The organism is Streptomyces sp. HD (assembly GCF_028369295.1).
Taxonomy (GTDB): Bacteria; Actinomycetota; Actinomycetes; order Streptomycetales; family Streptomycetaceae; genus Streptomyces.
Genome location: NZ_JAQMYP010000007.1, coordinates 1 through 230,686, shown reverse-complemented (window position 1 = coordinate 230,686; position 230,686 = coordinate 1). Strand labels below are relative to the sequence as shown.

187 protein-coding genes, 2 tRNA genes, 8 pseudogenes and 1 riboswitch (1 of these 198 cut by a window edge) are annotated in these 230,686 nt (G+C 70.7%); of the genes and pseudogenes, 83 read left to right on the top strand and 114 right to left on the bottom strand.

The genetic code is table 11. The features are described 5' to 3' along the window. Together pelF and POF73_RS09910 are read right to left on the bottom strand one after the other, a co-directional pair. On the bottom strand, positions 1 to 1,251 hold the 5' portion of the coding sequence (pelF, locus tag POF73_RS09915) for a GT4 family glycosyltransferase PelF (protein ID WP_272114176.1). Its footprint begins 363 nt before the window's first position; the window shows 1,251 of its 1,614 coding nt (coding positions 1-1,251); it begins with the start codon at positions 1,249 to 1,251; the stop codon falls past the left edge of the window. Continuing rightward, positions 1,248 to 3,350, bottom strand: a complete 2,103-nt coding sequence (locus POF73_RS09910) for an Agd3-related carbohydrate-binding protein (protein WP_272114175.1) — start codon at positions 3,348 to 3,350, stop codon at positions 1,248 to 1,250. Before POF73_RS09910 ends, pelF begins: the two co-directional genes overlap by 4 nt. Positions 3,351 to 3,609: 259 nt before the next feature. On the opposite strand from POF73_RS09910, the gene POF73_RS09905 reads away from it, so the two are divergent. Next, positions 3,610 to 4,332: a TetR/AcrR family transcriptional regulator gene (locus tag POF73_RS09905; protein WP_272114174.1), complete on the top strand. Its 723-nt coding sequence runs from the start codon at positions 3,610 to 3,612 to the stop codon at positions 4,330 to 4,332. A 16-nt stretch (positions 4,333 to 4,348) separates the two neighbouring features. On the opposite strand, the gene POF73_RS09900 is transcribed toward POF73_RS09905, so the two are convergent. The 3 genes from POF73_RS09900 to POF73_RS09890 all read right to left on the bottom strand — a co-directional run bounded on the left by POF73_RS09900 (position 4,349) and on the right by POF73_RS09890 (position 6,966). After that, positions 4,349 to 5,158 (bottom strand): DUF427 domain-containing protein, encoded by an 810-nt coding sequence (locus tag POF73_RS09900; RefSeq protein ID WP_272114173.1) that lies wholly within the window; start codon positions 5,156 to 5,158, stop codon positions 4,349 to 4,351. Between the two features lie 58 nt (positions 5,159 to 5,216). Then, the gene (locus tag POF73_RS09895; RefSeq protein WP_272114172.1) at positions 5,217 to 6,200 is read right to left on the bottom strand and encodes an aldo/keto reductase; all 984 of its coding nucleotides are present in this window, start codon (positions 6,198 to 6,200) and stop codon (positions 5,217 to 5,219) included. A gap of 103 nt (positions 6,201 to 6,303) precedes the next feature. Continuing rightward, positions 6,304 to 6,966, bottom strand: coding sequence for an NUDIX domain-containing protein (locus POF73_RS09890; protein ID WP_272114171.1), 663 nt, complete (start codon positions 6,964 to 6,966; stop codon positions 6,304 to 6,306). Between the two features lie 152 nt (positions 6,967 to 7,118). Here POF73_RS09890 and POF73_RS09885 point away from each other — a divergent pair, with 152 nt between their 5' ends. Beyond that, on the top strand, positions 7,119 to 8,120 hold the full coding sequence (locus POF73_RS09885) for a glycoside hydrolase family 43 protein (protein WP_272114220.1): 1,002 nt from the start codon (positions 7,119 to 7,121) through the stop codon (positions 8,118 to 8,120). Between the two features lie 28 nt (positions 8,121 to 8,148). On the opposite strand, the gene POF73_RS09880 is transcribed toward POF73_RS09885, so the two are convergent. After that, complete coding sequence (locus POF73_RS09880; protein ID WP_272114170.1) at positions 8,149 to 9,399, bottom strand: NAD(P)-binding domain-containing protein; 1,251 nt, start codon at positions 9,397 to 9,399, stop codon at positions 8,149 to 8,151. A gap of 125 nt (positions 9,400 to 9,524) precedes the next feature. Between POF73_RS09880 and POF73_RS09875 the strand changes: the two genes are divergently transcribed. The 3 genes from POF73_RS09875 to POF73_RS09865 are packed head-to-tail and all read left to right on the top strand — an operon-like array spanning position 9,525 to position 13,760. Beyond that, complete coding sequence (locus tag POF73_RS09875) at positions 9,525 to 10,940, top strand: exopolysaccharide biosynthesis polyprenyl glycosylphosphotransferase (protein WP_272114169.1); 1,416 nt, start codon at positions 9,525 to 9,527, stop codon at positions 10,938 to 10,940. 13 nt (positions 10,941 to 10,953) lie between these two features. Continuing rightward, positions 10,954 to 12,387, top strand: a complete 1,434-nt coding sequence (locus POF73_RS09870) for a carboxylate--amine ligase (RefSeq protein ID WP_272114168.1) — start codon at positions 10,954 to 10,956, stop codon at positions 12,385 to 12,387. After that, the gene (locus POF73_RS09865; RefSeq protein WP_272114167.1) at positions 12,384 to 13,760 is read left to right on the top strand and encodes a glycosyltransferase; all 1,377 of its coding nucleotides are present in this window, start codon (positions 12,384 to 12,386) and stop codon (positions 13,758 to 13,760) included. Before POF73_RS09870 ends, POF73_RS09865 begins: the two co-directional genes overlap by 4 nt. Before the next feature lie 64 nt (positions 13,761 to 13,824). Here POF73_RS09865 and POF73_RS09860 read toward each other — a convergent pair. Both POF73_RS09860 and POF73_RS09855 read right to left on the bottom strand, forming a co-directional pair. Further along, positions 13,825 to 14,358 (bottom strand): annotated as a pseudogene (locus POF73_RS09860) (polysaccharide deacetylase family protein); the annotation flags it as partial. A gap of 35 nt (positions 14,359 to 14,393) precedes the next feature. Continuing rightward, entirely contained in the window at positions 14,394 to 16,547 is a 2,154-nt protein-coding gene (locus POF73_RS09855) for a glycosyltransferase (RefSeq protein WP_272114166.1), read from the bottom strand. 490 nt (positions 16,548 to 17,037) lie between these two features. On the opposite strand from POF73_RS09855, the gene POF73_RS09850 reads away from it, so the two are divergent. Then, positions 17,038 to 17,787 (top strand): transposase, encoded by a 750-nt coding sequence (locus tag POF73_RS09850; protein WP_272114165.1) that lies wholly within the window; start codon positions 17,038 to 17,040, stop codon positions 17,785 to 17,787. 25 nt (positions 17,788 to 17,812) lie between these two features. On the opposite strand, the gene POF73_RS09845 is transcribed toward POF73_RS09850, so the two are convergent. Beyond that, positions 17,813 to 25,375 carry a type I polyketide synthase gene (locus POF73_RS09845; protein WP_272114164.1) on the bottom strand — a complete coding sequence of 2,521 codons (7,563 nt, stop codon included), beginning with the start codon at positions 25,373 to 25,375 and terminating at the stop codon, positions 17,813 to 17,815. A gap of 256 nt (positions 25,376 to 25,631) precedes the next feature. Between POF73_RS09845 and POF73_RS09840 the strand changes: the two genes are divergently transcribed. The 5 genes and pseudogenes from POF73_RS09840 to POF73_RS46015 all read left to right on the top strand — a co-directional run. Continuing rightward, positions 25,632 to 26,774: an SDR family oxidoreductase gene (locus POF73_RS09840; RefSeq protein WP_272114163.1), complete on the top strand. Its 1,143-nt coding sequence runs from the start codon at positions 25,632 to 25,634 to the stop codon at positions 26,772 to 26,774. Positions 26,775 to 26,974: 200 nt separating this feature from the next. Then, positions 26,975 to 27,871 carry a class I SAM-dependent methyltransferase gene (locus POF73_RS09835; RefSeq protein ID WP_272114162.1) on the top strand — a complete coding sequence of 299 codons (897 nt, stop codon included), beginning with the start codon at positions 26,975 to 26,977 and terminating at the stop codon, positions 27,869 to 27,871. Positions 27,872 to 28,044: 173 nt separating this feature from the next. Beyond that, entirely contained in the window at positions 28,045 to 28,677 is a 633-nt protein-coding gene (locus POF73_RS09830; RefSeq protein ID WP_272114161.1) for a DUF6230 family protein, read from the top strand. After that, positions 28,674 to 29,027 carry a DUF6114 domain-containing protein gene (locus POF73_RS09825; protein WP_272114160.1) on the top strand — a complete coding sequence of 118 codons (354 nt, stop codon included), beginning with the start codon at positions 28,674 to 28,676 and terminating at the stop codon, positions 29,025 to 29,027. The genes POF73_RS09830 and POF73_RS09825 overlap by 4 nt, the downstream gene beginning before the upstream one ends. A 1,110-nt stretch (positions 29,028 to 30,137) precedes the next feature. After that, a pseudogene (locus POF73_RS46015) lies at positions 30,138 to 30,331 on the top strand (site-specific integrase); the annotation flags it as partial. A gap of 195 nt (positions 30,332 to 30,526) precedes the next feature. On the opposite strand, the gene POF73_RS46195 reads toward POF73_RS46015, so the two are convergent. Together POF73_RS46195 and POF73_RS46190 are read right to left on the bottom strand one after the other, a co-directional pair. Continuing rightward, on the bottom strand, positions 30,527 to 31,054 hold the full coding sequence (locus POF73_RS46195) for an IS630 family transposase (protein ID WP_443049471.1): 528 nt from the start codon (positions 31,052 to 31,054) through the stop codon (positions 30,527 to 30,529). 155 nt (positions 31,055 to 31,209) lie between these two features. Continuing rightward, positions 31,210 to 31,272 (bottom strand): annotated as a pseudogene (locus POF73_RS46190) (hypothetical protein); the annotation flags it as partial. Between the two features lie 78 nt (positions 31,273 to 31,350). On the opposite strand from POF73_RS46190, the gene POF73_RS46185 reads away from it, so the two are divergent. Beyond that, a complete protein-coding gene (locus POF73_RS46185; protein ID WP_443049470.1) occupies positions 31,351 to 31,566 on the top strand; it encodes a hypothetical protein in 216 nt (71 codons plus the stop codon). A 97-nt stretch (positions 31,567 to 31,663) separates the two neighbouring features. Here POF73_RS46185 and POF73_RS09815 read toward each other — a convergent pair whose 3' ends face one another. After that, the gene (locus tag POF73_RS09815; protein ID WP_272114159.1) at positions 31,664 to 35,224 is read right to left on the bottom strand and encodes a SpoIIE family protein phosphatase; all 3,561 of its coding nucleotides are present in this window, start codon (positions 35,222 to 35,224) and stop codon (positions 31,664 to 31,666) included. Positions 35,225 to 35,880: 656 nt separating this feature from the next. Continuing rightward, a complete protein-coding gene (locus tag POF73_RS09810) occupies positions 35,881 to 36,369 on the bottom strand; it encodes a GNAT family N-acetyltransferase (protein ID WP_272114158.1) in 489 nt (162 codons plus the stop codon). Positions 36,370 to 36,871: 502 nt separating this feature from the next. On the opposite strand from POF73_RS09810, the gene POF73_RS09805 reads away from it, so the two are divergent. Further along, positions 36,872 to 38,557 (top strand): ribonuclease J, encoded by a 1,686-nt coding sequence (locus tag POF73_RS09805; RefSeq protein ID WP_272114157.1) that lies wholly within the window; start codon positions 36,872 to 36,874, stop codon positions 38,555 to 38,557. A gap of 704 nt (positions 38,558 to 39,261) precedes the next feature. On the opposite strand, the pseudogene POF73_RS09800 reads toward POF73_RS09805, so the two are convergent. The 3 genes and pseudogenes from POF73_RS09800 to POF73_RS09790 all read right to left on the bottom strand — a co-directional run. Beyond that, a pseudogene (locus tag POF73_RS09800) lies at positions 39,262 to 39,393 on the bottom strand (IS256 family transposase); the annotation flags it as partial. 303 nt (positions 39,394 to 39,696) lie between these two features. Continuing rightward, positions 39,697 to 40,257 carry a hypothetical protein gene (locus POF73_RS09795; protein WP_272114156.1) on the bottom strand — a complete coding sequence of 187 codons (561 nt, stop codon included), beginning with the start codon at positions 40,255 to 40,257 and terminating at the stop codon, positions 39,697 to 39,699. A 156-nt stretch (positions 40,258 to 40,413) separates the two neighbouring features. After that, complete coding sequence (locus POF73_RS09790) at positions 40,414 to 40,725, bottom strand: hypothetical protein (protein ID WP_272114155.1); 312 nt, start codon at positions 40,723 to 40,725, stop codon at positions 40,414 to 40,416. A 584-nt stretch (positions 40,726 to 41,309) separates the two neighbouring features. Here POF73_RS09790 and POF73_RS09785 point away from each other — a divergent pair. Beyond that, positions 41,310 to 41,663, top strand: coding sequence for a cupin domain-containing protein (locus POF73_RS09785; RefSeq protein WP_097276207.1), 354 nt, complete (start codon positions 41,310 to 41,312; stop codon positions 41,661 to 41,663). Between the two features lie 103 nt (positions 41,664 to 41,766). Here POF73_RS09785 and POF73_RS09780 read toward each other — a convergent pair whose 3' ends face one another. The 8 genes from POF73_RS09780 to solA all read right to left on the bottom strand — a co-directional run bounded on the left by POF73_RS09780 (position 41,767) and on the right by solA (position 50,580). Beyond that, positions 41,767 to 42,750 (bottom strand): D-2-hydroxyacid dehydrogenase, encoded by a 984-nt coding sequence (locus tag POF73_RS09780; RefSeq protein ID WP_272114154.1) that lies wholly within the window; start codon positions 42,748 to 42,750, stop codon positions 41,767 to 41,769. Between the two features lies 1 nt (position 42,751). Continuing rightward, a complete protein-coding gene (locus POF73_RS09775) occupies positions 42,752 to 44,203 on the bottom strand; it encodes an NAD-dependent succinate-semialdehyde dehydrogenase (protein WP_272114153.1) in 1,452 nt (483 codons plus the stop codon). A gap of 41 nt (positions 44,204 to 44,244) precedes the next feature. Then, complete coding sequence (locus tag POF73_RS09770) at positions 44,245 to 45,525, bottom strand: NAD(P)/FAD-dependent oxidoreductase (protein WP_272114152.1); 1,281 nt, start codon at positions 45,523 to 45,525, stop codon at positions 44,245 to 44,247. Positions 45,526 to 45,785: 260 nt separating this feature from the next. Further along, positions 45,786 to 46,553 carry an amino acid ABC transporter ATP-binding protein gene (locus POF73_RS09765; RefSeq protein WP_272114151.1) on the bottom strand — a complete coding sequence of 256 codons (768 nt, stop codon included), beginning with the start codon at positions 46,551 to 46,553 and terminating at the stop codon, positions 45,786 to 45,788. Then, entirely contained in the window at positions 46,550 to 47,506 is a 957-nt protein-coding gene (locus POF73_RS09760; RefSeq protein ID WP_272114150.1) for an amino acid ABC transporter permease, read from the bottom strand. The genes POF73_RS09765 and POF73_RS09760 overlap by 4 nt, the downstream gene beginning before the upstream one ends. 7 nt (positions 47,507 to 47,513) lie before the next feature. After that, on the bottom strand, positions 47,514 to 48,533 hold the full coding sequence (locus POF73_RS09755; RefSeq protein WP_272114149.1) for an ABC transporter substrate-binding protein: 1,020 nt from the start codon (positions 48,531 to 48,533) through the stop codon (positions 47,514 to 47,516). A gap of 113 nt (positions 48,534 to 48,646) precedes the next feature. Beyond that, positions 48,647 to 49,327, bottom strand: a complete 681-nt coding sequence (locus POF73_RS09750; protein WP_272114148.1) for a haloacid dehalogenase type II — start codon at positions 49,325 to 49,327, stop codon at positions 48,647 to 48,649. 116 nt (positions 49,328 to 49,443) lie between these two features. Then, positions 49,444 to 50,580 (bottom strand): N-methyl-L-tryptophan oxidase, encoded by a 1,137-nt coding sequence (gene solA, locus POF73_RS09745; protein WP_272114147.1) that lies wholly within the window; start codon positions 50,578 to 50,580, stop codon positions 49,444 to 49,446. A 276-nt stretch (positions 50,581 to 50,856) separates the two neighbouring features. On the opposite strand from solA, the gene POF73_RS09740 reads away from it, so the two are divergent. Further along, positions 50,857 to 52,485: a PucR family transcriptional regulator gene (locus POF73_RS09740; RefSeq protein ID WP_272114146.1), complete on the top strand. Its 1,629-nt coding sequence runs from the start codon at positions 50,857 to 50,859 to the stop codon at positions 52,483 to 52,485. Between the two features lie 49 nt (positions 52,486 to 52,534). On the opposite strand, the gene POF73_RS09735 is transcribed toward POF73_RS09740, so the two are convergent. The 5 genes from POF73_RS09735 to POF73_RS09715 all read right to left on the bottom strand — a co-directional run bounded on the left by POF73_RS09735 (position 52,535) and on the right by POF73_RS09715 (position 61,091). Further along, positions 52,535 to 53,593 (bottom strand): tartrate dehydrogenase, encoded by a 1,059-nt coding sequence (locus POF73_RS09735; RefSeq protein WP_272114145.1) that lies wholly within the window; start codon positions 53,591 to 53,593, stop codon positions 52,535 to 52,537. Between the two features lie 73 nt (positions 53,594 to 53,666). Then, positions 53,667 to 54,551, bottom strand: coding sequence for a LysR family transcriptional regulator (locus POF73_RS09730; protein WP_272114144.1), 885 nt, complete (start codon positions 54,549 to 54,551; stop codon positions 53,667 to 53,669). 220 nt (positions 54,552 to 54,771) lie between these two features. Further along, positions 54,772 to 56,619 (bottom strand): ABC transporter permease subunit, encoded by a 1,848-nt coding sequence (locus tag POF73_RS09725; RefSeq protein ID WP_272114143.1) that lies wholly within the window; start codon positions 56,617 to 56,619, stop codon positions 54,772 to 54,774. A 12-nt stretch (positions 56,620 to 56,631) separates the two neighbouring features. Then, entirely contained in the window at positions 56,632 to 58,155 is a 1,524-nt protein-coding gene (locus POF73_RS09720) for an ABC transporter substrate-binding protein (protein WP_272114142.1), read from the bottom strand. 1,667 nt (positions 58,156 to 59,822) lie between these two features. Beyond that, complete coding sequence (locus tag POF73_RS09715; RefSeq protein ID WP_272114141.1) at positions 59,823 to 61,091, bottom strand: aspartate aminotransferase family protein; 1,269 nt, start codon at positions 61,089 to 61,091, stop codon at positions 59,823 to 59,825. A 226-nt stretch (positions 61,092 to 61,317) separates the two neighbouring features. Between POF73_RS09715 and POF73_RS09710 the strand changes: the two genes are divergently transcribed. Next, complete coding sequence (locus tag POF73_RS09710; protein WP_272114140.1) at positions 61,318 to 63,003, top strand: PucR family transcriptional regulator; 1,686 nt, start codon at positions 61,318 to 61,320, stop codon at positions 63,001 to 63,003. Between the two features lie 1,616 nt (positions 63,004 to 64,619). Here POF73_RS09710 and POF73_RS09705 read toward each other — a convergent pair. Next, positions 64,620 to 64,693 (bottom strand) — tRNA-Pro (locus POF73_RS09705). A gap of 117 nt (positions 64,694 to 64,810) precedes the next feature. Between POF73_RS09705 and POF73_RS09700 the strand changes: the two genes are divergently transcribed. The 3 genes from POF73_RS09700 (at position 64,811) to POF73_RS09690 (ending at position 68,475) form a co-directional block, all read left to right on the top strand. Continuing rightward, positions 64,811 to 65,332, top strand: a complete 522-nt coding sequence (locus POF73_RS09700) for a DUF309 domain-containing protein (RefSeq protein WP_272114139.1) — start codon at positions 64,811 to 64,813, stop codon at positions 65,330 to 65,332. A 155-nt stretch (positions 65,333 to 65,487) separates the two neighbouring features. Continuing rightward, positions 65,488 to 66,261, top strand: a complete 774-nt coding sequence (gene cobF, locus POF73_RS09695; protein WP_272114138.1) for a precorrin-6A synthase (deacetylating) — start codon at positions 65,488 to 65,490, stop codon at positions 66,259 to 66,261. Positions 66,262 to 66,393: 132 nt separating this feature from the next. Then, positions 66,394 to 68,475, top strand: coding sequence for an MDR family MFS transporter (locus POF73_RS09690; protein ID WP_272114137.1), 2,082 nt, complete (start codon positions 66,394 to 66,396; stop codon positions 68,473 to 68,475). 89 nt (positions 68,476 to 68,564) lie between these two features. Here POF73_RS09690 and POF73_RS09685 read toward each other — a convergent pair whose 3' ends face one another. Then, on the bottom strand, positions 68,565 to 69,311 hold the full coding sequence (locus POF73_RS09685) for a cobalt-precorrin-6A reductase (protein ID WP_272114136.1): 747 nt from the start codon (positions 69,309 to 69,311) through the stop codon (positions 68,565 to 68,567). Between the two features lie 277 nt (positions 69,312 to 69,588). On the opposite strand from POF73_RS09685, the gene POF73_RS09680 reads away from it, so the two are divergent. Both POF73_RS09680 and POF73_RS09675 read left to right on the top strand, forming a co-directional pair. Further along, the gene (locus POF73_RS09680; protein WP_272114135.1) at positions 69,589 to 71,055 is read left to right on the top strand and encodes a hypothetical protein; all 1,467 of its coding nucleotides are present in this window, start codon (positions 69,589 to 69,591) and stop codon (positions 71,053 to 71,055) included. Positions 71,056 to 71,090: 35 nt separating this feature from the next. Next, a complete protein-coding gene (locus tag POF73_RS09675) occupies positions 71,091 to 71,963 on the top strand; it encodes an HAD-IIA family hydrolase (RefSeq protein ID WP_272114134.1) in 873 nt (290 codons plus the stop codon). On the opposite strand, the gene POF73_RS09670 is transcribed toward POF73_RS09675, so the two are convergent. Further along, complete coding sequence (locus POF73_RS09670; RefSeq protein WP_272114133.1) at positions 71,949 to 72,722, bottom strand: sulfite exporter TauE/SafE family protein; 774 nt, start codon at positions 72,720 to 72,722, stop codon at positions 71,949 to 71,951. The genes POF73_RS09675 and POF73_RS09670 overlap by 15 nt on opposite strands. Positions 72,723 to 72,811: 89 nt before the next feature. Continuing rightward, the gene (locus POF73_RS09665) at positions 72,812 to 73,999 is read right to left on the bottom strand and encodes a thiolase family protein (protein ID WP_272114132.1); all 1,188 of its coding nucleotides are present in this window, start codon (positions 73,997 to 73,999) and stop codon (positions 72,812 to 72,814) included. A 206-nt stretch (positions 74,000 to 74,205) separates the two neighbouring features. Here POF73_RS09665 and POF73_RS09660 point away from each other — a divergent pair, with 206 nt between their 5' ends. The 3 genes from POF73_RS09660 to POF73_RS09650 all read left to right on the top strand — a co-directional run bounded on the left by POF73_RS09660 (position 74,206) and on the right by POF73_RS09650 (position 75,956). Next, positions 74,206 to 75,015, top strand: a complete 810-nt coding sequence (locus tag POF73_RS09660; protein ID WP_272114131.1) for an alpha/beta hydrolase — start codon at positions 74,206 to 74,208, stop codon at positions 75,013 to 75,015. A gap of 88 nt (positions 75,016 to 75,103) precedes the next feature. Continuing rightward, entirely contained in the window at positions 75,104 to 75,586 is a 483-nt protein-coding gene (locus tag POF73_RS09655) for a Dps family protein (protein WP_272114130.1), read from the top strand. A gap of 37 nt (positions 75,587 to 75,623) precedes the next feature. Beyond that, positions 75,624 to 75,956: a DUF3140 domain-containing protein gene (locus POF73_RS09650; RefSeq protein ID WP_272114129.1), complete on the top strand. Its 333-nt coding sequence runs from the start codon at positions 75,624 to 75,626 to the stop codon at positions 75,954 to 75,956. 42 nt (positions 75,957 to 75,998) lie between these two features. On the opposite strand, the gene POF73_RS09645 is transcribed toward POF73_RS09650, so the two are convergent. The 8 genes and pseudogenes from POF73_RS09645 to POF73_RS09610 form a co-directional block, all read right to left on the bottom strand. After that, positions 75,999 to 76,691: an SDR family oxidoreductase gene (locus tag POF73_RS09645; RefSeq protein WP_272114128.1), complete on the bottom strand. Its 693-nt coding sequence runs from the start codon at positions 76,689 to 76,691 to the stop codon at positions 75,999 to 76,001. Next, complete coding sequence (locus POF73_RS09640) at positions 76,688 to 77,563, bottom strand: cupin domain-containing protein (protein WP_272114127.1); 876 nt, start codon at positions 77,561 to 77,563, stop codon at positions 76,688 to 76,690. Before POF73_RS09640 ends, POF73_RS09645 begins: the two co-directional genes overlap by 4 nt. After that, on the bottom strand, positions 77,560 to 78,912 hold the full coding sequence (locus POF73_RS09635; RefSeq protein WP_272114126.1) for an amidohydrolase family protein: 1,353 nt from the start codon (positions 78,910 to 78,912) through the stop codon (positions 77,560 to 77,562). Before POF73_RS09635 ends, POF73_RS09640 begins: the two co-directional genes overlap by 4 nt. 22 nt (positions 78,913 to 78,934) lie before the next feature. Then, positions 78,935 to 79,915 (bottom strand): alpha-ketoacid dehydrogenase subunit beta, encoded by a 981-nt coding sequence (locus POF73_RS09630; RefSeq protein ID WP_272114125.1) that lies wholly within the window; start codon positions 79,913 to 79,915, stop codon positions 78,935 to 78,937. Then, positions 79,903 to 80,880, bottom strand: a complete 978-nt coding sequence (locus POF73_RS09625; RefSeq protein ID WP_272114124.1) for a thiamine pyrophosphate-dependent dehydrogenase E1 component subunit alpha — start codon at positions 80,878 to 80,880, stop codon at positions 79,903 to 79,905. Before POF73_RS09625 ends, POF73_RS09630 begins: the two co-directional genes overlap by 13 nt. Further along, entirely contained in the window at positions 80,880 to 82,217 is a 1,338-nt protein-coding gene (locus tag POF73_RS09620) for a M24 family metallopeptidase (RefSeq protein ID WP_272114123.1), read from the bottom strand. The genes POF73_RS09625 and POF73_RS09620 overlap by 1 nt, the downstream gene beginning before the upstream one ends. A gap of 45 nt (positions 82,218 to 82,262) precedes the next feature. Then, positions 82,263 to 82,916, bottom strand: coding sequence for a helix-turn-helix domain-containing protein (locus tag POF73_RS09615; RefSeq protein ID WP_272114122.1), 654 nt, complete (start codon positions 82,914 to 82,916; stop codon positions 82,263 to 82,265). Positions 82,917 to 83,021: 105 nt separating this feature from the next. Then, positions 83,022 to 83,492: pseudogene (locus POF73_RS09610) on the bottom strand (sensor histidine kinase); the annotation flags it as partial. Positions 83,493 to 83,974: 482 nt separating this feature from the next. Here POF73_RS09610 and POF73_RS09605 point away from each other — a divergent pair. The 5 genes from POF73_RS09605 to POF73_RS09585 all read left to right on the top strand — a co-directional run bounded on the left by POF73_RS09605 (position 83,975) and on the right by POF73_RS09585 (position 89,047). Beyond that, positions 83,975 to 84,799 carry a hypothetical protein gene (locus POF73_RS09605; RefSeq protein WP_272114121.1) on the top strand — a complete coding sequence of 275 codons (825 nt, stop codon included), beginning with the start codon at positions 83,975 to 83,977 and terminating at the stop codon, positions 84,797 to 84,799. A 240-nt stretch (positions 84,800 to 85,039) separates the two neighbouring features. Continuing rightward, entirely contained in the window at positions 85,040 to 85,849 is an 810-nt protein-coding gene (locus tag POF73_RS09600; protein WP_272114120.1) for an SAM-dependent methyltransferase, read from the top strand. 65 nt (positions 85,850 to 85,914) lie between these two features. Next, the gene (locus POF73_RS09595) at positions 85,915 to 87,318 is read left to right on the top strand and encodes a glutamine synthetase family protein (RefSeq protein WP_272114119.1); all 1,404 of its coding nucleotides are present in this window, start codon (positions 85,915 to 85,917) and stop codon (positions 87,316 to 87,318) included. 1 nt (position 87,319) lies between these two features. After that, a complete protein-coding gene (locus POF73_RS09590; RefSeq protein ID WP_272114118.1) occupies positions 87,320 to 88,477 on the top strand; it encodes an amidohydrolase family protein in 1,158 nt (385 codons plus the stop codon). Positions 88,478 to 88,519: 42 nt separating this feature from the next. Next, a complete protein-coding gene (locus POF73_RS09585; protein ID WP_272114117.1) occupies positions 88,520 to 89,047 on the top strand; it encodes an NUDIX hydrolase family protein in 528 nt (175 codons plus the stop codon). Positions 89,048 to 89,110: 63 nt separating this feature from the next. On the opposite strand, the gene POF73_RS09580 is transcribed toward POF73_RS09585, so the two are convergent. Beyond that, positions 89,111 to 89,716 carry a TetR/AcrR family transcriptional regulator gene (locus tag POF73_RS09580; RefSeq protein WP_272114116.1) on the bottom strand — a complete coding sequence of 202 codons (606 nt, stop codon included), beginning with the start codon at positions 89,714 to 89,716 and terminating at the stop codon, positions 89,111 to 89,113. Between the two features lie 116 nt (positions 89,717 to 89,832). Here POF73_RS09580 and POF73_RS09575 point away from each other — a divergent pair, with 116 nt between their 5' ends. The 4 genes from POF73_RS09575 (at position 89,833) to POF73_RS09560 (ending at position 94,072) form a co-directional block, all read left to right on the top strand. Continuing rightward, entirely contained in the window at positions 89,833 to 90,264 is a 432-nt protein-coding gene (locus POF73_RS09575; RefSeq protein WP_272114115.1) for a tautomerase family protein, read from the top strand. Then, positions 90,257 to 91,294 carry a zinc-dependent alcohol dehydrogenase gene (locus POF73_RS09570; protein ID WP_272114114.1) on the top strand — a complete coding sequence of 346 codons (1,038 nt, stop codon included), beginning with the start codon at positions 90,257 to 90,259 and terminating at the stop codon, positions 91,292 to 91,294. Before POF73_RS09575 ends, POF73_RS09570 begins: the two co-directional genes overlap by 8 nt. Before the next feature lie 228 nt (positions 91,295 to 91,522). After that, a complete protein-coding gene (locus tag POF73_RS09565) occupies positions 91,523 to 92,203 on the top strand; it encodes a class I SAM-dependent DNA methyltransferase (RefSeq protein ID WP_272114113.1) in 681 nt (226 codons plus the stop codon). Positions 92,204 to 92,212: 9 nt separating this feature from the next. Further along, positions 92,213 to 94,072 (top strand): SpoIIE family protein phosphatase, encoded by a 1,860-nt coding sequence (locus POF73_RS09560; RefSeq protein WP_443049468.1) that lies wholly within the window; start codon positions 92,213 to 92,215, stop codon positions 94,070 to 94,072. A 92-nt stretch (positions 94,073 to 94,164) separates the two neighbouring features. On the opposite strand, the gene POF73_RS09555 is transcribed toward POF73_RS09560, so the two are convergent. Next, positions 94,165 to 94,512: a hypothetical protein gene (locus POF73_RS09555; protein WP_272114112.1), complete on the bottom strand. Its 348-nt coding sequence runs from the start codon at positions 94,510 to 94,512 to the stop codon at positions 94,165 to 94,167. Positions 94,513 to 94,886: 374 nt separating this feature from the next. On the opposite strand from POF73_RS09555, the gene POF73_RS09550 reads away from it, so the two are divergent. The 5 genes from POF73_RS09550 (at position 94,887) to POF73_RS09530 (ending at position 98,633) form a co-directional block, all read left to right on the top strand. Next, entirely contained in the window at positions 94,887 to 95,714 is an 828-nt protein-coding gene (locus POF73_RS09550) for a DsbA family protein (protein WP_272114111.1), read from the top strand. Between the two features lie 35 nt (positions 95,715 to 95,749). Beyond that, complete coding sequence (locus POF73_RS09545) at positions 95,750 to 96,595, top strand: hypothetical protein (protein ID WP_272114110.1); 846 nt, start codon at positions 95,750 to 95,752, stop codon at positions 96,593 to 96,595. After that, positions 96,532 to 97,263 (top strand): DUF1775 domain-containing protein, encoded by a 732-nt coding sequence (locus tag POF73_RS09540; protein ID WP_272114109.1) that lies wholly within the window; start codon positions 96,532 to 96,534, stop codon positions 97,261 to 97,263. Before POF73_RS09545 ends, POF73_RS09540 begins: the two co-directional genes overlap by 64 nt. 377 nt (positions 97,264 to 97,640) lie before the next feature. After that, a complete protein-coding gene (locus POF73_RS09535) occupies positions 97,641 to 97,862 on the top strand; it encodes a CbtB domain-containing protein (RefSeq protein WP_272114108.1) in 222 nt (73 codons plus the stop codon). Between the two features lie 15 nt (positions 97,863 to 97,877). Next, positions 97,878 to 98,633, top strand: a complete 756-nt coding sequence (locus tag POF73_RS09530) for a CbtA family protein (RefSeq protein ID WP_272114107.1) — start codon at positions 97,878 to 97,880, stop codon at positions 98,631 to 98,633. Between the two features lie 271 nt (positions 98,634 to 98,904). Here the strand turns inward: POF73_RS09530 and POF73_RS09525 are convergent, their stop codons facing one another. Both POF73_RS09525 and POF73_RS09520 read right to left on the bottom strand, forming a co-directional pair. After that, positions 98,905 to 100,206 (bottom strand): salicylate synthase, encoded by a 1,302-nt coding sequence (locus tag POF73_RS09525; RefSeq protein ID WP_272114106.1) that lies wholly within the window; start codon positions 100,204 to 100,206, stop codon positions 98,905 to 98,907. Continuing rightward, entirely contained in the window at positions 100,203 to 101,015 is an 813-nt protein-coding gene (locus tag POF73_RS09520; protein ID WP_272114105.1) for a methyltransferase, read from the bottom strand. The genes POF73_RS09525 and POF73_RS09520 overlap by 4 nt, the downstream gene beginning before the upstream one ends. Positions 101,016 to 101,259: 244 nt before the next feature. Between POF73_RS09520 and POF73_RS09515 the strand changes: the two are divergent. Together POF73_RS09515 and POF73_RS09510 are read left to right on the top strand one after the other, a co-directional pair. Further along, a pseudogene (locus POF73_RS09515) lies at positions 101,260 to 101,376 on the top strand (ABC transporter ATP-binding protein); the annotation flags it as partial. A 205-nt stretch (positions 101,377 to 101,581) separates the two neighbouring features. Further along, the gene (locus tag POF73_RS09510; protein WP_272114104.1) at positions 101,582 to 103,231 is read left to right on the top strand and encodes a purine-cytosine permease family protein; all 1,650 of its coding nucleotides are present in this window, start codon (positions 101,582 to 101,584) and stop codon (positions 103,229 to 103,231) included. A gap of 67 nt (positions 103,232 to 103,298) precedes the next feature. On the opposite strand, the gene POF73_RS09505 is transcribed toward POF73_RS09510, so the two are convergent. From POF73_RS09505 to POF73_RS09445, 13 genes and pseudogenes are all read right to left on the bottom strand, one after another. After that, positions 103,299 to 103,372: transfer RNA gene (locus tag POF73_RS09505), tRNA-Pro, on the bottom strand. A 99-nt stretch (positions 103,373 to 103,471) separates the two neighbouring features. Next, positions 103,472 to 103,831: an MmcQ/YjbR family DNA-binding protein gene (locus tag POF73_RS09500; protein WP_272114103.1), complete on the bottom strand. Its 360-nt coding sequence runs from the start codon at positions 103,829 to 103,831 to the stop codon at positions 103,472 to 103,474. Positions 103,832 to 103,878: 47 nt separating this feature from the next. Further along, a complete protein-coding gene (locus POF73_RS09495) occupies positions 103,879 to 104,418 on the bottom strand; it encodes a GNAT family N-acetyltransferase (protein ID WP_272114102.1) in 540 nt (179 codons plus the stop codon). After that, the gene (locus POF73_RS09490) at positions 104,415 to 105,005 is read right to left on the bottom strand and encodes a helix-turn-helix domain-containing protein (RefSeq protein WP_272114101.1); all 591 of its coding nucleotides are present in this window, start codon (positions 105,003 to 105,005) and stop codon (positions 104,415 to 104,417) included. The genes POF73_RS09495 and POF73_RS09490 overlap by 4 nt, the downstream gene beginning before the upstream one ends. Before the next feature lie 46 nt (positions 105,006 to 105,051). Continuing rightward, positions 105,052 to 105,954 carry a LysR family transcriptional regulator gene (locus tag POF73_RS09485; protein ID WP_272114100.1) on the bottom strand — a complete coding sequence of 301 codons (903 nt, stop codon included), beginning with the start codon at positions 105,952 to 105,954 and terminating at the stop codon, positions 105,052 to 105,054. Between the two features lie 37 nt (positions 105,955 to 105,991). Next, positions 105,992 to 107,185 carry a glycine C-acetyltransferase gene (locus POF73_RS09480; RefSeq protein WP_272114099.1) on the bottom strand — a complete coding sequence of 398 codons (1,194 nt, stop codon included), beginning with the start codon at positions 107,183 to 107,185 and terminating at the stop codon, positions 105,992 to 105,994. A 71-nt stretch (positions 107,186 to 107,256) separates the two neighbouring features. After that, the gene (gene tdh / locus POF73_RS09475; RefSeq protein WP_272114098.1) at positions 107,257 to 108,285 is read right to left on the bottom strand and encodes an L-threonine 3-dehydrogenase; all 1,029 of its coding nucleotides are present in this window, start codon (positions 108,283 to 108,285) and stop codon (positions 107,257 to 107,259) included. 498 nt (positions 108,286 to 108,783) lie between these two features. Continuing rightward, the gene (locus POF73_RS09470; RefSeq protein ID WP_272114097.1) at positions 108,784 to 109,359 is read right to left on the bottom strand and encodes a GAF domain-containing protein; all 576 of its coding nucleotides are present in this window, start codon (positions 109,357 to 109,359) and stop codon (positions 108,784 to 108,786) included. A gap of 61 nt (positions 109,360 to 109,420) precedes the next feature. Beyond that, positions 109,421 to 110,020 carry a GTP-binding protein gene (locus POF73_RS09465; RefSeq protein ID WP_272114096.1) on the bottom strand — a complete coding sequence of 200 codons (600 nt, stop codon included), beginning with the start codon at positions 110,018 to 110,020 and terminating at the stop codon, positions 109,421 to 109,423. Further along, the gene (locus POF73_RS09460; protein WP_093911774.1) at positions 109,998 to 110,369 is read right to left on the bottom strand and encodes a DUF742 domain-containing protein; all 372 of its coding nucleotides are present in this window, start codon (positions 110,367 to 110,369) and stop codon (positions 109,998 to 110,000) included. Before POF73_RS09460 ends, POF73_RS09465 begins: the two co-directional genes overlap by 23 nt. A 2-nt stretch (positions 110,370 to 110,371) precedes the next feature. After that, the gene (locus tag POF73_RS09455; RefSeq protein WP_003996239.1) at positions 110,372 to 110,806 is read right to left on the bottom strand and encodes a roadblock/LC7 domain-containing protein; all 435 of its coding nucleotides are present in this window, start codon (positions 110,804 to 110,806) and stop codon (positions 110,372 to 110,374) included. Positions 110,807 to 111,939: 1,133 nt separating this feature from the next. Continuing rightward, positions 111,940 to 113,601 (bottom strand): annotated as a pseudogene (locus POF73_RS09450) (ATP-binding protein); the annotation flags it as partial. A gap of 518 nt (positions 113,602 to 114,119) precedes the next feature. Beyond that, on the bottom strand, positions 114,120 to 115,295 hold the full coding sequence (locus POF73_RS09445) for an MBL fold metallo-hydrolase (RefSeq protein ID WP_272114095.1): 1,176 nt from the start codon (positions 115,293 to 115,295) through the stop codon (positions 114,120 to 114,122). Positions 115,296 to 115,492: 197 nt separating this feature from the next. On the opposite strand from POF73_RS09445, the gene POF73_RS09440 reads away from it, so the two are divergent. Next, positions 115,493 to 116,671 carry a Glu/Leu/Phe/Val dehydrogenase dimerization domain-containing protein gene (locus POF73_RS09440; protein ID WP_272114094.1) on the top strand — a complete coding sequence of 393 codons (1,179 nt, stop codon included), beginning with the start codon at positions 115,493 to 115,495 and terminating at the stop codon, positions 116,669 to 116,671. A 72-nt stretch (positions 116,672 to 116,743) separates the two neighbouring features. Next, positions 116,744 to 117,364: a TetR/AcrR family transcriptional regulator gene (locus POF73_RS09435; protein ID WP_272114093.1), complete on the top strand. Its 621-nt coding sequence runs from the start codon at positions 116,744 to 116,746 to the stop codon at positions 117,362 to 117,364. A 99-nt stretch (positions 117,365 to 117,463) separates the two neighbouring features. On the opposite strand, the gene POF73_RS09430 is transcribed toward POF73_RS09435, so the two are convergent. The 4 genes from POF73_RS09430 to POF73_RS09415 form a co-directional block, all read right to left on the bottom strand. Further along, positions 117,464 to 118,249 carry an SGNH/GDSL hydrolase family protein gene (locus POF73_RS09430; protein ID WP_272114218.1) on the bottom strand — a complete coding sequence of 262 codons (786 nt, stop codon included), beginning with the start codon at positions 118,247 to 118,249 and terminating at the stop codon, positions 117,464 to 117,466. A 143-nt stretch (positions 118,250 to 118,392) separates the two neighbouring features. Beyond that, on the bottom strand, positions 118,393 to 119,106 hold the full coding sequence (locus POF73_RS09425) for a DUF6250 domain-containing protein (protein ID WP_272114092.1): 714 nt from the start codon (positions 119,104 to 119,106) through the stop codon (positions 118,393 to 118,395). A gap of 225 nt (positions 119,107 to 119,331) precedes the next feature. Next, positions 119,332 to 120,258, bottom strand: coding sequence for a peptidoglycan DD-metalloendopeptidase family protein (locus tag POF73_RS09420; RefSeq protein ID WP_272114091.1), 927 nt, complete (start codon positions 120,256 to 120,258; stop codon positions 119,332 to 119,334). Between the two features lie 4 nt (positions 120,259 to 120,262). Beyond that, positions 120,263 to 120,421, bottom strand: a riboswitch (cyclic di-AMP (ydaO/yuaA leader). A 307-nt stretch (positions 120,422 to 120,728) separates the two neighbouring features. Next, positions 120,729 to 122,816: an alpha-galactosidase gene (locus POF73_RS09415; RefSeq protein ID WP_272114090.1), complete on the bottom strand. Its 2,088-nt coding sequence runs from the start codon at positions 122,814 to 122,816 to the stop codon at positions 120,729 to 120,731. 180 nt (positions 122,817 to 122,996) lie between these two features. Here POF73_RS09415 and POF73_RS09410 point away from each other — a divergent pair, with 180 nt between their 5' ends. Continuing rightward, on the top strand, positions 122,997 to 123,794 hold the full coding sequence (locus POF73_RS09410; protein WP_272114089.1) for a tyrosine-protein phosphatase: 798 nt from the start codon (positions 122,997 to 122,999) through the stop codon (positions 123,792 to 123,794). Between the two features lie 30 nt (positions 123,795 to 123,824). On the opposite strand, the gene POF73_RS09405 is transcribed toward POF73_RS09410, so the two are convergent. The 20 genes from POF73_RS09405 to POF73_RS09310 all read right to left on the bottom strand — a co-directional run bounded on the left by POF73_RS09405 (position 123,825) and on the right by POF73_RS09310 (position 145,077). Continuing rightward, positions 123,825 to 123,944 carry a DUF6126 family protein gene (locus POF73_RS09405; protein WP_272114088.1) on the bottom strand — a complete coding sequence of 40 codons (120 nt, stop codon included), beginning with the start codon at positions 123,942 to 123,944 and terminating at the stop codon, positions 123,825 to 123,827. Further along, positions 123,941 to 124,564 (bottom strand): helix-turn-helix domain-containing protein, encoded by a 624-nt coding sequence (locus POF73_RS09400; RefSeq protein WP_272114087.1) that lies wholly within the window; start codon positions 124,562 to 124,564, stop codon positions 123,941 to 123,943. Before POF73_RS09400 ends, POF73_RS09405 begins: the two co-directional genes overlap by 4 nt. 96 nt (positions 124,565 to 124,660) lie before the next feature. Further along, entirely contained in the window at positions 124,661 to 126,046 is a 1,386-nt protein-coding gene (locus POF73_RS09395; RefSeq protein ID WP_272114086.1) for an aspartate aminotransferase family protein, read from the bottom strand. After that, positions 126,043 to 128,034 (bottom strand): 1-deoxy-D-xylulose-5-phosphate synthase, encoded by a 1,992-nt coding sequence (dxs, locus tag POF73_RS09390; RefSeq protein ID WP_272114085.1) that lies wholly within the window; start codon positions 128,032 to 128,034, stop codon positions 126,043 to 126,045. Before dxs ends, POF73_RS09395 begins: the two co-directional genes overlap by 4 nt. A gap of 31 nt (positions 128,035 to 128,065) precedes the next feature. Then, entirely contained in the window at positions 128,066 to 129,241 is a 1,176-nt protein-coding gene (ispG, locus tag POF73_RS09385) for a flavodoxin-dependent (E)-4-hydroxy-3-methylbut-2-enyl-diphosphate synthase (protein ID WP_272114084.1), read from the bottom strand. Positions 129,242 to 129,245: 4 nt separating this feature from the next. Further along, positions 129,246 to 130,268 carry an adenosyl-hopene transferase HpnH gene (hpnH, locus tag POF73_RS09380; protein WP_272114083.1) on the bottom strand — a complete coding sequence of 341 codons (1,023 nt, stop codon included), beginning with the start codon at positions 130,266 to 130,268 and terminating at the stop codon, positions 129,246 to 129,248. Positions 130,269 to 130,273: 5 nt separating this feature from the next. Beyond that, positions 130,274 to 130,915 carry a 5'-methylthioadenosine/S-adenosylhomocysteine nucleosidase family protein gene (locus POF73_RS09375; RefSeq protein ID WP_272114082.1) on the bottom strand — a complete coding sequence of 214 codons (642 nt, stop codon included), beginning with the start codon at positions 130,913 to 130,915 and terminating at the stop codon, positions 130,274 to 130,276. Beyond that, the gene (gene shc, locus POF73_RS09370; protein WP_272114081.1) at positions 130,915 to 132,948 is read right to left on the bottom strand and encodes a squalene--hopene cyclase; all 2,034 of its coding nucleotides are present in this window, start codon (positions 132,946 to 132,948) and stop codon (positions 130,915 to 130,917) included. The genes POF73_RS09375 and shc overlap by 1 nt, the downstream gene beginning before the upstream one ends. A gap of 140 nt (positions 132,949 to 133,088) precedes the next feature. Then, positions 133,089 to 134,225, bottom strand: a complete 1,137-nt coding sequence (locus POF73_RS09365) for a polyprenyl synthetase family protein (RefSeq protein WP_272114080.1) — start codon at positions 134,223 to 134,225, stop codon at positions 133,089 to 133,091. Then, positions 134,225 to 135,652 carry a hydroxysqualene dehydroxylase HpnE gene (hpnE, locus tag POF73_RS09360; protein ID WP_272114079.1) on the bottom strand — a complete coding sequence of 476 codons (1,428 nt, stop codon included), beginning with the start codon at positions 135,650 to 135,652 and terminating at the stop codon, positions 134,225 to 134,227. Before hpnE ends, POF73_RS09365 begins: the two co-directional genes overlap by 1 nt. Beyond that, complete coding sequence (locus POF73_RS09355) at positions 135,649 to 135,792, bottom strand: DUF6380 family protein (RefSeq protein ID WP_272114078.1); 144 nt, start codon at positions 135,790 to 135,792, stop codon at positions 135,649 to 135,651. The genes hpnE and POF73_RS09355 overlap by 4 nt, the downstream gene beginning before the upstream one ends. After that, entirely contained in the window at positions 135,792 to 136,742 is a 951-nt protein-coding gene (gene hpnD / locus POF73_RS09350; RefSeq protein WP_272114077.1) for a presqualene diphosphate synthase HpnD, read from the bottom strand. Before hpnD ends, POF73_RS09355 begins: the two co-directional genes overlap by 1 nt. Next, the gene (hpnC, locus tag POF73_RS09345; RefSeq protein WP_272114076.1) at positions 136,739 to 137,638 is read right to left on the bottom strand and encodes a squalene synthase HpnC; all 900 of its coding nucleotides are present in this window, start codon (positions 137,636 to 137,638) and stop codon (positions 136,739 to 136,741) included. The genes hpnD and hpnC overlap by 4 nt, the downstream gene beginning before the upstream one ends. Before the next feature lie 390 nt (positions 137,639 to 138,028). After that, complete coding sequence (locus tag POF73_RS09340; protein ID WP_272114075.1) at positions 138,029 to 138,808, bottom strand: ABC transporter ATP-binding protein; 780 nt, start codon at positions 138,806 to 138,808, stop codon at positions 138,029 to 138,031. Continuing rightward, complete coding sequence (locus POF73_RS09335; protein ID WP_272114074.1) at positions 138,801 to 139,730, bottom strand: ABC transporter permease; 930 nt, start codon at positions 139,728 to 139,730, stop codon at positions 138,801 to 138,803. The genes POF73_RS09340 and POF73_RS09335 overlap by 8 nt, the downstream gene beginning before the upstream one ends. Before the next feature lie 96 nt (positions 139,731 to 139,826). Beyond that, positions 139,827 to 140,699: a glycosyltransferase family 2 protein gene (locus POF73_RS09330; protein ID WP_272114217.1), complete on the bottom strand. Its 873-nt coding sequence runs from the start codon at positions 140,697 to 140,699 to the stop codon at positions 139,827 to 139,829. A 5-nt stretch (positions 140,700 to 140,704) separates the two neighbouring features. Further along, the gene (locus tag POF73_RS09325; RefSeq protein WP_272114073.1) at positions 140,705 to 141,484 is read right to left on the bottom strand and encodes a CDP-alcohol phosphatidyltransferase family protein; all 780 of its coding nucleotides are present in this window, start codon (positions 141,482 to 141,484) and stop codon (positions 140,705 to 140,707) included. Beyond that, positions 141,462 to 142,523 carry an iron-containing alcohol dehydrogenase family protein gene (locus POF73_RS09320; RefSeq protein ID WP_272114072.1) on the bottom strand — a complete coding sequence of 354 codons (1,062 nt, stop codon included), beginning with the start codon at positions 142,521 to 142,523 and terminating at the stop codon, positions 141,462 to 141,464. The genes POF73_RS09325 and POF73_RS09320 overlap by 23 nt, the downstream gene beginning before the upstream one ends. Continuing rightward, positions 142,511 to 143,263, bottom strand: coding sequence for a phosphocholine cytidylyltransferase family protein (locus POF73_RS09315; protein WP_272114071.1), 753 nt, complete (start codon positions 143,261 to 143,263; stop codon positions 142,511 to 142,513). Before POF73_RS09315 ends, POF73_RS09320 begins: the two co-directional genes overlap by 13 nt. Continuing rightward, complete coding sequence (locus tag POF73_RS09310; RefSeq protein ID WP_272114070.1) at positions 143,260 to 145,077, bottom strand: DUF5941 domain-containing protein; 1,818 nt, start codon at positions 145,075 to 145,077, stop codon at positions 143,260 to 143,262. Before POF73_RS09310 ends, POF73_RS09315 begins: the two co-directional genes overlap by 4 nt. 280 nt (positions 145,078 to 145,357) lie before the next feature. On the opposite strand from POF73_RS09310, the gene galE reads away from it, so the two are divergent. The 3 genes from galE (at position 145,358) to idi (ending at position 148,247) form a co-directional block, all read left to right on the top strand. Next, positions 145,358 to 146,341, top strand: a complete 984-nt coding sequence (gene galE / locus POF73_RS09305; protein ID WP_272114069.1) for a UDP-glucose 4-epimerase GalE — start codon at positions 145,358 to 145,360, stop codon at positions 146,339 to 146,341. Positions 146,342 to 146,498: 157 nt separating this feature from the next. After that, positions 146,499 to 147,440: a cation diffusion facilitator family transporter gene (locus POF73_RS09300; RefSeq protein WP_272114068.1), complete on the top strand. Its 942-nt coding sequence runs from the start codon at positions 146,499 to 146,501 to the stop codon at positions 147,438 to 147,440. 213 nt (positions 147,441 to 147,653) lie between these two features. After that, positions 147,654 to 148,247 (top strand): isopentenyl-diphosphate Delta-isomerase, encoded by a 594-nt coding sequence (gene idi, locus POF73_RS09295; protein ID WP_272114067.1) that lies wholly within the window; start codon positions 147,654 to 147,656, stop codon positions 148,245 to 148,247. Between the two features lie 4 nt (positions 148,248 to 148,251). Here the strand turns inward: idi and POF73_RS09290 are convergent, their stop codons facing one another. Both POF73_RS09290 and POF73_RS09285 read right to left on the bottom strand, forming a co-directional pair. Next, positions 148,252 to 148,761: an ATP-binding protein gene (locus POF73_RS09290; protein ID WP_272114216.1), complete on the bottom strand. Its 510-nt coding sequence runs from the start codon at positions 148,759 to 148,761 to the stop codon at positions 148,252 to 148,254. A gap of 174 nt (positions 148,762 to 148,935) precedes the next feature. After that, on the bottom strand, positions 148,936 to 149,562 hold the full coding sequence (locus POF73_RS09285; protein WP_272114066.1) for an HdeD family acid-resistance protein: 627 nt from the start codon (positions 149,560 to 149,562) through the stop codon (positions 148,936 to 148,938). Positions 149,563 to 149,631: 69 nt separating this feature from the next. Between POF73_RS09285 and POF73_RS09280 the strand changes: the two genes are divergently transcribed. Beyond that, entirely contained in the window at positions 149,632 to 150,381 is a 750-nt protein-coding gene (locus POF73_RS09280) for an enoyl-CoA hydratase/isomerase family protein (protein ID WP_272114065.1), read from the top strand. Here the strand turns inward: POF73_RS09280 and POF73_RS09275 are convergent. Together POF73_RS09275 and POF73_RS09270 are read right to left on the bottom strand one after the other, a co-directional pair. Beyond that, positions 150,368 to 151,003, bottom strand: coding sequence for a DJ-1/PfpI family protein (locus tag POF73_RS09275; RefSeq protein ID WP_272114064.1), 636 nt, complete (start codon positions 151,001 to 151,003; stop codon positions 150,368 to 150,370). The two genes, POF73_RS09280 and POF73_RS09275, sit on opposite strands and share 14 nt — an antisense overlap. 53 nt (positions 151,004 to 151,056) lie before the next feature. After that, positions 151,057 to 152,016, bottom strand: a complete 960-nt coding sequence (locus tag POF73_RS09270; RefSeq protein ID WP_272114063.1) for a GlxA family transcriptional regulator — start codon at positions 152,014 to 152,016, stop codon at positions 151,057 to 151,059. A gap of 115 nt (positions 152,017 to 152,131) precedes the next feature. On the opposite strand from POF73_RS09270, the gene POF73_RS09265 reads away from it, so the two are divergent. The 5 genes from POF73_RS09265 (at position 152,132) to POF73_RS09245 (ending at position 157,909) form a co-directional block, all read left to right on the top strand. After that, entirely contained in the window at positions 152,132 to 153,001 is an 870-nt protein-coding gene (locus POF73_RS09265; RefSeq protein WP_272114062.1) for an SCO6745 family protein, read from the top strand. 255 nt (positions 153,002 to 153,256) lie between these two features. Beyond that, entirely contained in the window at positions 153,257 to 153,388 is a 132-nt protein-coding gene (locus tag POF73_RS09260; RefSeq protein ID WP_252100555.1) for an LPFR motif small protein, read from the top strand. A gap of 104 nt (positions 153,389 to 153,492) precedes the next feature. Further along, positions 153,493 to 155,886 (top strand): Tex family protein, encoded by a 2,394-nt coding sequence (locus POF73_RS09255; RefSeq protein ID WP_272114061.1) that lies wholly within the window; start codon positions 153,493 to 153,495, stop codon positions 155,884 to 155,886. Positions 155,887 to 156,009: 123 nt separating this feature from the next. Continuing rightward, positions 156,010 to 156,579 (top strand): putative glycolipid-binding domain-containing protein, encoded by a 570-nt coding sequence (locus tag POF73_RS09250; protein WP_272114060.1) that lies wholly within the window; start codon positions 156,010 to 156,012, stop codon positions 156,577 to 156,579. A gap of 124 nt (positions 156,580 to 156,703) precedes the next feature. Continuing rightward, positions 156,704 to 157,909, top strand: coding sequence for a serine hydrolase domain-containing protein (locus POF73_RS09245; protein ID WP_272114059.1), 1,206 nt, complete (start codon positions 156,704 to 156,706; stop codon positions 157,907 to 157,909). A 70-nt stretch (positions 157,910 to 157,979) separates the two neighbouring features. Here POF73_RS09245 and abc-f (POF73_RS09240) read toward each other — a convergent pair whose 3' ends face one another. The 5 genes from abc-f (POF73_RS09240) to POF73_RS09220 all read right to left on the bottom strand — a co-directional run bounded on the left by abc-f (POF73_RS09240) (position 157,980) and on the right by POF73_RS09220 (position 165,949). Continuing rightward, positions 157,980 to 159,620, bottom strand: a complete 1,641-nt coding sequence (abc-f, locus tag POF73_RS09240) for a ribosomal protection-like ABC-F family protein (protein WP_272114058.1) — start codon at positions 159,618 to 159,620, stop codon at positions 157,980 to 157,982. A gap of 189 nt (positions 159,621 to 159,809) precedes the next feature. Further along, positions 159,810 to 160,832, bottom strand: a complete 1,023-nt coding sequence (locus POF73_RS09235; protein WP_272114057.1) for an oxidoreductase — start codon at positions 160,830 to 160,832, stop codon at positions 159,810 to 159,812. Positions 160,833 to 160,942: 110 nt separating this feature from the next. Further along, positions 160,943 to 162,646: a BCCT family transporter gene (locus POF73_RS09230; protein ID WP_272114056.1), complete on the bottom strand. Its 1,704-nt coding sequence runs from the start codon at positions 162,644 to 162,646 to the stop codon at positions 160,943 to 160,945. Positions 162,647 to 162,734: 88 nt separating this feature from the next. Continuing rightward, positions 162,735 to 163,994 (bottom strand): M14 family metallopeptidase, encoded by a 1,260-nt coding sequence (locus POF73_RS09225; protein ID WP_272114055.1) that lies wholly within the window; start codon positions 163,992 to 163,994, stop codon positions 162,735 to 162,737. Next, on the bottom strand, positions 163,991 to 165,949 hold the full coding sequence (locus tag POF73_RS09220; RefSeq protein WP_272114054.1) for a Xaa-Pro dipeptidyl-peptidase: 1,959 nt from the start codon (positions 165,947 to 165,949) through the stop codon (positions 163,991 to 163,993). Before POF73_RS09220 ends, POF73_RS09225 begins: the two co-directional genes overlap by 4 nt. Positions 165,950 to 166,177: 228 nt before the next feature. Here POF73_RS09220 and POF73_RS09215 point away from each other — a divergent pair, with 228 nt between their 5' ends. Then, on the top strand, positions 166,178 to 167,680 hold the full coding sequence (locus tag POF73_RS09215; RefSeq protein ID WP_272114053.1) for a M1 family metallopeptidase: 1,503 nt from the start codon (positions 166,178 to 166,180) through the stop codon (positions 167,678 to 167,680). A gap of 4 nt (positions 167,681 to 167,684) precedes the next feature. Here POF73_RS09215 and POF73_RS09210 read toward each other — a convergent pair whose 3' ends face one another. Together POF73_RS09210 and POF73_RS09205 are read right to left on the bottom strand one after the other, a co-directional pair. Beyond that, complete coding sequence (locus POF73_RS09210; RefSeq protein WP_272114052.1) at positions 167,685 to 168,608, bottom strand: PfkB family carbohydrate kinase; 924 nt, start codon at positions 168,606 to 168,608, stop codon at positions 167,685 to 167,687. Between the two features lie 201 nt (positions 168,609 to 168,809). Continuing rightward, positions 168,810 to 170,276: an amino acid permease gene (locus POF73_RS09205; RefSeq protein WP_272114051.1), complete on the bottom strand. Its 1,467-nt coding sequence runs from the start codon at positions 170,274 to 170,276 to the stop codon at positions 168,810 to 168,812. Positions 170,277 to 170,495: 219 nt separating this feature from the next. Here POF73_RS09205 and POF73_RS09200 point away from each other — a divergent pair, with 219 nt between their 5' ends. Continuing rightward, positions 170,496 to 171,272 (top strand): MerR family transcriptional regulator, encoded by a 777-nt coding sequence (locus POF73_RS09200; RefSeq protein WP_272114050.1) that lies wholly within the window; start codon positions 170,496 to 170,498, stop codon positions 171,270 to 171,272. Here the strand turns inward: POF73_RS09200 and POF73_RS09195 are convergent. The 7 genes from POF73_RS09195 to POF73_RS09165 all read right to left on the bottom strand — a co-directional run bounded on the left by POF73_RS09195 (position 171,249) and on the right by POF73_RS09165 (position 180,179). Next, positions 171,249 to 171,974, bottom strand: a complete 726-nt coding sequence (locus POF73_RS09195; RefSeq protein WP_272114049.1) for an SDR family NAD(P)-dependent oxidoreductase — start codon at positions 171,972 to 171,974, stop codon at positions 171,249 to 171,251. The two genes, POF73_RS09200 and POF73_RS09195, sit on opposite strands and share 24 nt — an antisense overlap. A 302-nt stretch (positions 171,975 to 172,276) precedes the next feature. Further along, entirely contained in the window at positions 172,277 to 173,905 is a 1,629-nt protein-coding gene (locus tag POF73_RS09190; RefSeq protein WP_272114048.1) for a thiamine pyrophosphate-binding protein, read from the bottom strand. Between the two features lie 223 nt (positions 173,906 to 174,128). Beyond that, a complete protein-coding gene (locus POF73_RS09185; RefSeq protein WP_272114047.1) occupies positions 174,129 to 176,306 on the bottom strand; it encodes a 3-hydroxyacyl-CoA dehydrogenase NAD-binding domain-containing protein in 2,178 nt (725 codons plus the stop codon). A 50-nt stretch (positions 176,307 to 176,356) separates the two neighbouring features. Further along, on the bottom strand, positions 176,357 to 177,571 hold the full coding sequence (locus tag POF73_RS09180; RefSeq protein ID WP_272114046.1) for an acetyl-CoA C-acetyltransferase: 1,215 nt from the start codon (positions 177,569 to 177,571) through the stop codon (positions 176,357 to 176,359). Positions 177,572 to 177,615: 44 nt separating this feature from the next. Then, positions 177,616 to 178,758 carry an acyl-CoA dehydrogenase family protein gene (locus tag POF73_RS09175; RefSeq protein ID WP_272114045.1) on the bottom strand — a complete coding sequence of 381 codons (1,143 nt, stop codon included), beginning with the start codon at positions 178,756 to 178,758 and terminating at the stop codon, positions 177,616 to 177,618. Continuing rightward, positions 178,755 to 179,924 carry a CaiB/BaiF CoA transferase family protein gene (locus POF73_RS09170; RefSeq protein ID WP_272114044.1) on the bottom strand — a complete coding sequence of 390 codons (1,170 nt, stop codon included), beginning with the start codon at positions 179,922 to 179,924 and terminating at the stop codon, positions 178,755 to 178,757. The genes POF73_RS09175 and POF73_RS09170 overlap by 4 nt, the downstream gene beginning before the upstream one ends. A 129-nt stretch (positions 179,925 to 180,053) precedes the next feature. Then, positions 180,054 to 180,179: a hypothetical protein gene (locus POF73_RS09165; RefSeq protein ID WP_334313585.1), complete on the bottom strand. Its 126-nt coding sequence runs from the start codon at positions 180,177 to 180,179 to the stop codon at positions 180,054 to 180,056. Positions 180,180 to 180,346: 167 nt separating this feature from the next. On the opposite strand from POF73_RS09165, the gene POF73_RS09160 reads away from it, so the two are divergent. Next, positions 180,347 to 181,525 (top strand): saccharopine dehydrogenase family protein, encoded by a 1,179-nt coding sequence (locus POF73_RS09160; RefSeq protein ID WP_272114043.1) that lies wholly within the window; start codon positions 180,347 to 180,349, stop codon positions 181,523 to 181,525. A gap of 72 nt (positions 181,526 to 181,597) precedes the next feature. Here POF73_RS09160 and mmpA read toward each other — a convergent pair whose 3' ends face one another. Further along, positions 181,598 to 181,744, bottom strand: a complete 147-nt coding sequence (mmpA, locus tag POF73_RS09155) for a morphogenic membrane protein MmpA (protein ID WP_164905106.1) — start codon at positions 181,742 to 181,744, stop codon at positions 181,598 to 181,600. Between the two features lie 199 nt (positions 181,745 to 181,943). On the opposite strand from mmpA, the gene POF73_RS09150 reads away from it, so the two are divergent. Beyond that, complete coding sequence (locus POF73_RS09150) at positions 181,944 to 182,150, top strand: hypothetical protein (protein WP_272114042.1); 207 nt, start codon at positions 181,944 to 181,946, stop codon at positions 182,148 to 182,150. On the opposite strand, the gene POF73_RS09145 is transcribed toward POF73_RS09150, so the two are convergent. Continuing rightward, positions 182,147 to 182,833, bottom strand: coding sequence for an endonuclease V (locus tag POF73_RS09145; RefSeq protein ID WP_272114041.1), 687 nt, complete (start codon positions 182,831 to 182,833; stop codon positions 182,147 to 182,149). The genes POF73_RS09150 and POF73_RS09145 overlap by 4 nt on opposite strands. Before the next feature lie 62 nt (positions 182,834 to 182,895). Here POF73_RS09145 and POF73_RS09140 point away from each other — a divergent pair, with 62 nt between their 5' ends. Further along, positions 182,896 to 183,192 carry a YciI family protein gene (locus tag POF73_RS09140; protein WP_272114040.1) on the top strand — a complete coding sequence of 99 codons (297 nt, stop codon included), beginning with the start codon at positions 182,896 to 182,898 and terminating at the stop codon, positions 183,190 to 183,192. A 9-nt stretch (positions 183,193 to 183,201) separates the two neighbouring features. Here POF73_RS09140 and POF73_RS09135 read toward each other — a convergent pair whose 3' ends face one another. Further along, positions 183,202 to 183,528: a plasmid stabilization protein gene (locus POF73_RS09135; protein WP_272114039.1), complete on the bottom strand. Its 327-nt coding sequence runs from the start codon at positions 183,526 to 183,528 to the stop codon at positions 183,202 to 183,204. A gap of 119 nt (positions 183,529 to 183,647) precedes the next feature. Then, the gene (locus POF73_RS09130; protein WP_272114215.1) at positions 183,648 to 184,673 is read right to left on the bottom strand and encodes a WD40/YVTN/BNR-like repeat-containing protein; all 1,026 of its coding nucleotides are present in this window, start codon (positions 184,671 to 184,673) and stop codon (positions 183,648 to 183,650) included. 362 nt (positions 184,674 to 185,035) lie between these two features. Between POF73_RS09130 and POF73_RS09125 the strand changes: the two genes are divergently transcribed. Beyond that, the gene (locus POF73_RS09125; protein ID WP_272114038.1) at positions 185,036 to 185,452 is read left to right on the top strand and encodes an SsgA family sporulation/cell division regulator; all 417 of its coding nucleotides are present in this window, start codon (positions 185,036 to 185,038) and stop codon (positions 185,450 to 185,452) included. 28 nt (positions 185,453 to 185,480) lie between these two features. Here POF73_RS09125 and POF73_RS09120 read toward each other — a convergent pair whose 3' ends face one another. Next, the gene (locus POF73_RS09120; RefSeq protein ID WP_272114037.1) at positions 185,481 to 186,332 is read right to left on the bottom strand and encodes an isocitrate lyase/PEP mutase family protein; all 852 of its coding nucleotides are present in this window, start codon (positions 186,330 to 186,332) and stop codon (positions 185,481 to 185,483) included. A 400-nt stretch (positions 186,333 to 186,732) separates the two neighbouring features. On the opposite strand from POF73_RS09120, the gene POF73_RS09115 reads away from it, so the two are divergent. The 5 genes from POF73_RS09115 to POF73_RS09095 all read left to right on the top strand — a co-directional run bounded on the left by POF73_RS09115 (position 186,733) and on the right by POF73_RS09095 (position 195,264). Beyond that, entirely contained in the window at positions 186,733 to 188,355 is a 1,623-nt protein-coding gene (locus tag POF73_RS09115) for an ABC-F family ATP-binding cassette domain-containing protein (protein WP_272114036.1), read from the top strand. A 10-nt stretch (positions 188,356 to 188,365) separates the two neighbouring features. Next, positions 188,366 to 190,633 carry an excinuclease ABC subunit UvrA gene (locus POF73_RS09110; RefSeq protein ID WP_272114035.1) on the top strand — a complete coding sequence of 756 codons (2,268 nt, stop codon included), beginning with the start codon at positions 188,366 to 188,368 and terminating at the stop codon, positions 190,631 to 190,633. 102 nt (positions 190,634 to 190,735) lie between these two features. Next, entirely contained in the window at positions 190,736 to 191,512 is a 777-nt protein-coding gene (gene ddaH, locus POF73_RS09105) for a dimethylargininase (RefSeq protein WP_272114034.1), read from the top strand. Positions 191,513 to 191,729: 217 nt separating this feature from the next. After that, a complete protein-coding gene (locus POF73_RS09100) occupies positions 191,730 to 192,704 on the top strand; it encodes an acyl-ACP desaturase (protein ID WP_272114033.1) in 975 nt (324 codons plus the stop codon). 88 nt (positions 192,705 to 192,792) lie between these two features. Then, positions 192,793 to 195,264: a hypothetical protein gene (locus POF73_RS09095; protein WP_272114032.1), complete on the top strand. Its 2,472-nt coding sequence runs from the start codon at positions 192,793 to 192,795 to the stop codon at positions 195,262 to 195,264. Here the strand turns inward: POF73_RS09095 and POF73_RS09090 are convergent. Further along, positions 195,245 to 195,499, bottom strand: coding sequence for a WhiB family transcriptional regulator (locus POF73_RS09090; protein WP_272114031.1), 255 nt, complete (start codon positions 195,497 to 195,499; stop codon positions 195,245 to 195,247). The two genes, POF73_RS09095 and POF73_RS09090, sit on opposite strands and share 20 nt — an antisense overlap. Before the next feature lie 284 nt (positions 195,500 to 195,783). On the opposite strand from POF73_RS09090, the gene POF73_RS09085 reads away from it, so the two are divergent. Together POF73_RS09085 and abc-f (POF73_RS09080) are read left to right on the top strand one after the other, a co-directional pair. Continuing rightward, positions 195,784 to 196,572 carry a VOC family protein gene (locus POF73_RS09085; RefSeq protein ID WP_272114214.1) on the top strand — a complete coding sequence of 263 codons (789 nt, stop codon included), beginning with the start codon at positions 195,784 to 195,786 and terminating at the stop codon, positions 196,570 to 196,572. Positions 196,573 to 196,696: 124 nt separating this feature from the next. Next, a complete protein-coding gene (gene abc-f, locus POF73_RS09080; RefSeq protein WP_272114030.1) occupies positions 196,697 to 198,370 on the top strand; it encodes a ribosomal protection-like ABC-F family protein in 1,674 nt (557 codons plus the stop codon). Between the two features lie 18 nt (positions 198,371 to 198,388). On the opposite strand, the gene POF73_RS09075 is transcribed toward abc-f (POF73_RS09080), so the two are convergent. The 3 genes from POF73_RS09075 to POF73_RS09065 form a co-directional block, all read right to left on the bottom strand. Beyond that, a complete protein-coding gene (locus POF73_RS09075) occupies positions 198,389 to 199,426 on the bottom strand; it encodes a LacI family DNA-binding transcriptional regulator (protein WP_272114029.1) in 1,038 nt (345 codons plus the stop codon). Between the two features lie 105 nt (positions 199,427 to 199,531). Then, a complete protein-coding gene (locus tag POF73_RS09070; RefSeq protein WP_272114028.1) occupies positions 199,532 to 200,467 on the bottom strand; it encodes an ornithine cyclodeaminase family protein in 936 nt (311 codons plus the stop codon). A 14-nt stretch (positions 200,468 to 200,481) separates the two neighbouring features. Then, on the bottom strand, positions 200,482 to 201,516 hold the full coding sequence (locus tag POF73_RS09065; protein WP_272114027.1) for a multicopper oxidase domain-containing protein: 1,035 nt from the start codon (positions 201,514 to 201,516) through the stop codon (positions 200,482 to 200,484). A 178-nt stretch (positions 201,517 to 201,694) separates the two neighbouring features. On the opposite strand from POF73_RS09065, the gene POF73_RS09060 reads away from it, so the two are divergent. The 3 genes from POF73_RS09060 to POF73_RS09050 all read left to right on the top strand — a co-directional run bounded on the left by POF73_RS09060 (position 201,695) and on the right by POF73_RS09050 (position 208,628). Beyond that, entirely contained in the window at positions 201,695 to 204,178 is a 2,484-nt protein-coding gene (locus POF73_RS09060; RefSeq protein ID WP_272114026.1) for a ThuA domain-containing protein, read from the top strand. A 56-nt stretch (positions 204,179 to 204,234) separates the two neighbouring features. Then, positions 204,235 to 206,388: an OmpL47-type beta-barrel domain-containing protein gene (locus tag POF73_RS09055; protein ID WP_272114213.1), complete on the top strand. Its 2,154-nt coding sequence runs from the start codon at positions 204,235 to 204,237 to the stop codon at positions 206,386 to 206,388. 128 nt (positions 206,389 to 206,516) lie between these two features. Further along, positions 206,517 to 208,628 (top strand): HEAT repeat domain-containing protein, encoded by a 2,112-nt coding sequence (locus tag POF73_RS09050; protein ID WP_272114025.1) that lies wholly within the window; start codon positions 206,517 to 206,519, stop codon positions 208,626 to 208,628. Here the strand turns inward: POF73_RS09050 and ligD are convergent. Continuing rightward, the gene (ligD, locus tag POF73_RS09045) at positions 208,625 to 209,650 is read right to left on the bottom strand and encodes a non-homologous end-joining DNA ligase (RefSeq protein WP_272114024.1); all 1,026 of its coding nucleotides are present in this window, start codon (positions 209,648 to 209,650) and stop codon (positions 208,625 to 208,627) included. The genes POF73_RS09050 and ligD overlap by 4 nt on opposite strands. Before the next feature lie 74 nt (positions 209,651 to 209,724). Between ligD and POF73_RS09040 the strand changes: the two genes are divergently transcribed. Further along, positions 209,725 to 210,795 (top strand): ATP-dependent DNA ligase, encoded by a 1,071-nt coding sequence (locus tag POF73_RS09040; RefSeq protein ID WP_272114023.1) that lies wholly within the window; start codon positions 209,725 to 209,727, stop codon positions 210,793 to 210,795. Between the two features lie 171 nt (positions 210,796 to 210,966). Here POF73_RS09040 and POF73_RS09035 read toward each other — a convergent pair whose 3' ends face one another. Then, positions 210,967 to 212,157: a zinc-dependent alcohol dehydrogenase gene (locus tag POF73_RS09035; protein ID WP_272114022.1), complete on the bottom strand. Its 1,191-nt coding sequence runs from the start codon at positions 212,155 to 212,157 to the stop codon at positions 210,967 to 210,969. A gap of 225 nt (positions 212,158 to 212,382) precedes the next feature. On the opposite strand from POF73_RS09035, the gene POF73_RS09030 reads away from it, so the two are divergent. Further along, positions 212,383 to 213,360: a DUF3048 domain-containing protein gene (locus POF73_RS09030; protein WP_272114021.1), complete on the top strand. Its 978-nt coding sequence runs from the start codon at positions 212,383 to 212,385 to the stop codon at positions 213,358 to 213,360. Positions 213,361 to 213,372: 12 nt separating this feature from the next. Here the strand turns inward: POF73_RS09030 and POF73_RS09025 are convergent, their stop codons facing one another. Beyond that, complete coding sequence (locus POF73_RS09025; RefSeq protein WP_272114020.1) at positions 213,373 to 213,837, bottom strand: MarR family winged helix-turn-helix transcriptional regulator; 465 nt, start codon at positions 213,835 to 213,837, stop codon at positions 213,373 to 213,375. Positions 213,838 to 214,060: 223 nt separating this feature from the next. On the opposite strand from POF73_RS09025, the gene POF73_RS09020 reads away from it, so the two are divergent. The 8 genes from POF73_RS09020 to POF73_RS08985 all read left to right on the top strand — a co-directional run bounded on the left by POF73_RS09020 (position 214,061) and on the right by POF73_RS08985 (position 221,375). Then, on the top strand, positions 214,061 to 214,816 hold the full coding sequence (locus tag POF73_RS09020; RefSeq protein ID WP_272114019.1) for a CoA transferase subunit A: 756 nt from the start codon (positions 214,061 to 214,063) through the stop codon (positions 214,814 to 214,816). Beyond that, positions 214,816 to 215,460, top strand: coding sequence for a CoA transferase subunit B (locus tag POF73_RS09015; RefSeq protein ID WP_272114018.1), 645 nt, complete (start codon positions 214,816 to 214,818; stop codon positions 215,458 to 215,460). Before POF73_RS09020 ends, POF73_RS09015 begins: the two co-directional genes overlap by 1 nt. After that, on the top strand, positions 215,457 to 216,659 hold the full coding sequence (locus POF73_RS09010) for a thiolase family protein (protein ID WP_272114017.1): 1,203 nt from the start codon (positions 215,457 to 215,459) through the stop codon (positions 216,657 to 216,659). The genes POF73_RS09015 and POF73_RS09010 overlap by 4 nt, the downstream gene beginning before the upstream one ends. A 19-nt stretch (positions 216,660 to 216,678) precedes the next feature. Then, a complete protein-coding gene (pcaH, locus tag POF73_RS09005) occupies positions 216,679 to 217,452 on the top strand; it encodes a protocatechuate 3,4-dioxygenase subunit beta (RefSeq protein WP_272114016.1) in 774 nt (257 codons plus the stop codon). Positions 217,453 to 217,458: 6 nt separating this feature from the next. Beyond that, positions 217,459 to 218,064 (top strand): protocatechuate 3,4-dioxygenase subunit alpha, encoded by a 606-nt coding sequence (pcaG, locus tag POF73_RS09000; RefSeq protein WP_272114015.1) that lies wholly within the window; start codon positions 217,459 to 217,461, stop codon positions 218,062 to 218,064. Next, positions 218,061 to 219,386, top strand: a complete 1,326-nt coding sequence (gene pcaB / locus POF73_RS08995) for a 3-carboxy-cis,cis-muconate cycloisomerase (RefSeq protein ID WP_272114014.1) — start codon at positions 218,061 to 218,063, stop codon at positions 219,384 to 219,386. The genes pcaG and pcaB overlap by 4 nt, the downstream gene beginning before the upstream one ends. After that, on the top strand, positions 219,383 to 220,519 hold the full coding sequence (gene pcaDC, locus POF73_RS08990; protein ID WP_272114013.1) for a bifunctional 3-oxoadipate enol-lactonase/4-carboxymuconolactone decarboxylase PcaDC: 1,137 nt from the start codon (positions 219,383 to 219,385) through the stop codon (positions 220,517 to 220,519). The genes pcaB and pcaDC overlap by 4 nt, the downstream gene beginning before the upstream one ends. A gap of 64 nt (positions 220,520 to 220,583) precedes the next feature. Beyond that, a complete protein-coding gene (locus POF73_RS08985; RefSeq protein WP_272114012.1) occupies positions 220,584 to 221,375 on the top strand; it encodes an SDR family NAD(P)-dependent oxidoreductase in 792 nt (263 codons plus the stop codon). Between the two features lie 102 nt (positions 221,376 to 221,477). On the opposite strand, the gene POF73_RS08980 is transcribed toward POF73_RS08985, so the two are convergent. After that, positions 221,478 to 224,147 carry an ATP-binding protein gene (locus POF73_RS08980; RefSeq protein WP_272114011.1) on the bottom strand — a complete coding sequence of 890 codons (2,670 nt, stop codon included), beginning with the start codon at positions 224,145 to 224,147 and terminating at the stop codon, positions 221,478 to 221,480. Positions 224,148 to 224,353: 206 nt separating this feature from the next. On the opposite strand from POF73_RS08980, the gene POF73_RS08975 reads away from it, so the two are divergent. The 3 genes from POF73_RS08975 to POF73_RS08965 all read left to right on the top strand — a co-directional run bounded on the left by POF73_RS08975 (position 224,354) and on the right by POF73_RS08965 (position 228,347). Then, positions 224,354 to 225,625, top strand: a complete 1,272-nt coding sequence (locus POF73_RS08975; protein ID WP_272114010.1) for an MFS transporter — start codon at positions 224,354 to 224,356, stop codon at positions 225,623 to 225,625. A 4-nt stretch (positions 225,626 to 225,629) separates the two neighbouring features. Next, positions 225,630 to 226,823, top strand: coding sequence for an anhydro-N-acetylmuramic acid kinase (locus tag POF73_RS08970; protein WP_272114009.1), 1,194 nt, complete (start codon positions 225,630 to 225,632; stop codon positions 226,821 to 226,823). A gap of 312 nt (positions 226,824 to 227,135) precedes the next feature. Beyond that, positions 227,136 to 228,347 carry a DUF2510 domain-containing protein gene (locus POF73_RS08965; RefSeq protein ID WP_272114008.1) on the top strand — a complete coding sequence of 404 codons (1,212 nt, stop codon included), beginning with the start codon at positions 227,136 to 227,138 and terminating at the stop codon, positions 228,345 to 228,347. 148 nt (positions 228,348 to 228,495) lie between these two features. Here POF73_RS08965 and POF73_RS08960 read toward each other — a convergent pair whose 3' ends face one another. After that, positions 228,496 to 229,110, bottom strand: a complete 615-nt coding sequence (locus POF73_RS08960; RefSeq protein WP_272114007.1) for a TetR/AcrR family transcriptional regulator — start codon at positions 229,108 to 229,110, stop codon at positions 228,496 to 228,498. 219 nt (positions 229,111 to 229,329) lie between these two features. Here POF73_RS08960 and POF73_RS08955 point away from each other — a divergent pair, with 219 nt between their 5' ends. After that, complete coding sequence (locus POF73_RS08955) at positions 229,330 to 230,151, top strand: phosphatase PAP2 family protein (RefSeq protein ID WP_272114006.1); 822 nt, start codon at positions 229,330 to 229,332, stop codon at positions 230,149 to 230,151. Beyond that, positions 230,148 to 230,606, top strand: a pseudogene (locus POF73_RS08950) (hypothetical protein); the annotation flags it as partial. The gene POF73_RS08955 and the pseudogene POF73_RS08950, both read left to right, overlap by 4 nt. Between the last annotated feature and the right edge of the window lie 80 nt (positions 230,607 to 230,686).

Here is a 230,686-nt window from a genome sequence, read left to right as displayed (position 1 = left end):
CTGGTACGCGTCCACCTGACGGGGCACCCTGCCCTCGAACACCGCGGCGCCCGTCAGGCCCAGTTCCTCGACGAGCGCCACACAGCTCGCGTGGTAGGTCTTGTTCTCCCTGGGCACCGGACCGAACATGCGCAGTCTGGCTTCGGGGACTTCGCGCCGTACCAGGGCGAACGCCCTGATGAGTGTGTGCAGATCCTTCAAGGGGTCGATCCGGCCGATGAACACGATCGTCGGGACGTCCGGCTCCCCTTGGGCGAGCGGGTAGTCGGCCGGGTTGATGCCGTTGTACATGGTCCGGATCCGTGCCGGGTCGGCTCCGCCGTACAGCTGCCAGCGCCGGTTGTACTGGGAGTGCGGTGCCAGCACGTCGACGGCTTGGTAGGCCGCCACCGTCAGCGCCCGGCAGAAGCGGAGCATGAGCAACTGACCGGCGCTCGGGTGGGGTTCGCGGAGGCTCTCCATGTACCGCTCGCGCAGATAGACGCCGTGTTCGGACATCACCAGGGGTGTGCCGTAGGCCCATTTGCTGGTCAACCCGACGAGGACGCAGGGCCCGCACATGGCGAGGTGGCACACGTCGGCGTCGATCGGGGGGCGGGTCAGCGGACGCAGTGCGTGTTCCATGAGGTCGGCCGCGGTGAACGCGTCGTACAGGGTGAGCGTGCCGCCCTGACCGGCCGCGTCGGCCTGGTCGTCGCCGCCCGCCTCCCGCCACGCTCGCATCATCCGGTCCAGCCCCTGGTTGGAGATGAACGCCGCCCGGACATCGTCGGTCTCGGCGTGGTCGAAGATGGTCCGCGCCATGATCAGGAAGGTTTCCGCCAGCTGCCGGTCCTGGTCCGGGTCCGGCCGGGGCGGACGCATCAGCGCCCGCAGGAAGTTCTCGTGCGCCTCGACGAGCGACCTCGGTGGTCCCGGACTGCGCGCGGGCCACGGCAGTACGGCCCACATCGGCAGGTTGACGACCCTGGCGAGGTTGTCGGGCGCGGGCCACGCCGAAGGCTCGGTGCCGTCGACGGTGAGCGCCACGACGGTGAAGGAGTTCTGCGGCATGCCCCGGATGATCTGGTCGCACCACAGGCTGACCCCGCCCGTGTGGTAGGGGTACGTCCCCTCGGCGACCAGCAGGACCCGCAGGGACCTGCCCGCGTCGTCGGCAACCGGGTCGCCGGGAACCGAGGCGGCATAGCGGGGATCGATACCCGGATCGCCGCGGTCCTGGCCTCGATCGACCCGTACCGGGCTGGTCATCGCGGCCTCGCGGTGAGTGTGACGGTGTCGCCCTCGTGCAGACCGAGCCGGGAGACCGGGTCGGAGCCGTACCTCTCCGCCTCGTCCGGACCGTCCTGGTCGGAGTCGGTGGCGGGCCTGGTCGCGACGCCGGTGATGAACAGGGAACCGTCCGCGCCCGGCGTGTAGGTGATGGCGTCGGTGACCCGGTTCCACACGGCGTCCCGACGGCTGTCGAGCTCGGCGAAATGGCTGGTGCGGGCCTTCACGTACTTCGCGAGGGTGAGCCAGTCCGGGTTCTTCAGCGGCACCTGGAAGTACGCGGTGTACCTGGCGACGAGCGCCTGCAACCAGTCGAAGGTGAGGCACCTGCCGGGCGCGTACTGATGCGCGTTGCTCTGGTGGAGGGTGTGCGCGTAGACCGAGCCGGTCATCAGGTGCACCAGGGCCAGATCGGCCTGCTGGTCGATGGACCTCTTGTATTTGGCGGCTGTGTCCTTCTCGGCGTCCGAGCTGTTGTAGTAGTGCGCCACCTGTTCTTCCGGCGAGATCGCCTGGAAGGCGACGGCGACCGGCCAGTCCGGCACCACCATGAGGTCCGACTGCAGCGGGTGGCGGACACCGCAGTTGAAGCAGTCGGGCTGGTGGCCGGGGAAGGACATGTTGCCGTGCACGTACTTGACACCGACGTCGTGCGCCGCCCGGAGCAGCGCCTTGTTGGAGGCCTTGAGACCGTGATCGACGGGGTCGGCCAGTGAGTGCTCTTCGCGGGCGAATGCGCCGAGGCCCGAGTACTCCGGGGTCTTGAGCACCGCCGTGGGGACCGGAAGACCGATCGACGCCGCCCTTGCGAGATTCTCTCTGATCTCGTCGTGATTGCGGTCGTACGACGTCGTGTTCATCTGGGGATGGGTCGACGTGTGGTTGATCCAACGGAACTGGTCCATGAGGCAGCGGGTGTAGCTCGTCAGTTCGTCCGGCGTGTTCCCCGGACGGCACTGCGCCGGTGCGTCGGGGTTCATCAGACTCGCGTTGTAGGCCAGGGTGAGCTTGAACCCCTCGGCGAGTGGATACCGGCGCCGGAAGTCGGCCTGCTGCCGGCTGAGCGCGAGTGCTTCCGGGCCCGTGATCCGGAACGCTTGCGCGGCCGGCGCCGTGGGCCCACCGTGCTGCGTGGGGAGGAACCAGTCGTCGATGTCGACGTTGAGCCAGTGCCGCTGCTCGCCGAGGAAGACGCCCCTGGTGGCCCATCGCACCAACCCGAAGCCGAGCAGGTTACCCGGCAGGTCACCGCGCCCGATGGAGAATCCCACGCCGAGTTCCTCCCGGCCGTCCGTGCCGGCGTGGAGCGTGCCGACGACCGATGAGCCGAGGGTCAGGACCGGTCGCGCGCCACAGCCCGCCCGGAGCGTCGAGCGGTACACATATGCCCGGGTGAGCGGGATGCGTATGCCGGGTGCGAGATAGTCGAAGATCTTCCGGCCGCCGTCGGTCAGCGCGACATCGGCCGCCCCGGTGCCGACCGGCCCCTCGGATCCGGCGTTCAAACAGGGGAAGCCGGCCGCGGCGGTGTTCAGCGAGACCTGCCGCACCTTGTAGGTGCTCTCGTACTCCCGCAGGGCGTCCCACTCCGCTTGGCCGACGGTGTCGGAGCCCGTGGCATCGGTCAGAGTGTTGTTGGTCATCAGGATGGCGTTGTACCGGCCGGTGCCGTCCGGGCGTACCAGCCGGTCCGCGTCGAGTCGATCGCTCTTGGTGAGCAGGACGTCGTAGGGCGTGCCGATCCGGTCCAGGATCGTCCGCCAGGTCGACAGCCCGAAATCCTGGGCGTGGGCCGCGATGACCAGCTGCCGCAGGGCGACCTTGTCACCCGGCTCCGCCGGGCCCTCCGTGGCCGTGTCGCCGCGCACCGGCACGATTTCCTTGCGCGGGACCTGGGGTGCGGGCGGAGTCGCCTCCGTCTCCGGGGCGTCCGGGACGTTCGGAGCATCCGGGATCGCCTGCCAACTGGATCCGTCGGGCGCCAAGGCCAACGTGATGATCAAGGGGATGACACCGACCGTCAGGGCCAGGAGGATCAGCGGACCACGAGGCTTCCTGATAAGGGCGCTCAACTTCATCGAACTTCCTAGAGCGTCTTGTTCATCCGGTCACGATGGGGTGTATCCCTAACTAGTAAACTTACGTCGTATACGCCCACTTTGCACCCACCCACCCGAATGGTCAAGCAGGAACCGGCCCCGATCCGCCACCGCCGCCAGGCGGGGACACATCAGGGCCGGCCAGAGGATTCGAGACAGCCTTCTGCTATATTTACGATGTAAACGTACAATTTAAACGCGCAGGTGCACACCGTCAAGGCGAGGGCGGAGGCGTGGCATGGCGAATGGCTCAGAGGCCGGCCCGGCGCATCGCGCCGTCGACAGCGCGCGTCTCGGCGGGCTCAACCGGGTACGCGTCCGGGCCGCCGCGCTGGACCTGGTGGACCGCGAGGGCCTCCCGGCACTGAGCATGCGCCGCCTCGGCACCGAACTGGGCGTGGAGGCGATGGCGCTCTACCGGTACGCCGTGAGCAAGGAAGCCCTCCTGGACGGCGTCGTCGAGTCCCTCTACAGCGAACTCGAAGAACGCCTGATCACCGCGCCCGGCCCCGCCACACCGCCCGGCATGCCGGCCTGGCGCGCCGAACTCCACCGGATCGCCCGCGCGACGTACGACACCTGCCACGCCCACCCCCACGCCGTCCCGCTGCTCGCCACCCGCGTGCCGGCGATCCCGCCGGCCTGGCCGCCGGCCGCCGTCCTGCGGGACCACGAGCGGGTGCTCCGGCTGCTGCGCGAGGCCGGGCTCGACGACGTCCGCAGCGCCGCCGCCTTCCAGGCGTTCACCGCCTGGATCCTCGGCTATGTGTCCGTGCAGCTGCGCCCCACGGTGGACGACCCCGACGAGCCGGACCCGGCATTGCGCCTGGGCCTGCACCGTCTGTCGGCCCAGGAGATGCCGACGCTGCGGGAGACCGCCACCGCGCTGGCCAAGCGGGGCGGACCGGACGGACTGGCCGTCGGACTGGACGCCCTGTTCGACCGGTTCATCCGGGAGTAGGCACGGGGAGGAACGGTCAGGTCGGCGTGCGCAGCATCTCGCTGAACGGCGTGACCGGGCGCTCCAGGCGTTCACCGTCCACGACGATGTCGACGGCCTCGTTGTAGAAGGCGAGCAGCCCCTTCACAGGGCCGACCGCGGCCAGCGGCTCCGCATAGCTCCAGACGATGTTGCGCGGGACGTCGTCCGCGCCGCGCCAGGTCCAGTACTGGGCCCGGCCCTTGTACGGGCAGCCGCTGCTGTGGTCGGTGGCGTCGAACAGGTCGAGGCGGACGTCCTCGCGCGGGATGTAGTACCGGGTGGGCAGGCCGGTCTCGAACAGCAGCACCGGGTGGTGGGTGTCCGCCACGACCGTGCCCGCGATCTCGACCTGCACATGGCGGCTGCTCGGCAGCGCGTCCACCCGTTTGTGCGGGTCGCGCGGGTGGATGAAGATCTCTTCCTCCTCCTCGTACCAGCGGTCCAGGCCCCTGTCCCAGCGCCCGAACCACTCGAAGGCGATATGCCCGGCGAGTTCGTCCGAGGGGAAGGTCCACGCGGCGTTCGGCACCTCTTCGCCGGCGACTTCGAGGTCGTAGAAGATCTGGGATCCGGTGTGCCTGCCCGTCCGGGGTCGCTTCGCCGGGCGGAGGAGGTCGGTGCGGACCTCCTCGCGCGGGAAGGCGTACTGCGGGACGGGCAGGCTCGGCTCCCAGACGAGGACCGGATGGCGGCTGTCCACGACGGCGACATCGCCCTTGTATCCGCGCACCCAGCGCTCGCTGGGCTCCCACCTGAGGCCTTCGGGGGTGGTCCGGACGGATCGCTCGGTGGGCAAAGTGGTCATGATCCACTCTCCTTCGGCTCCGTCTGGAGCGTACTGCGGCGGTCCGTGCCCTGCGCGGTCAGTGGGCTCCGTCGAGCCGGGCCCGCTGCTCCTGGGTCAGTTCCAGGTCGACGGCGGCCAGGTTCTCCTCCAGCTGAGCCACCGACGACATGCCGACGAGCGGGACGACCGGCAGCTCACCGCCGATCTGCCAGGCCAGCACGACCTGGTTGACGGTCGCGCCGGTCTCCCGGGCCACGTCGCGCAGAGCCGTCAGGCGGGCCGGGGTGCCCGGGTGGTCGAAGTCCGAGGGCAGCCGGTCCGGGCGGACGTAGGCGCCCTTCAGCAGCGGCGAGTAGGCGACCAGGGTCAGGTCCGGCTCGGCGCGCAGGTAGCCGAGCAGATCCGGGCCCGCGTGGCCGAGGCTGCCGTCGGGGAAGAGGTCGCCGGGTACGTCGGTGCGGGGCCTGAGATGGCTGTGGGCGTACTGGAGCACCTCGTAGCCGGGCAGTCCGGCCGCCGCGGCGATCGCGCGGGCCCGCTCCACCCGCCACACGGCGTGGTTGCTGACGCCGAGCAGACCGACGGTGCCCTCGGCGACCAGTTCGGCGAATCCCTCGACGGTCTCCCGGAGAGGAACCCGGTGGTCCTCGATGTGGGCGTAGAGCAGGTCGAGCTTCGCCACGCCGAGCCGTTCCCGGCTGCGCTCCGCGGACTCGCGGATCACCTTCGCCGACAGGCCCTCCGGGTTGTCGACGTAGCTGGTGCCGGGAGCCAGGGGGCGGGCACCGAGCTTGGTCGCGATGACGATCTCGTCGCCGATGCCGCGGCTGCGCCGCCAGCGGCCGAGCAGTTGCTCGCTCTGGCCGCCCTGGCCGCCGTCCTCCCAGAAGGCGTAGTTGTCGGAGGTGTCGATGAAGTTCCCGCCGGCCTCGACATAGCGGTCGAGTACGGCGAACGACGTCTCCTCGTCGGTCCGCGAGCCGAACAGCATCGCGCCGAGCGCGAGCACGCTCACCTCACGGCGGTTGTCCGGGGCTGTGCCGATGGTGCGGTACCTCATGCTGGAAGCCTCCCGTTCGCGCGCCCGCCTTCGGGGCACGCGAACGGAGTCTTCATGCTGAAGCGCACTTCAAGTCAAGGGAGTGCGCACGGACCTGGGGTCCTCAGCGGGCGAACGGCCCGTCCAGTGCCGCCCACTGCAGCAGCATGATGGTCTTCGCGTCGGCGATCTCGCCGGTGCGGATCATCTCCAGGGCCCTGCGGAAGGGCAGTTCGACGATCTCGATGTCCTCGCCCTCCTCCTCCAGGCCGCCACCCTCGTGGGTGCGGGTCGAGGGGCCGTAGGCGGCGGCATAGAAGCTGACGCGTTCGGTGACCGAGCCCGGGCTCATATAGACGTCGAAGACGTGCCGGACCTCGCCGATGGTGTGCCCGGTCTCCTCCACGACCTCGCGTCGCACGGCGATCTCCGGGTGCTCGTCATCGTCGTCGAGCAGGCCGCCCGGTGTCTCGACGAGCATGCCGTCGGGGTGTCCGTTGACGTAGACGGGGAAGCGGAACTGGCGGGTGAGCAGCACGGTTTCGCGTTCGGCGTCGTACAGCAGCATGGTCGCCCCGTTGCCGCGGTCGTGCGTCTCGCGCTCCTGGGTGCTCCAACTGCCGTCGGCGTGCCGGAAGTCGAAGGTGGTGGTGCGCTCGACGTACCAGTGGCTGGACAGCAGCCGCACGTCCAGAACCCTCACCCGGGGGTTGCCGGTCAGGTCCCGGCCGGTCCGGTCGAGTCCGGTACGGCCGCGCCGGTCGGGGGTGTCGATACCGGCGGTCATCGGGAGACCGCCGTACGGAAGGGCGTGTGCGGGGCCCCGCGGAAGGACAGGGCCCTGCGGAAGAGCAAGTTGGTCATGCCCGCTTCTACCATCCCGGCACCTGTGGCGGCACGACGTCGCCCTATTCCTCGGCCGTGGCCGAGCCCGATCTGATGCGACTGCCCGGCGTGCCGCTGCACGATCCGTTCGTCGTCGCCGACGAGAGGACGCGCACCTACTACCTCTACACCTCCAACGACCCGTCCGTGTCGGGCGTGGAGGGCACCGGCACGATGGTCTACCGGAGCCACGACCTGCGGTACTGGATGCGCCCGGTCGTCGTCTTCCGGACCGGCGAGCAGGAGGGGCTCTGGGCGATCGGCGGCGGCTGGGCGCCCGAGGTGCACGCCTGGGGCGGCAAGTACTTCCTGTTCACCACGCTGCACGACCAGGACAAGCCGCTCCCGGTCCCGCCGCCGGGCCCCTGGGGAACGCCGTTCCAGCTCCCGCACCACATGCGCGGCACGATCATCGCGGTGTCCGACTCGCTGCTGGGCCCCTTCACGGTCGTCGACCCCGCACGCCCCACCCCGCCCGACCACCTCATGAACCTCGACGGCACCCTCTACGTCGCCCCGTCCGGGCAGCCCTGGATGGTGTACGCGCACGAATGGCTGCAGACCGTCGACGGCACGATGGAGGCGATCCGGCTGGCCCCCGACCTGTCCCGGGCCGTCGGAGACCCGGTCTACCTGTTCAAGGCCTCGGACGCGCCCTGGCTGGGCGAGCAGATCCCCGCCGGTGTACCGCATCAGCTCCCGCCCTGCGTCACCGACGGCCCGCAGCTCCACCGCACCCCCGAGGGCGCACCGCTCATGCTCTGGTCGACGTACGAGAAACACACGGCCGGACCGGACGGCACCATCAGCGGCGGCCATGTGCAGACCTACGCCGTCTCCAGGTCCGGTCACCTCGAAGGGCCGTGGGAACAGCGGCGGCCGCTCGTCCGCGACGACAGCGGTCACGGCATGCTGTTCCACGCCTTCGACGACCAGCTGATGATGATCCTCCATCGCCCCTTCGAGAACGCGCGGGGGAAGCTGTACGAGATGCGGCTCGACGGCGACGAGTTGCGGGTGCTGCGCCGGCGCACCGACCTCGACGGCGGCGGATGACCGGACTCGACGGAGGCGGACGACGGGCTCAGCCGCCCTGTGGCGACCCGTTCGCCGCCAGTGCGGTGCTGATCCGGCGGGCGGCGAATCCCGTGCCGCACACGAAGCGCAGGAGTGGTCCGAAGGTGGGGGCGGCTGCAAGGCCCGCGAAGTACAGGCCCGGCACGGACGACTGGAAGTCGGCGGACAGTTGGGGCGCACCGGCCAGTTGAGGTGGCTCCGGGGCGGACTTGCGCACTGCCCGGCGCACTTCTGCGCTCAGCAGTTCCACCCGGTCGACGTCGACCAGGTATCCGGTCCCCGCGATGACGTGGTCGGCGTACAGGGTCTCCACGTCGCCGCCGGGGTTGCGCACCCGCAGACGTACTCCGCCGTTCTCGCGCGCCGCCGAGTGGAGGCTGCGGCCGGACAGCACCGGGACCCGGCCCTGCACCCGCTCCCGCAGCCACCAGGCGCCGGAGGGTCCGAGGACCGTACGCAGCAGGTGGGCCCGGATCCGGGCCGGCAGATGCCGGATGGCAGAGGGCCCGCGGCTGCAGACCACCAGCGGCCATCCGGTGCCCATCGCGGCCTCCGGCCACAGCAGTCGGGCGTGCAGCGGACGGTCCTGCGCCCGGTCGGCCTCGGGGGGCGGGCCGAAGGACGGACGGGTGCGGGCGACCACCGCGGGCTGGGCTCCGGCCTCGTTCAGCAGAGCGGACGTCTCCAGGGCCGACTGACCGCCGCCGACGACGATGACGCGCCTGCCCTCGAACACGGACAGGTCCGTGTGGTCCGCCGTGTGCGAGACGAGGCCGTGCTCCCGTAGCTCGGTCAGCTCGCGCGGAATGTACGCGAAGGGGTTGACTCCCGTGGCGACGACGACGGAGCGCGCGGTGAACTCGTCCCCGGAGTCCAGCGTGACCCGGTACCGGCCGGCACGGGAGCGATCGACGTGGCGTACCGCGGTGCGGTCCAGCTCGGGGACGCAGTTCCGCTGGAACCAGAGCCCGTAGCGCACGAACTCGGACAGCGGCACCGGTTCCCGCTCGCGGCCCCGCGGACGCCCTTCCTCGGCCCGGAAGTCCCCGAGCCCATGTCCTGGGGCGGGGGCGGAGATCGACGAGGCGAAGGGCGACGACTTGAGATACATCTCGCGCGGCATGTGCGAGCACCAGCCCTCCATCGGCTCACCGAAGATCCGGTACGCCACTCGGCGGGCCCGCAGGTGGGCGGCGACGGCAAGCCCGTAAGGACCTGCGCCTATCACGGCGACTTCGGTGTCTCCTGGTGGCTTCATGGCGCTGGCCGACCTTCCCATCAGCGACTTCTTGACTACTGCCCCATTTCCGGCGTATGTATATATACATCGTAAACGTACATATCAGGGCAATCAAGACCGGCCAAGAGGTGAGGTAGCGAGCCGTGGCCGTCGTAGAGGAATCGACCCGCACCGGACCGGCGAGGACCGCGGAAGGGACGCACAGGCGTCCGGGCCGCAGCTCTCCGCTGCCGGTCCTGCTCGCGCTCGACGCGCTCGCCGCGGCCCTCGCCGCGGGCGGGGTGCTGATGTTCTCCCATCGCTGGTACGTCCCGGCCGTGCTCGTCCCGCTGTGGCTGCTCTTCCTGACGTCACAACGCATGTACGGGCCCGGTGCCCACGCGGACTACCTCCGCCCGGTACTGCGGGCAACCTGTGTCGCCGCCGCCGCGGCCGGTACCGCCTGGCTGTTCGCACCCCGCGACGACCTGCTGCGCGACGCCCTGATCGCACTGCCCCTCGCCGCCGCGCTCACCCTCGGGCTGCGCCGGTCCCGGCGGGCGAGGATGCGCTCCGGCTCGGGCCGGGGCGGGGACGCCGAACGGGTGCTCGTGCTCGGACCCGCCGAGTCCGCCGCCGAGCTGCTCGCGGCGCTGAGGAGGGGATACTCCCCCGGACCGCAGGTCGTGGCCGTCTGCCTCACCGGCCCGGCGGCCCCCGGGAGCGATACCGACGGGCCCAACGAAGCCGTGGACCTGCTCAAGGCGGTACGGCGGACCCGCTGCGATGCGGTCATCGCCCTGCCCGGCCCCGAACTGGGCTCCGAACGGCTGCGGCACCTGTCCTGGGAGCTGCGGGCCGCGGGCGTCGACCTGCTGCTCGCGCCGGTCCTCGCCGACGTCACACCCGGGAGGCTGGCGTTGCGTCCGGTCGCCGGGGTGCCCCTGCTACAGCTGCGCGCGCCCAGGCTCTCCACGCGGTCCCGCGTCCCCAAAGAACTGACCGACCGTCTGCTGGCCCTGCTGGGCATACTGCTGCTGGCGCCGCTGATGGCGGCCATCGCCGTATGGGTACGGCTCGACAGCCCGGGCCCCTCGCTCTTCCGGGAGCGCCGCATCGGCCGCGACGGCCGAGAGTTCACCCTTCTGAAGTTCCGGTCGATGCACCGTGGCGCGGAACGGCTCAAGCCCGGGCTCGCCCACCTCAACCGCTACGGCTGCGACCGGTTCTTCAAGATCCCCGACGACCCGCGCGTCACAAGAGCGGGGTCCTTCCTGCGCACGTCCTCACTGGACGAGCTGCCGCAGCTGTTCAACGTGGTCGCGGGCCACATGTCCCTGGTCGGTCCGAGACCTCTGGTGAAGGACGAGGTCGCCCGCCTGAGCGAGGACGGCAGTCACCGGCTCCTCGTGAAGCCGGGGATGAGCGGATTGTGGCAGGTCAGCGGTCGTTCCTGCCTGCCCACCGACGAGCGGGACCGGCTCGATGTGAGCTATGTCGAGAACTGGTCGCCCGCCCTGGACCTGTCCATCCTGCTGCGGACGCCGTCCGCGGTCGTGCGCCGGACCGGCGCCTGCTGACCGGGAGCCCGTCATGAGCGACTCCGTACCGGCACTGCTCGTCAAGGTGGGGCGCTTCCCCCAACTCCACGGCGGGCTCGGCGTGGTGCGCACCCTGGGACGCATGGGCGTTCCGGCGTACGCCATGGTCGAGGACCGGTTCACTCCGGTCGCCCTCTCGCGCCACCTCACCGGCCGCTTCGTCCGCCCGACGACCGGCGCCGAGGAAACGTCCGAACTCGTCTCGCTCCTCCTGCGGATGGGCCGGGAGATCGGCCGCCCCACCGTGGCCGTGGCGGAGGGCGACGAGGCCGCCGTGCTGCTGGCGGAGAACGCCGACCGGCTGGCCGAGTGGTTCGTGCTGCCTCCCGTGCCGCCGGCGCTGCCTCGCAGGGTGGCCAGCAAGGAGGGGCTGCACCGGATCTGCGAGGAGCACGGGGTGCCCACTCCGCGGACCCGATCGCCGGTCGACCGGGCCGAGTTGGTCGCGGTGAGCCGTGAGTGGGGCTTCCCGGTGGTCCTCAAGGACAGGGAGCCGTTCACCAAGCTGAACGACTCCGCAATGGGGCACACCACGGTCGTGCACGACGAGGAGGAGCTGCTCGCCCGGTGCGGGGCGGCCGAGTCCCCCTCCGTCATCGTGCAGGAGCACATCGCTCTCGACATCGCTGAGGAGTGGTTCACCCACCTCTACTGCGGCGCGGGAGGTGTACCCCGGCTCGTCTTCACCGGGCACAAGTTCCGCTCCTGGCCGCCCAAGTCGGGCCTCACCACCCGGGCGTGGGCGCGGCGCAACACCGTCCTCGCGACGCTGGCCGCCGAGTTGTGCCGGGCGATCGGCTACTGCGGGATCGCCGACCTCGACTGGCGGTTCGACCGGCGTGACGGCCGCTACAAGCTGATCGACTTCAATCCCCGGTTCGGACAGCAGTTCCGCCTCTTCAACACGGCGCAGGGACTGGACGTGGTCCGCGCGATGTACCTGGACCTGACGGGCCGGCGCATTTCGGACGGATCGCAGATCCACGGCCGGGGCTTCATCGTCGGCAACCTGGACGCCGTGTCGACCGCGGTGACCGCCTGGCGCGACCGCCGGCTCCCGGAGCCGCTGCCCCGGCGGAACCTCGAACGGGCCTGGGTGAGCCGGGACGATCCGGTGCCGGCCGTCGCGGAGGCGGTGCGGTTCAGCGGAACGGTCGCCCGCAGGCTGACGAAGCCGTTGCGGCTGAGGGTGACCGGGGGCAACAGCGGTCCGGGCGAGGGGGGCGTGGGCGAGGGTGCGCCGGGTGGGGCGGCACGGGGTGAGGCGGCACGGGGTGAGGCGGCGCTGCCGAAGGACACCGGCTCGCACGGGACCGACTCGCAGGGCACCGGCTCAAGCAACTCCGGCCCGAGCACCGTCGAGTCGCACGACGCCAGCGCGGCTCCAGGAGGTCGGCTTCTGCCGCAGAAGGGTGCGGCGCCGTGAGGCGGACCATCCTGCACATCGCGCAGTCGAGCGAGGCGGGTGTCGCCCGGGTGGTCACGGACCTGGCTGCCGGGCAGTGCGCGAGAGGCGACCAGGTGATCGTGGCCTGCCCGATCGCCGGCACGCTGTGGCTGGCGGCCGCGCGGCGCGGGGCCCGGGTGGTGCGGTGGGATGCCGTGCGCTCCCCCGGTCCGGCGCTGCCGCGCGAGGTCGCCTCAGTGCGGCGCATCGTGGGCTCGGTGCGTCCGGACGTGGTGCACCTGCACAGCGCGAAGGCGGGACTCGCGGGCCGCCTGGCGATCCGCGGGCGGTTGCCGACCGTCTATCAGCCGCACGCCTGGTCGTTCGACGCCGTGTCCGCCGCCGCCCTGCGGAGGGCCACGGTGCGGTGGGAGAGGACGGGAGCGCGCTGGGCGCACCAGGTGGTGTGCGTGAGCGAGGGCGAGCGGGCCCACGGGGCGGCCGCCGGCATCCGGTCCCGGTACACCGTCGTACGCAATGGGGTGGACCTCGACTGGCTGACCCCGCCGCAGGCGTCATCGCGTGACGTCGCGCGGCGGCGGCTCGGAGTGTGCGGCACCGGTCCCCTGGTCGTGTGCGTGGCGCGGCTGTGCCGTCAGAAGGGGCAGGACGTGCTGCTCGACGCCTGGACGGAGGTCGAGGAGCGGATACCGGGGGCGGGACTGGTCCTTGTCGGGGGCGGGCCGGACCGTTCGGTTCTGGCGGCACGGGCGTCGTCGTCCGTCGCTTTCGCCGGAGCCGTCGCAGACCCTCGTGACTGGTATCTCGCGGCCGATCTCGCGGTCCTTGCCTCGCGCTGGGAAGCGGGGATGGCGCTCGCCCCGCTGGAAGCCATGGCCTGCTCCCGCCCTGTCGTCGTCACCGATGTGCCGGGGGCGCGGGAGTTCCTCCCGCCCGGCCATGTGCCGTTCGCCGTCGTCCCGTTGGAGGACCCGAGCGCGCTCGCGGCCGCGATGGCCCGCCTGCTTGCCGATCCGGCGACGGGCCGGGGGCTCGGTGCGGAGGCGGAGGCACACATCCGCCGCCATCACGACGTACGGCAGGTCGTGGAGCGGATGTACACCGTGTACGACGATGCCCGCGGCGTCTGGGCGGCGAGCGTGCACGGCCGTTGTCTGGGCGGCGAGCCTGCACGGCCGTCAGGACCCGCGAGGCCGTCAGGGCCGGCGAGGCCGCCAGGGTCATCAGGGCCGTTGGGCGAAGCCGCCAGGGTCGTCAGGGCCGTTGGGCGAAGCCGATCAGTGAGTGCAGGGCGGGGCGCAGCAGTGGCACTGCCCCGGACGCCCGGCGGATGGCGGGGTAGCCGCGCCAGGTCTTCAGCCGGAAGGTCGCGTCGATCTCGGTGGCGTTGATGTCGACGCGCGGGATGGCGTAGCGCCCGGCGCCGTCGTGCACGCTGAACGCGACCTCGAACCCGGCTTCGGCCGCTGCCCTGCGGGCGGCGGGGTCGTGCGTCCCGTAGGGGTAGGCGAACGCACGGGCACGCCTGCCGGTGATCTCGGCCAGGGCCGCCGCGGCATCCCTGAGATTGCGTACGAGGGTCCCGGGCTCGGCGTTCGCGAGGTCGCTGTGGTCCCATCCGTGGCATTCGACATCCAGTCCCGCGTCGGCCAGGGCGCGCACACCGTCGGCGTCCAGCAGCGGCTCGTCGGGCATTTCGGCCATCCATGCGGAGGTACCGCCGAGTACGCCGCTGAGCACGAACGCGGTGGCGGGGAACCCCAGTTTCCGCAGGACCGGCACGCCCTCGTCCAGCAGGCCCCGGTAGCCGTCGTCGAAGGTCACCAGCACACTGCGTCCGGGGAAGTCGCCGCGCAGATAGCGGTGGAGTGTCAGCGGTGTCCAGCCCCGGTCGAGCAGCCCTCGCAGTTGCCGGTGGAGGGTGTCGGGCGGGACGAACAGGCAGAACGGGTCCTGGCTCGCGGAGCGCAGGCCGACACCGTGGTACATCAGCACCAGCGGTTGCCTGGAGGCGATGGGGTGGCTCATGAGGCATCGTCCTTGTCCGGAGCGTCCGTGGTGGCCCCGCCCGACCTCAGCCGACCGACCAGTCCGCGCCCGGCCCCGGCCGCCTTGGCGAGGTCGCGCACCGCCGTGGCGAAGGGGACGAGCGGCACGGCCGTCCAGTGGCGTCGGCGGACGGCCCTGGCGAGCGGAAGTGACACATACGCGGTGAACGCGGTGGCCGCGGTGAGGCGGGCGCGTGGGCCCGTCATCAGCGCGGCGAGACCGAGGGCGTAGGCGCCCGCTCGGGCCATGTCCCGGCCCACCAGGCGCGGGTCGGCCGACCGTCCGCCGCCCTCGCCGTAACGGAAGTACATCGCCGCCGTCCGACGCAGCGTCGGCCGCTGTTCCCAGCCCACCTCGGCGGCGGAGGCCAGAACCGCCCGATGGCCGGCCCCGACGACGGCACGGCCGAAGAGCACGTCCTCGGCGGTGTGCAGATGCTCGGGGAATCCCCCGGCGTCCTGCCAGGCGGAGCGGGAGAAGGCCACCGATCGCCCGGTGGGCATGGCCGCGTCCAGTCCACGGCCGAAGAGCCGGCAGTACACGCGTGTCCAGGGTCCCGGATGACGGGCCTCATCGGGCACCGGATACCCCACCGCCGACATGGCCCGGCTCAACGCCCCCTGCCCGTCCGCCCGGTAGACGCCGGTGATCAGATCGGGCGGGACGGACTCCGCCGCCGCCGCACGCAGCCGGGCCAGCCAGTCCGGTTCGGGGTAGCAGCCGGCGTCGGTGCAGGCGATCAGCGGGTTGCCCGCCGCGCGCACACCGGCGTTGCGGCCGGCCGAGATGGTGGAGCCGGGGAGGCGGAGCAGCCGGATGCGGGCGTCCTTCGCGGCCCATGCCTCGACCCGGTCGGCCGTGTCGTCGGTCGAGCCGCCGTCGACCACGACGATCTCGTCGCCGTCCTCGACGAGTTGGGGCGCCAGCCCTCCGAGCAGCCGGTCGATCACATCGGCCTCGTCGAGCACGGTGGTCACCACCGAGACCGGTTCGGTCCCGGTCAGTCCCGCGCCGGGCAGGCGCGCGGTCTCGGAGAGGATCTGCACCAGCCGTCCGGCGCAGTCGGCGGGGCCCGGATGGGAAGCCGTCAGCCGGTGTCCCACGGTGCCCATGGCGGCGCGCGTGTCGTGGTCCGTCAAGCGGCGGAGCGCCAGGCCCACCTCGGTGGGGTCACCGGGCGGCACGGCGATCCCGGCGTGCGCCGCGCCCGGTTCCGCCACCCGGTCGGCGACCGGGCCCGGCGTGGTGATCACGGGGACCGCGGAGCGCATCGCCTCCAGGGCGACCGCCCCAAAGCCCTCCGGATGGGGCATCGCCGGGGTGGGTTTGGTCAGCACCGCGGCGGCGTCGGCTCCGGGGATGATCCGCCAGGCGTCCTTGATGAAACCCGTGAAGTCGACGCGGTCGGCCACTCCGAGGCCGGCGGCCAGCTGCGAGAGCCGGTCCTGCTCCCCAGGTTCGGTCGGATCCTCGCCCCCGACGACGGCCAGCCGCCAGCGCTCGCCGCCGGGCTTCGCCAGTGCCTCGATCGCGTTGTCCACGCCCTTGTTGAAGACCAGCCGGCTGACGGTGAGCAGCAACCGCTCGTCGTGGCCGTTGAGCCGCACACCGTGTCGTACCAGCTCCTCCCGGGCGGCCTCACGGGGCAGTGCGGTTCCCTCCGGCACGGGGAACGGTACGAGTTCGGCGCGGGGATGTCGTGAGGCGGCGACCAGTCCGTCCGCCGTCCCCACACAGTCGTCGATGAGCGTGGCCAGGAGCTTCATCAGCCGGGGGTGGGTGTAGTCGTGTTTGACCCACACGCAGCGCACTCCGGTGAGCCACGCGGCCGGCCCGCACACACATGCCGCCTTGATCCCGTTGGCGAGGACCACGTCCGGCCGGTCAGCCCGCAACCGGCGCGCGAGCGATGTCGCGGAGGCCACGATCGCCGCTCCGGTCCGCCCCGTCGGAAGCGTGACACAGGGCACTCCCCTGCGCCGGAACTCCTCACCCAGGGGCCCGTTGCCCAGCATCACCGCGTCCACGTCCAGCCGGTCGGTCGCGTCGAGCAGCGCCAGCAGCCAGACTTCCGCTCCGCCGAGGATCCCTGCCGTCGTGACCACGGTGACACGCAGTGGACGGTTCATGTGTCCTCCTCGCGGGTCCTGGTCCGCCGACGACCCAAGACAGCGGACCAGGACCGATCAGAGGACTCACGACAGCACTCAGAGATGTTTACGATGTATACGTACACATTACACCGAAACGGACATCGGTCAAGGTGAGGCTGCGCGTCAAGCTGCGGCTGCGCGAGCAGGCGGCGTCGGCGCCGGCAGGCATGAAAAAGGGCCCCCGCGAGCTCTCGCCCGCGAAGACCCTTCGCACCGTCGGGACGACAGGATTTGAACCTGCGACCCCTTGACCCCCAGGAGTAGGGGCCGAGGGTATTTTCTGGATATAGCAGATTTAATCAGGGCGCATGATGTGCGCAGCGGGATACCTCGTGCACCATCGCGCACACTGAGGGTTTTCAGGGTGGCGTCCGGACGGGTGACGGCGGGACCGTAGGCAACGGACAGGGCTCCCGTGCCGTTGAGAGAGGTGTCTAGGTCTCAACTCGCTGGCTCAGGAGCCCTGTTGGTCCCGTGTCCTGCCGCACTCGACCTGCCGCACGCACTCGTGGAGTGGGTGACGATGCTGATCGTCACCCGTGAGGGTGACCGATGCTGCAAACTCCGGCCGTCCGAGCGTGCGGTGATCGCTCTGGCATACCTGCGCCGCCACGACCCCCTGGCTCAACTCGCCGCGGGTTTCCGTATTTCCGTCGGCACCGCCCACGCCTACGTCACCACCGTCGTCGAGCACCTGGCCGACAAGGCGCCGGGCCTGCTGAAGGTCCTACGCGAGACAGACCTCTACTACGTTCTCGTGGACGGCACCCTCACCGAGTGCGACCGGGTCGGCGACGGGCGCGCGGACTATTCGACGAAGCACAAGCGCCACGGTGTGAACGTACAGGTCATCACGGACCCGGCCGGTCGCACGCTGTGGCTCTCACCCGCCCTGCCTGGCCGCACGCACGACCTGACCGCCGCCCGCACCCACAAGATCATCAGGATCTGCGAGCGCCAGGGCATCCCCGTCCTCGCCGACATGGCCTACATCGGCGCGGGCGAGTGGGTCACCACCCCCAAACGCCGGCCGCCCCAGGGCGAACTCACCCCGACCGAGCAGACGGCCAACCGGGCCTTGTCCGCCGCCCGCGCACCCGTCGAACGAGGAATCGCCCGCCTGAAATCCTGGCGAATCTTCCGCAGAGCCCGATGCAGCCCAAATCGCATGACGTCAATCACCAAGGCGGTCCTCACCCTGGAGCAGCACCGCTGAAGAAGCTCAGTGGTCGCTGCTTGGCTCAATTGGTGGACGCGGTGGCCCTTTCACTGTCGGGGCTGTCCGCCTGGTGCGGAATGGCGGGTTGGGGAGCGGGGTGCTCGGCTGTGTGGAGTCCGAGACGCAGATACACCGTCCGGGCGACGTCTGCGAGGGTGCCGGTGCTGCTGCGCAGCAGTTCCATGGGAGGGATGTCGACGCTGAAGCGCTCGTTGAGAGTGACCAGGAGTTCGGTGGCCATCAGGGAGTCCAGCCCGTAGCTGTCCAGACGGCGGTGGGGGTCGAACTGGTCGCTGTCCATCTGCAGAATGTCCGCCAGGACAGTGGCGAGACTGTCGGTCAGGTATGCGATGGCTTCCTCTGCCGGCGTCCGAGCCAGCGTGCGCATCAGTTCCTCTCTGTCGAAGCCGCCGTCGGTGTTCTTCGGCACCAGCGCGCTCAGCCGTGGTGTGCTCATGGAGGAACCCAGCACTTTCCCGGCCCGGCCCCAGTTGAAGCGCGCGACGCCGGCGACCTCGGTGTCGGTGCCCAGTAGCGATGCGGCCGAAGCGAACGCCTCCTGTGAGGTGAGCGATTCGAGGCCGATGGCGGCCAGGGTCTGCTGCATGGCGCTGCGGGCCACGTATCCGGTGTCCCCGATGGCTCCCCAAGCGATGGCCAGGCCCGCCCGTCCCTCCTGGCGGCGTCGGCGAACGAGGGCCTCAAGGTAGGTGTTGCCGGCCGCGTAAGCCGTTTGCTTGAGATTGCCCATGGTCGCGGCTTCTGACGAGTACATCAGGAACAGGTCGCAGTCACGGTCCCGTAGGAGCAGGTCCAGGACGGCCGCGCCGGCGATCTTGGGGGCCAGGACCGCGGTGATCCGGTCTCTGTCCAGTTCGTTGAGCAGGGCGTCGTCCAGGTGCATGGCGCAGTGCACAGCTCCACGCAGCGGGTACCCGGTGGCGTCGATGCGGGCGGTGATGTCCCGCATCGCCTCTAGATGGGTGACGTCCGCGGCATAGGCCGTGGCCGTCACTCCGCGGGCGGTGAGTGCGGCCAGGACATCGTCGGCCTCGGGCGCCTCGGTGCCGCGGCGGCTGACCAGGGCCACGTGGCGGGCGCCGAGGTCGGCGAGCCACTGAGCGGTGGCCCCACCGAATCCGCCGGTACCACCGGTGACCAAGTAGGTGGCCGTCCGGTCCAGTTGGAAGGGCGGCCGGATCGGTTCCACCAAGGGCGGCTCGTCCAGGGGGTCGAAGGCGACGACGACCTTCCCGATGTGGCGTGAGTGCTGCATGAGCCGGAACGCCTCATCGACACGTGCGGCGGGGTACACGGTGTGCAGCAGGGGACGGAACCGGTTGTGCTTGATCTCTTCGCTGACACCAGCCAGGCCCGCCTGGGCTTGTTGTTCGTCCTGCAGCAGCTTGGTGAGGTCGACGCCGAAGAAGGCGATGTTGTTGGCGAACGGGCGAAGCAGCAGCGGCTTGTTCTCGTAGATGTCCCGTTTGCCGAGCTCGATGAACCTGCCGCCCGGCCGCAGCAGTTCCAGGCTGCGACTGATGGCCTCGCCGGCGAGCGAGTTGAGGACGATGTCGACGCCGCGCCCTTCGGTGATCTCCTGCACCTGGGCGGCGAAGTCCAGGGTGCGGGAGTCCAGCACGTGCCGCACTCCCAGTCCACGCAGCAGATCGCGCTTGAGGCCGCTCCCGGCCGTGGCGATGACGTGGGCCCCGTGTGCGTGCGCGTATTGGATCGCCGCGAGGCCGACGCCGCCCGCGGCGCCGTGCACGAGGATGGTCTCACCGGGCTGCAGGCGGGCAAGCTGTCCAAGGCTGTAGTGCACGGTGATGAAGGCGACAGGCATGGTGGCCGCTGCGGCGAAGGTCATCTCGTCGGACAGCGGCCAGATCGCGCGGGAGTTGGTCACCGTATGGGAAGCGAGCGAGGCAGGCGCCAGCCCCGCCACGCGGTCACCGGGCGATACATGGGTCACGCCCTCGCCGCAGGCGACCACGACGCCGGCGCACTCCAGTCCGCAGGCCTTTGCCGACAGTGTGCCCTCGACGGCCTCTTCGGGCAGCAGGCCGACGCTTTGCATCAGGTCGCGGTAGTTCAGCGCGGCGGCGCGCACTTCGAGCAGGACCTCGCCGGGGCCTGGCTGCGGCATCTCCTGCTGCTCCCAGGCAAGCCGGTAGGACAGGCCGGGGTTGTGCACCCGAAGGGTGTACGGGACGGTACCGTCGGCGGACCGGGCCGCGGGCCGATGGCGTTCGCGAGGGACGAAACGGTCCGCGGCGGTCAGCAGGACCTCGTCCTCGGCAGTGGGGTCAAGCAGTTCCTCGGCGAGCCGGCCGGCGTCACTCGCGGTGTCCGTGGTGCGCTCCAGGCCGATGCGGCGGCTGATCAGCTCGGGGACTTCGTTGACCAGGCTGCGGGTCATGCCCCAGAGGGCGGCGTCCAGTTCCTGGGGGGTGCCGGGGGCGGGCATGGTGCCGCAGGGGCGGCTCACCAGCCACAGTTCCGGCGGTGCGCCCTGTGGTGCTGTGCCGACCGCGGTCATCAAGGCCCGCACGGCTTCGGCCCGCTGACTGGCCAAAGCGGTCAGTCGTTCCGGTGCTTGATCCGTTACCTCGCCGAGAATCAGGACGACCGCGCGGCGTTCGGTGCCGGGGGCGGTGTGAGCCTGGGAGAGAACGTCCGTCCAGGCGTCATCGTGGTCGCTCATCTCCACGACGCAGGGGGTGCCACCGGCCTGGGTGAGCGCAGTGCTGACAGCCTCGGCCAGTTCCCGCTCGGCGGCAGACTCGATCGCCAGCACAACGGCACTGCCGTTGGCCTGGCGTCGCGCGGGGACCGGCTGCTCGGCTGGTGGCCGGGACGGGGTCGCGGCGAGCAGGACGGAGAATCCGTCGCGCACGGGGCCGGTGTCGTACCCGGTCTGGAGAACGTCACCGTAGCCGCAGCGGCGCAGCAGGTCCGGCCACTCGTCACGGGGCAACAGGAGCGAGCGGGGACGCAGTTCGGTGTCGGTGTTGCCGTAGAAGCTGTCCAGGAAGCCGAAGTAGGGCAGCAGGAGCTGCGGGTCGTGCACTTCGGTGGCCAGCAGCTGTCCGCCGGGCGCCAGCAGGGTTGCCACGTTACCCAGGGCGTCCGCCAGGTCGGGGGCGGTGTGCAGGGATGTTCCGGCGACGACGACGTCGAAGCTGTGCGGGGTGAAGCCTTGGCCGACCGGGTCCTGGGAGAGGTCGAAAGTGCGGTAGTCGACGAAGTCGTAGGAGGCCAGTCGGCTTTGCGCACGAGAGAAGAAGAAGGCGGAGATGTCGCTGAAGCAGTAGCGGGTGCGCTCGGGTGGCAGCAGCGGCAGCAGGGCCGCCGCCGTGGCCCCTGTTCCGGCTCCCACCTCAAGGACCCGCAGCGAACGTCCTTGGGGCCACTGGGCGACGATCTCGCGGGTGAGGGCCTGTACGACACGGTTGTGGAACCGCGTGACAGGCAGGAGATCGTAGAAGTGCTCCAACGCCTGTGCGGTGTGGTCGTCCACCAGCAATTCGAGAGGGTCTGCCTCACCGCGCAGGAGTGCATCGAACCTGGCGATGTGACGGACGGCGATGCTGAGAGCGGCGTTTTGGTCGGGGGAGCTGGCGGCAGCGTGACGAATCAGGTGGTCCGTGGAGCGGTCGGCTGCTGTCAGCCGCCACCGTCCGGGGCCTTCTGCTCCGATCAGGCCCATTTCTTCCATGTCGGGCAGGATGAGTGCCAGCATCCGCGTGTGCTTTTCCAGCATCCCGCCCGCCACCAGATCATCCGCGGTGAAGGGGACGTCCGGATCGGCCAGCATGGCGGCGAAGACTGAGGCTGCCCGGCGGGCGGTCCCCTCACGCAGCACAGCCATCGCAGGACCGCAGTGGTCCGGCAGTTGTTCCCGCAGTTGAGCGATCCGGTGTGCGGCTGCTTGGCCGATGCGTTGCGGGGAGGGCAGCGGGGAAGGGGCGGCCGGGCTGTCGAGGCGCGGTGCGGCCTTCAGCTCTGTCTGGTGGACGGTGAGCGGTGTGCGGCCGGTTGCCGTGACGCGGTGTAGCCGGCAGCCGTCCATCTGTGCGGTGACGTGTCCGTCGTCGTCGGTGAGGGTGATGTCCCAGCACACTTCGTGATCGCTTCGGCTGCGTTCGCGTACACGGATGGCGCCGGTGGGGGTGGGCTCGTCCCAGACCCGGATGGCGCCGATCGCTGCGGGCAGGAACGCGGCTTGGTCGGCTGCCAGGTCCTGCAGCAGCGGGGCGCCGGCCTGGAGTGCGCCGTCGAGGAGGGCGGGGTGAACGGTGTACGGCTGTCCTGGCGTGGCGTGGTGGTAGTGGGCGAGGACTTCGCCTTCGCCGACGTTCAGGCCGGTCAGTACCTGGAACGTCGGCCCGTAGGTGAGGCCGGCGGTGGCGCAGGCGGTGTAGTGCTCTTCGCCGGTGAGGTGACGTGGGCAGTGGGCTGCCAGCAGTTCCAGATCCAGTGCTGCCGGCCGGGGGTGCAGCAGCGCGCGGACCCGGGCCTGGACGTGGGTGCGCGGTTCCGGGGTGCTGGTGGTGGTGCTGGTGATGGTCAGCGTGCCGCTGTCGGGCTGCAGGGCTGTCTGAACGCTGACGGTGGGGGCTTCGGACCAGGGCACGACGAGGGCCGTCTGGATGTCCAGGTACTCGACCTCGGCGGGTTTGCCGAGCGCCTGGCGGCCGGCGGCGAGTGCCATCTCCGCGTAGCCGGTGGCCGGCATGACGACGGAGCCGGCGACGCGGTGGTCGGTGAGCCAGGGAACCAGTCCCGGCTCGACGGTGCCTTCCCACACCGGGTGTGGTGCGCTGATACGCGAGCCCAGCAGCGGGTGCACGAGGGCACCCTGCCCGTACCAGACGTCCGGGTCGCCGTTCCAGTGCCGTTCGCGCTGCCACGGGTAGGCGGGCAGCGTGGTGACGCGTCCAGGCTTGGGGAAATACCGGTCCCAGTCGGTGTCGGCCCCTGCTGCGATCAGCGCGGCCGGCACGGCGGTCAGTGTCCGGCGGCCGTCCGTGTCCCTGCGCAGGGTGGCAATGGTGGTCGCTTTCCCGCCCGGCTGTGCGGTGGCGGTGCGGCGGAGATACGTCCGCAGCACGGGGTGGGGACCGATTTCGACGAAGATGTCGCCGCCGTCGTCGGCGGCCCGTTCGACCGCGGCAGCGAATTGGACCGGCCGGCGCACGTTGTGCCACCAGTACTCGGCGTTCAAAGCGCTGCCCGGCAGCCGTCCGCCGGTCACGGTGGAATACAGTGCGACGTCGCCGTCGCGGGGCTTGAGACCGTTCAGAGCCGCGGCGAGCGGTTCACGCTGGCCGTCCATGGCACGGCTGTGGAAGGCGTAGTCGAGTTCCAGGTCCCGGAAGAAGACACCACGCTCGGCGAGACGGGCACCGAGCGCCGCCAGGGCGTCGGCGTCGCCGGCGACGGTGACATCCTTGGGACTGTTGACGGCGGCGATCTCCAGCACCTCACCGCAGGCCGCGATCTCGTTCGCCGCCTGCTCTGGAGCGAGGCCGACGGCGGCCATGCGGCCCAGGCCCGCCGTCGCGGCCTGCACCCGGCTGCGCTCCGTGATCACCTGCGCGGCCTGGGCGAGGGTCAGGGCTCCGGCCGTGTGGGCGGCGGCCACCTCGCCCACGCTGTGGCCCAGAACCATCGCCGGCGTGATGCCCCGCTCACGCAGCATGGCCACGATGCCCAGCTGCACGGCGAACAGCAGCGGCTGCGCAACCTCAGTGGCCTCGAGCCGCCAGTCGTCGGCGGGCCGGCCGAGCTCTTCGATGACCGACCACCCCAGCCGGGGGGCGAGCTCGGTGTCCGCCTCCTCCACGGCCGTGCGGAAGACCGGTTCCTGGAGCAGGTCGGCGCCCATCCCGGCCCACTGTGAGCCGTTGCCGCAGAAGACGAAGGTGACGTGGCCGCAGCGCGCTGCCTCGGCCACGGCCGCGGACACCTGCGAAGCCGCAGTGCCGTGCGCGTCGGCCTCGGGGGTGTCCTCGCCCGCTTTTTCGGCGAGCGCGGCAAAGCCCTGTGCGGCCTCCTTCGGCGAGCGGGCCAGGACGGTGGCCCGGTGCTCGTGCAGGCCGCGGCGCCGGCAGGAGGTGTAGGCCAGGTCGTAGAACTCCTCCTCACTTGCGTGGGCCAGCCGTTGGGCCACGGCGGCCGCGGCAGCCGACACGGCCTGCGGAGTACGGCCGCTGGCCATCAGGGGCAGTCCCTCAGGCGGCGGCGCGGGCACGGCACACGCGATGCTCGGCGGTGCGGCGGTGAGGGCGACGTGGGCGTTGGAGCCCCCGAATCCGAAGGAGTTGACGCCCACGACAGGCCGGGTGACCGCGGGCAGCTGCTGTGGCTGGGCGGTAAGGCTCAGGCCGAGCCCGGTGAAGTCGATGTCCGGGTGCGGGGTTTCAGCGTGCAACGAGGCAGGAGCGATGCCATGCCGCAGCACCAACAGCGCCTTGCACAGACCCGCCATGCCCGAAGCCGGCTCCAGGTGACCGACGTTGGTCTTGACAGAGCCGATGGGCAGCGCGCCGGTGATCCGGCGGACCCCGAGAGCGCGGCCGATGGCCTGGGCCTCCAGCGGATCGCCGACCGGTGTGCCGGTGCCGTGGGCCTCGAAGTAGACCACTTCGTCGGGATCGATGCCGGCGTCGGCGTAGACGCCGCGCAGCAACTCCTCCTGTGCCTCGGCGCTGGGCAGGGCGAGCCCCATCGTGTGCCCGTCGCTGTTGCTGCCGCTGCCCAGGATCACGCCGAGCACCCGGTCCCCGTCGGCGAGGGCATCCGGCAGCCGCTTGAGGACGACCATGCCACCGCCCTCGGCGCGGACGAACCCGTCGGCGTCCGCGGAGAACGCCGCGCAGTGTCCGCGCTTCGACAGCATCGACGCCTGGGAGAACCCCACATAGTGGTAGGGGCTGAGCAGGAGGTTGGCGCCGCCGCACAGTGCCGCCCGGCTGGTGCCGTCCCACAGCGTGCGGCACGCACGGTCCAGGGCCACGAGTGAGGACGAACAGGCGGTGTCCACCGCCATGCTGGGACCGCGCAGGTCGAAGGCGTGCGACAGGCGGTTGGCCGCGATGGACGATGCCGCGCCCGACATCGTGTACGGGTTGACCGTGTGCAGCGACAGCATCTGCATCATCCCGTAGGAGGCGTCGGAGATGCCGACGTACACGGCTGTGTCGCTGCCGGCGAGCCGGGCGGGAGCAAGGGCCGCGTCGTCCAGGGCCTCGGCGGCCAGCTCAAGCAGCAGCCGGTGCTGCGGATCCATCTGCCCGGCTTCCTTCGGCGAGATGCCGAAGTAGCCGGCGTCGAAGCCCGCAACGTCGTCGAGGAAACCGCCCGCCGCGGTGTAACTCCGGCCGGTACGGGCCATGTCGGTGGTCACGAACCGGCGGGCGTCGAACCGGTCCGCCGGCGCCTCGTCGATCGCGTCGCGCCCTTCGAGCAGGGCGCCCCACAGCGCGTCGAGGCCGTGGATGCCGCCGGGTAGGCGACATGAGACACCGATGATGGCGATGCCCCGGTCCATGGCGTCGGGTGCCGGGTGCTGCGTCATGCGCGGCCTTTCACTGTGCGGACAAGAGAGCAACGGACCGTAACCATCCGGGAGATGGGCACGTGCACGTGGTCACAGCGGTTCGCCGTATTCCCGGCACCGAAAGCAGCCGGACGAGTGGTCAACGCCCGTCGTGCCACCGGCCGCTCGTACGAGTGATCATGTGGAAATTGCACCGCACCACCGCCCGTGACCAACGGCAACCGCGTACCGTCTCCTCCCGCCCCCACCCCTTCCTCAGGAGACCTTTTTGTCCGTGCTGCTCACTGGCGCGACCGGATTCCTCGGCTGCCGCCTCCTGCGCGAACTGCTCGCCCACGGCGAAGAGGACATCACCGTCCTGGGCCGCAGCACTCCGGAGAAGCTGCGTGACCGCGTCGAAGCCGCAGTGCAGTGGCTGGACGCTCCGCCGATCCCTCACAGCGCACTCACCGCCGTCCGCTATGTCACCGGCGACCTGACCCGGCCGGGCCTCGGCCTCAGCCCACTGGAGCGAGCCCGGATCACGGACGGACTGACCGCGCTGTGGCACTGCGCGGCCCTGCTCAAGATGGCGAGCGATCCGGCACCGCTGCACCACGCGAACGTCATCGGCACCCGCCGCGTTCTGGAACTCGCCGACGAGGCACCTGACGCCCGTCTGCTGCACGTGAGCACCGCTTACGTAGCGGGGCGGCGCGCCACGGGAAGCATCAGGGAAGACGACCTTCTGGACACGGCCGGATTCCAGGTCCCGTACGAGGAATCGAAGTACACGGCCGAGCGGCTGGTACACGCCTGGACGTACCGCAACGAACGCGACGCGACGGTGTTCCGCCCCAGCCTCCTGGTCACCGACAGGCCCATCCCGGAAGGCCTGCCCGCCCAGCCGGCCGACTTCCTTCTCCGCCCCTTGGAGCGCCACCTGCGCAGCCAAGCGAAGCGGTCCTCGCCGGTACAGGCGCTGCTGCACCGGCCACCCGGCGAAGCCGGTCACCTGGCGTCAGATCTGCACTTCCGCGTCGAGGGCGATCCGCACGGCAGCCTCAACATGCTCCAGGCCGACTACGCGGCGCACGCCATGGTGCGGGCCGCATCGGGCGCCCGGCCGACGACGGGCGTGCGGACCCTGCACGTCACCCACCCCCACAACGTGTCGTTCGCCACTGCCGCCGCAGCCCTGCAGACCCGCTTCCCCGGACTGACCGTGTCCATGGCCGAGCGACTGTCCCGCCCGACATCGCTGGAGCGCCTCGTCGCCCAGCACGGCGCTCCCCTGCTGACCTACAGCACCCACCGCCGCACCTACGACCGGACCAACCTCATCGCCGCACTCGACGGCCTCCCCGACCCCGCCCCCGTCGACCACGCCTATCTGACCCGGACCTTCTCCCGCGCCGAAGCCCTGGTGGCCGGGTGAGCCGTCGCCCAGGTGAGCCGTGGTGACTCACCCGGGTCCGCAGAGCGCTGCACGAACCCGTATCACCTCGCCGCGCGGCACAGGGCCCGACACCCGTACAAGCACCCGCCGCACGAGACGCGCGGCCTGCCTGAGCCGACTGCAGACAGATGCCGTCAGCGCCGTGTTACCGCCCTTGGCCTGTAAGAGAGGCACACCCAGTGGTACAAAACCTCGCCGATGCCTATAACGACACCAGCATCCTGTTCCGCTTCCTCCGCCATCTGGGCTGGGGCGACCTGGTCAACATCGGCTACTTCACCCTGCCCACGCTGCCCGCGGCCTTGGGCGGGCTGGCTCCGTTCCAACGGACTCTCGCGCGCAAGTCGCTTGCGCTGCTGGACACATCGCCCGGGCATGTCGTCCTGGACGCCGCCTGCGGACGCGGCCACACCACGGCGTGCCTGGCCGACAACGCCTGCCAGGCACTCGGCGTCGACCTCCAACCCCAGCAGATCGAACTGGCCCGCGAACGCTTCGGCCACCGGCCCCGCGTCTCCTTCGCCGTCGCCGACGTGACCCGTCTACCCGAAGAGGCCGCAGGCGTGAACCTCACTGCGGGCAGCATCGACCGCGTCCACTGCCTGGAAGCCGCCTTCCACTTCGGACCGGCCGGCCGCCGTGCCTTCCTCGCCGAAAGCTACCGGGTGCTGCGCCCCGGTGGCCGTCTTGTGCTGGTGGACCTCACCTGGCCCGACACAGCACCGCAGACGCTCGCCGAGCTGGACCCTCACAGGCTGGTGCGCGACACGTGGCAGTTCGAGGACTTCGACACTCCGAAGACCTACGTTGCGCACGCCACCGCCGCCGGATTCGACGTCTCCGCAGTGCTGGACTGGACCCGTCCGGTCGTTCACCGATCCACTCAACTCCTCGGCCTGGCCAGCCGCCTTGCATCCTCGCGCGGCGGCCGCCGCGCGCTGCGCCTGTGGTGGCCCGGCCTGGCAGTACTCACCCACCAGGACTGGCAGAACCTCACTGCCGTCCTCCGAGCCCACCAGACACTGGGGCGAACAGCCGGCTACCACGCCCTGGTCTGCGACAAACCAGACCATTGAGCACCCCGCACCACTCTGCGCCGCGACTCGACTGTGACAGGGCCTACGCCCCCCGGCTCGGCCCCAACTCCGGTAGGCACCCCGGCATCGCTCTGCAACCGCGTCCTGAAAGAGCTGAAGCCCTGGTGGCAACACGGCACATGGCCGCCCTGGCATCGAAGGGACACACATCCATGAAGCGGTTCGGACTGCGGCGGTACCGCGCGGCGCCCAGCAGACAGCGCAAGAGCCGAACGGACTGGCGGCGATTCACCCTCGCGTTCCTCACGGCCACCGCGCTGGCGTCCGGGATGATCGCCACTACCACGGCCACCGCGATTCCCGTCTCCATCGCCGTCGCCAGCAACCCGTTCACCGTCACCGCGCGGAAGCTCACCGCCACCGGCGCCACCCAGTTCGCCTCCTTCCGCCAGGACATCGACGGCCATGACCACCCGGTGGCCGTCGTCGGCATCCGTGATGCCGAGATCAGCGGCCTGTGCCAGTCCGCCGTGGCACACACCCCGCTGGGTTCCGCCACCGTCATCGTCCGCTCCGACGCAGACCAGCCGGTACGGGCCGAGGACATGGTCCTCGACCTGTCCGAGGTCACCGGCGACATGACCTTCCAGTCAGTGGAAATGGGACGGGACGCATCCACCCTGAAAAGCTCCGGCGCCACCGGCCCCGCAGGCTCCTACGGACAGCAGGCGCGCACCCTGACGATCACCCACATGCGGCTGAAAGCCTGGTCACTGACAGCCGGACTGTTCTCGCTGTCCGACGCCGCCCTGTCCATCAAACGGGGGGAACAGTCATGCCCATGACCCGCCGCCCACGCCCCGTCGGCGCCAGCCTCCTCCTAGGCTGTGCCGGCCTGGAACTCGCCACGTTCCCCCTCTTACGCCCGACCCTGCTCGGTGTCCAGGGCCTCAGCGGTACGGCAGCCCTGCTCCTGGCAGCTGCCCTCATCGGCTGCGCCTGGCAGCTGTGGACACGGCCGGCCACCGCAGCCCGGACGGGCACCGCCGCCGTACTGCTCGGCCTGCTCTCCTATCCGCTGGCCAACCTCGGCGGATTCCTCATCGGCATGCTGCTCGCCCTGACCGGCGGGTCTCTGGCCCTGGCGTGGCGGAGCACAGAAGACGACGCTCCGCCGGCGCCGAGCCGTGGCTGAACCGCCGGCGGCGTGCCCAGTTGCCCTGCTGGTGATCGCCGCTTGCCTCCTCGGACACTTCACCGGCCCGACGAGCGCTGCCCAGAGGGTGTCACCGACCGTCACTATGTCACCGTCAGGCCGTGCTGAGCCGCCGCCCTCCTGCACGAACGAAGCCCTTCTCCGAACAGCACCGCGAGGGTCGGCCGTCCAGAGCGCCGCCCGCACCATGCAGGAGTGTCTGGGCGCCACCGGCTTGCATTCCCGCGGCTCGGACGGAACCCACCTGCACGCTCGCACCCTCACCATCACTGGCCTCTCCTGCGCGCTGCCCGCCCTCGGCAACGGCGTATGCCGGGCTGAACGTGTAACGCTTGAGCAGGTACGGATCGGCAGTCCCGGTCCCCCAGGGCAGACCGGCACTTGCATCCGCGCGCACCGCCTGACGCTTTCAGGTGACGTCCGCTTCCGCGCGGAACTGATCAGCGGCCGCGTATTCGGGCTGCTCCCGCTGACCCTGTCCACGGCCACCGTGCCACCAGTTCCCGTTCCATTCCTACAGCTGACGGGCGTTCACGCCTCTGGACTATCGACACTGGCCAGCCATGCCACCACCCAGCAGACGAAGATTGCGCCCAGCGCAGTAACGGCCGGCTGCCCGGCCACCCGCCCCACGCCGCCGTCCCTCTCTCCCCCCACGTGATCGCCAGGCCCGAGACCAGCATCCTCTGAGAGAGCGATGGCACGAGGCAGAGGGAGCTGGCTCCTTGCAGCCTGCCCCGAGCCGAGGAGCTGACGGAGCGGACCTGGGCCGTCCGGCCGCCAGCCCGCCAACACCGATGGGTGGCCATGCGGAGTGCCACTTGACCACCCATAGTGACCGGCGTCGGAGCACGGGCGGAATCACCAGCCGCTCGACCAGTTCGGTTGCCCTTCGCTCGTCACGCGCGAGCGACAGGCCGTTTCGCTGGAGGGAGCGGTTCGCTGGAGCCGAAAACTCGGCGGGCCCCGCTTGGTTACCGTCGTGTCCAAATCAGGGACGTCCGTGACGGCCACGCCGAAGGCAGAACGGCCGACCTCGGTGACCTCCGCATGCACGTCACCGCACCGCGCCTGACCGTCAGGAGCCCACTGACCTGGTTCGCCGACGCAGGAGTCCAAGTACACGTCCTACACAGGATCGCCGGCCACGGATCCTGACCACCACCCAGCGCCGCCTGCACCCGGACGCACACAAGATCACGGCCGCCGGGGCAGCGCTCTCCGCCCACTTCAGCGTGCTGCGCGCACCGCGCTCGCCGCCGAGCCCGATCGCCGTGACCCGCCGACCCGCCGACCCACTGACTTCGGTCAAGGGCGCCCGTCCCCGACTGATCCCCACAAATGATCAAGGATCGGTTTCAGATTCCTCCGAAACCGGCCCTGACCTGCGACTGTCTCCAGTCGGGACGACAGGATTTGAACCTGCGACCCCTTGACCCCCAGGAGCGAGGGCAATAGGAACTAGCTTCATATATCAGTCAGAACCAGGGTGCAGGACGTGTGTCCCCGCGCATGCTGTCAAGGGTCGCGAGCACCGTGTGGTACCCAACTGGTCCCCATGGCAATGACACGTAGCCGCGGATTATGTGTGGCTGACGCTGGCGCCGGTGGAAGAACCTGCGGGTCTCGGCAGCGAGTTGGGCTTGGTCCCGGGGCCGACTGTGCATCGGAAGCCTCCGTTTGAGGTCGGCGTTGAGCAGCTCGTCGGGGTTCAGCTCCGGCGAGTACGACGGCAGGAAGTGCAGCTCGATGCGGTCGGGGTGACCGGCGCGCCAGGCGCGGACCTTCCGGGAGTGGTGGGCGGAGTGGCCGTCCACGACGAGGTGGACCTTGCGGTCGAAGTGGCCCGCGAGCCGGTCCAGGAAGCGGCACATGACGTCGGCGTCGAAGGTCTCGGTGAACACCATGAAGTGCATGCGGCCCTTCGTGCTGATCGCGGACATCGCGTTGACCGAGAACCGGTTGCCCGTGCGGCGCACGATGTGGGTGCACCCCTTGGCACCCAAGGTACGGCCGGTGACCTGGTCGGATGGGATACCGACCTGGTCGCGAAGAGCACCCCACCACCCTCGGCCTTCGCCTGCGCGTGGATCGCCGGCCAGGTCTCCTCCCGCCAGACGCGGACCGCTTCGGCGTCCTGCTCGACGGCCCGCTTGTCCGGCCGCTGGAAGGGCAGGCCCCAGCGGCGCAGGTACTGGCCCACCCCCTGCTCAGTCAGCCGCACCCGGTACAGCTTCGCGATCAGATCCCCTACCCGGGCCCACGTCCACAGCTGCCCAGCCAGCCCCAGGTCACAGGGACGGTGATCCAGTACAGCCTGCAGGACCGCCTGCTGCTCGACCTCGCCCAGGAGCTGATGCTCGCCGACCCGCCGCCCGCGCGACTGGGCCACCAGTGCCTCTCGTCTGCCCGCCGGCTACTTCGCCCACGACGTGTCCACCGCCTTGAGCGAGACCTGGAACACCGCCGCAACATCCTCGCGAGTCCGGCCCGCGACCAACGCGGCCACTGCCCGTAGCCGAAGCGCCTCCCGCGCCGACGGCGACAACTGCCGTTCATCCCCCACCAGTTCACTCACCCAGGGATCATCGATCCAGAACACCTACCGTCTCGGATCAATAACCATGCCTACGCGTAGTAGCGGTCGGTTGTATGGCCCTTCCGGCAGTCTGCGGGTCGCCGGTTCGCCACGATGGCTCGGCAGTGGCGGCGAGCAGGGCGGTGTCGTCGTCGACCCGGTCGGGGGCGTTCAGCAGCTCCAGGGCCCGTTCAATGATCTGCTGGGGGTCGGTGCGGGCGGCGACGGGGAGCGCGCCGCAGGTCTGGCGCAGGGCCGCCAGGCAGTCGTCCAGGGACAGCGCCCGGTTTTCCACCAGGCCGTCGGTGTACAGCAGCAGGCTGGTGCCGGGCGGGAACGCCACCTCGCGGTCGATCGGGGTGCTGCCCAGTCCCAGCGGCAGCGCCGGGGGCAGCTCCAGGTAGGCGGTGTCGGCGGCTACCAGCAAGGGCGGCAGGTGCCCGCTGGCGGCGTAGCGCAGGCGGTGGCGGTGTGGGTTGTAGACCGCGTACAAGCAGGTGGCGAAGCGTTCGGTGGCCAGCGACTGCAGGTAGGCGTCCAGCCTGGCCAGCACCTGGGCCGGGCCGGCGCCCTCCATCGCGAGGCTGTGCAGGGCGGAGCGGAGTTGGCCCATCACGGTGGCGGCTTCCACGTCGTGGCCCATGACGTCGCCGATGGCCAGCCCCACGGCACCGTCGGGCAGTGCGAGCACGTCGTACCAGTCGCCGCCGACCTCGGCGCCGCGGTTGCTGGCCCGGTAGTGGGTGGCCAGGCGCACCCCGGGCACCTGGGGCAGGCGGTGGGGCAGCAGGGCGCGCTGCAGGGTCAGGGCGAGGCGGCGCTCGTTGTGGTACCGGGTTGCGTTGTCGTAGGCCAGGGCCAGGCGGTGGGCGAGGTTCTCCAGATACTTGTGTTCGACCGCGGAGTAGTCGGTGTGCCGGACCAGTACGAGGGCCCCCAGTGTCTGGTCGTGGGCGTGCAGCGGCAGGGCCAGCACGGCGGCGGGCGCCGGGTGCGGGCCGGCTGGGGCTGGGGCAGTGCCGTTGATCGCGTGGGTGGCGGCGGTGGCCAGGGCCTCGCGGGCGAGAAGAGGGGTGCCTGCGATGTATGCCGGGGGCGACTGCGCCGGGGCGGGTGCCGCGGCGGTGAGGTGGATGCTGATCTGGTCGGCGAAGTCGGGCAGCAGGATCTGTCCGGCAGTCTGCAGTATCTGGTCCGGGTCGAGGGTGGCGGACAGCCGCAGGCCCGCGTCGGCCAGGGTGGCCAGCACGGCCAGCTGGTTGCGGGTCTCGGTCAGGACCTGTTCACGCAGCTGGGACAGTTCCAACCCGGTGCGGACGCGCGCCAGCAGCTGGCGCGCGGAGAAGGGTTTGGCCAGGTAGTCGTCGGCGCCGGCCTGCCGGCCCTGCACGGATTCCTCCTCGCCGGCGCGGGCGGTGAGCAGGACGATGGGCAAACGGGCGGTGCGCGGGTCGGCGCGCAGCGCCCGGACCAGCTCGAAGCCGTCCATGCGGGGCATCATCACGTCGCTGAGCACCAGCTCCACCGGCTGCGCCAGGGCCAAGTCCAGGGCGGCCCGGCCGTCGGCGGCGAGCAGCACGTCGTAGTCGGGCTGCAGGAGCTGGGTGAGGTAGGCGCGCATGTCGGCGTTGTCGTCGACGACCAGCAGGCGGGCCGGGTGGGGGCGGTCGGTTTCGTGCGGGCCGGGGCCGTGGGGGGCATCGTGGGTCGCGGGGGCGTGCGGGGTGCGTGCCGCGGGGGTGGCCGCGGCGGGGACGGGGTCGGCCGCCAGCCAGCCCAGCGCCTCGTCCACATAGGCCGCGGCGCGGCCGGGCCGGCCGCCTCCGCCTTCCCTGGGGGATCCGGCGCCGGCCGCGGGCGGGGCCGGGCGGGGCCGGTGGGCGGCGGCGAACGGGAGGTCCACGGTGACAGTGGTGCCCTGGCCGAGCCGGCTGTCCACGCCGACGGTGCCGCCGTGCGCTTCCACCAGGTCCTTCACCAGCACCAGGCCGAGGCCGCTGCCCTCGTGGGAGCGGGAGCGGGCGCCGCGGACCCGGTGGAAGCGCTCGAACAGGCGCGGCAGCTGGTCCGCGGGAATGCCGGTGCCGGTGTCGGTCACGGTCAGCCGGGCCCGGTCGCCGGCCGCGGCCACCTGCACCCGGGCGCCGCCGGTGAAGGTGAACTTCAGGGCGTTACTGAGCAGGTTGAGGATGATCTTCTCCCACATCTCCCGGTCCAGGTACACCGGCTTGGGCAGCGGTGGGCAGTCCACCTCCAGCGTCAGCCCGGCCGCCTCGAAGGCGGAGCGGAACACCCCGGCCAGCTCGGCCGTGGCACCGGCGAGGTCGACCGGCTCGAAGGCGGGGCGCATCTGCCCGGCCTCGGCCCTGGCGACGTCCAGGAGGGTGTTGACCTGCTTCAGCAGGCGCAGGGCGCCGCGCTCGGCCAGCTCCAGCTGCTCGCGCCGCTCGGGCCGGTCCTCGTCGGCCAGGGCCTGCTGGAGCGGGCCCAGGAGCAGGGTGAGCGGGGTGCGCAACTCGTGGCTGACGTTGGCGAAGAAGGTGGTCTTGGCCCGGTCCAGCTCGGCCAGCGCCTCCGCGCGCCGCCGCTGCTCGTCGTGGGCGAGCGCGGCCGTCAGCGCCCCGGCCACGGCGGCGGCGAGCACCTCCAAGAAGTCCCGGTAGGCCCCGGCCGGTGGGAAGCAGGGGTTGACGCCCACCACCAGGACGCCTCCCACCTGCCCCGCACAGTCCAGCGGCAGAGCCAGCGCCTGCTCGACCGGGAGCCGGGAGGCCGCGGCGTGGAGCCCGGCGGTGTTGTCGCCGGTGAGCGCGGCGGCCGGCAGCGCGGCAGGGGCACCGTCGGCGACGACCTGCGCCAGCCGGGTCGCGATCTCCGACCCGTCGGCCGCACTCAGCGAGGCGGCCTCGGGCGCCGGCCTCAGCCCGACGGAGGCCGCCGGCCGCAGCATCCCCGGCTCGGAGGCCAGGTACAGGCCCAGAAACGGGATCTCCTCGGGATAGGAGCCCAGCACCTCCGCGACGACGCGGGCGACCTCGCCCGGGGTGGGCAGCCCGGCGGTGCGGGCGCCGGTCTCGCTCAGCAGGCGCAGCCGGCGCTCGCCAAGCACCCGGCCGGTGGTCTCGGTGAGGATCTGCAGCACGCCGCCGGCGGTGCCGTCGTCCAGCAGCACGGGCTGGAAGGAGGAGTCGAAGTAGCACTGCTCCAAAAAGCCGTGGCGCTCCATGATGAGCGGCTCATCCGGGATCAGCAGGGGCTTGCGGGTGTCGGTCACATAGTGGAAGTGGGAACTCACGGGGGCCCAGACCTCGGGGAACACCTCCTTGTAGGGTTTGCCGAGCGCCCAGGGGTGTTTGGCGCCGGGAATGGGTGCGGCGCCCAGGTTGTACAGCGTGACGAATTCGGCGCCCCAGTACAGAGCCATCCCGTGCTCGGAGGTGAGCATGAGGCGCAGGGTGTCCACCAGGGGCCCCGGCCAGGACTCGGGGGGCCCGAGCGGCGTCGCCACCCAGTCGATCCCGGCCAGGAGCTCGCCGAACGCGCCGGCCTCGGCGAACATCCGGGCCGCCGCGGTGCGCGGGTCATCGGGCCGGGTCATCGAGCATCGTCCTCCTGGCGCCTATCTCATCCGCGCGTGCCCTCCCAAGGCTGCCGACGGCCACTCGCTGCGGACCTTGCGGGCAGATTGGACGCCGGATCCGACGGTCCTGGCTACGCTCCTGCCAGAATTACGAGGTCAAAATACCTAAAACCGTGATTTTCTCCGCAGTGTACGCCTGCAGCCGCACGCCGACGGCGGCGATCGTCGGCTCGCAGTCCCTGTGGGCGCCGACACCGCCGACGGTCGCAGGAACCCATGCCACGACGTCGCGAATCCTGCACGCCTCCAGGATCCGCGACGTCGTCAGCAGTGACGGCGGTTCGCCGGTGTCCTGCGCCAGAGATCCGTCGGCAGAAGCGGGACATGGAGTCGAGGATCTCTTCGACGGTCTTGGTCCAGATGAACTGCTTGGGGTGTTCGTTCCAGTCTTTGGCCCAGGCCCGGATGCCGGGCTTCCAGGCCAACGCGTGCCGATTGCGATGGCTCTGGGAGTGCCGGAGGTGAGGAATTCGCCGAGGGGAGGCCGCTGGCGCAGGCGATCACCACGCCAGGGCAGAGGCGACGGCACACACGGAGCGCGGGGCGTCAAGCGGCTCCTGCAAGCCGGCCACCATGCAGGCGAAAGCCGGTGCCCCGCCAACCGGCACACCGCGTCATTCCGAAGGAATGCGAAACTCGAATTCGGGACGGTCCCACGGCACGGCGGGCGGGTTCGCGAACGCGGTCCCGGTCCGCACCGCGCCGACGCGATGGTAGAAGCCCTCGGCGAGAACATGCGACACGACCTTGAGACGGTCGATCCCGGCGGCACGGGCCTCGGACTGCATGTGCGAGACGAGCAGCCGTCCAATACCCCGTCCTTGCACGTCGTCGGCGACGAACAGCAGGTCGAGCTCCGGTGGAGCGAGGACGAGGGAGTAGAACCCGAGGACCCGGCCTCCGTGTTCGTCAGCGCCGACAGCCACAAAGGTGCGGTGGGCCTCGATGTAATCAGCACCGACCCGGTAGCCCGCGACCGCCGCTGCGTACTTACCCTCGTAGGCACCTGAGCCACGCACGAGCCGCGTGAGCCGCTTGGCATCCCCCGCGACGGCCCTCCGTATCGTGATCGGCTGACGGATCGGGGAAGTGCGTGAACTCATCGGGAGAGTATTTCGCACCGGGGACTGCCTTCGCGCGGCGGGTCGGCTGCTCGGGCAGGCGCTCCTGCACCGCTCCCGGGAACCGCTCGCCCAGGCACCGATCGGCCACGTCACTGCCGCCGAATCGACCGCCCGCCGGCAGCAGCGCTCGGGGGCACCGCCATCTGTCTGCCCGACGAAGGAAGCTGCCTAGGGGCCCGCTCAGCCCACTTGCTCCTGAGCGCCGACGGCACCCGCGTCTCGACTACTTCGAGTGGACCAGTGCCGAGGCCCACCGGGAGACAGCGAACGCCGGAAAGCACGACAGGGCGCAAGAGATCGTCTCCAGCACCGGGTGAACGGTTCGGCCAGGGAAGGTGGCACCGCTTTCACAACTCCCCGTTCCGGCCGCCGGCGTGCTCCGATCGTGCCGAGGCACCCACTGCGGGCGCCCGGCTCCGTCGGGACAGGAGATCACACAGGCAATGGATCACCCTGTCCCGCTCTCCGGTACCGTCAGGGCATGAGTCATCCGCACCCCGAGCTGAAAGCCGCGCCGCCCCTTCCCGAAGGAGGGCTGCGGGTCATCGCGCTGGGCGGCCTGGGTGAGATCGGCCGCAACATGACCGTCTTCGAGCACGCGGGCAAGCTGCTCATCGTCGACTGCGGCGTGCTGTTCCCCGAGGAGACCCAGCCCGGCGTGGACGTGATCCTGCCGGACTTCACCTCGATCCGGGACCGGCTGGACGACATCGTGGCCGTGATCCTCACCCACGGCCACGAGGACCACATCGGCGGCGTGCCGTACCTGCTACGCGAGCGGTCCGACATTCCCGTCGTCGGCTCCAAGCTGACGCTGGCGTTCCTGGAGGCCAAGCTCAAGGAACACGGAATCCGGCCGCGCACGGTGCGGGTGCGGGAGGGCGACCGGCGTGGCTTCGGGCCCTTCGACTGCGAGTTCGTGGCGGTCAACCACTCCATCCCCGACAGCCTCGCGGCCGCGATCCGCACCCGGGCTGGGATGGTGCTGCACACTGGCGACTTCAAGATGGACCAGTTCCCTCTCGACGACCGCATCACCGATCTGCGCGCCTTCGCCCGCCTCGGCGAGGAGGGCGTGGATCTGTTCCTCACCGACTCCACCAACGCCGAAGTACCCGGCTTCACCACCTCCGAGCGTGAGCTGAACCCGGCGATCGAGCAGGTGATGCGCACCGCGCCACGCCGGGTCATCGTCTCCAGCTTCGCCAGCCACGTGCACCGCATCCAGCAGGTCCTGGACGCGGCCCACCAGCACGGCCGCAAGGTCGCCTTCGTCGGCCGGTCGATGGTCCGCAACATGGGCATTGCCCGTGACCTGGGCTATCTCAAGGTCCCCTCCGGTCTGGTCGTGAGCACCAAGGAGCTGGAGAAGCTCCCCGACCACAAGATCACTCTGGTGTGCACCGGCTCCCAGGGCGAACCCATGGCCGCGCTGTCGCGGATGGCCAACCGCGACCACGTGATCCGCATCGGCAAGGGCGACACCGTCCTGCTCGCCAGCTCCCTCATCCCTGGCAACGAGAACGCCATCTACCGGGTGATCAACGGACTCACCCGGTGGGGCGCCCACGTGGTCCACAAGGGCAACGCCAAGGTGCACGTGTCCGGACACGCCAGCGCCGGCGAACTCGTCTACTGCTACAACATCGTCAAACCCCGCAATGTCATGCCCGTCCACGGCGAATGGCGCCACCTGCGGGCCAACGCCGACCTCGCCATCCGTACCGGTGTCGACCCCGACCGGGTCGTCATCGCCGAGGACGGCGTCGTCGTCGACCTAGTGGACGGGCGCGCCTCCATCACCGGAAAGGTCCCCGCCGGCAACGTCTACGTGGACGGCATGGAAGTCGGCGGCGCCACCGAAGCGTCCCTCAAGGACCGCCTCACCCTCGCCGCCGAAGGCGTGGTCACGGTGGTGGCGATCGTCGACGCAGACACCGGCGCCCTCGCCGAGGCCCCCGACTTCCTGGCCCGCGGCTTCGTCCACGACGACGCCACCTTCGAGCCGGTCATCCCCGTCATCGAGAAGACCCTGGCCACCGCGGCCGAGGAAGGCGTCGGGGACGCGCGTCAACTCGAACAACTCGTCGCCCGCGCCGTGGCGAACTGGGCGTTCCGCACGCACCGCCGCAAGCCCCTCGTCATCCCCGTCATCATCGACGCCTGAGCCATGGCCCGGCAGCACGGTCCCCGTTCCGGCCGCGGCCCCGCCAACACCGAGGTCGGGCACGGGAGTCAGCAGCCACCCCGGAAGGCCGGGGTGGCAACGCACTCCACATGATGAGTCATCGGGAACATGTGCGGCCTGGGCCACTCCAGAGAACATGCAGGTCAGAGGCGTTTTCCCGCCCCGGTCCAGGTCCCGTGAATGACTCCGTGCGTCATACGTGCGTCACCGCCACAGACTTGCGTCAGAGACACGGGGACCACGACCACAACTATGGCCACAGCCTACTCGGGGCAACCCGAGCCGCCCATGGCGGCGCTAATCGCGGGCGCCCCGCCCACAATCCCTTCGGAATCGGCAGGCCGACGCAAGAAACCCGCTGATTGGCAAGCACCAAATCAGACGAGCGCACGGAAAGGCAGGGGCACAGACACAGAGGGATGCTGCAATCGCCTAACCCACCACAGGGGAGGAGGCATCACGATCCCGTCCCACCCGGTGCGCGTCGGCCCCACCCCCTCCACCCATACGATGCCTCTGCCTCTCCGACCGAGGTTCCCGACAGCCACTTCGCTATCGCAATCTGGTCGCAGCGCTGCGGCACCCAGACGAACGGCACGCCTGCCTCGGCACGCGCACGGTGACGAGGCACTCGTGGAGGTACACGCCTTCGTCAACCTGTACCGCCGTCTCGGCTCGGCATCGACGGCGTCGGCCTCGGCGGACATGAGCACGTCGGCGAACATCTTGACCATCGCGCGCAGCAGATCGGGACTCGCCGTGGCGAGATTGTCTTCGGCGAGGGCGTGCAGGGGCACACTGTCAGGTGCGGTCATCGTGCTGATCTCCTTCGGGCTTCGACACCTCGAAGATCAGCCGGTGGCCGTTCATCTATGCGGGCATCATCCCTACGCCGGAGCAAACCCCCGGATCAGGTCGAACCCGTACACCATCTCCATGGACGCAACCCTGGGAGGTTGAGCAGCGACGCGTGCCGCCCAGTGTCCGGGCGGATCTGTACGTGTCGCTGGACTTCCCACAGCAGGGCCGCAACGGCGCGTACTTTCTTGAGATCGACCTCAGTACCGCCCCCTCGCCTCGGACCCGGCGTGCGATCTCAATGTCCTCCTCAAGTGCGCTCAGGCGAGGTGGTGTCCTGGAGTCATCCCGCACAACGACGTGAAGGAGGTCGCCCACTCGGGCTGGTTCTCCGGGTCCTTGAACGCCTCCGGGTCCTTCAGCAGCGCGTCGAAGGCGGCGAACTCCGCGCCTCCCTTGGCCATCTTGGCCGCCGCTGCCACGCCCCGGATCTCGTTGAGCGCCTTCAGCGTCCGCTCCACCGCCCGGATGACCTCCATCACCCCACGGATCGCGGAGGCCAGCACGGTGCCCTCCTTCTCGATCCGGGCCACCAGCGCCACCACCTTGACCGCCCGCGAGCCAGCCATGAGGGAGGAGACGACGGCCGAGGCACCGCCGGTCAGCACGGACAGCGCCAGACCCGCGATCTCGAACTCGGCGATCTCCGCGACCAGCACGCCCATCTCGGTGAGCAACTCGTGGGCCTGATCGGCGAAGTCGTCCAGCGCCTTCGCGCCCTCGCGCAGTGCGTCCGCCATGTCGGTGGCCTGATTGCGGGCCGTCTTGGAGCGTTTGTGGAACGCCTTGGCGGCCTTGCCCTCCCACTCCACGTCCGCCATCGCCTTGCGCGCGGCCTCGGCCGCGTCGTCCAGGCATCCGGGTCGACGGCCGGATCGGTGATGCCCAGGAACTCCAAGCCACTGGCGAGGTTGTCGCCCATCATGTGGTTGAACTTGTTGACGTAGTGCAGGGGGTTGAGGTCGACCACGTCCGGCTCAGCCCTTCTTGGCGCGGGCCTGGGCCGCCAGCAGGAGGTCGAGCAGGTCGAAGGCGTCGGATATCTCGCCGATCAGCTTCGCCTCCGCTTCCCACTCGTCGTCCAGTTGCTTGGTGAGCTCGGAGAGGGTGGTCATGCCCTCCTCGATCTCGCTCTTCGCACCGAGGAGGGAGCCGAGGGCGCCGAGCGCATCCAGGTCGTACGAGGCCGATTTGAACTCCTGCAACGGCTTCGTCGTGTGATGTCCCACCGCCCACAGCCCCGTCGCCGCCTTGTGCATGGACGCCGCTTCCTTACCCGGGTCGGCCACGCCACCCCACCCCCGGCGGCAAAGTGTCGCATTGCAGGGACCGCCCACCGATGCCTCAACAAGGACTAGGCTCCGCCGACCTTGGAGTAGGTCATGGTAGGGAGCAGTGAATGCGGCGCTGGCGGCAGCTGATCATCGACACGTGGGGTGCGCTGGCGTACAAGCCAGCGTTCCAGCAGGCGACCGAGGGACGGGCTGATGCGCGCAGACCCGTCCATGCCGCTGGATGCGCCCGCGGCGACCGATCCGCTCATGGCCATGAATGCCCCTCTGGCCTCCCGCCTGACACAACGTCCGAACATCGTGCCCACAACGGACAGATCACACGTGGGCTCCGTGCGCAGCGTCAGAAATACTCGATGGGCCGGGGCAGTCGTACGCTCCACACCGCTGGTGCAGGCCGCCGCCCAGCAGGTCGCCTTCGATGCCGATCGTCCGGCACTTCATGTCGGAGTCAAAACCCGTGGCGGCAGCCGTCAGGCCCTGCTCCGAGACGTGCGACGAGCTGATCGAACTCGGCCCGGTGACGCCTGGTACGTCCGCTCCCGATTTTCGTCGTTGTCCCATCCAGTAGAGGAAAAGAAATGTCACTCCTGAAGACCATCGATCCCACCCCCTCCTTCGCGCCCCAGGAGTCCGGCCCGCTGCCGGAGCGCCTGATTTCCGGCAACCCGACTTACAAGACCTGGGCCCAGGACGCCGCCCGCGGAGAAACGATCAAAACGGGCGTCTGGGAAGCCACGCCCGGCGAGACGCACTCGATCAAGGGCGAGCTCTTCGAGTTCTGCCACATCCTTTCCGGCGTCATCGAACTCACACCGAAAGGCGGCGAGCCGGTGGTCTACAAGGCAGGCGACAGCTTCGTCATGAAGCCGGGCTACGTCGGTGTCTGGAAGACCATCGAAACCGTGCGCAAGATCTACCTGACCGTTTCATAAAACCCGGCTCAGCGAAGCAGTACGGGGCGATGGGACCGGGCAGCTGCCGCCCGGCCCCATCCATGCTGCTCGGCGTCCGTGTCCAGCCAGGTGCTGCTCGCCTTCAGGCTGGGCGCGTGTCGTCGACCACGTATCCGCGCCGCTTGTCCACCACGTTGCGCAGCGGTCGGCCCTCGAGGTGGCGGGCGAAGTTGTCGAAGAACACCTCGATGAGCGCCTCCCGCTCGCTGGTGGTCTCGCCCGCCGTGTGCGGGGAGATGATCACGCCGGGCATGCCCCACAGTGGTGATTCGGCAGGCAGCGGTTCTTGAGCGAATACGTCCAGGGCTGCGCCGGCGAGCCGTCCGGCGGCGAGGTGGTCGACCAGCGCCTCCTCGTCGACGAGTCCGCCCCGGCCTACGTTGATCAGCCGCGCCCCCGGCTTCATGGCGGCGAGCACGGGAGCGTCGACCATGCCCCGGGTGCCCTGGGTGAGGGGGGCTGCCAGGACGACGTAGTCCGCTTCCGTCAGGGCGGAGCGCAGGGTCGTCGCACCGTGAACAGTGCCGAAGTCGGGATCGTCTGTGCGGGACTTGCGGCCCGCACCGCTCACCCGCATCCCGACGGCGCGCAGCAGCCGGGCGATGGCCCGGCCGATCGGCCCCGTCCCCCAGACCAGCACAGTGCGTCCGGTGATGTCGTCACTGGGGCGCGGACGCCACTCGCGGCGCCGCTGGTGCTCCCAGGTGCCGGGGAAGTCCTTGGCGAGGGCGAGGATCAGGCCCAGGACGTACTCGGCGGTCGGCTGCTCGTAGACGCCGCGGGCGTTGGTCAGGGCAACGTGCGGATCGTCCACCAGGGCGGGGAACAGGAAGGAGTCCACGCCCGCGGAGGACGCGTGGACCCAGTGGGGCGCCTTCTGCGGATCGTCGGGCCACGCCTCCCGGATGGCCGGGGTGATGTTCACCCAGGCCAGGAGGATGTCGGCGCCGGGGAGGAGGTAGGGCAGTTCCTCCTCGGTGGCGTAGACGGTGTCCGCGAGGCTTTCGATGCGGTCGGTGGCGGGGGGCCGGTTGCCGCGGTAGAGGACGACGAGTCGCTCGCGCATGTCAGACTCCGACGGGGACGGCCATGTACTTGTACTCCAGGAACTCGTCGATGCCGACGCGTCCGCCTTCGCGGCCAAGGCCGGACTGCTTGACGCCACCGAAAGGCGCAGCGGGGTTGGAGACCAGTCCGGTGTTGATGCCGATCATGCCGCTTTCGAGACGTTCGGCGACACGCAGGGCACGGTCGAGGTTCTGGGTGAACAGGTAGGCGGCCAGACCGAATTCGGTGTCGTTGGCGGCGGCGACGGCCTCGTCCTCGCTCTCGAAGGTGCGGATCGCGGCGACGGGGCCGAAGATCTCGGTCGCGATGATCGCGGAGTCCGGGGCGATACCGGTGAGGACAGTGGGCGGGTAGAAGCAGCCCGGCCCTTCGGGGAGTTCACCGCCGGTCAGGGCAGTGGCACCGCGCTTGACGGCGTCCTGCACCAGGTCGTGGGCCTTGCTGCGGCCGGCGGCGTCGATGAGGGGGCCGACGTCGGTGCCGGGTTCAGTGCCGGGCCCGACGGTGAGTGCAGCCATACGCGCGGTGAGGCGCTGGGCGAACTCGTCGGCGACGGAGGTGTGGACGAAGATGCGGTTGGCCGCACAGCAGGACTCGCCCATGTTGCGCATCTTGGCGACCAGGGTGCCCTCGACGGCCACGTCGAGGTCGGCGTCGTCGAAGACGATGAGGGGCGCGTTGCCGCCCAGCTCCATAGAGGTGCGGATGACAGTGTCGGCGCACTGGGCCAGCAAGATCCGCCCGACCTGGGTGGAGCCGGTGAAGGAGAGCTTGCGGATCTTCCCGCCGCGCAGGAGGGGTTCGACGACGCCGGCGGCTTCGGAGGTGGTGACGATGTTCAGCACACCGGCCGGCAGGCCCGCTTCGGTGAGGATCTCCGCCAGTGCGAGGCTGGTCAGGGGCGTCTGGGGGGCGGGTTTGAGGACGATGGTGCAGCCGGCGGCGATGGCGGGGCCGATCTTGCGGGTGCCCATCGCCAGGGGGAAGTTCCAGGGGGTGATGAGCAGGCAGGGGCCGACGGGCTGACGGGCGACCAGCAGACGGTTCCTGCCGTCGGGGGCGGTCATCATGCCGCCGTCGATCCGGACGGCTTCCTCGGAGAACCAGCGGAAGAACTCCGCGCCGTAGGCGACTTCGGCACGGGCCTCAGTCAGGGGCTTGCCCATCTCCAGGGTCATCAGCAGCGCGAGGTCCTCGGTGCGCGCGATGATGATGTCGTAGGCGCGGCGCAGAATCTCGCTGCGCACGCGCGGCGGGGTGGCGCCCCAGGCGGCCTGCGCGGCGACCGCCGCCTCGACGGCACGCCGGCCGTCGGCGGGTGAGGCGTCGGCGACCTGGCACAGTTCCTCGCCGGTGGCCGGGTTGTCGACGGAAAGGGTCCGGCCGGACTCGGCGTCCTGCCAGGCACCGCCGATGAACAGCTGCTTGGGAACATCACGGACGACAGTCATCGTGGGTATCTCCTTGTAGGTGTAGAGAGGCTGCCGACCGGTCAGCGGATGCGGTCAAGCGTCTTGTAGTAGGCGCCTGCGAAGGGCAGGAACCAGGCAGTGCCGTTGTAGAGGGGAATGCGGGGCGGGGCGATGTCGCGGACGGGGTTGACCTCGGGGTGGCCGTCCAGCACCTCGGCCATGACGTGCCCCATGTGGGTGGCCATCTGCACGCCGTGGCCGGCGTATCCCATGGAGTAGTGGACGCCGTCCTCGGTCTGCCCGGCGTGCACGATGCGGTCCATGGCGAAGCCGACGGAGCCGCCCCACACGTACTCGATCCTGGTGCGGGAGAGCTGGGGGAAGATCTCGCACATCTCACGGAACAGGACAGCCCCGCTCTTCTTGTCCGAGGTGGGGTCGGACGGTGCGAAGCGGGCGCGGCCGCCGAACAGCAGCCGGTTGTCCGGGGTGAGTCGGAAGTAGTGGCAGACCTTGTTGGAGTCGACGATGAGGCGGGCCTTGGGGATGATGTCCCGGGCGAGTTCCTCGCCGAGCGGCTCGGTGACGATGATGAAGCTGCCCACGCAGACCTGCTGGCGGCGCAGCCACGGGAAGTTCTTGTCGGTGTAGGCGTCGGTGGCCATCATGACCTGCCCGGTACGGATGACACCGCGCTCGGTGCTGACCTCGAACCGGCCGGCGGCGGTACGGCGCACGCCGATGGCCGCGTTGCGCTCGTGGATCTCGACACCGGTGCGCTCGCACGCCTCGGCCATACCGCGCACGAAGCGGCCGACGTGCAGGGCCGCGCTGAACGGGTCGAGCAGGCCGCCGTGGTAGGCGTCGGAGCCGATCTCGGAACGCAGTTCGGCCTTGCCGATCAGAGTGGTCTCGTGTCCGAAGTGCTTGGCCAGGACGCGCTGTTGTGCCTTCTTGCTCTCGAAGTGGGCGGGGCGGGACGCGACACCCAGGCGTCCGACGCGGCGGAACTGGCAGTCGATGGACTCCTCGTTCACGAGCCGCTCGACGGTGTCCACGGCCTCGCCATAGGAGTTGTAGATCTCGCGGGCCCGTTCGAGTCCGTACCGGCGGATGGCCTGGCCCACACCGATGGTGAAGCCCAGGTTAGCCATGCCGCCGTTGCGGGCGGAGGCGCCGGAGCCGATCTGACCCTTTTCGACGAGGGTGACGCGGGCGCCCTTGCGGGCGGAGTGCAGGGCGGTGGACAGACCCGTCAGGCCGGCGCCGATAACCACCAGGTCGGTGTCCTCGGTCAGCGGCTTGCCGGATCGGTCGGGAAACGCCCCGGCGGTTTCTATCCAGTAGGGAATCGTCTTCATGTCGGGTCCTTAGCGGGGAGTTTCGAAGAGGGCGCGGCCGGGCGGCACCAAGGGCCCGGCCGACGGCGATGTCAGTTGCGAGGGCGAGGACGCCAGGGCGATGAGGACCGTGCTGACGGCTGTGACGGTCGGGGCGACGTCGAGACGGCGGGTGTTGGAGACCAGGGACCGGCAGGGCGCGGGTCTCACGTTCACCGCAGTCGGTCAACGGCTCCTCCAGCCTCGCTGCCGCAGCCGCCGCCACCTGTCGGTGCCACTGCCTACAGCACTCTTTCGAGGAAGGCTTGGGTGCGTTTCTCACGGGGGTTGGCCAGGACTTCGCGGGCGTCGCCGCGTTCGACGGCGATGCCTTCGTCCATGAAGAGCACTTCGTCGGCGACCTCGCGGGCAAAGCCCATCTCGTGGGTGACGAGCAGCATGGTCATTCCGTTGCCGGCGAGGTCGCGCATGACGGCGAGTACTTCGCCCACGCGCTCGGGGTCCAGCGCGCTGGTGGGTTCGTCGAACAGCATGATGGTGGGTTCCATCGCCAGCGCGCGGGCGATGGCCACGCGCTGCTGCTGACCGCCGGAGAGCTGGGCGGGGTACTTGTGGCCACAACCCTTGAGGCCGACCTTGGCCAGCAGCTCTTGTGCCTGCTCCCGGCAGGTGGCGCGGTGCTTCTTCTGCACCAGCACCGGTCCGGACATGACGTTGCTTTCGGCGGTCATGTTGGGGAACAGGTTGAACTGCTGGAACACCATGCCGATGCGGGCGCGTTGCTCGGCCAGCCGTTTCGGGCGGACGGCGTGGTAGGCGTCGTCCTTCTCGACGTAGCCGAAGTCCTCTCCGTTGACCTTCAGGACTCCGCGGTCGACGGTCTCCAGGCCGTTGATGCACCGCAGCAGGGTGGATTTGCCGGATCCGCTGGGCCCGATGATGCAGGAGATCTCCCCGGCTGCGACGGTCAGGTCGATGTCACGCAGAACCTGGTGACGTCCGAAGCTCTTGCACAGCTTGCGGGCGACGATCGTTCCATCGGCGTTCACAGCAGGGACTCCCTCGTGGTGGGAACTGGCTGGCCCGCCCCCGGCTCGGCCGGCGTGGCGGCCGGGGTCAGCCGTGCACGGGTCGACCGGGAGAAGCGGCGCTCGATCATGGACTGCGGCACGCTCAGCACCAGCGTCATGATCAGGTACCAGAGGCTGGCCACGATCAGCAGCGGGATCGTCTGGTAGGTGCGGGCGTAGATCGCTTGTGCGCTCTGCAGCAGATCGGCGACGCCGAGCACGCTCACCAGCGAGGTCTCCTTGAGCATGCCGATCACCTGGTTGCCGGTGGCGGGGATAATCGCCGGCATCGTCTGCGGGATGATCACATGCCGCAGCTTGGTGAACCCGGACATGCCCAGGGACTCCGCGGCCTCGTGCTGTCCGCGGCTGACCGAGGCGAACCCTCCGCGGATGATCTCGGACATGTAGGCGGCCTGGTTGAGCGTCAGGCCCACGATGGCCGCGGTCATCGGCGTCATGATCGCGTTCACGTTCACCGGCGTGGAGATGCCGGTGAACGGGATACCGATCGAGAGGTTCGGGTACAGCGCCGCGATGTTGAACCAGAAGACCAGCTGCACGAGCACCGGGGTGCCGCGGAAGAAGGTGATGTAGAGCTGGGCCAGCCCGGCGACGGGCCGCTGGTGCGACATGCGCATCACCGCCAGCACCAGCCCCAGCAGCGTGCCCAGACCCATGCTCGCCGCGGTCAGGAGCAGCGTGACCAGCAGGCCGTTGAGGATGGTCTGCGTGGTGAAGTAGCTGAACACCACGGGCCAGCGATAGTTCTCGTTCGTCACCGCGGTCCACACCAGACCGGCGACGATCGCGATGGCCACGGCCCAGGCCACGTAGTCGCGCGGACGCTTCGGCGTGATCCGCTTCTTCTCTTCGGCCCGTAGTTGTGGCACCGGTCCGCTCCTGGTCGTCGTGGTCTCGATCACGTCCATCGGCGTCTCAGTCCTGCGGGACGGCCGCGGCCGCGGTCTTGATCCCCAGGTCCTGGAGCCCCCAGCGGCCCAGCGCCTGGGCGTACTTGGGGCTGTCGATGATCGACTGGAGGGCAGCCTGCACCGCGGGGGTCAGCGGGGAGTCCTTCTTCAGGGCGACGGTAACGGGCTTGGTGGTCACCAGGGGCTTGAGGACGTCGAACGTCTTGGGCTGCTGCACGGCCGCCCACTCGAGCGCGATGAAGTCGTACATCACGGCGTCGATCCGCTTGGAGACCAGCTGGGTGAGAGCGTCGTTCACGCTGGGCAGGGTCACGGCCTTGATGGCCGGCTTGCCCTTGCTCGTACAGTCATGCTTCGACAACTGGGGCAGCCACTGCAGCTCCTGGGTGCTGCCGGAGGTGACACCGACGTGGTGCCCGCACAGCGTGTGGGTGCCCAGTTTCTGCGGGTTGCCGTAGGGGACGGACACTCCGGTCCCGGCCTTGAAGTAGTCGACCATGTCAAGCGCCTTCAGTCGGTCGGTCGTGGCGCCCATGGTGGAGGCGGTGAAGTCGTACCGGTTGGCCTGCAGTCCGGTGATGATGGTGTCGAACTTGACGTTGTTGATCTGGAGCTTCAGGCCGAGCTTGGCGGCGATCAGCCGGGCGATGTCCGGGTTGAATCCGATCGGGGTCTTGTTGTCCGATGCCATGAACGTGGTGGGCGGGTACGACAGGTCCATGGGCACCGAGAGCGTGCCCTTGGCCTTCACCGCCGCGGGCAGCAGCTTCACCGCGTTCTGGTCGGGCTTCACACCGACGGAGATGTCGTCGGTGTGCTCGGCCGACGGGCCGGATCCTGCGCCCTGTGCCGTGCTCTTCGCCCCCACGTTCTGCCCGGTGCCGCCCGCACCGCACGCGGCGAGTGCGAGGGCCAGGGCGGTCGTGACGATCGGGATGCTCAACTGCCGGTTGACCTGCATGGCGGCAGCTACGGCGCCTGCGGTGCGGCGTACGGTTCTGCGGCCTGTCCGGTTGTTTTCCATGTCGGTGCCTCCTGGGGAACGCGAGGGATACGGGGAGCCTGTGATGCGAGAGATACGGAGCCCGTGATGGGGACGATGCGTGGATCGGGCCGGGGGGACGGCGTCGTAGCGCGTCAGATGCCCAGCATCTGGTTGAGCTCGTCGAGGGACTTGACGGTCACGTAGTCGTAGCCATGGGTGACCGGGTCGTAGCCGCGGTCCAGGAGGACGAGGTTGCGGAAACCCATGTCGTGCATCGGCATCAGGTCGTAGCGGGTGTGCGAGGAGACGTGCACGAAGTCCTCGGGGGACGCGTCGAGCTGGTCGAGCATGTACTCGAACGCCGCGTAGCGGGGCTTGTAGTAGCCCGCCTGCTCCGCGGTGAAGACCGCGTGGAAGTCCGCGCCGAGCCGGGGCACGCTCTCCGTGAGGAAGGAGTCCTCGGCGTTGGAGAGGATCACCAGCTTGTAGTGCTCGCCCATCTTCTTCAGCGGTTCCGGCACATCCGCGTGCGGGCCCCAGCTGCGCACGCCGTCGGCCAACCGCCTGCCGGCGTCCGGGGCGGCCTTGACGCCCCACTTGCGGCAGACCGCCTCGAAGGCGTCCTGCAGCGTCTGCTCGTAGGGGCGGAACGCGTCGAGGATCGAGTCGTAGCGGTAGCCGCGGAACTCCTTGACGAACTGGTCCCAGTGCTCGGCCGGGATCTGGTCACCGACGAGTTCACGGGTGATGGGGGTCATCGGCCACTCGATCAACGTGCCGTAGCAGTCGAACGAGACGTACTTCGGGCGGAACTGGAACGAGGGAATGGGCATGGAAGTGCTCCACTTTCTTGCGTCGGGGAACTGGTCAGAGCCGGTGCGGCTCTTTTGGGCATGCTCACAACAAAGACGCCGGGAGTGGGGGTGATGACGTCGGCAACCGCCGGGGATCAGGCGGCGCCGACTCCTGCCGGAGCAAGGAAGTCGATGGGGTGCTCCGTGGTGCCGTCGAGCGCCAGGTCGGCGGCGATCTCTCCCATCGCGGGCGAGAACTTGAAACCGCTGCCGGAGAACCCGGCCATGACGATGATGTCGCCCTCGCCGGGGAGATGACCGACGATCGGGTTTCCGGACTCCGTGTAGCCCTCCATGTAGGCCGACATCCTGATGGGGTCGGGGTTCAGGTCGGGCATGAGTTCATCGATGAGCTCGCGGAAGACACCGAGTTCGTCGGGGCGGACGGTACGGTCGAGCCGATCGGGCTGGGGCACCGGCGCATGGTATTTGAAGGAGAGACCGAGCTTGACTGAGATGCCGTCGGGCGACGGGATTCCGAAGCAGTCGTGGGGTGCGGCGCGCACGAAGGAAGGGGCACCGCCCGCGAACCAGTCGTGGCGGGTGGGCAGGTGCCAGGAGCAGATCACCCGGCGGACGTCGACGGTCCGGGGGAGGTCCGGGAGCAGGGTGTTGATCCAGGGGCCCACGGTCACCACGGCGGCGTCCACGTGGTCCGTGCCCTGGTCGGTGATGATCTGCACCCCGCCGCCCGCGGCGGGGACGACCTCGCGCACCGTGGTGTAGCGGTGCAGCCGGGCGCCCAGGTGCTCGGCACGGGCGGCGGCGGCCTGGATCGACGCCTCCGGCCTGATGACGGCGCCCAATCGGTCGAGGACAGCGGTGTGTCCGTCCGGGAGCCGGTGGTGCGGGTAGCGGCGGCCGAGTTCCTCCCGGTCCAGGACCTCGTGATCCAGCCCATGGGCGGTGCTGGTGGACAGGAGGAGGCGCATGGACGGTGAGGCGGTCTCTCCCATCACGAGGCTGCCGCTGCGGCGTCGCAGCGGCAGGCCCGTCTCCGCCTGGAGCTGCTCCCACATCCGGTCCGCCAGCCGCAGCAGCGGAATGTACCCCGGCTCGCCGAGGTGGACGGCTCGGTAGATACGGCTCTCGCCCCCGGCCGCGCCGCGGTCGTGACCCGGTGCGTAGCGGTCGTAGCCGATGACCTCGGCTCCGCGGGCGGCCAGTCGCCACATGGCCTGGCTGCCCATGCTGCCGGCACCGACCACGGCGACGCGCTTCGGGACGCGCATGAGGTCGCTCCTCTCGATGGTGTGGTGGGTGGCAGTCGGGCCCCAGCACTGTGAGGACACCGTGCGGACCTTTCCGGTTCGCGTCCTGCTGGGGATGGCGTTCACTCTCCGCCCGGGGGAACCCGCGGGGCAACCCACACTGTGTTCCGCCGTGGAGCCTTCTTGAGACGGTCTGTCACCGCGGACGGTCGGGCTGTACGAATGCCAGGCCCCCTCTTGTCACGATGGGTGGCCGGTGCGAAGGTGAGCCATTCCCTCCGGATGAAAGCACGTCCTATGCCGCCCAGACGTCACGCAGCCGGGCACTTCCCCACGGTCAGGGAGGTTCTGCGCCTGCCGGTGCTCGCCGAAGGGATGCCTCGTGTGCTGGCGGGCGAGTCACGGCTGGACAGCCCGGTGCGCTGGGTGCATGTCACCGAGCTGCTCAACCCCGCGGACTTCCTGGAAGGTGGCGAGCTGATCCTGACGACCGGTGTGCCGCATCCCGAGAACGCCTCCGAGCTGCGCGGCTACGTCGACCAGCTCTCGGACGTCGGTGCGGCCGGCCTGATCGTGGAGCTCGGGTACCGATACCAGAAGGTGCCCCAGGAGCTGGTGGCGGCGTGCCGTGCCCGTGATGTACCGCTGGTCGAGCTGGCCCGTGGCGTCCGGTTCATCGATGTCACGCAGACGGTGCACGCGCTCATCCTCGACGCCCAGGGGGCCCTGCTGCGCCGCGGGCGGGACATCCAGGACATCTTCACGGCCCTGACGCTGCGGGGCGCGGACCCCGAGGCACTGGTGCACACCACCGCGGAGCTCACCGGAGCCCCCGTGGTGCTGGAGGATCTCACCCACCGGGTCCTGATGTGCGAGCTGCTCGGCCGGCCGTACGAGCCGGTGGTGTCGGCCTGGTCGCGGCGTTCGCGGGCCGCTCCGACGCCGGAGAGGATCACGCCGAGCGGCCCGGAGGGGTGGCTGATCGCGCCGGTGCAGGACCACCACGGCCCGTGGGGGCGGCTGGTGCTGCTGGAGGACCGGCTGAGCGCCGAGCCCGACCCGGAGCACGTCCTGGTGCTGGAGCGTGCGGCGATCGCGCTGACCATGGCGCGTCTGGCGGGGCAGGCGTGGTGGGAGCGGCGAGCCCACCGCTCCGTACTGCGGGACCTGTACGAACGGCGTTTCCGCTCCCCCGCGGACGCCCGCGCCCGCGCCGAGGCGCTGGGACTGCCCACCCTCGGACACCGCCTGTTCGCCGTGGTCATCCGCCACCCGTACACCGGCACCGAGGGGGAACACCTCGACGAACGGATCGCGAAGGCGCTGACGCACACCGGTGTCCGCACCCTGGTCGGCGAGACGGCCCCGGGCCGCATCGGTGTCCTCATGGCTCTGGCACAGGCGAGCGCCTGGCAGCCGGTCGCCGAACGGATCGGCCGCCTGGCCCGGGAAGAACTCGGACCGCGGGCAGTTGTCGCCGTCGGCCCCGGGGTGACCGATCTCGGCGGGATCGCCCGGTCGTGGCAGGAGGCGGAGCAGACGGCCGAGGCGATCACACCGGCCTCCCCCGAGCGGTGGTTCTACGTCCCCGCCGACGTCCGGCTGCCGGAGTTGCTGGGCATCCTTCGCGAGGACACCCGTCTTCAGCGGTACGCCGAACGGCAACTGACCCGCCTCATCGAGCACGACGACCGCAACAGCGGCGATCTACTCCCGGCACTGCGCGCCTATCTGGCGGCGGCCGGGAACAAGTCGGTCGCGGCGAAACGCGCCGGCATGTCCCGGCAGGCGTACTACCAGCGCCTGCACACCATCGAGCGGCTCCTCGGCTGCGACCTGGAGTCAGGACTGGAGCGTACGTCCCTGCACGTCGCGGTGCTGGTTCTGGACGCGGGAGAAGCAGCGGCAGAGGGCGCGCGGGAATGATGACCGGTGGGCGGCGTCGTCCCTGCCGCCCACCGCGGAGGAACAGGGCTCAGAGGAGCTCGATCAGCGTGTCGGTGAATTCGGCGGTGGTCGCGGTTCCGCCCAGGTCACGGGTGCGGGCATCGGTCTTGGCCAGGACCGAGGCGATCGCGTCCGTGATGTCCTTGGCCGCGGCGGGATGGCCGAGGTGGTCGAGCATCATGGCCGCGGACCAGATCGCGCCCAACGGGTTGGCGATGCCCTGGCCTGCGATGTCGGGCGCTGAGCCGTGTACGGGCTCGAACATCGAGGGGAAGTCGCCCTCGGGGTTGAGGTTGGCCGCCGGGGCGATGCCGATGGATCCGGCGACCGCGGCGGCGAGGTCGCTGAGGATGTCGCCGAAGAGGTTGGAGGCGACGACGACGTCGAAGCGGGCGGGGTCGAGGACGAACTTGGCCGCCAGCGCGTCGATGTGCTCCTGGTCCCAGGTGACGTCGGGGTGTTCGGCGGCCCGCTCGGCGATCAGCTCGTCCCAGAACGGCATGGTGTGAATGATGCCGTTGGACTTGGTGGCGGAGGTGAGCTTCCCTCGGCGGCGGGCGGCGAGCGAGAACGCGTAGTCGGCGATACGGGTGACCCCGGCCCGGGTGAACACCGCTTCCTGGACGGCCAGTTCGTCGGGCGTGCCCTGGTTCAGCCGTCCGCCGATCTCGCTGTACTCGCCCTCGGCGTTCTCCCGCACGATGACGAGATCGACCTCGCCCGGCTGTGCGCCGCGCACCGGGCTGTCGATGCCTGCGAAGACGCGGACGGGCCGGAGGTTGACGTACTGGCGGAAGCTGTGCCGTATCGGGATCAGCAGCCCCCACAGCGAGACATGGTCCGGCACCCCCGGGTAGCCGACGGCGCCCAGCAGGATCGCGCCCTTGTCGCGCAGCTGATCGATCCCGTCGGCGGGCATCATCGCGCCCTCCCGCAGGTATCGCTCGCACGACCAGTCGTACGAGGTGTAGGACAGGCTGAAGCCGTGGCGGCGGCCGAGAACATCGAGCACCTGCTGTGCTGAGGGCAGTACCTCGGCGCCGATGCCGTCGCCGGGGATCAGGGCAATGCGGTGGTTGGTCGTCATGCCGTCGATTGCAGCAAGGCGGTCCGCGGGGCGTCCAAGACGCAAAGCGGATCTCCCTTATAAGCGGCGCCTATCAGCTGCCGGAAGCCGAGATGGCGGCCGTGACGAACGCGGCAGCCGCCGGTGACAGGCTGCCGCGGCGGCTGACGAGAGCGATGTCCAAGGTTCTCTCCGGCTCGATGTCCAGGACGCGGGCGCCCAACTGCCGGGCGAGGTCCCGCCAGGAATCCATGACCACCGCGAGCCCCACACCGGCCAGTACCAGGGGCATGAGCGACACCCGGTGCTCGGTCTCGGCGGCGACGGTGAACTCGATGCCCTGTTCCCGCAGCGCGTCGACGTAGGCGCGCATCCCGGTACCCGGCTGCCCGACGATCAGCCGCTGTCCGGCAAGCTCCTGGCACTCGACAGCCGTCCGATCAGCGAACGGGCCGTCGGCCGGCACCATCAGCACAAAGCGCTGCCGCCCCAGTGCATGGCAGACGACCTCCTTGTCGGAGAACGGCCCGGCGGACGCCAAGAGCCCCAGTTCCACGGCACCCGTGCGCACCATGTCGATCACATCACGCGAGGTGAACGCCGCTTTGATGGCCACGGAGACGCCGGGATACCGGTGGCTGAACGCGCTCACCAGACTCGTCAGCGGCTCCACCGCCTGCGACGGCACGGATGCCACGTCCAGGCGCCCCTCCCGCAGCTCATGCACCGCCGCGACACTCGCCCGCGCCGTCTCCAAACTCCGCACGGCCTCCCGGGCAGGCTCGATCAGAGCCCTTCCGGCCTCCGTCAGCACTGCCCTACGCCCAATGCGATGGAACAACTCGGAACCGAGATCACGCTCCAGTGCCCGCACGGCCTGCGACAGCGACGGCTGCGACACGTACAGAGCCGAGGCCGCGCGGTTGAACCCCCCACGATCAACGATCGCAAGGAAGTACTCCAGCTGCCGAATATCCATTGCGCACCCTCTGTCCCTCAACACAGCAGCCGACGACTCGATGGTCCCGCCATGGTTGCGTGAAGGACAGCCTCGCCGAAGCACGACCCCCGATGCACGAAGAGGCGTGTAGGTCCGAGCAGCCGCCCGATCTTCGACGGCTACCTCTTCAACCACCGGTTCGGCCGGGGACCTGCGGCGGCGGATGCTGGCCCATCACCGGGATCTCGATGTGACGGCGTCATACAACCGACCGGGGCTCAGTTCGCCTGGCAATGACCTTGTCCTCCCTCTGCACACCTCTCCTACGGGACCGACGGGACATCCGGCCCCGGACTGACGCCGGGCCGTGCACAGCCGTAGCGTCCGTGCTGGAGAGGGCGAGGACGGAGAGCAGGACGAGTGCGCAGGCCGGGCCGAGTACGGTCCAGGGCGCCAGTTCCGCGTACGGCTGGTTCTCCGACAGCAGGCGGCCCCACTCGGCGGTGGGCGGCTGTTCGCCCAGGCCGAGGAAGCCGAGGGAGGCCAGTACGAGGACGGTGGTGGGCAGGCGCAGGAGGGCGTTGCGCAGGACGGGGGGCAGGACGGCGGGGAGCAGGTGGTTGCGGAGGAGGTAACCCGGGCCAGCGCCGAAGGAGAGGGAGGCGAGCATGTGGCCGCTGGCCCGTTCCTGTTCCAGCAGGGCCGATGCCTGGGCGGCGTAGGGGGTCCAGCCGACCAGGCAGACCGCAAGGGCGGCACCCGAGGCCGACGGGCCGGTCACCGCCGTGGTCAGCATTCCAGCGAGGACAGCCGGCATCGTCGACACCACTTCCGTGAGCCCCGCGCCGACCTGTGCCGCCATGCCGAGCAGCAGCCCGGTGAGCGTGCACACCACGGTCACGGCGAGGGCCGCGCCCACTGTGCGCAGCGCGCCGTGGCCGAGGCGGGCGAGCAGATCGCGGCCGAGCGCATCCGTGCCCAGCGGGTGCGCGGCGGAGGGCGGGAGCAGTCGGGCCGCGGTGTCCACGTGGAGGGGATCGCGGAGCAGTCCGACGGTGACGAGAGTGAGCAGGGCGAGGGCGCAGGCCATGGCGGCCCAGCGAGTGAAGCGCCCTCGGGCAGCGGTCGGTGCGTGCAGGGTGGGCAGGGCTCCGTCCCGTAGGGCTGGGCCGAGCAGGGCGCGGCGCAGGGCCTGGATGAGGAGGCCGGCGACGACGCCGAGCAGAATGAGGGCGAGTGTCGCGGTCTGCAGAGGCGGCAGGTCCTGGGCGATGGCGGCGTCCAGGGCGAGGCGGCCGAGGCCGGGAATGTTGAAGATCCTCTCCACCGCGACGGCACCGCCGACCAACCCCACGACGGTCGGCAGGAGTTGCGGGAGAACACCGGCCAGCGCGCGGCGCAGCACGTGCCGGGCGACGTGGTGGGGTGCGAATCCGTAGGCGCGCCAGGTCCGGGCCCACGGTTCGTTGAAGGCGGCGGGCAGCGACTGGTCGAGCAGACCGCCGATCATCGCCCCGGACGGAACCCCGAGTGCGAGCGAGGGCAGCACCATCGACGCCGGTCCCTCCCACCCACTGGACGGGAACCAGCCCAGCCACACCCCGCACACGGTGGCGAGGAGTGAGGCGAGCAGGAACTTGGGCAGCGCCGCGAGGACGCCGACGCCGACGGCCCCTGTCCCCCGGTGCAGCCGTCGCCGGGAGCCGAGATACAGGGTGCGGGCACTGACCAGCGCGGCGACCGCGATGGTGACGACGAGCGCCCCGAGCATCAGCGTGACGGAGACCGCGAAGGCGCTCGTCACCTGGGGCAGCACCGCCTCACCTGACACCCAGGAAGTGCCCGCGTCGCCCTGTGGCAACCCGCCCAACCAGTGCGCGAGATGCGTGAACGGCCCCTCGTCCAGGCCCAGTTGCTCCCGCACCGCAGCCAGCTGCTCCGGGGTCGGATCCTGGTCGGCGGAACGGGCCTGCAGGACCGTCAGGGCGGGGTCGTTGCCGGACAGCCAGGGCAGCATGGCCACGGCCGTCAGCAGCGCGGCCCCGGCGGCGAGGCGGCCGAGGCCCGCGCGCCACCGGGACGGGCGGGCCTCAGTACCGGGCGACATGACGCTCACCGGCTACTTCAGGTGGGTGTCGACGTCGATCAGGGAGCGCTCGCGAGGGTCGAGGAGCACGCCCTCGACGTTCGCGGCGATGCCCTGGATGACCTTCTCGTGGACAAGCGGGACGACGGCGTCGGTGCGCAGGATCTGCGCCTCGGCGGCCATGATCTTCTGCTGTCGCTTCGTCGTGTCGCCTTCCTCGGCGGCGGACTTGATGGCCTGGTCCACCCTGGAGTCCTTCAGACGGGCGATGTTGTACACGCCGTCGCTCTTGTAGTCGCTGGCCAGGTAGGCGGCCGCGTCGCCGGTGTCGAGGAGCACCACCCGGGACATGACGAGGGCGTCGTACTTGCCGGCGAGGAGGTCGGTCTCCATCTGCGTGTACTCGCGGACGTCCTGCTTCACGGTGAACCCGGCCTTCTCCAGCTGCTGCTGCAGCACGGAGGCGACCTCGGGCAACTCCGTGCGGTTGGTGAAGGCGGCCAGACGCAGGGTCTTGCCCTTCGTCTTGGACCTGACCTGCGCGGGTGTCGCGGCCCTGGCGCGGCCGGTGACCTCGACACGCTGGTCGGCCGCCCAGGACACGGCGGGCCCGAACAGGCCCTGCGCAGGGTCGGCGTACCCGCCGAAAATCGAGTCGACGAGGCCGGAGCCGTCCACGGCCTCACGGGCCGCCGCGCGCAGTGCGGGGTCGGTGAAGATGCCGTTGCCGGTGTTAAGGATGAGGCTGTCGGTTCGCACGGACGGCACTTCGTGACGGGTCTTCGCGTCCAGCAGCTTCGCCTGGGAGGTGGGAATCCACTCGGCGATGTCGACGTCGCCGCCGCGCAGGGCGTTGGCGCGGGCGGTGCCGTCAGCTATCCAGGTCACGTCGATGCCGGGCGCCTTGGCCTTGCCGCCCCAGTAGCCGTCGTAACGGTCGAGCGTGGCCTTGGACTTGCCGGTGCGTTTCGTGACCTTGAAGGGGCCGGTTCCGGTGCCGATCGAGCTGACGGCGCCGTCCTTCGCGTACGCCTTGGCGGAGAGGATGGCCAGTACCGGGCTGGCCAGGCGCAGCGGGAGCACCGGGTCGGCGACCTTGGTGCTGATGGTGACGGTGTTGGCGTCGTCGGCCTTCGCGGTGAGGGTCACGTCGCTGAGGACGCGGGGCTTGGGCGTAGCGGCGTCCGCGTGGTCGAGCGCGTTGACCACGGAGTCGGCGGTGACCGGCGTGCCGTCCTGGAAGGTGGCCTTGCGCAGCTCGAAGGTCCAGGTCGTGGGGCTGTTCTGCTTCCAGGACTTCGCCAGCGCAGGGTCTGCGGCGCCGTTCTTGTCCAGGGCGGTGAGCCCTTCGACGACGGCGAGCTTGCCCAGCAAGGTCGCGTCATCGCTGTACGGGGACAGCGCCTGCACCGGCGGCCGGGCGAGCGCGACCCGCAGCCGACCGGCCGACCCGCCTTCCGTAGCCGAACCGGATCCTTCCGCGCCGGACACGAAACAGCCTGCGAGCAGCGGAGTGAGAGCGAGAGCCACGAAGACGCCACGGGGGGTCGTACGCATGGGAGGTCCTGTCATGCGAGAGCGGGTGGTTTGAGCCCCTGCACGCCAAAGGTGGGAAATGAGGGCTCGATCACTATACTTAGGTGAGCCTTACTTGATCTACTTCGGTAGGTGAATTCTCAACCAATGGGATCGCTGCGCACGAGGTAACGTCATCCGCGACTGGATGGCTCCGCTATGGCGTGACCTGGCTCATCCCGCTCCGGCTGACCCGCGAGCCGGCTTCCCGCCCATGCGGCGAGCGTCGGCGGCGTACCGGTGAACGGCCCCGTCATCGGGCACCGGAACCCGGCTTCGCGGAGGCACACGGGTCCCCTGCCCCAACGCCTTCGGCCTGCCTGCCGACCGCAGGTTCCACCCGCCGGTCGACCTGCGCGACGAGCGGACCATGGCACTGCTGCCGGCCTGCGAGACCGGGCAGGCCCGAGGGGCGGTCGCCCAACACGCCGACGCCCTCACGGTCGAGCGCCGCACCCGGTTCCGGTTCACGGTGTCCTGAGCGTGAGTGCGACGCCGAGCCGTCCGCCCAGGCTGGGCTGCGGGACGCGCGCCCTCGCGGCGGCAAGCGGCTCGTATCCCAGCCGTGGGGAGCACCGGACCGCCGCAGCACAGACGATCACTGTCAGCAAGAGGCCGTGCGGAGCCGAGGCTGCCATCGCACGATGCAGCAATGGCGTCACACCCTTTGCACCCGATACCTTCAACGGAACCGGCGCTGAACTGCCCAAGCCGTCCGACTCGACCTCGCGACACACCTTTCGGCCAAGAGAACTCCTGTTGATCACGGCGGCCCCGCAGAACGCGGCAACTCCAGCACGGCTGCACTGCGCACGCACTGCAGTGCGGGTGTCACCGCCAACGAGGAGCACCTGGCCCGCCAAGTCGTCCGGTCGGTGGGCTCGGTGACCGCCCTGCCCCCCCACACACATCGGCCCTGCGGCGGCCGTCTGAACCGCGACAGAAGCGGCCCTGGTCACCCGGGGCCGACGTGGTGGACCTCGTGGTCCAGGGCGGGCTGCCGGCCAGGGAAGAGGCAACGGTGCCGCTCACTCCGGTTCCGTAGAGCTCCGCCCTCCACACGGGCGGTTGACGACGTTGGACAGGGTGAGCGCGGTGACCGTGTCCCGTACGCCAGGCGTCTGGGCGATGTCCTCCCGATGCCCCGTGCGAGTTCCAGCGAGGCCGCCTCCAGACGCACCATGATGTCGAAGTCGCCGCTGATCTAGCAGATGACGACCTCGGGGATGCGTTTGAGCGCGGCCAGGACGTCGCTTCCGCGCATGCGGTCCTGGCGGTAGACGAGCACCGAGATGACATTGCCGGTTTCGTCGCCCGCGCGGACGATGGTGTCGTCGGCGATGTGGCCCGGACTCCGTCACCGGCCTCCCCGAGGGCCGTGCCTGGTGGTATGTCGAGTTCGACTGCGACGACGCGGACGCGGTGAAGGCCCGCGCCTCCGGCGCTGCTGGACGTACGGCAGCGCCGGAGAACCTGGCCGCTCACCTGCGCGACTCCGCAAACTCCTGACTCAAGGCGCGAGGGAGCGGTGTGGAAGCCGGTGCGGTCGCCACCAGGCGGACCGTCGCCGCGGTGACGACCGCACAGGAGCCTTCGGTACGCGCAAGGCCGGGTGCGGCCGGAACGGACGGCGCCCCGGCCTCACCGCGTCATCGCCGCGCCGCTCCCGATGTGCCGGCCTCCACCGCGGCCGCCCATGCCTGGAGTCCCTGGTCCACCGCCGTCTCGTCGATCACCAGGGCCGGGATCATCCGCACGACCTGGTTCCAGGCGCCGCACAGAAGCAGGAGCAGGCCCTGGTCGACAGCGGCACGCTGCACGCGGGCGGCCGTCTCGGGGTCCGGACTGCCGTCCTCGGTGACGAACTCGGTGGCGAGCATGAGCCCGAGGCCGCGTACATCGCCGATGCCTGCGGTCCGGTCGGCCACCGCCTCTAGGCCCTGGCGAAGGCGCTTGCCCATCGCCTCGGCGTTCTCGACGAGCCTCTCGTCGCGGACAACATCGAGGGTGGCGCAGGCTGCGGCGCAGGCGACGGCGTTGGCGCCGTACGTACCGCCCTGCGAGCCGGGCCACGCCTTGGTCATCAGTTCCTCGGAGGCGGCGATTCCTGACAGCGGGAAGCCGCTGGCCAGGCCCTTGGCGGTGACGAGGATGTCGGGCGTGACGCCGAAGTGGTCGTGACCCCAGAAGCGACCGGTGCGGCCGACGCCCGTCTGTACCTCGTCGAGGATCAGCAGGAAGCCGTGGCGGTCCGCCCGCTCCCGCAGGCCCTGCATGAAGGCGCGGTTGGCGGGGACGTATCCACCCTCGCCGAGCACCGGCTCGACGATGATCGCGGCCGTGTCGGCGGGCGAGGAGATCGTCTGGAGCGTGTAGTCCAGCTCCTTCAGGGCGAAGCGGGTCGCGGTCTCCTCGTCCCAGCCGTATCGGTGCGCAGACGGGAATGGAGTGACGACGACACCGCTCATCAGCGGGGAGAAGCCGGACCGGAAGCGGGTGCCGGAGGTCGTCATGGAGGCGGCGGCGACCGTACGGCCGTGGAAGCCGCCGTGACAGACGATGACATTGGGGCGGCCGGCGGCCTGCCGAGCCAGCCGCAGCGCGGCCTCCACCGCCTCGCTGCCGGAGTTGGTGAAGAACAGGCTGTCGAGCCCCTCGGGCAAGACCTCGCCTAGTTTGTCGACAAGCCGCCGCAGCGGCTGGTGCATGACTGTCGTGTACTGGCCGTGGACGAGGGTGCCCACCTGTTCCTGTGCAGCCGCTACGACCTTGGGGTGGCAGTGCCCGGTGCTGGTCACGCCGATGCCGGCGGTGAAGTCGAGGTAGCGGCGGCCGTCCTCACCGTAGAGGTGGACGCCCTCTCCCCGGACCGCCACCACGGGCGTGGCTTGGCGAAGGTGCGGCGACAGTGCAGTCATGTTTCGTCTCCCGGCGGGTCGTCGGTCTGGCTCCGGTCCGGTCGAGCATCTCCGCGTACCTCGATGACGCCAATGGTCGATCTGTCCGCCCCCGCCGCGGTGTCTGGACGTTGTGTCAGCCGCACCCGGCATCACGCCCCGCTCGTCCTGCTCACAGCAGCCCTTTCAGAGCTCTTGCGCAGGTCAGCGAGGATTGTCAAGGTGACGGAGCACCCCGGGAGGCCCCATGCACGAGAACCACCACACGGCTGCGCGGCCCGTCACCGACGGTCCTGACGCCTCCTTGGCAGGCCCGGACATGGCCACCGCCAACCATCCGCTCACCGTGGCCGACGTTCTGACCCTTCCCGTCCTCGCCGCCGGGCAGCCACAGGTCGTCACCGGAGCAGACCTCCTCGACCGCCCCGTCCGCTGGGTTCACATGACCGAGCTCACCGACCCTGCCTCTTTCCTCAAGGGCGGCGAGCTCGTACTGACCACCGGTATGCCCCTGCCCGAGGAGCCGGCCGGTGTCCGCCGCTACGTGAACGAACTCGCCGACATCGGCGCGGCGGCCTTGGTCATCGAACTGGTCCGCCGTTACCACCGCCCGCCCGACGCCCTGGTCCATGCCTGCGAGGCGCGCGGGCTCCCCCTCGTGACCCTGGCCAAGGACGTCAACTTCCTTGAGGTCACACAAGTCGTCCACGCTCTCATCCTCGGCAACCAGGCCGAGGAGATGCGCCGGACCCAGCGCATTCACGAGGCGTTCACCGCCCTCACCCTGCGCGGCGCTGTGCCCGAGGAGGTCGTACGTGCCGCCGCTGAGATGAGCGGCCACACCGTCGTACTGGAGAATCTGGCCCACCAGGCACTGATCTGCGCGCCCTCCGCAGGCACGGTCGAGGCAGCGCTCAGCGACTGGGAACGGCGCTCACGAGCGACACCTCCCGCCGGCCGCACATCCGTGTCCGGACCCGGCGGCTGGCTCGTGACATCCGTGGAGTACCAGGGCGAAAGCTGGGGCCGGGTGGTCATGCTGCCCGCTCCGTCAGGCCGGCCCACCCCCTCGACATTCGGCCCGACGGCTGTGACCGTTCTGGAGAGAGCTGCGATGGCCCTCACCATCGCCCGCGTCATCCACCCCGTGCCCTGGGAACGCACCGCACACCGCAATCTCCTGCGCGACCTCGTCGGACAACGTCACCACTCTCCCGCGGACGCCGAGGCCCGGGTCGCCGCACTGGGTCTGTCCACCAAGGACTGCGGCTTCATGGCCGTGCTCGCGGACTTCCCTCAAGAGACGGACGCGACGAAAAGCGAGGCCCTCCTCGGCGAAGAGCTGAGGAAGCAGGGGACACAGGCTCTCGTCGGTGTTCTCAGCCCCACGCGCCTCGGCATCCTCCTGTCCCTGCGCCCCGGCCAGCCCTGCCCATCCGTGGTCGAACACCTGAGCCGCACCGTACTCGAGTTGGCGCCGGGGGCCACCATCAGCGCAGGCAGCGAGGCGGCGGACCTCTTCGATGTCGCCCGATCCTTCCGCGAGGCGACCCGCGTCACCGAAGCCACCGAGCCCGGCCAGCCACTCCCGCCGGGACGCTCCTACCACCAGCCGTCCGACATCGGCCTGCGCCGCCTTCTCTTCGCGCTCCGGGAGGACATCCGGATCCAGGACTTCACCGAGCGCCGGCTCAGCCGGCTCCTCGACCACGATGCCCGCCACGGGACGGACTTGCTGACGACCTTGCGCCACTACCTTGACGCGGCAGGCAACAAGACCCTGGCAGCCCGCTCCGGCGGTCTGTCGCGCGAGACCGTCTACCAACGTCTGCGCAGCATCGAGCGGATACTCGACTGCGATCTCGAGTCCGGCGAACACCGCACCGAACTGCACATGGCACTCACAGCGCTCGACGTCCTACGGGCCAGGTGAGCCGCTGGCCACAGCACGCACTCCCATATGGCGTCGGTAGCGTGCCCCAGTGCTTAGGCGGGCAGCCTGCCCCAGGTCCCGCTGCCCTACCTCCCGCCGCGCCTCCCGGGCTCCTGGTGATCACGGCGGCCCTGGCTGGCCAGCGTATGCCGCCGAGCGCAGGTTCGGGGAGAGTTCACCCGACACAGATCGTTCCGTATCACCCGCAGGATGAGGTGGCGGTCCGCCAGGGGCCGCGGCGCGACCCGGCTTCGCATTCGCACGGGCTCTGTCGTTCTTGCGATTGGCCTGAACCTGCCGACGCGTGCCCCAACACGTCTACCTGATCACGAGCCTGACCGCGCACCAGGCGCACACTGTTGACCTCATGCGGAACGCATTCACGGGCATTGGGCTACCGAGAACCGGGCGCACCACGTCAGGGGCGTGACGTTCGGAGCGGACTCCTGCCCAGCAGCAAGACAAACGTGAGCCCACGAGGAAGCCGGCCAGCTCATCTCCGCACCTGCTCCAGCCTCGCCAACGACCTGACGGTCTTTCAGCTCGTGCGTCATTCGTGCGTCACGCCGCAAGAACCAACGGGCTCCGCCGCTCCCACGCACCCCTCGTCCTCAGGCGAATGCCCAAGTCACGCGGCATCGTCCGCCTTCACCCCTTCCCAACTCCCAAACAGGTCGAGCCGACGAGGGAAGTCAGAAAACCGCAGGTCATGAGCCCTTTCCAGTGGGCTCCAGGATCGCGACGCACTCCACGTGGGAGGTCATCGGAATCATGTGAGGGTCGGCCCAGTCCGGAGAAACCACAGGTCAGACCCGGCCCACGGGCCTTGCGGGGACCCAGAGCGTCACACGAGCGTCATGGCCGATCAGTCCCAGCCTCACGAAGTGGTCGGCCGCTCGACCACAGACATGTCGAGAGCGCACTTCGTTATGGTCACCGCAGACGTGACACCCCATTACATTCCCCCGCCCATGACCATCGCCTTCGGATGGCCGAGGAGTGAGGGCCCAAGCCCTCCTCGTGCCCGGCGGTAAGCAACACTCCTGCGCCGCTGCGAGCAGCCTGGCTACTGCCATGACAAGCACGCGACGGCTCCGGAGGGTGCGGTCACGTCCGCTGGAGTGGTGTATCGACGGCCACTCGGTGATCTCGTTTTGAGGCTATGCGGTGAGCTCGGTGGGCAGGGCGGTCTGGTCGGTTTCTGACTCGTTTCGGGAGGAGGCGGGCCTTGGCGAGCAGGTCGAGCCCCATGTAGCGGCGGGCCTCGCCTCGACCACTCGTCGTTCTGCTCGGCCAGGACGGCGCCGGCCAGGCGGATCAGGGCGGTGCGGTCGGAGGAGATTCCGACCACGTCCGTGCGGCGGCAGTCAGGCCTTCGCAGCGGGCCCCTGCCACTCCACGAAGCGCCCCGCCGCGTGCTCGAACCGGTGAGGCAACTCTCGCAGCCTGAACCGGCACAGAAGGTGCAAAACCGGGCTGCATGGTGCACCTTGACTGAGTCAAGGTGGGCTTTGGCCGCGTTCAAGCGGACCGGTCCCCAACGGGTCCCCAAAAAATGATCAAAAGGCCATTTCAGATCCTCTCTGAAATGGCCCCTGACCTGCGACTTCGTAAAGTCGGGACGACAGGATTTGAACCTGCGACCCCTTGACCCCCAGTCAAGTGCGCTACCAAGCTGCGCCACGTCCCGGTGTGCCGACCCGCGGTGAACCGCGTGATCGCGCGAAGAGAACTTTACCTCACGGCGGGAGCCGCGCCGCAGCGGGCGCCGGCCGGGCAGGATCCGCCGGACAGGCAGAATCGTCGTATGGGCAACTCATCGTCGGAGCGGCGGACAGGCGCACGGGACCGGGACAGCGAGGGGCGGGCGCGCAACGCCCGGCCGCGGGACGGTCTCGGACGGCCGCTGCCCTACGGCGAGGAAGGCGTCGACCGCCAGCCCGAGGGTGTCGTACGCACCCCGGACCAGACCGTCGCGGAGGCACAGGAACTGCTCGACGCGGGGAAGCCGTTCCATGCTCACGAGGTCTTCGAGGATGCCTGGAAGAGCGGCCCCGACGAGGAGCGGGCCCTGTGGCGGGGACTGGCCCAGCTCGCGGTGGGGCTGACACACGCGGCCCGGGGGAACGTCACCGGCGGGGCACGGCTGCTGCGGCGCGGGGCCGGGGCGGTCGAGGAGTGGGCGTCGCAGGAGCAGCGGGCGCGGCCGTACGGGATGGATCTCGCGGGCGTGATCGGGTGGGCGCGGGAGCTGGCCGGGACCGTGGAGGAGAGCGGCGCGACCGTGGACGCGGGGGACCGGGCGCCCCGGTTGCGCGGGGCGTCGTAGCGGCGCGGCCTGTGTTCGGCGGGCGCGATGATCACTGCGGGATGGGTTTTGTCCCCGGGCCGGGTGGGCGGTGTCCTCCCGTCGGACGGGCGGTGTACCCGCTCTGAGGTGGGCGCGATGTCCTCGCTGTCAGTGGCATGGGGCAGACTCGTGGCGTGCGAAAGATTCATGTCATCGGTATTGGGGCGGGCGACCCCGAGCAGCTGACCCTGCAGGCGGTCAGGGCGCTGCGGGGCACGGACGTGTTCTTCATCCTCGACAAGGGCGAGGTGAAGTCGGACCTCACACAGCTGCGCCGGGACATGCTGGACGCGCACCGGGAGGAGGGCACGTACCGGGTCGTGGAGGCTCGGGACCCGGAGCGGGACCGGGCCGCGGGCGGCGCCTCCTACTCCCCCGCCGTCGGGGACTGGCGCAGTGCCCGCGCCGGGATCTACGCACGGCTGATCGCCGAGGAGCTGGGCGAGGACGAGACCGGGGCTTTCCTGGTCTGGGGTGATCCCGCGCTGTACGACAGCACGCTCGGGATCCTGGAGGAGGTTCTGGACAAGGGCGAGGTCGACTTCGAGTACGACGTCGTGCCCGGCATCAGCAGTGTCTCCGCGCTCGTCGCCCGGCATCGGACGGGGCTGAACCGGGTGGCCCGGCCCGTGCAGATCACCACCGGGCGGCGGCTGGCCGAGGGCTTCCCCGAGGGCGTGGACGACGTGGTCGTGATGCTCGACGCCCACCAGACCTTCCGGCGGTACGCCGACCAGGACATCGACATCTACTGGGGCGCGTACATAGGCACCCCGGACGAGATCCTCGCCTCCGGCCCGATCGCCGAGGCCGCACCCCGCATCGAGCGGCTGCGCGCCGAGGCACGGGAGCGCAAGGGCTGGATCATGGACACGTATCTGCTGCGCCGGAAGCCGAACGAGCAGTAGGAAAGACCAACAAGAGACCAACAGAGGGGAAGCCGACGAGCGGCAGGAAGGCGGTCATCGCCTGCCGCCGAGCGGCACCCGAGCGGACCGTCCCCGCATGCGTCGCGGGCCCACCGCTGTGATCGTGGCCCCGTGAGCCTCGTCGAGGAAACCGCGCCGTCCGCCGCCTCCCAGCCACCGGTGCTGGACGCGCGCCGTCGCAATGTCGTCTTCGTGACGATCATGCTGGGCATGCTGCTCGCGGCCCTCGACCAGACGATCGTGGGCACCGCGCTGCCGACGATCGTGTCGGACCTGGGCGGGGCCGAGCACATGTCCTGGGTGGTGACGTCGTATCTGCTCGCCGAGACCGTGTCGACGGCCCTGGTCGGCAAGTTCGGCGACCTCTTCGGCCGCAAGGTCGTCTTCCAGGTCTCCGCGATCGTGTTCATCACGGGGTCGTTCCTGTGCGGTCTGGCCTCCAACATGACGCTGCTGATCGTCTGGCGGGCGATGCAGGGCATCGGGGCCGGCGGTCTGATGGTGACGGCGATGGCGTTGATCGCGGACGTCATCCCGCTGAGGGAGCGCGGCAAGTACCAGGGCGCGATCGGTGCGGTGTTCGGTGTCGCGACGGTGATCGGGCCGCTGCTGGGCGGGCTGTTCACCGATCACCTCACCTGGCGCTGGGCGTTCTACGTCAACGTCCCGATCGCGATCGTCGTCGTCATCGCGGCGGCCCGGACCATCCCGGTCGTCAAGTCGGCGTCCCGGCCGATCATCGACTACCTGGGCATCGGGCTCGTCGCGGTCGGTGCCAGCGCGCTGATTCTGGCGACGAGTTGGGGCGGCAACGAGTATCCGTGGGGCTCGGGCGTCATCATCGGTCTGTTCGTCGGCGGCGCGGTCGCCCTCGGGTTGTTCTGCTGGGCCGAGACACGGGCCGCCGAACCGATGCTGCCGATGCGGCTGTTCGCCAACCCGGTCTTCTCGGTGTGCTCCGTGCTCAGCTTCATCGTCGGCTTCGCCATGCTCGGCGCGATGACCTATCTGCCGACCTATCTGCAGTACGTCGACGGCGACTCGGCCACCATCTCCGGGGTGCGGACGCTGCCCATGGTGGCCGGGCTGCTCGTCGCCTCGGTGTTCAGCGGCACCGTGGTCAGCAAGACCGGGAAGTACCGGATCTTCCCGATCGTGGGCTCCCTGGTGATGGCCGTCGGGCTGTTCCTGATGTCCCTGATGGGGCCGTCGACGAGTGCCTGGCTGGAGTCGCTGTACATGTGCGTGCTGGGCACCGGCATCGGTCTGTGCATGCAGGTCCTGACGATCGCCGTGCAGAACACCGTCGTCTACAGCGACCTCGGCACCGCCACGTCCGGTGTCACCTTCTTCCGTACGCTGGGCAGTTCGTTCGGCACGGCTGTCTTCGGCACGATCTACACCAACACGCTCACCCCCAACCTCACCGAGGCCGTCGAGGCCGCCGCGCAGACCGGATCCGGTCTCGATCCGGCCGCCATCTCCCAGGCCGCGACCAGCCCCGAGGGCCTGCACGGACTGCCGCCCGACACCGCCGCCCCCATCGTCGAGGCCTACGCCGACACGCTCCAGACCGTGTTCCTGTGGACGGTGCCGGTCGCGGCGCTCGGCTTCTTCGTCGCCCTTTTCCTCAAGCAGGTGCCGTTGCGCGACAGTGCCCGAATGGGGTCCACCGACATGGGCGACGGCTTCGCGTCGCCGCACGGCGCCAACGCCCAGCGGGTCCTTGAGGCGTCCGTCGGGAAGATCATCGGCGGTCTGCAGCCCGAAACGGCACGCCGGATCATCGCGGACTCCGACACCCGGCTCGATGTGGCCGGCGCCTGGGCGGTGATCCAGGTCGAGCTGCTGACCCACCTCGTCGGCCACGCCAGCCTCGGACTGATCGCGGCCCGCCGTCACATGCCTCCGGAGGTACTCCTGCCGGTCTTCGACCGGATGGTCGAGGAGGGCTATCTCACCCGCGACGGCTCCCTCCTCTCCCACACGGCGGCGGGCACCCGCGAGGCCCAGATCATCGGCAAGGCGTGGGGCACATGGCTCGAACAGCGGGTGCACGAGGACATCGGCCGTCCGCCGGGCACCGATCTGCGCGACGCGGTCCACACGATCGCCAAGCGCCTGCTGGTCGAGGACCTGAGCGCCGGGCTGCCCAGCCGCGCCAAGGAGTTGGCGCCGAGCGGGTCACGATGACGGGCGGCGCGGCGCTCTCCGGCTGGGCGGCCGGCGCGGGTTCTCAGTGGTCGTCACGGGTTCGGCGGCCCTCACGGCATCGGCGGCCGTCACGGGCGGAGGCCGAGGCGCCCCAGCACTCCCGCCACGTCCGGCACCGTCTCCACGTCCGCCGGGAGCGGGGGACGTCGTACGACCACGACCGGGAGGGCGAGTCGGCGGGCGGCCGTCAGTTTGGCCGAGGTCGCCGTTCCGCCGCTGTCCTTGGTCACCAGGACGTCGATGCGGTGCTCGTGCAGGAGTGCCGTCTCGTCGGCCGGCGTGAACGGGCCGCGGGCCAGGAGCACTTCGGTGTGCGGGGGCATCGGCGGTTCGGGCGGTTCGACGGAGCGTACGACGAAGTGCAGGTCCGTCAGGTGGGCGAAGGCCGCCAGGCCCAGACGGCCGGTGGTCAGGAACACCCGGTGCCCGAGGCCGGGCAGCACGGCCGCGGCCTCGGCCGGCGACGCGACCTCGTACCAGCGGTCCCCGGGGCCGGGACGCCAGCCGGGGCGGCGCAGGACCACCGCCGGCACCCCTGTCGCCCGCGCGGCTCGGGCCGCGTTCGCCGTGATCGACTCGGCGAAGGGGTGGGTGGCGTCGACGACGGTGTCGACGTGCTCGGCGCGCAACCAGTCGGCCAGCCCCTCCGCGCCGCCGAACCCGCCGATCCGTACGTCCCCTTCGACCGCGCCGGGTCGCTTCACGCGCCCCGCGAGGGAGGTCGTGACGTGGACGCCGGGGTGCGCTGTGAGCACGGCGGCGAGTTCGCGGGCCTCGGTGGTGCCGCCGAGGATCAGGATGTGGCGGGGAGACATGGGGCGAGCGTACGAGGTGGGTCGCGGGCAGCGGAGCTGCGGGTCCACGGGCCCCGGGCGCCGGTGCCCGGATCACGACCGCCGGTGCCCGAAACGCACGGGGCGAGGCCTGGAACGCGCACGGCAGCACGTCAAACGCGCGTCGTGATGCCGGACCCGGGCGCTCCGCCGCGAACACTATGAACACAACGGTCAGATCGTGGCTCCCCACCCCATCCATCCCTACCATCGCGGCGCACGGCTCGACGGCGTGCCGACAAGGACGAGGAGCAGCGTCTTGGACTGGACGAGAACGCACGCACTGATCCGCAGGTCGGTCCCGCCCTCCCAGCAGCGGCGTACGGCGCTGGCCGCAGTGCTGGCCGGGGTCCTGACCGTCGGTATCCTCGTCGGCGCCTCGAACGCCCGGGGGGAGACGACGGGACCGGCGCGTGCCGATTGCCCCGCCGATCTGGTCGGCCGGGCGCGGTGTTACACGGGCCGTGACGCCGACGGCGCCTTCTACACGATAGCCGTGCCCGACGACTGGAACGGCTCCCTCGTCGTGCACGCCCACGGCGGCCCCGACCTCGCGGCGGACTCGGACCCGGCCCGCAGCCTCGACGATCTGCGCCGCTGGACGGTGATGGTGAAGGAGGGCTACGCCTGGGCGGGTTCGTCCTACCGGCGGGGCGGCTACGGGACGCGGATGGCCGCCGCCGACACGGAGAGCGTGCGCCGGCTGTTCGTCGGGGAGTTCGGCAGGCCGCGGCGGACGTATGTGCACGGCCAGTCGTGGGGCGGGAACGTCGCCGCGAAGGTCGTGGAGACCTACGGCAGACGTCAGGGGGCGTACGACGGGGCGCTGCTCACCAACGGCGTCCTCGCCGGTGGCTCGCGCGGCTACGACTACCGGGTCGACCTGCGCGTCGTCTACCAGCACTACTGCGGCAACCACCCCCGCCCGACCGAGCCGCAGTACCCGCTGTGGCAGGGCCTGCCCGCCGACTCGACCATGACGACCGCCGGGCTGCGCGGCCGCCTTCAGGAGTGCACCGGTTACGCGTCGGCGCCCGAGGAGCGGACCGCGCTGCAGCAGCGCAACCTCGCCGACATCCTGGCGGTCACGCGGATCCCGGAGCGCACGCTGGAGTCGCATCTGCGGTGGGCGACCTTCACGTTCCGGGACCTCGTGCACAAGCGCCTCGGGGGCCGGAACCCCTTCGGCAACCGGGGCGTCCGGTACTCCGGGTCGCATGACGACGAGGCGCTCAACGCCGGCGTCGAGCGGTTCGCCCCCGACCCCACGGCCGTACGCGATCTGTCCTACGACAGCGATCTCACCGGCAAGGTCTCGATCCCGGTGCTGAACCTGCAGGCGATCGACGACCCCACGGTGTTCGTGGAGCACACGGCGGCGTACCGGGCCACGCTGGAGGGGGCCGGGCGGGTCGGGCATCTGGTGCAGACGTTCACGCGGGAGCGCGAGCACAGTGAGCTGAGCGATTCCGAGTACGCGGCGTCGATCGCCGCGCTGGACGCGTGGGTGCGCAAGGGCAGCAAGCCCACGCCCCGGTCGGTCGCGGAGTCGTGCGACGTGTTCGACGCGACGTACGGCACTGGGTGCTTCTTCGACCCCGGGTTCCGTCCGGAACCGTTCGACTCGCGCGTGGAGCCACGGCCGGGCGGGCTGGAATGGCCGGTCATGACGGCCGGTCAGGAGCGGGTGTGGAGCAGGATCGAGGGTGTCGGGATCGCTCCCTGAGCGGAGTCGGCGGGGGTGGTCGCTATCGTCCTGGCATGGGAGCCGTACGTGCCGTCCTGATTGACATCGACGGGGTCCTCACCGTCTCGTGGCAGCCGCTGCCGGGTGCGGTCGAGGCGTTGCGGGAGATCCGCGCGGCCGGGCTGGGGGTCGCGCTGGTCACGAACACGACCTCGCGGACACGGGCGTCGATCGCCCGGGTGCTGGCCGAGGCGGGCTTCCCGGTGTCCGCCGAGGACATCCTGACCGCGCCGGCCGTCACCGCCGCGTATCTCGCCGAGCACTGTCCGGGGGCCCGGTGTGTGCTGCTGAACAGCGGGGACATCGCGGAGGATCTGCCCGGGGTCACCGTCGTCGGCGCGGACGAGAGTGCCCCCGCCCCAGACCCAGAAGACCCAGACCCAGACCCAGACCCCGGCCCCGGCCCAGACCCCGACGACGCTCCGGATGTCGTGGTCGTCGGGGGTGCCGGGCCGGAGTTCGGCTACGCGGCGCTCAACCGGACCTTCGGGTATCTCCAGCGCGGGGCGCGACTGGTGGCCATGCACCGCAATCTGTACTGGCGTACGGAGCAGGGGTTGCAGCTCGACACGGGGGCGTTCCTGGCCGGGCTGGAGAAGGCCGCGCGGGTCGAGGCGGAGATCACGGGGAAGCCGTCGGCCGCGTTCTTCGAAGCGGCGCTGGCGCATGTGGGGGCCGGTGCGGGCGATGCGGTGATGGTCGGGGACGACATCGAGTCCGACGTGTTGGCGGCGCAGCGGGCGGGCGTCACAGGGGTGCTGGTCAGGACCGGTAAGTACCTGCCGGAGACGCACCGGGCAGCGAGCGGCACGCCCGACCATGTGATCGACTCCTTCGCCGATCTGCCCGCCCTGCTGGCGGGACTGAGCGGGTCAGTGCAGCAGTAGCTGTACGCCGCCCACGACCGTCGCGGCGATCACGAGTTGCTCGAACAACCGCTGGTTGATCCGGTGCACAGCCCATTTGCCGAGGAACGCACCGGGCACGACGAACGCCACGAGCGCCGCGTCGAGCAGCAGCGAGGGGCCGTCGATCAGGCCGAGTCCGACGCTGAAGGGCACCTTGGAGACGTTGACGATCAGAAAGAAGAAGGCTGACGTCCCGAGGAAACCGAGCTTTCGGAAGCCGGCCGACAGCAGGTACATCGACATCACCGGGCCGCCCGCGTTGGCGACCATGGTGGTGAAGCCGCCGAGGACGCCGTACGAGCGGGCCTTGACCCGGCCGGCCCGCGTGGTGACCGAGTCCGGTTCCTCCTCCGTCTCGGCCGTACGGCGGCGCCACACCGTCACGCCCGCCATCATCAGCAGGATCGCGCCGATCGACGTACGGACGATCCCGTCGTCCGCCCACATCAGGAACAGCGTGCCGAACACGACACCGGCGGCGACCGCGGGGAACAGTCGCCACAGCGTGGGCCAGTGGGCGTGCCGTCGGTAGGTGAGGACGGCGAGCACGTCGCCGGCGATCAGGATCGGCAGCAGGACGCCGGTGGAGGCGCGGGCGGGCAGTACGGCCGCGAAGATCGCCAGGCTGACCGTGTTGGCCCCGCTCACGGCGGTCTTCGAGAAGCCGACGAGCAGGGCCGCGAAGGCGAGCGCGGCGAACTCCCAGCCTGTGATGTGCCAAAGAGTCATCGTGTCCATGCGGAGACCGATGCTATGTGCAGACATCAGGTACTGGTAAGGACCGTCTCGCCAGTTGGTAGATTGCCGGGGCCGCGGCCTGGAGAGCGCTAGTGCCGCTCCACCAGCACCGCGCTGCCCTGGCCCACGCCCACGCACATGGTGGCCAGCCCGCGCTCCGCCCCCGTCCGCCGCATCCGGTGCAGCAGCGTCGTGAGGATCCGTGCGCCGGAGCTGCCCAGCGGATGCCCGAGCGCGATGGCGCCGCCGCTCGGGTTGACCAGCCCTGGGTCGATGCCGAGTTCGTCCACGCACGCGAGTGCCTGGGCCGCGAACGCCTCGTTGAACTCGGCCTCCTGGATGTCGTCGATCGCCCAGTCGGCGCGGGCCAGGACCTTGCGCGTGGCCGGGACCGGGCCGAGGCCCATCACATCGGGGTGGACGCCGGCCGAGGCGCCGGCGACATAGCGGCCGAGGGACTCCAGGCCGAGGTCGTTCAGGGCCTCCTCGCTGACCAGGAGCAGTCCGGCGGCGCCGTCGTTCATCGGCGAGGCGTTGCCCGCGGTGACCGTGCCGCCCTTCCGGAAGACCGGCTTCAGCCGGGAGAGCTTCTCGTACGAGGTGTCCTCGCGGATGCATTCGTCGCTGTCGACCAGCATCCCGTCCGGGCGCTCGACCGGCAGGAGTTCGTCGTCGAAGTGGCCGTTCTTGCGGGCCTCGGCGGCCCGTTGGTGGCTGCGCAGCGCGAACTCGTCCTGGCGTTCACGGGGGATGCCGTGGCGCTCGGCGACCTCCTCGGCCGTCTCGCCCATGGCGAGCAGGCCGTGCAGTTCCTTCATCGCCGGGTTGACCAGGCGCCAGCCGAGCCGGGTGTCGAAGGTCTCCATGCGGTGGGGCAGGGCCTCGTCGGGGCGGGGCAGGACGAAGGGGGCACGGCTCATGGACTCGGAGCCGCCTGCGAGCACGATGTCGGCCTCGCCTGCCGCGATGGTGCGGGCGGCTGTCGTCACCGCCTCCAGGCCGGAGGCGCACAGGCGGTTGACCGTGGCGCCGGGGACCGACTCGGGCAGGCCCGCCAGCAGCGCGGCCATGCGGGCGACGTTGCGGTTGTCCTCGCCGGCCTGGTTGGCGGCGCCCCAGTAGACGTCGTCGATGCGCGCCGGGTCCAGTGCGGGGACGTCGGCGACGAGGCCCCGGATCACGGTCGCGGCGAGGTCGTCGGGCCGTACCGACGACAGCGCTCCACGGAGTTTGCCGATGGGGGTGCGGCGGGCGGCCGCGAAGTGGACGGGACGCACGACAGGTCTCCTGACCGGGCAGTATGGATCGACACCCTATTAATTAGCACCGCTAGTTTTGGACTATAGACCGACCCGGCGCGCCCTGGGAAGATCCCCGGGAGCCTTCATCGACCGACACGGCGAGCCGGCCGGGGCGGCCCTGAGCCGACCCGGCCGGTCTCAGCCGATGCCATCGGTCTCAGCCGATCCCAGCCGGAGGAACCATGGTCGACACCCGCGAGCACCTCCTCGACGGAAGCCGGGGACGCATCGTCGTACGCGAGTGGCCGAACCCCCGGCCGCGCTACGTCGCGCTCGTGGTCCACGGCTATGCCGAGCACGTCGGACGGTACGCCGGGGTGGCGAATGTCCTGGTCGCACACGGTGCGGCCGTGTTCGGGCCCGACCACATCGGGCACGGAAGGTCGGCGGGCGAGCGCGTGGTGATCGAGGACTTCGAGGACGTGGTCGCCGATCTGCGCGCCGTCGCCGACCTGGCCCGCGCCGCCCACCCGGACGTACCGCTCGTGCTCGTCGGACACTCCATGGGCGGCCTGACCGCGGCCCGCTTCACACAGCTCTACGGCGCCGAGGTCACCGCCCTGGTGCTGGCCGGGCCCGTGATCGGCGACTGGGAGCTGCCCCGGCGACTGCTCGCGCTCGACGAGATCCCCGACAAGCCGATCAGCCCGTCCGCCCTCTCCCGGGACCCCGAGGTCGGCGCGGCGTACGCGGCGGATCCGCTGGTCTGGCACGGGCCGATGAGGCGGCCGACGGTGGAGGCATTCGCCCGGATGCTGGGCACCGTGTCCAAGGGCGGCGGCATCGGACGGGTGCCCCTGCTGTGGCTGCACGGTGACGACGACCGCCTGGTCCCGCTCCCCGGCAGCCGTACCGGGATCGAGGAGCTGCGCGGCGACGAGACGACCGAGCGGATCTACGCCGGCGCCCGGCACGACCTCTTCCACGAGACGAACAGGGCGGACGTCTTCGCGGATCTGATCCGCTTCCTGGACGGCGTGCTCACACACTGAGACGCGCCCCGTTTGCCGGGGTTCGTCCTGGGCACCCGCGCCCGCATGGAGTGATTCCAGCAACTGGAGCCAGAAGGAGGAGCCAGGGATGACTGTCATCAAGAGCACGCTCCCCGAACCGGCTCGCCGGGTCGCCGGGGACGCCCTGCAGAGCACGCTCGTCGATCTTCTCGGACTCTCGCTGATCGGGAAGCAGGCGCACTGGAACATCGTGGGTCCACGGTTCCGCTCGATCCATCTCCAGCTCGACGAGGTGGTGTCGACGGTCCGCTCGTACGCCGACACGGTCGCGGAGCGCTCCGCGGCGCTCGGCCTGCCGCCCGACGGGCGGCCCGAGACCATCGCCGCCGCGTACACGCTGCCCGGCCCGAAGGAGGGGTGGGTGCGCGACACGGAGGTCGTCCAGATGGTCGTGGACGCCCTGACGGCGGCCATAGAGCGGCTGCGGGAGCGTATCGCGGCGACCGCGGAGCCGGATCCGGTGACGCAGGACCTGCTGATCGGCATCACCAGCGAGCTGGAGAAGCAGCGGTGGATGTTCGACGCCGAGAACTGGCCGCGCAACGACTGACAACAAGGCACACCACGACGCAGAACAGGGGCACACCGTGACCGACGCCCTCGAACTCGACGCGCTGTGGGAGGACTTCCACCGCGTGGTGAACATGACCTCGCAGGAATTGGCCGCCTGGCTGCGGGTCAGTGACGCGGACGAGGAGACCGAGCCGCTGCCGGACCAGGCCGGCCCGCCCATGGGCCAGCATGTCCTCGCGATCCTCCAGAAGCGGCGCACCGACCTCACGAACGACGACCTCCAGGTGATGTACGACGTCGTGGACACCGTCACCGCCGAGGCGGACATGGAGAACGAACCCGAACCCGAACAGACCCGCCGCCGGCACCAGCTGATGACGATCGGCCACGACCCGCTGAAGCCATGAGGCGTTCCCCGGCCGCGTTCCCCGGCGGCGGGGATCTGCCCGTCAGCCGAGCAACCACCCTCCGTCCACGGCGAGTTCGACGGCGTTGACCGACCGGTTGCGCAGCAGGAAGTCCACGGCGTCCACGACATCGGCCATCGTCGCGAGCCGCCCCGCAGGGGTCCTGGCGCGCAGGCCCGCCAGGACCTCCTCGGGCTTGCCCGCCCAGTGCGGGCTGTCGCCCACGACCCCGGGGTGGACGGCGTTGACCCGCACGGGCGCCAGCTCGACTGCAAGGGTGTTCACCAGGCCGCCCACACCGGCGTTGACGGTCGCCACCGTCGTCGCCCCCGGATACGGGCGTTCCTTGGCCTGCCCGCCGAACAGCACGATCGCGCTGTCCTCGTGCAGCCGGGGCCGCAGGGTGTGCACGACCTCGGTGTAGCCGACGAGTTTGAGCGTGACGAGACGCAGGGCGGCGTCGATGTCGTACTCGGTGACCCGGTTCTCGTCGCGCGAGACACCGGCGATCACCAGATGGTCCACGCGCCCGACGCCGGCCAGCGCGGCCGCGATCCCACGCGGCTGCGAGAGGTCCAGGGCGAGGCCCTGACGGGCGCCGACCTCCTTCGCCACCACGGCGGCGCGATCCGCGTCCCGCCCGGTGAGGACCACCTCGTCGCCCCGCCCCGCACGCAAGCGGGCGAACTCGCGGCCGATCCCGGACGTCCCGCCGACGACGACCACACTGCTCATGGCTCCAGGGCCTCCCTCAGATACTCCCAGTCCCGAGTGAACCGGTACGAGTGCCGCGGCGGCGGCTGCGGCGCCTGCGTCTCCAGCCAACGCAGCGGCCCCTCACCCGCGTTGGCGAACCCGTGCACACAACCGGCGCCCGCCCAGGCGACGTCACCGGGCCCGAGCCGGTACCGCTCGCCGTCGAAGGTGGCGTCGGCCTCGCCTTCGAGGAACAGGTACGTCTCCTCGAAGGGATGGTCGTGCGTGCCCGCGATGCCGTCGGGGGCGTACTGCACCATGAACATGGTCGAGGCGACCGCTCCGAGGTCGCTGTCGACCATCATCTTCACGGTGATCCCGCTGTACACGAGCAGCGCGGTCCGCATGCTCGCCGACACCGCGAGCAGGTCCTGGGCCTGCTTCCCGGGATCCATCTGCACGGGTTCGAAGTGGCCGAAGGACCGGGTGCGCGGGTCACGGACGTCGAGGCGGACGGGGTCGCGCTCAGGCAGCGCGGGTACGGCTTGGGTGTCGTACCCGTAGCGGGCCCGCGGTACCGGGGCGAGCATGTCGGCCCAGCGCCCGCCCGTGTCCCCGGCGCCGCGCCAGGCATGCGGGACGCCCGTGGGGAGGAGACCGTAGTCGCCCTCTTCGAGAAGGTACGACCCTTCGGGCACATCGAGGATCACGGCCCCGTAGAGCACATGGAAGCTCTCCTCGTACGAATGCACATGGGCGGCCACGCGGCCGTCGGGCCGTATCGCGCACACCCCGAAGCCGGTGTGCACACTGCCGTCGCGTTCACCCACCAGCTCCCGCCGCCGGTACCCGAGTTCGTCGTACGGCGGTTCCGGGACGCCGGCGGCTCTGCGCACCAGGTGTCGGGTCATGCGGCGCCCTTCTCCTCCTTCGCGGCCAGGAGCCGGTCGCGGGACTCCGAGACCAGTCGCCGGGCGCGGGCGACGTCGGCCACCAGCCTGCCGTCGCGCTTGTGGATCACACCGTCGACGATGACGGTGTCGACGTTGGAGACGTCGGCCGACAGCGTCACCGCGGCGGCCGCGTCGTGCACCGGGGCGACGTTCAGGGCGGTCGCGTCGATCGCGACGACGTCGGCGCGCTTGCCGGGGGTCAGGGAGCCGGTGCGGCTCTCCAGGCCGGCGACGTGGGCGCCGTTGAGGGTCGCGATCTCCAGCATCTGACGTGCCGTCAACATCGTTTCCGGCACGGGCAGATTGGCCTTCCAGCAGTCGGCGTTGACGCGGGCCCGCTCGGCGCCGAAGGCCGCGCGGATCTGGGTGAACATGTCGCCGGGCACCGTGGTGACGACGTCGATGCTGAGCGAGGGCCGCAGTCCGTACTCGATGGCCTTCATCACGGGCGGCCAGCCGTGCCCCATCTGCACCTCGACCTGCGGCGCGATCGACACGGTGCCGCCGCTGTCGGCGACCATCTGCCACTCGTCCTCGTGGAAGTAGCAGCAGTGGACGTAGGTGGTGTCGGCGCCGAGGAGCCCCAGGTCGTTCAGTTGCCTGACCATGCCGAAGCGGCCCGCCAGCCGGCCCATCGCCACGTGCACGGTGATCGGGAGGTCCAGCTCGCGGGCGAGCGCCCACTCGGCGGTGACGACGTCGTTGACGCAGAAGCCGGGGCCGCGGGTGGCGAGGGCCATGGTGAGCAGCCCGTCGTCGGAGGAGAAGTACTTCCCGCGGATCCGCCGTACGTCGTCCCCCGGCATCGCGATCTTGCTCTCGAACCAGTACTCGGCGAGCGAGGTGTTGGCGCTGCCGTACGCGTACTGGGCGCGGATGCCGCTCTCCGCGAGGCCCTGGATCGCGGCGTCCGGGTGCTCGGGCGTGTTGTTGATGTGCGACCAGTCGACGAGCGTGGTGATACCGGCGTTCAGGCACTCAAGCGCGCCCGCGAGGTTGCCCGCGTACACGTCCTCGGGGGTGTACAGCGGGGCGAAGGTGTCGAGGATGTCGACGAAGTAGTCGTCCAGGGTGGCGTTCGGGGCGACGTTGCGGATGGGCGCCTCCCAGGTGTGACGGTGGGTGTCCACGAAGCCGGGGATCACGATGCGGCCGCTCATGTCGAGCACTTGGGCGTCGGCGCTGATCTCCGGCTGTACCGCCGCGATCCTCCCGTCCTCGATGAGGACGTCTCCCTGGGGCAGGTCCCCGATGCCGGGGTCCATCGACAACACGTGACCGCCGCGCAGGACTGTCCGATTGGTCATCGCCGTTCCTCCCATGGGGTGTTCAGTAGGCGGCGAGTCCGCGTACGGTCGCCACGACCTTGTCGACGGTGGGGATCACCCGCTCTTCCAGTGCGTCGGCGAACGGCAGCGGGACGCACTCCCCCGCCACCCGTCTCACCGGCGCGTCCAGCAGGCCGAACCCCTCGTCGGCGACGACCGAGACGAGCGTCGCGCCCCAGCCGCCCTGGTACGGGTTCTCCTCGACGGTGACGAGCCGCGAGGTCCGCCCGAGCGAGGTGAGCACGGTGGTGACGTCCAGCGGCACCAGACAGCGCAGGTCGACGACCTCGGCCTCGACGCCCTCGCCGGACAGCTGCTCGGCGGCCTTGAGCGCGACCGGCACCATCGAGGCGAGCGCGACCAGGGTGACGTCGGCGCCCTCCCGGACGACGGCGGCGCGGCCCAGCTCGACGACATGGTCCGCCGGCGGGGGCGCGCCCTTGGAAGCGAGGAGCCCCTTGTGCTCGAAGAAGACGACGGGGTCGTCGCTGCGGACGGCCGCCGCCATCATGCCGATCACGTCGGCGGGGGTCGCCGGTGCCGCGATCTTCAGGCCAGGCACGGTCAGCGCCCAGTTCTCGGTGGCCTGGGAGTGCTGGGCGCCGAAGCCGAGCCCGCCGCCGTTGGCGGTGCGCACCACGAGCGGGACGGTGACCTGACCGCCCGTCATGTACCGGACCTTCGGTATCTCGTTGGCGAGGTAGTCCCAGCAGCAGGCCAGGAAGTCGGAGAACATGATCTCGGCGACGGGCCGCATCCCGGTCATCGCGGCGCCCATGGCGGCCCCCACGATGGCCTGTTCGGAGATGGGCGTGTCCCACACCCGCTCGGGCCCGAACTCCTTGAACAGGCCGACGGTCGTCTTGAACACCCCGCCCGCCTCGCCGATGTCCTCGCCGAGGCACACGACGGAGGGATCGCGCCGCATCTCCCGCGCGATGCCCTCGGCGACCGCGTCCCGGTAGCTGATCAGGTCCGCCACGCCGCACCTCCGTCGGCCCATACGTCGGTCAGCGCCTGGTCCGGATCGGGCGGCGGGGCGGCCTTCGCGGCCTCAACCGCCTGCTGTACGACGGCCGTTGCACGCTCGTCGGCCTCGGTGACGGTCTCCGGCGGCACGCCCAGTTCGAGGAGCCGCCCGCGCGCCAGGTCCAGCGGGTCGTGCTTCAGCCACCGTTCGACCTCCTCGGCCGGGCGGTAGGTCGCCGGGTCTGCGCGGCTGTGCCCGTAGTGCCGGTAGGTCTGTGCCTCCAGCAGTGCGGGCCCGTCTCCTGCCCGGGCCCGCGCCGCGAGCCGGGCCACCGTCTCCTGAACGGCGACCACGTCGTTGCCGTCCACCACCTCGCCGGGGATGCCGTAGGCGGACGCCCGGTCGGCGGCGGGCCGCGCCACCGCCGTGACGTCGGCGATCGGCGTGTACTCCATATACAGGTTGTTCTCGCAGACGAACAGCACCGGCAGCTTCCATACGGCGGCCAGGTTCAGCGCCTCGTGGAAGGCGCCGATGTTGGTGGCGCCGTCGCCGAAGAAGGCGACCGCGACCTGGTCGGTGCCCCGCAGCCTGGCCGACCAGGCGGCGCCGGCCGCCATCGGGAGATGGGCGCCGACGATGGCGTAGGAGCCGAGCATGCCGGTGGAGGCCTTGGTCAGGTGCATGGAGCCGCCCTTGGCCCGGCACAGTCCCGTCGCGCGGCTCATGAGTTCGGCGAGGCACTCCTCCGGAGTGGCGCCCCGTGCCATCGCATGGTGGTGACCGCGGTAGGTGGCGAAGACGTAGTCGTCGGGGCGCAGGGCGGCGCTCGCGCCGACGGCGATGGCCTCGTGTCCGGCGGCCAGGTGGGTGGTGCCCTTGACCAGGCCCTGGAGGAACAGGTCGTGGGCGGCCTTCTCCGTGCGGCGGATGACGGCCATCTGCTCGTAGGCTGCGAGGAGTTCGGCCGGGTCCATCAGCGCGTCCCGTCACCGTACGAGGTGTTGAGGTGGGACTGCGACTCGCGGCGGGTGTTGAGCTCGCCGCCCACCGTCCAGTACTTACGGCCCGCGACCAGCAGTTCCTCGGCCGGGAACTTGGTGATGACCTCGCAGCCGTCGGCGGTGACGACCACTTCCTCCTCGATCCGGGCGGCGGACCAGCCGTCGGCGGCCGGCCAGTAGGTCTCCAGGGCGAACACCATGCCCTCTTCGAGGACTTCGGGGTGGTCGAGGGAGACCAGCCGGCTGAAGATCGGCTTCTCCCAGATGGACAGGCCGACGCCATGGCCGTACTGCAACGCGAACGCGGCCGTCTCGTCGGCGAAGCCGAACTCCTCGGCGCGCGGCCAGACCTGGACGATGTCGGCGGTCGTCGCGCCGGGCCGGACGAGGGCGATGGCCCGGTCCATGTACTCGCGGCAGCGGACGTACGCGTCACGCTGGGCGCGGGAGGCGCTGCCGACCGCGAAGGTGCGGTAGTAGCAGGTGCGGTAGCCGAGGTGGCTGTGCAGGATGTCGAAGAAGGCAGGGTCGCCGGGGCGGATCAGGCGGTCGCTGTAGACGTGCGGGTGGGGTGAACAGCGCTCGCCGGAGATGGCGTTGACGCCCTCGACGTACTCGCTGCCGAGGTCGTACAGGACCTTGCTGACCAGGCCGACGCACTCGTTCTCGCGCACGCCGGGGCGCAGGTGGCCGTACAGCTCCTCGTACGCGGCGTCGACCATCGCGCAGGCCTGGGTGAGCAGGGAGATCTCGTCCGGGGTCTTGATGCGGCGGGCCTCCAGGAAGACCTGCTGGCCGTCGACCACCTCGATGCCCTGGGCGCGCAGGGCGGTCAGGATCGGCATCTCGGCGACGTCGATGCCGAGCGGTTCGCCGGCCAGGCCGTGTTCGCGCAGCTCGGTGGCGATCTTCACGGCGACGTCCTGGGCGATGCCGGCGTCCGGGTGGAAGGCGCCGCGGAGTGTGGAGATGCCTGCGCGGGCTCCGGTGGGCGGGCCTTCCTTGCCGTCGCTGTAGTCGAGCCACGGGTTGTACAGCTGGTGGTGCCGGGCCGCCGAGCCGAAGTCCCAGACGACGGGTTCGCCGCCGCGCACCAGCAGGGCGAAGCGGATCAGTTTGTCCATCGCCCAGGTGCCGATGTGCGTGGCGGTCATGTAGCGGATGTTGGCGAAGTCGAAGCTGAGCACCGCGCCCAGCTCGGAACGGTTCAGGGTCTCGTTGAGGCGGGCCAGCCGCTGTCTGCGCAGCCGGTCCAGGTCGACGCGCTCTTCCCAGTCGACGGCGTTGGGTCCGAATGTGCGGATCGCCATGGCGACCACCCCCACCTCGGAGTGAACGACCGCGTGCCGCGAGTGTCAAGTGTCACTGAACACGCACCAGACGCCCACGGCCGGTACAGCACCATCATTGCGGTAGCGGTGCGGGGTCGTCGACTCGAAGCAGACCGCGTCGCCGGGGCGCAGCGTGTACTCCTCGAAACCGAGGGTGAGGATCAGCTCGCCCGAGGTCAGGTAGCCGTACTCGGTGCCGGTGTGCCGCATGAGGCCGCCCGAGCTGGAGGAGGCGCCGCCGGGCCGGTAGGTCACCAGCAGGAAGTCGACGTCCGTGCCGGGAACATGGCCGAGACGCTCCCACACGACGCCCGAGTCCAGTTCCAGCACCTCACGCTCTCCCGGTGTGACCAGCGGGCCTATGCGGCGTTCCGGGTCGGCGGCGAAGGCGGCCAGGGCGTACAGGACCGTGCCGGGGGCGGCCGCCACGGGGGCCGCCGCCACAGGGGGCGCGGCACTGACGTCGCCCGAGTCGAAGAGCGACTCGACGGAGATGCCGAGGGCCGTCGTGATCGCGTAGAGAGTGCTGACCGAGGGCTGGCTCTTGCCGTTCTCCACCTGGGAGATGAGGCTCGCCGACACGCCGATCTCACGGGCGAGCGCCCGCAGGCTCGTCCCACGGCGCAGACGCGCCTGCCGGATGCGCTCACCGACGGGCGGGACGGAGGCGGGAGGCATGGGCGGCTCCTCTCGGGGGTGCCGGTGCCGCGAGAACGGGCATCGTTCGCTCTCATTGAACAGCGAGGGGGGATCGAACGGGATCGGTACCGAGAATCGCCGAGGTCAGCCCTTCCGCGCCGGGAACTCCGCCCGCACCTCCCAGCCCACGCCGCCCCGTGGCCCGGCGTGCAGTTCGCCGCCCAGCGCGGTGACCCGTTCCTTCAGGCCGACGAGGCCGAAACCGCCGCCGTGGGCGGCCGCCGGGAGCTGGGTGCCGCCCTGGCCGTCGTCCGCCACCGACACCTGGAGGCGGCCGTCGCCGTCCCGCAGACGGACCTCCACGTGCTTGGCGTCGGCCGCGTGGCGGCGGATGTTGGTCAGCGCCTCCTGGACGACGCGGAACGCCGCGGCCTGCACCTCGTGGGGCAGGTCGTCGGAGACGGCGGTCTCGCGGCGCAGGGTGACCTGCTGTATCGGGGTCGCGAACCGGTCCGCGAGATCGGCGATGCCCGCCAGGTCGCCCACCGGGCGGCGGTCGGCCTCGTCCCCGGTGTCGCGCAGCACGCCGACGGTACGGCGCATCGAGGCGAGGGGTCGAGATCGCGGCCTGGGCCTGGCAGAACGGGCACACGCAGCCCGGCGGGTGACACACCAGTACCTTCGGCGGACGGGCGCCGACGCTGTCGGCGGTGGGGCAGCGGCACTGTCGACGCTCGGACGGCGGCACTCCCGGCAAGTGGGCGCCGATGTTGTCGGCCGGTGTGCAGCGGCGCTTCCAGCGGGTGGGCTGCGGCACCGTCGACCGATGGACAGCGGCACACTCGGCGAGTCGGCACCGTCGGCCCATGGACAGCGGCACACCCTGCGAGTCGGCACCGGCACCGTCGCCCCATGGACAGAGCCACACCCAGCGAGTCGGCACCGGCACCGTCGACCCATGGACAGCGGCACACCTGGCTGGTGGGCTTCGACACCGTCCGCGGTGTCGCTCACTCGAACGGTCCGGCGCCGCTGGTGGGCCGTCAGTTCCGGTGGTGCGCTGGGAAGACGCGTCACGTTCCCAGGAGGCACTCCCGATGACCCGTCGTCCGACCCGGCTCACCCGCGTTCTCTCCTCGGCCCTGGCGGCAGCCACCCTGCTGGCCAGCGCCGCCTGCTCGGACGACGGCGGCCAGGACGGCGCACGCGCCTCGGGCGTCACGGCCTCACCGGCTGCCCGAAAACAGCCGGCCAGCTCCCCCTCCCCCACCCTCTCCGAGTCCGGGGCACGGGCCGCGCTGATCACCGAGGCGGACATCGAGGACGACTGGACCCAGGTGAAGGACTCCGAGGCCGCCGACTGGCACGAGAGCCTCCTCATCGGCGACGTCGACGTCGCCGACTTCCTCACCGCGAAGTCGGACGCCTCCGACTGCCAGAAGCTGCTCGACAACCTCTACGACAACGACCTGCTGGGCAAGCCGTCCGGAACGTCCGCACTGCGCGGCTTCGAGGAGGGCAACTCCCGGCTGCTGTACCAGGTCGCCGCCTACGACCGGTCGGACCTGGACTCCGCGCTGGCCTGGCTGAAGACCCTGCCGGACGAGTGCGACCAGTTCACCGCCACCGAGGACGGCCAGAAGCGCACGGTCCAGGTGATCGAGACCGATCTGCCCCATGTGGGCGACGACCGCCAGGGCCTGCGGGTGACCGTGCAGGGCAAGGTGGACGGCGACCAGACCACGCTCACCCAGGACGTCGGCGTCGTCCGCGTCGGCAGCGACGCGATCACCGTCACGGCGGGCGGACTCGACGGCGGCGAGGAGGACTCCGTCGACCAGGCGGTGAAGCTCGGCACACAGCGCCTGAAGGACGTCCTCGCCGGGAAGACGCCCGCCGCGAGCCCCAGCGAGATCGAGTAGCACGACGCACGGCGCTCCCCCCCCCATCCACTCCCCCATCCACTCCCCCATCTACTTCCCCGTCTCCTCCCCTCGCCGCGCCACCGCCGCCCTCGCCCGCTCCACCCCGCAGGAACTCGCAGAACCTCGCACGCCAACCGCCGTACCGGCTCTGCCGATTCCCGGGACAACGTGATCAACTGAACGGCACAATGGCGGCGATGGCCGGTTTCGGTCGTGCGTGCGAGGAGAGGACGAGACGTGAGTGATGGCCACACCCCGTCGGGCGGGTCGGCGAAGCTGAACACCGGTGTGGCGCACAACGCGCGGGTGTGGAACTACTGGATCGGCGGCAAGGACAACTACGAGGTCGACCAGCAGGTCGGCGAGCATGTCGCCGGGATGTTCCCGATCATCCGCGACATTGCCCGCGCGGACCGCGCGTTCCTCGGCCGGGCCGTGCGCTTCGTGGCCGAGGAGCACGGCATACGGCAGTTCCTGGACATCGGCACCGGGCTGCCGACGGCGGAGAACACCCACGAGATCGCCCAGCGCGTCGCGCCCGACTCGCGGATCGTGTATGTCGACAACGACCCGATCGTCCTCGTGCACGCCCGCACGCTGCTGACCGGCACCCACGAGGGCGTCACCGCCTACATCGACGCCGATGTGCACGACCCGGACGCCATCGTCGAACGCGCGGCGCAGACCCTGGACTTCAGCAAGCCGGTCGCGGTGATGATGCTGGGCATCCTCAACTTCGTCCTGGACTACGACAAGGCCCGCGGAATCGTGGACCGCGTCCTGGCCGCCGTCCCCTCCGGCAGCCTCCTGGTGCTGACGCACCCGACGTTCGACTCCGAGCTCGGCGGCGAGGGCCAGATCCCGGCGATGGAGTTCTGGAACGAGAACGCCACGCCGCCGATCACCGCCCGCAGCGGCACGGACATCGCCGCCTTCTTCGACGGGCTGGAGCTGCTGGAGCCGGGCATGGTGTCCTGCTCGCAGTGGCACGCCTCCGACTCTCCCGCCCCGGTACCGCAGTACGGCGCGGTGGCCGTGAAACCCTGACGCCAGCAGGGAACGCACGAACCGGCACCGACCGGCCGAGCTCGTCCAGGACACCGGGAGACCGTATGACCACCCTTGCCGACCCCGTCCCGGGAGGGCGTCCCGGTGACATCGAGCGGGCCACCGCACTGAGCGGGGAACTGTCCGGCCGGGGCGTGCACGGGATCGTGCTGGCCTACGTCGACACGGCGGGGGTCGGCCGGGTGAAGACGATCCCGACGGCGAAGCTCGCCTCGGCGGCGGCCTGGGGCGTCGGGATGTCGCCGGTGTTCGACACGTTCCTCGCGAACGACTCCATCGTCACCACCGACGTCCTCGGCTCCCCGGACGGCGATCTGCGCCTCTACCCCGATCTCGACCAACTGGTGGAGCTGGCCGGGCAGCCCGGCTGGGCGTGGGCGCCGGTCGACCGGATCACCCAGGAGGGCGAGCGGCATCCCGCGTGCAGCCGTACCTTCCTGCGGCGCATGCTGCGGGAAGCCACCGAGCGGCACGGCATCACCTTCAGGGCGAGTATCGAGATCGAGTGGGCCGTCGCCCAACCGCCCGGCGCCGACGGCGAGTTCGTGCCCGCGGTCACCGGTCCGGCGTACGGGGCGACCCGCCAGGTCGAGCTGAGCGACTGCACGGCGGAACTGCTGGCGGCGCTCGCGCGGCAGGGCGTGGAGGTCGACCAGCTGCATCCCGAGTACGCGGCCGGGCAGTTCGAGCTGTCGGTGGCCGCGCTGGACCCGGTGGCGGCGGCCGACCGCAGTGTGCTGGTCCGGCAGACGATCCGGGCGGTGGCCCGGCGCCACGGCCTCGCGGTGTCGTTCGCCCCCGCGGTCTTCGGGAAGGGTGTCGGCAACGGCGGCCATGTCCACCTCTCGGCCTGGCACGACGCGGCCAACCTGCACGCGGGCGGTGACCGCCGCCACGGTATGCGGCCCGACGCCGAGTCCTTCGCGGCGGGTGTGCTCACCCGCCTGCGCGCCCTCACCGCGGTGACCGCGCCGAGCCCGGCCAGCTATCTGCGGCTCAAACCCTCGCAGTGGGCCGGGGTGTTCACCGCCTGGGGCCGGGAGACTCGGGAGGCGGGGCTGCGCGTCGTCACCGGCACCGCGGGCCACCGCGACCAGACGGCCAACCTGGAGATCAAGCCGGTGGACCTGGCCGCCAACCCGTATCTCGCCCTCGGCTGCCTCATCGCGGCGGGGCTGGACGGTGTGGCGTCGCACGCACGACTCCCGGAGGAGATCACCGGCGATCCGGCGAGTCTGGGTGCGGAGGAGGCCGCCGCCCGGGGTGTCCGCAGGCTGCCGGCCTCGCTGGGCGAGGCCGTCGAGGAGTTCCGTACGGACGAGGTGCTGCGGGCCGCGCTCGGCCCGGTGCTCGCCGATGCCGTGATCGCCGTACGCGAAGGCGAGGTCGATGCCGTCGCCGGGCTGGACGACGACCAAGTGGCGGCGGCGTACCGGTGGAAGTACTGACATGGGCGCAACCGGGCCGGTCCACGAGGCGCTGGCGGCGCTGCCGCTGGTGGACCATCACTGCCACGGGGTCGTCACCGGCGACCTGGACCGAGGCGGCTTCGAGTCCCTGCTCACCGAGGGCGAACCCTGGCCCGGCTTCTCCCCCTTCGACACCCCGGCGGGCGTGGCCGTACGCCGCCACTGCGCACCCCTCCTGGACCTGCCGCGCCACGCCCCGGCCGACACGTATCTGGCCCGGCGTGCGGAGCTGGGCGGATCCGAGGTGAACCGCCGGTTCCTGGCCGCCGCCGGAACAGAGGCGTACTGCGTCGACACCGGGTACGCCCCGCACCGCATCACCACCCCGGACGAACTGGCCGCGAGCGCCGACGCGACCGCGTACGAAGTCGTACGCCTGGAGTCGGTCGCCGAGGCGGTGGCGGCTTCCGGGGTCGAACCGGACGCGTACCGGACCGCCTTCCGGACGGCTGCCGAGGAGGCCGTACGGCGTCCGGGCGTGGTGGCCGTGAAGTCGGTGGCCGCCTACCGCACCGGCTTCGACCTGGACCCGGCGCGCCCCTCGGACGCCCTGGTCACCGCGGCGGCCCGGCAGTGGCTGGCGGACGGCGGACGGCTGACCGACCCGGTCCTGGTACGGCACCTGCTGTGGACGGCGGTGGACCTGGGGCTCCCTCTCCAACTGCACACGGGATTCGGCGACGACGACATCCGTCTGCACCGGGTGGACCCCGCCCTCCTCACCGACTGGCTGCACCTCACCAAGGGCACGATCCCCGTGCTGCTCCTGCACTGCTGGCCGTACCAGCGCCAGGCCGCCTATCTGGCGGCCGTGTTCGAGCAGGTGTATCTCGATGTGGGCCTCACCCTGCACCACGTCGGCCCTGCCCGTTCCCGCGCGATCCTTGCGGAGGCGCTGGAGATCACCCCTTTCCGCAAGCTCCTGTACAGCTCCGACGCGTATGGTCTGGCCGAGTTCTACCGGCTCGGCGCCCTGGCATTCCGCCGGGGCCTGGGCGATCTGCTCCAGGACCGGGTGGACGCCGACGAACTGAGCCTGCCGGACGCGCTGCGGATCGCGGCGTGGACGGCCGGCGACAACGCCCGCCGTCTCTACGGACTGTCCGCCGACCCCGACCCCCGTCAGCCCCGCGACTGAGCGTTCGCAATTCCCGGAAAGTATGATCAAGCAATGTCTGACATGACCGATACCACGCCCGGCTGGCTGTCCTCCGACGAGCTGGAGATGGCGCGCGCCCGGATGCCGATCCTGTATGTCGAGGCCGTACCCGTGCGGGTCGACGACAGCGGCGAGGTCACCAGCATCGGCCTGCTGCTGCGCATCGGACCGGACGGAACGGTCAGCCGGACGCTGGTCTCCGGCCGGGTGCTGCACCACGAGCGCGTGCGTGACGCCCTGCTGCGCCATCTGGAGAAGGACCTCGGTCCGGTGGCGCTCCCGCGCGTCCCGACCTCCCTGCAGCCGTTCACCGTCGCGGAGTACTTCCCGACGCAGGGCGTCACGCCCTACCACGACCCGCGCCAGCACGCGGTCTCCCTGGCCTACGTCGTCCCGGTCACCGGTGACTGCCGTCCCCGCCAGGACGCCCTCGACCTGGTCTGGTTCAGCCCGCAGGAGGCTCTCTCGCCGGCGGTGCAGAGCGAGATGCCGGGCGGGCACGGGGTGCTGCTGAAGCAGGCGCTGGCCCATGTGGGCTGCGTGGGCTGACCGGCACACCTGCCGCTCCCCGGGCCCCGGCGTCCCCCTCCTCAGAGCCTGTGCGGCAGGCTCTCAGGCCGGACCGCCCACCGCGCCGACGATCAGCGCTTCGAGCTGCTCGGCGACCTGGTCCAGGGGCTCCATGCTGCGCCTGGCGCGGCTCATGGCGATCGCGCCCTCGACGGAGGCCACGATCAGGGCCGCCAGCCCCGGCGCCCGCTCGGCGTCGGCGCCGTGTGTGCGCAGCGTCTCGGCGAGCAGCCGCTCCCAGTCCTGGAAGGCCTCGGCCGCGGCGGCGAGGGCCGGTGGCGTCTCGTCGGCCGGCGGTTCCTCGACGGAGACGGCCAGCACCGGGCAGCCCGCGCGGAAGTCGCTCTCCACGACGATGCCGCGCCACAGGGCCAGGAAGGCCCGCAGGCCGGCGACCGGGCCGGCGTCCAGTTGCCTGCGCAGGACGCCGGACACCGCCGCACCCGCGTACCGGACGGCCTCGGTGGCCAGCTGCTGCTTGCCCTCGGGGAAGTAGTGGTAGGTCGAGCCGAGCGGCGCCTTGGCGTGCTTGGCGACCTCGCGGATGCTGGCGGCTTTCAGGCCGCGCCTGCTGATCAGGTCGGCCGCCCCGGCCACGATGCGGTCACGTGACGGTGCCCCGGGCGCCGGCGCGCTGGATCTGGCCAAGACCGTAACTCCCCTCTGGCTATAACGCTCGTCATAGTCTAGCGTGACCTTCGCTTATAACGACTGTCATAAACGGTCTGCAGACGTGCAGACATGGCACGAGGGGAGACTTCGTCATGCCGATGATCCGGCTCACCGTCCCGGCAGGTGCGCTGACCGAGGAGGGCCGCAGGACCGTCCAGCGAGACCTGGCCGCCGTACTGCTGCGGTGGGAAGGGGCGCCCGACACGGCGTTCTTCCGCGCTCAGGCGTGGAGTTATCTCGTCGAGCTGCCGGAGGGGGCGCAGACCACCGCCGAGGACGACGCGCCCCGCTTCCTGGTCGAGGTGACGGTCCCGCAGGGCGCCGTGTCCGAGCGGCGCAAGGCCGGTCTGGTCGAGGACGCCACCAGGACCGTCCTCGACGCTGCCGGGCTGACCCGGGACGACGCCCTGCGGGTGTGGGTGCTGGTGCACGAGCAGGCCGACGGCACCTGGGGTGCGGGCGGGTCGGTCATCCGGTACGCGGACCTCGTGGCCCTGGCGAAGGGGCAGCGGGCCGATGCGTGAACTGACCTATGTGGCCCGGCACACCGTCGAGTGGCGTGAGGCGCCCGACCCGAAGCCGGCCTCGGACCAGGAGGCGATCGTGGCCCCGGTGGCCGCGACTTCCTGCGACGTCGACTCGGCGATCCTGGCCGGGCACGCCACGCGGCGGCAGCCGCATATCGAGCACAGCCTGGACCCACCCTTTCCTCTCGGCCACGAGTGCGTGGCCCGGGTCGTGGAGACCGGCGACTCCGTCACGACCGTGGCGCCGGGCGACCTGGTGGTGGTCCCGTGGTCCATCAACTGCGGTGCGTGCGACCGCTGTCGCGCCGGGCTGACCGCGCACTGCACGGCCGTACCGCACATGGCGATGTACGGCGCGCCGATCGGCGGCAGCTGGGGCGGGCTCTTCTCCGATCTGGTCCGGGTGCCGTGGGCCGGCGCCATGCTGGTGCCGCTGCCCGCCGATCTGGACCCGGTCGCCATGGCGTCGGCCAGCGACAACTGGTCGCTGTCCTGGCGTCTGGTCGCACCCCACCTCAGGCAGCGGCCGGGAGCGCGTGTCCTGGTCGTCGCCCGGGGCAGCATCGGCCTGTACGTGTGCGACATCGCCCGCGCGCTCGGTGCCTCCGAGGTGCTCTACGTCGACCCGGATCCCGCCCACCGCGAGATCGCCCGCGGCTTCGGCGCGGAGACCGCCGAGACGCTGGACCCCGTCCGGTCCGGGTTCGACATCGCCGTCGAGGCCACGGGGCGCGTCGACCAGCTCGCCCTGGCCGTCAAGTCCCTGGCCCCGGAGGGCATCTGCGAGTCCGCCGGCAACCACTTCCGGCCCGGCGAGCTGCCGCTGCTCGACATGTACCTCACCGGCGTCACCCTGCGGGTCGCCCGCGACAACGTCCGGGGCCACATCCCCGACGCCCTCGAACTGGCCCGCTCCGGCAACGTCGATCCCCGGCGGGTCGTCTCCCATGTCATCGACTGGGAGCAACTGCCCGACGCCCTGCCCGAGAAGCACCTCAAGCCCGTCTTCGTCCGTACGCACGGCTGACCGGAAACCCGATGAACGCACCACTCACCGAACGTCCGCCGGACGACCGCCGGGGAACTGGACCACGAAAGGCGAAGATCAGACAGTGCCCCCACACGGGCGCCCGCTTCAAGAGATCAGCCTGCTGATCCGGCCCGAGGACTGTCTGACGTACACGGCAGCCGACTGATCCGCACGGTCGGTGCAACTATGAAAAAATCTCATATAAAACCTCAAAGGAGGTTCGTTGTGAGCAGTCCCGGCGACCAGCCCGGCTACGGGAGCCTGCCGCTCGACCGGGGCGGCCAGGCCGAGGCCTTCGACGCCATCGGAGTCCGCTACGACGAGGCGTTTCCGCACAAGGAAGGGCAGGTGGCGTCGGCCGACTGGCTGATCAGGTCCTTGCCGGCCGGGGCCCGGGTGCTGGACCTGGGCTGCGGCACCGGGATCCCGACCGCGCTCCAGCTCGCGGAGGCGGGCCTGGAGGTCGTCGGTGTCGACCTGTCGGACGGGATGGTCGCGCTGGCCCGCAAGAACGTGCCCGCCGGGGTCTTCCACCGTACGGACATCGCCGATCTGCGGCCCGGCGGCCCGGTGGACCTCGGCCGCTTCGACGCGGTGGTGGCCTTCTTCTCCCTGCTCATGCTCCCGCGCGCCGAGATACCCCTCGCGCTGCGGACCGTCCAGCATCTGCTGGCTCCGGACGGCCTGTTCGCGCTGTCGATGGTGGAGGCCGATGTGGACGACTTCTCGATCCCGTTCATCGGCAGCACCATCCGCGTGTCCGGCTATCTGAGGGACGAGCTCCGCGAGGTCGTCGAGGCGGCGCACTTCGAGATCGTCGGGGAGACGTCGTACACATACGCCCCGTCGACCGTGGACGTCCCGCCCGAGGTGCAGATCTTCCTGCGCTGTGGCAGGCGTCCCTGACGACGCCCGATGCGGGCCCGCGCAGCCGGAAGGACAGGCGTGACGAAGGACCTCGGAGCCGATCGAGGCACCGGCGGGCAGACGGCCGGCGGTCACGGACCCGCCGCTCCGTCCGCCGAGGCGCGCGCACCGGCCGGGGAGATCCGGGCGTCGGACGCCGTCGAGCCGCAGACCGACCGGCTCCGCTACTTGGACGCGGCGACCCGGCAGATCGCCCGGGGCATGAACCTCGACGAGACACTGCGCGAACTGTGCCGGGCTGCCGTCCCGGCGTTCGCCGACATCGCGTTCGTCCATCTGTACGCCCCGCTTCCGGTGGGCGACGAGACCGCCGCCGCACCCCGGGTCCTCAAGCTGCACACCACGGACCGCGCGCCGCTGCGCCGGCCGACCGCACACCGGTCCGGACCACGCTCGCCCACCGCCGGCCCGGTCCGGGCGGCGGAAGTCGTACACCCGGCGGCCAACGGCCTGCTCACCAAGCTGCTCCGCGCCGGCCGCCCGGTGATCGCGGACACCCCGGACCTCGGCGCCGCGCTGTCCGAGCTGCTGGCGGCCGACTCCGCGTCCCGGGCCGGGGTGACCGGGCGCCGCCTGATCGTGGCTCCGCTGCACGGCCGCAACCAGGTCATGGGCAGCGTGGTCCTCATCCGCGAACCCGACCGGCCGGCGTTCACCGGGGACGATCTCCTCGTCGCCTCCCAGCTCGCCACGCACACCGCGCTCGGCATCGACAAGGCGGTGCTGTACGCCCGCGAGGCCTCCGTCGCCGACGCCCTGCAGCGCACGATGCTCCCGCAGTCGCTGCCCGAACCGGCCGGGGTCCTGCTGGCCAGCCGCTATCTGCCGTCCTCGCGGACCGCGCAGGTCGGCGGCGACTGGTACGACGCGATCCCGCTGCCCGGCAACCGCGTCGCCCTCGTCATCGGCGACGTGATGGGCCACTCCATGACCTCGGCCGCGATCATGGGGCAGCTGCGCACCATCGTGCAGACCCTGGCCGGGCTCGACCTGCCCCCGGACGAGATCCTGCACCACCTCGACGAACAGGCGGAACGCCTGGGCAGCGAGCACACGGCGACCTGTCTGTACGCCATGTACGACCCCGTACTGCACCGGCTGCTGGTGTCCAACGCGGGCCATCTGCCGCCTGTGCTGCTGCGTCCCGACGGCGGCGCCGAGGTGGTGGAGGTCCCGCCCGGGGCGCCGATCGGGGTGGGCGGCGGCGGGTTCGAGTCCACCGAGCTGCACGCACCGGCCGGGGCGACGCTGCTGCTGTACACCGACGGCCTGGTCGAGTCCCGTGAGTCGGACGTGCTGTCCGGGGTGGAGCGACTACGCGTACGACTCCAGGCAGCCGCCGCGCAAGCCACGCCCCCGGCGCTGGAGGTGCTCTGCGACCAGGCACTCGGCACGCTGGGCCCGGGAGACCGGGACGACGACGTCGCCCTCCTCGTCGCCCGCTTCCAGGGCATCCTGCCGGAGACCGTCGCGTACTGGTACATGGCCCCACGCCCCCAGACCGCACGCCAAGCCCGCCGGCTGACCCGCAGGACCCTGCACGACTGGGGCCTCGACGCCCTGGCGGAGTCCACCGAGCTCCTGGTCAGCGAGGTGGTCGCCAACGCCGTACGCTTCGCCTCCCGCCCGATCGTCCTGCGCCTCCTGTGCACCGACGTACTCCGCTGCGAGGTCGAGGACGACTCCCCGCTGGTCCCCAGAATGCGCCATGCCCGACTGAGCGACGAGGGCGGCCGGGGACTGTTCCTGGTCGACCAGCTGGCACGACGCTGGGGGGCGACGCGGGTGAGCACCGGGAAGGTGGTGTGGTTCGAGCAGCCGTTGCCGTCGGACGAGGGCCCCGGATGACGAGGACTCCGCACAAGCCGGAGGTAGGCGCAGGCGTAGGGGCAGGGGCAGGGGCAGGGGCAGGGGCAGGGGCAGGTCGCGGAGCCGTAGCGCTATCCCGGTGTGATCGTCACAGTCACCGTCCGATTCCTGGCGGCGCTCGTGTACGGCGCCTCCCGCTGGTCCGCGCTGGCCGTGGTGAACGCGGTCAGCGGCTTGTGGCCGGCGTCGCTCAGCTCGCGGGCCGCGATGAGGGCGCGCCAGAGGGAGAGGACGGAGCCACCGCTGGTCGGGGCGCCGGGGACGGTGGCCGCGTGGCCGTGGATCTCGACGCGTACCGTCCGCACGGCCAGACGCCCACCGAGGACGGCGAGACGGTCGGCGCCGGCCGGCGTCAGCTCGGCGCCCTCGGAGAAGAGGCCGTCCGTGAAGGCCACCTCCACGGAGGCGGCGTGGACCACCGGGTGCAGGCCCGGTGCCCGCAGCGCGAGGGCCAGGTCCGCCGCCGCCTCCGCTGCGCGCGCCGCCCCGCACGGTCCCGCTCCCGCGCCGGCTCAGCCCTGCGGTCGGCCTCCATCTGCCGGGCCCGTTGTTCCGTCAGCTCGGCCGGCGAGGGGCCCGGCCGCTCCGGCCCACCGTCCGTGCCGTCCGTGAGGGCGGCTGTGCCCGCCGTGAGCACGGCCACCGCACAGACCGCGGCGGCCAGGGCCGGACCGGCGCGGCGCCGAGCGAGCGCCGCCCGGGGGCCACGGCCGGCGAGCCGGTGGATCCCTGTGCGTGCTGCTGCCCGTGGCCGGGCACGTGCTGTCGCAAGGGCACACACCGCCTGCTGCCCGTGGCCGGGCACGTGCTGTCGCAAGGGCACACACCGCGCTGGGCGGTCGTGGCGACGACCGGCATCGTCGCCGTCCCTGGTGCCGCCGTCCTCAGCAGGCGACGGCTCACCGACACCCAGCTCCTCGTCGCCCTCGCGGCAGCGCAACTGGCCTACCACGCCGTCTGCTCGCTGCCCGGCGCCTGCGCCGCCGTCACCGCCCAGGGCGCCAGTCCCGGCGGACTGTCCTGGCTGGTCGAGCACGACACGGTGGCCGGCCCGCCGCCCGGCATGCCGCTCGCCGGGCACCTGGTCACCCTGCTGCTCTCGGCCCGGCTGCTCGGCATCACCGAAGGCCTGCTGTGGCAGCGCAGGCTCGTCGAGTTCCTGGACTTCGAGTGCGAGGGATGCGGCGCGTTCTACCCGGTCGTGGAGAAGCTGCGCGAGGAGTACGGCGACCGGGTCACCTTCGTCGCCCGCTGCTTCCCCATGCCCGGCCACCGCAACGGCGAACTCGCCGCCCGCACCGCCCAAGCCGCCGCCCGGCAGGGCAAGTTCGAGGAGATGTACAGCAAGCTCTTCACCACCCAGCAGGAGTGGGGGGAGGCACAGGAGTCGAAGCAGGACGTCTTGCGTGTCTACGCGAAGCAACTCGGCCTGGCCATGGCCGAGTTCGACACCGCCCTCGCCGACCTCGAAGTCGCCGAGCGTGTCCAGGACGACCAGCGCGACAGCCTCGGCCTCGGCGTCCAGGGCACCCCGACCTTCTTCGTCGACGGGGAGATGATCCGGACACCCGGCTCCTACGAGGCGTTCAGGAACCTCATCGACGCCCGGCTGGCCGACTGACCAGCACAACCGCGCCCCCGCTCCTGCCTTCCGTCGTGAACACCCCGCACTGCCTCGACGTATACGACAAGGTGGCGACCATGCCGGGTGATCGCGTGACGTCGTACGGCGGCCGGCGCGCGGGTGCGCGGCCGGGCCGTGCGGCGGCGTGCGTGCGGGCCGGGCTGTTCGCGCTCGTCGGCAGCACCCTTGCTGCGCTGGGGCACCATGCGGTCGCCGAGGGCGCTGTGCCGTGGCGGCTGGTGATCGTCTTCACGCTGGGGCAGTTCGCCCTGGTCCGGCCGGTCGCCCGCCGTCGCCTGTCCCTGCCCGCGGTCGTGACGTGCACGGTCGTCGCGCAAGCCGCCCTGCACCTGGCGCTGACCTCGGCCGGCAGCGCGCACCACCCCGACAGCGCTCACGCCGGACACACTGCCGAGGGGCACATCGCCCATCAGGCTCGCGGCGACGGGCATGCCTGGCATCACGCCTCGGCGGCCATGGCCGCCGCCCACCTGGCCGCCGCACTGGCGGCCGGCTGGCTGCTGCATCGCGCGGACGCGGCCGTGACGGCGGCGCTGGCTGCCGTCCGCACACTGCGCCGGGTCGCCGCGGTCGCCGCGACCCGGCTGGTTCCGCGACTTCGTACGGCCGAGGTCACCGCGCCGCCCATGGCGCGGCTGGTCGGCCGCTTCGAACTCCCGTCGGCGGCATGGACGTACACCCTGGAACACACGCTGGTGCGCAGGGGACCACCGGGACGCGCCCACGTCCCGCACCGTCCTCTCACCCGGGCCGCGGCTTCGGCCCGCCCGGCATCACCCGCAAGGAGTTCCCCATGCCCGCATACCACCGCGCCCTCTTCGCGCGCCGCGTCGCGATCAGCGGTGCCGCCGCGCTGACGGCCGTACTCGCCGTGGCCGGACCGGCTGCCGCTCACGCGGAGGTCGAGGCCGACACCCCGCAGGCCCTGGCCGAGAACGTCACTCTGAGCTTCGTCTCCGAGGCGGAGTCCGCCAAGGCAGGCTTCGCCGAACTGCGCGTCGTCCTGCCCGAGGGCATCGCGCCGACGGACGTCACTCTCGGAAAGTCCCCCAAGGGCTGGAAGCTGAAGGCCACCGACGACGGCTACACCCTAGGCGGCCCCGCCCTGAAGGCCGGGGTCGACGCCGAGTACTCGATCAAGGTCCGGCAGCTCCCCGACGCCAAGGAGATCGCGTTCAAGACGGTCGAGACCTACAGCGACGGCGAGGTCTCCCGCTGGATCGAACTGCCCCACGACGGTGCGGAGTCCGAACAGCCCGCTCCCTTGCTGGAGTTGAAGGCGGCGGCCCCGGGAGCCACCCCGGTCGGCGCCGACCCGACGGCGAGCGAGGAACCGAGCGCGAGCCCGTCGTCCGCCGCGCCGACCACTCCTGCAGCGACCCCGGCCAACGCCGACAAGGCAGCGGACGAGGACGACGGCTCTTCGACGGGGGCGGTCGTCGGGGGTGTCGTCGTGGCGCTGCTCGTCCTCGGCGGCAGCGCCTGGTGGCTCGTCAAACGCCGGTCGTCGGCGACCGACAGCTGAACCGTGAGTCATCCCCGGTGGGGCGGCGAGCCCACCGCCCGCCGCCCCACAGGCAGGCTCGCCGGGTGAAAGCCCACTTCGCGTCACCGGCGTACTGCGGCGCACACCGGCGCGAGACGGACAGGAATGCGCCCCCTCAGGCCGATTCACCACAGCCGGCCCACCGTAGGTGGCGTACGCCATGTTGGCTGATCCTTATCTTGCCCTTACGCTCTGGACGACAAGGACGACGGCACCACGGAAGTCCGGTGCAAACCCGGCACGGTCGCGCCACTGTGTGCCGCCCCTCCCTCGGGAGGTGGCGGTGAGTCAGACCCCATGCCGTCGTCGAGTGCAGCACACGAACCGGGACGCGTTGTTCCCGAGGAGGTCTCGCCATGGCGCAGTCCACTGCCGCCCCTGCCCCCAGCACCAAGGTCGCCGTCGCACCCCTGCCGCTCAAGGTCATAGTCCCGTGGGCGGTGTTCTTCGGCGTCCTGATGCTCGTCCTGCTGTACTTCGTCGGCGCCGAGCAGGGTGCCACCGCCGTCCTCTCGGGCGAGGAAGTCCACGAGTGGGTGCACGACGCACGCCACCTGCTCGGCTTCCCCTGCCACTGAGACGGGCGGCACACCATGAATTCCGCCATCGTGCGCGCCTTGTTGGTGCGCGGCATGCTCGCGGGCCTCGGCGCCGCGCTACCCGCCCTGATCTTCGCCTACCTGGTCGGTGAGGGACCGGTGGACGCGGCGATCGCGTTCGAGTCCGCCCACGCCGGCGGGCACGGAGAGGAGGAACTGGTCAGCCGTACGGTGCAGTCGACCGCCGGCCTGGCCACAGGCGTCCTGGTCTTCGGCGTGGCGATCGGGGGCATCGCCGCCCTCGCCTTCTGCTTCGCCCTGGGCCGTGTCGGCCGGTTCTCGGCCCGGGCCACCGCGGCCCTGACCGCGCTGGCCGCCTTCCTCCTCGTATACCTGGTGCCGATGCTGAAGTACCCGGCGAACCCGCCCGCGGTCGGCAACCCGGACACGATCGGCAAGCGCACCACACTGTTCTTCCTGATGATCGTGCTCACCGTACTGCTGGGCATCGCGGCCGTTCTGCTCGGCCGCCGGCTCGCCCCGCGGTGGGGCAACTGGAACGCCTCCGTCGCCGCCGGTGCGGCGTTCGTGGCGGCGGTGACGATCGCCGCGGTGATCCTGCCGTCCGGGGAGAACACGCCCCACGGCTTCCCCGCCAACGACCTGTGGGAGTTCCGGCTCGCGTCGATCGGCATGCAGGCGGTGCTGTGGGCGGGGTTCGGTCTGCTCTTCGGCCACCTGGCCGAGCGCGTCCTCGAACCGAGGACAGCGACAGCGACGCCGAGCCGGACGCCGACACCGGTCGCCTGACTCGCAGAGGCTCTGACGGGACCCGCCGGTGGCGCGACCGGCGGGTCTTGTCGTTTCCTGGACCTGACCGGCTCGTCTTGTCACGTTCCTGTTCCTGGCCGTCTGGTCCTGCCGCATTCCTGTTCCTGACCAGCTCGTCTTCTCACTTTCCTGTTCCTGACCGTCTGGTCCTGCCGCATTCCTGTTCCTGACCGGCGGCCGGATCGCGTGATCGCCGGGCGCCGTTGCGCGGCGGCCGCCCTCGCGCTCCCGACGGCGGCGCGGGCGCGCGTCACGGCCGTCGCGCGTCCTGCGCGGGGACGAGGTGGTGGGCGACGCTGCGCAGCTTCTCGCAGGTCTCCTCGTGTTCGCGCTCGGGCCGGGAGTGCCGTACGAGACCGGCGCCGGCTTGGAGCCAGCAGCGGCCGTCCTGCTGGAAGACGCTGCGCAGGACGAGCGCCGCGTCGAGGGCGCCGTGCGCGTCGCAGGTCAGGACCGCGCCCGCGTACAGGCCGCGGGGTCCGCCCTCGAAGCCGCGGATGAGGGGGTAGGCGTGGGCTTTGGGGATGCCGGTCGCCGTGACCGCGGGGAAGAGGGCGGCGAACGCCTGCCAGGGACCGCGGCCCGGCCGCAGCCGTCCGTTGACCCTGGAGGCCAGATGCTGCACGGTGCCCCGGTCCAGCACCGCCATGTACTCGCTGACCACGGTGTCGTCGCAGACCCGGGTCATCTCCTCCATGGCCAGCTTGACCGAGATGGCGTGCTCATGGATCTCCTTGGGGTCGCGGAGCAGGTCGGTCCGCAGCCGGGCGTCCGCGGTGGCGGTACCGGTACGGGCCCGGGTTCCGGCCAGGGGCCGGGTGGTGACCCGTCCGTCGGCGGTGACCTCGGCGACGGTCTCGGGGCTGAACCCGGCGGCCTGGACCCCGCCGAGATCGAGCAGGAAGGAGCGCGCCGGGGTGTTGGCCCGGCGCCCTGCGACATAGGTGGCGACCAGGTCCACCGCCACCGGCACCGGCACGCGCCGGGACAGGATCACCTTCTCCAGCGGGCCGGCGCCGCCCAGTTCCACCACGGCCGCGGCAACCGCCGCCCGGTAGTTGCCCGTGTCCTCCAGCGAGAAGGCGATCCGGTCCACGGGCGGCACGATGGTGCCTGTCGCGCGGACGAGCCGCTCCAGTTGTTCGAGGCGCTGTGCCGTGGTGGAGCGCAGCAGCACGCTCTCGCCGTCGGTGCGGACCTCGTCGGCCGGCACGATCAGATGCAGCAGAGGATCGGTGTCACCGGCGTCACCGGTGTCGACGCCCGCCAGCGCGGCCCCCAGCTCGAACGAGGCCCAGCCGTACGCCCGCCAGTCGGGCACCGTGACAGCCGCGAGGGCTTCCTCGACCCGGCCGAGGTCACATGCCGCCGGGCCGTCCAGCCGTACGGAGGCCAGGGCGCCGCCGGCCAGGGACCACTCGGTGCCGCTCTCGTACACCACGTAGGGACGGAACAGGTCGCTGCGAGCGAGCCGGGCCATCAGCAGCAGCGGCTCCTCGGTGGACGGCAGCCGCGTTTCCAGGTAGCGATCGCAGTGGACGGACCGGGTCATCGGGTGGCCTCCGTCGTCTCGGCGGGGCGCCGGCCCCGCACGCTGACCAGCGGATAGGAGTTGACGACGAAGGCGGGATCCGCCAACGCGGCGCGGAACCGGGCCAGTTCCCGGTCGGCGATCCCCGCCGCGGCCAAGCCGTCCTCGACCTGGTCGGCGTTGTGCCGGTGCAGTGCGATGCCGGCGCCGCCGCCCGGCCACGCCTCGGCGTACACGGTCGCGTCGAGGTCGGTCAGCCCGGCCGCCCGCATCGCGCCGAACACGCGGCGCCCCCACAGCGGATCGGCGCCCGCTTGCTCCAGCAGCCCCAGCAGGGTCGCGTGCACGCGCTCGAAGACCCGCGCCGTCTCCCCGTCGGGCGCGGCCAGGACGGGTGTCCAGCCGCAGTCGAACTCCTCCAGGACCAGCCATCCGCCCGGCCGCAGCGCCGACACCAGCCGCCGCAGCACGCTGAGCCGCTCGGGCAGGTGCAGCAGTACCAGCCGTGCGTGTACGAGGTCGTAGCCGCTGCCGGGCAGCGGGGCACGGACGATGTCGTGCCGCAGCAGGCGCACTTGGGGCGGGCGGGTCCGCGACGCCGCCCAGCGCGGCTCCAGATCGGTGACCGTGACCTCACCGTTCGGCCCGACCCGCGCGCCGAGCCAGTCCCCGAGCGAGCCGCTGCCGCCGCCGACCTCCAGACACCTCCATCCCGAAGCGACTCCGGTGAGCGCCAACTGACGTGTGGAGAAGGGGTCGTAGCACTCCTCCAGGACGGAGAAGCGGCCCGCCGTCTCGGCGGCGAGGTTGCTGAAGAGGTAGTGGGACACGTTCACCCCTCGCGAAGGAGGCATACAGCCATGAAACGGCGCCGGCACGACCGCGGAGAAGGTACAACGCAGGGCGGGACGAAGCTCGGACATGAGCCTGGTGGGACTCCGACGTTCCGCTTGCGAGACGTGTGCACGACATGCCCACAAGGAGCCCCCTGATCAGGTGACGGGACGGAACTCGGAACGCGAACAGAAGTCCGGCACCCCGACGGACGTTGCAACAGCGGCCACGACGACCGGGCGCATCGCCGAACTGGCCGCGACCATCGGCCGGACCCCCGACCTGCCGCCCAGACGCCCGCACGAACTCGGCGACGGACAGCTCCAACGCGCCTGCCTCGCCCGCATCGTCAGGTGGACAGGACTTGCCGCACGGGGCAGTTGAGGCGCCCATGGTGAGTTCTGCGTAACGAGCCGTTCACGACGGACGAGGCCCCCGGGAAACAAGCGCTTCCTACCGTGTCCCGCCATGGACTCGGAGTTGTATACGCAGCCCGGCGCGACTGCCCACCGATCGCTTCTGACGCCCAGCATCACCACCGCACCCCCACAGGAGGCGTGACATGAGCACCACCGAGTCACGCCTGACGGCGACGGACACGTCGAGCGACGGCACGGACCAGGCGGCCAAGGAAACCCTGGAGGACTACACCCTCCGCTTCGCGCCGCGCAGTTACCGCCGCTGGACCCCCATGGTCGTGGCCACCACGGCACTCGGCGGCATCGCCTACATGGCCGACTTCTCCATCGGCGCCGGCATCGGCCTGGCCCACGGCACCGGCAACGCGCTCGTGGCGATCGCGGTCGCCGCCGTCGTCATCTTCGTCACCGGTTTCCCCCTCGCCTACTACGGCGCCCGCTACAACATCGACCTGGACCTGATCACCCGCGGCTCCGGCTTCGGCTACTACGGCTCGGTCCTCACCAGCGTCATCTTCGCCAGCTTCACCTTCATCTTCTTCGCCCTCGAAGGCTCGATCATGGCCCAGGGCCTCAAGATCGGCCTCGGTCTGCCCCTGTGGCTGGGCTACCTGGTCTCCACGCTGATGGTGATCCCGCTGGTGATCTACGGCATGAAGGCGCTGAGCAAGCTCCAGGTGTGGACGACGCCGATCTGGCTGATCCTGATGGTCGCCCCGCTGGTCTACCTCATCGCCACCGACCCGGGCACCGTCGACCGTTTCCTCTCCTACGCCGGCACCGACGGCGAGGGCGGCGTCAACACCGCCTCCGTGCTGCTCGGCGCGGGCGTCTGTCTGTCCCTGATAGCCCAGATCGGTGAGCAGATCGACTATCTGCGCTTCATGCCGCCCAAGACCGAGGCGAACAAGCGCAGCTGGTGGACCGCGGTCGTCATGGCGGGTCCCGGCTGGGTCGTGCTCGGCGCGCTCAAGCAGGCCATCGGCGTCTTCCTCGCCGTCTACATCCTCGCCAAGGTCGGCCCGACGGCCGCGCCCGAGCCGATCCAGCAGTTCCGCGGCGCCTTCGACGCGATGATGCCGTCCTGGATGGTGATCCCGCTGGCCGTGGCCCTGGTGGTCATCAGCCAGATCAAGATCAACGTGACCAATGCCTACTCGGGCTCTCTCGCCTGGACCAACTCCTTCACCCGGGTCACCCGGCGCTACCCGGGCCGCATGGTCTTCGTCCTGGTCAACCTCGGCTTCGCTCTGGCGCTGATGGAAGCCGACATGTTCAGCTTCCTCAACAGCATCCTGGGCTTCTACTCGAACTGCGCCATCGCCTGGGTCGTCACCGTCGCCACGGACATCGGCATCAACAAGTACCTGCTGAAACTGTCCCCGCTCCAGCCCGAGTTCCGCCGGGGCATGCTCTACGCGGTCAACCCCGTGGGCGTCGTGGCCTTCGTCGCCGCCTCCGGCCTCTCCATCGCCATGTACTTCCACGCCCTCGGCGACACCCTCCAGCCGTACTCCCCCGTCGCCGCGGCCGTCATCGCCTTCGTGCTCACCCCGCTGATGGCGATGGTCACCAAAGGCAAGTACTACCTTCGCCGCACCGACGACGGCATCGACGAGCCCCTGCTGGACGCCGACGGCAACCCGAGCGCGACGACGCACGACTGCCACGTCTGCCACCAGCCCTACGAGCGCCCCGACCTGGCCGCCTGCCAGACCCACGACGCCGTCGTCTGCTCGCTGTGCCTGAGCACCGACAAGATCGGCGACCACGTGCTGCCGGCGACCGCCTGACCGAGAACGACCGAAGGGCCGTTTCAGATTCTCTCTGAAACGGCCCTTGACCTGCGACTTCGTAAAGTCGGGACGACAGGATTTGAACCTGCGACCCCTTGACCCCCAGTCAAGTGCGCTACCAAGCTGCGCCACGTCCCGATGCCCGTCTGACCTGGGGTTTCCCCCGGCCGAACGTGCAGGGAAACAATACCGCACTCGGGTCGGTGGTCGCGCACTCCTTTACGCGCCGCGGGTGGGTCACTCCCCGGTCGGCAGACCCAACTCGGGATAGGCGTCCAGCAGGCGGGGCGGGGCCGCCTGGCGCCAGGAGTCGGCGAGGATGTCGCGCAGTTCGGCCTCGTCCTCCAGGGCGGTGAGCCGGACCCGCACCCAGGCGAACTGCGCCTCGTGGTCGGCGATCCAGAACTTCTCCGGCTCGGCCAGGACCAGTTCGTCGCGCTCCTCCTTGGGGCAGCGCACCGCGATGGAGGTCTCCTCCTCGGGCAGCGTGGCGAACATCTTGCCCGCGACCCGGAACGTGGGCATGCTCCAGGCGATCTTCTCCGTCGTGTCGGGCAGAGAGAGGGCGATACGGCGTACGTCTTCGGCATCCTGCATGCAACGCACCGTAGCGGCTGCCACTGACAAGCACCTGGTGAGAGCCGTTACACCCATGTCCGCACAGGAGTTGGCCCGACGTACTTGTAGTAGATCGTCGTCGGCCGCAGCACTCCGGCCGGGCTCGCCGCGAAGTCGGGGATCATCCCGGCCCGCGTCCAGCCGGCCGAACCGTACAGCCGCTCGGCGAGGCTGTCGGTCTCGGTGTCCAGGTGCAGGAGGGTGACTCCCGCGCCGATCGCCGCCTCCTCCGCGGTCGTGAGCAGTCTGCGGCCGAGGCCCAGGCCCCGCGCCTCCCGGTGCACCATCAGCTTGACCAGTTCGGCCCGGTGGCGGCTGTTCGGCTTGTCGGGGAAGGCCAGGCTGACCGTGCCGAGCGCCCGCTTCCCGTCATGGGCCGCCCACACCATCAGTCGCCCGGCGGCGACACCGGCGGCGCGCTCCGCCCACCAGGCGGTGGCCGCCGCATGATCGAGGGACGCGAGGAATCCGACGGAGGCGCCGCCCTCCACGGTGTCCACCAGGAGGTCCGCCAACTCCCCTGCCTGAGCCAGCAGTTGGGCCTCGTCCAGACGCGTCACGATCACGGCAGCACCACCGTCAGCACATAGCGCACCGGCCCGGGCCCCGCACACCGGAACCGTGTCGGCCCCCACACCCGCATCCGCAGACAGTCCCCGGCACCGAGATGGTGCTCGACCTCCTGCACCGTCACGTCAAGCTCTCCTTCCAGCACCCAGATGTGCTGCTCCAGGCCCGCTACGGGCGGCCGGTCGTAGGCGATGTCGGCGCCTGCCGTGAGCCGCCCCTCGACGATCTCTCCGCGGAGCCCGGCATGCGGCGGCGACACGGACCGTCGTACGAAACCGGCAGAACGGTCCTCCCACACCGGCTGCTCGGCCGACCGCACCAGCAGCGCAGGCTCGGACTCGACCTCGCTGAGCAGCTGGGACATGGTCCGGCCGTAGACGTGGCACAGGCGGTTCAGCAGTGAGGCGGTGGGGCTGATCTCCGCGCGCTCGGCGCGGGACAGGGTCGAACGGCTCACACCGCTGCGGTCCGCCAGCTCGCCGAGGGACCAGCCGCGTTCGGCCCGCAGCTCGGCCAGACGGATGCCGAGACGGGAGTCGACCGGGTCCGGTACCGCCGGATCACCCGAGCTCCTCTGTTTCATATCCGGGACGCTATCCCATATATGAAACGGAAATGTTACGGGCGGCTCACTCCCCCGCAGCCTCCCCGAGTGCCGTCAGCACCGGCTTGATCAGCGGATGCTCCTCGGCGCCCCTGCGGACGGCCGCGAAGACCCGGCGTGTGGGCGCCACCCCGTCCACGGGCCGCACGACGACCCCCGTGAGATCCATGCCGCGCAGCGCCGAGCGCGGCACGAGGGCGACCCCGGTGTCGGCCGAGGCGAGGGCGACGACCGCGCGGAAGTCGTCCGAGGAGTGTTCGAGGCGAGGCTGGAAGCCGGCGTTCTCGCAGGCCAGGACGACCACCTCGTGGCAGGGGTTGCCGGGGTACGGGCCGATCCACGGATCCTTGGCCAGGTCGGCGAGGGGGATCTCGGCGGCGCCGGCCAGCCGGTGGGCGACCGGGACGACCGCGTCGAACGGCTCGGCGTACAGCGGTACGTGGGTCAGGCGAGGGTCGTCGGCGGGCGGCGCCCCGCGGTACTCGACGGCGACTGCCACATCCACCTGCCGGTCCAGCACCATCGGCAGGCTCGCATCGCCCTCCGCATCCTGGACCCGGATGCGGATGCCCGGCGCCGACAGGGCGAGGCGGGCCACCGCCGGGGCGACGACCTGGGCGATGCCGGTCGCGAAGGAGGCGACCGTGACCGTGCCGGCCGCGCCGGAACTGTATGCCGCGAGCTCGGCCTCCGCCCGCTCCAGCTGGGCCAGGACCGCGTTGGTGTGGCCGAGCAGGATCTCGCCGGCCGGGGTCAGCCGTACGCCCTTGGCGCTGCGCTCGACCAGCCGGTGCCCGGTCTCCTGCTCCAGCGCGGCGAGCTGCTGGGAGACCGCCGACGGGGTCAGATAGAGCGCGGCGGCAGCCGCCGTCACCGTGCGATGGTCGGCCACCGCACGGAGGATGTGGAGCCGCCGCGCTTCGATCATGAGATCGATTGTCTCAAATGCCCCCGTGTGGTCGGGGTCAGCCCTCCAGCTCCGCCCGCGCCGCCACGAAGGCGTCCACGGCACGGTTGACGTCGTCCGTGGAGTGCGCGGCGGACAGCTGGACGCGGATCCGGGCCTGCCCCTGCGGCACCACCGGGTACGAGAAGCCGATCACGTACACGCCTCGCTCCAGCAGCAGCTCCGACAACCGGCCGGCCTTCGCCGCGTCGCCGATCATCACGGGCGCGATGGCGTGCTCGCCGGGGAGGATCTCGAAGCCCTCCTCGGTCATCCGACGACGGAACAGCGCCGTGTTCTCGGCCAGCCGCACCCGCAGGTCGTCGGCCGACTCCAGCAGGTCGATGACCTTGAGGGAGGCCGCCGCGATCACCGGGGCCAGGGTGTTCGAGAAGAGATACGGCCGCGAGCGCTGGCGCAGCAGGGCGACGATCTCGGCGCGGGCCGCCACATATCCGCCGGAGGCACCGCCGAGGGCCTTCCCGAGGGTGCCGGTGATGATGTCGACGCGGTCCATGACGCCGTGCAGCTCCGGGGTGCCCCGGCCGCCGGGACCGACGAAGCCGACGGCGTGCGAATCGTCGACCATGACCATGGCGTCGTAGCGGTCGGCGAGGTCGCAGATCTCACGCAGCGGGGCCACATAGCCGTCCATGGAGAAGACGCCGTCGGTGACGATCAGCTTGCGCCGCGCGCTGGCGGCCTCCTTCAACTGCCGTTCCAGGTCGGCCATGTCGCGGTTGGCGTAGCGGAGGCGGCGGGCCTTGGACAGGCGGATGCCGTCGATGATCGACGCGTGGTTGAGGGCGTCGGAGATCACCGCGTCCTCCGGGCCGAGCAGGGTCTCGAAGACACCGCCGTTGGCGTCGAAGCAGGAGGAGTAGAGGATCGTGTCCTCCTGGCCGAGGAACGCCGACAGGCGGGCCTCCAGCTCCTTGTGCACCTCCTGCGTGCCGCAGATGAAGCGGACGGACGCCATGCCGTAGCCCCAGCGGTCCAGGGCCTCGTGGGCGGCGGCGACGACCTCCGGGTGGTCGGCGAGGCCGAGGTAGTTGTTCGCGCAGAAGTTGAGGACCTCGCCGGGGCGGCCGCCCGCGCTGACGTTGACGGTCGCGGACTGCGGGGTGTCGATCACGCGCTCGGGCTTGTGCAGGCCGGCGGCGCGGATCTCGTCGAGGGTGGTGCGCAGGTCGTCGCGCACGGAGTCGAACATCTCAAAGCTCCCAGGGATGCAGAGGACTTACGCGGTGAGTCGCACGATGGGTGACGCGACGCTACGCGGTGTTACGCGGTCCAGTCGAGGATGACCTTGCCGCCGCGGCCGCTCGCCGCGTCGGCGAACGCCGCCTCGAAGTCGCGGTACCCGTACCGGCCGGTGATCACGGGCGCGAGGTCGAGGCCGCCTTCCAGCAGCACGGACATGGCGTACCAGGTCTCGAACATCTCGCGGCCGTAGATGCCCTTGACGGTGATCATCGAGGTGACGATCCGGGCCCAGTCGACGGGGAACTCCTGGGCGGGCAGGCCGAGCATGGCGATACGGCCGCCGTGCGTCATGTTGGCGATCATGTCGCGCATGGCCTCGGGGCGGCCGGACATCTCCAGGCCGATGTCGAAGCCCTCGCGCAGGCCCAGTTCGCGCTGTCCGTCGGCGATGCTCGCCCGCGACACGTTCAGTGCGAGGCTCACGCCCACCTTGCGGGCCAGGTCCAGCCGCTCTTCGCTCACATCGGTGATCACGACGTTGCGGGCCCCCGCGTGCCGGGCCACGGCCGCAGCCATCAGGCCGATCGGACCGGCGCCGGTGATCAGGACGTCCTCGCCGACCAGCGGGAACGACAGTGCGGTGTGCACGGCGTTGCCGAACGGGTCGAAGATCGCGGCGACGTCCAGGTCGACGGGCACACGGTGCACCCACACATTGCCGGCGGGCAGGGCGACGTACTCGGCGAAGGCCCCGTCGCGTCCGACGCCGAGGCCGACGGTGGCACGGCACAGATGACGCCGTCCGGCCAGACAGTTGCGGCACTTGCCGCACACCAGATGGCCCTCGCCGCTGACCCGGTCGCCGGGGTTGATGTCGGTGACGTCCCGGCCGGTCTCCACGACCTCGCCGACGAACTCGTGGCCGACCACGAGCGGGGTACGGATCGCCTGCTGCGCCCAGCCGTCCCAGGACCGGATGTGCAGATCGGTGCCGCAGATGCCGGTGCGCAGCACCTTGATCAGTACGTCGCCGGGTCCGACGGCCGGTTCCGGGACGTCCGCGAGCCAGAGCCCGGGCTCCGCCTTCTCCTTGACCAGCGCCTTCAACGCTACGGCTCCTGAGGGTGAGTCCCGGCCGCGGGCATGCCTGAGCGGCCCGGGGTCGGGGAGAGGGGTGGAATCGCACTGCAATCTGCCGTACGGCGGCGCCCCGGTCCATCGAGGTTTTCTTAAGCGGCGCCACAGCTTTCCTTCACGCCCTCCGCACGCGCCCCGTCACTCCCGCCGGTCACCCTCGAAATACGCGATCAGCTCCGGCTCCAGAGATGCCGCTTCCCCTACGGCACCTCCCGCGCGCAGGTCCTCGCAGGCGAGGTCGGCGTGGGGGTGCGGTGTCTCGGAAGCCGTGGCCGGGGCGGTTCGCGGTGTGGGCGAGGGAGCCGCGCAGACCGAAGCCGAGGACGCCGAGACGCGGGTCGGTGATCAGGCCCCTTTTCCCGGGAGGTCCGGGAGAGTCCGAGGGCCGCGCCCCTCCTGCGGCTGCTCTCCCTTCTGCGCCCCGCAACGATCCCCGCCAACTCACCTGTCATGTATGGAACTTGATGCTCACAGCGGCAGCCCGTCCATCGCCCGCCGCTCCAGCCGCACCACCAGTTCCGCCGCCGACGCCTTGATGGTCTCCAGCCCGGCCCTCCCCCACGGCCGGGGCTCCACATCGACGACGGACACGGTGCCCAGCGCCATCCCCGTGGAGTCGATGAGCGGGGCGCCCAGATAGGAGCGGATACCGAACTCGTCGACGATCGGGTTCCCCGCGAACCGCGGATAGTCGCGCACGTCCTCCAGCACCAGCGCCTTGTGTCGGACGACCACATGGGGGCAGAACCCATGGTCGCGCTCCATATGTCGGCCCAGCTCCGGCTTGGTTTCGTCGGTCCGCTCCAGCGTCACGGCGCGCCGCACATGCAGGCCGGCGAAGAACTGCCGGTTCTCACCGATGAAGTTGACCATCGCGTACGGCGATCCGGTGAGCCCGGCCAGATGGTCCGCGAAGACGTCCAGGGCCGGGTCGGGGTTCTCCCCCAGACCCAGACTGAGCAGTCGCCGTGCGCGGGCGGGGGCCTCCTTGTCCTCGGGGGTGAGCAGCAGACGAGCGACCGGGCGGGGTGGGCCGTAGCTCATGGGCGGATTCCGTCACTGTGGGCGTGGATCATATGCGGCTCCGTCCTGGGGTGTGCGGGTGTCACATGTGGGCGCCGTGGCTGGGCGCGGGTGCCGGGGTGTGGGCGATCAGATGCCGTACGAGGGTGAGCAGGGTCTGTACACCGGAGCTGGAGATCCGGGCGTCGCAGCGGACGATGGGGATCTCCGGGTCCAGGTCGATGGCGGCACGGACCTCCTCGGGGTCGTACCGGTAGGCGCCGTCGAACTCGTTGATCGCGACGATGAAGCCGAGGCCGCGCTGCTCGAAGAAGTCGACGGCGGCGAAGCAGTCCTCCAGCCGCCGGGTGTCGGCGAGGATGACCGCGCCGAGCGCACCCTCGGAGAGCTCGTCCCACATGAACCAGAACCGTTCCTGTCCGGGCGTGCCGAACAGGTACAGGACATGTTCCGGATCGAGCGTGATGCGGCCGAAGTCCATGGCCACTGTCGTCTCGATCTTGTTCTCGACTCCTTCGAGGCTGTCGGTCGCTGCGCTGACCGTGGTGAGCAGTTCCTCCGTACTGAGCGGCGCGATCTCGCTCACCGCGCCGACGAAGGTCGTCTTGCCGACCCCGAACCCTCCCGCCACCAAGATCTTCAGTGCGGTGGGGAAGGGGTCAGAGCTGTCGTCGTAGTCCATCGAGCACTGCCTCCAGAAGAGCCCGGTCAGTCGGGTTGTGGTGGAACTCGGGGGGCTTGGTGGTGAGCGCCCCGCCGTCGACGAGGTCCGACAGCAGCACCTTGGTGACCGCCGCCGGCAGCTTCAGGTGGGCGGCGACCTCGGCGACCGAGACGGGGGCGCGGCACAGGTCGAGTGCCTGCTCGTGCTCGGGGCCGAGGTAGCCGAGGGGGGTCGCCCCGGTGGCCATCACCTGCGACATCAGGTCGAGCGCGATGGTGGGCCTGGTACGGCCGTTGCTGACCGTGAAAGGGCGCACCAGCCGTCCGGCCGCGTCATCGAGCCAGGGCCCGTCGCCGGCCGCCGTCACGTTCAAGGCCTCATCGCCGAGGGTTCGACGGAGTGCTGACGGGGAGCGGTTACCAGGTACGGGCGGACGCTCTTGACCAGCATCGCCATCTCGTAGCCGAGCACGGCCGCGTCGGCCTCGCGGCCGGCCAGCACGGCGAGACAGGTGCCGGACCCTGCCGTGGTCACGAACAGGAGTGTCGAGTCGAGCTCGACGACGACCTGCCGCACGTCCCCGCCGTCGCCGAAGCGGACTCCGGCGCTGCGGCCGAGGGAGTACAGGCCGGAGGCCAGGGCGGCCATGTGGTCGGCGCTGTCCGGGTCGAGGCCGTGAACCGACTTCACGAGCCCGTCGCAGGAGAGGAGTACCGCACTGGTCGTGTGCGGTACGCGCTGCACGAGGCCGCTCATCAGCCAGTCGAGATCGGAGACATGAGCGGTCGGCGCTTCGCTCGCCATGATGGATCGACTCCTTGAGGTACGAATGTCTGCGGGAGCGCTGGAGACGGGGGTGGCGTTCCAGGCGGACTTCGAGCTGGTCAGGGGCGTGGTCATCCGGCTGGTGCGCTCCCGTCGTGCCGGGTGGTGTGGTCGGTGCCGTACCCGGACCCACCGTCCCGCCCACCGCGCACATCACGGGACGGGGACGCGGGCCCGGGGTGCGTCTCGGTCATGTGGGCCCGGTCCATGGACGGAACGTCCATGGACTGCCGGGTGGTCATGGGGGTCACGTCTGTGTGGAGTGCATCCGTGTGGAGCGCATCCAGGGAGGTCGGGTGCAGACGTGGGGGGTGCGGGCGCCCTGTGTCGAAGTTCGTCGGCTCCAGCCGGATCGACGCCGGGCGCATGGACTCCAGGAGGGTGGGCTCGGGGGGTGTGGGGGCCGCCGAGCGGGTCGGGTCCGGGGTGGGTGACGTGGTGTCGGAGGTCGGGTGGAGTGAGTGGGGGTAAAGGGGCGTGGTCGGGTGCGTGGTGCTGGTCGGGGTGGCGGGGGTGTGGGCCGAGTCCAGGTGGCCCAAGTCCGTGTGGCTCATGTCCATGTGCCCGGCGTCCATGTGGCCCAAGTCCTGGCGGCTCCACCCCAAATGGGCGGACGTTGTGTGGCCCGAGGACATGTGGCCTGACGCCATATGTCCCGACACCGCCTGTGTCGCCCGGCCCGATGTGGTGTGCGGGGCGTCCATGTGGCCTGCACCCATGTGCCTCGCATCCATGTGCCCGCCCCCAGAGGGGTCGCCGCCCATGTGCTCGCCATCCATGGATCCGGAATCCATGTGCCGGGAATCCACGTGTCCGGCGTCCATGCGTCCGGCGTCCAGGTGGCCGACGTCGAAACGCCCGCCCCCCACATGGCCGGTATCCAGGTGCGTCGCATCCATGTGCGCCGCCTCCGCATGCGCCGCCTCCGCATGCGCCGCCTCCATGTGCTGCTGCGTCTCGGCGAGCCCAATACCCCGCTGGAAGGCAGCCATCAGCCCCGGGTCATGTCCAGCGATGACTTCGGATTCCTGACGCGGTGCGGGACCGTCACGGAGTTGGGGCGCGATGTGTTCCTGGGCGCGGCGTCGCGGCAGTTGAGGCTTGCCCATGGTGCCGCGTACGGAACTGGTACGCGGAGTGGGCGGTGCGACGGTGTTCTCCGCGACGATCCGACGCTCGCCGGGTTTGATGCCGGGCACGGCCTCCGCCGGATTGGCCCGCTCCTCGCTGGTACCACGCACGGGCAGCGGTGCCGGTCCGTCGCCGTTCGCCCGCGGGGCCGTACCCCTCACGCCGGTCGGCGGCTGCTGCTGCCGACGCGATGTCCCGGGCGACTCCTCGGCCGGACCGCGCTGCCCGCCCGCCGATGCGGCCGACGGGGGCTGCCGGTGCTGCTGCGGCGGAACCGTCGTCTGCTGCGGACGTGCCTGCGACGGGGAGTGCGACGGCACGGATGCCCCCGCCGCCCCATGCATCGGCGTCTGCGCCTGTGTTTGCGTCTGTCCCTGTGCCTGTCCCTGTGCTCCCTGCGATCCCGATGTCCGCCCCGCTCCTCCGCGATCCCCCGGCTCCGTGCCCAACAAGCCCTGCGGCACGACGAGTACGGCCTGGACACCGCCGTAGATGTTGGTCTGGAGGCGCACATGGATGCCGTGCCGCTTGGCGAGCTGGGACACGACGAACAGCCCGATGCGCCCGTCCGCCAGCAGGCTGGCGACGTTGACCTGGTCGGGGTCGGCGAGCAGGGCGTTCATACGGTTCTGCTCGGCGACGGGCATGCCGAGGCCGCGGTCCTCGACCTCGACGGCGAGCCCCGAGGTCACGAGGTTGGCGCGAAGGAGCACTTGGGTGTGCGGGGCGGAGAACACCGTGGCGTTCTCGACGAGTTCGGCCAGCAGGTGGATGACGTCGGCGACGGCGTGCCCGCGCAGGGTGCCGTCGATCGGGGGGACGAGCTTGACCCGCGAGTACTGCTCGACCTCCGCGATCGCCGAGCGCAGCACCTCGGTCATGGAGACCGGGTTGCTCCACTGCCGGCGGGAGACGGCGCCGCCGAGCACGGCGAGGTTCTCGGCGTGGCGTCGGATGCGGGTGGCGAGGTGGTCCACATGGAAGAGGCCCTTGAGCAGGTCGGGGTCCTCGATCTCGTTCTCCAGCTCGTCGAGGATCGAGATCTCGCGGTGCACGAGTGACTGGAGGCGTCGGGCGAGGTTGACGAAGACTTCCAGCTTCTGTTCGCTGCCCGCCTGGCTGGAGAGCTGGGAGGCCTGGACCACGGCGGTGACGGCACCGTCGTGGGCACGGGCGAGATCGGCGGCGAGGAGTTCGAAGTCGTCGGCACCCTCGGGCGCACCGCTGCGCGACTTGCGCTTCGGCGGGCCGTCGCCGCGCCGCAGCGTCTCGACGAGGGCCCGCAGATCGGCCTCGCCGCGTGCGCTGCTGCGGCGTAGTGCGCCGATGCGGTCGCTCACGGACCTGGCGGTGCGGTTGGCGGCCACCGCGGCGATCGTGATGCCGGCCAGGGTCACCGAGACCGCACCGGTGAGCACGGCCCACAGGGTGAGGCTCGGCCGTGCTCCGGTGGTGCGCACGACGAACAGGACGGCCGCGCAGGCGCTGAGAGCCACCGCGATGGGCGGCAGTACGGCCAGACGCAGCAGTTGGGGCCGTATATGGGTCTCGGGCAGCGCGGGCGCGGTGCGGGTGGCCGGGCGCCCGTGCCGCCCGCCCTCACGGCGGTCTGCGCGTGCGGCCGGGGCGCGGAGTTGAGACATCGGAGTCCTCGTACTGGTCCGTCGGTCGGGGCCTTGGGGCGTGCGCGCGGTCTGCGCGACCCGGGGCATGCGCCATCGCGATGTCGGTCGACAGAACCGACGAAATTCGGCTCCGTGTCGCCCGACGGACACTCACAGTAGTCGCCTCCGCATCATGTGCGGTGGGCAGTTGACAAAGTCCCGCAGGCAGGGTCCCGCTCTGGTATGAGCTCTCGTACGACAGACCGATAACCGGCCCTGCCGTTCGCCCGCATGGAGCGCTCGAACGATCAGACCTGGTCAGAAGTGGTCACGAAGAAAAGTCGGGGGTGGGGCACGTCATGTGCCCCACCCCTCGTGGACTTCCCGTTTCCGCGCTCGCCGAGGCCCCGGCCGGGACGGTTCGGCGCCGCGCACTCCCGGTTCCGCGCCCCCGGCACATCACGGGCCGTATCGGCGCACGCAGCACAGCATGCGCCCTGCCGCGCTCCCACACGCCCGGCGCGAACCGACCAACAGGGGCGCGCAGTGGATCCCTGCTACACAGCCGCCGCGCTCTCCGGCCCCGAGGGGACCGGCGGCCACGCCGGCCACCCCTCGGCGGGCGCCTCGGCCACGTCACGCCACCACGGCGTCACCTGGGTCAGGGAGGCCGGCTCGAAGGGCTCGCCGCAGCGGGGGGCGGCCAGCGTCACCCCGGCCTTGTGCGTGGCCCGCATCATCCACTCCCCGGGCTCCGCCCACGGATGCGGCGCCAGATTGAAGGTGGCCCAGTGGATCGGCAGCAGGGCGCCCACGGTCGGATCGCCGCCCTGCAGATCCAGATGGGCCCGGACGCCCTCGTCCGGCGTCATGTGGATGTCGGGCCAGAAGTCCGAGTAGGCGCCGACCTGGATCATCGTGGCGTCGAACGGCCCGTGATCGGCGCCGATGTCCTTGAAGCCCTCGAAGTAGCCGGTGTCACCACTGTGGTAGATCCGGTGCTCGTCCGACGCGACGACCCAGGACGCCCAGAGGGTGTGCTGGGTGTTGCGCAGGCCGCGGCCGCAGAAGTGGCGGGCCGGAGTGGCGGTCAGGGTGAGTCCGCCGACCTTCGTCGCCTCGTGCCAGTCCAGCTCGCGCAGCCGGTCGGCGGAGACACCCCAGTGTTCGAGATGGGCGCCGACACCGAGCGGTACGGCGAAGATCGTGTCCGTGCCGGCCAGCGCCTTGATCGTGGGCATGTCGAGGTGGTCGTAGTGGTCGTGCGAGATGACGACGACGTCGACCGGGCCGAGCGCGGCGAGCGGCAGCGGCACGGGGTGCAGCCGCTTGGGCCCGGCGAAGGGGAACGGGGAGCAGCGGTCGCCCCACACGGGGTCGAACAGCACCCGGTGGCCGTCGATCTCCGCAAGGATGCTGGAGTGCCCCATCCAGGTCAGGCGCAGTCCGCCGGCGGGCGGCTTGGCCAGGTCGGCGTAGGTGGTGGGATGCACCGGCACGGTGCCCTTGGGGGCACGGCGGGGCCGGGTGTCCTTGTCGAAGAAGACCTTGGCGAACTCCAGCATCGACCCGGACGGACGGGTCCGGGCGGTGCCCCCGGGGTTCTGGAAGATGCCGTCCTTGAAGTGCGGCGATCTGCGGATGCGCGCCATGCGCTCACCGCTCGGATCCACGCCGAAGGCCTCGGGCCGCAGGGCGCTCAGCCCGGAGCTCGGGAAACGGAAACCGGCCACGGTACCTCCAGGTGGAGTCGGTGAGGTCTTCCATTATGGTCGGCCCCTCCGACAACCCCGGGCGGCCCCTTGTGGATCGCCACTCGGCTGAACATTCATTCAGCACGTTGACATGTCCCCGCCCTCCCTCTGATACTGACCCATCGTTCAGTAACCGCGCGCGGCACGCGGCCCCCACACCCCCGTCGGAGACCCCCATGACCACCCCGTTCCTGTCGCTCACCTGGAGCGATCACGTCACCGGCCGCCAGGGCTTCCTGGTCGTGGACCGGCTGGTACGCGGCGTGTCGAGCGGTGGGCTGCGGATGCGGCCGGGCTGCACGCTGGAGGAGGTCGCCGGACTCGCCCGCGGCATGAGCATGAAGGAAGCGCTGCACTACGAGCCCGAGGCCCGCTACGTCCCCCTGGGCGGCGCCAAGGGCGGCATCGACTGCGATCCCCGGGACCCGGAGGCGTACGGGCTCCTGGTGCGCTACCTGCGGACCATGCGGCCGTACATCGAGAACTTCTGGACCACGGGCGAGGACCTCGGTCTCACCCAGGACGTGGTGGAACGCGCGGCCGCCGAGGCGGGGCTCGTCTCGTCCGTCCAGGCCGTGTATCCGCTGCTCGACGACGAGGCCGACGCCCGGCGGCGGCTCGCGGACGCGTTCGCCGTCGAGGTCGACGGGATCGGGCTGGACGAACTGGTCGGCGGCTGCGGGGTCGCCGAGTCGGTGCTCACGGCCCTGGACCGGGCCGGTGTGCCGTACTGGAGGACCCGGGTCGCCGTGCAGGGACTCGGGACCATGGGCGGCGCCACGGCGCGCTTCCTCACGCGCGCGGGGCTCACGGTCGTGGCCGTCGCCGACATCAAGGGCACGATCGCCAACCCGGCCGGCCTCGACGTCGAGAGCCTACTGGCGGCACGGGACGCGTACGGCACCGTCGACCGTGCCGCACTGCGCCCCGGCGACCGTGAGCTGCCGGGCGACGCCTGGCTGGCGGCCGAGGCGGAGGTGCTGGTGCCGGCGGCCGTGTCGTACACCATCGACGCCGCGAACCAGGAGCGGATCACCGCCCGTTGGATCGCCGAGGCGGCCAACATGCCCGTACGGCCAGAGGCCGAGGAACTGCTGGCCGCGCGGGGCGTCACGGTGCTGCCGGACGTCGTGGTCAACTCGGCCACGAACGCCTGGTGGTGGTGGACGCTGTTCGGCGACATCGGCGCGGACGCGGATCAGGCCTTCGCCCACACCCGGCGCTCGATGCGTGCCCTGATGGACCTCGCGCTGGCCCGCGCCGAGGCCGACGGGACGACGCCCCGGGCCGCCGCGCACGCCATCGCGGCTGACCGGCTACCGGTGATCGCCGAGCGGTTCGGATGGCACAGGTGACGGCGGGCCGTCCCTGGGCTGTGCCCGCCCGCAGCTCGGGAAGGGCCCGAGCCGAGGCCTTAGGGTGACGGAGTGGCAAGAGTGCGGTTGAGCGTGGCGGAGCGGCGTGAGGAGTTGCTGCGGGCCGCGGTGGAGCAGATAGAGGCACGGGGCGTGGCGGCGGTCAGGATCGCCGACGTGGCCTCGGTGCTCGGGGTGAGCAACGCGCTGGTGCTGTATCACTTCGCCACGAAAGAGAAGCTGGTCGCGGCCGCGTTCACCCATGCGGCCGAGGGCGACCTGGCCCGTCTGCGCAGGCTTCTCGGCCGCCGTACGACGGCGCTGCGACGACTGCGGGCAGCCGTGCGCTGGTATGCGCCGACCGGTCAGGCCAAGGGCTGGCGGCTCTGGATCGAGGGCTGGGCGGCGGCGCTGCGCGAGCCCGCGTTGCAGGAGGTCACACGGGACCTGGACCGGCAGTGGAAGGCCGCCATCGCCGAGGTCATCGCGGAGGGCGTGGCCGCTGAGGAGTTCAGCTGTCCCGACCCTGCCGGTACGGCGCTGCGCCTCACGGCGCTCCTCGACGGACTCGCCGTACAGCTGACGTCGTATCCGGGCGCGGTGTCACGCGCGCGTGCCCAGGAGTGGGTGGACGAGGCGCTCGCCCGGGAACTGGGGCTGGAGCGCGAGGCGTTGACCGCGTCGACGCGGTGAGGTCGGCCATCGCCGGGCGGATGGGGCGGCACGCGTACGACAGCCATGTGGGCCGCGCCCCCTCGAACAGGGCACGGCCCACATGGCCGGGTGGCCGTCTCAGGCCACCGATTCGATCCGCATCTTGATGTCGTCCGGCGACAGCGCGCCCTTGGCCGTCACATGGTCCCCTGACGACTCGCCACGCAGGCGCCGCCCGATCCACGGCACCAGGTACTCGCGCGCCCAGTGGACGTCGTCCCGGCGGATCTCCAGAGTGCCGCGGGGCGGGAGCTGGGGCCAGGGCTGGTCCGGGTCGGCCGGGACCTCCAGACCGAGGACCTGTCCCGCACGCAGCGCCACACGCGTGTGCCCCTCGGGAGACAGGTGGAGCCGGTCGTCGTCCCAGGCCCGGCGGTCCTGGACGGTCTTCAGGGACCACAGGTCGAGCACCGGGCAGCCGTACCGGTCGGCGATGGCCCGCACATGTCCGTTGTAGGTGGCGATCTTGCCGCGCAGATGCTTCAGCACGGGCACGCCACGTGTGTCGAAGCCGGTCGTCACCATGACGGTGCCGACGGCTGAGGTGAGCCGGGCGATCGCCCGCTCGAAACGCTCGGCCACCTCGTCGGGGTCGGTGCCGGGCCGGATGATGTCGTTGCCGCCCGCGCAGAAGGAGACCAGGTCGGGGGCCAGTTCCGCGGCTTTCGGGAGCTGGTCCTCGACGACCTGGTCGAGAAGTTTGCCGCGCACGGCGAGGTTGGTGTAGTCGAAGTCGCCCTCGGGCCGCCGGTCCGCGAGAAGTACCGCGAACCGGTCGGCCCAGCCGACGAACGCCCCGTCGGGGCCGGGGTCGCCGACGCCCTCGGTGAAGCTGTCCCCCACCGCGACGTACGACCCGATCACTGCTCTGCTGTCACTCTTCGAATCGCCTGCCACACCGGCATGATTCACCTTCGAATGTGACTTACGCGACCGTAAGGAAGGGTTGACGGGCGGTGAGATAAGCCACTCCCAAAGACTTGGCCAAACCTGGAATAAGCCTCTGATCAGGGCTGTTGTGGACTCAACCGCCACACTTGGAAGCCGCTGATCCTGAAGTGACTCCAAGTCGTCCGGAAGGCGAAGTGCCCACCGGTGTAAGGCTCCTGGTCGGTGTAGTCGAAGACGAGCCGCCCGTTGTTCCACCACTGGACGGTGGAGCCGTCGGAGACGACAAGGACCCGGTTGGGCCGGTTGGGCACCAACAGCGGCTCGGTGTAGTCGTAGACCAGCGGACGGACCCCGGCCTCCCCGACGTAGCGGCGCAGGCGTGTCGTGGTGTTGTAGTTGGCGCCGTAACCGGCGTAGTACGTCTTGAGGTAGTCGTAATCGGCGAGCGCGCCGCCCCGTTGGGTGGCGAAGAGGTCGTCGGGGGACCGGACGTCGACGGCGTTCCAGAAGTTGTTGAGGTCGGAGACACGGTCGTTGGGACCGCCCTCGGAGATCGCGGTGGCCGTGTACCGGAGGACGTACGGCCCTTCGAGCCGCTTCTTGAACCACACCGTTGCACCGCTGGGTACGTCGATCTCCAGCACTCCGTGCGACGCGGTGACGGTGCCGCCGTCCTGGAGTTCGGTCACCCCCTGGCCGAGGCCGTGACGGAAGCCGTCGTGGGCGACGACCCGGCGGTGGGGCGCCGCGCCTGCCGGGCCCGCGGGTACGAGTGTCCCCAGTGCGGCGCCGGCGGCCAGGATTCCGAACGCTCTGCGTGTGGTCGTCACGGCTTGGGCTCCTTCACGGGACACGGGCGGGGGGCGAGGCGAGCAGTGGGGCTGAGGCTGAGGGCTGAGGGCTGAAGGCCGGGGAAAGCGCTTGCGCCAATCCGACGGAGATCACCCTCTCCCGCCGCTCCCGCGCTGTCGACACCCCCGGACACACCGAAGGCCGGACCCGGGGATCGGGGTCCGGCCTTCGGAGGCGTGTCAGGCGAGGCGGTCGGCGGGGGGTCAGCCGATGGCGACGCCCTTGGAGCGGAGGTAGGCGACCGGGTCCACGTCCGAGCCGTAGTCCGGCGTGGTGCGGATCTCGAAGTGCAGGTGCGGGCCGGTCACGTTGCCGGTCGCGCCGGAGAGGCCGATCTCCTGGCCCGCCGTCACGGTCTGGCCGGCCGAGACGGAGAGCGAGGACAGGTGGCCGTACTGGGCGTAGTAGCCGTCGGCGAGCTGGATGACGACCTGGTTGCCGTACGCTCCGCCCCAGCCCGCGGAGACGACGGTGCCCGCGCCGACCGCCTTCAGCGGGGTGCCCGTCGAGGCGAAGAAGTCGACGCCGGTGTGGTAACCGCTGGACCACATACTGCCCGCCACCTTGTACGCGGTGGCGACGGAAGCGGCGTCCACGGGGGCGGAGAAGCCGTTGACCGCACTCGCGTTGTCAGCGGCCGTGGTCGTCTTCTTCGGCGTGGAGGACTTCGCGGACGAGCCCTTCGAGGACGACTTGGACGGCGAAGAGGAGGACGGGGACGACGACTTGGGGGCGTTCTCCCCGGCCTTCTTGCCGCCGATCGAGAGCTTCAGGCCCGGGTGGATCAGCGACGGGTCGCTGCCGACGGCCTCGCGGTTGTCGGCGTAGATCTTCTTCCAGCCGCCGTCGACGCTCTGCTCGTCGGCGATCTTCGCGAGGTAATCGCCGACCTTCACCGAATAGGTGCGCACAGCCGTCTTCTTCTCGGTGGCTTTCTTCGCAACCGTCTTCTTCTCGACGCCCGGAAGGGACTGAACGGCCTTTTCCGAAACGGACTGCGAGGGAGCGGCGTGGGCGCCGGTGGCCCCGATGAGCGGGAGGGCGAGAGCGGCGCCACCGGTTCCGGCGACGGCGATGGAGCGGGTGAAGCGCGGGGGCTTCGGGCGGCGGTGCTTACCCTTCGCGGGCATGGCGAATTCCTCTCCGGCGCCTACGAGGTGAGCTGTCGGGTGCGGGCTGGAGATGCCCGGTCGCGTGGGGACGCGACTTGACCCCAAGCCTGTTCCGGAGACCGGAACAGGCGGTTGTACCTGTGGGTCCCCCGCTCCTGCCGTGGTCGGGTGAGTGTGCGCGGGTTCCGGTCGGCGGCAGGATTAGGCGTCCGTCCGGATTGATTGGGAACGTAAGCGAGGAAGACGCACGGGAACAAGTGAGAGGTTCCGTCCGAATGCGCTCCTGTTGATCCCTTGTGGGAATTCTCGGTCACCCTGCGTGAATTATGAGTGCGTGGCCCGACTCAAAGCCCCTTGAAAAGCACGTGAATTACGTGAACATGACGGGCGACACACGGTCACGAATATGACGCTCCTCACGTGACACCGCCCCAGCTACCTTTACCGCAGAGCGAGTTGGAATTAAGGCGCCAATTCGGACAGAAGCCCTAGATGCGGCGCAGTCGGATAACTACCGCATCGAGGTCGCCCTGCAATCCGGTAAATAGTCCGTGATGCTGCAATACGGCACCTCGATGAACTTCGCCCGTTTCGCGGCATTCATACGATGCTGTCGGGTCCAGTCCGCGCAGCCGCAGCGCCGGCGCGGCCTCGCCGTAGCTCTGCGCCTGGAGCCAGGCGAGGACGACGGTCTCGTCGCCGAGCACGTACTGCACGGCACTCAGCCCGCCCCCCGGGGGCCGCAGCCGGTAGAGGTCTCCGCGCTGCACGACGGGCCGGATCTCCTTGTAGAGCCCCACCCACTCCCCCGCCTCGGCGAGCTCCTCCTCGCTCCACTGCGCGAGATCGCCGCCGACGCCGAGCACCCCGGCCATGGCGCTCACGAACCGGAAGCGCAGCGAGCTGACCCGGCCGTTGAGCTGGTTGTTCGGGCTGTCGGTGACCCAGGCGGCCATGACCCGCGCCGGATGGATCTGACTGAAGCCGTGCTGGATGGCGAGCCGGTCGAGCGGGTCGGTGTTGTCGGAGGTCCACACCTGGTCCGTGCGGCTCAGCACGCCCAGGTCGATCCGTCCGCCACCGCCCGAGCAGGACTCGAAGGCGACGCCGGGGTGGGCGGCCCGCAGCCGGTCCAACAGTGCGTAGAAGGCGTGCACATGGTCGACCCAGAGGCGTTGCGGGTACGGCTCGCCCGGCCAGCCCGCGTCGGTGAAGCAGCGATTGAAGTCCCACTTCACATAGTCGATCGGGGCGCTGGACAGGAGCCCGTCGAGCCGGCCCCAGAGGTACTCCTGGACGTCTTCACGGGCCAGGTTCAGTACGAGCTGATTGCGGAATTCCGTCCGCTTTCGTCCGGTCTGGTACTGGACCCACTCCGGGTGGGCGCGGTACAGCTCGCTGTCCGGATTGACCATTTCCGGCTCGACCCAGATACCGAACTGCATGCCGAGGGCGTGCACGTAGTCGGCGAGCGGCTTGAGGCCGGACGGGAACCGGTCGGGGTTGGGCGTCCAGTCGCCGAGCCCGGCGCGGTCGCTGGTGCGCGCCCCGAACCAGCCGTCGTCGACGACGAACAGCTCGACGCCGATCGCAGCGGCCCGCCTGGCGAGGGTGCCCTGCTGTTCCTCGGAGATGTCGAACTCGGTCGCCTCCCAGGAGTTGAAGAGCACGGGCCGGTCCTGATCGGCGTCGGGGATCACGTACGCGCGCTGGTAGGCGTGCCAGGCACGGCTCGCACCCCCGAAGCCCCGGTCGCTCCACAGCCCGGCGAAGACCGGCGTCACGAACGACTCCCCCGCCGCCAGCCGCAGCAGCCCCGATTCGTCGTACCCGACCCCGCCGGTGACCTGCACGCGCGCGTCGGGCAGCTGGGCCACCGCGATCCGCCAGGACCCCGACCAGGCGAGGGCACAGCCGTACACCTCGCCGCGCTCCTCGGTGGCGTCGGTGTCCAGCGCGACCCAGGGCAGCAGCGGGTGCCCGGTGTGGCCTCGACGGCTGCCGATGACCTTCTCACCGTAGGTGAGGGGCGCCCGCACGAGCCGGGACTCCGCGGCCCAGCGCCCGTGCAGCTGCGACAGCCGCCAGTCCTCGCGGTCGGGCAGGGTCCAGGTGGCGGAGTCGGCGCGCAGCAGCTCCAGGCCGGGCCCCTGGTTGTCCAGGGTCACCCAGCGCTCCACGACGTCGCCGCGCATCCGGTAGTGCAGCGTGATGCCCAGTCCGCCGTCCCGGAACCGCAGCCGCAGCTCCTCACCGCCGGAGCCCTCGGCGCCCTCGGTCTCGTACGCGTCGAAGGCCCACTCGGTGCCGCGCCGCTCGTCGGTGCGCACGGACAGGGCCGGGCGCACGAAGCGGGGGCCGCCCTCGACCGGGTACTCCTCGTGTCCGTCGAGAGTGGACTCGAAGGGCCAGTAGTCAGGGAGGGGGCGCGCGGCCAGCTCCTCGGCGTCGGCGAGCGCGATGCGCGGACCCCAGTGGAGGTGCAGCAGCTCGTCGTCCTCCGTGAGATGGAGGGCGTAACTGCTGGTCGGCCCGGAAAGAACCCAGGTGCGTCCACGGTCGGAGATCTCCAGCATCAAGCCCTCACACATTCGAACAGGTCCGATCAAGCAGCAACATCATCAAGGTGCCGGAGCCTCCGGTGCAACGCCTGTGGACAACTCATTGCCTCAGGAATCCATGTCGTATGGTCGAGACCGCACCCCGTCGGCACCACCGCCGAGCCGCGTCGGCGGGGCCGACCGGGAGGAGCCCCAGTGACGCAGCAGATCCCGTCGACCGAGCCCGAGCTGGCCGGAGTCCGCAACTTCCGCGATGTGGGCGGCCTGCCGACAGTGGACGGACGGCGGGTGCGCTACGGAGTGCTGTTCCGCAGCGGCCACCTCGCGCACGCCACCGAGGAGGACGCCGCCTTCCTCGGCTCCCTGGGCCTGCACACGGTCTTCGACTTCCGCAACGCGGCCGACCAGAAGCTGGAGGGGCCGGACGTCGAGTTGCCGGGCGTGCGCAATGTGAACCTGCCGCTGAGCGACCCGGCGGACGGCGCGGAGTTCTGGAAGATGGTCCGCGACGGCGACCTCGACCAGCTGCGGGACATCCTCGCCGACGGCAAGGCCGCGAACCGGATGATCACCTCGTACCGCACGATGATCAAGGAGCGCACCGCCGAGCACTCCCAGGTGCTGCATTCGCTGGTGGAGGACAGCGTCCCCGCCCTCATGCACTGCGCGGCCGGCAAGGACCGCGCCGGCCTGTCCATCGCCGTGACACTGCTCGCCCTCGGCGTAGAGCGCGAGGCGATCCTCGCCGACTACCTGGAGTCCAACGCCAAGCACCGCCGCTACAAGGTCAAGCGCAGCGGCAGCGGTGCGTCGGTCTACTCCCCCGAGGTCATGGAGCTGCTGAGCCCGCTCTTCGACGCGCGTGCGGAGTATCTGACGGCGGCCTTCGAGACGATCGAGGAGACGTGGGGCGGCATCGACGCCTACCTGGAGCAGGGCCTGCGGATCGCCCCGGAGTCCCGGGAGCGACTGCGGGAGCGCCTGCTCGACTGACGCCGGGGCACCGGCGACCGCCCGGCGTGGCTACTTCGCGCCCGCCTCGAACAGGAAGTAGACGAAGGCCGCGAAGACGTGTCCCACCGCGATGTAGATGATGAGCCGCACCCACAGGGCGCGCGGGAACCTGTCCTCGAAGTTGCTCATGGTGTCTCTCCAGGGGTGGGGCCCAGGCACAGCGTGGCCGTGGGGCTCTGCAACAGGGTGTGGACGAAGAGGAGCTCCACACCGCCCTCGTCCTGGGCGGCGATGCGGTGCGGGGTGAGCGAGTCGAAGTGCGCGCTGTCGCCGGGCGCGAGCCGGTGCGTGGTGTCGCCGAGGCGCAGCCGCATCCGCCCCTTGAGGACGTGGAGCCACTCCTCGCCGGGATGCACCCGCACGATGTCGCCCTGCGAGCCGTACGGCACATGGACGCGCAGGGCCTGCATCCCGCGGCCGGGCGAGCCCGCCTGCCAGTACGTCCAGCCGCCCGCGGCGGTCGGTTCCATGTCGGCGGCGCGCACGACGGCGTCCCGGTCGGCGACCGTCTCGCCGAGCAGTTCGGAGACCGTCGTACCGTAGATCCGCGCGAGCGCGAGCAGCATCGGCAGCGAGGGCTGGCGCTGCCCGGTCTCCAGCCGGGAGAGGTGGGCGGGCGACAGCCCGGCGGCGCGGGCCGCGGCCTCCAGGGTGCGGGCCGCGCGACGCCGTAGCGCACGGAGCTGGGGCGCGACCACGGGCAGGGCGCCCTCGTGTTCCGCCGAGGGCTCCGTCTCGGAAGAGCTCATGCCTCCATTCAGCCGGAGCCTTGCCTCTGCGGCAAATTTCTTGCCTGAAAGGCAAAAGCCCGCCGACAGGCCGCGCGGGCCGCGCTCACACCGCGTCTAGCGGTTGGCGACCGCCTGCTTGATCAGCGTCTTCCCGAAGTCCCACATCAGCCCGCCGCCGCTGTGCGCGTCGTCCATCACCTCCGTGAAGGCGTCGACGAACCGGTCCACCTCCCGCTCGCCGATGATCAGCGGTGGGATCAGCTTGATCACTTCCAGGTGGTCCCCGGAGACCTGGGTGAGGATGCGGTGCCGTTGCAGCAGCGGTACGACGACCATCTGGGCGAACAGGCCCTTGCGCGCGGCCTGCAGCATGGTCCATCGGCTGCGCAGGCCCAGCGACTTGGGCCGGCCGAACTCGATGCCGATCATCAACCCCCGGCCGCGGACATCGGCGAGCAGTTCGTACTTGTCGGTCAGCGCCGCGAGCCGGGACTTGAGCTGTTCCCCGGTCGCCCGCGCGTTCGCGACGATCTGTTCGTTCTCCATGACGGACAGGACCGCGAGCCCGGCCGCCATGGCCTGTGCGTTGGACCCGAAGCTCGCCGAGTGGACCAGCACGCGGTCCATGGACGAGTACACCTTCTTGAAGATCCAGTCCTTGCCGAGCGTGGCGCCCACCGGCACATAGCCCCCGGAGAGCGCCTTGGCCACGCACACCAGGTCCGGCTCGACGCCGTCCTCGTGCTGGTAGGCGTAGAAGTCCCCGGTCCGGCCCAGCCCGGTCTGCACCTCGTCGGCGATGAGCAGTGCCTTGTGCCGGTGCAGCAGCTCCTGGGCGGCCCGGAGATGGCCGGGCGGGGCCTCGTGCACACCCTTGCCCTGGATCGGCTCGACGATCAGCGCGGCGACGTCGCCCTTCTTCAGCTCCCGCGCCAGGGCGTCGAGATCGCCGAGCGGTACGGCCGTGTCGGGCAGCAGCGGGGCGAATCCGTCCCGGAAGCCGGACTCGCCGTTGACGGACAGGGAGCCGGTGGTCAGCCCGTGGAAGGCGTGGTCGCAGTACAGGATCCTCGGCTTCCCGGTGACGAACCGCGCGAACTTCAGCGCGGTCTCCACCGCCTCCGTACCGCTGTTGCCGAAGAACACCCGGTCCAGGTGCGGGCTGTGGGCGAGCAGCCGCTCCGCCAGCAGCCCGGGCAGCGGCTGGCAGTCGAAGCGGGTCAGGTCGGCGAGCCGGGCGTCGAGGACGTCGTGCAGCGCCTTGCGGACGACGGGGTGGTGGCGCCCCAGGCCCATCACCCCGAACCCGGCGAGCATGTCCAGGTAGTCGTCGCCGTCCGCGTCCCAGAAGTACGCGCCCTCGGCCCGCTCGTAGACCCTGTCGAAGCCGATGGTGTGCAGCATGCGCGGGAGCTGGTGGTTCAGGTACTTCGTGTGCAGCTCGTAGCGCTCGGCTCCACGCTCGGCGAGGAGTCTGCCGAGGTCGAACTCGGTGGTCATTCAGCTTTCTCCTTGACTGGCACGACGGTACGACCGTCATGGCTGCCGTCGGCGCGCTCGGGCACGGCCCTGCGCTCCTCGGCCCGCTCCGGGCCGGCGACCAGCCTGTCCTCAGCCTCCTTGAGGGCGAGGCTCGCGCTGATCCGGCCGGCGACCTCGACGGGCGTGAGCCCGATGTCGGCCAGCACCTCGCCCCGCTTGGCGTGCGCGAGGAACTGCTCCGGGATGCCGAACCGCCGTACCGGCACATCGACGTCGGCGTCGCTCAGCGCCAGCGCCACGGCGGCGCCCACCCCGGACGAGCGGCTGTTGTCCTCGACGACGGCCGCCAGCCGGTGCTGTGCGGCGAGGGGCGCGAGCGCGGGGTCGACGGGCTTGACCCAGCGCGGGTCGACGACGGTGCAGGTGATGCCGCGTGCTTCCAGCAACTCGGCCGCCTGGAGGCAGACCGGGGCCATCACGCCGACGGAGACCAGGAGGACGTCCGCCTCCTGCGCCGACCGGTGCAGCACGTCCAGCCCGCCCACCCGGTCGACCGCCGGGATCGACGGCCCGACCGACTCCTTCGGGAACCGCACGAGGGTGGGCGCGTCGTCGCAGGCCACGGCCTCGCGCAGCTGCGCTCTGAGCTGGTCGGCGTCGCGTGGCGCGGCGATCCTGAGGCCGGGGACGACCTGGAGGATCGACATGTCCCACATGCCGTTGTGGGAGGGCCCGTCGGCGCCCGTGACGCCGGCCCGGTCGAGCACGAACGTCACGCCGCACCGGTGCAGCGCGACGTCCATCAGCAACTGGTCGAAGGCACGGTTCAGGAACGTGGCGTACACGGCGACCACCGGATGCAGCCCGCCCGTCGCGAGCCCCGCCGCCGACACGGCCGCGTGCTGCTCGGCGATCCCGACGTCCCAGACGCGGTCCGGGAACCGCTCCGCGAACTTGCCGAGGCCGACCGGGTGCAGCATGGCCGCCGTGATCGCCACGACGTCCTCCCGCTCCTCCCCGATCCGCACGATCTCGTCGCCGAACACCGAGGTCCAGGACGGCCCGTTGGACGGCGCCAGCGGCTCACAGGTCAGCGGGTCCATCACACCGACGGTGTGGAAGTGGTCCTCCTCGTGGGCGAGGGCGGGTTCATAGCCGCGCCCCTTCTCCGTGAGGCAGTGGATCAGCACGGGCCCGTGGAAGCGTTTCGCACGCCTGAGCGCGGACTCGACGGCCCCGATGTCATGTCCGTCGATCGGGCCGACGTACTTCAGACCCAGGTCCTCGAACATGCCCTGCGGCGCGAAGGCGTCCTTGAAGCCCTTCTTCGCGCCGTGCAGGGACTCGTAGATCGTGTTGCCCACCAGCGGGGTCCGCAGCAGTACGTCCTTGCCCCAGGCCAGGACCCGCTCGTAGCTGTCGGTCGTGCGCAGCGTGGCCAGATGGTTGGCGAGCCCTCCGATGGTCGGCGCGTACGACCGTTCGTTGTCGTTGACGACGATGATCAGTGGCCGGTCCTTGGCGGCGGCGATGTTGTTCAGCGCCTCCCAGGCCATCCCGCCGGTCAGCGCCCCGTCGCCGATCACCGCGACGACGTGTCCCTTCTCCCCCTGCACCTGGCGGGCCTTGGCGAGGCCGTCGGCCCAGCCGAGCGCGGTGGAGGCGTGGCTGTTCTCTACGACGTCGTGCTCGGACTCCTCGCGCGAGGGATATCCGGACAGGCCGCCCTTGCCGCGCAGCTTGGAGAAGTCCTGACGTCCCGTCAACAGCTTGTGCACGTAGCTCTGGTGACCGGTGTCCCAGACGATGCGGTCGACCGGCGACTCGAAGACCCGGTGGAGCGCGATGGAGAGTTCCACCACCCCCAGGTTGGGCCCGAGATGTCCGCCGGTCCTGGCGACCGCGTGCACCAGGAACTCCCTGATCTCGTCGGACAGTTCACCGAGTTCCGCCTCGGACAGCGCCTTCAGGTCGCGTGGTCCCCGGATGCTCTCCAGAATCGTCACGCTCGGGCCCCCTCTCGGTCCGTGCCTCGCTTCAACTCACCGTCACTGCCGGTTTCCCCGTGCCGGTGGGGGCGCCCGATGCGGCCCCGTCCTGCTCCATCTGCTCGGCGATCTTCATCGCCTCTTCGATCAGCGTCTCGACGATCTTGGACTCGGGAACGGTCTTGATGACCTCGCCCTTGACGAAGATCTGCCCCTTGCCGTTGCCGGAGGCGACCCCCAGGTCCGCCTCCCGCGCCTCGCCGGGACCGTTGACCACACAGCCCATGACGGCTACCCGCAACGGCACTTCCATGCCGTCCAAGCCGGCGGTGACTTCGTCGGCCAGCTTGTAGACGTCGACCTGTGCACGCCCGCACGACGGGCAGGAGACGATCTCCAACCGCCGCTGCCTGAGGTTCAGCGACTCCAGGATCTGGATGCCGACCTTGACCTCCTCGGCGGGCGGCGCGCTCAGGGACACCCGGATCGTGTCGCCGATCCCCCGCGACAGCAGCGCGCCGAAGGCGACGGCCGACTTGATCGTGCCCTGGAACGCGGGCCCGGCCTCGGTCACCCCGAGGTGGAGGGGATAGTCGCACTGCTCGGCGAGCAGCTGGTAGGCGTTGACCATCACCACGGGGTCGTTGTGCTTCACCGAGATCTTGATGTCCCGGAAGTCGTGCTCCTCGAAGAGCGACGCCTCCCACAAGGCGCTCTCCACCAGTGCCTCCGGCGTCGCCTTGCCGTACTTCTGCAGCAGCCGCTTGTCCAGCGAGCCCGCGTTGACGCCGATCCGGATCGGCGTGCCGTGGTCCTTGGCGGCCCGCGCGATCTCCTTCACCTTGTCGTCGAACTGCTTGATGTTGCCGGGATTGACGCGTACGGCCGCACAGCCCGCCTCGATCGCGGCGAACACGTACTTCGGCTGGAAGTGGATGTCCGCGATCACCGGGATCTGCGACTTCCGGGCGATCGTCGCGAGCGCGTCCGCGTCGTCCTGCGTCGGACAGGCCACGCGCACGATCTGGCAGCCGGAGGCCGTGAGCTCGGCGATCTGCTGCAGGGTGGCGCCGATGTCCGACGTACGGGTCGTCGTCATCGACTGCACCGACACCGGGGCACCGCCCCCGACCGCCACCGGACCGACCTGGATCCGCCGCGACACACGTCGCTCGGCGATCGGCCGGAGTGGTACCTCGGGAACGCCCAAGGGGATGGCGGTCATGGTGTCACTCCCGGTTTCCGGAGACCGTCTCGCGCATGGCGCGCAGCGACTCCTTGAGCGAGCCCATGGTGGCGAGGACGGCGGTGGGCTCGTAGCCGCAGTGCGCCATGCAGTTGGCGCAGCGCGGGTCCTTGCCGCGGCCGTACTTGTCCCAGTCGGTGTCCTCGATCAGCTCCCGGTACGTCGGGACGTACCCGTCGCTCATCAGGTAGCAGGGGCGCTGCCAGCCGAACAGCGAGTAGTTCGGGATCGCCCACGCGGTGCACGGGAAGTCGACCTTGCCCTCCAGGAAGTCCAGGAAGAGCGGCGAGTGGTTGAGCCGCCAGCGGCGCCGGTTGCCGCCCGCGAAGGCCTTCTTGAACAGCTCGCGGGTCTGCTCGACGCCCAGGAAGTGCTCCTGGTCGGGGGCCTTCTCGTAGGCGTAGGCGGGCGAGATCATCATCTCGTCGACCTTGAGATCGTCGTTGAGGTAGTTCAGGACCTCGACGATCGTCTGCGGGGTGTCGGTGTTGAAGAAGGTGGAGTTGGTGGTGACGCGGAAGCCGCGCCGCTGGGCCTCCTTGATGGCCTCCACGGCCTCGTCGAACACGCCCTCCTTCGCCACGGACTCGTCGTGCCGCTCGCGCAGGCCGTCGATGTGCACGGCGAAGGCGAAGTAGGGAGAGGGCTTGAACTTGTCGATCTTCTTGCGGAGGAGCATGGCGTTGGTGCACAGGAAGACGTACTTCCGCTTGGCCACGAGCTGTCGCACGATCTCGTCGATCTGCGGGTGCATCAGCGGCTCACCGCCGGCGATGGACACCATCGGCGCGCCGGATTCGAGCACCGCTCCCACGGCCTGCGCGACGGGCATCCGCTGCTTGAGAACACCTGCCGGGTGCTGGATCTTGCCGCAGCCCTCGCACTTCAGATTGCAGGCGAAGAGCGGTTCCAGCTCGACGATGAGCGGAAACTTGTCCCGCCTGCGGAGCTTCTGTTCGGCCAAGTAAGTAGCGACCTTGATGGACTGACGCAGCGGCATGGCCATCTGGCTCACCTCCTGGGGAGCAGCAAAGAACGGTGCCATTCGTAGAAAGCAGGCAGAACGGTACGAAGGACGCGGAAGGCTGATATTCCACCGCGCAACGTGCCGATCCGGACGAGTTCATGTTCTGGAGCGTCCACGACCACCCGGACGGCCGCAACCGGGCGCTCGCCGGTTCGTACGGCGCTCAGAAGCGTGGCCGCCGATTCCATGTCGACCGCGATTGCGCCGGTTGCGAGAAGATCGGACCGTTCCTGACCTCGGATGACATGATCGGAGCCGGTGAGCGGTCCGGTGTGGACGGTGCGGCCGGGAACGGCTCGCACGAGCTCTTTGACGAGTAGGTCGGTCCCTACGCACGGAATGGTTCCCGCCGGATCCCGGGTCTCCTCGGCGACGACCAGATCGCCGGGGTGCATACCGGGGGCGAGCCCCGCGCAGAAGCCGGTGGCGAGCACGGCGGCCCCATCGAGCGCCGGGTCGGCCAGGACACGGGTGACGGAGCGTTCGGCCGCCCGGGGCCCCATGCCGGTACGGAGCACGGTGACCGGCCCGCCGGCACCGCCGCGGTCGCTCGTGCGCAGGGCGAGCTGCTCGATGCCGAGCGCGCAGGCGATCAGCAGCGGGGCCGGGGCGGGCTGTGGGCTCATCAGCTCCCCTTGGCCTCGGCGAGCGGTTTCCCGGACTCCCCGCTCTGCCCGGGCTTCTCGGCGAAGGGCTCGCCGTGGACGTACCGGCCGAGCGCGGTGAGCGGGAAGACCTGCCGGTAGAGGTGGTAATTGATCGAGAAGTCCCAGGGGAACCCGGTGCCGGTGAAGTACGGCTCGTCCCAGGAGCCGTCCGCCAGCTGGGTGGCCGCCAGCCACTCGATTCCGCGTTCGACGGCCTTGGAGTCCTTCTCGCCCGCCGCCAGCAGCGCCATCAGCGCCCACGCGGTCTGCGAGGCGGTCGAGGCGCCCTTGCCGCTCCACTCCTTGACGTACTTGTACGAGCGCAGGTCCTCGCCCCAGCCGCCGTCGTCGTTCTGGACGGACTCCAACCAGGTGACGGCGCGGCGAATCGCCGGGTGCGAGCCCGGGAATCCGGCGGCCACGAGAGCGGGTACGACGGAACCGGTGCCGTAGACGTAGTTCACGCCCCAGCGCCCGAACCACGACCCGTCCGGTTCCTGCTCGGCGAGCAGCCAGCGAATGCCGCGCCGGGTCCGCGGGTCGTGGGCGAGGCCCTCGACCGCGAGCATCTCGACGACGTGCGCGGTGACGTCCGCGGACGGCGGGTCGATGACCTCGCCGAAGTCGCAGAACGGCAGCCGGTTGGGGAAGGGGCTGGTGTTGTCGACGTCGAAGGCGCCCCACGCCCCGTTCCGCGACTGCATGCCGAGGTTCCAGCGCACGCCGCGCCCGATCGCCCTCTCCACCCGCTGCGGGTCGTGGTGTCTGACCCGGCGCAGCGCGAGGACCACCTCGGCGGTGTCGTCGATGTCGGGGTAGTTGTCGTTGTGGAACTCGAACGCCCAGCCGCCCGGCGGCAGTTGGGGCCGCTTGACCGCCCAGTCGCCGGGCCGCACGATCTCCTCGCCCAGCATCCAGTCCGCGGCCTTCACCAGCTGCGGATGATCGGCGGGCACGCCCGCGTCCACGAGCGCGATGGTCGCCAGGCAGGTGTCCCAGACCGGCGACTGGCAGGCCTCGATCATCCGGGCGCCGTCCTCGCGCCAGACGGCGAAACGGTCCAGCGACGCCAGCCCCTCGCGCATCACCGGGTGTTCGAGGTCGTAGCCGAGCAGTCGCAGCGCGATGATCGAGTACACCGCCGGCGGCTGGATGCCGCCCCAGCAGCCGTCGTTCTCCTGCCGCTCGATGATCCAGCGGGCGGCACTGTTCATGGCCGCCTTGCGCAGCCGGCGCGGGGCGACCTTGCGCAATTGGTGCAGCGCCTTGTCGAGCCGCTGGAAGGCACCGTCCCAACTCGCCGCCGGAGCAAGGGGCTTGGGCGGGTTGGGGTTCGCCGGGTCGGTGTGCAGTTCGTCGAGCGGGAAGGGCGCGGGCCGTACCGGGCGCTTGGCGGAGACGATCGTCAGCGGGACGATGGTCTGCCGGGCCCAGCAGCCGAAGTCGTAGATGTTGAGCGGGACCCACTTGGGGAAGTAGATGAGCTCCGGCGGGAGTTCGGGCAGGTCCTCCCACTTCCACCAGCCGAACAGGGCCAGCCAGATCCGGGTGAAGACCCGGGCGGCGGCGATGCCGCCCTGCTCACGGATCCAGGCCGAGGCCCTGGCCATGTGAGGGGCGTCCGGCGCGTCACCGGCCAGGCGGAGGGCGACGTAGGCTTCGATGGTGGCGGAGAGTTCGCCGGGCGCACCGTAGAAGGTGCCCCAGGTGCCGTCCTCGCGCTGCTCTCCGCGGATGAAGAGCGCGGCGGCCGTCGTGGTCCTCTCGTCCCGGATCCCGAGGAACTGACGGAGCAGCAGGTCCTCGGCGTCCATCGTGACGTTCGTTTCGAGGTCGCCCTTCCACCAGCCCTGGGCGTCCTGCTTCGCCAGCAGGAAGTCGGTGGCGCGCCGTACCGCGCGCACGGCGGCGTCGTGTACCCCGGCCGCCACAGGGGTCTCACTGTCGGTGTCGCTGGCCGCGGCTGCCCGGGGCGGCAGTGCCCCGGTGCTTCCGTCGGTCGTCGCTGTCATGGCTTCCCCTTCGTGCAGTGCTACAGGCTGTGCGTCTGCTGTGGGTCCGCCGTCGGCCGGTGCGCTGTGTCCAGCTGCACCGGCCGGCGACTACGCGAGGGCTATTCGACCGATACTGATCATCTCTTTTCGCCCGGTGATCATCTCTTTCGTACGACGACGAAGTCGGCCAGCGCCGTGAACTGCGCCCGCACCCGCTCGGGCATGTCGACGGCATCGAGTGCCTCGACGGCGACGGTGTGCTGTCGGCGTGCCTCCTCGGCGGTCCACTCCCGGCCGCCCGCCTCCTCGATGAGGGCTGCGCGGGCCGCGAACTCCTCCTCGGAGAAGTTTTCGAAGTCGCTGCTCTTGGCGTCGGCTGCGAGGATCTCGCCGAGCCGCTCGGAGGCGGGGCCGCCCGCCGCGAGCGCGGCCACGACCGGCAGGGACTTCTTGCGCTGGCGCAGATCGCTCCAGGTCTGCTTGCCGGTGGAGACCGGGTCGCCCCAGATGCCGAGCAGGTCGTCGACGGCCTGGAAGGCGAGGCCCAGGTGGTAGCCGTACCTCTCCAGGGTGTCGGCGGTGCGGTCGTCCGCACCGGCCAGCACCGCGCCGATGGAGCTGGCGCAGGCGATCAGGGCGCCGGTCTTGTTGCCCTCCATCTCCAGGCACTCCTCGACACTGACGCGGTCGCGGTGCTCGTAGGAGATGTCCTGCGCCTGCCCGTCGATGAGGGCGCGGGTGGCGGTGGTCAGACGGCGGGTGGCTCGCCCCGCCTCGACGGTGCCGAGCTCCAGCAGCAGCTCGTTGGCCAGCGCGAACATGGCGTCGCCGACGAGGATGGCCTGGGCGGGGCCGTGCACCTTCCAGACCGTGTCGCGGTGCCGGCGCTGCTCGTCGCCGTCCATCAGGTCGTCGTGCAGCAGGGAGAAGTTGTGAACCAGTTCGACGGCCACGGCGCCGGGGATGCCGACCTCGGGCGCGGCACCGGTGACCTCGGCGGAGAGCACGGCGAGGGCGGGGCGTACGGCCTTGCCGCCGTCGCCCGCCGTGGGGTTGCCGTCGGCGTCGATCCAGCCGAAGTGGTAGGCGGAAACGGTGTCCATGGGAGGGGCCAGGCGATCGACGGCCGCCCGCAGTACCGGTGTGGCCAGGGTCCTACCGCGCTCCAGGAGCGCGGCCACGTCCACCGCGGTCTCTTGGGCGGCCTTCGAGGCCGGGGGCACAGTGGGCACAGTCTCTCCTCTTGTTGCGGTACCGGGGGTGCGGGGGCCTGCCGCCGTGCGCTCGTTCAGCATCACGCCGCCTCCTCGACGTTGAAGAGGTGGCTGGGGCGGGGCCGGCCCAGGGCGCCCAGCGCGGCGCCGGCCGCACTCACGCCACTGCGGACCGCACTCTCCATGGTCGCGGGCCACCCTGTGGCGGTCCACGCTCCGGCCAGATAGAGACCGGGGGCCTTGGTACGGGCGCCGGGCCGCAGCCGTCCGACGCCGGGGGTGGGAGCGAAGGTCGCGGTGCGCTCCCTGGTCACGAAGAAGTCCTGCACCTGCGCACCGCGCGTCGCGGGCAACAGCCGCTCCAGCTCGGGCAGATACCGCTCGCGCAGCGCGGCGACGGGCTCGTCGATCTCGTCCTGTGCGGCCGACTGGGACAGGGCGAGGTACTGGCCGCCGCGGAGCCCGGAGGCCTCGGTGCGGTCGAACACCCACTGGACCGGGGTGCCGAGGGCCGCGAAGAACGGCCTGGTGAGCACCTTGCGGTCGTAGACGACATGGACGTTGAGGATCGGCGCGGTGCCGATCTCCAGCAGGTTCTCCGGTGCGTCGAGGGCGCCCTCGGGCAGCAGGTCGTACGCCTCGCGCTGGGCGACGGCGAGCACGACGGTGTCCACCCGGAGCGTCTCGCCGGGAACCTGGACGCTCCAACGTCCGTTCTCGTCAGAGGAGATGGAGGTGACGCGTGTACGGACCTCGATACGAACGCCCGCCGAGTCGAGCGCCTTGCGGGCCAGCCGGTCATGCAGATCGCCCAGCGGGACGTGCGCCCAGCCGATGTCGGCCGCGCCCGGGTCGGACAGCAGACCGGTCTTGAACACCATCGCGGCGAGCCCCAGTGAGGCGTCGCCCGCGACCGCGTTGAGGGTGGCGACCCCGACCAGGTCCCACAGGGCCTCGACGGCACGCGCCGACTGACCGTGCGCGGCCAGCCAGCCGCCGAAGTCCTGGGCGTCCAGGGTCGGATCGGCGAGGTCGAGCCCCTTGAGCGCGAGCGCGGCCCGCCCGACCTTGGCGCGCTCGGCCAGTGACAGATGCGGATAGGTCGCCAGGCTCCGGCCCAGGTGCAGGGGTACGGGCAGCGCGTCGCGCCGCAGCCTGCCGAGCCGCCGTCCCTCGGGCTTGTCGACGTCGAGTACGGGCACGTCGAGACGATCCTGCAGCGGCGCCAGCGCCGTTCCCTCGATGCGGTCGAGGAACCAGCGGTAGGCGGTGCAGCAGCGCAGGTACACGTGCTGTCCGTTGTCGACGGTGAGGTCGCCGCGCTGGAAGGAGAAGGCCAGGCCGCCCAGCCTCGGCCGGCCCTCGATCAGGGTGACGCGTACTCCGGCGTCTGCGAGCGCCAGCGCGGCGGTGATGCCGGCGAGCCCACCGCCGACCACGACGGCGTCCCTCCCCGGGCGTTGCGGGAGGTCCGCGAGCGGCCCTTGCGGCCGCGTGCCGTCGGTCATCGTGCACCCTCCCCTGCGCGACCGCTGTACCGGTGCTCGAACACCGGACGGCCGGTCGTCTCAGTCAGGGACGCCGCCCGGCAGCGGAGGGTTGCCCGCCGCTTTTCGCCGGTGGCATCACCTTGGACCGGGATGTCCATCAGGCGCGCCTCCTGACGGTCCGTCGGGTCACATGCCGGGCGTCCAGACCGGACAGGCCGCGCACGGCGACGTACGCCTTCTCGCGTCCGGGCAGGGAGACCCGGCCGCGCAGCACGGCCTCGGGGTCGCGCTCGATGCGGTCGAGGAGACGGCGGTAGATGCCGGCCATGGCGGCGACACAGGCGCCGCTGCGCCGGTCGAGCATGGGGAGCAGCCGGTAGCCCTCGGCGAAAAGGGCGCGGGCCCGACGCACTTCGAAGTGCACGAGGCCCGCGAAGTCGGAGCCCTCCGGTGGTGTCGGCCCGCTGAAGCCGGCCGAGCAGCCGAACTTGGCGAGGTCGTCGGAGGGCAGATAGGTGCGCCCGCCCTCGCCGTCCTCGCGAACGTCCCGCAGGATGTTGGTGAGTTGCAGTGCGAGCCCGAGGGTGTCGGCGTACTCCGAGGCACGCTCGACGCCGCGCGCTCCGGGTTCCGTGCCGAACACGCCGAGCGAGAGCCGCCCGATGGCGCCCGCGACACAGCGGCAGTAGACCTTCAGGTCGTCCCAGGTCTCGTACGTCTCGCCGCGCACGTCCATCAGGACGCCGTCGATGAGTTCGTCGAGGCCGCCGAGCGGGATCGGGAAGACGTCGGCGGCGTGGGCGAGGGCGACGGCCACGGGGTCGGTGTCGTCCTCGTCGACCGCACGGTCGCGGATCCGGGTCAGCAGCTCCCGGGTGTCCTCAAGTCTGGCCACCTTGACGTCGCCGGTCAGGGCGCCGTCGCCGATGTCGTCGACGCGGCGCGAGAACGCGTAGAGCGCCGACATCGCGCGGCGCTTGGACGTCGGCAGCAGTCGGATGCCGTAGGCGAAGTTACGGGCCTGCTGTCCGGTGACGGCCTCGCAGTAGCTGTAGGCGGCGAGTACCGGTGCGGACACGTGTGGTGCAGACTCCACGGCCCGGATCACCCCTCTCCTCGCAGAGTCACGCCCACCTCACGCAGCAGCTGCAGCTTGCCGGCCTTGGGCGGGCCTGGAAGTACGTCGTATTCGGCGGCGGCGATCGCACGGATTGCCGCCCTTCCCCCCGCCACGAACCCCGCGAGCAGCAGCCTGAGCCTGCCGTGGACGCTACCCACCAGCGGGGTGCCTTCATTCAGGAGGTTCTGGGCACGTTCGGCTTCGTATGCAACCAGTGCGCGCACCGATGCGCCTGCCGTTTTTACCGCGAGATCGGTTTCCTCGACGTGGAAACGCTTCATGTCCGCTGCGGGCAGATAGATCCGGTCACGGCCGAGGTCCTCGGCGATGTCCTGAATGTGCTCGACGATCTGCAGCGCCGTGCACACCGCGTCGGAGCGGCGGATCCGCTCGGGCGTCGCCGTGCCGGTGACGGCGAGGACGAGACGGCCGACGGGGTTGGCGGACAGTTCGCAGTAGGCAAGGAGGTCGTCGTAGGTCTCGTACCGCCCGACGAGCTGGTCCTGGCGGTTGGCGGCGATCAGACCGAGGAAGGGCTCGGGGGTCAGCGCGCGGCGGCGGACGGTCGGCTGCAGGCGGCGCAGCAGGGGGTGGCGCGGGGTGCCGTCGAAGACCCGGCGCAGGTCGGCCTCGAAGGCGTCGAGCAGAACCAGCCGATCCTCGGCGTCCGCGGCCGACACGCCGAGCAGACGGGCGTCGGCACCACCGGGGGCGAGATCGCCGTCGCCGATGTCGTCGACGAGGCGGGCGAAGCCGTACACGGCCATGAGGTCGGTGCGCCAGGCCCTGGGCAGGAAGAAAGGCGCCACGGGGAAGTTCTCCGCAGCGGCCTTGTCGAGGGTGCCGCGCTCCGGATCACCGGCGCGCGGGCGGGTTGCCGTCACCGTGGACTGCCCGGGGCGGGGACGGCACAGGCTGCTGCGTTGAGCTGGGGAGTTTCCGTAGCCATTGCCGTCACATCTCCCGTTCTACACCGACGACCCAATGCACACTATTTCGGACACGCCGCCCGGCCGTCCGCGCCGCAGCCCGGAGAGAGGGGTGTCGCGCCTTATCGCCCCACTTGCCGTGTTTCGGTACCGGTACAGCTTACGTTGTACAACGGGGCGAGGCTCGTGGGGGTGTCCTGCACATCACAACAACACACCGATTGGCGTCAAGATTCCTGCGACCAGCCGGAGTTGACGTTTCCTTTGCAGACGCGGGCCCCGCCGGAGCAGTTCCGGCGGGGCCCGGGGAAGCCTTCTGGGCCACACGGCCCATGTCCGGGTGGACTACTTGCCCGTGAACTTCTCGTACTCCTTGAGGACCTCGTCCGTAGGCCCGTCCATCCGCAGCTCGCCGCGTTCCAGCCACAGGACGCGGTCGCAGGTGTCCCGGATCGACTTGTTGTTGTGGCTGACCAGGAACACCGTGCCCGCTTCCTTGCGCAGCTCGCGGATGCGTTCCTCGGAGCGCTTCTGGAACTTGCGGTCGCCGGTGGCCAGCGCCTCGTCGATCATCAGGACGTCGTGGTCCTTGGCCGCGGCGATGGAGAAGCGCAGCCGGGCCGCCATGCCGGAGGAGTAGGTGCGCATGGGCAGGGTGATGAAGTCGCCCTTCTCGTTGATGCCGGAGAAGTCGACGATGTCCTGGTAGCGCTCCTTGATCTGCTCACGGGACATGCCCATGGCGAGACCGCCCAATATGACGTTGCGCTCGCCGGTGAGGTCGTTCATCAGGGCCGCGTTCACACCGAGCAGGGAGGGCTGGCCGTCGGTGTAGACCTTGCCCTTCTCCGGCGGGAGCAGGCCTGCGATGGCGCGCAGCAGGGTGGACTTGCCGGAGCCGTTGGAGCCGATGAGCCCGATGGCCTCGCCGCGGTAGGCGACGAAGGAGACGCCGCGCACGGCGTGCACCTTGCGCACACCCCTCTCCTCGCCGCGCTTGAGGATGCGGCTCAGCGCCGCGGTGGCACTGCCCTTGCCGGTCTTGGCGCCGTTGACGCGGTAGACGATGTGCAGCTCGTCGGCGATGACGGTGGGGATGCGGGCATCCGTGATCTGCTCAGCCACGGCCGTACCTCTCTTCCGCCTTCCAGAAGTAGACGAAGCCGCCCACGGCGAACAGCACGGCCCAGCCGAGCGCGGCCGCCCAGACGTGGTGGGGGAGGTTGTCACGGCCGTAGCCGTCGATGAGCGCGAAGCGCATCAGATCCATGTAGATGGCCGCCGGGTTCCACTGCAGCACGGTCGACACCCACTGCGGCTTGTCGGCCAGCATGATCGGGATGGAGAACATCACGCCGGACGCGTACATCCACGTACGCATCACGAAGGGCATCAGCTGGGCCAGGTCCGGGGTCTTGGCACCCGCACGGGCCATGATCAGGGCGAGGCCGGTGTTGAACAGGAACTGAAGGGCCAGCGCCGGGAGGATCAGCACCCAGCTCGGTTTCGGGTAGCTGCCGAAGCCGATCGCCACGGCGAACAGCACGATCATCGAGAACAGCAGCTGCTGGAGCTGCTGGAGCGCGAAGGAGATCGGCAGTGAGGCGCGCGGGAAGTGCAGGGCCCGGACCAGGCCGAGGTTGCCGGAGATCGCGCGGACGCCGGCCATCACCGAGCTCTGGGTGAAGGTGAACACGAACACGCCCGTGACCAGGAACGGGATGTACACCTCGCGGGTCATGCCCCGGTTGGCCTTCAGGATCAGGCCGAAGATGAAGAAGTACACGGCCGCGTTCAGCAGCGGGGTAGCCACCTGCCACAGCTGGCCGAGCTTCGCCTGGCTGTACTGGGCGGTCAGCTTCGCCCGCGAGAACGCGAGGATGAAGTGCCGCCGGTCCCAGAGCTGGCGGATGTACTCGAACAGCGAGGGCCGGGCGCCGCTCACGGACAGCCCGTACTTGGCGGCCAGCTGGCCCGCCGTGAGTCCCTCGTCGGGCGACGGAGGTGCGCTCACCGCGACTGAACCGTCGTGCGTTGTCTCACTCACCAGTTGAAACTTTCGTCTTCGAGATGCGCAGCCTGTGCCGGCCTGGCATGTACCTGGGGCCGGGTTACGGCCCTGTGGCTCTCAGGGTCGAGCTTGTCAGATGACCGGAGGTCGGCCCAGTCGAGTCAGCCGCCACACCGTACGCCACTTCATGGGCCTGCGGGGACCGCACGGAGTGGTCCAGCCTTCCCGGAATCCACCGAACCATGCCCTGAGGGCGGAGCGGGAGGGGCGGCGGACGAGGGTGAGCAGCAGCCAGACGCCCAGATAGACCGGGACGAGGGGGGCGGGGAGGTTGCGGCGGGCGAGCCAGACGCGGTTGCGGGCGACCATGCGGTGGTAGACCGCGTGCCGCGAGGGTGCGGTCGTCGGGTGGTACAGCACCATGTCGGACCGGTAGTCGATCATCCAGCCCGCGTCGAGGGCCCGCCATGCCAGGTCGGTTTCCTCATGGGCGTAGAAAAATTCGTCCGGGAGCCCGCCGACTTCGGCGAAGACCTGGGTGCGCACGGCGTTGGCGCCGCCGAGGAAGGTGGTGACCCGGGAGGAGCGCATCGGGTCGGAGGCGCGCAGCCGGGGGACGTGGCGGCGCTGGGTGACCCCGGTGTCGGGGTCGGCGATGCGGAAGCTGATGATGCCGAGCTTCGGGTCGGCCGCGAAGGCTTCGCGGCACAGCTCGGCGGTGTCGTGCTGGGCGAGGAGGCCGTCGTCGTCGAGGAAGAGCAATATGTCGACGTCACGGCCGCTGGGGCCGAAGGCCTCGATGCCGGCGTTGCGGCCGCCGGGGATGCCGAGGTTCTCGGGCAGCTCGATGGTGCGGACGCACTCGGGGACGTCCGGGACCGGGGAGCCGTTGCCGACCACGACGACCTCGACGCGGTCGCCGTCCTGCTTGGCGACCGAGTCGAGGAGGGCGCGCAGCTCGTCGGGGCGGTTGCCCATGGTGATGATGACCGCGCCGACCTTCATGCCGTTCACTTCAGCCTGCTCGAAGCGAGGATGGACACGAGGTGCAGCACGGTCTGGAGCATCGCGATGCCCGCCAGCACCGCGACGCCGAGCCGGGAGAAGAACAGGTCGCCGCGGATCTGGTCGGCGATCGCCAGCACCAGGATCAGCAGCGAGGCCTCGATGCCGAGGATCAGCCGGTGGAACTTGAGCATGGCGGCGGCCTTGCGGGCCAGCGCCATGCCGGAGGAGCGCATCTCGGAGGCGGCCTCCTTGACCGGCGGCAGACCGTTCTGATGGCGTGCGACACCGACGAGGTCGGTCTCGGCCTTGATCAGGATGGCGCCGAGTGCGGCCAGGGTGCCGAGGAAGGCCCAGAGCCAGTCGATACGGCCGCTGCCCCACAGGTCGGCGGCGCGCAGGCCGAAGCCGACGAGCACGGCGGCGTCGGTGAGGTAGGCGCCGACGCGGTCCAGGTAGACGCCGCCCAGCGAGTACTGCTTGCGCCAGCGGGCGATCTCGCCGTCGACGCAGTCCAGCAGCAGGTACATCTGGACGCACACCACGCCGAGCACGGCGCCCGCGATCCCCGGCACCAGAAGTGCCGGGGCCGCGAGTACACCGAAGACGGTCATCAGGTACGTGAGCTGGTTGGGCGTGACCCTGGTGTTCACCAGGTAGCGGTCGACCCGCAGGGACACCTCACGCATGTAGAGGCGTCCCATCCAGTGCTCACCGCTGCGCCGGTCCTTCACCCCCGCGGGGTGAACGACGGGGCGGAGTTCAGCTACCGATGGCCTTGACATAGTCGGCGTAGATGTCCTTGATCTGGTCGGTTGTCAGGTCGAGGTGTTCGAGGATCGTGTAGCGGCCGGGCCGGGTCTGCGGAGCGAACTCGACGGCGCGGACGAACTCGTCCACCGTGAAGCCGATCTCCTCCGGCAGTACCGGCAGCCCGTGCCGACGCAGCACCTCGGCCATGTAGGCCGACTCCTCGTGGGCTCCGCGCAGGTACATCGCGAAGGCCGCGCCCAGTCCGCACTGCTCTCCGTGCGCGGCCGCGCGCTTGGGGAACAGCAGGTCGAAGGCGTGGTTGATCTCGTGGCAGGCGCCGGAGGACGGGCGGGAGTCGCCCGAGACCGACATGGCGATACCGCTGAGCACCAGGGCCTCGGCGAGTACCTGGAGGAAGTCGGTGTCCCCTATACCGCCGGGGTGCCTGAGTACCGCCTCGCCGGCCTGGCGGGCGATCGCGGCGGCGAGGCCGTCGATCTTCTCGCCGTTGACGCGGTTGGCGAGCTCCCAGTCCGCGATCGCGGAGATGTTGGAGATCGCGTCGCCGATGCCCGCGCGCACGAAACGCGCCGGGGCGTCGCGGATGACGTCCAGGTCGATGACGACCGCGATCGGGGTCGGCACACCGTACGAGCCACGGCCCGCATCGTTGTCGAGGGTGGCGACCGGCGAGCACAGGCCGTCGTGCGCGAGGTTCGTCGGTACGGCGACCAGCGGCAGGCCGACACGCGCCGCGGCGAACTTGGCGCAGTCAATGATCTTGCCGCCACCGAGCCCGACGACCGCGTCGTAGTGGCCGGCCTTTATGTCACTGGCCAGCCGAATCGCGTCGTCGAGGGTGCCGCCGCCGACCTCGTACCAGCTGGCGCCGGGCAGGGCCGGAGCGAGTCGCTCCTTCAGCCGTGCGCCGGAACCGTTGCTGACGGCGACGGCCAGCTTCCCGGAGTGCGAGATGCGCTCGTCGGCGAGCACACAGGCCAGGTCGTCCAGGGCACCCGGGCGGATGTCGACGACGACCGGCGAGGGGATGAGCCGGGTCAGTACTGGCACGCGATCTCCCGTCCGCGGGCGAGATCGTCGTGGTTGTCGATCTCGACCCACTTGACGTCGCCGATCGGCGCCACGTCGATGCGGAAGCCGCGGTTCACGAGCTCCTGGTAACCGTGCTCGTAGAACTGCTGCGGGTCGGTCTCCCACACCGTCTTCAGCGCGTCGGCCAGCTCGGGGGCGGCGTCGCCCTCGATGAGGGTGACGCCGATGTACTCGCCGGTGGCCTCGGCGGGGTCCATCAGCTTGGTGATCTTCGTCATGCCCTTCTCGGGGTCGACGACGACCTTCATCTCCTCGTCGGCCAGGCTCTTCACCGTGTCCAGGGCGAGGATGATCTTCTTGCCGTCGCCGCGGGCGGCGAGCAGCGTCTTCTCGACGGAGACCGGGTGGACGGTGTCGCCGTTGGCGAGGATCACGCCGTCCTTGAGGGCGTCACGGCCGCACCACAGGGAGTAGGCGTTGTTCCACTCCTCGGCCTTGTCGTTGTCGATGAGGGTGAGCTTGAGGCCGTACTTCGCCTCCAGCGCCGCCTTGCGCTCGTACACCGCTTCCTTGCGGTAGCCGACGATGATGGCGACCTCGGTCAGACCGATCTCGGCGAAGTTGGCGAGGGTGAGGTCGAGAACCGTGGGCTCGCCTTCTATACCCGCAGGCCCCACCGGCACCAGAGCCTTGGGAAGGCTGTCGGTGTAGGGGCGCAGACGCCGTCCGGCGCCGGCCGCCAGCACGAGGCCGATCATGCGGGTTCTCCTTCATCGTGTACGGCGGGTGCGCCGCCCTTGTGAGCGGACACCCAGAAGCGGATGCTCTCGACGAGCACCACGAGGGCCACGGCCACGGCGAGGGCCGTGAGTGCGACCTGGAACTGCGATGCGGTGAGCGCGGCGGCCAGGACGGTGACGAGCAGCGTCCGCCCCTCGTGCCCCCCGACGGCGCGCACCAGCCAGGCCGGTGGCGCTCCGGCGTTGCCGCGGATGCGGTACACCGTGTCGTAGTGATGGTAGGCGACCGCCGCCACCAGGCCGAAAGCCGCAGGAAGTGCTCCGTTCACCCCGGCTTCAACCGCGAGCGCGAGGACGGTGCAGTATTCGGCCGCCCGGAAGAACGGCGGCACCAGCCAGTCGAGCGCGCCCTTGAGCGGGCGGGCGACGGCGAAGCCCGAGGTCAGGGCGTATACGAGCGCGGCGACGACCGGCCAGGGCCCGCCGAAGTCGGTGAGTGCGGCCGCGGCGACGACCGCGACGCCGCCGAGCAGGGCCACGGCGGGGACGGCGAAGCCGGGCAGGCGTCGCGCCGGGTTCCTGAGCGCCTCGGCGAGGCCCTGCGCGAGCGGCCCGGAGTCCGCGAGATCGGTCAGCGCCTGCGCGGCCCGGTCGGTGCGGTGGGCCTTGCGGGTCAGGGAGCGCAGCACACGGCCGGCGGTGGTGTAGGTGGCGGCGAAGGCGCAGCCGATGAGCAGCGCGTAGAAGGTGATACGGGGGGTCGTGGCCGCCGTGAGGATCGCGATCATCGCCCAGCGCTCGCCGATCGGCAGCACGATCATCCGGCGCACCCACACCGTCCAGCCGACGCTGTCGAGCTTGTCGGAGAGGGCGGCCGTGGGGCTGGTGTTGGCGGTGGCGTCGTGGTTGGCCTCGTTGAAGGAGAAGTCCACGACGTGCCGGCAGGTCTGCAGGACCATCGCGCCGAGGGCGAGGGCCCAGACGTCGTCGCCGCCGCGTGCCGCGCCGAGGGCGAGTCCGGCGTAGTAGGCGTACTCCTTGGCCCGGTCGAAGGTGGCGTCGAGCCAGGCGCCGAGCGTGGAGTACTGCAGGGAGTAGCGGGCAAGCTGGCCGTCGGTGCAGTCCAGGACGAACGAGAAGATCAGCAGCACGCCGGCCGCGACGAACCCGCCCCGGGTGCCGGTGGCCGCGCAGCCCGCCGCGATGAGGGCGGTGATCAGCGAGGCGGTGGTGACCTGGTTGGGGGTCAGGCCGCGACGGGCGCACCAGCGGGCGATGTAGCGGGAGTAGGGGCTGATGAAGTGGGTCGTGAAGAAGCCGTCGCGGGCCTTCACGGCCGACTTCAGGCGTACGGCCTCGTCGTCGACGGCGGCGACGGCCTGCCGCGCCTCGTTGCGGGCCTGCGGGTCGGCCGGGACGGCGGCGACCAGGCTGCCGAGCTCGGGGCGGTGCACGTCGGTGCCGTCGTCGTCGAGGGCGGTGACGACGCGGTCGGCGAGGCTGTCGACGGCGACCGCAGTACCGCCGCCCGCGGAGGTCTCGCGGGCCATCGCGCGGGTCAGGGCCTTGCGGCCGGCCGGCTGGGCCGTCACGGCGCCCGGGATCGCGGCGAGCGGGAAGCGGGGGTCGGTGAGGCCGAGGCGCAGCGCGTGCAGGTGGCCGACGAAGCGGGCGTCGACCAGGGCGACGCGCTGGTCACCGGGCACCTGGGCGAGGAGCGTCTCGGCGTCGGCCGGGTCGGCGGCGACCCGCACGTCGTAGCCGAGGGACCGCAGATCGCCCTCGATCGACGATCCGGGCACCGGCTGACCGGTGAGGATGGCGGTCGACAACCGAACTCACTCCCTGGGTGCCGGCATGTCCGCGCCGGTCATGTACGTGGGTGGCGGCGCCCGTCGGCGGTGGCGGCCGGGCGGCGTGTCGGCAGAGGCTATCGGACGTACGGAAGCCGACGTTCACCACCCGTTTGGCGGGGCGATCAACGCGGTTTGCCCAGAGCAATGCCGCGATCATCATCGGGGATTCGGGGCCCCGCCCACAAACTCGTACTCACAGACGGGACATCGGGGACATTGGTTCCACCGCAGGTCCCCCGGCATAGGGTGGGCGACCATGACATGGCTGATCACCGGCGGAGCCGGCTACATCGGGGCACATGTGGCGCGGGCCATGACCGACGCCGGGGAGCGGGTCCTCGTACTGGACGACCTCTCGGCCGGACATCCGGCGCGGCTTCCGGCGGACGTGCCGCTCGTCGAGGGTTCCTCGCTGGACGGTGACCTGCTGAAGCGGGTGCTGGCCGAGCATGCGGTGTCGGGTGTGGTGCATCTCGCGGCGCGCAAGCAGGTCGGTGAGTCCGTGGCGCAGCCCACGCGCTACTACCAGGAGAACGTGGGCGGTCTCGCGACGCTGCTGGAGGCGGTCGCGGAGGCCGGGGTCGGGCGGTTCGTGTTCTCGTCGTCCGCCGCCGTCTACGGCAACCCCGATGTGGATCTCATCACGGAGGACACCGCGTGCGCGCCGGTGAACCCGTACGGCGAGACCAAGCTCGCCGGGGAGTGGCTGGTGCGGGCGGCGGGCCGGGCACACGGCATCTCCACCGTATGTCTGCGCTATTTCAACGTCGCGGGCGCCGCCGCGCCCGAGCTGGCCGACACGGGCGTCTTCAACATCGTCCCGATGGTCTTCGACCGGCTCACCCGCGACGAGGCCCCGCGGATCTTCGGCGACGACCATCCGACGGCGGACGGCACCTGTGTCCGTGACTACATCCATGTCGCCGACCTCGCCGAGGCGCATCTCGCGGCGGCGCGGCGGCTGACCGCGGCGGACGCGCAGGGTGACCCGAGCGGCGATCTGACGGTCAACATCGGTCGCGGCGAGGGCGTCTCCGTGCGCGAGCTGATCACGGTCATCGGTGAGATCACCGGCGACCGGCGCCCCGCGGTCGTCGAGCCCCGGCGCCCCGGCGACGCCCCGCGCGCGGTCGCCTCGGCCGTGCTGGCCGCCGAGGAACTCGGCTGGACGGCTCGGCGCGGGGTACCCGAGATGGTCGAGTCGGCGTGGCAGGGGTGGCTGCGGCACCGCGGGGCCTGATCATGCGCAGCGCCCTGACCTGCATATCGTTTCCGCAGGTCAGGGCACATGACAACGGTGTTCAGTGCCGCGTTGCCCGATACCCCCCGCCCGTAGTTCACTGTGATCCCGGACCGACATTCCGATCGTCTACGGACCGCAGAAGGGCGGCATTTCCATGGGGGCTGGGCACGATCACGGCCATGGGCACGCGCACGCGCCGACGACCGGAACGGCGGCGGCCGCGTACCGCGGGAGGCTACGGGTCGCTCTGTCGATCACTCTCGGCGTCATGGTGGTCGAGATCATCGGCGGTGTGGTCGCGGACTCGCTCGCCCTGATCGCCGACGCGGCGCACATGGCGACGGACGCGCTGGGCCTGGGCATGGCCCTGCTGGCGATCCACTTCGCGAACCGGCCGCCGAGCACGACGCGCACCTTCGGCTACGCCCGCGCGGAGATCCTCGCGGCCCTCGCCAACTGTCTGCTGCTGCTCGGCGTCGGCGGCTATGTGCTGTACGAGGCGATCCAGCGGTTCCTCACGCCCGCGGACACCGAGGGCGGCCTGATGATCGTGTTCGGTGCCATCGGCCTGGTAGCGAACATGATCTCGCTGACGCTGCTGATGCGGGGCCAGAAGGAGAGCCTCAACGTGCGCGGCGCCTTCCTTGAGGTTGCCGCGGACGCGCTGGGCTCGCTGGCGGTGCTGATCTCGGCGGTGGTGATCCTGACCACCGGCTGGCAGGCCGCCGACCCGATCGCCTCGCTGGTCATCGGCCTGATGATCGTGCCGCGCACCTTCAAGCTGCTGCGCGAGACCCTTGACGTACTGCTGGAGTCGGCACCCAAGGACGTCGACATGGCGCAGGTGCGGGCCCACATACTCGCCCTGGACGGTGTCGAGGACATCCATGACCTGCACGCCTGGACGATCACGTCCGGGATGCCGGTGCTGTCGGCCCATGTGGTGGTGCGCTCCGACGTCCTGAACGCGATCGGCCACGAGAAGATGCTGCACGAGCTCCAGGGATGCCTGGGCGACCACTTCGACGTGGAGCACTGCACCTTCCAGCTGGAGCCGGTCGGGCACGCCGAACACGAGGCCCGGCTCTGTCACTGAGGCCGAGAAGCGACTTCGGCACTGAAACAACCGTACGGTCCGATAAAACGTCAGTACGGGCGGAATGCAGCGATCCGGTGGTCGGTCGCGTCCTCATGCTCACAGCGCCCCCGCGGACGGTTCCGTGCCCGCCGCGCCGGGCACGATCAACTGCCGGGAGTGCCGGATTCGTACGGCACACTTGGGGCGCGAAGACCGATGCGAAGGATGGGTATGCCGATCACACCTGCGACCGCGACGCACAGTCCGTCGAACGGCGCCGCAGACGCGATTTTGCTGGAACTGGTCGACGAGAACGGTGTGACGATCGGCACCGCGGAGAAGCTCGCCGCCCATCAGCCGCCGGGGCAGCTGCACCGCGCGTTCTCCGTGTTCCTCTTCGACGAGCACGGTCGGCTGCTGCTCCAGCAGCGGGCGCTCGGCAAGTACCACTCCCCCGGCGTGTGGTCCAACACCTGCTGCGGACACCCCTACCCCGGTGAGGCCCCCTTCGCGGCCGCGGCCCGGCGCACCCACGAGGAGCTCGGTGTCTCCCCGTCGCTGCTCGCCGAAGCAGGCACCGTCCGCTACAACCACCCGGACCCGGACTCGGGTCTGGTGGAGCAGGAGTACAACCACCTCTTCGTCGGTTTGGTGCAGTCCCGGCCCCGGCCGGACACGGAGGAGGTCGGCGACACCGCCTTCGTGACCTCGGCCGAGCTGGCCGAGCGCCACGCGAAGGACACCTTCTCGTCCTGGTTCATGACCGTGCTCGACGCGGCCCGCCCCGCGATCAGGGAACTGACGGGCCCGTCGGCCGGCTGGTGAGGGCCTAGGGCACGCCCACGGGCTTGAGCGGGACGGCGGCCCAGATCACCTTGCCGCCGCTCGCCGTGTGCTCGACGTCGCAGACGCCGCCCGCCTCCCGCGTGACCTCGCGCACCAGGAGCAGGCCGCGGCCGCCGGTCTGGCCGTGGTCCGCCTCCAGGGCGGTCGGGCGGTAGGGGTGGTTGTCCTCCACCGACACCCGCAGCCACTCGGCTCCGACGGCGACCTCCACGGCGAGCATCGGCGACAGCAGCGCCGCATGCCGTACGGCGTTCGTGACCAGCTCCGAAACGATCAGCAGCAGTCCTTGGACGAGGTCGTCCGAGACCGGCACGCCCTGGCGGTACAGCAGGTCCCGGACGGCGTGCCGCGCCTGCGGGACCGAGGCTTCGACGGCGGGAGCGGTGAACCGCCAGACGCCTTCGTAAGGCAGTGGATTCGGCGGCCGCTGATCGAGTGGCTCGTCCGCGTCGCCTGCTGGGCGTGGGCCTGACCCGCGCCCATGGTTCTCCATCGTCCGGTCGCCACCCTCGCGCTCGATTGTCACCACATGTCGAGTGTTGGTAACGCGCACGTCCGGACCGTAGAACTGAACACAAGTCAGCAGGTATCGAGCGTTTCTGATCGTTGGCGCATGACAGCGTCAGATGGAGGACCGCTCCTGTCGTGCTGGTGCCGACTTGGCGAACTATTCGGGTTGTACGGGTTTGCCGGCGCTGTCGCCCGGTTCCTTCTGCCTGTCCCCTTCAGGGGGCATTTGCTCGGCGACCATGCTGACGACCCGGCGTCCGCCGAAGCCGGTCGCGAGCAGGCCGAGTCCGTCGAAGAGCAGGGCAAGGGAGAAGAGGGTTCCGATGACGTATCTGCTGCTGGGCCAGGAACTCAGCACCAGGATGCCGAGGAGCAGGTCGAAGGCGCCCTGCAGCAGGGTCCAGCCGAACTGCGGACCGCGCACCACCAGGCCGCCGACCAGCCGGAACAACCCGCCCGTCAGGAACAGCAGCGCGGCGAACATGGCCAGCGCCTCGGCCGCCGCCTCCGGTCTGCGGATCACCACCACACCGGCCGCGATGTTGAGCGCGGCAACCGCGACACCGAGCCAGAAGAAGTTGCTGCCGCGCGCCTGGACCGCGTGCAGCAGGCCGACGATGCCACCGATCAGCAGCAGCCAGCCGAACAGAAGCATCGAGGTCAGCGTGGCGACGCCGGTGTAGAGGAGACCGACGACTCCCGCGACCACCAGAATCACGCCCAGCGCCGCGAGCCGGCCGAAGCTGCGGCTCAGCCTGGCGGTCTCGCCCTTGTCTCCCCGCATCCGGGGCCTCCTAGCGCTGCGGCCCCCTTCTTGATCGTACGGTGACGGGGTGCGGCTAGCATCCGACGCATGGAGCCCCAGCTGCAGTACAGCGTCGCCGATTCGGTCGCCACCGTCGTCATCCACCATCCGGCCAAGCGCAACGCGATGACGGCCGCGATGTGGCGGGCGCTGCCGCCGCTGCTCGACACGCTGTCCGCCGATCCCGCCGTGCGGGCGCTGGTGCTGACCGGTGAGGGCGGGACGTTCTGCGCGGGCGCCGACATCTCCACGCTGCAGGGGTCGCCGCTGGAGGCACAGACGCTGGCCGTGGCCGCCGAGGAGGCGCTGGCCGCCTTTCCGAAGCCGACGCTGGCGGCGATCCGGGGGCACTGTGTGGGCGGCGGGTCGCAGCTGGCGGCGGCGTGCGATCTGCGGTTCGCCGAGGAGGGGTCACTGTTCGGGGTGACACCGGCCAAGCTCGGCATCGTGTATCCGGCGTCCTCCACCCGGCGACTGGTGTCGCTGGTGGGGCCGGCCGCCGCCAAGTACCTGCTGTTCTCGGGCGAGTTGATCGACGCGGCGCGAGCACTGCGTACGGGCCTGGTGGACGAGGTGCTGCCGGAGGGCGAACTCGGCAAGCGGGTCGTGGAGTTCACCCGGATCCTGGTGTCGCGCTCGCAGCTGACGCAGGCCGCGGCGAAGGAGTTCGCGAACGGGCGCACCGACCGGGACGGGCACTGGGCGGAGCAGGCGCACGGAAGCGGCGACACCGCGGAGGGCGTCGCCGCGTTCCTGGAGCGCAGGCGGCCCCACTTCACCTGGACTACGTCAGGCTGAAGCGGCTGTCGGTGCGGAACTCCTCCACGAGATGGGCGGGCGCCTTCTGCGGGGAGCCCGCGTCGTAGGGCGGCTGTGGGTCGTACTCGGTCAACAGCTGTACGGCCTGGGCGTGTTCGTCGCCGGCGATCTTCCCGACCAGGGTCAGGCCCATGTCGATGCCCGCGGAGACACCGGCCGCGGTGAGGTACTTGCCGTCGAACACCACGCGCTCACCCGTGGGCTCGGCGCCGTAGTGCGGCAGGTGGTCGAGGGTGAGCCAGTGGGAAGTGGCGCGGCGACCCTCCAGCAGGCCTGCGGCGGCGAGCAGCAGCGAGCCCGAGCAGACGGAAGTCGTCCAGGTGCTGGTGGAGTCGGCCGTCCTGAGCCACTTCAGGAAGGTCTCGTTCGCCATCTCGGTGGGGGTTCCGGGGCCGCCCGGCACCACGACGACATCGGGGTGCGGCACCTCGGCCAGGGCCTTGTCCGCCGTGATGGCGAGGAACCCGGTGTCGGCGCGTACGGGTCCGGCCTGCGCGGCGACGAAGTCGACCTGCACGTCCGGGACACGGCTCAGGACCTCGTAGGGCCCGATGATGTCGAGGGCGGTGAAGCGGTCGTACAGGACCATCGCGATCTGCATGGATTTCCCTTTCCGAGGAGCTGAGGCGGGGCTTCGGCCGGGCCTGGGCCGGTTCAGTGGACGGTCGTGGGGCGGAAGCGGCGGCGGTACTCGGCCGGGGCCGTCCCGAGGCTCTTGACGAAGGCGCGCCGCATGGCTTCGGGGGTGCCGTAGCCGCAGGCGCGGGAGATCTCCTCGACGCCGTCGTGCGTGTCCTCCAGAAGGCGGCGGGCGTGTTCGAGGCGGACGCGGTCGACGTACCGGCCGGGGGTCATGCCCGTCTCGCTCTGGAAGGCGCGGGCGAAGTGACGCGGCGAGAGGGTCGCGCGGGCGGCCAGTGAGTCGACCGTCAAATCGTCGTCGGGGTGCTCGGTGATCCAGCGCTGGACCTCCCTGAGCGGCTCGCGCTGCGCTGTCTGGGCGGCCAGCTGGGCGCTGAACTGGGCCTGGTTTCCGGGTCGGCGCAGGAAGACGACCAGGTGGCGGGCCAGGTTGAGGGCCACGTCGCGGCCCAGGTCCTCCTCGACCAGGGCGAGGGCGAGGTCGATGCCCGAGGTCACGCCGGCGGAGGTGGCGACGTGGCCGTCCCGCACAAAGATGGGGTCCGGGTCGACCTCGACGGCCGGGTGGTCGCGGGCGAGCTTGTCGCAGTACGCCCAGTGGGTCGTGGCCCGGCGTCCGTCCAGCAGGCCCGCGGCGGCGAGCAGGATCGCGCCGGTGCAGACGGAGACCAGGCGTTCGGCCCGGGGGCCGTGCTCGCGCAGCCAGTCGGTGAGGGCCGGATCGGGGTTGCGAGTGCCGTTGCCGCCCGGGACGACGAGGGTGTGCGGGTCCTGGGTGTCGGTGAGGGAGTGGTCCGGTACGACGGTCAGGCCGCTGGAGGTGCGCACGGGAGCGCCGTCCAGGGTGGCCGTACGGATCCGATACGTGCCCGGAGTGTGCTTCTCGGCCCCCGCGAAGACCTCCAGCGGCCCGGTGACATCGAGGCTCTGCACGTCGTCGAAGAGGACGAAGAGAACGGTTCGGTGTGCCATGCCGTCGATTCTTCGGGGCGGGGACGGGTGGCGGCAATGACGAGCTTCCCACCTTTTCTGCCATGGGCTCGCGCGCACGGGAGCGGCGTACCAAGCGGTTGGTAACCTGCCGGGCATGACTACTGCCGTCCTCGAACCCCGTGCCGGGCGCCGCTGCCACAACGTGCTCAACTCCCTGCACGCGACGTCGTACTTCGCTCCCGAGCTGGGCAAGGAATGCGCCGCCATCGGGATCACGCACCCCCGGGCCGTCAACTTCGCGGTGCGGGCAGCCGCGATGGGAGCGGTGGGTGCGGGGGCGGTGACGGCGACGTTCTACAACTACAAGTACGAGTTGGTGGCGCGGCACGTCCCTGCGGTCTGGGCCGTCGCCTCGCCCGGGGAGGTGCTGGCGGCACGCGCGCGTGCGGTCGACGGGGCGTTGCGGCGGTTGCTCGGTGAGGACGCGGTGGCGTCGGCGGAGATGGGCGAGGCCGCGCGGCTGGCGCTTCGGGCGGCCGAGGCGTGTTCGCGCAGTGCTCGGCCGTTGTACTCGGCGCATGCGGATCTGACGGTGCCCGAGGAGCCGCATCTGGCGTACTTCCATGCCGCCACGTTGCTGCGTGAGCATCGGGGGGACGGGCATCTGGCCGTGTTGATGGCGGCTGGGCTCGATGGGCTGGAGGCCGTGGTGACGCATACCGCGACCGGTAAGGGCATGGCGCCGAAGTGGGTGTTCACCACGCGTGGCTGGGCTCAGGAGGACTGGGATGCGGCGTGTGGGCGGCTGCGGGAGCGGGGGTTGCTGGATGGTGCGGGGGATTTGACGCCGGCGGGTGTTGCGCTGCGTGAGGAGATCGAGGCCGAGACGGATCGGCTGGATCGGGGGCCGTATGCCCACCTTGGGGTGGAGGGGGTTGCTCGGCTGACTGAGCTGGGTGCGGGGTTTGCTCGGGCCGTGGTGGGGGCTGGGGCGTTTCCGGTGGATCTGCTCGGCCGGGGGTGAACTGTCGGGGTGCGCGGACCGGTTTTTCGCCCCCGCCGCCCCTACCCGTCCCATCCTCCAGGGGCTCGGCCCCTTCGACCCCGGCCCCTCCTGGGGGCTGCGCACCCAGACCCCCGCTACGGCCCCTGAAGGGCCTTGTCCTCAAACGCCGGACGGGCTGAAAGACCCGACCGGCGTTTGCGCTGCATGGCGTGCCCAAGGTGCGGTACCCGGTCCTCAGTCGGTCATCGTGACGGCTGAGGAGAGGTGAATCGCGTGTTCCGTGCAATCGCAGATGTGTTGCGGCAGATCGGCGGCGCCATCGCCACCGTGGTGACGTTGCCGTTCCGGGCTCTCGCCCGGCTCTTCGGCGGCGCCTCGGGAAGCACTCGCAGTCGCCGGGCCTGAATTCGTCCCACCCGCGACGGGCCGGGTTGGTGCCCTGATCCCCGGTTGTCGGTGTCACCTGCCACAATTGCCGCGCAACCTCAGTGAAAAGGCGGGACGGGATCGTGACGACACCCCTCGTAGGGTCCATCGAAGGCAGGATCGCCGCGGAGCTCGGCGTACGGGAGCGGCAGGTGAAAGCTGCCGTGGAGCTGCTCGACGGCGGTTCGACGGTGCCCTTCATCGCCCGCTACCGCAAGGAAGCGACCGAGATGCTCGACGATGCGCAGCTGCGCACGGTCGAGGAGCGGCTGCGCTATCTGCGGGAGCTTGAGGAGCGGCGGACGGCGATCCTCGACTCGGTGCGTGAGCAGGGCAAGCTGACCGAGGAACTGGAGGCGCGGATCCGCGGCGCCGAGACCAAGGCACGGCTTGAGGACATCTATCTGCCGTACAAGCCCAAGCGGCGGACCAAGGCGCAGATCGCCCGGGAGGCCGGGCTTGAGCCGCTCGCCGAAGGGCTGCTCGGCGACCCGGGCGTCGACCCGCTGGCGGCTGCCGCCGCGTTCGTCGACGCCGACAAGGGCGTCGCCGATCCGCAGGCCGCCCTCGATGGTGCCCGGGCGATCCTCACCGAGCGGTTCTCGGAGGACGCCGACCTGATCGGCGAGCTGCGTGAGCGCATGTGGGTGCGCGGGCGGCTGGCCGCCAAGGTACGGGAGGGCAAGGAGGAGGCGGGCGCGAAGTTCTCCGACTACTTCGACTTCGCCGAGCCGTTCACCGAGCTGCCCTCGCACCGGATCCTCGCCATGCTCCGCGGGGAGAAGGAGGAGGTTCTCGACCTCGTCCTGGAGCCGGAGGAGGCCGTCGACGGGCCCTCGTCGTACGAGGGGATCGTCGCCCACAAGTTCGGGATCGCCGAGCGTGGTCGCCCCGCCGACAAGTGGCTGACGGACACGGTTCGCTGGGCCTGGCGGACGCGCATCCTCGTCCACCTCGGCATCGACCTGCGGCTGCGGCTGCGGACGGCCGCCGAGGACGAGGCCGTGGGCGTGTTCGCGGCCAACCTGCGTGACCTGCTGCTCGCCGCGCCCGCAGGCACGCGCGCGACGCTCGGCCTGGACCCGGGCTTCCGTACGGGTGTGAAGGTCGCCGTGGTCGACGCGACCGGCAAGGTCATGGCCACCGACGTCATCTACCCGCACGTCCCTGCCAACAAGTGGGACGAGGCCATCGCCAAGCTGGCGCGGCTGGCGAAGGAGCACTCGGTCGACCTGGTCGCGATCGGAAACGGCACGGCCTCCCGCGAAACCGACAAGCTCGCCGGTGAACTCATCACCAAGCACCCGGAGTTGAAGCTGACGAAGGTGATGGTGTCCGAGGCGGGTGCCTCCGTGTACTCGGCATCGGCCTTCGCCTCGCAGGAGCTGCCCGACATGGACGTCTCGCTGCGCGGCGCGGTGTCCATCGCCCGGCGGCTGCAGGACCCGCTCGCCGAGCTGGTGAAGATCGACCCCAAGTCGATCGGTGTCGGCCAGTACCAGCACGACCTGTCCGAGGTGAAGCTGTCGCGCTCGCTGGACGCGGTGGTGGAGGACTGTGTGAACGGCGTCGGTGTCGACGTCAACACCGCCTCCGCGCCGCTCCTCGCGCGCGTCTCCGGCATCACCTCCGGGCTCGCCGAGAACATCGTGTCCCACCGGGACGCCAACGGACCGTTCACGTCCCGCTCTCAGCTGAAGAACGTGGCACGGCTCGGCCCGAAGGCGTACGAGCAGTGCGCGGGCTTCCTGCGCATCCGTGGCGGCGACGACCCGCTGGACGCGTCCAGCGTGCACCCGGAGGCCTACCCGGTCGTACGGCGCATGGTGAAGACGTCGGGTCAGGAGGTGGCCGCGCTCATCGGCAACACGGGCGTGCTGCGCTCGCTGAAGCCGAACGACTTCGTGGACGAGACCTTCGGTCTGCCGACCGTCACGGACATCCTCAAGGAGCTGGAGAAGCCCGGGCGCGACCCGCGTCCCGCCTTCAAGACGGCCACCTTCAAGGAGGGCGTCGAGAAGATCTCCGACCTTGCGTCCGGGATGGTCCTGGAGGGTGTCGTGACGAACGTGGCGGCCTTCGGGGCATTCGTGGACATCGGTGTCCACCAGGACGGGCTGGTGCACGTCTCGGCGATGTCGAAGACATTCGTGAAGGACCCGCGCGACGTGGTCAAGCCCGGTGACATCGTCAAGGTGAAGGTCCTCGACATCGACATTCCGCGCAAGCGGATCTCCCTGACGCTGCGGCTCGACGACGAGGCGGCCCCGCAGGGCCAGCAGCAGGGCGGGGGCGGCGGCGAGCGTCGCCAGCGCGGCGGGCGTCCGCCTCAGCAGCGGCAGGGCCGCGGCGGCGGTGGCGGTGGCGGTGGTAGCCGAGGTGGCGGTTCGCGCCAGGCTGCGCCTCCGGCCAACAGCGCCATGGCCGACGCGCTGCGCCGCGCGGGTCTCCTCGACCCCAAGCAGGGCAAGCGCTGAACCGGCACGCAGGGCAAGCCTGAGCCCGCGCGGCGGGCCAGGGCGGTGCTGACGCGACACACGGGCCCGGACCCTCCGGTACGACTCGGAGGGTCCGGGCCCGTTCGCCCGTAAGGTGACCGCATGCCGACATCGCGTGTCATCACCTGGGAAGTGTCGGAGAGCAAGGGCATCGAGACCGCCTGGACCGAGCTCGGCGGCGATGTCCTGCGGGCCCGCGGCCGGGCGGTCGGGACGACGCCGGAGCCGTACTGGATCTCGTACGAACTCGACACGGGGAACCGTTTCGTGACGCGTCGGCTGTCCGTTGGCGTCGAGTCCGCGGGCGGCGTGCGCACGCTCGATCTGCGGCACGACGGAGCGGGTCGGTGGACGGCGAACGGTGAGCGGCTGCCCGAGGTCGACGGCGCCCTCGACTGCGATCTCGGCCTGTGTCCGCTCACCAACACGATGCCGGTGCTGCGGCACGGGCTCCATCGGGCGCCCGGGGAACGGGAGTTGCGGATGGCTTGGGTGTCGGTGCCGGATCTGACCGTGCTGCCGTCACGGCAGACCTACACGCATCTGGAGCCGGGCCGGATCCGCTTCGTCTCGGGCGACTTCCGCAGTGACATCGAGTTCGACGACGACGGCTTCGTCGTCGACTATCCGAGCCTGGCGACGCGGCTGCGCCGATCCGGATCGTGTGGATGATCCGGACCATCCGGCGGGCCAGGGCGGCCTGTTGCGCCAAGTGCAGTAGCACGAGCGGCCGCCCGGATGCGGGCGGGCAAGGCTGGACGCCCAGTCCTGTGTCCGCCGCCGCTCAGGAGAGCCGATGCCGACCCCGTTGCGCCACCGTCCCCCGTTCGGGCCCCGTCTGGGGGCGGTCTCTCTCATCACCGTCTGCCTGACCCTGCTGTGCACGCTGTCCCCGGCCGCCGCGGGCACCGCCTCGGAGCCCCGACCGCAGCCCCATGACTCCCTTCAGCAGCAGCTGGACGAGCTGGTCCGTGCGCCGGGTGGCCCGCCGGGCGTCATCGCCGTTCTGCGCGACGGCAAGGGAAGCCGGGTCGTGCGGGCCGGTGTCGCGGAGCTGGGCAGCGGGCGCGGGCCCGAGCCGGACGACCACATGCGCGTCGCCAGTACGGCCAAGGCGTTCAGCGGGGCGGTGGCGCTGGCCCTGGTCGACCGTCGCTATCTGAGTCTCGACGACACCCTGCGCGAGCGGCTGCCCCAGCTACCGCCGGCCTGGGGTTCCGTGACGCTGCGCCAGCTGCTGAACCACACCAGTGGCCTGCCCGACTTCGTCGAGGCACCGACGTTCCTCAACACCCTTCTCGCCGACCCCCAGCACCACTTCGACCCCCGCCGACCGCTCGACCACGTCGCCGACCGGCAGCTGCGGTTCCCGCCGGGCTCGCGGTACCAGTACTCCGACTCCGACAACATCGCCGTGGCCCTGATGGCCGAGGCGGCGACCCGCGTCCCCTACGAGCGGCTGCTGGACGACCTGGTGTACCGGCCGCTCGGACTGCGCCGGACCAGCCTGCCGCAGGGGTTCCGGTTGCCGACGCCCCATCTGCACGGCTACGACGTGAGCCCGCCCGCGGTACCGGCGGACGTCAGCGAGCTCCTCAGCCTGTCCGGCGCCTGGGCGTCGGGCGGCATGGTCTCCACGCCCGCCGACCTGACCCGCTTCGTGCGCGGCTACGTGGGTGGCCGGCTGTACGGCCGCGACCGCGACGTCGTACGGGAGCAGCGGCGCTGGGTTCCCGGGGCCGCGTCCGATCCCGCCGGGCCGGGGCGCAACGACGCGGGCCTCGGCGTCTTCCGGTACACGACCCGGTGCGGTGTGGTGCTGGGGCACACCGGTAACACACCCGGCTACACACAGCTGATCGCGGCCACGCCGGACGGCCGCCGGTCGCTGACCTTCTCCACGACCACGCAGATCAACGAGACCATGCAACCCGCTCTGCTGCGGCAACTGCGCGCCGTACAGGAGAACTTCGTCTGCTCCCTGCTGGGTCACAGGGGCTGAGCGGCGTCACGGGAGGCTGAGCGACGTCACAGGGGGTGACGGAGTCGGCCGGGAGCGGCGGCGGGCGCCCCTAGCGTTCGGTCACCTTGCCGTCGGCGATCTCCAGGCGGCGGGTGACGTGGACCGCGTCGAGCATGCGCCGGTCGTGGGTGACCAGGAGCAGGGTGCCCTCGTAGGCGTCCAGGGCCGATTCCAGTTGCTCGATGGCCGGCAGGTCCAGGTGGTTGGTGGGCTCGTCCAGGACGAGGAGGTTGACGCCCCTGCCCTGGAGGAGGGCGAGGGCGGCGCGGGTGCGTTCGCCCGGGGAGAGGGTGGCCGCGGAGCGCAGGACGTGGTCCCTCTTCAGGCCGAACTTGGCCAGGAGGGTGCGTACTTCGGACGGTTCGGTGTCCGGGACGGCCGCGCAGAAGGCGTCCAGCAGGGATTCCTCGCCGTGGAACAGCTTGCGGGCCTGGTCGACCTCGCCGATCAGGACGCCGGAGCCGAGCGTCGACCCGCCCGCGGTCAGGGGGACACGTCCCAGCAGGGCGCCCAGCAGTGTGGACTTGCCCGCGCCGTTGGCGCCCGTGACCGCCACGCGGTCCGCCCAGTCGATCTGGAGGGACACCGGGCCGAGGGTGAAGTCGCCGCGTCGGACCTCGGCGTCGCGCAGGGTCGCGACCACCGCGCCCGAGCGGGGCGCCGAGGCGATCTCCATGCGTAGTTCCCACTCCTTGCGCGGCTCCTCGACGACTTCCAGGCGCTCGATCATGCGCTGGGTCTGGCGGGCCTTCGCGGCCTGCTTCTCGCTGGCCTCGCTGCGGAACTTGCGGCCGATCTTGTCGTTGTCGTTGTTCGCCTTGCGCCGGGCGTTCTTGACGCCCTTGTCCATCCAGGAGCGCTGCGTCTGCGCCCGGTCCTGGAGGGCGGCCTTCTTGTCGGCGTACTCCTCGTAGTCGTCGCGGGCGTGCCGACGGGCCACCTCGCGTTCCTCCAGGTAGGCCTCGTAGCCGCCGCCGTAGAGGTTGATCTGCTGCTGGGCAAGGTCGAGTTCGAGGACCTTGGTGACCGTGCGGGTGAGGAACTCGCGGTCGTGGCTGACGACGACCGTGCCGGCGCGCAGGCCGGAGACGAAGCGTTCCAGGCGCTCCAGGCCGTCGAGGTCGAGGTCGTTCGTCGGCTCGTCCAGCAGGAAGACGTCGTAACGGGAGAGCAGCAGCGAGGCCAGTCCTGCGCGGGCCGCCTGGCCGCCGGACAGGGACGTCATCGGCTGGTCCAGGTCCACGGCCAGGCCCAGCGAGTCGGCGACCTCCTCGGCCCGCTCGTCGAGGTCGGCGCCGCCCAGGTCGAGCCAGCGCTCCAGGCTCGTGGCGTACGCGTCGTCCGCGCCCGGCGCGCCGTCCACGAGGGCCTGTGTCGCCTCGTCCATCACACGCTGGGCCTCGGCGACTCCGGTGCGGCGGGCCAGGAACTGCCGTACGGTCTCGCCGGGCCGCCGCTCCGGCTCCTGCGGAAGGTGACCGACGGTCGCCGTCGGCGGGGACAGCCGCAGCTCGCCCTCCTCCGGCCCGGTGAGCCCGGCGAGCAGGCGGAGCAGGGTGGACTTGCCCGCACCGTTGGCCCCGACCAGGCCGATCACGTCTCCGGGCGCGACGACGAGGTCGAGCCCGCTGAACAGGGAGCGGTCGCCGTGGCCGGCGGCGAGGTTCTTGACGACGAGGGTGGCAGTCACAGGGAGCGATCCTAATGCGCGCACCACCCAGGACGCGCCGGGGTTTCCCGCGCACAAGAACGCCGGGGTCGGCAACGCCGCCAAGGGGCGCGGGGAACTGCGCGACCAGCCACAACGAGCCCGCAGACGCACGACGGCATAGCACAGCACCCCTCCCGCGGAGCGAATCGCGGCACCCCCGACGGCGCACTACCTCGCCATCGACTCGACCAGCACACTCCCCGACGTCCGAGCCACCACGAACGACTCCCCCTTCACGGCCTTGGCGTCCAACGCGATCCGGTGCCGCCCCGCCTCCAGAACACCGTCGAAGACCTCATGCTCATGGGTCCGGTACAGCCGGTCTACGCGATACGCGGTGAGACGGACCCGGCACGGCGAGGTCACCTCGACGCCCGCCGCGCCGTCGGCCGCCACCAGCCCGGTCAGCCGGCGCTGTTCGACCGGACTGCGGTCCAGGGCGTGTTCGATCTGGGCGACCAGCAGCGGCACGATCGGCGCGAGGCCATCGACGTACGCCACCTCTACGCCCGCGTCCGCGAAGACACGGCGTACGGCGGCACGCTGCTCCTCGCCGATCGCACGGCCGAAGGCGACGGCACCGTAGGCGCGCAGTTCGTCGGCGGGGACGCCGCCCACGTCATGGGTGATGTCGGCGCCGATGCCGATGGTACGCAGGGCCGCCGCGAGCTTGGCGAGGAGGGCGACGCGGGCGCCGATGAGGAGGACTCGGCGGCGCGGTGCCTCGGAGCCGCCGTCGAGCAGGGAGCCGAGTGCCGCCCGGTACTCGGCTCCCCGGAAGCGGAAGGGGCCGATGCCGTGGTAGCCGTTGAGTTCGAGGTCGGCGTGTTCTTCGGTCTGCCAGGCGAAGTCCTGCCAGATGTAGTCGTCATCGTCCTTGCCTATGACCGCGGTGACCGCGCCGCAGGCGAGGTCCTCGCAGTCGGGACAGCCATAGATGACATACCTGCCCCCTGGAAGCGGGGCCTCCGCCTCCAGGAGCAGGCTGCGGACCTGGGCGGTGAAGATGGCGGGCGGGACGTCGGAGGCGAGCGGGGAGACGGCGTCGAGGTCGGACAGCTGGAACAGCAGCGGGCGGCCGTCGACGATGAAGTCCACGAAGTCCCGGTGCACCTGGTAGTTACCGTTGGCGAGGACGCCACCGGCACGCATCGCCGGTGCCAGGCCGAAGGTCGCGTACTCGGCAGACATGCTGTGAGTATCCCCAGAGCGGGACCGATATGAGCGCGGCATGACATATTCCGGTACATCCCGCTCTGGGGAGCGAACAGACGGACGAGGTGCGGTCGTCCTTGCGCCACTCAGGCGTGGTCGTGGCCCAGTGGGTCGCCCTCCGCTTCGGTGCCGGCGCCCGGACCGATCTTGAACTCGAACTCGCCGTCGTACCTCTTGTGGCCCTCGATCACGGCGAGCTCGACGGCCTCGGAGCCCATCTCGCCGCGCACGATGACCGGGTCCCGGCGCAGATCGCGCATGAGGGCGACGCACATGCCGATCATCACGAGGACGAAGGGCGCGGCGGCCAGGATCGTGAGGTTCTGCAGGCCGGTGAGCGCGTCGCCCTGGCCGCTGCCGACGAGCAGCATGATGGCGGCGACGGCTCCGGTGACCACACCCCAGAACACGACGACGAAACGGCCGGGTTCGAGGGCGCCCCGCTGGGAGAGCGTGCCCATCACGATGGACGCGGCGTCCGCTCCCGAGACGAAGAAGATGCCGACCAGGATCATCACGAGCAGGCTGGTGGCGGTGGCGAGGGGGAACTCCTGGAGCACGCCGAAGAGTTGCCCCTCTGGGGTGTCCTCACCGCCGAGCCCGCCGCCCTCCTTCAGCTTCATCGCCGTACCGCCGAAGATCGCGAACCAGACGAGGCTGACGGTGCTGGGCACGAGGATGACGCCGCCGACGAACTGCCGGATGGTGCGGCCCCTGCTGATGCGGGCGATGAACATGCCGACGAAGGGCGTCCAGGAGATCCACCAGGCCCAGTAGAAGACGGTCCAGCTGCCGAGCCAGTCCGCGACGCCCTCGCCGCCGCTGGCCTCGGTGCGGCCGGCGAGCTGGGGCAGGTCGCCGAGGTAGGCGAAGATCGAGGTGGGCAGCAGGTCGAGCACGATGATCGTGGGGCCCGCGATGAACACGAAGACGGCGAGGATCAGGGCGAGCACCATGTTGGTGTTGGACAGCCACTGGATGCCCCGCTCGATGCCGGAGACGGCGGAGGCGACGAACGCCAGGGTGAGCACGGCGATGATCGCGACGAGCAGGCCTGTGCTCACGTCGTCCATCCAGTCCAGTTCCTGGAAGCCGGAGCCGATCTGGAGGGCGCCCAGGCCCAGGGAGGCCGCGGAGCCGAAGACGGTGGCGATGATCGCGAGGATGTCGATCACCCGTCCCGCCGAGCCGTTCGCGTGCTTCTCCCCGATCAGCGGGGTGAAGACGGCGCTGATGGTCTGGCGCCGGCGTTTGCGGAAGGTGCTGTAGGCGATGGCGAGTCCGACCACCGCGTAGATCGCCCAGGGGTGCAGCGTCCAGTGGAAGAGGGTGGTCGCCATCGCCGTCTCCATGCGTTCGCCGGAGTTGGCGGGGTCTGAGCCCGGGGGCGGTGTCGTGTAGTGCGAGAGCGGTTCGCTGACGCCGTAGAACATCAGGCCGATGCCCATGCCCGCGCTGAACATCATCGCGACCCAGGACACGGTCCTGAACTCGGGTTCCTCGCCCTCGGCGCCGAGGTGGATGCGGCCGTAGCGGCTCATCGCGAGCCACAGCGCGAAGACGACGAAACACGAGGCGGCCAGCATGAAGGCCCAGCCGCCGTTGTGGATCAGACCGTTGAGCATCTTCGTGGACACGCTCTCCAGCGAGTCCGTGGCCGCCCAGCCCCAGATCACAAAGGCCACCGTTATGGCGGCGGTCACCCCGAACACCACTTGGTCGGTGTGGCGGCCGGGAACGTCGACAGGACGTTCCTGGCCGCCGCCTCTCTTCTTCAGATCCTCAGTCATCTGCGGCACCTTCCCCGGTTAACGGTGGATACGCCGGTTCCACGTCGGCTACCAGGGACTACCACAGAAACTGTCGATCTTGACCGTTTCAGCAGTCGGTGTCGGGCTCACCGACCGTGAGGTGGTACGGCGCCCGCTCGTCCAGGAGCAACGGGACCAAGGCGCGCAGGGACTGGCGGAGCGGGACGTAGGTGCCGTGTGTCCGCACTCCGTGCAGGGCGAGTTCGTCCTTGACCTCCGCGTACTGGCCGGCGGTGAGCCGGTAGCCGCAGGGCGGGTCCTGGATCACCTCGGCCGGTTCGGCCGGGTCGTTGTCGGCGCCGCCGAGGTAGACGGGTCCGGTGTCGGCCCAGCCGGCGAGCCGGGCCCTGCCCGTGGCCGCCTCGACCTTACGCCGGTGCTCGTCGGCGAAGCCGAACAGGCCGTCCAGTGCCGCGAGTTGAGAGCTCACCCGGCGACGGTTGTTCAGCGCCTCGTCCGCCTTCTCCGCGTCCGTGAGCGGATCGACCCGGCTCTCGATGAGCAGGCCGACCGAGTGCTTGACGCCGGACATGTTGCGCAGGATGCGTTCCTGGCCGTCGCCGGCGACCTGCTTCACCGGGTCGCCGGTGACCGGGTCGGTCCAGATGCCGTATGTGCCGGTCGAGTGACCGGCGCTCCGCGCCGCGGGGCGGACGTACGACTCGGACAGGGCCTGTGCCTCGTCGTGGACGTGCGCGTCCGTGTTGAGATTGCGCGGCCACAGGTCGAACAGGTCCTTGTCGTAGTACTGCGGTGTGGCGCCGTACTCGTGCAGGTCGTAGACCACGTCGGGGCGCTGGTCGCGGATGACGGCGGCCATGGCGCGGCCCTCGGCGGTCTTCAGCGCGATGTGGTCGCGGTTGATGTCCACGCCGTCGCTGTTGCCGCGGGTGTCGGCGGCCCGGCCGTCGGGGTTGGCGGTGGGCACGACGAGCAGGGTGGTGCGCTCCAGGAAGCGCCGGGTCCGCTGGTCCTTGGCGTAGGCCAGGTCACGGATGGTGGACAGGCAGGCCTCGCGGCCGGAGGGTTCGTCGCCGTGCTGGCTGCAGACGAGGAGCACCTTGTTCGGGGCGGCGCGGGTGCCGATGCGGACGAGTTGGAGGGGACGGTCCTGTTTCGTCGTACCGATGCGGGCGAGGGAGATCCGGTCGCTCGCCTTGTCGACGGCCGCGAGGAAGTCCTGCTCCTCGGGCTGGCCGGTCCATCTGGCGCCGTTCGACTGCTCGAAGCCGGTGCGGGGCGGGGATTCGGCGGCCTGGGCCGGTACGGCGACGAGGGATGCCGTGAGGGCCGCCGCGGTGAGGACGACGGCTCGGATGCGGGTCACCGGCCTCCCTCCGGGATGCGGTGGGCGCCGCGCGGTGCGGTCACGCCGTCGAGGGGCGTGACCGCGGGAGCCACGGAGACGGAGCCCGTCGTGGCACGGATGAAGGCGGGGGCGCCGCCGACCAGCGGGAGGCGGGCCTTCGTACGGGAGAGATCGAGGGTCAGGGTCGGCTTGGCCGACGGAGGGTCGATCAGGTCCTTGTCCGTACCCGCGACGATCAGGGCGAGGCGATGGCCGGCCGGGACGACGTGGTCCGTGGCCGCCAGGTCGAGGGTGATCGTGTACGCCTTGCCCGGGGTCAGCGGTACGCCCTTCAGGTCCGAGGCGTAGTTGCCGAGGTCGGCCCAGCCACGGCTGACGACCGTGTAGTCGACGTCGGCGGTCTTGGCCTTGGTCTCCTTGAAGCAGGCGCTGTCACCGGTGGTGCTCGCGCCCCAGCAGGTGCGGTCGGTGAGCGTGGAGATGCCCTCGCCGCTGGTCGCGTAGTCGCGGATGGTGTCGGGGCCGAGGTCCACGAGGACGGCGGAGAGGTGGGCCGTCGAGGTGGTCGGGGTGGCGGTGACGGTGACCTCGGAGGAGCCGGACAGACGCAGGTCGCGGGTGAGCGGCCTGGTCACGAAGCCAGCTTTGTCCGGGGTGGGCCGGTCGATGTTCGCGGCCCAGTCGGTCTCGCTGTGCTGGGGGTCGTCGGTGAAGGACTCGGTGCCCTTGCCCTTGGCCGTGCCGAGGGTGCCGACGCCCGGCTGGGTGCCCTCGGCGGGGCGCAGGGTGGTGGTGGCGGTGCCGCGCGGGGGCCAGACCTTGGACGTCACCCACTGGTCGGGGTGGCGCTCGATGTCGGCCATCGGCTCGCGGTCGATGCCGTTGTCGTAGCCGAGGAGTTCATGGTCGAACCAGCGGTGCAGGGTCTCGACCCACTCGGCCCGCCGGAAGTCGAAGGGGTCGACATGGCCGGTCTGGGAGAGCCAGATCTTGCGCTCGACGCCGTTCTTCGCGAGGGCGTCCCACCACTGGCCGACGTGCTTCATACGGACGTTGAGGTCCTGCATGCCATGGATCAGGAAGACGCTCGCCCGGACCTTGCGCGCGTCCTTCACGTAGTCGCGCTCGGTCCACAGCGGGGTCCAGTCGCCCGTGCGCGGGGCCCCGTCGACCAGCATCTGCTGGACGGCGCCGCACTTGGCGCGGGCGTCGGGGCTGTCGACGTAGTCGGAGAGCCACTCGGGGCCCGAGTCGTACAGCGGGGCGCCCTGCTGGAAGTAGTAGTCGTACCAGGAGGAGATGGCGCTGATCGGGACGATGGTCTTCAGTCCCTCGACGCCGGTCGCGGCGACGCCGTTGGCGATGGTGCCGTCCCAGCTCTTGCCGATCATCCCGGTGCGGCCGTTGGTCCATGCGGTGGCCGTGGCCCTGGTCGTGCCGGTGCGGGTCGTGTACGCCCTGGCGCGGCCGTTCAGCCAGTCGACGACGGCCTTCGCGGAGAGGATGTCGGAGCGGCCGCCGACGTCCACGCAGCCGTCGGAGCGGTTGGTGCCGGCGAGGTCGACGCCGACGAAGGCGTAGCCGCGGGGCACGAAGTAGTTGTCGTAGAACAGCGGCATCTGGACCACGTTGCCGCTCGCGTCGTACGTCTTCTTCTGGCTCTCGTTGCCGCGCCCGCAGCAGGAGTAGTACGGGCTGGCGTCCATGACGACGGGCACCTTGCGGCCCTGCGCGGCGGCCTCGCGGGGCCGGACGATGTCGACGGCGACGCGGTCGTGCTTGCCGTCGCGGTCGTGGTCGAGCCCGGTGTCCACCCATACGGCCTCGCGGATCGCGTGCTCGTACGAATAGACGGGTTTGCTCTCCCGCGGGGCGGCGTGTGCCGTCATGGGGGCGAGGAACGCGGCCAGCAGGGCGGCCGTGACCGCCGCCACGAGCGGTCTCCAGATCGTGAAGCGCATGCGTTTCGGCATGCGCGGACGTTACATCGATCAACTCCTGTGCAGAAGAGGGCGGCTGATGACACGTGAGGTCCATTCGTGGCCATCCGTGTCTGGCGTGGCCGATAACCACCCCTGGGGCGGATCCACTCATGTCGGCCGAATGGCGATCGTGTGACAGCAATGGTCATGGACACACCGAGGGGCACAGGTGGTGAATAGGCTCCGGACAGACTCCACCCCCTACGACTTGGAGCTTTCGTGCACCGCAGATTCATGGCGCCGGGCGCCCTCGCGGCCGCCTCTTTGATGCTGGCGATCCCGGCGTCGGCCGCGAGCACCGCCCCCGGCGCTCCGGGCATCGGCGACCCCTACTACCCGGCCTACGGCAACGGCGGATACGACGTCTCCCATTACGACCTGCGTCTGAAGTACCAGCCGGCCACGGACGAGTTGGCGGGGACGGCGACCCTGCTGGCGAAGACCACGCAGGATCTGTCCCGCTTCAATCTGGACTTTCTGCTGGACGTCAGCGAGGTGCGGGTCAATGGCGCGAAGGCGTCGTTCGCGACCTCGGGCGAGCACGAGCTGGAGATCACGCCGAAGCAGCCGCTCGCCAAGGGCACGGCCGTCACCGTGGTCGTGCGCTACCGCGGGGTGCCGTCCACGAAGAAGGCGTACGGCTTCAACGCGTGGCTGCGCACTCCGGACGGCGGGGTCGCCGCGGGCGAGCCCGAGGGGGCCTGGTGGTGGTTCCCGAGCAATGACCACCCGCGTGACAAGGCCACCTTCGACGTGTCGGTGCAGGTGCCGGACGGCACGCAGTTCATCTCCAACGGAACGCTGCAGTCGACGACTTCACGGGCCGGCTGGACCCGCTACAACTGGCGTTCCAACAAGCCGCAGGCGACATATCTCGCCACCTTCGCGGCCGGCAAGTTCGACGTCACCACCGGGACGTCCGAGAGTGGAATTCCGGTCATCAACGCCTACAGCAAGGACCTCGGCGACACCGCCGGTGCCGCGCGGGCGAGCGTCGAGCGGACCGGGGAGATCGCCGACTGGCTGACCGAGTACTTCGGGCCGTACCCCTACAACGCGGTCGGCGGGTATGTGCCCAACACCCCTGGCGTCGGGTACGCGCTGGAGACCCAGACCCGGCCCTTCTACAGTCCCCGCCAGTTCGGGAACGGGTCGAACGTCTCGGTCGTCGTGCATGAGCTGGCCCACCAGTGGTACGGCGACGACGTGTCGGTCCGGGACTGGAAGGACATCTGGGTCAACGAGGGCTTCGCACGGTACGCGCAGTGGCTGTGGTCGGAGCACGAGGGCGAGGGGACGGCGCAGGAGATCGCCGACTACGTGTACGCCTCGCACCCGGCCGACGATGCGTTCTGGACGGTCAAGCCCGGTGATCCCGGGCCGGAGAACCAGTTCCACATCGCCGTCTACGACCGGGGTGCGCTGGCGCTGCAGGCGCTGCGCAACGAGGTCGGGGACGCGGCGTTCTTCGCGATCCTCAAGGGCTGGCCGCAGAAGTTCGCCTACGGCAACGCGTCGGTGGCCGACTTCCAGCGCTACGCCGAGGAGGTGTCCGGCAAGCCGCTGGCGGCGCTGTTCGACACTTGGCTGTTCCAGCCGTCGAAGCCGGCTGGTCCGGCGGCGCGGGAGGCGTCGATCGCGAAGGTGTCCGGGGCACCCGCGCAGCCGAAGTCGTGGAAGAAGATCGCGGCGACGAACGACGTGCACGACCACGAGCACTGACGCCCTACGGGTTCGGCGCCGTCACCTCCGACTCGGCCACCCGCACGAGGAGTTCGTCCCGCCCTATCGCGTCCGCCTCCGTCGACGGCACGGTGCACGCGTGGGCGCCGGCGATGGCGCCGTACAGGGCGCTGCGTCGGGGTGTCTCACGGTTGAGCCAGGCGTAGAGGAACGCGGCGGCGAAGGCGTCGCCCGCACCGTTGGAGTCCACCACCGGTGCGGGCGGCGTCGCGGCCGGTATGCGGGTCAGCTCGTCGTCGGCCAGTAGGTACGCGCCCTTCGCGCCCGCCGTGGCCACGACCACCTCGGCCCGGCCCCGATCGGCGATCCGGCGCATCGTCCGCTCGGGGTCGGCCAGGGCGGCGGCGGACAGGAAGACGACGTCCGCCGCGTACGCGAACGGCTCGTGATACGGGTTCTCGCCGTCCCAGTCGTGCAGGTCCGTGGACAGCGTCGCGCCCGACTCGCGCAGCAGCGGCAGGGAATGGGCGCAGGGCTGGGTGATGGTGACGTGCACGTGACGGCTCGCCCCGGCCAGGGCACGCACCGTGGCCTCCGGGAGGCGGTCGTCGGCGTGCCCGCGGCTGGTGTCGTACAGCGACAGCCGTCTGCCGTCGGGGCCGACAAGATTGACGGCACGCTTCGTCCCGGCGGGCTGCGGGACCGCTGTGAACGCGATGCCCTTCTCGCCGTGCAGGGCACGCACCAGATCACCCTCGGGATCGTCGCCCAGCATGTCGAGATGGTGGATCCGCAGTCCCAGCGCGCCCAGTCCCAGCGCCACGAAGTCACCGGTCTGCCCGGCGCGAGTCCGGATCCCACGGTCGATCATGTAGCTGTCGGCATACGGCAACGGCAGTTCCGGCACGTACACGATGGTGTCCACACCCGCACCACCCAGCACGAGCACGTCGATGTCGCGACTCAACTCCGCCTCACCCTCTCACCGTGGGCCCTGCAAATAGTGGGTGCCTGCGGCTCGTACGTGGCTGATCGCGCAGTTCCCCGCGCCCCCTTCGGGGCGACTGCCCCACCGTATGACGACAACTGAACGGTGGCGTCACCCCGGACATGCGTGATCTCCGACATGACGCCACCGTAGAGGCCGCCACTGACAACGGCCTGGGGACTACTCAGTGAGCTCGGCCAGCTCCTGGTCCTCCGTCTTCGCGACCCGGCGGCGGATCGCGTACCAGCCGCCGACCAGCATCAGGGCGATGAGCGGGATCAGCATCAGGGTCTTGCGTCCGACCTCGGGGTCGTTCCACATCATGCCGAGGCAGGCCAGGAGGAAGGCGATCGTGGTGATCTCGGTGACCGGGCTGCCCGGGAGGCGGAAGCCGGGGCGGGTGACCAGGCCCGCCTTGGCGCGGCGGACGAAGATCAGGTGGCAGATCATGATGATCACCCAGGTGGAGATGATGCCGAGCGAGGCCACGTTCAGCACGATCTCGAACGCCTGGCTCGGCATGAGGTAGTTCAGGCCGACGCCGAGGACGCACACCGCGCAGGTGAGCAGGATGCCGCCGTAGGGGACCTGGCTGCGGTTCATGCGGGCGGTGAACTTGGGCGCCGAGCCCGCCATCGCCATGGAGCGGAGGATGCGGCCCGTCGAGTACAGGCCGGAGTTCAGCGAGGACATCGCGGCCGTGAGAACCACCAGGTTCATCACGTCACCCGCCGCCGGAACGCCGATCTTCGACAGGACCGTGACGAAGGGGCTCTGGTCGGCCGAGTACACCGAGCCGGGCAGGAGCAGGGCCAGCAGGACGACCGAGCCGACGTAGAAGAGGCCGACGCGCCACATGATCGAGTTCACCGCGCGCGGGACGACCTTCTCCGGCTCGGCGGTCTCGCCCGCCGCGACACCGACCAGCTCCAGCGCGGCATACGCGAAGATCACGCCCTGCATGACCAGGACGACCGGCATCATGCCGTGCGGGAAGACGCCGCCGTTGTCGGTGATGACGCTCACGCCGGGCGTCGTACCGCCCACCTCGTGCTGCGTGGCCAGCAGGAAGATGCCGACGAACATGAAGGCCACCAGCGTGGCGACCTTGATGATCGCGAACCAGAACTCCATCTCGCCGAAGATCTTCACCGAGATCAGGTTCACGGCCAGCACGACCGCCAGCGCGATCAGGGCCAGCACCCACTGCGGGATGTCGGTGAACATGCTCCAGTAGTGCGTGTAGAGCGCGATCGCGGTGATGTCGGCGATACCGGTCGTCGACCAGTTCAGGAAGTACATCCAGCCGGCGACATAGGCGCCCTTCTCACCGAGGAACTCGCGCGCGTACGACACGAAGGAACCGGACGAGGGGCGGTAGAGGACGAGCTCACCGAGGGCCCTCACCACGAAGAAGGCGAAGATGCCGCAGACCAGGTATGCGATGGCCAGCGCGGGGCCGGCGTTGTGGAGGCGTCCGCCGGCGCCCAGGAAGAGGCCGGTGCCGATGGCCCCGCCGATGGCGATCATGTTGACGTGGCGGGCCTTGAGGTCCTTGCTGTAACCGGCGTCGCCCGCATCCGCGGGCACCTGGGCCGCGTCGGTGCGGGATGCGGCCACTGCCGTGTTCACGGCGTCCTTGCTCACGGGGGTACCACTCTCTGGTGCGCCCGAGCGGGTCACGCTCGGGTGTCCGGACGTACGTATGGTCTGCGCCTTCCGTAAAGGCACAGACCAAGGGGCCACCTTCCCCCGGACAGCCCGGCTCACGCGGTGGCGTATGTCACAGAGCGTTACATCTCACACGGTGGTCCCGTCGGGCCCGGCGGGTGTCACAGCACTGGTGAGACAGCGATACTGCTGCACATGACGACCGGCACCGAGGAACCGACCCTCACGATCGACGAGCTGGCCGCGCGGGCGGGGATGACGGTCCGCACGGTGCGGTTCTACGGCACCAAGGGGCTGCTGCCGCCTCCGGTGATCGGTCCGCGCAGAGTCGGGCACTACGGGCGCGACCATCTGGCCCGTCTCGCGCTCATCGAGGAGCTTCAGCAGCAGGGCATGACGCTGGCTGCCATCGAGCGGTACGTCCAGCAGCTGCCGCCCGACCTGGACGCCCATGACCTCGCCGTGCACCGGGCCGTCGTGGCCTCCTGGGCGCCGGATGCCGTGGAGACGGTGACGCGGGCGGAGCTGGAGCGACGGGCTGGGCGGGCGCTCGGTGACGACGACGTGGAGCGGCTGGCGGCCATGGGCGTGATCGAGGCCGGCGACGACGACTACCGCGTCGACCTCGGACTGCTGCGGCTCGGCGTCGGACTGCTGGACGTACCCCTGTCGCACGAGGCGATCCTCGCGGCACGCAACGTCCTCATCGAGCACTCGCGTGCCGCCGCGCACGAACTGTCGCAGCTGTTCCGCGACGAGGTGTCCGAGCGTGCCGCGCAGGACGTGAAGTCGCTCTCCGCGTACATGCAACCCCTGGTGGTCCAGGCCCTGCTGACTACGTTTCAGCGGTCCCTGCGGCAGGATCTGCGGGAGTGGCTGGGCGGTATGCCCGAGTCATCGGAGCCATCCGAGCCATTGCAGCCGTCCGAACCATTGGAGTCATCGGAGTCAGATGAAGGCGGACCCTCCTGACACGTTCAGGGTCTGCCCGGTCAGGAATCCGCTCCCCTCGTCGACCACGTACAGCAGTGTCGACACCAGGTCGGCGGGCTCCTGGGTCCGGCGTACGGCCTGCTGCTCACGGACGTACTCGAAGCCGCCGTCCGCACCCACCGTGCGCTCGGCGGTCGCGGTGCGGACCATGCTCGGCGCGATCGCGTTGACGGTGATGCCGTACGGCGCGAGGGCGGTGGCGAGCGAGCGGGTGAAGCCGATCAGGCCCATCTTCGAGGCGACGTACGCAACCATGGTGGGCGGCGCGGTCAGCACGGCCGACGAGGCGATGTTGACGACACGGCCCCAGCCGGCCGCCTTCAGATACGGCAGCGCCGCCCGGGTCACCAGGAACGGCGCCTCCAGGTTGACGCGCATGATCCGGCGCCACTCCTCGACCGATGTCTCCTCGAAGGACTTATGCGGATACACGCCCGCGTTGTTGACGATGACGTGCAGCGTGCCGAACCGGTCGATGACGCGCTCCAGCCCCTGGCGGACCTGGGTCTCGTCGGTGACGTCGGCCGTCAGCTCCACATAGTCGAGGATCTTCGCGGCGGTCTGCGGCTGTGCGACGAGGTCGAGACCGGCGACCCGGTATCCGCGCCCGGCGAGCGCGACGGCGAACTCCTGCCCGAGGCCCTGTGCCGCTCCGGTCACCAGGGCGGTACGCGTCTCCATGGGGCGAGTGTGATGACCCGTCAGCCCTCGGGCAAGAGCGCATTCCACTCGCCGAAACGCCGCCCCGCCGCACCGGCCCGACGCCGCGGGACGACACCGACGGCGCAGGCCGTGCGTACGGGAGCCGTGCGCCTCACTTGTGCGTGAACAAGTTGGCGGGATACGGCAGTTGAGGCCACGCCGGCTCATCCGTGACGAGCTCGGTGTGCCGCTGGTGCTGGGTCTGCTGGTCGCCGCAGGCCGCTGTGAGTCCCCGGCACGCGTGCGTGCATGTGCCCTCGCCACGCGCACGCGTGTCGTCGTCACGAGCGCAGCGGTACGTCGACGAGCAGCGGGCCCGTCAACTCCCCTGCCCCGGCGACCAGTTCACGTAGGTGGGTCGCGCTCTGTGCGCGGACCGCGTCGATCCCGAAGAACGTCGCGGCCCGGGTGAAGTCCAGTGGTCCGAGGTCGGTGCCGGGGCAGACGCCCTTGCCGCCCATCGACTCATAGGTCTCCTGGACGGTGCGGTAGGCGCCGTTGCTCATCACCACGAACAGCACGGGTGCGGCCTGCCGTGCCGCGCTCCACAGGCCCTGCAGGCCGAACAGGCTGGAGCCGTCGCCGAGGACCGCGACGACCGGCCGACCGGGTTCGGCGAGGGCCCGGCCGACGGCGGCACCGATGCCCCAGCCGAGGCCGCCGCCGACGGTGTGCGTGTAGCTGCCGGGGCGGTCCAGGCGGACCAGGCGGCGCAGTAACAGGCCGACGGTGATGGCCTCTTCGACGACCACGGCGTCGGACGGCAGCCCGCGGGCCACGGCGTGGGCGGCGGCCCAGGGGGCGAGCGGGGCGCGGGAGTAGGCGGCGCGGGCCGCGGACTCGGTGCGGTCGCGCTCGGCGCAGTGCCGTTCGCCGGCGTGCAGCACCCGGTCCTTGGCGGTGCGGTCGGTGACGCGGTCGCGGAGCAGCTCGGCGAGACGGTGCAGGGAGGGGGCGAGGGAGCCGACGAGTCCGGCGTCGACGGGGAAGTTGCGGCCGATCTCGTCCGGGTCGGAGTCGAGTTGTACGACGGTGAGGCCGGGCGGCAGGGCGGAGCCGGGGGTGTACTGGTGCGGGGTGAAGGCGTGGGCGCCGGCGATCAGCACGGCGTCGTGGGCGGCGAGCGCGGCGCGGATGGCGTCGTGGCGCGGTGGCAGCATCCCGGCGTGCAGGGGGTGCGTGGTCGGGAAGTTCAGGCAGTCGGCCATGGGTTGGTGATGGACGGTCGCGCCGCAGGCCTCCGCCACTCCGACCAGTGCGCCGAGGGCGTCCTCGCGGCCTATGCCGTCGCCGGCGACGATCGCGGGGCGGGCGGCGTCGCCGAGCAGCAGGGCGGCGCGTTCCAGGCCGGGGGCCGGCCCTGGTGCGGGGGCGCGGGTGCGGGCCGGGACCTCGATCTCGGTGTCCTCGGTGAGCAGGTCCGTGGGGACGGAGAGGAACACGGGCCCGGCGGGCGGCCGTACGGCGAGCGCGAAGGCGCGGCGCAGGGCGAGCGGGAGGTCGTGGGCGTGCTGGATGTCGTACACCGCCTTCACGGCGGGGGTGGCCAGGCCTGTCACGTCGCCCGAGAGCATCGGGTCCTGCTGGAGGTGCCGGCGGTCCTGCTGGCCCGCCATGACGACCAGGGGGGTGCGGGAGCGGCGGGCGTTGAGCAGGCCGATCAGGCCGTTGGCGAGGCCGGCGGCGATGTGCAGGCTCACGAACGCCGGGCGGCCGGTGCCGCGGGCGTATCCGTCGGCCATGGCGACCACGGCGCCCTCGTGGACGCCGAGGACGTACTCGGGGGCGTCGTCGGCCTCCGACAGCGCGGCCAGGAAGGGCAGTTCGGTGGTGCCGGGGTTGCCGAAGACGCGGTCCACGCCCTCGCCGCGCAGGATGTCCAGCAGGGCGAGGGCGGGACGGTATCCCATGGGGGGCTCCTCGTGGGGCGGGGACCGTGGGGACGGGGATCGGGTGAACGGTTCGCCCGATCAGCGTCCAGGTCCCCGCCCCCGAGGGGCAAGACCGCCGTGTCGCTGAACGACACAGGTGAGCGACGTGACTTGGCACGACTGAGCGACGTGACTTGGCGGCACGACTGAGCGACGCGAGCCGGCGACACGGCTGAGTGACATGTGGGTCGCGTCGCCGTGGTCAGCGCGCGTCGGTGAAGGTCTCCCCCTTCTCCGCCTTCTCCACCAACAGCGCCGGCGGGGTGAACCGCTCCCCGTAGCGCTCGGCCAGCTCACGCGCGCGTGCCACGAAGCCGGCGACACCGCCGTCGTAGCCGTTGATGTACTGGAGCACGCCGCCCGTCCAACCGGGGAAGCCGATGCCGAAGATGGAGCCGATGTTGGCGTCGGCGACCGACGTCAGGACGCCCTCCTCCAGGAGCCGGACCGTGTCAAGGGCCTCGGAGAACAGCATCCGTTCCTGCATGTCCTCGAAGGGGATCTGCGCGCCCTCGCGGGTGAAGTGCTCGCGCAGTCCCGGCCACAGGCCGGCCCGCTTGCCGTCCTCGCCGTACTCGTAGAAGCCGGCGCCGCCGCTGCGGCCGGTACGGTCGAACTCGTCGACCATGCGGTCGATGACGGCCTCGGCGGGGTGGGTGACCCAGGTGCCGCCCGCCTCCTCGACCGCCCGCTTCGACTCGGCCCGGATCTTGCGCGGGAGTGTCAGGGTCAGCTCGTCCATCAGGGACAGCACCTTGGCCGGGTAGCCCGCCTGCGCCGCCGCCTGCTCGACCGACGCGGGCTCGATACCCTCGCCGACCATCGCCACGCCCTCGTTGATGAAGTGGCCGATGACCCGGGAGGTGAAGAAGCCGCGCGAGTCGTTGACGACGATGGGCGTCTTGCTGATCTGCCGGACCAGGTCGAACGCCCGGGCCAGGGCCTCGTCCCCGGTCCGCTCGCCCTTGATGATCTCGACGAGCGGCATCTTGTCGACGGGCGAGAAGAAGTGCAGTCCGATGAAGTCGGCCTGGCGCTCCACGCCCTCGGCGAGGGCGGTGATCGGCAGCGTCGAGGTGTTGGAGCACAGCAGCGCGTCCGGCGCCACGATGTGCTCGATCTCCTGGAAGACCTTGTGCTTGAGTTCGGTGTTCTCGAAGACGGCCTCGATGACCGCGTCGCAGCCCGCCACGTCCTGCGGGTCGCTTGTGGGCGTGATCCGGGCGAGCAGCGCGTCGGCCTTCTCCTGCGTCGTACGGCCCCGGGAGACCGCCTTGGCACACAGCTTCTCCGAGTAGCCCTTGCCCTTGGCCGCGGCTTCGGCCGACACGTCCTTCAGGACCACCTCGATACCGGCGCGGGCGCATGAGTAGGCGATGCCCGCGCCCATCATCCCGGCGCCGAGCACGGCCACCTTGCGGACCCCCCGCGCATCGACGCCCTTGGGGCGGTTGGCGCCGGAGTTGACGGCCTGGAGGTCGAAGAAGAACGCCTGGATCATGTTCTTGGAGGTCTGGCCCGACGCCAGTTCCACGAAGTAGCGCGCCTCGATGAGCTGTGCCGTCTCGAAGTCGACCTGGGCGCCCTCGACGGCGGCCGCGAGGATGTTGCGCGGGGCCGGGTAGGGGGCGCCGCCTGTCTGCTTGCGCAGGTTGGCCGGGAAGGCGGGCAGGTTCGCCGCGAACTTGGGGTTGGCGGGCGTGCCGCCGGGGATCCGGTAGCCCGGCCTGTCCCAGGGCTGCTGCGACTCGGGGTTGGCCTCGATGAAGGCGCGGGCCTTGGCGAGCAGTTCGTCCTGGGTGGCGGCGACGTCGTCGACCAGGCCGTTGTGCAGGGCGCGCTGCGGGTTGTACTGGGTGCCCTGGAGGAGGACCTTCAGCAGGGCGTCGGCGATGCCGAGGAGGCGGACGGTGCGGACGACGCCGCCTCCGCCGGGCAGCAGGCCGAGGGTGACCTCGGGGCAGCCGATCTTGGAGCCGGGCGCGTCGAGGGCGATGCGGTGGTGGCAGGCGAGCGCGATCTCGTAACCGCCGCCGAGGGCCGCGCCGTTCATCGCGGCGACGACCGGCTTGCCCAGCGTCTCGATGCGGCGCAGGTTGCGCTTGATGGCCATGCCGCCGTCCAGCAGATCCTGCGCGGTCTCGGGGGTGACCCGGATCAGGTCGCGCAGGTCGCCGCCGGCGAAGAACGTCTTCTTGGCGGAGGTGATGATGACACCGCGGATGGTGTCCTTCTCGGCCTCCAGACGGTCCGTGATCACGGCGAGGGAGTCGCGGAACGCCTGGTTCATGGTGTTCGCGGACTGGTTGGGGTCGTCCAGGACGAGGGTGACGACGCCGGTGCGGTCCTGTTCCCAGCGGATGGTGGTGCTCTGAGTCATGACGAGGGTCTCCGTAGCAGTCTCTGAAGTCTCTTGGTTCCGCCGGGGTTTCAGATGCGCTCGACGACGGTGGCGATGCCCATGCCGCCGCCGACACAGAGAGTCGCGAGGCCGTAGCGCTTGTCCTGGCGCTCCAGTTCGTCCACGAGCGAGCCGAGGATCATCGCGCCGGTCGCGCCGAGGGGGTGGCCGAGGGCGATCGCGCCGCCGTTGACGTTGACCTTGTCCAGGGACAGGCCCATGTCCCGCACGAAGCGCAGGACGACCGCCGCGAACGCCTCGTTGATCTCGACGAGGTCGATGTCGTCGATGGTCAGCCCGGCCTTGGCGAGCGCCTTGCGGGTGGCGGGCGCGGGGCCGGTGAGCATGATGGTGGGCTCGGAGCCGGAGACGGCGGCGGAGACGATCCGCGCGCGGGGCGTGAGGCCGTAGCGCTCGCCGACCTCCTTGGAGCCGATGGCGACCAGGGAGGCACCGTCCACGATGCCGGAGGAGTTGCCCGCGTGGTGGACGTGGTCGATCTTCTCGACCCAGTGGTACTTCTGCAGCGCGACGGCGTCGAAGCCGCCCAGGTCGCCGATGTCCGCGAAGGACGGCTTGAGCTTGCCGAGGGAGTCGGCGGTGGTGCCGGGCCGCATGTGCTCGTCGTGGTCGAGGACGACCAGGCCGCTGCGGTCCTTGACCGGGACGACGGAGCGGTCGAAGCGGCCCTCCTTCCAGGCGGTCGCCGCCCGCTCCTGCGAGAGCGCCGCGTACTCGTCGACGTCGCGGCGGGAGAAGCCCTCGATGGTGGCGATGAGGTCGGCGCCGATGCCCTGCGGCACGAAGTTGACGGCGAGGTTGGTCATCGGGTCGTTGAACCAGGCGCCGCCGTCCGAGGCCATCGGCACCCGGGACATGGACTCGACGCCGCCCGCGAGGACGAGGTCCTCCCAGCCGGAGCGCACCTTGGCGGCGGCCATGTTGACGGCCTCCAGGCCCGAGGCACAGAAGCGGTTCTCCTGCACGCCGGCGACCGTGTCCGGCAGCCCGGCGGCGACGGCGGCGATGCGCGCGATGTCGGAGCCCTGGTCGCCGACGGGGCCGACGACTCCGAGCACGATGTCGTCGATGGCCGCCGGGTCCAGGCCGGGGAAGCGGTCGCGGAGCTCGTGGATGAGGCCCACGACCAGGTCGATGGGCTTGGTGCCGTGCAGGGCGCCGTTCGCCTTGCCGCGGCCGCGCGGGGTGCGGATCGCGTCGTACACGTACGCTTCGGTGCTCACAAGCAAGCCTTTCAGGGGTGAGGGTCAGCCGAGCAGAAGAGCTTCTAGCCGAGCAGGGAACGGCCGATGATCTCCTTCATGATCTCGGTCGTTCCGCCGTAGATGGTCTGGATACGGCCGTCGGTGAACGCACGCGCGACCGGGTATTCGCTCATGTAGCCGTAGCCGCCGTGCAGTTGCAGACAGCGGTCGGCGACCCGCTTCTGGAGCTCGGTCGCCCACCACTTGGCCATCGAGGCGTGGACGGCGTCGAGCTCCCCGTTCGAGTGATCCTCGATGCAGCGGTCGAGGAAGGCGCGGGTGACGGCGCACTCGGTGGCCATCTCGGCCACCTCGAAGCGGATGTGCTGCTTGGTGGCCAGCGGCCGGCCGAAGGCCTCGCGCTCCTTGACGTACGCGGTGGTGATCTCCAGCAGGTGTTCGGCGGCGGCGATCGCGGAGACGGCGATGCTCAGACGTTCCTGCGCGAGGTTCGTCATCAGGTGGACGAAGGCGCCGTCGCGCTCGCCGAGGAGGTTCTCCTTGGGCACCCGCACGTCGTGGAAGAACAGCTCGGCCGTGTCCTGCGCCTTCTGGCCGATCTTGTCAAGGTTGCGACCGCGCTCGAAGCCGTCCATGCCGCGCTCGACGACGAGCAGCGACAGTCCGCGCGCGCCGCCCTCGGGGGTGGTCCTCGCGACGACGATCACCAGGTCGGCGAGGATGCCGTTGGAGATGAACGTCTTGGCGCCGTTCAGCAGCCAGTGGTCGCCGTGGTCCTCGGCGTGGGTGCGGATGCCCTGGAGATCGGAGCCGGCACCGGGCTCGGTCATGGCGATGGCCGTGATCAGCGTGCCGTCGCAGAAGCCGGGCAGCCAGCGGCGCTTCTGCTCGTCGGTGGCGAGCGAGGTGAGGTACGGGCCGATGATGTCGTTGTGCAGCCCGAGCGCGAGGCCCGGGGCACCCGCGCACGTGAACTCCTCCGCCAGGACGGCGCTGTAGCGGAAGTCGTCGGTGCCGCCGCCTCCGTACTCCTCGGGCACGGCGAAGCCGAGCAGGCCCTGCTTGCCGGCCGCGCGCCAGGCGTCGCGGGAGACGATGCCGTCCTTCTCCCACTGCTCGTAGTACGGCAGCACCTCCCTGGCCAGGAAGCTGCGCACGGTCGCGCGGAACGCGTCGTGTTCGGGGGCGAAGATCTGCCGCTTCATGCGAGGCCCTTCGGTGCGGGGCCGTCCGTTTCGGGGCCCGTCATGAGGTCGGGTACGTCCCAGTCGCGGGCCACCTGCGCGGTGTCGGCGCCGGGCTGCGCGGGGCCGGTGCGTACGGCGGTGGGGGTGGCGGAGAAGCGGGGCGCGGGGGCGGGCTGGGTGATGCCGCCGTGGTCGGTGAAGGTGCCGCGGGCGGCGAGGTGCGGGTGGTGCGGGGCTTCGCGCAGGGACAGGACGGGGGCGACACAGGCGTCGGAGCCCTCGAAGACGGCCGTCCACTCGTCCCTCGTACGGGACTTGAAGCGGGCCGTGACCGCCTCGCGCAGTTCGCCCCAGCGGGCCCAGTCCTTGCGGGCGGACGCGAACTGCGTGATGCCGAGCAGCTCCAGGAACTCGTCGTAGAACTGGGGCTCCAGGGCGCCGACCGCCATGTGCTTGCCGTCGGCGGTCTCGTACGTCCCGTAGTACGGGCAGCCGCCGTCCAGCAGGTTGGCGCCGCGCCGGTCCTGCCAGCCGCCGGCGGCGAGCATGCCGTGGATCATCGCGGCGAGGTGGGAGGTGCCGTCGACGATGGCGGCGTCCACGACCTGGCCGGTGCCGGTCGCGCGCGCGTGGTGGAGGGCGGCGAGGACGCCGACGACGAGGTAGAGGGAGCCGCCCGCGTAGTCGCCGACGAGGTTGGCCGGGACGGCCGGCGGTGCGTCGGGGTCGCCGATCATGCCGAGGGTGCCGGTGAGCGCGATGTACGCGATGTCGTGGCCGGCGCGGTGGGCGAGCGGCCCCTCCTGGCCCCAGCCGGTCATCCGGCCGTAGACCAGCTCGGGGTTGCGGGCGTGGCAGTCCTCGGGGCCGACGCCGAGGCGCTCGGCGACGCCGGGGCGGTTGCCCTCGATGAGGATGTCGGCTCGGGCGGCCAGGTCGAGCACGCGCGCGGGGCCCTCGGGAGCCTTGAGGTCGATGATCACCGAGCGCTTGTTGCGGTTGGTGATGTCGTACTCGGTGTTGATGGCGAGTCCAGTGCCGCCGGGCCGGTCCACGCGGACGACGTCGGCGCCCAGGTCGGCGAGGAGCATGGCGGCGAACGGACCGGGCCCGATACCGGCCAGCTCGACCACGCGCACGCCGGTGAGCGGGCCGTGCCCGGGCGGCGTCGTTGCCGTTGTCATCCAGCCCCCATCGGTGTGACACAACTGATGTAACACCAGTGATGCTAAGAATGTGCTGCAGCGGATACAAGAGCAAGCGCTTAGGAAGTTACCCGCCGGGAGGCGGTCTGCGAACCGGCGCCGACGGAATCAGGGCGCGTCCAGCTCCGCTGTCAGCCGCTTGGGCGCGATCGTGCGGTGGGCCGACTCGCCCCTGAGCTTCACGGTGACGCCCAGCGGATGGCTGCCGTCGTCGACGCCAAGGAAGACGAACACCTTCCCGTCGACCTTCGCGACTGCTCACCCCAAGGGCTGTATCGGGGCATTCCCGGGCACGGCCACCGCGTACCTCCGGCTACCTCCGGGCTCGCCGTCGGGCTCCGCACGCGTCACGCTAGCCTCGGCCACCGACAACGGCGCGTGCTCCGAGACCGAGGGGTGTCATGACCAGCCTGAACAGGGCGAATCGCCCGTACGACATCGTGCTCTTCGGGGCGACCGGCTTCGTCGGGACGCTCACCGCGGAGTACCTGGCCGCGCACGCGCCCGAGGGGCTGCGCTGGGCGATCGCCGGCCGCGGCAAGGAGAAGCTGGAGCGGCTGCGCGAGTCGCTGCCGGGCGGCGAAGGGATCGGGCTGCTGGAGGCGGACGTCGCCGATCCGGCCTCGATGCGCCGTCTCGCCGAGCACGCGCGCGTGGTGGCCACGACGGTGGGGCCCTATGTGATGTACGGCGAGGATCTCGTCGCCGCCTGCGCGGACACCGGGGCCGACTATCTCGATCTGTCCGGCGAGCCGGAGTTCGTGGACCGGACGTACGTCCTGCACGACGCACGCGCGCGTGAGACGGGCGCTCGGCTGGTGCACGCCTGTGGGTTCGACTCGATCCCGCACGACCTGGGCGCGTACTTCACGGTCCAGCAGCTGCCGGAGGGGGTGCCGCTGGCGGTGGACGGGTACGTGACGGCCGATGCCACCTTCTCGGGCGGTACGTTCGCGTCGGCGCTCAACCAGTTCTCGCGCGGGCGCCAGATGCTGGCCGCCGCGCGTGACCGGGCCCGCCACGAGCCGCGGCTGATGGGGCGCCGGGCACTGGCACCGAAGGGCATGCCCCGGTTCGCCAACGAGGTCGGCGCGTGGGCGGTGCCGCTGCCCACGATCGACCCGCAGATCGTCAAGCGCTCCGCGCGGGCCCTCGACCGCTACGGCCCCGACTTCCGCTACCGCCACTTCGCCGCCGTACGGCATCTGCCCGTCGCGGTCGGCGGGGTCGCTGCGGTGGGCGCGCTCTTCACGGCCGCCCAACTGCCGCCCGCCCGGCGGTGGTTGTCCGACCGGCTCAAGCCCGGCGAGGGGCCGAGTGCCGAAAAGCGCGCCAAGAGCTGGTTCTCGGTCCGCTTCGTCGGTGAGGGCGGTGGCCGCCGAGTCTTCACCGAGGTCGCGGGCGGGGACCCCGGCTACGGCGAGACGGCGAAGATGTTCGCCGAGTCGGCACTCTCCCTGGCCTTCGACGACCTGCCGCCGACGGCCGGGCAGGTCACGACGGCGGTCGCGATGGGCGACGCGTTGATCGAGCGACTGCGTACGGCGGGGATCACCTTCCGGCTTGCCACAAGCCGCTGAACCGATTCTGCGACGGCCGTTCCGCGTGATCATTGCGATCGTGGAGCGGCCTCGCCGCTTGGCCCGGCAGCCCTAGAGCGGCCACCCCGCGATGGTGTAGATCATCCCCACGATCCAGCCGAGCCCGGCCAGCGTGGCGAGAACCAGCGCGGCCGTCACGGCCCGCTCGACGGGGCGGTCGGGGTCGGCGAGGGGCTTCGGGGAGCGGTGCGTCGTCATGCGGCTCAGCCTGCCGACCGGGCCACGCCGCCACATCCGTACTGGTACTCAGGGCCCGTACTCAGATCACGTGCGGGAGGGCCGGACCGGCCGGGTCGCCGTCCTCGGCGGTTTGAGACTTTTCCCGTCGCAAGGGCCGTTCAGCAGTGCCCCTGCCGAGGCAAGTGCCGATTGGCAATTGAATGAAACACTTGAAGGTATGAAGTTCCTTCTCGAAGTCGGCATGGACGACGCAGCGTTGGCGAAGGATCCGGCGGGCGAGCTGGGCCGGATCCTCAGGTACTGGGTCGGCAACCTGGGCCACTACGAGCTCCGGCCCGGCGACGGCTCGGTCATCTACGACTCGGAGTATCGCGAGGTGGGCCGCTGGTCCGTCGAGGACCCCGCTGGAGGCCGAGACGGCTAGGTCGCCTCCCGCAACGCCTTCCGGCAGAGCGCGTCCGCAGTGCGCGTCGTCTCCGGAAGCCGATATTGGGGGGTCAGCGCAAGCACGTGCGCGCAGGCGTTGTCGAGGCTCACCCGGTGGCCGACCGAGACGAAGACCGGTTTGACGGCGTCCCGGGTGCGCAGGGCGCGGCCGACCTCCTCGTCGTCCGCCATGAGCGGGGCGGAGGATCCGCGTGTGGTGGCGGGGTCGGCGTAGGTGAAGGTGAACGGGTTCTTGGCGACGCCGATCGTGGGCAGGCCGGTGAGGACGCCCAGGTGGCCGGCGAGGCCGAAGCGGCGGGGGTGGGCGAGTCCGTAGCCGTCGCAGACGACCAGGCCGGGCGGACAGGGCAGGGCGTCGAGGGCGGCCAGCACCGTGGGAATCTCGCGGAAGGCCAGCAGCCCGGGCACGTACGGGAAGGAGACCTGCCCGACGGCCGTGGCCTCGGCGACGACGTCCAGGGTCGCCCCGTCGAGGACGACCGCCGCGGCCGCCACCACGTCGCGTTCGTCGTCGTAGGCCACGTCCACGCCCGTCACGTGCCCGGTGCCGGGCGGCGGACCCGGCTCGTCGAGCACCACTCGCTCGCGCAGCTCGTCCTGCACGGCGCGGGCCTCTTCCTCGGTCGCGGGCCAGCCCGCGGGAATGCGTACGGTCGTCATGGTGGGCATGAGCGTACGGGGGCGCGGACGGGCGCCGACGGCCCAGGGGTAGGCTCGCGATCATGTTCGTGCTGGAGCTGACCTACACCGCCCCCATCGAGGACGTCGACGCCGTGCTGGAGGCCCATGTGGCGTGGCTCGACGAGCTGTACGAGAAGGGGGTCTTTCTCGCGTCCGGGCGCAAGAACCCCCGCGACGGTGGGGTGATTCTGGCCGTCGCGGAGGATCGGGCCCGGATCGAGGAGATCGCCGCCACCGATCCGTTCGTCGGCGCCGGGGTATGCGCGTACCGCATCACCGAGTTCGTCGCCACGAAGACGGCGCCGGCGCTGGAGCGGTATCGCGAGACGCTCGGCTGAGGGGCCTCGTCACTTGCCGCCCAGCGCCTGCTTCAGCTGGCTCTTGTTCATGTCCGAACGGCCATGGATGTTGCGGCGTTTGGCCTCCTCGTAGAGCTGGTCGTAGGTGGGGCCCTGGGAGCCCTTGCCCGACCGTTGGCCGCCCCGCCTGCCGGAGGACATGTCCTGGGTGGACGTACGGCTGGCGGTCTTCGACTCGCCCGAGCGGGCGCGCTCCTTGTTCACCGTCCGCGCCGCGATCTCCTCGGCGCGCGAGGCGCTCTCACCCCGGTCCTGGGCGCTCTGCTTGATGTGCTCGTACTGACGTTCACGCTTGGCGCTCGAACCGCGTGGCATGTCGGGTCACTCCTCTCGCAGTCCGCGTCCGAGTACCCGCATTCCGGCGTCGGGCCCCTCACCCCGACGCACTCCGGCGTCGAGCTCCGCGCCGCGTTCCGCCGTCGAGCACTCCGCCCTCAGCCCTCCAGCCGCGCGACCCGGCCCTTCTCCCCCGCCGCCCAGCACCCCAGGTCGGGCGTGCAGTCCACCGTGTCGTACGAACCGCTGTCGACCGTCCGCCAAGTGCGCCCGCCATCGGTCGTCAGGTCGGTCCCGGTGGGGCCGACCGCGAGGGCGGCGGTGCGGCTGTACGGGAGCCAGGCGAGACCGGAGCGGTAGGCGGGCGGCGGCGTGGCGGCGGGCCGCCAGTCCCGCCCGGCGTCGGCCGTGCGTGCCGCGGCCTGCGGCGAGGCCTGGTCCGGGCGGTAGTCCCCGCCGACCGCGAGGCCATGCGCGCGGTCCCGGAAGGCGAGGGCGAAGACACCGCGGGCCGGGTCGCCCGCCGGGATCGGGCTGTCGGCGGCCGTCCAGGTCAACCCTCGGTCGCCGGAGTGCAGCACACGCGCGCGTGCCGCCCCGCCGGTGGCCAGCCAGACGTCCTTCGGGCCGGAACCGACCAGGCACTGCCCGCTCGCCGCGAAGCCGGCCTCGCCCTCCAGCGCGGCGGGCATCCCCTCGCTGGGCAGCACCTTCCAGGAACGGCCGCCGTCACTGGTCGACAGGATGCGGAACCGGCCGTCGACCGGGTCGCTCATCGCCAGGCCGTGGCGGCGGTCGAGGAAGGTCATGCAGTCGTAGAAGGCCTTCGCGTCGGTGTTGCGGAAGGACTCGGTCCAGGTCGCCCCGCCGTCGTCCGTGCGGTACACACGAGACGCCTCGCCCTCGCCGATCGCCAGCACCACGGCCCGCCGCGCGTCGAACGCCTCGACGTCCCGGAACTGCAGCTCACCGGCGCCCGGCGGTGAGACGTTCCGCCAGCTCGCGCCGCCGTCGGTGGTGCGCAGCACGGTGCCCTGGGTTCCGGCCAGCCACGCGGTGTTCCGGCTGACCGCCGCCAGCCCCCGGAACCGCACCTCGGGCGTGCCGCTGTCCTTGAGTTCCCAGTGCGGCCCCCGGCGCTCCGCCTCGTGCGCCTGCGCGGGTACGGCCGTCAGCGCGGCCATCGCCGCCCCGCACGCCACCCCCGCGGCCACTGTCCGAAACGTACGCCCCAACCGTCGCGTGCTCCCCGAACGCCTCATGGCGGGCGAAGCTAGCCGACTGCCACGGTGGCGTCCAGATGGCCACGCCCATCGCGGGAAGGCCACGGGAAGAGCACGGGCATGCACGGATGACCACCGGGACAACAGGCGATGACACAGGCCTTTCCCGGCACAGGAGGGCGAATCCCTCACTCCCGTGCATGAAGGCGGTGACGCAGGTCACTCGACATTCGTGTGCACGGATTGGCTGATTCTGTCGTCTCTACCAGTGCCCGGTCTCGTCCGCCCGGATGTTCGTCCAGCCGTCACAAGGGAGCAAGGCGTTGTCCACCGTCATCGAGCAGCCTGTCGAGGCCCGTCTCGTCGCCGCCGCGCCGCGGATGCCGAGCATTCCCGCGACCCTTCACTACGACCGGCGCGACCCGTTCGCCGTCCGCATGACCTTCCCGGCCCCGGCCACGCTGGAGGGCGTGGAGGTCTGCTGGACCTTCAGCCGCGAGCTGCTGCTTGCCGGCCTGGAGGGTCCCGAGGGTCATGGCGACGTCCGGGTGCGGCCGTACGGCTTCGACCGCACCGTCCTGGAGTTCCACGCCCCCGAGGGCACCGCGGTCATCCACATCCGCAGCAACGAGGTCCGGCGCTTCCTGCAGTCCACGAGCGACCTGGTCCCGCTCGGCCTGGAGCACCTCCAGCTCGACCTGGACCGCGACCTCGCGGAGCTGATGCGGGACGCCTGCTGAGACGTCCCGCCGGCCGGGCACGGCCCGGCTAACGCTCCTGTCCCAGCAGGGAATTGAGCTCGCCGTAGTCGAGCCCGCCCGCCAACGTCTCGTACGTCCCGGCGTCGAGGAGCTCCCGCGCGGCGCGCCGGACGAGAGCGTGGGCGGCCTCGGCGATCGCCGAGCCGGCGCTGACGCGGGCCACCCCGAGCGCGGCCAGTTCGGCGACGGGCGGTGCGCCGGGTCCGGCCAGCACATTCAGCGGCGCGTCGATCCCGTCGACGAGCAGCTTCACGGTTCCCGGGTCGACGGCCCCGGGGACGAAGATCCCGTCGGCGCCCGCGGCCAAAAAGGCGGCCGCCCGCTCCACCGTGGCGTCCACTCCCCCGACGCCCCGCAGGAAGGTGTCGATGCGGGCGTTCACGAACAGCGGCACCCCCTGATCGTCTGCTGCCTCGCGGGCCGCGTTGATCCGCTCGGCCTGTTCGGACACGGAACGAAGCGGGCCTGCGCCGCCCTCGTACAGGGCGTCCTCGATGTTCACCCCCACCGCGCCCAGCCCCAGCACCGCCCGGATCGTCTCGGCGACGCCCGCCGGATCCTGCGCGTAGCCGCTCTCGATGTCCGCGGTGACGGGCACGTCCACGGCGGCCACGATGCGCGCGACCGCCTCCAGGGCCCGGTCGCGGTCCAGTCGGTCGCCGTCGGCGGCACCGAGGGTCCAGGCCAGCCCCGCGCTGGTGGTGGCCACGGCGGCGGCCCCGGCGTCCTCGACGATGCGGGCGCCGGCGGCGTCCCAGACGTTCGGCAGAACGAGTGGGGTGCCCGGGACGTGCAGGGAACGGAAGGCGCGAGCGCGGTCGCGCAGGGTCCCGGCATGCTGGTCGGTGTCCTTGGTCATGCGTTTCAGCCAACCACCCGCGCACGGGCGGGAGCTGGCAGGAATCCGACATGAACGTGAGGCGTGAGCGGGCCTGCGATCACGGACTCCGATCACACGCCTCCGGCTGCGCGCCTGCGAACTACCTGCCTCCGATTAATTGCGTTGACACCCTCCCCGCCCTCTCCTACGGTGTACAGCGGTCCTGTTGCCGTCGATTGGAGAAGGACGTTGCTCGTCTGAGGTCCTGAGACACCGCGTCACACCTGAGGTGTGCGCCGCGTGCGACCTCGGCGTTCGAGCCGTCCTCCGGAGCAGGGCTTTTCTCATACCCCTCCTCTCCGAGGCCTCTCCCGTTGGTCGCCGGTGTCTCGATACGCGTTTGCCCCTGATCGATTTCGAGCAACCGCGGAGGCGCCTTATGCCTAGTTCCATCACCTGTACCTCCCTTTCCTTCACCTGGTCCGACGGCACCCCCGTCTTCGAGGACCTGGACGCCGCGTTCGGTCCCGGCAGGACCGGGCTCGTCGGCGTCAACGGGTCGGGAAAATCAACCCTGTTGAAGCTCATCGCCGGTGAGCTGACCCCGGCCGACGGCGACGTGCGCGTCGCGGGCGAGGTCGGCTATCTCCCGCAGAACGTCACGCTCGACACCGCACTGAAGGTCGACGTGGCCCTCGGCATCGCCGCGCAGCGGGCCGCGCTGCACGCCATCGAGGCGGGCGACGTGGCCGAGGAGCACTTCGAGACCGTCGGCGACGACTGGGACGTGGAGGAGCGCGCCCTCGCCACCCTCGGTGAACTCGGGCTCGGCCACGTCGAGTTGGACCGCACGATCGGCGAGGTGTCGGGCGGTGAGTCGGTACTGCTGCGGCTGGCCGCACTGCTGCTGCGCCGACCCGACGTCCTGCTCCTCGACGAGCCCACCAACAACCTCGACCTGTACGCACGCAGGCGGCTGTACTCGGCCGTCGAGTCCTGGCCCGGGGTGATGGTGGTGGTCAGCCATGACCGTGAACTCCTGGACCTGGTCGACCAGATCGCCGATCTGCGCTCCGGGGAGATCACCCGGTACGGCGGCAACTACTCGGCGTACGAGGAAGCCCTCGCCACCGAGCAGGAGGCGGCCGAGCGCATGGTGCGGGTCGCCGAGGCAGACCTGAAGAAGCAGAAGCGCGAACTGGTGGACGCCCAGGTCAAGTTGGCCCGCCGCAAGCGGTACGGCCAGAAGATGTGGGACCAGAAGCGCGAGCCGAAGATCGTCATGGGTGCGCGCAAGCGCGCGGCGCAGGAGTCCGCGGGCAAGCACCGGATCATGCACGAGGAGAAGCTCGCCGATGCCAAGGACCGGCTCGACGAGGCGGTGGAGGCCGTGCGGGACGACGACGAGATCCGCGTCGACCTGCCGTACACGGCCGTACCGCCGGGCCGTGGCGTGCTCACGCTGCGCGACCTGGAGCTGGTGTACGGCGCGCGGGTGGCCGGTCTCGATCTGCACGGTCCGGAGCGGATCGCGCTGATCGGGCGCAACGGCTCGGGCAAGACGACGCTGCTGCGGACGATCGCCGGCGAACTGGCGCCGGTGGCGGGCGAGGCGACGGCGCACGTCCCGCTGCGTTTCCTGCCGCAGCGGCTGGACGTCCTCGACGACGAGCTGTCGGTCGCCGAGAACGTGGCCCGGTTCGCGCCGGGTGCCACCAACAACCGGATCCGGGCACGCCTGGCCCGCTTCCTGTTCCGGGGCGCCCGCGCCGACCAGAAGGCGGCGACGCTCTCCGGCGGCGAACGCTTCCGTGCGGCTCTGGCCGCGCTGATGCTGGCGGAGCCCGCGCCGCAGCTGCTGATGCTGGACGAGCCGACGAACAACCTGGACATGGCGAGCGTGCGGCAGCTCACCTCGGCCCTGGAGTCGTACGAGGGGGCGCTGATCGTGGCCAGTCACGATCTGCCGTTCCTGGAGTCGATCGGCATCACGCGCTGGCTGATGGTGGAGGAGGGAGAACTGAAAGAAATCACGCCAGAAGCTGTCGGGTATTCCGCCTAGCTTCGGAAGCATGCCCGATTTCACGCCCCAGTTCATCACCATCACCGGAGCGAGCGAGAACAACCTCAAGGACGTCACCCTCCGTATCCCGAAAGGCCGGCTGACCGTGTTCACCGGCGTTTCGGGATCGGGGAAGTCGTCCATCGTCTTCGACACGATCGCGGTGGAGTCGCAGCGCCAGCTGAACGAGACCTTCACCTGGTTCGTCCGCAACCGGCTGCCCAAGTACGAGCGCCCGCACGCGGAGGCACTTCAGGACCTCTCCCCCGCGATCGTCGTCGACCAGCGGCCGATCGGGGGCCACTCCCGGTCCACGGTCGGCACGATGACCGACATCTACTCGGTGATCCGGGTGCTGTTCTCCCGGCACGGCACCCCGAGCGCCGGACCGGCGACCGCGTACTCGTTCAACGACCCCTCCGGCATGTGCCCGGAGTGCGACGGCCTGGGCCGGACGGTACGGCCCGACTGGGACCGCATCCTCGACCCGGGCCGCACCCTCGCCGACGGCGCGGTCCGCTTCCCGCCGTTCGCCGCCGGCACCTGGCAGGGGCAGGCGTACACCAACAGCGCCGACCTGGACCCGCACAAGCCCGTCGGCGACTTCACCGCCGCCGAGCGGGAGTTCCTGATGCGCGGCCGCCCCGGCAGCAAGGTCACCGTCAACGGGTCGGGCGGCACCTGGACCACCGACTACGAGGGCCTCGCCACCCGCTTCGAGCGGCTGTATCTGAAGCGGGACCTGTCGGCGATGAGCCAGAAGACCCGCGACCTGGTGCGCGAGTTCCTGGTGGAGGGCGCCTGCCCGGCCTGCGACGGCGCCCGCCTGAACGCGGCGGCGCTCGCCACCCGCATCAACGGCCTGGGCATCGCCGACTGCACCCGTATGCAGGTCACCGACCTGATCGCGGCACTGAAGGACATCGACGACCCGGTCGCCGGCCCCATCGCCCGGGCCGCCGTCTCCGCCCTCGAACGCATCGACACCATCGGCCTCGGCTACCTCAGCCTCGACCGCGAGACGGCCACCCTCTCCGGCGGCGAGGGGCAGCGCCTGAAGACCGTACGGCACCTGGGCTCCAGCCTCACCGGCATGACGTACATCTTCGACGAACCCAGCGTCGGACTGCACCCGCGCGACGTCGGCCGCCTCGGCGATCTGCTGCTGCGGCTGCGGGACAAGGGCAACACCGTGCTGGTGGTCGAGCACGATCCGGACGTCATCGCGCTCGCCGATCACGTGGTCGACATGGGGCCGGGGGCCGGCGCGGGCGGCGGGCGGGTCGTGTTCGAGGGGACGCCGGGTGAGCTGGCCGGGTCGGACACGGTGACCGGGCGGTGCCTGGGCCGTCGTACCGCGGTCAAGGCGGAGGTACGAACGGCGGGCGGTGGTCTCTGGGTGAAGGGGGCCGACCTGCACAATCTGCGGGACGTGACGGTCGAGTTCCCGACCGGGGTGCTCACGGTGGTGACCGGGGTCGCCGGGTCCGGAAAGAGCACGCTGGTCGCACAGTTCACGGCCGCACACGCCGACGCCGTGGTGGTGGACCAGTCGTCCATCGGGATCTCGGCACGGTCGACCCCGGCGACGTATCTGGGAATCATGGACACCGTCCGGAAGATCTTCGCGCGCGGGACGGGCGCCGAGCCGGGGCTCTTCAGCTTCAACTCCTCCGGCGCGTGCGGCACGTGCGAGGGGCGCGGGATCATCCACACCGACCTGGCCTTCATGGACCCGGTGACCACCACCTGCCACGACTGCGAGGGGCGGCGCTTCAGGGACGAGGTGCTGCGGCTGACGGTCGGCGGGAACTCCATCGCGGACGTACTGGCGATGACGGCCGACCAGGCGCTGGAGTTCCTCCAGGACTCGGGCGTACGGCGACGGCTGCGCGCCCTGCGGGACGTCGGGCTGACGTACCTCACGCTCGGGCAGCCGCTGTCCACGCTCTCCGGTGGTGAGCGGCAGCGGATCAAGCTGGCGACGCGGCTGCACCGCACCGGAGCGGTGTACGTCCTGGACGAGCCGACGACCGGGCTGCACATGTCGGACGTCGACGGCCTGCTCGCGCTGCTGGACCGGCTGGTCGACGCGGGCAACACGGTGGTGGTCGTCGAGCACAACCTGGACGTGGTGGCGCACGCGGACCGGATCATCGACCTGGGGCCGGGCGGCGGCCGGGACGGCGGCCGGGTGATCTTCGAAGGAACCCCACGAGAGCTCCTCAAGGCCCGCGACTCCTTCACCGCGGAGCATCTCAGGAGGGCCACAGCCTGACAACGAGGGTTTTGTGCGGGCGGACCGGCCCTGCATGATGGCAGACCGGTGCCCGACACATCACGGGGCCGCCGAAACCGCCATCGATCCGGAGATCCCGTCGTGCCCAGCAAGAAGGCCCTCGTCCGCCGCCCGAGCCCGCGCCTCGCCGAAGGGCTGGTGACGCACATCGAGCGGGAGAAGGTCGATGCCGATCTCGCGGTCGAGCAGTGGGAGGCGTACGTCGAGGCCCTGCACACGCACGGCTGGGAGACGATCGAGGTGGACCCGGCCGACGACTGCCCCGACTCGGTGTTCGTCGAGGACACGGTCGTCATGTACCGCAACGTCGCGCTGATCGCCCGCTCCGGCGCCGAGTCCCGGCGCGACGAGACCGAGGGCGTCGAGGAGGCCGTCGCCTCGCTCGGCTGCTCGGTGAACTGGATCTGGGAGCCGGGCACGCTGGACGGCGGCGACGTCCTGAAGGTCGGCGACACGATCTACGTCGGCCGGGGCGGCCGGACCAACGCGGCCGGCGTCCAGCAGCTTCGGGCCGCCTTCGAGCCGCTCGGGGCGCGGGTCGTCGCCGTACCGGTGAGCAAGGTGCTGCACCTGAAGTCGGCGATCACGGCGCTGCCCGACGGAACGATTCTGGGCCGGATACCGCAGCTGGACGCCCCGTCACTGTTCCCGCGCTTCCTGCCGGTGCCGGAGGAGTCCGGGGCGCATGTGGTGCTGCTCGGCGGCGAGAAGCTGCTCATGGCCGCGAGCGCCCCGAAGACGGCGGAGCTGCTCGCCGACCTCGGCCACGAGCCCGTGCTGGTCGACATCAGCGAGTTCGAGAAGCTCGAAGGGTGTGTGACATGTCTCTCGGTGCGGATGCGGGAGCTGTACGCCTGACGACTGAGTGGATCGCTGCTTCAGCCCCGGGACCTGCGGGTCCTGGGGCTTTGTGCATGCCCGTGAACTCCTCACCGAACGGCCACTGATCAGCGGTCTTTACACCATCCTTAACCTACGGCTTCGTAACCTACGGGTTCGTAGCCTACGATCCCGTAGGTTCCGGCAACCGCTCGCCGGTCACCTTCCTCGTGTCGTGCGTCCCCCTGGAGTTCCTGTGACCATTACTTCCCCTCACCTCGGAAGCCCTGCCGTCTGGACCGACGCCCGGCTGCTGCACGCGCTGGAGGAAGTGGTCGAGACGGAACTCAACCGGCACCTGAAGGTCGCGAAGGACTGGATGCCGCACGAGTACGTGCCGTGGACGGACGGCCGCAACTTCCCCGGTCTCTTCGAGGACGGGGAGGCCTGGGACAAGGAGCAGTCCAAGGTCACCGAGATCGGCCGCATCGCGCTCATCGTGAACCTCCTGACCGAGGACAACCTGCCCAGCTACCACCACGAGATCGCCTCGCTCTTCGGCCGTGACGGCGCCTGGGGTACGTGGGTGCACCGCTGGACCGCCGAGGAGGGGCGGCACGGCATCGTGATGCGCGACTACCTGCTCACCTCGCGCGCGGTGGACCCGGACAAGCTGGAGCAGTTCCGCATGTCCCACATGAGCGAGGGCTTCGAGTCGGACAACCGCCACTCGATGCTCCACTCGGTCGCCTACGTCGCCTTCCAGGAGCTCGCGACCCGCATCTCGCACCGCAACACGGGTCACCAGTCGGGCGACCCGATCTGTGACCGCATGCTGGCGCGCATCGCGACCGACGAGAACCTGCACATGATCTTCTACCGGAACCTGCTCAAGGCCGCCTTCGAGCTCGCGCCGGACCTGACGATGCAGGCGGTGCGGGACGTCGTCGTGAACTTCCGTATGCCCGGCCACGGCATCCCCGGCTTCGAGCGCGCCGCCGCCCAGATGGCCATCGGCGAGGTCTACAACATGCGCATCCACCACGACGACGTCCTCCAGCCCGTCCTGCGCTTCCTGAAGATCATGGAGATCGACGGCCTCGGCCCGGAGGGCCAGAAGGCTCAGGAGGAGCTGGGTCTGTTCATGGGCGGCCTGGACGCGGAGGCCCTGAAGTTCGACGAGAAGCTGGCGGCGCGCAAGGCGCGGATGGCGGCTCGCGCCGGAGGCTGACCCTCCGCCGGAGGCCGGCCCTCCGTCCTGTCGTAGCGATTTACGACCACCCCCTGCGGTGCCACGGTGCTCGAAGGGGGTGAACACCATGGCCCAGACCCATGAGTGGATGTTCTACGAGGTCATGTGGCGCGCCTGGGCAGGACGGGACCGGCTCCCGTATCCCGTGCCCTGGTGGGCGCAGCAGGCCTTCCGGCGCTGGAGCGACGACTTCGACTCCGGCACCTACGAATCCAAGGAGGCGGCTCTCGCCTCGAACGCCCTGTACCGCTACTGGCACATGGTCGGGGTGAAGGACCACCGTCAGGAGTCCCTGATCGGGCAGGCGGGCGAGATCGAGCCCGTCTACGACAAGTACTGCCTCGCCTTCTTCCTGCACGACCCGGCGACGGGCTCCTTACGCCTGCCCCAGCTCCCGGACGGCGGACTGGTGCAGCAGCGGATGGCGGCCCCGCATCTGCCGGTCGTGCTCACGACCTTCCGTACGCCCGAGGGCGTCGAGTTCGTGCAGCGGACGTTCGCCTCGACCGTCGGTCCCGACCAGCGCGACCTGGTCGTCAGCCGCGTCACCGTGGGCAGCCCGACCGGGCAGCCGCGCGAGGGGCTGCTGTGCGCGGCCGTGCTGCCGGCCGGGCCGAGCGGGTTCCAGCGGCACGACCGCAACGGGCGGCAGGTCACCGACCGGCGGCTGACGTTCCTGCGGCATCTGCCGGACGAGCGGCGGGTGGAGACGAACGCGGGCTGGGGTCCCGTCTTCGACACCCCGCCCGAGCAGTACGGCGTCTACGGCAACACCGACCACTCCTTCGACCCGGACTCCTATCTCACCCACAGCGCGTTCCACGACCTGGTCGTCGGCGGCAAGCTGAACGGCGCCCTGGAGGCGCAGGACCAGGTTGCGGGGCTGTGCAGCGCGGTGTTCGCCTGGCCGTTCCGGGTGGTGGACGACGAGGTCTTCGAGATCGACGTACGGCTGCCCGTCGATCTGTTCAGCGGACCGGGCGACCTGGCGGAGCTCAGGGGCACGCCGAGCGCCGAACTGGAGCAGGCCAACCGGGACTTCTGGACCGCGAAGCTGCTCGGGCAGGGACTCCAGCCGTCGCTGCCACGCCCGGTGGCGCACCTCACCGACCTGTTCCGGCAGGCGCGGTCGCAGTTGCTGATCCTCTCCGACCACGGCGAGATCCACCCGGGCCCCACGGTCTACGACTCCTTCTGGATCCGCGACTCGTCCGTGGAGGCGACCGCCTGCTCGCTCGTCGGCGATTCCGCCCTGGCCGAAAGGCAGTTGGGCACGCACTACCCGCTGCGGTTCAACCACGGCCCGGGACGGATCGGGCCGTGTGCCGAGTACGGCTTCTACGGCGGTCCGCACGAGAAGGACGACCGGGAGTGGGACAGCAACGGCCAGGCGCTGTGGGCGATCGGCCGCTACGACCGTACGAGCGGCCCGCGTTCGGCCTTCGGCGCCCGGCTGTACGTCCCGTACGTGCGCGACGCGGCCCGCTGGATCCGGGACAACCGCGACCAGTACGGCCTGCTGCACAGCGGCTGGAGCGCCGAGCACCTGGGCGAGCGCGACAAGCCGCACTACTGGGACGACCTCTGGGCGCTCGCCGGGCTGTACGAGGCCGCGCGGCTGGCCGAGCGGATCGGGGCGCCGGAGGCCGGTGAGCTGTGGGGCGCCTTCGACGACGTGAAGCGGGCGACCGGCGACTCGATCCGCTGGGTGCTGGGCGAGCAGCGGCGGCGCGGGGCGTGGGAGACGTACATCCCGACCGGGCCCGCCGACGTCGGACGCCTCGACTCCACGATGATCGGCGCGGCGGCCTACTTCCATCCGCTGCGCCTGCACATGGGCAGCAAACTGGGCGACGACATCGACCTCGCGGCACGCTTCACGCTCGACACGATGTACGCCCACTTCGTCACCGGAGGCTTCCGGCACGAGGCGGCCTGGAACGCGTACGGGCCCTATCTGACCATGCAGTTGGCGCACGCATATCTGCTGGCCGGTGATCCGGAGCGGATGGACGCGCTGCTCGGCTGGACGGTCGCCGCGGGCTTCCCGAGGGTGGCCGGGCGGGCGGTGGCGCTGGGCGCCTGGAACGAGCAACACGCCTTCCCGGTGGCGTCGGACTTCCGTGAAGTGCCGTACGGCCGTTGGTACATGGGCGACATCCCGCACGGCTGGGCGGCCGCCGAGTATCTGCTGCTGCTCCGCGACATCCTGTTCTTCGAGGCGGACGAGGACCGCGACCCGCACCTGTACATCGCGCCCGGGGTACGGCCGCACTGGGTGCCGGACAGGGAACGGCTGATGGTGGACGACGCCCCGACCCTCTTCGGGTCGCCGTTCGGCTACCGGCTCGCGCACGACCCGGCGGAGCGGACGGTGACCGTCGACATCACGCAGGCGCCGGAGGGGGTGCGGTTCATTTATCCGTGCCGGTTCGGTGAGGTGCGGTCGGTGTCGGCGGACGGGCGGGAGCTCGCGGTCACGGGCCAGGACGTGCGGGTGCCGGCCGGGACCGGGCGGTTCAGCGTGACATACGCCTGAGCTCCAGGCGTTCCTTCTCCGACAGGCCGCCCCAGACGCCGAAACGTTCGTCGTTGTCGAGGGCGTAGTCCAGACAGGCGGAGCGGATCGGGCACAGACCGCAGATCCGCTTCGCCTCCCGGACGGAACTTCCTGGTTCGGGGAAGAAGAAGTCCGCCCCGGTCTGTGCGCACAACGCCTCCTGCTGCCAGGTCAGGTCGGGCGAGGTGATCGTTGTGATCGTGTCGAAGTGCATGGTCAGGATCGTGCCGGGCGGCGAAAAACGTTCGATCAACGCGCGATCAACGCCGCGACACAAGGCCTCCGGCCGACTTGATGGTCCCCCTCCGCAAGCCGCCACGCACGGCGGCGCGCGGAAACGGTTGAAAACAAGAAGGGCCATGGCTGTCACACATGGTGACCGCGGGGGCGGGTCGGCCGTCGGTGGCGTTCCGGCAGCGATTGTCAGTGGGCGGTGCAAGACTCGGCAGAGCAGACATCGACAGAGCGGACAAGGAGACCCTTCCGAGGAGGGCGATGATGCTCACCACCCGTTACGTCACCGGCGCGCCGAACTGGATCGACCTCGGCGCACCCGACATCGAGGGTGCCCGTGCCTTCTACGGCGGCCTGTTCGGCTGGCGGTTCCAGCCCGGCGGGCCCGAGACCGGCGGTTACGGCCTCTTCCAGCTCGACGGCAGGACCGTGGCCGGCGCCATGCAGACCACCGAGGAGCAGGGGCCGCCGTCCTGGACGGTGTACTTCCAGACCCCCGACGCGGACGCCACCGCGAAGGCGGCCGAACAGGCGCACGGCTCGGTGCTGGTGCAGCCCATGGATGTGATGGACCTGGGCCGCATGGCCATCCTCGCCGACAAGGCGAGCGTGCCGTTCGGCCTGTGGCAGCCCGGCGCCAACAAGGGCCTCGACGTCGTCCAGGAGGCCGGCTCGCTGTGCTGGCTGGAGCTGTACACGACGGACGTACCGGCCGCCGCGGGGTTCTACAACGCGACGCTCGGCCTGGAGACCTTCGCCCTCGACTTCTACGGCGGCACCTACACGACGCTCAGTCCCGGCGGGCAGGGCGAGGACGCCATGTTCGGCGGTGTCGTCGACAAGGCCGACGACCCGGCGGAGGCGGAGGGCCCCGCGTACTGGCTGCCGTACTTCGAGGTGACCGACACCGACGCCACGGTCGCGAAGGCGCGGGAGCTGGGCGGCACGGTCCGGACGCAGGCCACGGATCTGCCGGACGTCGGCCGGATCGCCAAGCTCAGCGACCCCTACGGGGCACGGTTCGCGGTGATCAGGAGCGCATCGAACGAGTAGAGACGAGACGTACCGTTCTGCTACCGTAGGCATGTGACTTTCTACTTCTTTCTCTGAGTCCGGGCGCGGCCGACGCCGCTGCTTGCGCTGCCCGTAGACCCTTCGTCTCCCCAGGGAAAGTCACATGCGCGAACGCGCCCATACCTCCGTGCCCGCTTCCGTGGCGCAGCTGTCCGTCAAGGGCGTCACCAAGTCCTACGGCACCCGGCTCGTCCTCGACCAGGTCTCCTTCACCGTCCGCCCCGGCGAGAAGGCCGCCGTCATCGGCGAGAACGGCTCGGGCAAGTCCACCCTGCTGCGCCTGCTCGCGGCGGCCGAGGTGCCGGACGCCGGACAGCTCATCGTCGGCTTCCCCGGCGGCACCGGCCACCTCGCCCAGACCCTCGACCTCGACCCGGACCGCACCGTGCAGGACACCGTCGATCTCGCCCTCGCCGAACTGCGCGCCATGGAGCGGCGGCTGCGCACGGCCGAGGAGAGACTCGGCGAGGCGTCCGAGGAGGAACTCGCCGCGTACGGCGAGCTGCTGCTGGCGTACGAGGAACGCGGCGGATACGAGGCGGACGCCCGTGTGGCCGCCGCGATGCACGGGCTCGGGCTCGCCGGGATCACCCGCGACCGTCCGCTCGGGACGCTCTCCGGCGGCGAGCAGTCGCGGCTCGCGCTCGCCTGTGTGCTGGCCGCCGCCCCCGAGCTGCTGCTCCTCGACGAGCCGACGAACCATCTCGACGCGGCGGCCGTGCGCTGGCTGGAAGAGCGTCTGCGCGCGCACCGCGGCACCGTCGTCGCGGTCACCCACGACCGCGGCTTCCTGGAGCGCATCGCCACCACGATCCTCGAAGTCGACCGCGATGCGCACACCGTGCACCGGTACGGCGACGGCTGGGCCGGCTACCGCGCCGCGAAGGCCGCCGCCCGGCGCCGCGCGGAGCAGGAACACGCGGACTGGCTGCAGGAGGTCGCCCGTACCGAGGAGCTGCTCGACGCCGCCGGGAAGCGGCTGGCCACGACCGGCGGGGATCCCCGGCAGGGCTTCGGCAAGCACCGCCGCTCGCACGAGGCGAAGCTCGGCGGGCAGGTGCGCGCGGTCCGTGAACGCCTGGCCCAGCTGCGGCGCAACCCGGTCGCGGCACCGCCACAGCCGCTGCGGTTCACGGCGCCGCTGCCGACGGCACGGGGCGGGCATCCCGGCGACCGGCCACTCGCCGAACTCGACGGCGTCACGGTCGGCGAGCGACTGAGGCTGGACGGACCGCTGGCCGTCGCGCCCGGGCAGCGGCTGCTGGTCACGGGCGAGAACGGAGCGGGCAAGTCCACGCTGCTGCGTGTCCTGGCCGGCGACCTGGAGCCGGACGCGGGCACGGTCCGCCGCCCCGCCCGCATCGGGTACCTGCCCCAGGAGCTGCCCGCGCGCTCCACCCGGCTCCCGCTGCTGGCCGCCTTCGCGGCCGGACGTCCGGGGCTGCCGGAGGAGCACGCCGAACAGCTGCTGGCACTGGGCCTGTTCCGCGAGGCGGACCTGCATGTCCCGGTCCCGGCGCTGTCCGCCGGTCAGCAGCGGCGGCTGCAGATCGCCCACCTCGTGACCCGGCCCGCCGATCTGCTCGTACTGGACGAGCCGACCAACCATGTCGCGCTCGACCTGGTCGAGGACCTGGAGGCGGCGCTCGCGGCGTATCCCGGAGCGGTGGTCACGGTCTCGCACGACCGCGGCTTTCGCGCACGGTTCCCCGGCGAGCGGCTGGAACTGCGCGACGGGCGAAGGGATTCGGACACCCTGGGCGCGTGCGCGCCGTGAGCCCGTCCGGAGGGGGGCTTACGCGGACGTCCGCCGTACCAGCGTGGTCGGCAGCACCACGCTGGACGGCGCGACACCGATGCCCTGCGCGGCGGCTTGCCGGTCGAGTCCGCGCAACAGCAGCCGGGCCATCAACCGGCCCATCTCCACTATGTCCTGACGGACCGTCGTCAGCGGCGGGTCGCTCTGCTCCGCCACCGGCAGCATGTCGTCGAACCCCACGACCGCGACGTCCTCCGGCACCCGCCGCCCCGACTCGCGCAGCACCCGCAGCGCCCCCGCCGCGGTGAGATCGTTGGCGGCGAACACGGCGTCCAGGTCCGGACAGCGGGCGAGCAGCTCGCGCATAGCCCGTTCGCCGCCGGACGGTGTGAAGTCGCCCTCGACGATGAGCCGTGGATCGGCGTCGACCATGACGTCCCGGTAGCCGTCGAGCCGGTCCACCGCCGACGTCTGGTCGAGGGCGCCGGTGATGTGCGCGATGCGGGTGCGGCCGAGGCCGACGAGATGCCGTACGGCGTCGCGGGCGCCACCCCGGTTGTCGCTGTCGACGTACACCACACCCCGCTGGTCGCCGCTCCAGCCGGGCCGTCCGCCGAAGACGGTGGGGACTCCGGCGCGCTGGATCAGTCCGGGCAGCGGGTCGTCGAGGTGCAGCGAGAAGACGAGCGCCCCGTCGACATGGCCGCCGGCCAGGTAGCGGGCGACGCGGGCGTGGTCGTCGCGGCCCTCCGTGAGCAGCAGTACGAGCTGGTTGTCGTGGGCCGTCAACTCCTTGCTGATACCCCGGAGTTGGAGCGCGAAGAACGGGTCGGCGAAGACGCGGGTCTCCGGTTCGGCCACCACGACGGCGACGGCGTCGTGCCGCCGCGTCACCAGGCTGCGGGCGGCCTGATTGGGCACGTACCCGAGCTCCTCCACCGCCTTGCGCACCCGCTCGACGAGCGGCTCCCGGACCCCGTCCCCGCCGTTGACCACCCGGGACACGGTGGCCCGCGAGACGCCGGCCCGTGCGGCCACGGCCTCCAGAGTGGGACGCGGGGCGGTTTCGGTCACTGCACGGCTCCTCATGGGCGGTTGCCGATCAGGATAGCCCCGGCGCGCACAAGCCCGTGAGAGCGCTCTCGCACCCACTGAGCCCACCCTCCGACACGACCGGCGTCACGCCAGCAGATCCAGCCGCCGCCCGATCCCCTCCCGCTCCGCCACCCGGTGAGCCACCCAGCTCAGCGCCAGATCCTGCCAGGGCAGGCCGACAGGGGAGTAAACGGTACGGCCCTCGCCATCCACCCGCCCCGGATGTTCGCCCCGCAGCACATCCCCGAGCACGGCGTCGACGGCCGTCGCGGGAAGGCCCGCCGCTGCCACCGCCCCCATGCTTGCGGCGAGTTCGCGGTCGTCCACGACGAGCAGTGCGGCAGACAGCAGATCGGCGGAGAGCTCCTGCTTGCCGGGCTCGTCGGCGCCGAGGCTGGTGAAATGCTGGCCCGCCCGGGTGTCCGACAGGCGCAGGAGGGGCTGTCGAGCCCAAGTCGCCAGCAGGACGCTGTCCGCTGTCGCCGCGACCTCCTTCGCCGAGCCCAGCACGCGCCCCCCGTGCCGTGCGGCAAACGCTGCGGCCCGGTCGGTGTCCGTGTCATGGACGACGAGTGCACGATGCGGCCGCAGCTCCGCCAGCCCGCGCAGCATCAGCTCGGCCTGGGCTCCGGCACCGATCACCCCGAGCGTGTCGCCCGGGCCGGCCAGCGCATACGTCCCCAACGCCGCCGCCAGCCCGGTGCGCCATGCCGTGAGCGTGGCCGAGTCCAGCAGGGCCAGCAGTTCACCGTCCCGCCCGCTGTGCAGACAGATCACGCCGCGCAGCGCGGGCCGCCCGCCGGGGAACTTGGCGTTGACCTTCACGGTGTACGCCTCGATGCCCGGCAGGACACCGGGGATCAGTGCCGTGGCCGTACCGGGGAACGGCAGGTCGGTTCGCACCCGTTGCCCGGCGATCGTGGCGTCGCGCGCTCGCAGGAAGCCGTCCCGCAGCACCTCCAGACAGGTTCCGGGTGCCAGCACCGCTTCCAGATCACTGCGCGTCAGAACAAGCGTCACCCGCCCATGATCCGTCAGTGCTCGTGCGCGGACCCCGACCGCGCCCCCGACTCCGTCCCCGACGCCTGGCCGTGCTCATGCGGTTCGTACCCGGGAATCGTCCCGTCCGCCTTCTTCACCAGGAACAGCCCCACCATGCCCATGTCGGAATGGCTCTGGACGTGGCAGTGGTACATCCAGGCCCCGGCGCCGACGCCCTCCCCCGCGATCACCTGGAAGCCGAAGGAGTCCGCCGGGCCGACGATCTTGTTGTCGATGACCTGACTGGGGTCGTCGGGGCCGGTGAGCATGCCCGTGCGGTTGTCGGCCCAGCGGTGACCGTGCATGTGGAAGGTGTGGTAATACTCGCCGTGCGTGATCACGACGAACTCGACACGATCGCCCACCGTGGCCTCGAAGTCGGGGCCGCTGTGCGCGGGCTTGTTGTTGATGAGCATGTCGTTGAAGACGATCGTGTGGGTCGCGTCGGGGAGGATGTCGCCCTTGCGGCGGACGATCACCGGCCCGTAGAGGCCCTTGCGGATGCCGCCCGTGCCGTGCTCGGTGCCGACGACGTGGTCGTGGTAGTGCCAGTAACCGGCGCTGCCCGCCCGCCAGGTGCCGTCCTTGCGGCGGCCGGGCGCGTGGGTGCGCCAGGTGTAGGTGCGGGTGCCGCCGGGCTCGACGTCGCTCTTGTTCAACTTGGTGCCGTCGCTGGTGATCTCGTAGTCGAGGCCGTGGACGTGCAGGCTCACCGGAACGTCCATCGTGTTCTCGAACTCGACGTGCAGCGTGTCGCCCTCGTCGAGCTCGATCAGCGGGCCGGGAATCGTCGCCTTGCCCTTCTCCAGCCCGTAGCCCATCTGCCCGTCGGCGAGCTTCTCGGCGTACAGCTTGAGGTGCCTCACCTCACCGCCTGCCGGGGCGGTCCTCGGCGGCGTGTCGGCGCTGACGGCCTCGGGTACCGATGCCAGCGACAACGATGTCGCGACGGCCGCGCCGCCCAGCAGCACACGCCTGTTGAAGCTGCGCCGGTCGAAGATACGCCTGTCAAAGCCACGTCTGGGCATGCCGAACTCCCCACGGCGGTACGGAATTTACGGGGATGAACCCGTGAGACGGTACCGGCCACTCCCTCGTTTATCCACACTCAGGACAAAGTTCCCCCCGGTGCGGTCATAGGTATTGGCGAGTCGTTCAAAGGGGTCTAGCTTCCTTGTCGCTGTTGCTGTGACCGTGGAGGTGCCCATGCGCTTACGAGGGTTGAGCACGAGAAGACGGACCTGGGTGGCCACTGTGACCGCCGGGATCGTCGCCACCGGACTGATGTCGGCCCCGGCAGCCGACGCACGCCCGGCCCCGGATCCACCTCTGACAACGATGTCCGTCAAGTCGCCGCCGGGCGGCGCGAATGTACGGGTGCTCATCTTCTACGGGTCCGCGGCCGCGGGCGACGAGTCGCCGCTGGTGAACGCCGGTATCGAGGCGATCGAGAAGATCGGCCTGTCGGGCCCCGCCGACCAGCGTTTCAAGGTCGAGGCCACGAACGACGCCTCGGTGTTCACCGACGAGGCCGAACTGGGCCGTTTCAACTCCATTGTGTTCCTCACCGGTGGCGGCGACGTCCTCGACCCCGAGCAGGAGGCGGGCCTGGAGGCGTACATGGAGGCGGGCGGCGGTTTCGTCGGCATCCATGACGCGGCCCGCGCCGAGCCCTACTCGGACTGGTACACCGGACTGGTCGGTGCCCGCCCGGCGGCCGGCGGCCCGACGAACGTACAGCGGGCCGTCGTCGAGGTCGGTGACCGGCGGCATCCGGCCACCAAGGAGCTTCCGGTGCAGTGGAAACGGCCGGACAAGTGGCTGAACTGGACGAAGAACCCCTCGGGTGCGGTGCACACCGTGGCCCGGGTGCGGGAGTCGTCCTACCAGCCGGGCACGGGCGCAGGCGGCTGGGACCACCCGGTGAGTTGGTGCCGTGACTACGACGGCGGCCGCTCCTTCTACACCGGGATGGGCGGCACGGTGTCGTCGTACGACGAAACCGACTTCCGCACCCATCTGCGCGGCGCCCTGCTCTGGACGACCCGCCTGGTCCAGGCCGACTGCAAGGCCACCATCACCGGCAACTACAAGGCCGAGCGCCTCACCCAGCCCAACCAGCCGGGCCAGAACGACCAGATAGGCGAGCCGCACGGACTGGTCACGGCCCCCGACGGCCGTGTCCTCTACATCGGCCGGGGCGGCGCCGACTCCTCACAGCCCGTGGTCACCGACTGGAACAACCCGGACGTCGGCAAGGGCAAGGGCGAGATCCACGTCTACGACCCGAAGACCAAGAAGGTCACCCTGGCCGGTGCGTTGACGGTCTTCGGCAACAAGGGCGGCGGCGACGAGCTGATCAAGGTCGAGGAGGGGCTCCTCGGTATCGAGCTCGATCCGCGCTTCGAGCAGAACGGATGGGTGTATCTGCACTACACCCCCCACTCGCAGATCAACCGCGACACACGGATGGCCGAGCGGCGCGTCTCCCGCTTCACCCTCGACCCGGGTACCGACAAACTGGACCTGGGCAGTGAGAAGGTGCTGCTCAAGTGGCCGGTGCAGATCCACAGTTGCTGCCACGCGGGCGGCGGGATGTCCTGGGACTCCAAGGGCAACCTGTACATCGCGACCGGAGACAACAACTCCAGCCGCTTCAGCGACGGTTACTCGGGCAACAACCCCGAGCCCGACTACAAGGGCGTCTCCTTCGCCGACGCGCGCCGCACCGCCGGCAACACCAACAACCTCAACGGCAAGATCCTGCGCATCCACCCCGAGCCGGACGGCACGTACACGCTGCCGGAGGGCAACCTCTTCACGGGCCGGGAGACCGACGAGGGCGGCGGCAAGACACGCGGCGAGATCTACGTGATGGGTGTCAGGAACCCCGCCCGCATCTTCGTCGACAAGCAGACGGACATCCTGTACGCGGGCTGGGTCGGCCCGGACGCCTCGGCGCCCTCCACGACCTGGGGCCCGGCCAAGTACGACACCTTCGCCGTCATCACCAAGGCGAGCAACCGGGGCTGGCCGTACTGCATGGGCAACAAGCAGCCCTACCGAGACCGCAATCTGCCCGATCCCAGCAAGCCGCTGGGCTGGTACGACTGCAATCACCCGAAGAACGAGTCGCCGAATAACGACGGCCTCGTCAACCTGCCGCCGGTCACCGGCAACAACATCTGGTACTCCCCGCAGGGCGGCGCCCCGGACTTCCCGCGCGACGCGAACGGCGTGCCGTCGTACAAGCAGGAGGAGTCCACCTACCTGCTGCCGTGGCTCAAGGGCGGCGGACAGGCCGCGATGAACGGGCCGGTCTACCGGTACGACGCCGTGTCGGCCACCAGTGACGTCAAGTGGCCGGCCTACTGGGACGGCAAGTGGTTCGTCGGCGACTTCTACGACGCCGACCAGCCGCGCAACGCCGTGATCACCGACCCGAAGACGCACGGCGACGGCGGTCTGCCGGTCCACTCTGAGTCGCTGAAGAAGATCGTGCCGATCGGCAACGACGGCATCAAGAACCTCATGGACTGGAAGTTCGGTCCGGACGGCGCCCTGTACGTGCTCGACTACGGCCGCGGCTTCTTCACCTCGGACCCCAAGTCGGCGCTGTGGCGGGTCACTTACACGGGCGGCGGGCCGACCCCGGCCGCCGATCGGCTGGCGAGAGGAGGAGCCCGGTGATACGCCGACGACGTCAGCGAAGAGTCTGGACGGCCCTGTTGGCCGTGCTGCTCGTGATGCTGGGGCTGCAGTCCGCGCCCGTCGCGGTCGGACAGCCCGACGCCCCGACCGCGTCCGCCGCACAGGTGCTCACCTGGACGGCGGGCGACGACATCACCAAGTACGGGTCGGCGCCCACGACGGCCGTGGCGGGCACGACGACGATCGTCTTCGAGAACAGCACGGCGACCGGCAACACCACCGGAATGCCGCACACGTTGACGTTCGACACCTCCGACCCGGAGTTCAACAGCGACGTCCAGCTGAACATCCTCGCCAACCCGAACGACGACCAGGGCGGCCGCCACACCGCCGAGGTCACCCTCACCCCGGGCCGCTACCGCTACTACTGCACGATCCCCGGCCACGGGCAGATGCAGGGCATCCTGGTGGTGACAGAGGGCAGCGGCCAGGACACCACACCGCCCGAGGCGTCGGCCCACGTCAGCGGGACGCAGAACGCGCAGGGGCAGTACGTCGGTTCGGCGAGCGTGGCCGTCCACGCCACCGACAACGAGGGCGGCTCCGGAGTCGACCGCGTCGAGTACGCGGTCGGTGACGCGGGCGCCTGGACGCCGTACACCACCCCGGTCGTCGTCGACCAGGTCGGCGATCACAAGATCCGCTACCGCGCCTTCGACAAGGCGGGGAACGTCTCGGCGGAGAAGAGCGCCGCGTTCACGGTCGTCGCGCCGCCGACCGACGACAAGGCGCCGCCGGAGACGTCGGCGACGGTCAGCGGCGAGCGCAATCCCGACGGCTCGTACATCGACATGGCGACGGTCACCGTGTCCGCCTCCGACACCGGTTCCGGCGTCAACACCATCGAGTACGCGATCGGCTCGGGCGCCTGGCAGGCGTACACCGCGCCGGTGATGGTGCATCAGGTCGGTACGCACACGGTGCGCTACCGGGCCACCGACAAGGCGGGCAACGTCGCGGCGGAGAAGAACGTGCAGTTCACGGTCGTGGCGGCACCCCAGCCGGACACGACCCCACCGGTGACCGGCGTGACCGTCGAGGGCACGAAGAACTCCGACGGTGCCTACATCGGCAACGCGAAGGTGACCGTCTCGGCGACCGACGCGCACGGCTCGGGTGTCGACCGGATCGAGTACTCGATCGACGGCGGACCGTACCTCGCGTACACCAACCCCGTGGTCGTCGACCGCGCCGGCACCCATACCCTCGCCTACCGGGCCACCGACAAGGCGGGCAACACCTCCGCCGCCCGTACGGTGACCTTCACCGTGGTGACCGGCCAGGTCCCGGCGCCCAACTGCCCCGAGTTCGACGAACGGTTGACGGTGATCGTCGGCACGGTCGACTCCGGTGTGCCGAACCGGCTCACCAACAGCCGCTGCCGGATCAACGAGTTGATCGAGGACGAGAAGGAGTGGACGTCCCAGGCGCTGTTCCTCAAGCATGTGAAGACGGTCCTGGACAAGCTGCTCAAGGACGGGGTCGTCGACCAGCGCGAGTACAACGCCGTCCGCGAGGCCGCCCGTGAGTCGGGGATCGGCAAGCCCGGGCAGACCGAGGGCTACCGCACGATCCTCGACGGCAGCGCGGAGTCGTTCGCCAAGTGGCAGCAGGTGGGCGGCGGTTCGTTCGCGCAGAACGCCGACGGGACGATCACGAGCGGGACGACGAAGCCGGGCCTGGGCATGCTGTGGTTCCCGCAGCGCAAGTACGGCGACTTCTCGCTCCGCCTCCAGTGGCGGGACGACGCCCCGGGCACGGGCAACGCCAACTCGGGTGTGTTCGTGCGCTTCCCGTGGGTCCATGACCACCCCGAGGAGTCGCGGCCGGAATGGGTCGCCATCAAGTACGGGCACGAGGTGCAGGTGCTCGACCGGCCCGACGGCGACATGTACAAGACGGGCTCGGTCTACGGCTTCGACCGGGTGGGCCTCGCCGGTGCCGGCGTCACGCAGAAGGGGACCTGGAACGACTACGAGATCCGCGTCGTCGACCAGCACTACGCGGTCTACCGCAACGGCGTACTGATCAACGAGTTCGACAACAGCGGCGGCCAGGACTTCACCCCGCCCCGCTCGGACGACCCGGGCACGGACGGGCGACGGTTCGCCTCCGGGTACATCGGGCTCCAGGTGCACGGCACGACGGATGTGGTGTCGTACCGGGACATCCGGGTCAAGGAGCTCTAGCCGACGGACCGAGGAGCTCCGGGAGAACTCCGGTCGGGGCTTCCACTTGGCCCGTTGTCAGTGGCGTACGGCATGCTGTCGATCAGTGGCAGCCGCCGTGCGCCACTGCGCTACGGGAAGGCGGGCACGTGTTCACGGGGATCGACGACGTCGACTGGGCGTCGATGGGGCATGCGTACACCGACTCGGCGACCGATGTGCCGGACCTGCTGCGGGATCTGGCCTCGGACGACCCGGCCCGTCGGGAGGTCGCGCTCGACGGGATGTACGGGGCGGTGCACCACCAGGGCGATGTGTACGACAGCACGGTCGCCTGCATACCGTTCCTCTTCGAACTCGTCACCGTCGAGGCGGTCGCCGACCGGGGTGCGGTCGTGCATCTGCTGTGCAGCATCGCGGGTGAGCGGGAGCCCGATCCGCAGGAGATCGGGGGCCTCTTCGAGGACGAGGCGGAGGACGCAGCGTTCGTCCAGCCGTTCCTGGACGCCTGGTCGACGGTCCGGGGGCGCGCGGACGTCTTCCTCGGGCTGCTCGCCGATCCGGACGCCGAGGTTCGGGCGGCAGCCGCCGCCGCGCTGGCCCATGTGCATCCGGACCCGTCCCGTGTTCTCGGCGCGCTGCGGGACCGGCTGACCGCCGAGCGGGATCCGCAGGCCGTGGGTGCGCTCGTCCAGGCGGTCGGCAGGCTCGGCACCGAGCACCGGGAAGCGCTCGGGGCCGAGGCCGGCACGCTACTGAAGGACGTGGTGTCCGTCGCGTCCCACCCCGAGCAGCGGCTGGCAGGGCTGGTCCAACTGGCCCGCTGCGGGCCGGAATCACTGCCCGAGGACCTGGTGGAGACCGTCCTCGACGTCATGCGGCTCGCCCACGAGCAGGAGGCGCCCGCCGAGGAGCCGCACACCGCATGGGAGGGGCCCCGCACGGACACGATGGTGTCGTACCTGCGTGAGCTGGAGGCCGCACGGCGACAGAGCGTCGACGCCTCGACGGCCGACGATCTCCTGGAGGAGCTGCACCGGGCACTCGGCGATCGCACGGATCCGCGTTTCGAGCTCCTCGTCGAGCAGTTGCAGACCCCGGACTGGGGGCAGCGCATGGCAGCGGTCGACATGGCGGGCACGCTGCTCACGGGCTGGCGGGCCCCTGACGATCTGCCGGTCGCGCTGCTCGCCCGCCAACTGGTCGAGGACGAACCCGAGCTCTCCCGCCGGGCCCTGACCGAGCTGTGCCACGTCGCTCCGATCGCCCGGGTCGTCGCCGACATCCTCGCGGTGTGCGTGCGTGAATGGGACGACACCTGGGAGCCGGGCGACTGGGAGGGGAGCCTCTTCGGCAAGGCCCTGGAGGCGCTCGCGCTGCAGGGCGACCAGCGGGCCGTACCCGCGCTGGCCGAGGTACTGGCGCGGGAGGGCACCGTCCCGGAGAACCTGGGCACATGGGTGGAGAGGATCGGCCCCGAGGCCGCGGCTCCGCTGGTGCCGGTGCTGCATCGGCGGCTCGGGGCAGCGCCCTCCGACCGGCACACGTGCTCCGCGCAGCGGCTGGTCTCGGCACTCGGTGTGCTCGCCCGCCCCGAGTCCCTGCCGTTCTTCGTCGAGATGGCCGAGTCCGACAGCTGGTGCAGGAGTCAGGCCGTGCGCGCCCTCGCCCGGTACGGGCCGGACGCTGCTGAAGTGGCCGCTCGGCTAAGGGAGTTGATGGCCGCGGCGGCGGAGCCGCTCACCCTCCGGCTGGACGCGGCAAGGGCCCTGCGCACGGTGACGGGCCAGGCCGAGCCCCTCCTGCCCCGGATCCTGCCCCTGGTCCACGCGGGCATGGAATCGCAGCGCTGGTCCGAGCAGAACAGTGCCCTGAAGGCCGCCGGTTCGCTGGGCCCGGCCGGTGCGCCACTGGCTCCGCGGCTGCGGGAGCTGCTCCCGGGGCGCGACGCCCAGCCGGACATGATCATGGCGCTGTGGCAGATCACCGGGGACGTGGACGGCATGCTGCCGACGCTGCTCGACAAGTGGGCGGCACTCCCGAGAACACGTCCGGCCGTCGCCGCCTGTCTGACCGAGATGGGACCTGCGGCCGCATCGGCCCTTCCGCTCATACAGGAGGAGCTGTCCTCCCAGCGCCGCCACAACAACGACCGTCGCAACGACGACAGTTCGACGATGAGCATGCGCTACGACGTCGCCGCGGACGAGAGGCTGCTGGCTGACTGCCGTCGCCTGGTGACGCCGACGGGACTGCCCTAGTCCGTCCCGCCCGGTTCCTTCTTCGCACGGCTCGGCTGCACCCGCTTGGGCTCCCCCGGCATCTTCGGGTATTCGGGCGGGTAGGGCAGATCGCCGAGACCGTGGTCGCGTTCGTCCTTGTTGGCCAGCTCCAGCAGGGCGTCCAGGGAGAAGCGGTGGTCGTCCATGTCGGCGTGTACGTCGCCGAGTTCGGCGAAACGGGCCGGCATGGTGGCGATGTCGAAGTCACGGGGGTGCGCGGTTCCGACCTCGTCCCAGGTCAGGGGCGCGGAGACCGGGGCGTGCGGGCGCGGCCGTACCGAGTAGGCGGAGGCGATCGTGCGGTCGCGGGCCGTCTGGTTGTAGTCGACGAAGATGCGCTCGCCCCGCTCCTCCTTCCACCACTTGATGGTCACCTGCTCCGGCATCCGGCGTTCCAGCTCCCGGCCGACCGCGATGGCGGCGCGCCGGACCTGGGTGAAGGTCCAGCGCGGTTCGATCGGTACGAAGACGTGCAGTCCGCGGCCGCCGGAGGTCTTGGGCCAGCCGCGCAGGCCGCCGAACTCGTCGAGGACGGCGCGCAGCTCGTGGGCGGCGCGGACGGCGTCGTCGAAGTCGGTGCCGGGCTGCGGGTCGAGATCGAGGCGCAGTTCGTCGGGGCGGTCGACGTCGCCGCGGCGGACGGGCCAGGGGTGGAAGGTGAGAGTGCCGTACTGGGCGGCCCACAGGACGGCGGCCTCCTCGGTGGGGCACATCTCGTCGGCGCTGCGACCGCTGGGGAAGGTGATGTGGGCGGTGGGGATCCAGTCGGGCATGTTCTTGGGCGCCCGTTTCTGGAAGAAGGACTCGCCGCTCACGCCGTCCGGGTAGCGCTCCAGGGTGGTGGGGCGGTCGCGCAGGGCGCGCAGGATGCCGGGGCCGACGGCGATGTAGTACTGGGCGAGGTCCAGCTTGGTGAAGCCGGGTTCCGGGAAGAAGACCTTTCCCGGGTTGGAGAGGCGCACGGTTCTGCCGCCCGCCGCCAGCTCCACCGCTTCGCCCATGCGAGCCACGGTAGGCGCACCACGGGTACCTCGCACACCGGGCGTTCATGGTCGTGTGCGCGCAGAATCGGACCATGGACCTGCCGGTGATGCCGCCCGTGAAGCCGATGCTCGCCAAGTCGGTGGCGAAGATCCCGCCGGGTATGCAGTACGAGGCGAAGTGGGACGGGTTCCGGGCGATCGTGTTCCGCGACCGGGACGAGGTCGAGCTGGGCAGCCGTACCACCAAGCCGCTGACCAGGTACTTTCCCGAGCTGGCGGCGGGGCTGAAGGAACGGTTGCCGGAGCGGTGCGTGCTGGACGGGGAGATCGTCATCGCACGGGAGGGGCGGCTGGACTTCGACGCGCTCACCGAGCGCATCCACCCGGCGGACTCCCGGGTGCGGATGCTGGCAGAGCGGACCCCGGCGTCGTTCGTGGCCTTCGACCTGCTGGCGCTGGCCGACCAGTCACTGCTTCAGACGCCGCTGGCGGACCGGCGGGCGCTGCTCACGATGGCGTTGTCCGGGGTGACGTCACCGGTGCATGTGGCGCCGGCGACGACCGACATCGAGACGGCGAAGGGGTGGTTCGAGCAGTACGAGGGGGCGGGTCTGGACGGCGTCATCGCCAAGCCGCTCACCCTGCGCTATCTCCAGGACGAGCGCGCCATGTTCAAGATCAAGCACGAGCGGACGGCGGATGTCGTCGTCGCGGGCTACCGCCTGCACAAGAGCGGACCGATCGTGGGTTCCCTGCTGCTCGGTCTGTACGACGATCAGGGCACTCTCCAGCATGTGGGCGTGTCGGCCGCGTTCTCCATGAAGCGGCGGGCCGAGCTGATCGAGGAGCTGGAGCCGCTGCGCATGGCGGACGCCGCGGGGCATCCGTGGGCGGCCTGGTCCGACGAAGCGGCGCATGAGTCGGCGCGGCTGCCGGGCGCGCCGAGCCGCTGGTCGGGCAAGAAGGACCTGTCCTGGGTGCCGCTCCGGCCGGAACGGGTGGCCGAGGTGGCGTACGACCACATGGAGAACGGCGTGCGCTTCCGGCACACGGCCCGCTTCCGCCGCTGGCGCCCGGACCGCACCCCGGCCGGCTGCACCTACGCACAGCTGGAGGAGCCGGTGCGCTACGACCTCGCGGAGATCTTCGCACCACAGGCCTGACGGCACCGCGGGCCAGACGGCCCCGCAAGCCTGACGGCCACGCAGGGCTAGGGCTGACGGCCCCGCAAGCCTGACCGCACCGCGGACCTGCTGCTCCCCCAGAGCATGACCGGACCGCGGGCCGGACGCCCAGCCCGGGTCACGCCACGAGGCGCACGGCCGCGGCCACGGTCACGGCTGCATCAGCACCTTCACCGCGCCGTCCTGCTTGTGCTGGAACATCTCGTACGCGTGCGGCGCGTCCGTCAGCGGCAGCCGGTGGGTGGCGAAGTCGTCCACGCCGAGCGGGTCGTCGTCGGTCAGGTACGGCATGATGTCGTCGCTCCAGCGGCGCACATTGGCCTGCCCCATCCGGATCTGGAGCTGCTTGTCGAACAGGGTGAGCATCGGCAGCGGGTCCGCGGTGCCGCCATACACCCCGGACAGGGAGATCGTGCCGCCGCGCCGCACCAGGTCGATGGCGGTGTGGAGGGCGGCGAGCCGGTCGACGCTGAACCGTTCGGCGAGCGGTCCGCCCAGCTTGCGCGGCAGCATCGCGGAGGCCTGCTGGGCCAGCCGGGCGGCGGCGCTGCCGTGCGCCTCGGTGCCGACCGCGTCGATCACGGCGTCGGGGCCACGGCCGTCGGTCTCGTCACGGATGGCGGCGACGAGCTCCTTCTCGTCGTGGAAGCTCCTCAGGTCGTACGTCTCCACGCCCCGCGCCCGGGCCCGCTGAAGCCGGTCGGACACCAGGTCCACACCGAACACGCGCCCGGCGCCCGTCACCTGGGCGACCCGGCAGGCCATGTCGCCGATGGGGCCGAGGCCGAGCACGGCGATGCTGCCGCCCTCCGGGACCTCGGCGTAGCGGACCGCCTGCCAGGCGGTGGGCAGGACGTCGGAGAGGTAGACGAACCGGTCGTCGGGCGGGCCGTGAGGGATCTTGATCGGGCCGTACTGCGCCTGCGGGACCCGCAGATACTCCGCCTGGGCGCCCGGCACGGCACCGTACAGACGGGTGTAGCCGAACAGGGCGGCACCCATGCCCTCGCCGGTGACCTGGGTGGTCTCGCACTGGGTCGGCAGCCCGGTCAGGCACATCCAGCAGTTGCCGCAGGCGATCTGGAACGGCACCACGACCCGGTCCCCCGCCTGCAGATCGGGCACCCCGGCACCGACCTCCTCGACGATGCCGATCGGCTCATGGCCGAGGATGTCCCCCGGCGTCATGAACGGCGTGAGCACCTCGTACAGATGCAGGTCGGAGCCGCACAGCCCGGTGGACGTGATCCGGACGACCGCGTCCGTCGGCGCCTCGATCCGCGGATCCGGCACGTTCTCCACGCGCACTTCGCGCTTGCCCTGCCAGGTCACAGCCCTCATCGCCCCGTGCTCCCTCCGCCACGTGTGCGTCCGCTCCTGCGGTGGCCGCCGGGTACCCCCGCGCTCCCTTGCCGAACCGTCGCCACGGGCCATGGGCCGATCGATGGATTCCCGCTCGCGGAACGAACCGATCGGGTATGGGCACCTATGAACAGATAAGCGCACAATTAGTGAAATGGACTGGGTGGGTGGTGGCGGGTGACAACGGTGGGCAGACAGCGAGGGGTGCGCACGAGACGCACCACGACGACGGCGGCTGCGCTGGCCGCTCTGATGACCGCCTCCTTGGCGGCCGGCTGCACGACCTCCGACGACTCACGCGACGACAGCCGCGGCCGGCAGCAGCAGCCCTCGGCGCCGAGTGAGACCAAGAGCAGGGCTAAGTACAAGTCGATCCTCGCCGTGAAGATCGACAACGTGCGCGCCGCACGGCCCCACACGGGTCTCAACGAGGCCGACATCGTGTACGTCGAGCAGGTCGAGGGCGGGCTCAGCCGGCTGATGGCGATGTACGCGCAGAAGCTGCCGAAGGTCGTCGGGCCGGTACGCAGTGCCCGCGAGAGCGACCTGGAGCTGCTGCGCCAGTTCGACCGCCCGACACTCGCCTTCTCCGGGGCCCAGAGCAAGCTCCTGCCACTGATCGACAAGACGTCGGTGCGGGCGGAGTCGCCCGAGAAGGCGACCAACGCGTACTTCCGCTACAAGGCCAGGCCCTCACCGCACAACCTCTATCTGCGACCCCGCCGACTGATGTCCCCCGCCCCGGGCACGGACGTCCTGACGACCGGTTTCCGCTTCGGGGCCGCCCCCGCGGGCGGCAAGGCCGTGCACTCGCGGACGGTGCGCTTCGAAGCGGCCCGGTACACCTTCACCTGGTCCAGGAGCCGGAACTGCTGGCTGGTCGCCATGGACGGCAAGGCTGCCAGGACGACGGACGGACGGCGGGTGACGGCCGGAACGGTCATCGTGCAGTACGTGAAGGTGCGCGAGTCCAGGTTCCATGACTTCCTCGGCAACAACACGCCGTACTCCGAGACGGTCGGCGCCGGGAAGGCGACGGTGCTGCGCGACGGACTCGCCTACGACGGGGTGAAGTGGAAGCGCCCGAAGGCCTCGGGCGGCACGACGTTCACGACCCGCAACGGCAGGCCGATGAAGTTCCAGCACGGCCAGGTGTGGGTGGTGTTCGCCACGGCGCACTGAGCGTGCGAGCGGTCAGGGCTGCGCGACGAGGGGTTCCGCCGGATTGCGCAGCCCCTCGGCCGCGTCCGACACACGCCGGATCAGGTCGAAGAACAGCGTCTGCTCCTCGGCGGAGAGCGGGGCCAGGAAGACCTGGTTCATCCGGGCGGTGCGCACGGTCAGCTTCTTGTGCGTCCGCAGCCCCTCATCCGTGAGGCGCAGCAGGAAGCGGCGGCCGTCCTGGGGGTCGCGGACCTTGTCGAGCAGCCCGCGGCGGCCGAGCCGGCTGATCACCTCGGCGATGGTGGACCGGTCGAGCCCGACCCGCTCCCCCACCGTCCGCTGGTCCAGGCCCGGCTCGGCGACGAGCGCGTTGAGGACGGCGAACTGGGGCGAGGTGATCTCCTCGGACACCATCGTGTTCCACAGCAGGTAGTGCGCCTGCTGGAGCCGCCGGGCCAGATGCCCGGGGTGGGTGGTGAGATCCACGGCGGCCATGCGCGCTCCCCTGGTCGGATTCGTCGGTGGCATTCGTTGGTGCACTGAACAATAGCGGACCCTCGTGGGACTGACTTCTGGATGAACGGCCCCTTGTCTTCGTATTTTCCGAGGTCTTGACGGCTCACGACTCCAATGGCAGCGTGAGGAGCAACCTCGCTGAAATAATCAGTGCCCTGACTAATCCAGGTGCTGAAGGCTCGGAAGAGATGGGGCTTCTCGGATGGACAAGGTGGTCGCCACGGCGTCGGAGGCGGTGGCCGATGTGGGTGACGGTGCGTCGCTCGCGGTGGGTGGTTTCGGGCTGAGCGGTGTGCCGAACGTATTGATCCAGGCGCTGTTCGAGCGTGGGGTCGACGGGCTGCGGGTGGTCTCGAACAACTGCGGCGCGATGGAATCCGGCCTGGCGGTGCTGTTGTCGGCGGGGCGGATCGCGCGGGTCACCGGTTCCTACATCGGGGCGAACAAGGAGTTCGCGCGGCAGTACCTGGGCGGGGAACTGGAGGTGGAGATGATCCCGCAGGGCACGCTGGCCGAGCGGTTGCGGGCCGGCGGGGCCGGGATCCCCGCGTTCTACACCCCGGCCGGGGTGGGCACGCAGGTCGCCGAGGGCGGGCTGCCGTGGCGCTACGACGGCTCCGGCGGGGTGGCGCTGGCCTCGCCGCCCAAGGAGGTGCGGGAGTTCGACGGCACCGAGTACGTGCTGGAGCGCGGCATCCGCACCGACTTCGCACTGGTGCGGGCGGCCAAGGGCGACCGGCACGGCAACCTCGTCTTCAACAAGTCGTCCCGGAACTTCAACCCTCTGGCGGCGATGGCCGGGCGGGTGACCATCGCCGAGGTGGAAGAACTCGTGGAGCCGGGCGGGATCGATCCTGACGCCGTGCATCTGCCGGGGATCTTCGTGCAACGGGTGGTGGCGCTGACCCCGGAGCAGGCCGCCGACAAGCAGATCGAGCAGCGGACGGTGAGCAGCTGATGGCCTGGACACGCGAGGAGATGGCGGCGCGCGCGGCGCGTGAGCTCGAAGACGGTCAGTACGTCAATCTCGGCATCGGCCTGCCGACGCTGATCCCGAACCATCTCCCGGCGGGCGTGGAGGTGGTCCTGGAGTCGGAGAACGGCATTCTCGGCACCGGCCCCTACCCCACCGCGGACCAGGTCGACCCGGACCTGATCAACGCCGGCAAGGAGACCGTGACGGTCCTGCCGGGGGCGTCCTTCTTCGACTCGGCGCTGTCCTTCTCGATGATCCGCGGCGGGCACATCGATGTCGCTGTGCTCGGCGCGATGCAGGTCTCCGAGAAGGGCGACCTGGCGAACTGGGCCATCCCCGGCAAGATGATCACCGGGATCGGCGGGGCGATGGACCTGGTGCACGGAGCCCGCACGGTCATCGTCGTGATGACCCACACCGCCAAGGACGGCTCGCCGAAGATCCTCACCGAGTGCGCGCTGCCACTCACCGGCAAGGCGTGCGTGAACCGGATCATCACCGACCTCGCTGTCCTCGACGTCACCGACGACGGTCTGGTTCTCACCGAGACCGCACCCGGTGTGAGCGCGGACGAGATCATCGCGAAGACCGACGCCAAACTCACCGTCGCGGAGGGCCTGTTGTGAAGACCGTCTATCTCGTGGACGCGGTCCGCACCCCGGTCGGCCGCTACAACGGCGGCCTGGCGAGCGTGCGCCCGGACGACCTGGCCGCCCACGCCGTCCGTGAACTCCTCGCCCGTACGCCCGACTTGGACCCGTCCCGGATCGAGGACGTCTACCTCGGCAACGCCAACGGCGCCGGCGAGGAGAACCGCAACGTCGCCCGCATGGCCGCCCTCCTCGCCGGCCTGCCCACCTCCGTGCCCGGCGTGACGGTCAACCGGCTGTGCGCCTCCGGCCTCGAAGCGGTGATCCAGGCGGCCCGTGCCATCGCCGTCGGGGACGCCTCCGTCGCCGTGGCCGGTGGTGTCGAGTCGATGACGAGGGCGCCGTACGTCCTGCCCAAGTCCGACAAGCCCTTCCCGGCCGCGCACACCGAGCTGTACTCGACCACCCTGGGCTGGCGCATGGTCAACCCGCGGATGGAGCCGCAGTGGACCATCCCGCTCGGTGAGTCGGCCGAACTCATCGCCGACAAGCACAAGATCAGCCGGGAGCAGCAGGACGAGTACGCACTGGCCTCCCATCAGAAGGCCGCGCAGGCCCAGCAGCAGGGCCTGTTCGACGCCGAGCTCGCGCCCGTGTCGATCCCGCGGCGCAAGGGCGACCCGGTCGTCTTCGCCGCCGACGAGTGTGTGCGCCCCGATGCCTCCCTGGCCGCGATGGCCAGGCTGAAGCCGTCGTTCCGCAAGGAGAACGGCAGCGTCACCGCGGGCAACGCCTCCCCGCTCAACGACGGCGCCGCCGCCCTGCTGCTGACCGACGAGGAGGGCCTGAAGGCCACCGGCCGCGAACCCCTCGCCCGGATCTCCGCCACCGGCGTCCACGCCCTCGACCCGCACTACTTCGGACTCGCCCCCGTCGAAGCCGTCAACCGCGCCCTGGCCAAGGCGGGCAGGACCTTCGCCGACCTGGACGTGCTGGAGCTGAACGAGGCCTTCGCGGCCCAGGTGCTGGGCTGTGTCGCCGAGTGGCCCGAGTTCGACCCGGCGATCCTCAACCCGCAGGGCGGCGCCATCGCCCTCGGCCACCCGCTCGGCGCGTCCGGAGCCCGGCTCGCCGGCACGGTCGCCCATCAACTCGCCCGCAAGGGCCGCGGCGTCGGCGTCGCCACCCTGTGCATCGGCGTCGGCCAGGGCCTCGCCCTCGTCCTCGAACGCTGAAGACCCCCGAGGAAACCCCATGACTCTCACCCAGCACGACATCGACCAGGAGATCGCGGCCGAGCACGCCGCGTACGAGAAGCGGATCGCCGACGGTGCCCCCGTGGAGCACCAACCGCGCCGCAACTACGCGCCGTACCGCTCCTCGGTCCTGCGCCACCCCAAGCAGCCGCCGGTCTCCATCGACGTCAGCAAGGACCCGGAGCTGGTGGAGCTGCACTCCCCCGCCTTCGGTGAGCGCGACATCACCGAGATCGACAACGACCTCACCCGGCAGCACAACGGGGAGCCGATCGGCGAGCGCATCACCGTCGAGGGACGTCTCCTCGACGCGAAGGGCCGCCCGATCCGCGGCCAGCTGATCGAGATCTGGCAGGCGAACTCGGCGGGCCGCTACGCGCATCAGCGGGAGCAGCACGACGCGCCGCTGGACCCGAACTTCACGGGCGTCGGCCGCACGCTGACCGACGACAGCGGCGTCTACCGCTTCACCACCGTCCAGCCGGGCCCGTACCCGTGGCGCCAGCACGTCAACGCGTGGCGGCCGGCCCACATCCACTTCTCGCTGTTCGGCACGGCGTTCACCCAGCGGCTCGTGACGCAGATGTACTTCCCGAGCGACCCGCTGTTCCCGTACGACCCGATCATCCAGTCCGTCACGGACGACGCGGCCCGGCAGCGGCTGGTCGCGACGTACGACCACAGCCTGTCGGTGCCGGAGTTCTCGATGGGCTACCACTGGGACATCGTGCTGGACGGGCCGAACGCCACCTGGATCGAAGAAGGGCGCTGACCTGCCATGACGAAGATCGACCCGAGCCGTCCGGAGACCGTGCTCCCCACCCCGTCGCACACGGTCGGCCCCTTCTACGGCCATGCCCTGCCCTTCCCCGCCGGCGGCGACATCGCTCCCGTCGGCCACCCGGACACGATCGCGCTCCAGGGATACGTCCTGGACGGCGAGGGCAATCCGCTCCCGGACGCCTTCGTGGAACTGTGGGGCGCCGACCCGGACGGCAATGTCCCGCAGGTCGACGGCTCGATGCGGCGCGACCCGGCGAGCGGTGGCTTCCTGGGCCGCAACGGGGTGGAGTTCACCGGCTGGGGACGGATCCAGACGGACGCGAACGGCCACTGGACGGCGCGGACGCTACGGCCCGGGGCGCGCGGGCAGAGCGCGCCGTACCTCAGCGTGTGTGTGTTCGCGCGCGGGCTGCTGGTGCACCTGTTCACCCGGATCTATCTGCCGGGCGACGAGGCGGCGCTCGCCGCGGACCCGCTGCTCTCCCGGGTGGACGCGCAGCGCCGCGACACGCTGATCGCGGTGCAGCAGGGCAACGGAACGTACCGTTTCGACATCCGCCTTCAGAGCGAAGGCGAGACGGTCTTCCTGGAGTTCCAGTGACACCACCTGCCGAACGCGCCGAAGCCGAGACCGACGACGACACCGACCCCGGCCTGCTCGCCCCGGGGTGGACAGGCTCCCCCGCCGCCTCCGCGACCGGCGACACGGCCTACCTCCAAGCCCTGCTCGACGCGGAGGCCGCCCTCACCCGGGCCCAGACGGCCCTCGGCCTCGCCCCGGCCGAGGCCGCGTCCGCGGTGTCGGAGGCGGCCGACGCCGGCCGCTTCGACCTGCGCGCCCTCGCCGGGCGCGCCCGGGCCGGCGGCAACCCGGTCATCCCCCTGGTCGGCGAGCTGACGAAGGCCGTCGGCAAGGAGTACGGCCCCTACGTCCACCGGGGCGCGACCAGCCAGGACATCATGGACACGGCGACGATGCTGGTCGCCGTCCGCACCCTGGACCTGGTCCTCGGCGACCTCGGCCGCACCGAACGGGCGCTCGCCCGGCTGGCCGCGGAGCACCGCGACACCGCGATGCCGGGACGGACGCTCACCCAGCACGCCGTACCGACGACGTTCGGGCTGAAGGCGGCCGGCTGGCGGGCGCTGGTCCTGGACGCACGGGACCGGGTGTCGGCCGTACGGGACTCGCTGCCCGCCCAACTCGGAGGTGCGGCAGGGACGTTGGCGGCCTTCAGGGCGTACGGCGCGAGCGATCCGACGGCGCTTGCGGCGACGTACGCCCGCGAACTCGGCCTCCGCGCCCCCGGCCTGCCCTGGCACACCCTGCGCACACCGGTCGCCGATCTCGCCGGCTGCCTGGCCTTCACGGCGGGCGCGCTCGGCAAGGTCGCCGTGGACGTCCTCACCCTCTCGCGCACCGAGATCGCCGAGATCGCGGAGGGCAGTGGCGGGGGCTCGTCCGCGATGCCGCACAAGTCCAATCCGGTACGGTCCACGCTGATCGCCTCCGCGGCGCGGCGGGCGCCTCAGCTCGCGGCCACGCTGTACGGGTCGCTGGCGGCGGAGGACGAGCGTCCGGCGGGGGCCTGGCATGCCGAGTGGGAGCCGCTGCGGGAGCTGCTGCGGCTGGTCGGCGGAGCCGCCCGGGATGCCGTGGAACTGGCCGAGGGGCTGCGTGTCAGGCCCGATGTGATGCGTGAACACCTCGATCTCACCCGCGGGTTGATCGTCTCCGAGCGGCTGTCCGCCGAGCTGGCCCCGGTGCTGGGCCGAGCCCGCGCCAAGGAGCTGCTCACCCGGCTGGCCGCCGAGGGCCGCCCGCTCGCCGAGGCGCCGGAGCTGGCGGACGTCGACCTCGATCCCACCCACTACACCGGCTCCGCCGGAGCCCTCACCGACCATGCCCTGGAGCGACGTTGACGCACGAACTCCTCAACCACCACGCCGAAGGGCCCACTTCCGCACCCCCGCTGCTGCTCGGACCCTCGCTCGGCACGTCGTACGCCCTGTGGGACAAGGTCGCGCCCGAGCTGTCGATCACCCATCGGGTGGTCCGCTGGGATCTGCCGGGTCACGGCGGCTCGGCGGCCGGCCTCATCGGGGCCGGCGCGACGGTCGGGGACCTCGCCGGACTGGTGCTCGCGCTCGCCGACTCCCTCGGCATCGAGCGGTTCGCGTACGCGGGGGTCTCGCTCGGTGGCGCGGTGGGGCTGCATCTCGCGGTGCACCACCCGCAGCGGGTCACCTCCCTGGCCGTGATCTGCTCGTCCGCGCACTTCAACGGTGCCAAGCCGTGGGAGGAGCGGGCCGCGCTGGTGCGCAGCGAGGGACTCGCCTCACTGGCGGAGAACGCGAACGCCCGCTGGTTCACGCCCGGCTTCACCGTGCCGCGGCTGGTCCAGGACCACCGGGACGCCGACCCGGCCGCCTACGCCGCCTGCTGTGACGCGCTCGCCGCGTTCGACCTCAGTGACCGGCTCGCCGAGATCTCCTCTCCGACGCTGCTGATCGCCGGACGCGCGGACCCCGCGACCCCGCCGGCCCACCTGCGGGAGATCGCGGACGCCGTGCCCGCAGCCGCGCTGGTCGAGATCCCGGGGGCCTCGCACCTGGCGCCCGCGCAGTGCCCGGAGGCGGTGCTGACAGCGCTGCGGGCCCACCTCGACGGCGGCGCCAAGCGGGGCATGGAGGTGCGGCGCGAGGTGCTCGGCGACACCCATGTCGACCGCGCGCAGGCCCGGCAGACCTCCTTCACCGCACGCTTCCAGGACTTCATCTCGCGCTACGCCTGGGGCGAGATCTGGACCGACCCCACGCTCACCCGCCGCGAGCGCAGCATGATCACTCTGACGGCCCTGGTCGCGCACGGTCACTACGACGAGCTGGCCATGCACGTCCGGGCGGCCCGGCGCAACGGGCTGACGCCGGAGGAGATCGGCGCCGTACTGCTGCAGACGGCCGTGTACTGCGGGGTTCCGGCGGCGAACTCGGCGTTCGCGGCGGCGCAGCGCGTCCTCGCGGAGGAGGCGAAGGAAGCAGCGGAGAAAGGGTGACCCTGCTGGTCGTGGTTTCAGCAGCACCTCGCACATGTCCGCGCCCCGTGCCTACGGTGGAGGCATGTCCACCATTCTGATCACCGGCGCCACCTCGGGCCTCGGCCGCTACGTCGCCTTCGAGCTGGTCCGTTCCGGGCACCGGGTGCTCGCGCACGGGCGGGACGCGGGCCGTACGGAGCAGCTGGTGGAGGAGCTGCTCGGCGAGGGCGAGGCCGAGGGGTTCGTCGCGGATCTGGCCTCGCTGGGGCAGGTGCGGGAGCTGGCCGCCCATGTCGCCGGGGAGCATCCCGAGCTAGACGTACTGATCAACAACGCGGGAGTGGGTTTCGGTTCGCCCGGCACGGGCCGTGAGCTCAGCGTCGACGGGCATGAACTGCGGCTGGCGGTGAACTACTTGGCACCGGTCGCGCTCACTCGTGCCTTGCTTCCCGTGCTGCGCGCGAACGCGCCCGCGCGGATCGTGAACGTCGGCTCGGCCGGGCAGGAGCCGCTCGATCCCGACGACCCCGAGCTGTCCCGCGGCTACGACGGTGTCTCGGCGTACCGCCGCAGCAAGTTCGCCCTCGCCGCCCATACGTTCGCTCTCGCCGAGGAACTGGCGGGCACCGGGGTCGCGGTCAACGTGCTGCACCCGGCGACGTACATGGACACGGGAATGGTCCGGGAGGGCGGCATCACGCCCTGGAACACGGTCGCCGACGGCGCGCCGGGGGTACTGGCCCTGGCGACAGGGGACATGGGAACGGGCGGCTACTACGACGGAACGTCGCGGGCACGCGCACACGAGGGGACGTACGACCCGAACATGCGGCGAAGGCTGACCGCCGTCACAGATCAACTCCTCAAGCTCTGAACGCCCTGAAGGGGCACGGGGCTGTATCGATGTGCGGCTCCGCCGCCTGGGCGCGACCAGCCCCGACGGCGCCGCAGCCGAAAACCACGCCTCCCGGCCCCCCTAGCGGAACGTCAGCGCCGCTTCAGCCTGGAGCACGAGCCCGTCCGCGCCGCACGACTCGGCGAGCGTGATGCCCCGTCGCAGCTCCGTGGACGAGCGGGCGGCGATGCCGTACTCGACGCGGGCCGCAGCGTGTTCGTACTGGCAGGGCGAGGCCTCCAGATAGGTGACCGCCTGCTCGGCCAGACGCACCGCGCGCTGACCGGTCTCCAGCGCGGCAGCGCACCGCAGGGCCTCGCCGATCGCGGTGTCGGTGCCGAAGCGCTCGGCGTGCCGGCGGACGTCGGTGGCGAGCCGGGCGGCACGCGCCGGGTCCTCACTGGCGAGGGCTCTGGCGAGGTCGACGGCCCAGGGGACGAGCACCGGGTTGTGGTGGCCGCGGACGTCCGCCGCCTTCTCCGCCGCCTCCAGTTCGTTGATGCCCTCCTTGGTGCGGCCGACGGCGAGGAGCAGACGGCCGCGGACCGAGCGCGGGTCCGGCAGGACGATGGTGGACGGGTAGGGCGGGGCGAAGCCGTACTGCTCGGCGATCTCCCAGGCCTGATCGACATGGCCGCGGGCGATCAGGGTGTCGACGAGGTTGCAGGTGGCGGACCAGTGCAGGGGCAGCCGACGGCCGACGCGCTCGGCGAGCGCCAGCGACTTGCGCAGGGAGGTCTCCGCCTCACGGAGCCGTCCCCGCCTGCGCAGACCGAGTCCGACGTAGGCGTGCGCCAGAGCGAGGTGGCCGCCGCTCCAGCCGGCCGACTCGTAGGCGCGCAGCGCCTCGTTGTAGAGGGCCTCGGCCCGGTCGAGCCGGTCGGTGTAGGCGTAGGCGCTGGCCAGCATCATCGGCAGCTCGATGCCCCACTCCGGGTCGGTCCAGCCGAGTCCGGGGGCGAGCCGGCCGTTGACGAGGGCGCGATCGCACAGTTCGACGACCTCCTCGGCGTTCTCTCCGCGGGCCATGGCGTCGAAGCCGCGCAGTATGAGCAGGGCGCGCTCGGAGTTGTCGCGGCCGGTGCAGGTCCTGGCGAGTTCGGCGAGGCGGGCCGAGCGTCCCTCGGAGGTCGCCTCGCCCGCGTGCAGGCCCTCCCACATGAACTGCACGGCCTGCAGCCGGAGTTTCGTGGGCCCGGCTCCGTGCTTGGCCGCCTCCGCCTCGACCGTGCGGACGGCCTCCTCCAGCTGGTCGTTGTGGAGCAGGGCCTGGGAGAGGCGGTAGACGGCGTCGACGCGTTCGTCGCCGTCGAGGCCGGGCATGGCGAGGGCGGTCTGCAGGTGGTCGATGGTGGTCGCGGGCGCGGTGAGCAGGGTGACGCAGCCGAGTTCATGCAGCACGCGCGCGTGCACCTCGGGCAGCGGTGGTTCCAGCAGGGCACGCTCCAGGCAGCGGCGGGCCGCGTCGGGGGCGCCGACGGCGAGGTGTTCGCGGGCGGCCTCGCGCAGCTGCTCGACGAGTTCCTCGTCGTTGTCCGGGTGGACCTCCATGAGGTGGCGGGCGGCGACCGCGGCCCCGCGTCCGTTGTCGGTGACGACGCGGGCGGCGATGCCGTGCATGGCGGTGCGCAGGGCGTCCGGGATGGAGTTGTAGACGGCGGTGGCGATCAGCGGGTGGACGAACTGCAGATCGCCGTCGTCGGGCTGGGCGCCGGCCGGGTCGGGCTCGGTGAGGATACGGGCGGTGCGCAGCAGGTCGGCGCAGCCCACGGCGTCGTCGGGGCTCATGGTGGCGAGTTCGGCCACCAGGTCGACGGAGATGCCGGCGCCGAGGATGGCGGCCGCCCAGGCGAACCGGGTGGCCTCGATGCCGAGTGTCTCCAGGCGGGCGACGAGACCGCCGCCGCGTGCCGCACGGTTCAGGGCGCGCAGTTCACCGGCCGAGGCCTCGGTCGGCTCGAACTCGCTGTCCTGCACCTTGGCGAGGAGTTCGACGGTCTCGTACGGGTTGCCGCCGGTGACGGCCCAGACCTCGCGGCAGAACGGGGCGTCGGCGTGCGCGCCCAGGGTGGCGCGGGTGAGTCCGGCGGTGGCATCGGGGGTGAGGGCGCTGAGGTTGGCGACCGAGGAGCCCGCGGCGGCGACCGTGTCGAGATGGCGGGCGGCGTCGCCGCTGACACCGCCGGGGCGGCGGGCCACGACGACCAGGACGCTCTGTTCGGCGAGGCGCTCGGCGAACGCGGCCAGCCAGCGCAGGGTCTCCTGGTCGGCCCAGTGGGCGTCGTCGACCAGCAGGACCAGCGGCCAGTCGCGCCGGGCCAGTCGGCGTACGGCGGCGACCAGGCCGTCGCACACGCCCTGCGGGTCGGCCTGACGCTCACCGGGGTCCGCTATGCCGAGGGCGGGTCCGGCGATGTCGTACCAGTCGCCGAGGTATTCGCGCGCCTCTTCCGGCATCAGTGACAGCAGCGCTGGCTGTAGCAACTGCCGTACCACGTTGAACGGGACGGAACTCAGGGTCTCGCTGCCGCGCGCGGACCACACCGTGCAGTTGCGGGCCTCGGCGATGCGGCGTGTCTCGGCCAACAGCGCGGTCTTGCCGAGACCCGCCTCGCCCCGCAGCACCAACAGGCCGCCCGATGAGGACTCGTCGGCGCACAAGGTGTCGAGGGCCCGCTCGACGGCTGCGAGTTCCTCGTCGCGCTCCCACAGGGAAGCCGAGGCGGCCTGTGTGGGCCGTACCTCCGTCATCCCGAACCTCCCCAAGTCGCCCGAACGACGTACAGAGCTTGAGCGTAGCCGTCCGGTTGCCTAAGTGGAGGCCGGTCCGGGCAGCTGTTGCCGTGATGGGTGAATCCGGGTGCGGGCGGGCGACGCGCAGGGCCCGTGACCTGCCCCGGAAATCCCGACGGAGAGTCAAGAACCGACGGCCGAACCGACAGTGAAGAGGCGCGGGAATGACGCTGACGATCCATGACCGGGGCACGGTCCGGCCCCGCAGGGCCCTGCTCGCGGGCTCGGTGGGCAACTTCATCGAGTGGTACGAGTTCGGGGTCTACGGCTACTTCGCGACGATCATCGCGGCGCGCTTCTTCACGCCGGAGGGTGGCAGCGAGGTCGAGGCGCTGGTGAGGACATACGCGTCGTTCGCGCTGGCGTTCTTCTTCCGGCCCGTCGGGGCGGCCCTGTTCGGCCGGCTCGGCGACCGGATCGGCCGCAGGCCCGTGCTGATCGTGGTGATCCTGCTGATGACAGGGGCTACGACACTGATCGGCGCGCTGCCCACGTACGCCACGGTCGGCGCCCTCGCGCCCTGGCTGCTGACGTTCCTGCGGGTGCTGCAAGGGCTGTCGGCGGGCGGGGAGTTCGGGGGCGCGGTGGCGGTGATGACGGAGTTCGCGCCGCCCGGGCGGCGCGGGCTGTACGGGTCCTGGCAGTCGTTCACCGTGGCGCTGGGGCTGCTGGGCGGTGCGGGGGCGGCGGCGCTGCTGGCCACGGTGCTGACGGAACATCAACTGAACGCCTGGGGCTGGCGGTTGCCGTTCCTGCTGACGCTGCCGCTGGGGCTGGGCGCCCTGTGGCTGCGGCTGAGGCTGGACGAGACACCGGCGTTCCGGGAGGAGCGGGCGGCCGAACGGCCTCCCGCGCGTGAGGTCGTGGGGGCGATCGCGCTGGGCGCGGGGCGGATCATGGGGTGGGCGGCGGCCGGATACACCTTCCTCGTGGTGCTGCCGTCCTATCTGCAGTCCACGCTGGACGCGACCTTCCAGCAGGCGCTGGTCGCAACGGTGCTGGCCAACCTGGGTTTCGCGGTGACGATCCTGCCGGCGGGACTGCTCAGCGACCGGTTCGGCCGGCGGCCGGTGATGCTGACGGGGGCGGTGCTGGTGGCGGCCCTCGCGGTGCCGCTGCTCAACCTTCTCCAGGACCCCGGCGTTTCCCTCACTGTGAAGGGGGCAGCCGTGTGCGGCGCGGGCGCCGTGGTGGGACTGATGGCGGGGCCGGGACCGGCGATGCTCACGGAGCTGTTCCCGACGAACGTGCGCTATACGGGCCTGGGACTCGCCTACGCGTTGTCCAATGCGGTGTTCTCGGGGTGCGCCGGGCTCATCATCACGGAGACGATCGAACGGACCGGGAACGTGGACATCCCCGCGTACTACGCGGCGGCGACCTGCGCGGTGAGCATCCTTGCGCTGGCCAGATCCCCTAGGAGAAGGGCGAGTTGAGCGGATGCGGGTGATCGGCCTGATGTCGGGCACGTCGTACGACGCCATCGACGCGGCCGCCGCCGACCTGAGCCTCGTCGGCGACAGCCTCGTCCTGAAGCCGCTGGGGCTGGTCAGCGAGGCGTACGACGACGGGCTGCGCGAGGCGCTCGCGGCGGCGCTGCCGCCGGGCAGGACCTCGATGGCCGAGGTGTGCCGGCTCGACACACGGATCGGGCAGGCCTTCGCGGCGGCGGCCGTCCGGGCGGACCGTGAACTGTGCGACGGACGGGCCGAGTTGGCCGCCTCGCACGGGCAGACCGTGTACCACTGGGCCGAGCACGGGCAGGTTCACGGCACCCTCCAGCTCGGGCAGCCCGCCTGGATCGCGGAGGCGACCGGGCTGCCCGTGGTCGCCGACTTCCGGCCGCGCGACATCGCCGCCGGAGGGCAGGGCGCGCCGCTGGTCAGCCTGGTCGACCTGCTGTGGCTGCGTGGGCGGCCGGGCACGCCGGTCGCGCTCAACCTGGGCGGCATCGCCAACCTCACCGCACCCGACGGCACCGCCTTCGACACCGGGCCGGGCTGTGCGCTGATCGACGCGGCGGCGAGCGAAGCGAGATGGGGGTCCCCCCGGACGGAGTCCGGGGGAGGGTTCAGCGGGGGACGGTTCGCCTACGACGTGGACGGGGCGCTGGCCGGTCACGGCAGCGTCCGTGAACCGCTGCTGGAACGGCTGCTGGAGGAGCCGTACTACGCGCTGCCCGCGCCGAAGACGACCGGCAAGGAGCTCTTCCATCTCGGGCATCTGCGGGACGCGCTGGCCGGGTTCGGGACGCTGCCCGCCGAGGACGTCGTCGCCACCTTGACCATGCTCACGGCACGGACGGTCGCCGACGCCGTGCGCGCGGTGGGCGCCACGGAGGTGATCGCCTCGGGGGGCGGGACGCGCAACCCCGTGCTGATGCGGATGCTCGGGCAGCAGCTGGCGGGGGTGGCGCTGCGTACGTCCGACGCGCTGGGGCTGCCGGCCGCCGCGAAGGAGGCGTACGCCTTCGCCGTGCTGGGATTCCTGACCGTGCACGGCCTGCCGGGCACCGACCCGACGTCCACCGGCGCCCGGCACCCCCGCGTGCTCGGTTCCCTCACCCCGGGCCGGGACGGCCTACGCCTGCCGCCGCCCGCGCGAGAGCGACCGGTGCGGCTGGTGCTGGAGTGACGCCGGGCGGGTTTCCCGGGGCGGGCGGGTTCCCAGGGCGGGCGGTTCCCGGGGCGGGCGGGTTCCTGGGGCGGGCGGTTCCCGGGGCAGCCGAGTCCCCGGGGTGGTGGGGCATCCGGGGCAGGATCCCGGCGGGGACGGGCGTCCGGGGTGGGCCCGCGTCCGGGGTGGGCGGGCGCCCCTCGGCCGTCGGCATTTCTCGGGCTTCGGGCATTGCGCAGCCGTCGGGTTTTGTGCAGCCGTCGGGCATTCCGCGGCGGTCGGGCCGGATCCTCTCATCCGGCTTTCACCGACACCTCATACGGTGGGTACATGACGCAGGTGACTCCTCCCGGCTGGTACCCCGACCCCGGCCGGAAAAATGACGGTCCGCCCACCGAGCGCTGGTGGGACGGCAAGGCATGGACGGACCAGGTCCGGCCCACGGGGTCGGCCGCCGAGGGGACTCCTCCGCCGGAGCCGCCGACGGAAGGGGCCGTGCCCGCGTATCCGGTACAGCCACCGGCCGACGGGACTCACCCGGCGTACCCCGTGCAGCCACCGGCCGACGGGACTCACCCGGCGTACCCCGTGCAGCCGCCGGCCGACGGGGCTCACCCGGCGTACCCCGTGCAGCCGCCGGCCGACGGGGCTCACCCGGCGTACCCCGTGCAGCCGCCGGCCGACGGGGCTCACCCGGCGTATCCGGTGCATCCGGGCTACCCCGGGCAGGTGCAGTCGGGCGGGCGGCGTGGTCTGCGCACGGGCATAGCCGTGGGAGTGGCGGCGGTCGTCCTCGCGAGCATAGGCGTCGGCGTGTACGCGCTGACCGCCGACGGCGGCTCGGGCGGCGGCGCCGGCTCCCAGCAGGTCCCGGGTGGACAGGGCGGACAGGGCGGGCCCGGCGGTGGTCAGGGCGGGCCTTTTGGTGACTCCGGCGGCGGCAACGGCGGTTCCGGGGGCGGCAACGGCGGTTCCGGCGGGCAGTCGCCCTCCCCCGAGGGCTCCGAGGCACCGAAGATCGACAGCGGTGCGGTGACCGACCCGGTGAGCGGGATCAGCATCCCCATCCCGGACGGCTGGTACGGCCAGCAGATCAGCTGGGGCGCGCACGTGGGGTCGGACAAGACGTACAAGTGCCCCTCGGACACCTCCCAGACCTGTATGAAGGGCGGCGCCTACTCGACGCCCGCGCTCGCGCTCGGCACCAAGGGCGAGACGGCCGAGGAGATCGCCAAGGCGGACATCTCGGCGAACGCCGACGAGTCCTACGGCAAGGGGTACGGCGAGATCACCTCGCACGAGGTGCTGGCCTCCAAGGCGGTGACGGTGGCCGGGCAGAAGGGCTATCTGGTCCGCTGGAAGGCGGTCACGAGCAAGGGCGCCGACGGTTATGTCGAGTCGCTCGCCTTCCCCTCCCCCGTCAGTGAGAAGCAGATGGTCGTGGTCCGCATCGGCGTCGACGCCGGGGAGCAGTCGGTCATCGACAAGATCACCGAGGGAATCAAGGTGTCCACGGGCGGCGGCAACGGCCAGGACGTCTGATCCGGCCCGGAACGTGATGCGGCCGGGTGGGGCGCCCCTCCGCTCAAGGGGGAACCCCACCCGGCCGGTGGTGCGCGCCGCCCCCGTCCCCACGGTGCGGCGCGGAACAGGTCACCGTCCAGTCATCCCATGGACGGCGGCCTGAGTCTCAGGTCAGGCCCAGTGCCGGCAGCACGGCGGCCTCCACGAACCGGACGATGTATTCGGGGTCGGCGTCCTGCCCCTCCAGGACGGGCCGGGCCCGCAGCACGCCGAAGATCTGCGCCGGGATGTACTCCAGCGCCGGATGGTCCCCGGCGACCTCGCCCCGCTCGACCCCGCGCCGGAGGATCTCCTTCAGCGCGTCGAGCTCGGGGTCGATGAGCGCCTCGCGCAGCGCCCGCTGGAGTTCCGGGTCCTGCATGACGGCATGGCCTAGGGCCTGGAACAGCCGGGTGTCCTTGCCCGACCACGCCCCGGCGGCCCGGGCGGCCTCGCGCAGGTCCCCCGCGAGCGTGCCGGTGTCGATGCCGTCGAAACGGGTCTGCCGGCTGGCGCGCAGGGCGGCCGCCACGAACTGCGGCTTGGTCTTCCACTGCCGGTAGAGCGTGGACTTGCTGCAGCGTGCGCTGGCGGCGACGCCCTCCATGGTGACGGAGTCGTAGCCGCACGCGCGGATCTGTTCGAGCACGGCGTCGAAGAACTCCTGCTCACGCTCGGGCGTGATCTTGGAGCGGCGCGAGGCGGCGACCGTCTCCGGTCCGTCCGCGGCCTGCGACGTCATGACTCTTCTCCTCACTCGGCGAACGGTGCCGTGCTTCCAGTGTGTCGTACGTCTACCGAAACGCCACTGTACCGGAACGCCAGCGTATCGGTACAGTGTCGTATCGGTACAGAGGCGTTTCGGTACGCCGACGTGTCGATGAATGGGGCGAGCCCGCGCAGTCAGCGGCTCGACAAGCCCGCCCAGCACCACCCACCGTTCAGCGAAAGGGCCGGGGGAATGAATGCCCGCACCGAGCCTGCAGAAGCGGAGACCGACGCGATAGCGCGGCCTCCGCTGGTCCGTGAGCTCCTGCTCGTCGCAGGGCTCTTCCTCGTCTACAAGCTGGGCCGCCAGCTGGCCACCGGCCACACCGGCGAGGCCTTCGGCAACGCCGACCGCGTGTGGGACCTCGAACGTGCCGTCCGCCTGCCCGGCGAGGGCTCGGTGCAGGACCTTCTGCTGCACAGCGACGCGCTCATACACATCGCGAACACCTACTACGCGACCGTCCACTTCCCGGCCACCGCGGCCTTCCTGGTCTGGCTGTACCTGAGGCGCCCCGCGCACTACGTCTGGGCCCGCCGTGTCCTCGCCGCGGTCACCGCCGCCGCGCTGGTGGTGCATCTGACGTTCCCGCTGGCCCCGCCGCGCATGCTCGCCGCGGCCGGTCTGATCGACACCGGGCAGCTGTACGGCCCCTCCGTGTACGGCTCCCCCGAGGCCGACCACCTGTCGAACCAGTTCGCGGCGATGCCCTCGCTGCACTTCGGCTGGGCCCTGATGGTGGCGATCGGCCTGATCGCGGCGACCCGCTCCCGCTGGCGCCCGCTGTGGCTGCTGCACCCGCTGCTAACCCTGCTGGTCATCGTCGGCACGGCCAACCACTACTGGCTCGACGCACTCGTGGCGGCGGCCATGCTCGGTGTCGCCCTCGCGGTGATCCGGCTGCCGAGGCGCACCGCGGCGCCGGCCGGGCACGGCGCCCGGAAACCCGTGCCGACGGCCCGGGGCAAGGAAGCGGTCGACGAGGATTCCGTACTCGTGGGAGCGGCCCGATGAACGCCACCGTCCTCGCCATCGTCCTGTCCCTGTTCTCCGCCGTCGCCTACGCCGCGGCGGCCGTCGCCCAGGAACGGCTGGCCTCCCGCGCCCCCGGCTCGGGCCTGCTGCGGCTGCTGGGCTCCGGCGCCTGGTGGGGGTCGGTCCTGCTGAACGGCTCCGGCGCGCTGCTGCACGTGGTGGCCCTGAAGTACGGCCCGCTGACCGTCGTCCAGCCGCTCGGCGCGCTCACCCTCGTGGCCGCGGTGCCGCTGGGCGCGCGGCTCGCGGGGCGGCGGGTCAGCGGGGTCGAGTGGCGCGGTACGGCGCTGACGCTGGCCGGCCTGGGGGCGATCCTCGTCACCGCGTCCGGGCCCGCGCCCGAGGAGGTGCTGAGCACGTCCGAGGCGCTGGCGGTCGCGGCGGTGACGGTGGCGCTGATCGGCATGCTGTCGCGGGGGGGGGGGGGGGGGGGGGGGGGGTGTTTTAATAAAAAAAAAAAAAAAAAAAAAAAAAAAAAAAAAAAAAAAAAATAAAATAAAAAAAAAAAAAAAAA

Excerpts from the sequence above, each read along its gene's own strand:
- POF73_RS09290 (WP_272114216.1), bottom strand. The coding sequence starts at position 148,761 with ATGGAGAACCATGGGCGCGGGTCAGGCCCACGCCCAGCAGGCGACGCG.
- POF73_RS09130 (WP_272114215.1), bottom strand. The coding sequence starts at position 184,673 with ATGGCCGCGCTGACGGCCGTACCCGCGCAGGCGCACGAGGCGGAGCGC.
- POF73_RS09575 (WP_272114115.1), top strand. The coding sequence starts at position 89,833 with ATGCCGATGATCCGGCTCACCGTCCCGGCAGGTGCGCTGACCGAGGAG.
- POF73_RS09375 (WP_272114082.1), bottom strand. The coding sequence starts at position 130,915 with ATGAGCCCACAGCCCGCCCCGGCCCCGCTGCTGATCGCCTGCGCGCTC.
- POF73_RS09815 (WP_272114159.1), bottom strand. The coding sequence starts at position 35,224 with ATGACCCGGCCCGATGACCCGCGCACCGCGGCGGCCCGGATGTTCGCC.
- POF73_RS09675 (WP_272114134.1), top strand. The coding sequence starts at position 71,091 with ATGGGAGCCGTACGTGCCGTCCTGATTGACATCGACGGGGTCCTCACC.
- POF73_RS09275 (WP_272114064.1), bottom strand. The coding sequence starts at position 151,003 with ATGCAGATCGCGATGGTCCTGTACGACCGCTTCACCGCCCTCGACATC.
- POF73_RS09135 (WP_272114039.1), bottom strand. The coding sequence starts at position 183,528 with ATGCCACGCGGTTCGAGCGCCAAGCGTGAACGTCAGTACGAGCACATC.
- POF73_RS09035 (WP_272114022.1), bottom strand. The coding sequence starts at position 212,157 with ATGAGGGCTGTGACCTGGCAGGGCAAGCGCGAAGTGCGCGTGGAGAAC.
- POF73_RS09355 (WP_272114078.1), bottom strand. The coding sequence starts at position 135,792 with ATGGACATCCCGGTCCAAGGTGATGCCACCGGCGAAAAGCGGCGGGCA.
- POF73_RS09895 (WP_272114172.1), bottom strand. The coding sequence starts at position 6,200 with ATGAGGTACCGCACCATCGGCACAGCCCCGGACAACCGCCGTGAGGTG.
- POF73_RS09900 (WP_272114173.1), bottom strand. The coding sequence starts at position 5,158 with ATGACCACTTTGCCCACCGAGCGATCCGTCCGGACCACCCCCGAAGGC.
- POF73_RS09365 (WP_272114080.1), bottom strand. The coding sequence starts at position 134,225 with ATGCTGAACGAGCGCACGGCGGCAGGCCCCCGCACCCCCGGTACCGCA.
- POF73_RS08970 (WP_272114009.1), top strand. The coding sequence starts at position 225,630 with ATGCGGGTGATCGGCCTGATGTCGGGCACGTCGTACGACGCCATCGAC.
- POF73_RS09880 (WP_272114170.1), bottom strand. The coding sequence starts at position 9,399 with ATGAAGCCACCAGGAGACACCGAAGTCGCCGTGATAGGCGCAGGTCCT.
- POF73_RS09735 (WP_272114145.1), bottom strand. The coding sequence starts at position 53,593 with ATGACGACCAACCACCGCATTGCCCTGATCCCCGGCGACGGCATCGGC.
- mmpA (WP_164905106.1), bottom strand. The coding sequence starts at position 181,744 with ATGACGACGCACCGCTCCCCGAAGCCCCTCGCCGACCCCGACCGCCCC.
- POF73_RS09540 (WP_272114109.1), top strand. The coding sequence starts at position 96,532 with ATGCCCGCATACCACCGCGCCCTCTTCGCGCGCCGCGTCGCGATCAGC.
- POF73_RS09490 (WP_272114101.1), bottom strand. The coding sequence starts at position 105,005 with ATGAAACAGAGGAGCTCGGGTGATCCGGCGGTACCGGACCCGGTCGAC.
- POF73_RS09710 (WP_272114140.1), top strand. The coding sequence starts at position 61,318 with ATGCACGAGAACCACCACACGGCTGCGCGGCCCGTCACCGACGGTCCT.
- POF73_RS09395 (WP_272114086.1), bottom strand. The coding sequence starts at position 126,046 with ATGACCACCGAGTTCGACCTCGGCAGACTCCTCGCCGAGCGTGGAGCC.
- POF73_RS09220 (WP_272114054.1), bottom strand. The coding sequence starts at position 165,949 with ATGCCGAAACGCATGCGCTTCACGATCTGGAGACCGCTCGTGGCGGCG.
- POF73_RS09170 (WP_272114044.1), bottom strand. The coding sequence starts at position 179,924 with ATGACAACGGCAACGACGCCGCCCGGGCACGGCCCGCTCACCGGCGTG.
- POF73_RS09605 (WP_272114121.1), top strand. The coding sequence starts at position 83,975 with ATGACCCGTCGTCCGACCCGGCTCACCCGCGTTCTCTCCTCGGCCCTG.
- POF73_RS09905 (WP_272114174.1), top strand. The coding sequence starts at position 3,610 with ATGGCGAATGGCTCAGAGGCCGGCCCGGCGCATCGCGCCGTCGACAGC.
- POF73_RS09810 (WP_272114158.1), bottom strand. The coding sequence starts at position 36,369 with ATGAGTTCACGCACTTCCCCGATCCGTCAGCCGATCACGATACGGAGG.
- POF73_RS09040 (WP_272114023.1), top strand. The coding sequence starts at position 209,725 with ATGGACCTGCCGGTGATGCCGCCCGTGAAGCCGATGCTCGCCAAGTCG.
- POF73_RS09420 (WP_272114091.1), bottom strand. The coding sequence starts at position 120,258 with ATGCCCGCGAAGGGTAAGCACCGCCGCCCGAAGCCCCCGCGCTTCACC.
- POF73_RS09910 (WP_272114175.1), bottom strand. The coding sequence starts at position 3,350 with ATGAAGTTGAGCGCCCTTATCAGGAAGCCTCGTGGTCCGCTGATCCTC.
- POF73_RS09620 (WP_272114123.1), bottom strand. The coding sequence starts at position 82,217 with ATGGCGATCCGCACATTCGGACCCAACGCCGTCGACTGGGAAGAGCGC.
- POF73_RS09160 (WP_272114043.1), top strand. The coding sequence starts at position 180,347 with ATGACCAGCCTGAACAGGGCGAATCGCCCGTACGACATCGTGCTCTTC.
- POF73_RS09525 (WP_272114106.1), bottom strand. The coding sequence starts at position 100,206 with ATGACCCGGTCCGTCCACTGCGATCGCTACCTGGAAACGCGGCTGCCG.
- POF73_RS09595 (WP_272114119.1), top strand. The coding sequence starts at position 85,915 with ATGACCACCCTTGCCGACCCCGTCCCGGGAGGGCGTCCCGGTGACATC.
- POF73_RS08955 (WP_272114006.1), top strand. The coding sequence starts at position 229,330 with ATGAATGCCCGCACCGAGCCTGCAGAAGCGGAGACCGACGCGATAGCG.
- POF73_RS09235 (WP_272114057.1), bottom strand. The coding sequence starts at position 160,832 with ATGTCTGCCGAGTACGCGACCTTCGGCCTGGCACCGGCGATGCGTGCC.
- POF73_RS08965 (WP_272114008.1), top strand. The coding sequence starts at position 227,136 with ATGACGCAGGTGACTCCTCCCGGCTGGTACCCCGACCCCGGCCGGAAA.
- POF73_RS09465 (WP_272114096.1), bottom strand. The coding sequence starts at position 110,020 with ATGGACTACGACGACAGCTCTGACCCCTTCCCCACCGCACTGAAGATC.
- POF73_RS09785 (WP_097276207.1), top strand. The coding sequence starts at position 41,310 with ATGTCACTCCTGAAGACCATCGATCCCACCCCCTCCTTCGCGCCCCAG.
- POF73_RS09645 (WP_272114128.1), bottom strand. The coding sequence starts at position 76,691 with ATGAGCAGTGTGGTCGTCGTCGGCGGGACGTCCGGGATCGGCCGCGAG.
- POF73_RS09720 (WP_272114142.1), bottom strand. The coding sequence starts at position 58,155 with ATGCGTACGACCCCCCGTGGCGTCTTCGTGGCTCTCGCTCTCACTCCG.
- POF73_RS09270 (WP_272114063.1), bottom strand. The coding sequence starts at position 152,016 with ATGGCACACCGAACCGTTCTCTTCGTCCTCTTCGACGACGTGCAGAGC.
- POF73_RS09825 (WP_272114160.1), top strand. The coding sequence starts at position 28,674 with ATGACCCGCCGCCCACGCCCCGTCGGCGCCAGCCTCCTCCTAGGCTGT.
- POF73_RS09455 (WP_003996239.1), bottom strand. The coding sequence starts at position 110,806 with ATGGCGAGCGAAGCGCCGACCGCTCATGTCTCCGATCTCGACTGGCTG.
- POF73_RS09055 (WP_272114213.1), top strand. The coding sequence starts at position 204,235 with ATGCTGGGGCTGCAGTCCGCGCCCGTCGCGGTCGGACAGCCCGACGCC.
- POF73_RS09730 (WP_272114144.1), bottom strand. The coding sequence starts at position 54,551 with ATGGATATTCGGCAGCTGGAGTACTTCCTTGCGATCGTTGATCGTGGG.
- POF73_RS08980 (WP_272114011.1), bottom strand. The coding sequence starts at position 224,147 with ATGACGGAGGTACGGCCCACACAGGCCGCCTCGGCTTCCCTGTGGGAG.
- POF73_RS09150 (WP_272114042.1), top strand. The coding sequence starts at position 181,944 with ATGAAGTTCCTTCTCGAAGTCGGCATGGACGACGCAGCGTTGGCGAAG.
- POF73_RS09480 (WP_272114099.1), bottom strand. The coding sequence starts at position 107,185 with ATGTTCGACTCCGTGCGCGACGACCTGCGCACCACCCTCGACGAGATC.
- POF73_RS09230 (WP_272114056.1), bottom strand. The coding sequence starts at position 162,646 with ATGACTGAGGATCTGAAGAAGAGAGGCGGCGGCCAGGAACGTCCTGTC.
- POF73_RS09405 (WP_272114088.1), bottom strand. The coding sequence starts at position 123,944 with ATGAGCAACTTCGAGGACAGGTTCCCGCGCGCCCTGTGGGTGCGGCTC.
- POF73_RS09655 (WP_272114130.1), top strand. The coding sequence starts at position 75,104 with ATGACTGTCATCAAGAGCACGCTCCCCGAACCGGCTCGCCGGGTCGCC.
- POF73_RS09770 (WP_272114152.1), bottom strand. The coding sequence starts at position 45,525 with ATGAAGACGATTCCCTACTGGATAGAAACCGCCGGGGCGTTTCCCGAC.
- POF73_RS09685 (WP_272114136.1), bottom strand. The coding sequence starts at position 69,311 with ATGTCTCCCCGCCACATCCTGATCCTCGGCGGCACCACCGAGGCCCGC.
- POF73_RS09485 (WP_272114100.1), bottom strand. The coding sequence starts at position 105,954 with ATGATCGAAGCGCGGCGGCTCCACATCCTCCGTGCGGTGGCCGACCAT.
- POF73_RS09025 (WP_272114020.1), bottom strand. The coding sequence starts at position 213,837 with ATGGCCGCCGTGGATCTCACCACCCACCCCGGGCATCTGGCCCGGCGG.
- POF73_RS09660 (WP_272114131.1), top strand. The coding sequence starts at position 74,206 with ATGGTCGACACCCGCGAGCACCTCCTCGACGGAAGCCGGGGACGCATC.
- galE (WP_272114069.1), top strand. The coding sequence starts at position 145,358 with ATGACATGGCTGATCACCGGCGGAGCCGGCTACATCGGGGCACATGTG.
- POF73_RS09060 (WP_272114026.1), top strand. The coding sequence starts at position 201,695 with ATGCGCTTACGAGGGTTGAGCACGAGAAGACGGACCTGGGTGGCCACT.
- POF73_RS09245 (WP_272114059.1), top strand. The coding sequence starts at position 156,704 with ATGCCGACCCCGTTGCGCCACCGTCCCCCGTTCGGGCCCCGTCTGGGG.
- POF73_RS09190 (WP_272114048.1), bottom strand. The coding sequence starts at position 173,905 with ATGGGATACCGTCCCGCCCTCGCCCTGCTGGACATCCTGCGCGGCGAG.
- POF73_RS09115 (WP_272114036.1), top strand. The coding sequence starts at position 186,733 with ATGCCTAGTTCCATCACCTGTACCTCCCTTTCCTTCACCTGGTCCGAC.
- POF73_RS09670 (WP_272114133.1), bottom strand. The coding sequence starts at position 72,722 with ATGGACACGATGACTCTTTGGCACATCACAGGCTGGGAGTTCGCCGCG.
- POF73_RS08960 (WP_272114007.1), bottom strand. The coding sequence starts at position 229,110 with ATGACGTCGCAGGCCGCGGACGGACCGGAGACGGTCGCCGCCTCGCGC.
- POF73_RS09560 (WP_443049468.1), top strand. The coding sequence starts at position 92,213 with ATGCGGGCCCGCGCAGCCGGAAGGACAGGCGTGACGAAGGACCTCGGA.
- POF73_RS09265 (WP_272114062.1), top strand. The coding sequence starts at position 152,132 with ATGACTACTGCCGTCCTCGAACCCCGTGCCGGGCGCCGCTGCCACAAC.
- POF73_RS09890 (WP_272114171.1), bottom strand. The coding sequence starts at position 6,966 with ATGACCGCCGGTATCGACACCCCCGACCGGCGCGGCCGTACCGGACTC.
- POF73_RS08975 (WP_272114010.1), top strand. The coding sequence starts at position 224,354 with ATGACGCTGACGATCCATGACCGGGGCACGGTCCGGCCCCGCAGGGCC.
- POF73_RS09015 (WP_272114018.1), top strand. The coding sequence starts at position 214,816 with ATGGCCTGGACACGCGAGGAGATGGCGGCGCGCGCGGCGCGTGAGCTC.
- POF73_RS09755 (WP_272114149.1), bottom strand. The coding sequence starts at position 48,533 with ATGGAAAACAACCGGACAGGCCGCAGAACCGTACGCCGCACCGCAGGC.
- POF73_RS09845 (WP_272114164.1), bottom strand. The coding sequence starts at position 25,375 with ATGACGCAGCACCCGGCACCCGACGCCATGGACCGGGGCATCGCCATC.
- hpnE (WP_272114079.1), bottom strand. The coding sequence starts at position 135,652 with ATGACCGACGGCACGCGGCCGCAAGGGCCGCTCGCGGACCTCCCGCAA.
- POF73_RS09775 (WP_272114153.1), bottom strand. The coding sequence starts at position 44,203 with ATGACTGTCGTCCGTGATGTTCCCAAGCAGCTGTTCATCGGCGGTGCC.
- POF73_RS09635 (WP_272114126.1), bottom strand. The coding sequence starts at position 78,912 with ATGACCAATCGGACAGTCCTGCGCGGCGGTCACGTGTTGTCGATGGAC.
- POF73_RS09530 (WP_272114107.1), top strand. The coding sequence starts at position 97,878 with ATGAATTCCGCCATCGTGCGCGCCTTGTTGGTGCGCGGCATGCTCGCG.
- POF73_RS09285 (WP_272114066.1), bottom strand. The coding sequence starts at position 149,562 with ATGCGGGGAGACAAGGGCGAGACCGCCAGGCTGAGCCGCAGCTTCGGC.
- POF73_RS09400 (WP_272114087.1), bottom strand. The coding sequence starts at position 124,564 with ATGAGCTCTTCCGAGACGGAGCCCTCGGCGGAACACGAGGGCGCCCTG.
- POF73_RS09640 (WP_272114127.1), bottom strand. The coding sequence starts at position 77,563 with ATGACCCGACACCTGGTGCGCAGAGCCGCCGGCGTCCCGGAACCGCCG.
- POF73_RS09585 (WP_272114117.1), top strand. The coding sequence starts at position 88,520 with ATGACCGATACCACGCCCGGCTGGCTGTCCTCCGACGAGCTGGAGATG.
- POF73_RS09590 (WP_272114118.1), top strand. The coding sequence starts at position 87,320 with ATGGGCGCAACCGGGCCGGTCCACGAGGCGCTGGCGGCGCTGCCGCTG.
- POF73_RS09325 (WP_272114073.1), bottom strand. The coding sequence starts at position 141,484 with ATGTCAAGGCCATCGGTAGCTGAACTCCGCCCCGTCGTTCACCCCGCG.
- POF73_RS09090 (WP_272114031.1), bottom strand. The coding sequence starts at position 195,499 with ATGCACTTCGACACGATCACAACGATCACCTCGCCCGACCTGACCTGG.
- POF73_RS08985 (WP_272114012.1), top strand. The coding sequence starts at position 220,584 with ATGTCCACCATTCTGATCACCGGCGCCACCTCGGGCCTCGGCCGCTAC.
- POF73_RS09795 (WP_272114156.1), bottom strand. The coding sequence starts at position 40,257 with ATGGCGGACGTGGAGTGGGAGGGCAAGGCCGCCAAGGCGTTCCACAAA.
- POF73_RS09300 (WP_272114068.1), top strand. The coding sequence starts at position 146,499 with ATGGGGGCTGGGCACGATCACGGCCATGGGCACGCGCACGCGCCGACG.
- POF73_RS09715 (WP_272114141.1), bottom strand. The coding sequence starts at position 61,091 with ATGACTGCACTGTCGCCGCACCTTCGCCAAGCCACGCCCGTGGTGGCG.
- POF73_RS09145 (WP_272114041.1), bottom strand. The coding sequence starts at position 182,833 with ATGACGACCGTACGCATTCCCGCGGGCTGGCCCGCGACCGAGGAAGAG.
- idi (WP_272114067.1), top strand. The coding sequence starts at position 147,654 with ATGCCGATCACACCTGCGACCGCGACGCACAGTCCGTCGAACGGCGCC.
- POF73_RS09510 (WP_272114104.1), top strand. The coding sequence starts at position 101,582 with ATGAGCACCACCGAGTCACGCCTGACGGCGACGGACACGTCGAGCGAC.
- POF73_RS09855 (WP_272114166.1), bottom strand. The coding sequence starts at position 16,547 with ATGAACCGTCCACTGCGTGTCACCGTGGTCACGACGGCAGGGATCCTC.
- POF73_RS09195 (WP_272114049.1), bottom strand. The coding sequence starts at position 171,974 with ATGGAGACGCGTACCGCCCTGGTGACCGGAGCGGCACAGGGCCTCGGG.
- POF73_RS09140 (WP_272114040.1), top strand. The coding sequence starts at position 182,896 with ATGTTCGTGCTGGAGCTGACCTACACCGCCCCCATCGAGGACGTCGAC.
- POF73_RS09175 (WP_272114045.1), bottom strand. The coding sequence starts at position 178,758 with ATGAAGCGGCAGATCTTCGCCCCCGAACACGACGCGTTCCGCGCGACC.
- POF73_RS09500 (WP_272114103.1), bottom strand. The coding sequence starts at position 103,831 with ATGCAGGATGCCGAAGACGTACGCCGTATCGCCCTCTCTCTGCCCGAC.
- POF73_RS09315 (WP_272114071.1), bottom strand. The coding sequence starts at position 143,263 with ATGATCGGCCTCGTGCTGGCGGCCGGCGCCGGACGGCGTCTGCGCCCC.
- POF73_RS09570 (WP_272114114.1), top strand. The coding sequence starts at position 90,257 with ATGCGTGAACTGACCTATGTGGCCCGGCACACCGTCGAGTGGCGTGAG.
- POF73_RS09110 (WP_272114035.1), top strand. The coding sequence starts at position 188,366 with ATGCCCGATTTCACGCCCCAGTTCATCACCATCACCGGAGCGAGCGAG.
- hpnH (WP_272114083.1), bottom strand. The coding sequence starts at position 130,268 with ATGGCCATGCCGCTGCGTCAGTCCATCAAGGTCGCTACTTACTTGGCC.
- POF73_RS09885 (WP_272114220.1), top strand. The coding sequence starts at position 7,119 with ATGCGACTGCCCGGCGTGCCGCTGCACGATCCGTTCGTCGTCGCCGAC.
- POF73_RS09020 (WP_272114019.1), top strand. The coding sequence starts at position 214,061 with ATGGACAAGGTGGTCGCCACGGCGTCGGAGGCGGTGGCCGATGTGGGT.
- POF73_RS09700 (WP_272114139.1), top strand. The coding sequence starts at position 64,811 with ATGGGCAACTCATCGTCGGAGCGGCGGACAGGCGCACGGGACCGGGAC.
- POF73_RS09805 (WP_272114157.1), top strand. The coding sequence starts at position 36,872 with ATGAGTCATCCGCACCCCGAGCTGAAAGCCGCGCCGCCCCTTCCCGAA.
- shc (WP_272114081.1), bottom strand. The coding sequence starts at position 132,948 with ATGACAGCGACGACCGACGGAAGCACCGGGGCACTGCCGCCCCGGGCA.
- POF73_RS09280 (WP_272114065.1), top strand. The coding sequence starts at position 149,632 with ATGGAGCCCCAGCTGCAGTACAGCGTCGCCGATTCGGTCGCCACCGTC.
- POF73_RS09625 (WP_272114124.1), bottom strand. The coding sequence starts at position 80,880 with ATGGACCCGGCCGAACTCCTCGCAGCCTACGAGCAGATGGCCGTCATC.
- POF73_RS09415 (WP_272114090.1), bottom strand. The coding sequence starts at position 122,816 with ATGCTGGAGATCTCCGACCGTGGACGCACCTGGGTTCTTTCCGGGCCG.
- ligD (WP_272114024.1), bottom strand. The coding sequence starts at position 209,650 with ATGGGCGAAGCGGTGGAGCTGGCGGCGGGCGGCAGAACCGTGCGCCTC.
- POF73_RS09440 (WP_272114094.1), top strand. The coding sequence starts at position 115,493 with ATGACCACCCCGTTCCTGTCGCTCACCTGGAGCGATCACGTCACCGGC.
- POF73_RS09085 (WP_272114214.1), top strand. The coding sequence starts at position 195,784 with ATGCTCACCACCCGTTACGTCACCGGCGCGCCGAACTGGATCGACCTC.
- POF73_RS09095 (WP_272114032.1), top strand. The coding sequence starts at position 192,793 with ATGGCCCAGACCCATGAGTGGATGTTCTACGAGGTCATGTGGCGCGCC.
- pcaG (WP_272114015.1), top strand. The coding sequence starts at position 217,459 with ATGACGAAGATCGACCCGAGCCGTCCGGAGACCGTGCTCCCCACCCCG.
- POF73_RS09615 (WP_272114122.1), bottom strand. The coding sequence starts at position 82,916 with ATGCCTCCCGCCTCCGTCCCGCCCGTCGGTGAGCGCATCCGGCAGGCG.
- POF73_RS09780 (WP_272114154.1), bottom strand. The coding sequence starts at position 42,750 with ATGCGCGAGCGACTCGTCGTCCTCTACCGCGGCAACCGGCCCCCCGCC.
- pcaH (WP_272114016.1), top strand. The coding sequence starts at position 216,679 with ATGACTCTCACCCAGCACGACATCGACCAGGAGATCGCGGCCGAGCAC.
- POF73_RS09470 (WP_272114097.1), bottom strand. The coding sequence starts at position 109,359 with ATGAGCTACGGCCCACCCCGCCCGGTCGCTCGTCTGCTGCTCACCCCC.
- POF73_RS09740 (WP_272114146.1), top strand. The coding sequence starts at position 50,857 with ATGCCGCCCAGACGTCACGCAGCCGGGCACTTCCCCACGGTCAGGGAG.
- POF73_RS09750 (WP_272114148.1), bottom strand. The coding sequence starts at position 49,327 with ATGCCCATTCCCTCGTTCCAGTTCCGCCCGAAGTACGTCTCGTTCGAC.
- POF73_RS09725 (WP_272114143.1), bottom strand. The coding sequence starts at position 56,619 with ATGTCGCCCGGTACTGAGGCCCGCCCGTCCCGGTGGCGCGCGGGCCTC.
- POF73_RS09535 (WP_272114108.1), top strand. The coding sequence starts at position 97,641 with ATGGCGCAGTCCACTGCCGCCCCTGCCCCCAGCACCAAGGTCGCCGTC.
- POF73_RS09830 (WP_272114161.1), top strand. The coding sequence starts at position 28,045 with ATGAAGCGGTTCGGACTGCGGCGGTACCGCGCGGCGCCCAGCAGACAG.
- POF73_RS09200 (WP_272114050.1), top strand. The coding sequence starts at position 170,496 with ATGACGACCGGCACCGAGGAACCGACCCTCACGATCGACGAGCTGGCC.
- solA (WP_272114147.1), bottom strand. The coding sequence starts at position 50,580 with ATGCGCGTCCCGAAGCGCGTCGCCGTGGTCGGTGCCGGCAGCATGGGC.
- POF73_RS09065 (WP_272114027.1), bottom strand. The coding sequence starts at position 201,516 with ATGCCCAGACGTGGCTTTGACAGGCGTATCTTCGACCGGCGCAGCTTC.
- POF73_RS09870 (WP_272114168.1), top strand. The coding sequence starts at position 10,954 with ATGAGCGACTCCGTACCGGCACTGCTCGTCAAGGTGGGGCGCTTCCCC.
- POF73_RS09250 (WP_272114060.1), top strand. The coding sequence starts at position 156,010 with ATGCCGACATCGCGTGTCATCACCTGGGAAGTGTCGGAGAGCAAGGGC.
- POF73_RS09760 (WP_272114150.1), bottom strand. The coding sequence starts at position 47,506 with ATGGACGTGATCGAGACCACGACGACCAGGAGCGGACCGGTGCCACAA.
- POF73_RS09330 (WP_272114217.1), bottom strand. The coding sequence starts at position 140,699 with ATGAAGGTCGGCGCGGTCATCATCACCATGGGCAACCGCCCCGACGAG.
- ispG (WP_272114084.1), bottom strand. The coding sequence starts at position 129,241 with ATGACCGCCATCCCCTTGGGCGTTCCCGAGGTACCACTCCGGCCGATC.
- abc-f (WP_272114030.1), top strand. The coding sequence starts at position 196,697 with ATGCGCGAACGCGCCCATACCTCCGTGCCCGCTTCCGTGGCGCAGCTG.
- POF73_RS09185 (WP_272114047.1), bottom strand. The coding sequence starts at position 176,306 with ATGACTCAGAGCACCACCATCCGCTGGGAACAGGACCGCACCGGCGTC.
- POF73_RS09120 (WP_272114037.1), bottom strand. The coding sequence starts at position 186,332 with ATGACCAAGGACACCGACCAGCATGCCGGGACCCTGCGCGACCGCGCT.